Origin of the sequence: Streptomyces sp. NPDC091376 (assembly GCF_044757085.1) — a bacterium.
In the GTDB taxonomy this organism is placed as follows: Bacteria; Actinomycetota; Actinomycetes; order Streptomycetales; family Streptomycetaceae; genus Streptomyces; species Streptomyces pratisoli.
Genome location: NZ_JBIVUF010000006.1, coordinates 1 through 227,049 on the forward strand (window position 1 = coordinate 1; position 227,049 = coordinate 227,049).

Consider the following 227,049-nt stretch of genomic DNA (forward strand, 5'->3'; position numbering starts at 1 on the left):
GGCCGCCGAAGCGCATCGACTCATGGACAGCGGCCAACACACCGGAAAGATCCTGCTGGTCAACGGCTAGAGCCGGCAGGCCGTCCGCCCCTGCTGCCGCGTCTTTCGCGGTGGGCCCGCTGATCTCGGGGCTCGGGAATGGGGTGCTTGATCTGGCGACGTCGCAGGTAGCGGCGATTGCGCCGGGAGGAATACGCCTTATCGCCGCCCAGGTGGTCGAGCCGGGTGCGCGGATGCCCGCCACCGGGCGGTGGACACGGATGCGTTCCATGACCGGGATGAGCTGCGGGGCGTCGCCCCACTGGGCCCGGCGTGATCAGCAGCGCCAGCGGGCGGCGTCCGCCTTCACCGGCCAGGTGGATCTTGCAGGTCAGGCGTCCCTGGAGCGCTGGTCGGGGTTGGGACAGGAACGGGTGCGGCCACCGGTGATCATCGGTGTGTGAAGACACACAGTCAGACGGTGGCCGCAGGTCACAGCAGCCGACATCACCGACGACCGGCCCGGCCACCACCAGCTCCTCGTCCGCCGCAACCGGCGCACCGGTTAACTCGCCTTCCACTCCTGCTTCTCAGCTGCCCAGTGTGCCGCTGTCCACCCTGGTGCAGGTCGCCGGACGCAGATGGACAGTCGAGGAGACCTTCCAGTCCGGCAAGGGTCTGGCCGGACTGGACGAACACCAGGTCAGACGCTGGACGTCCTGGCACCGTTGGGTCACCCTCGCGATGCTCGCCCACGCCTTCCTCACCGTCGTACGCGCCGACGAACACGCTCGCCACCCCACGCCGGCGGGGCTTATGCCGCTCACCTGCAACGAGTTCCAGCACCCATTGACCGCGCTCGTCGTCTGGCTCGTCGACGACGCGGCCCACCGGCTCGACTGGTCCCACTGGCGACGCCGCCACCAGGCCCGATCGCAGGCCAGCCACTATCAGCGACAAGCCGCTCAGACGTGAAGATCGCGATCTACAGCTGGAGTAGCAGGCGACTGCTGTCACGGGGCCGGTCCTGAGCGTGGCCTCGGTGCGGGTGACAGGAATGTGAACCTGTGGCCTCATCCTTATCAGGTCGATCATGCGGGACCGCCGACGTTGGCCACGCCTGCCTGGCCTGGCCGATGCGCCGAGGTCCGGCCTTGCCCGCAGTTGTCAGTCGCCATCGTCCCCCTTGACAGCCTGGTGGAGGCAGAAGGTCAGGGGCGGTTCCGACCCCACGTCTGCAAGGCGTAGGGTCGCCCCTTCTCCTCACCCGTGATCAGCGGCACGTCGAGCAGTCGGAAGCCCGCCTTGGTGGCCACGGCGATGCTGGCGGCATTCTCGGCCTCCAGCTCCAGGACCACCTGTCCCGCGCCCAACTGCTCGAAGGCGTACGCGGCCATCACCCGCACCGCCCGCGCCGCCAGTCCCTGGCCGCGGTGCGCCGGGCCGATCACGTAGCCGAGCTCCGTGCCCTCGCAGGTACGCCGCAGCATCACCTCGCCGAGCGGTGCGCCGCCGTCGACGGTGATGGCGAGCAGGATGGTTGTGCCCTCCGCCCGTAGCTGCCGATCCCGGTCCAGCCGTGCGCGGGCTGCAGCTTCGTCGAACGGGGAGACGATCGGTGTCCAGTACGCGATGTCGGGGTGGTCAAACAGCTCCGGCATCGCGGCAAGGTCCGCCTCTGTCCAGTCGCGGAGGACGATCCCCTCACCCGAGAGCTCGATCTGCTCGGGAAACGACGACGCCGTGGTGCTGCTCATGGTGAGGGACCTCCCTGGCCTGTTCAGGACGAGGCAGGATAACCAGGAGGAGGCAAAAGATCACCAGAGTTTTCGGGCACGTAGGCGAAAACGAAAATCCGAAACGCATCAGGGCCAAGCTGGAATCCGGCTCGTCCTCACGCGTGAACGCTCACGTCGACTCTGGCGCCTGGCCGACGCCTGGGCCAGCCTGCGCCGGCGCCACACCCGGCAGCGCCATCGTCCCAGACACCACCGTCACAACGAACTCAGCAACCCCTCGCACCGGCCGTGGTGCCGCTGAGGCAAAGCGTGCCAGGCCACCCAGTCGACCCGCTCCGCCGCCCGCGTCCGGGAGATGCTCAACCATCTCGCGACCGCGCTGCCTCCGGATACCAGCGCCGAAAGCAGACTCCTCGCCCTGCAGTGCGCACTGCGCAGTGACATGCTCGGCACAGGTGCATCTCCCCCGTCGCACTGAACCGCGGCATGCCCTTGACCGGCCACGCCGCGTCCTGGGACGCGCCGGAGAATGCCCGCTGGCTGCGCAGCCCGGCGCGCCCCACAGAGCGGTTGAGCGCAAGGATCCCCGCACAACGGCTCGATGCGGCCGTCCTCACCCAGGAGCCGCCCCGGCGCGACCGTCACCGGGCCGCCGACCGGGCCCTGCGTGCCGCCTCCCGGCCACAACTGCGGCCCCTTGCCGGCCACGGACCCTCTGACCGCCCTGATACTCGCCGCGCACCACTCGCCCACCGCCGGGCGGAGCAGCTTGGATACGGATCGCCCGAGCCGTACCTGCGGTGTCGATCGGCGCACGCTGACGCCGACACTCGACCGCCTCGTCACCGTGAACACCATCGGGGCGTGGACGTTCGAGCCGGACACCGATGAGGTGTCCTGGAAGCCGCCCTGCATGAGACCGCTGCTCGTGGCGGTCCAGCGCCGGCACACACCTCGTGTCACGGGCCGCGGGTAGTGGCGGCCCGCGCCGTGCCCCGCCCGTGCCTACTGCAGACAGTGACCACCTCGAACTGAACGTGATGGACAGACGCCGCTCCCGGTGCCTGTGCCCGTGCCCGTGCCCGTGCCCGTGCCCGTGCCCGAAGGAAACCCGGGGCAGACCCCGGGGTCTCCCCTGGGCCGATGCTCACCGCCCCGGTCCAAGGTGGACGAGGCAGCGGCACCGCGGCGCTGGGCACAGCAAGGAGACGCTGCTCTGCCTGGCAGCCGTGGCCTGCTTCTCCACCGACCTGTTCGTCAACTCGTCGGCCGGAACTCCCCGACAGCCACTTCTTCGCAGTCCCACCAGATGCAGACAAATGAACGGAGTAATCGGATGCCGAACATCACCAAGACCAGCAAGATGCGATACCTGGGCGCGGCTGCGGGAGTGGCTGTTGCCCTCGCCGGCGGTGCGGCGCTGGCGACATCGGCCGACGCGCCCGCCACAAAGCCCCGCGTGCAGACTTTCGAGCTGGTCGGCAAACAGACCTCGTCCGGAGAGGTGGATCTGGGCGAGCCAGGAGTCAGCGTGGGTGACCAGAGGGTTGTCCACGAGGACCTCTACCGTGACGGCAAGAAGGTGGGCGATCACAGTGCGGCATGCACCTTCACCCAGGTCCGTCCAGCCGCCCTCCAGTGCCTGGGCACCTTCGCGCTCCCCGAGGGACAGTTCGCCGCACAGTCGCTGCTGCACCTGCCCGCCCCGCCCTCCGTCGACGTGAGCATCACCGGCGGATCGGGCGAGTACCGCACCGCTCAGGGATTCATCCGCACCGTCCCCGCGGGTGAGACCGAGCGACACTTCACCGTCCACCTGCAACGCTGACCACTCCCGGCAGACCGTGCCGGCAACATACGGACGCGACGGCACGGTCCCGACGGAAGCGCTGATGCATCACGCATGGTGTTCCAGCCGCATTACCGCACGTCCGATGCGGTTGTGGGTGAGGGGGCGGATTAGTCAAGACCTGTGGATGGGTTGACGGCCAGTTCAGCGTGAGCCTTGCAACTTGATGTTGGTCCTGGCGATGCTGCGGATCCGCTTGGTGCGACCATGCTCGGCGGGGATCTCGACAGCGTCGGTGTTCGCAGTGGCGGCGGCTTTGAGTTGAAGCCAGTCGGACGAGCCGAGCAAGGCGGTCTGACAGTGAAAGCGGTCAGGAGGCTGGGGGCATCGAGCGCAGCCGGTCAGCCACGTCGTACACGGTGCCCGTGAGCAGGCACTCCAGGGGCACCCGAAGATCGCTTTCCGAATCCCGGCAATCTTCTCCGCTGTTCATGCCTTCCTCGGTCATGACAACGCCGACGTGCGCCACACCGCCCTTGTCGCTGCCATCCCCTCATAGAGCACCCCGTCCTCACCCAGCACCAGGCCGATCTGGTCAGCCACGCCCGACGTCTACTGGCCACCAGCACTGACCGGCACCACCGAGATCCGAATCATCCACTGATCACCCCGCGTGGTCGCACCACAAGAAGTGGACCAGAACCGCAGTCTGGGAGGCGGTTGGCGGTCCGCATGCCCTCCGGTGTTCACGAGATATGACGGCACTCGACCTTCGCGGCGTCTGCTACTCAGTGGCAATCCGATCGCAGGCTGTGGCTGACTTCGGGGATGATCGAGGAAGGGTTTGAGCATCGTGGAGGGGCGACGGTATGGCGATCAGCGGGCGGCATCCGGAGAGGACCGCTCGGCTTGAGGCGCTCGTCAACGAGTGTTGGCCGCTGCTGACCGGTGACGGCGGGATGGCTGCTGTGCAGCAGCTATTGACCGAGCGCCGAGTCGAGGTGCTCGATGCGGTGGTGATCACGCACGAGTTGCTTGGGGCGGGCCCCAAAGCCCTTGGCGAGGCGAAGACGATCGTTCTGACGAGTCCAGGTAGGGGCCGTGAGCTGCGGGTGCACGATCAGTTCATGGATGCCGTCGAGCGGAACGGCGACCGCGCTGAAGCCTGACCACCGCTCTGTCGTCCTACGAGCGGGTCCGTTCAGCCGATCGCAGACGGCACGGGATCCAGGCCCAGCTTGCTCCGGCATGAGTCGACGGCCCGCGTGACCCAGGCGGTCACGGCATCGCGATCTGCCGCGATCGCGTGAAGCTCGCACGCCTTCTCCTGGGCTTCGACCATCCACGGGGCCAGCGCGTCCTCTCGAAGGACTCGTTCGAAGTGATCGCGAGCCGCGTCCGGGTCCCCAACCAGGGCGGCCGCGATCCCAGAGTCAAAGCTGTCCCGGAGGAATCCCCGCCGCACCGGCCTGGACGTCAGGTGCCGGGCGACGTCCGGCAGAGCCGGGAATCTCGCCCTCAGCGCGGTCACGTTCGCAGCCGCCTGCCGGCTGAGGTCGAGTGCCAGCGGCGCGAACTGTTCCTCGGTGCGAAACAGCTCGGTGCCGACCCGGACTGCGTCCACGTGGAAGGCCAGGTGGTCTACGTGTGCCACAGCCACATCGCACCGACGTAGAGACCACTGACGGCAATCCGCGGCGGGGTGAACTCCACAACCCCGAGCCACCACCCGTGATCATCAATCCACAGCCGCGACCGTCCGCGCTGGGCAAGGCCGAGCGGCTTCAAAGACTCCCGCGCCGCCGAGGCAATGATCCGGTGCACCGGATTGCGATCTCCCATGACCGGCATTATCGACTGATCCACCGACACACCGTCGGTCGTGGTGGCACATCACCATCGTAGATCAACACTGAGCGTCACCCCTCCACAAGAGTTGGACCAGAACCCAGACTGCTGAACAAACGCTGTCCTCCGAAGTGAACGAAGCCACCCTGGATGTCCCGCCTGAGGCGGACCTGCCTCGGATCCGCACGCTGTTGGAACACGGTGAAGCGAAGGAGTGGTGGCACTGGGAGGAAGGCTGTGTCACCGCTGCTCGGGAAGCCGCTGCTCCTGCCTGAGGCAGCTGAGTGCCGTCCCCAGCACGTAGCGGGCCACTGCACCCATGCCGCTCATAATGAGTTGGTGCTTGAGCGGCTGCGCACGGAAGCTGTGGGCACGCGTCCTGACGAGGGCGGATGTGGATCCGCGCCGGCGCCGCGGCCGAGTGCCGCCTGATCTCCCGGGGCAAGGGTGAACGAACGGAACGTCCGGCTCGATGAACTCGCGCAGTGGCTGCGCCCCATGTCTGAAGGCATCGAGTGGTTCGACGACCTCGTCGCGGAAGACCAGTCCGACGTGCGGCGTGCCGCCCGGGAGGCGTCCCCCGACCGCATGGGCGGAGGTTGAGGCCGGTGCCCACGGGGATGTTCCCGTGGGCACCGGGTCTTGAAGCTACCTGTGCGCGGACATCAGGGCGATGATGGCGTCGATGTCGTCGCCTTGCACTGGGTCGTCGGCGATCTTGTTCGGTCGTACGAACCCGCAGGCGACGCAACGGTGGACAAGCACGAGGCCTTTGCCGCGGCGATGCTCGACACGCTGTGGATGCATCGTCCCGCGACAGCCCGAGGCCCGGTCGCCGGGGTAGATGTCGACGTGCTTGGAGTACAAGCACGTCGGGCAATGGTTGCGGTAGCTCCCGTTGCGTAGCGGCGCGACACTCACCCCGCAGTTCTCGCAGGTGAATCCCTGGTTCTGGGCGGTTCTGCTGATGGCTCTGCCTCCGGATCGAAGAAGGGATCTTCAATCGGGAGTGCAGGGTTCCGTTCCGTTCTCACAGCTCGTTCCGCGGTGCGCGGGTGAGTAGTTCCCAGGCTTGGTGCGGGCGATGGACCGGTTCACCGCCTGTTCCCCCTCATCAGGGGTCGGCGATTACTTCCGCTTCCTGCTTCACCGGGGCATTTCTCAGCCGCCGGTTCCGGACCTCGACCGGGTTTGGTTGATTGTCCCGGTCACTGTCAGCCGAGCTTCCTCAGCTGCCAGCGGTAGGTGTCGTCCCGCTCTCACTGGCGTTGGCCTCGTCCCCTGATCTCAGAGCTCGGCGGTGACCGTCCTGCGTGGTCGGTGCATCACCCCTCCTCCGGCGTCGGCGGTACCGTCACCGATCACAGCATGCGAGGGACGGCGACGACAACCCGATTCCGGCCGGTCCAGACCGCGGGCGCCTTCGGCTGGACGAGGACGCCGTCGTCGAACGCGGCGCCGGAGCGGACCAGTGTGACCAGATGCGCGCCAGAGGCGGCGCCGTACCGCTGCCGCACCTGCTCCCGGTCAGCCAGGATCTCCGCTGCACGCCCGGCAGTACGGACAGCCTCGGCCAGCTCCGCGCCCGTGAGGACACGTCCCGCCTCGTGGGCCCGCTCGTGAGCCTCGCGCAGCCGCTCGGCTTCGGACGGGACCACGGGCGCACCGGATTCCAGCGCGGCCCCTGCGCGTCCCGGGGGAACTTCCACGGACTCCGTTCCCGGCGAGCGCAGTTCCAGCTGGCACAGGGCTCCTGTGCGCGCCGGCGTACCTTCGCGACGTGCTCGTGCCACGCGGTGCGGGCGCTGAGGACCTGGTCCAGCTTCTCGACTCCCTCTCGGCCAGCGTGCTCGCCAGGGCTTCGTACGCCTCGGCGGTGTCGGCCATCTCTCGGCGCTGGTCGTCTGTCTCGGCCTCCATCGCGGTGATGAGCTTCTGCAGCGTCGCTGGCGCGGGGAAGACGTTGCGCCCATGGCTTCCGTCAACGCCGACCCCGAGGTCATGCGGTGGATCCGTGACGGCAGCGTCCGTGACGAACAGCAGACTCTCGATGGGGTCCAGGCATGGGAGAACGAGTGGGAGTCTCAGGGCTTCGGCCTGTTCGCCGTGGAGATCCGGTCCACTGGCGAGATGGCCGGATTCACCGGCCTTTCGGTGCCCAACTTCTTGCCGGAGGTACTGCCGGCGGTTGAGATCGGCTGGCGGCTGGGACGTTCCCACTGGGGGCAGGGCATGGCCACCGAGGCCGCTGCGGCCGCTGTACGGTTCGCGTTCGAAGAGCGAGGGCTGGAGCGGATCGTCAGCATCACTCAAGTGGGCAACGACGCCTCCGAACGGATCATGACCAAACTGGGCATGCACCCGGGGTTCTCCGCAGGCCCGCGTCGACGGCAATAATCCGGCCCTCCCCCGCTTCACGCCGACGGCACCAGCACGCGCCGAGGAACGCCGACAACTCGCCCATGACGGCGTTCGGACGCCCACAGGCGGCGCCCGAACGCCGTTTCAGTTCCCAAACTCATCTTGTTCTTCGGGCAAAGGCCAGATGACACGGCTCAGGATCGCCGCGCGCAGGCGCACGACGTGGTGGTCATCGTCGGGCGGGCAGTGGCGGGAGATGCCAGCGGAGTTCGGCGCCTGGTCGACCGTCCAGTCGTCCTCGGCACAGGCAGCCGGCCAGAGGCAGCAGCACGGTGCCGTGCATCCGATGACTACGGGCGCACGATGATGTTGCCGACCTTGCGGCCGCTGTCGACCCGACGATGGGCTTCGGCGATGTCGCGCAGGTCATGGATCTGGTCGATCACGACGGTAATTGCGCCATCGGCAACCAGCCCCAGCAGGAACTTGAAGTCCTCGATGCGTTCGGGTGCGGGGCCCGCCACGACGTTGCCACGGGCACGGACGGTGTCGCCCAGGCCCGCGACGGCGAGCAGGAGCAGCCCTTTGGGGCTCAGCAGGCGCCGACCCGACGCGATCGAAAGGTTGCCGACGACGTCCAGCACCACGTCGAACCGGTCGACGATGTCGGCCAGGTGGTCGCGGGTGTAGTCGATGACCCGCCCGGCTCCCAGGCCAGTCACCAGGCCGGCGTTCGCCGTGCTGGTCACACCGGTGACGGTCGCGCCGAAGTGCTTCGCCAACTGGACGGCATTCGTTCCGATCGCGCCTGACGCACCGTTGACGCACACCGACATGCCGGGGCCCACCGACGCCTTGTCCCGCAGGAAGAACAGTGCCGTCGAGCCCCCGAACAGCACCCCTGCCGCATCCTCGTGGCTCACCGCGGACGGCTTCCGCGCGACCCTCTTCGCCTGCACCGCGACATACTCGGCATGCGCGCCCAGTTTCACTCCGGTCATGCCGCACACCTCGTCACCCGGCGCCATGTCACGGACGCGCGCGCCCACGGCCACGACCTCCCCGGAGAAGGAACTGCCCAGGACCGCCCGCCTTGGGCGGAAGATGCCGAACGCCAGCCGTGCGAACATCCCAAACCCCATCGGGAACCGGGCTGCGCGGATACGCGAGTCGGCCGAGGTGACCGCCACCGCCTTGACGCGCACCAGCACCTCGTCTCCACGTGGCACGGGCCGTGGAACCTCGCCGATGCGTACGACGTCGGGTGCGCCGTACCGGTAGACGACTGCTGCCTGCATGCACCTCTCCCTTACATATGTAAGTCTGCCCTTCACGGTAGCCTTACGGGCGTAAGTCAGCAAGCCCGATTCGAGAGGTGCCGTCATGCCCCGGCGTCCAGGCCTCAGCCACGACCGCATCATCGACGCCGCGGTACAGGTCGCCGACCGCGGTGGCCTCGCCCACGTGAGCATGCGCAGCGTGGGCAAGGAACTCGGCGTCGAGGCGATGTCGCTCTACCATCACCTCGCGGGCAAGGACGCGTTGCTGGACGCCCTCGCGAACTGGATCTTCACCGGGATCGAACTGCCCGACTCCCGGCAGCCGTGGCGACAGGCGATGACCGAACGTGCGGCGTCGGCCCGCGCCATCCTGTCGAGACACCCATGGGCCCTTGGCCTCATCGAGTCGCGCCGCACCCCGGGCCCGGCCCTGCTCCGACACCACGACACCGTGCTCGGCTGCCTGCGCCGCAACGGCTTCCCGATGACGCTGGCGTCACACGTCTTCTCCGCGATCGACTCCTACGTCTACGGCTTCGTCCTGACCGAGCTCAACCTGCCCTTCGACGCCGACACCGGAGTCGAAGAATTCGTCGGCGAGATCCAGGAGCAGCTCTCCCCCGACGCCTACCCGCATCTGGCCGAGCTGATCACCGAGCACGTCATGCATCGGGACTACTCCTACTCCGACGAGTTCGATTACGGTCTCGACCTCATCCTCGACAGTGTCGAATCTCGCCTGGCAGACCACAAGACATCCGGCTGAAGCCCCGTCCACGGACGAAGCGCGCCGTGAGCCTCGAGTCGATCTCAACGTCAGACCACCGGGCCCGGATCGCGTCTGTCAGCGCATCCCGATCGATGCGCCATCCGCCCGCATTACCCTCGACCACCGCCAAGAACGTCATAGCCAGGGTCTACCAGATGTCCGTGACACGGCGCCGATCGGCTGTCGCCCGAAGTTGGAATGGGCTCAGTGGGGCCGTCCGTGACGGGCACATCGCCACGTGAGACATCCTGTAAGCCTGGCGTCGGCAGCCTGACATTCGAATACGCTGGCGGAAGTGCCTGGCCGAAGCAGGCTGGTCGTCACCGGGGAGGCAGGCCACTTGTCACACATGCTCGATCAGCTGTCTTTGTCACCAGATCGAGGCGATACGCGCGACGACCACGCTGGGATTCTCGGCGAGCAGACCACGGCCTGTGGCCCTGCGCGCGACGCTTTGATCGCCGGAGCAACTCGCACGCACCTACCAGGTGGGTGACGCTGAAATAGACCTCGACTGAGCCAACGCCGCGGGATCGCTGGGAATGCACGCCACCGGCTGGCGGCGTCACAGCCGCACGGGCAACGGCACGCCGCGCCAGGGCGACTCCAAACGTGGTCGGCAGATCGGCAGTTCGGCAGTTCAGTTGAGGCTCGCGGGTGAGGATGGTCAGTCGTGATCACCATTGGTTCGTTGCGCGAGGAGGATCGCGCTGCCTGGGAAGCGCTGGCGCGCGGTTACAAGGAGTTCTACAGCACCGTTGTGCCGGACGCGGGCTACGAGCAGACTTGGCAGCGGCTACGGGACGGCACTGAGTTCCACTGCCTCGGCGCCTGGTCGCAACGAAAGCTGGTCGGCATCGCGCACTATCTGTTCCACCCGACGTTCTGGATGGAAGACAGCTGCTACCTCCAGGACCTCTTCGTCGACGAGGCGGCACGCGGCCAAGGCGTGGCGCGGATGCTGATCGAGCAGGTGGCCGCTGCATCGCGGGAGCAGGGGGCGTCCCGCTTCTACTGGACCACTCAGGAGCACAACACCGCCGCCCGCGCCTTGTACGACAAGGTGGCGAGCTTCAAGGGGTTCGTACGCTACGACTACCCCATGAGCTAGCGACCTGGGAGAAGTGCTGGCGTGGCGGGCGGCCGTCGGCAGTGGCGTGAGAAGGGCCGCGCAGGTTAGGTGAGTTGGTAAGAGTGACCTGGGCCTTCACGGCCCGCTCTGTCAGGTGTCTCTCGCCCACGTGGGCGAGTAGTTCGCCCGAACCTGCTGGCCTGTGGCAGGCGGCCCGACAGCCCGCCGCTGCGCGTGGCGCGGGGTGGCGAATGCAAGCGGGCGGCTGGAGCAAGACGCAAGCCGAAGCCGCACCTCCTGGCCCTCCGGGCCGCCGTCCCACTACGGGGAGCCCCGGGTTGCCCGGTCGCAGGGGTCCAGGACCTCCCAGATCACCTCCTCCGCATGCCAGGACAGCTCGGCGCGCTGCCGCCGACCGGCTCCCGGGACAACGGGGATGGGCTCGCGCCTGGCGGGACTGATTTAGTGCCTCCCCGGCCACGCTCAGCGCGAGCCTGCCCGTGCCCCTTCGGCCGGGGTTACCCGCGCCCCTTCGGCCAGGGTTACATCTCGAACTCGCGGCCGCTGATCTCGACGGCCGGGACGGCGCCCACCTCCGGTTCGCCTCGGCGCGCCCACTCGGCCTCTTCCAACTGCCGCACCTGCTCCCGGTCAGCCAGGATCTCTGCTGCACGCGCGGCAGTACGGACAGCCTCGGCCAGCTCCGCGTCCGTGAGGACACGTTCCGCCTCATGGGCCCGCTCTTGAGCCCCGCGCAGCCGCTCGGCTTCGGACGGGACCACGGGCGCACCGGATTCCAGCGCGGCCCCTGCGCGTCCCGGGGGGGGAACTTCCACGGACTCCGTTCCCGGCGAGCGCAGGGCCCCTTTACGCGCCGGCGTACCTTCTCGGCGTGCTCGTGCCACGCGGTGCGGGCGCTGAGGACCTGGTCCAGCTTCTCGACTCCCTCTCGGCCAGCGTGCTCGCCAGGGCCCAGGGCCCAGGACTTCGTACGCCTCGGCGGTGTCGGCCATCTCTCGGCGCTCGTCGTCCGTCTCGGCCTCCATCGCGGCGATGAACTTCTGCAGGGCGCTCGGCGTCGGCGAGAAGCTCGCTGGCCATGCGCAGCTGGCCGGCTATGTGCGGCTGTGCCCACTCGGTCTCGCGCTCGTACCGCTCGACGGCCTGCCGCAGCGTGGTGTCGGACGCCCCGACTGTTCCATGCGGTCGTCCGGCTCGCCCAGTGCTCGGCAGCTGGTATCGAAAGTGCCTGCTGAGAGTGACGGAGGGCCTATCTGTGATCGAGAATGAGTGGATGGTCAGGCTTGAGACTCCCCGTTTGATCCTGCGTCGCTGGCGCGGGGAAGACGTTGCGCCCATGGCTTCCGTCAACGCCGACCCCGAGGTCATGCGGTGGATCCGTGACGGCAGCGTCCGTGACGAACAGCAGACTCTCGATGGGGTCCAGGCATGGGAGAACGAGTGGGAGTCTCAGGGCTTCGGCCTGTTCGCCGTGGAGATCCGGTCCACTGGCGAGATGGCCGGATTCACCGGCCTTTCGGTGCCCAACTTCTTGCCGGAGGTACTGCCGGCGGTTGAGATCGGCTGGCGGCTGGGACGTTCCCACTGGGGGCAGGGCATGGCCACCGAGGCCGCTGCGGCCGCTGCGGCCGCTGTACGGTTCGCGTTCGAAGAGCGAGGGCTGGAGCGGATCGTCAGCATCACTCAAGTGGGCAACGACGCCTCCGAACGGATCATGACGAAACTGGGGATGCAGCCGGTCCGTGAGACCGTCAATCCCACCTGCGGTCGGCGAGTACGAGTGTTCGAGTTGTCGTTGGACCAGTACGTCACAACCACTCGTGGATGGCGACAATGAGGACGGTAGCCTCCGTAGCGGACCGCGAGTTCCGAGTGGCCACGCCTCGACGTCTCCGCGCGGACCCTCTCCTGTAACGGGCAAGGCGCCTGCCATGATCGTCACCATGGGGATACACATCACAACGGCCGGGGTGGCCGACTTCCATCAGGTCCTGACTGATCACCCCCGTTACTGGGGCGAACGCGACCTTCGGTCGCTACACCTTCTTGCACTGGTGCAGGAGTTCGGTTCCACCTGCTTGGTTGCCCGGGCCGAGGACGGGATCCGCGGATACCTCTTCGGGTTCGTCACCCCAGACGGCACGGGTACGTGCATCTGATCGCCACCCGGGACGACGCCCGTGGCACCGGTCTCGGGCGTCGTCTGTACGAGGCGTTCGCCGAAGCAGCGGAACGTCACGGTGCACAGCGGTTGAAGGCGATCACGTCAATCGAGAACACCGGCTCAATCTCCTTCCATCGCAGCCTCGGCTTCAATGCGAAGATCGTCGATGACTACAACGGCCCCGGCCAGGCCATGGCCGTCTTCCACCGGGATCTGCCGCTCAACCTCTCGTAGCTCCGACCATCCCAGTGCCGATAAAGCTTCCATGGCACGCACTTACTGATCATCAACCTTCGATGGCACCGGATTCCACTCGCCAACAACGGTGGCCAGTCCCATCGCCGCCGCTCGCCATTGTGACTGAGCACTGCATCTGCGGAGGACTGGACCTGTCCTGCTGTGCATTCCAGTCGGCGGGCGGAGTCGCGGTGCCGAAAGCGATCCGGCCGGCATGAGGACACTGCCTGCGCGTCAGTGCCTGCGCGGTCGTGCGCTGAGATGTCCGCGGCCCATGCGGGCACACACGACAAAGGCAGCAACGAGGCGAAGAGGGCGACGCAGTGTCAAGCAGACAAGTAATCCCGTGACGATCTCCAGTGCCCAACGGCTGCTGGACCTTGCGTCGACCCGCGAAACGAGCCGCACCCCACAGTTGCCGGCTGCCGGACACTGGCGCCCCGCCGCGGCGGGCGTCGACGCGGCAGCCAAAGTCCTCACCCGCCTCGCCGCGCCCTGCCCGCCCGCGGGGCCGACAGTGCACAGGCGCGGGCCGTGGACCGAGACCGGCGGCTCCAGCCGATCTGCCACACGCAGTTCACCAGTCCCGGCCGGAGGCCAACTCCTCCGCATCCGCGCCCACGAACCCGTATGCCGACGCGACGAAGCAGAACTCGTCACATGCTCTGAGCGCGACAATCAGCTCCGACAACAGGTGAGGGCACCCGCGTCATCCCATCAAGTTCAGCTGATGCAATGCCTACATCGCGGAGCCGCACTCCTCCAGGCTGGTCGACTTCACCACGGAGGACGTCAGCAGTCCCCTCCCTTCCCTCGCGCCGCCATCCCGGTAGTGACGCGCCACCCGGTCTCGAACTCCGGCTCTGAGAGCGCCTCCTGGCCGGCGCTCCCACCGCCTATGAAACACCGCGGTCACCGCGGGGGCTGGCTGCCCAGTCCCGAGGCGGGTCAGCAAAGCGGGCGGCCAGGATCCGGACTGGCTGGGGCCGGGAGTCCTCCGTGCTAGCCACGCCGACTGGAAGCGACCGTGAGCTGGAACACAGTTGAGGTTGACCTTGGGGCAGGGTGGAGGCTCGTCGCATCGGCACACGACGCCGACCCGGGCACAACCGATGTGAAGGAGCAACATGTCCACCAACCTCTCCGGCCAGGGGCACGATCGTCCGGAACTGCAGAAGACGATCGAGGAGTTGGCCGAGTCCGGTTTCGTAGGGATCCAGCTTCGGGTGAACGACAAGCAGAGCGAGTGGGTCGGCAGCGCCGGTGTGCGCGAGCTGGGCCAGAGCGCCAAGCCGCTGACGAACGGGCACTTCCGCATCGGCAGCAGCACCAAGAACTTCGTCGCCACCTCGGTGCTCATCCTGGTGGCCGAGGGCAGGATCGGCCTGGATGCCCCGGCCGATGACTACCTGCCCGAGTTCGGTCTCGACCGGCGGATCACCGTACGGATGCTGCTGCAGCACACCAGCGGGATCTTCAACCACACCGGCGAGCTCTACGAGGACGGGACGATCGTGCTGGGGGTCCCCTGGCAGGGCAAGGAGTGGGTGGACAACCGGTTCAAGACCTACCTGCCCGAAGAGCTGGTACGGCTGTCGTTGTCCAAGCCGACACGGTTCGCGCCGGGTACGGGCTGGAGCTATGCCAACACCAACTACGTGCTGGCCCGGCTGGTGGTCGAGAAGGTCACCGGCCGTTCGTTCGCCGAGGCGTTGCAGCGGCTGATCCTGGAGCCGCTGGGGATGACCGGCACAATGGCGCCGGGCGCCTCGCCGGAGATCCCCGAGCCGCATAACCACAGCTACTACCGCTACGAGGACGCCGGGCAGGAGCGGACGGTCGATGTCACCCGTCAGAACCCGTCCTGGGTCGGAGCCGGCGGCGACATGATCTCGACCACCAAGGATCTGCACACGTACTTCTCCGCGCTGATGAGCGGCAAGCTCCTGTCGGCCGAGCTGCTGGCCGAGATGCGCACGCCGGAAGCCACGATCGGGTACGGCCTGGGAGTGTTCGCGCAGGAAACGGAGGGCGGCACCGTCTTCCACCACAACGGTGCGACCATGGGATCGGCGGCGCTTATGTACAGCACCCCGGACGGCAGCAAGACCCTGACCGCCGGGCTGACTTGGGTGGACGACGCCGACCTGTCGATAGCACCGGCATTCCAGACCGCCCAGCAGCGTTTCGTCGAGGCCGTGTTCTGCGGCAAGCTGGGCTGATGAGGAACGGGGTCACGATCGGGCAGGCGGCAGCGTTCGTCGGCGTCACGGTGAAGACGGTGCGGCACTACCACAAGCTCGGCCTGGTCGCGGAGCCGGAACGTGACAGCTCAGGCTATCGGCGGTACGGATCCGGCGAGTTGCTGCAGCTGGTACAGGTACGCACGCTGGCTGCCGCGGGCGTGCCGCTGGCCGAGATCGGGGCCATGCTCAGCGCCGGCGCCGAGCAGTTCGGTACCGCGCTCACCAGCGTCGAGCGGCAGCTCACTGAACGCATCGATGAGCTGGCCGCCCGCCGCGACACCTTGCACCGGCTCGCCGACGGCGACCGGGCCCTGCTGCCCGACCGCGCCTGCGCGATTCTGGATCGCATGGCCGGCCTCGGCTTCAGCCCCGGCTACGTGGCCGCGCAACGCGAGGCCCTGGTGCTGGCCCGGGCGCTGGTGCCGGAGGGCTTCTACGGCTTCCTGGCTCAGCTCGAACACGGCCTCGACGACCCTGAGTACGTCGACTTGATCAAGCGCGGCCTGGAGGCGGAGACGTGGGAACCGGACGACCCGAGGATCGAAGAACTCGCGACGGCCATGGCCGAGCGCTACCTCGCCAACCCCGCGCTGCAGGGGGATCCCGCCAGCCTGCGGGCATGGGCCAAGGCTTCGGCCCAGTACAAGCTGATCAATAACCACCGCGAGGACCAGGCACCGATCTCAGCCCGGGTGACCGCTCTCACCGAGGCCAAACTCCGCGCCGCAGGCATACCTGTCCCCCACCGATGAGGTGTTGGAAGTCCTCCGTCGTGTCTCTCACGTGATCGGCCCGGCGGCGTCGGCTGGGGTGCGAGGGGTGGGGCACAGCGGTGGCGGGCCCCAGTCGAGGCGCCTGTTCATATCCTGGCGGAAGGTGCCGTACGGGCTGGCGTTGGACCACAACAGCGCGGTCAGGCCGCGTCGGTCCTCCTTGCTCAGCCTCGAAGCCCAGGCCCGTTCGGCCAAGGCCTGCTGGACCAGCAGGGTGTTGACGTGGACGAGCGCGAACTGGCGCAGGCGCAGGGCGAGCATCGAGGCCTCGGCATGCTCCTTGTCCGGGCCGGTCAGAGCGCCGTCCTTACCGTAGTGCAGCACCGTGTTCGCCGAGTTCCAGATCTCGACGATCTGGAGACCACCGTGGATCTCCCGGCGCAGGCGGGCTGGCCAGGTAGTCGCAGGCGAAGATGGTGCGCACGGCGCGGCCGAGTTCTTCGAGGGCCTGGTAGTGGGGTGCGCGGGGCCGCCGCGGGTGAAGCGCCGCAGTACCTGCTCCGCCTCGGCGGTGCCGAGCCGGAGTGCGGTGGCGTACGTGACCATCTGGTCGTACTGCTGCTCGATCAGCTCCCAGCGAATCGGCCGAGTCAGCGAGGACCGAGCCCGGGTCTGCCGCAGTGTCCTCGTCAGTCACTGCGGGCATGCTTCGATGGGTGTGGCCAGACATGGCAGTGGCCCTGCCATGGCAGGGCCACTGTTGGACGGGCTCTTGCCCCCGAGTCGCCGGTGTACGTGGCGTGCGCGTGCTGGATCGGCTCGGCGGGGCGCGTCAGTCCAAGCAGCCGGGGACGGACACCGAACTCCCTTGGCAGTTGGTGGGTTCGTTGCCTGTGACGCGGACCTTGCCGTAAGGAGTGACCGTGCCGCTGTTCTGGATGCCGCCGGCGGGCAGCACGGCGGTGTTGTCCTGCACATCGGTCTCCGTGAGGGTGAGGAAACTGCCGCCGAAGAGGATGATGCCGCCCCCCTGGCTGTCACTGCCTACGGCCCTGTTGCGGAGGATCTTTGTGTCACGGACCGCGACATGATTACCGCCGGAGGGGATGAACATGCCGCCCCCGTCGTCACCGGCAGTGTTGTTGGTGATCTTGCTGTCCTCGATCACGGCGTTGCCATTGAGATCGAGACCGCCGCCGTCGTCGGCTGTGGTGTTGTCGCTGATGGTGCTCATGCGCAGGGACAGAGTGCCTGGGTTGTGGAAGATGCCTCCGCCGTCATTCGCCGACACGTTGTGGCTGACGCTGCTGTCCTCGACGTCCAGTGTTCCGGATGAGAAGACGCCGCCGCCGCTTCCGCTGGTGGTGGAGTTGTGGCTGATCACACTCTTGGCGAGCTTCACCGAACCGCCGGTGTCGTTGCGGATGGCGCCCCCGACGGCGGCTCTGTTGCGGGCGAGTTCTGAGGCGCCGATGTCCAGCCCCCCGGTAATGTGGACGGCACCGCCGTCGCCGTCGGCGGTGTTACCGCTGAAGGTGCTGCTGCGGCTCGTGGTGATGCCTTCATTGCCGGCAGCGGCCCGAGAACTGCTGTTGAGGACGGACTGGAGGTCTCTCCAGCACGCCTACGGCTCCGGCGAGGACATACCAGTCTCCCTGTGCTCCCTCGTGGACGAAGATTCCGAGGTTCGGTCCGAGGCGTTGGCCGCGTTGGACATGAGCGTGCTGCATCAGGGCTCGCTGTACACCGTCACCGCGCCCGCGGCGCTGTTCGTCGCCGCGGTCCTCGATCACCCCGTGGGCCTCGCCGAGCACGAGGGGCACTTCCCGTGGGACGACGGGCCGCCGCGCAGCTTGCGGGCCGCCCTGCTCGTCTGGCTGGGGCAGGTTGCCGAGTCTGCCGCCTATGGGGAAGATCTGGTGCGCGACCGAACCGACTGGCAGTGGGCGCCCTGGCACGACGAGACGCGACGCGAGCACGACCCGGACCAACTCGCCGCACTGCACGCGTGCCGGGAGATACGCCCCACCCTGTACGACGCCATCGAGCCGTTCCTCTCCTCTCCCGATCCTCACGTCCGCGAGGCCGCGCTGGGCGCCGCAGTACCACTCCTCGTCGCCCCAAGGCTCGCCGACCGGGTGCCTCGGGCCGCCACGCTGCTGCGGGCACGGCTGAGCCTCGGGGCGGGGCGACGGGAGCGAGCGGGTGTGGCGCGGGCGCTCGGCGTGTGGGGGATGGACACCTCCGACCTGCTCGCCGACTCCGACCCAGCTGTGCGGGTCTGCGCCGCGCTCGGTCCCGACCATGTTGATCGGCCACGCGCTCTCGCCGTCCTCCTCGACGCTCTACGGAACCCCCGAACGACGGACGGCTGGTTCCCCGAGCCACTGCCCGGGCTCGACGGGTGGTTCCGGTTCACCGTGCTGCGCTCCGCACTCGCCCTGGCCGAAACCTTCGAGGAGGTGGCACCGGTGGCGGTCGCCATCGTGGCCGCCGGCGGCACGTCGCTCACCGACCACGAACGCGGGCCGATCCTGCTCAGAGCCTTTGCCGGCGGCTACGCCCCGACCCACCCGCTCACGCCCGCCCAACGCAACCTGTTGCGGGCCTTCGTGGACACCGACGAGGCGACGGGCGGCATCGCCGGAAACGTGTTGTGGTTCCGCGCGGCCGGGCTGCCCGAGAACCGGGAGGGCATCGCTGCTTTGCTGTGACCTTGCCCGCCATCGCACCTGCACCCATGACGCGCCCCGCCTGAGGCTGAGCATCGAAGTTGTCCACCCGAGCCATCCACGGTGCACGGTCACAGCCGTCTCCTTGGACCGGGCCTCCTACGTGGCCAGTGAGCATTTCAGTTCGCCAGTCGACGCTCAGCAGAGTTCCAACCTGAACCCAGGTACAGGTTTGCCGTCGGAGAAGGCTCCACCTGCGGGACGTGGTGACGGGAGCGAGCCGCGATGAGTGATCTGGCGTGGCCAGCGGGTGTTGGTCCACCGTGGCAGGTCCGTGGTGCGAGCGGTGCTCGACCGGTACCTGACGACCAGTAGCGGAACGTCGTCGCGCGGTGCTTCAACCGGCTCAAGCAAAGGCGCGGCACCGCGACCCGCTTCGACAAGACCGTCGAGTCCTACCGGGCAGCGGTCTCCCTCGCCTCGCTCCTGATGTGGGCGTGACATGTGAGGACGGCTACTAGAGAGGTTCGGGCGCTCAGCGCTCCACGCGCTGCATGCCCCGCACGGCAGGAATCGCCAACAACAGTGCGCAGGTGACGAGCGCCATCCCCGCGGACACCCCCAACAGCGGCACCGTGCCCACGACGACAGCGAGCGGCCCCGCCACCGCCTGCCCGATCGGCTTCATCACCAGCGAGCCGGCCGCGTCGTACGCGTGCACCCGGCCGAGCACATCCTGCGGAATGTGTGTCTGCACGCTGGTGTGGAACATGACGATCCAGAACGCCATACCCACGCCGCTCACCGCATAGCACCCGGCGATGAGCGGCGCGGGAAGACCGAGAGCGACCCCCAACGGCATGAGCGGCCAGACGATCATGGAGAGGGCGCCGGCCCGGAGCGGATACCGCGGGCGGAGCCTGATCGCGATGATTCCGCCCAGCACGCTGCCCGCCCCGAGGGCCGACATGACCAACCCGAACGTCGACGCTCCGTAGTCCGTGACGAGCGTGCTGTGGCCGAGGGTCATAGCGGGACCGGCCCCGGCCAACTGCCAGAACATGTAGACGACGATGACGCTCCACAGCCAGGTCCTGGCCCTGAACTCCCGCCACCCCTCGACGAGATCGGCCCGGAACGACGACGCGCCGTCCCGCCCGAATGGGCCCATCGGAATCGAGCGGAGGAAGAACAGGCAGACACCGCTGGCCGCGAAGGTCAGAGAATCGAGGGCGATCACCGCCGCAGGAGAGGCGACCGCCAGCAGCAAGCCGGCCAGCGACGGGCCGATCACGGCAGTGATGGACTCCGATATGCGGAGGGTTGCGTTCGCCTTCTGCACGTCCTGGGCTATGCGCGGGGTGATGCTGGCGACGCCGGGCTGGAAGATCGCGCTGCCCGCCCCGACCAGGGCCAGCAGCACCAGGATCTGCCACAGTTGCGGCGTACCCAGCAGGAACAGCAGCGCCAGCACCGCCTGGAACCACAGTCGGGCGGTGTCCGAGACGACCATCAGCCGTCGGGCGCCGTAGCGGTCGGACAGCACCCCGCCGAAGATGATCAATGCTGCGAACGGCGCGATGAGCGCGGCGAGCGCATACCCCACGCCGCTCGCTCCGTAACCTGCCCGGATCACGGCGGCCGTGATGGCGACGGGAAGCATCGAGTCGCCCAGCAGAGAGGTGGTACGGGCGGCGAAGAACAGCCGGAAGTCCGCTGTCCACAGCGGCGGATCTGACGGGCTCTCCCTGACGTGCAGGTCACGGGCCATGTCCGAGCCGGCCACTGCTCACCATCCCCCACGTATGCCGCTGACACCGCTCAGAGAAGACACTCTCGTGCGCCGGAGGCCTGCGGTCAACGGAGTATCTTCGAGACGCTCAGCACGCCTGCGAATGCGCAAGGTTTGAAGCCACCACCCAGCCCTCGCGCGCGCCGGAGAGGCGTTGACCTGCGCTTCTGGTTCGGCCGAGCCTTCGGCTCGTTGTTGATCGACTTTGTGATCTCCACGATCGCCGACAAGGTGACGGAGGGCATGGCCGAATGGCAGAACCGACCGCTGGATCGCGCCTATCCGGTCCTGTTCGTGGATGCCATCAACGTCAAGATCCCGGATCGCCAGGTCGCGAACAGGCCGATCTACGTTGTCATGGCCGTCACGGTCGAGGGCACCCGCGACATCCTCGGCATCTGGGCCGGGGACGGCGGCGAGGGCGCGAAGTACTGGCTGCACGTCTTCACCGAGCTGAAGAACCGCGGACTGGACGACGTGCTGATGCTGGTCTGCGACGGACAGAAGGGTCTGCCCGAGGCGGTGGAGACCGTCTGGCCTCGCACGATTGTTCGAGCGTCTGGGCATCTTTGCAGCGCAAGCCACGTGCTCCCGCACCGGAACCGGACGCGTCCACGGGAGGCGGGCTCGTAGGCGGAATCCGAGGGGCGTGCGCGATGGCACCGAATGCCACGGCTCGACGAACGGCTACCACAGCAGGTGGCGGCTGCTCGTGATGCCCGGCTGCGCGCCTGGCAGGCGCGCATGGAACCTGTGGTAGCGCTGGGTAGCGAGATGCGTACCATCCGCAACCGACGGGGGTGGGCGGTGAGGCGGAGGAGGCCGGGCGGGTTCGCCGGCACAGCGCAATCCCGGCGAGGACCTGGAGTGGCCGATTGATGGCACACAGGGGGCTGCCGTGTCAAGTTCCGAGTTCTAGTGGCGTGACGGGGTCTCTCCCACCCGGCGTACTGGAGGAGGCGTAGCCCGGGCTCACCGGGTGCCGGCCGTAGAGGGCCGACGCCGGCCGAAAACGTTCTCAGGGAGTTCGCATGACGGGAAAGTCCGGGGGAGTTCGCACAACAGGAGGGTCTGCCGGGGTCGTCACGGCCGATCCGGCGGAAGCCTCCGCCATCCAGGGCGGCGCGTGTGCAGGTCCGGTGGCCGATACCGCCGCGCTGCTGGCCGAGGTGCTGGCCGACGTCGTCGGGGTGGAGCAGGTCCAGGCCGACAGCCACTTCTTCCATGACCTGGGTGCCGACTCGATGGTGATGGCGCGATTCTGCGCCCGGGTGAGGAAACGGGCGGATCTGCCGTCGGTGTCCATGAAGGACATCTACCGGAACCCGACGATCGCGAGCCTGACGGCGGCGCTCACGGATGCCGCGCCGGCCGTGGTCGAGCCCTTGGTCCCGGTGCCGTCCGAGCCTGCCGCACCGGCCCGGGCCGGCACCCTGGAGTACGTCCTGTGCGGGACGCTGCAGCTCCTGTTCTTCCTCGGGTCCTGCTTCGCCGCCGCGTTCGTCGCCGTGCGAGGTCTTGAGTGGATCTCCGCCGGCTCCGGTGTCATCGAGACCTACCTGAGGTCGGTCCTGTTCGGCGGCGCGGCCTTCCTCGGCGCGTGCACGCTGCCGATCCTGGCGAAGTGGCTGCTCATCGGCCGGTGGAAGCACCAGCAGATCCGCATCTGGAGCCCGGCCTACGTCCGGTTCTGGGTCGTCAAGACGCTGGTGCGGTCCAGCCCGCTGGCGCTGTTCGCCGGTTCACCCCTGTACGTGCTGTATCTGAGGGCGCTGGGCGCGAAGATCGGGCGAGGTGTGGTGATCTTCTCCCAGCACGTGCCGGTGTGCACCGACCTGCTCACCATCGGCGACGGCACGGTCATCCGTAAGGACTCGTACTTCACCTGCTACCGCGCCCACTCCGGGTGGATCCAGACCGGCGCGGTTGCCCTGGGCCGGGATGTGTACGTCGGCGAGCAGACGGTGCTCGACATCGAGACCTCGATGGGTGATGGGGCCCAACTGGGCCACGTCTCCTCTTTGCACGCCGGGCAGGCCGTGCCCGCCGGCCAGGGCTGGCACGGTTCTCCGGCCCAGCCCACCGACGTGGACTACCGGATGGTCCCGCCTGCCGCCTGCGGCACCCTGCGAAGTGCCCTCTACTCCGCCGTGCAGGTGCTGACGATGCTGGCCCTGTACCTGCCGTTGGTGATCTGCGTTCTCGACATCCTCGTGGGGTCTCGGGTGGAAGCGCTTCTGGGCGCAGCCTCTGCGGACCTCACCAGTGGGGCGTTCTATCTCGAGGCGCTGGCCATTTCCTTCGTGGTGTTCTTCGGCTCCCTGCTCCTGGGCATTGTCTTCGTGTTCACTGTCCCTCGCGTGCTCAACCTGGCCATCAAGCCGGACACGGTCTATCCCTTGTACGGTGCGCACTACTTGTTCCACCGGGCGATCACGCGCATGGCGAACTCGAAATTCCTGATAGGCCTCTTCGGGGACAGCTCCTACATCGTCCCCTTCCTGCGCGGTCTCGGGTACGACCTTTCCTCCCCGGTTGTGCAGACCGGGTCGAACTTCGGCGACCATCTCAAGCAGGACACCCCGTACTTGGTCTCCGTCGGCCCCGGAACGGTGTGCGCCAGTGAGCTGTCGATCGTCAATGCCGACTATTCCGGCACGTCCTTCCGTGTATCGCGGGCATCGATCGGCGCTCACAGCTTCCTCGGGAACATGATCGTCTATCCCTCGCAGAGCAAGGTCGGCGACAACTGCCTGCTGGCGACGAAGGTCATGGTTCCGGTCGACGGGGAGGTCCGGGAGGGAGTCGGGCTGCTGGGCTCGCCCAGCTTCGAGATCCCGCGCACGGTCGATCGTGACAACAGGTTCAACGACCTGACGAGCGGGGACGAGCTGCGCCGCCGCCTCGCCGCCAAGAACAGGCACAATGCCCTCACCATAGGGTTCTTCCTGCTGGCGCGATGGTTCTACACCTTTGTGGCCGTCGTGATCGGTCTGTGCGCTGCGAGCCTGTACCCCTCCCTGGGTGTGTCGGCGCTCGCGCTGGCCATGGTCTTCCTCCTTCTGTTCAGCGTCGTTCACGGCGTACTCGTCGAACGTGCCTCCACGGGATTTCGGCCCTTGCCGCCGAAGTACTGCTCGATCTACGACATCGACTTCTGGCGGACGGAACGCTTCTTCAAACTGGAGTCCGGGGTGGGCACGGTTTTCAACGGCACCCCGTTCAAGAGCGCGGTCTGGCGGCTGCAGGGCGTCCGGCTCGGCAAGAGGCTCTTCGACGACGGTTGCCAGATGGCCGAGAAGAACCTCGTGACGATCGGAGACGACGTCACCCTCAACGCCGGCGGGTGGATTCAGTGCCACTCGCAGGAGGACTACGTCTTCAAGTGCGACCAGATCACCATCGGTGCCGGCTGCACCCTCGGAGTCGGTTCGTTCGTCCTGTACGGCACGACGATGGGCGACGGCGCAGTGCTCGCCCCCGACTCCTTCCTCATGAAGGGCGAGGAGATCCCGGCGCACGCCCGATGGGGCGGAAACCCGGCCAGGGAGCTGCGGACCGGCCACGGAATCGAGACCCGCGACGTCGCCCACTTCGGCGCCAAGTGGCATCAGTGATCAGGAAAAGGATGTGATGAACATGGAACAGAACAAGACCGGGCACGAGTTCTGGCGCGGTGTGCTCGCCGCCGGCGGACTCACGCCGATCCCGCGGTGGACCCTCGATCCGGTGCCGGGCATCGCCGAACACGACGCGACGATCTCCGACGGCGACGTGGCGGCGCTGCGGCGACTGGCCGGCGAGCTGACGGTGCCGTTGTCCTCGGTGCTCCTCGCCGCGCACACCAAGGTTCTCGCCACGCTGTCCGGCGAACGCGACGTCGTGACCGGTTACGTCACCGGGAGCGGCTCGCCGCTGCCCTGCCGGCTGACGACCGCGGCCGACTCGTGGCGGGCCCTGCTGCTGGACACACGTCGCTCCGAGGCGGAACTGCGCTCGCACCGGGACTTCCCCCTCGACGACCTCAGGCGCGAACTGGGCCTGACCGAGCCGTCCTTCGAGACCGTCTTCGACCCCACGGGCGGCGACGGTGAGCTCGCCGAGGACACCGTGCTGCGGGTGGGGGTCTTCCAACACGGCGGCCGGCTCGGCCTGCGGCTGCGGTACCGGACCGATGTCATCGACTCGGCCTGCGCCGCAAGGATCGCGGGCTACCACCTCACCGCGCTCGCGCTGATCACCGCCGATCCGGACGCCGAGCACGGGCGGTGCAGCCTGCTCTCGGCCGAGGAGCTCCGGTTCCAGCTCGAAGGGCTGTCCGGGCCACGCCGACAGCTGCCGGACCGCCGGGTCCACGAGCTGTTCGAAGAGCGGGTGCGCAAGCACCCGGACGCCGTCGCTGCCGTGTTCGGCGACCGGCAGTGGACCTACCGGGAGCTCAACACCCGCGCCAACCGGCTGGGCCGGGCCCTGCTGGCGCGAGGGCTGCGCCGCGAAGACGTCGTCGCGGTGGTGACGGAGCGGAACCTGGACTGGATGGCCTCCGTCCTCGCGATCTTCAAGGCCGGTGGCGTGTATCTGCCCATCGAGCCGCACTTCCCCACCGACCGCATCACGGCCGCACTCTCCCGGGCCGAGTGCGGGTTCGTCCTCACCGAACGTGGCAGCACCGCCACGCTCGACCAGGCCCTGGGCACACTGCCCGGAGTCCGGACGCTCTTCGTCGAGACGGCCTGGGAGGAGAACCACGCCGACGGTGATCTCGGCATCCGGGTCTCGCCGGACCAGCTCGCCTACATCCTGTTCACCTCCGGCTCCACCGGGGAACCCAAGGGGGCGATGTGCGAGCACGCGGGCATGCTCAACCACATCTACGCCAAGCTCGACGACCTGGAAGTCGCCGAGGGCGAGGTGATCCCCCAGACCGGACCCCAGTGCTTCGACATCTCGGTGTGGCAGCTGCTCGCCGCGCTCCTCGTCGGCGGCCGGACCCTGCTGGTCGACCAGGAGGCGATCCTGGACGTCGAGCGGTTCGTGGACACGATCGTCGACGGCCGGGCCGCCGTGCTCCAGGTCGTGCCGTCCTACCTCGACGTCTTCCTGTCCTTCCTGGAGCAGAACCCCCGTGAACTGCCGGACCTGCACACCGTGTCGCCCACCGGCGACTTCCTGAAGAAGGAGCTGGTGCAGCGCTGGTTCGCCACCCAGCCCAAGATCAAGATGGTCAACACCTACGGGCTGACCGAGACCTCGGACGACGTCGTCCACGAGGTCATGGACCGGGTACCGGACCGGGACCAGGTCCCGCTCGGCCGCCCCATCGGCAATGCGCGCGTCTACGTCGTCGACGAGCACCTGTCACCGGTGCCGCTGGGCGCCCCCGGTGTGATCGTCTTCGCCGGTGTCTGCGTCGGCCGCGGGTACGTCAACGACCCCGAGCGGACCAGTCAGGTCTTCATGGCCGATCCGCACCGCAAGGGTGAGCCTCCCCCGCCCGGGACATCCCCCCGGACGGAGTCCGGACAAGGCCCAGAAGGGAGGATCTGCCGCAGCGGCGACTACGGCCGCTGGCAGCCGGAGGGCAAGCTCGAGTTCCTCGGCCGCCGGGACAACCAGGTCAAGATACGGGGCTTCCGGATCGAGATCGGCGAGATAGAGAACGCGCTCCTGCGCATCGACGGCGTCCGCGACGGCGCCGCGGTGGTCGCCGAAGGGGACGGTGGGAGCAAGCGCCTGGTGGCCTTCTACTCCGGCCGGCGCCCGCTGCCGGCCAAAGTCCTGCGGGACCGGCTGGGCCAGTCGCTGCCCGAGTACATGGTCCCCTCGGCCTTCCACTGGGACAAGAGCCTGCCCCTGACCCCCAACGGAAAGATCGACAGGCGGACGCTGACGGCACGCGCCGGCGAACTCGGCACCGTGAAGGACGATCACCACGCGCCGAGCACGCCGACCGAGGAGCGTCTGGCGGCCGCCTGGGCGAAGGTGCTCGGCGTCCCGCCGGACCGGATCGGCCCGCGCGACCACTTCTTCGACAGGGGCGGCACGTCACTGTCGGCGGTGAAGCTGGCGGTCGCCCTTGACCGCGCGGTGTCCCTCAAGGACGTCACCCGCCACCCCGTCCTCGCCGATCTGGCCGCCCTGGTCGACGGCAGGCACACGAGCGAGGTGCGCCATGGGTAGCGTGACCAGGTCGCTCGACCGGTCGGGTTGTGAGTGGCTGCAGTACGACTACCGGTCCGCGCTGATGACACCGGACCGGCCGGGATCGTTCAGCATGTGGCGATACCGCAAGCTGCTGCCGGTAGCCGGTGGCCCGGTGCGGTATCCGCTGCCGATCGGTGGCACGCCGCTGCTGCCGGCCCCGGCGCTCAGAAAGACGCTGGGCGTACCGCGCCTGTGGATCAAGGACGAGACGCGCAACCCGACCGCGTCCAACAAGGACCGCGCCACCGCACTCGTGATCGAAGACGGGCTGCGACGCGGGATGGACACGATCACGACCGCCTCCACCGGAAACGCCGCTGTGGCCACGGCCTTCGGCGCCGCGGCAGCGGGGATGCGAGCCGTCATCTTCGTGTCCGCCGACTGCCGGCCGGAGAAGCTCGCGCTCATGGCCCAGGCCGGTGCATGGGTCTTCCAGGTACGCGACGGCTACGCGGCCGCAGTCGACCTCTCCCGCGCGGCCGCCCGCTCCTTCGGATGGCTCGACCGCAACACGGGCGCCAACCCGCTCACCATCGAAGCGAAGAAGACCGTCGCGTTCGAGGTCTGGGAACAGCTCGGCCGCCGACTCCCGGACCTCATGGTCCTCCCCGTCGGCGACGGCCCCACGCTGGTGGCGCTCGACAAGGGCTTCGCCGAACTCGTCAGCTGCGGCCTCACCACCCGCAAACCGCGCCTGATCGGCATACAGGCGGAGCGCTGCCAGCCCCTGGTGCGGGCCTGGCAGGACACACCCGCCAGGCCGGCGGAACTGGACCCCGCCGCCACCGTCGCCGACGGCATCGCGGTGCTGCGGCCCGCCATCGGTGAAGCCGCACTCGCCGTGACACGCCAAAGCGGCGGAGCAATGATGGCCGTCACCGACACGGCCCTGCTCAGCGCGGTGTCCACACTCGCCGACACAGCAGGCGTGAACGCCGAACCCGCCGGCGCCGCAGCCCTGGCAGGGCTGAACAGCGCCATCGAACACGGCCTTGCAGACCCATCGGAAAGCGTGGTCCTGCTGGTCACCGGCCGGGAGACGAAGGCGAGCGGAGAACCGGCCGAACGGGGGCGGGTGGCGGTCGTCGACAAGCTCGACGAAGTCGAGCAGACCCTGGCAGGCGGCCGTTGACGACGCCCCGGACCCATGCCGGCCCCGCGATACCGACTCCTCCGCCACTCCGCTACCGCCCCGCCACGCTGCCCGGCGTCCAGTTCACTCCCGACGCGCACGCAGAGGTCCAGGGCGGCAACATCCACACCTGCCGCCACCACGTCACCCGGCCGAGCGTGACCGCCTGCGCGGGAAGGTGCGGGAGCGTCAGGGGCACGAGGCGGAGCCGACAGCCGGGGTCATCCACGCGCAGCCGATCAGGCCGCCGCGTCCGTGCCCTCCGCCTCACGCGGCCACGACGGCGGCTAGCCGATCAACGGCAGGAAGCGGCACATCGTGACCGACTGCCTGGGCTGCTGCTCCTCGTGGCCGTGACCGCCGCGAACGTGGACGACCGCGAAGCGGCCACCGTCCTACTGACCCGGCCGCGAAAGCTGCTCCGGGACATCCGCCCGGTCCCGGCGGACGGCCGCCACACCGCCAAGGACCTGGCGAGAGCGTCCACACGGAGGAACGATCCCCCGGTCGCGGTCGCCCACGACGGCGGCGACGGCGACGGCGACGGCGACGGCGACGGCGACGGCGACGGCGACGGCGACGGCGACGGCGACGGCGACGATCGTGTCCCACTCCTGAGCGCCCTGGGCGGCTGCCGCGCCGAACCAGCTCGAGGCGCAGGGGCCGCCGGTGAAGTGGTAGGCGTTCACCGCGGTGACGACCCGGCAGACGGTCCTTCGCCGGGCCAGACAGCGCTCGCGGTCTCGGCGGCGGATTCCGCTGCGGTCTGGTTGCCGGTGAGTCCGATGAGCGAGGTCGGCCTGGCGGGCTTCTTGCCGATGGCGGGGTGTTCGGCGAAGAGGGCGACGGTCAGCGTGAGGTGGGGTCCGTAGGTGGTGGACCAGGCGGTGCGGTTGGCGGCTCCGCCGGTGTGGTGCGTCGGCAGGCCGGCGGAGGTGCTGTTGAGCTTGCGGGTGACGGTTTCGGCGGCCGTGGCGGTCATGGCGTGTTGGATGTCCGGTCGTCCGGTGTGGAGGGTGCGGCCGCCGCGGGTGATCTTCGCGGTGGTGTAGGGGGTGGCGTGGCGGCCGTGGCCGGCCACGGTGGCATAGGCGGCGGCCATCTGGATGGTGGTGGGGGCTGCGGTGTGCTGGAGCTGGTCCAGCGGTGGTGCCAGTCGGACACCGGTCAAAGGGCTCAGGGCGGTGCCCGCTTCGATGGCGCCGTTGAGGGCGTCGTTGAAGGGCTGCTGGGCGTAGTCGGCGCCGCCGTAGAGCAGGCGGATCGCGCCGTCGCCGGGAATCACCGCGACGATCGCGGTGTGCAGCCGGGCCTCGGGGTCGGCCTCTTGGGTGCGGGCGGCGGCGGACTGAGCCCGCACTGCCTCCGCGGCCGCGTCCTGGAGGGTGAGGTCGAAAGTGGTGTGCACCGTGTAGCCGCCGCGGGCGAGTTCGTCCTGGCTGATGCCGAGCTTTGCTGCGGCTTCGGCAGCGGCGGCGTCGATGAGGTACTGACGCTGGCCCTCCGTCTGCCCCGGTGGGAAGAAGCGGAACGCGGGAAACACAGCCTGGGCTCGCTGTCGCGCGGTGATGGCACCACCAGCCGTCATGCCCTCCAGCACCCAGGCCCAGCGGCGCTGCAGGACAGCGGTGACTTTCGGGTCGGATCCGGCCTTCTCGTAGTACGACGGCAGGTTGATGACGGCCGCCAGTGCGGCACCCTGGGAGAGGGTCAGGGCCTCGGCGTTGACGCCGAAGTAGTTGCGGGCGGCGGCCTCGATGCCGGCCGCGCCGCGGCCGAAGTACACGGTGTTCAGATACCCCTGGAGAATCTCCTCCTTGGAGCGGGTACGGTCCAGCTTGACGGCGATCACTGCCTCTTCGGCCTTGCGGGACAGCGACTGTTCCGGGGTCAGCAGGGCGTTCTTGACGTACTGCTGGGTGATGGTGGAGCCGCCCTGCCTGGTACCTCCGGTGATCGCGGCGAGCACGGCACGCCCGATCGAGGTCGGCGCGATCCCGGAGTCGGTGCGAAAGGACCGGTTCTCCGCGGCGATGACGGCCTCCTGCACATGCCGCGGCACACGGGACAGAGGCACGTCCTGCCGGTCCACCGGGCCGCGCCGCCCGAGGTGGTTACCGCGGACATCCACGAACACGGTGCTCTGCACCACCGCTTCGGGGTGCGCGGGAGGGATGTCCACCAGGGTGTACACCCCCATCGCCACGCCGCACAGGGCGAGAACCAGGAGCAGGGCCGAGGTGGCGAGTCTGCGCAGCCACCGCCTTGGGCGGTGAGGACGCGGGGCGTGGCGGGCACCGCGCCGTCGCCCTGGCCGCTGCGTTACGAGGCGGAGGAAGCGGGAGGGCAGGCTGTGGGACGGCGCTGCGGTCCGGCCGGCGGAGTTGTCTGGCAAGGCAGGGGAATTCCGGTGTTCGGGCGCCTTCGGCAATGAGCTTCGTGCGCCCACGCATCAACAACAGCGGCACGGCGGCCTCTTGATGCGTGGGCGCACGGTCATCAGCCCTGTCCGGGGCGCGGGTCGGGTGTGAGGAGATGCCGAGGTGCTGCGGCCGGCGGCAGGATCAGCAGAAGCCGTAGCCACCGCACTCAGCAGCGATGGGTGACGTCACCCCCGTCCTTCTGCAAGCAGTTGGCGAGGACGGTGCCGTCGGCGGCGTATCCGGTGTGCCATTTGTCCGGCCCGGGCTTGCCGCCGAAGGTTGAGGGGCCGTTGACATAGAAGGCGGCCCAGCCGGGGTTGCCGGCCAGCGTGACCACCTTCGCGTTCAGCGTCACACCGTTGACCTCCACGGTCACCTTGGCGAGCTTGTGCGGGCCGCGGTAGACGCCGATGTACAGGTTCCCGGTCGGCTTGGCGGATGTCATGGCATACATCAAGGGGAGGGTGGGATCCTTGAGGAGCTTCGCGGAGGCTAGCGAGAACGGCCGTCCTTTCCTCTCTGCTTCCTGCCAGACCAGAGAGCCGTCTGCGGTCACCCAGAAGCTGTTGCCCCGCCCGGCATCGATCCGCTCCTCTGCACGTACCACCCGCACCCCGGCGGGCTGTGGCGAGTCCGGCTCGGCCGGTGAGGCAGTGACCGTCGGCTCGGCCGGTGCCGGGGCGCCGAAACCGCTTGTCTCATGACCACGAGCGAGGACGGTGCCATCGGCGGCGTAGCCGGTGAACCACTTCTCCAGCGGGGGCTTGCCGAAGGTTGAAGGACCGTTGACATAGAAGGCGGCCCAGCCGGGGTTGCCGGACAGCGTGACCACCGTCGCGTTCAGCGTCACACCGTTGACCTCCACAGTGACCTTGGCGAGCTTGCCCTTGCCGCGGTAGACGCCGACATACAGGTTTCCGCCCGGCTCGGAGTGGGTGGGGCCGAACATCAAAGGAAGGGTGGGATCCTTCAGGTCCTTGGCGGAAGCTACCGGGTACGGCTTGTCCTCCTTCTGTCCCTTCGGGGTGAAACCCGGGGTGTGCAGGACCACAGAGCCGTCGGCAGTCACCCAGAAGCTGTTGCCCAGCCCGGTATCGATCCGCTCCTCTGCACGCACCACCCGCACCCCGCCGGAGTGCGAGGAGGCCGGCTCGGTCGGAGTGGTTGCCGTGGCGGTGAGCTGCGCGACGGTGACGAGGGTGCACGACACGACGGCAGCGGCCAACCCCGCGGTGCGGGCGGCGTTGCGGCGGCGGCGGATCGCCCCGCCGCGCCGGATAACCGCCACTGTAGGGACGGGCGCGGTGGGGGCGGACTCGGCCGACGTGCGCAGCGCCTGCCTGAGGTTGTCTTCGAAGGTCATCGAAGGGCACCTTCCTTAGCTGTGGGGAGTGTGGGTGGGTTCTCGGTGCCGCTGATGGGGGCGGCCAGTGCGGCGAGGGAGGGGTCCTGGCGGAGGTTGGCCAGGCCCCGCGTGACCTGGCTGCGGACCGTGGCCGCCCGGGTTCCCAGGGCCGCGGCGGCCTGAGTGTCGGTCAGGTCCTCGAAGTAGCGCAGCACCACGGCCGCGCGCTGCCGGGCAGGCAGCCGGGCCAAGGCGTCCACGAGCACGTCGCGCTCTTCCACCCGGCTGGTGTGGTCGGCCACCGCGGTATCCGGCAAGCGCGTGGTGAACCACTCGCGCACCCTGCGCCGACGGAACCGGTCCGCATTGCTGTGAATCATGATCCGCCATACGTAGGCGTCCACGTCGTCGCTGCGCCGCACCTGGTCCCACTTCACATAGGCGCGGGCCAGCGTGCCCTGGACGAGTTCCTCGGCGTCATGGTGATTGCCGGTGAGCAGATGCGCGGTGCGCAGCAACCGCGACCACCGGCCGACCATGAAACCGCGGAAGTCCTCGTCGATATCACTTCTCAAAAGAGGCGTCCTTGCAGAAAACGGGGCAGGCCGTTGCCCGCCAGTCAGCGGGCAATGGGAGGACCTGGGCCGGCAGCCCGGTCCCTCACTCCGGCACGGGCTGCGTGGTGTGGGCGAGAACGGTGCCGTCGGCGGCATGACCGGTGAGGGTGATGACCGCCGGACCCCTCGCTGCCTCGCCGGGACGGGTAGATGCGTCGACGTAGAAGGCGGCCCAACCGGGGTTGCCGGCCAGGGTGACCACCTTCGCGTTCAGCGTCGCGCCGCCGGCCTGCACGGTGGCCCTGGCGAGCTGGCCCGGGCCACGGTAGAAGCCGACGTACAGCGTCCCGGCCGCCTCGGCGAGGCTGACGGCATCAATCGTGGTGTCCGGCACATCGGTGCCGAGCACCGACTTCGGCTGCGCGAAACGGCCCTCGGTATCGCCGGGGACATCCGCGACCAGCCGGCCGTCCGCGGTCAGCCAGATCGTGGTGCCCCGCCCGGTGTCGATCCGCTCACCCGCTTCCACCAACCGCACGGCAGCCATGGACCAGACCGCGATCGCGGTCGGCTCCGCCACTGCATGGGAGCCGCCGCCGGCAGCGAACACCACACCGCCGCCCGACACCGCCACAACAGCGACCGCGGCAACAACGGTGCGGCCGGAGAGGCGCTCCTTGCGCCTGTGTGTCATCGCATCTCCTCACGTCCTCAGAGCCACCAGCAGCCCGCCCACGGCAGCCCAGGACGACTGACTGACCCATTCGCCCCTCAGACAGCGTTCGGCGACCAAAACGCTGCTCCATAACTGCAAGATCTTTTTGCCGATCGCCTCAGCACTTCGTGTCGTGGCAAATCCGCCGGCGGACAGCGCACGCCGGCCACTCCTAGCCATCTGCGGGCTGGGACGCCAGAGGAACGGCTCTCGCCAGGCTGGGGTGCGGGACGGCCACGGCTGTACTGCCGCCCGCGATGACGGGTACCAGGGCCACTCCCGCGCACGCCCAGGCAATCGCCAGGACGGACGATCAGGCGCTCGGTGACACAGCGTCGTTGCTGTCATGTCCCAGCGTTCGGAAGTCGAGCAGCATGGGCTCGTGACCGCAGTCGCGGAGGAAGGCGATGAGGCCCTGGGGCGATACGGCGGTCGTGGCGTCGTTGCGCAGCGGATGGAAGTGCAGGGGCGTACGGGTCAGCAGGCCGCGGTCGAGGACGACGCTGATGCTGCCCGGAGCGGCGTTCATCAGGGCGAAGGGAGTCACCGCCCCTGGCGTGACACCCAGTACGTCGGTGAGGGTCTCCGGCTTCCCGAAGGACAGCCTGGCGCCCCCTACCGCCTTCCCGAGGGCTTTCAGGTCAACCTGCGTGTTCTCCTCGACCACGGCCAGAAACAGCCGCCGTTTCCTGTCCTTGAGGAAGAGGTTCTTGGCGTGCCCTCCGGCATCGCCGACTCCGTGCAGAGCCCGGGCCTGCTCGACGGTGAAGACCGGTTCGTGATGCTCGGTGGCCCAGGGAATGCCGAGCGCGTCCAGCCGCGCGACGAGCGCAGCCTCGGCCTCTTCCGGGTCACGCATCACGCGCCCCCACCCACCCCGAACGAAAGCACACGCATGCCTCTTTCTACCTCCGTGAACTCACAGACAACGCCAACACCCCGACACTCCACCACACTCAACCGAGCTCACGAGACCAGCACCCCGCTGGAGTCCCCGAAGCCGCTGCGAGCACCGCACCGCCGTACTGCGTCCCGCAACGGCGGGCACCGCGGGACCCCTCCGACACACTCCACACCGGCGCAGGCCAGAACCGAGCCTGGACTGCGGCGCGATGGCCCCCGTGGCTTGAGGTTCCATGGGCCCGGCGGGTCTTCTCCCCTGCGGCCCGAGCCGCGGCCGCCGGTGAAGGTGGCTGCAGCGTAACGGCGCGGGCGTCCGCCGCCTGAGAACACCCAAGCATAATCCGTAATGCGGAATCCTTCATCCACATCGCGGCATCCAAGTTAGCCACGTCTCGACGATCGAGACAACGCGCAGCGACATAGATCACTTACCCAACTCACGGGTCCGGTGCATTGATTGACGACGCGGAAGCGCGGCGCTTACAGTCGAGCGGCTTTTCGCCATACGAACAGCTCCTTCCGCATTGCGGACACATCTCAGGGGAGGCCATGCAGGACCTCGGAGTCTTGAGCCAGATCGCAGCGTCCACGGACCGGTTCGCCGCCACCGTCGCCTCACTCACTGAGGCCCAGGTAGCGGAAGCAACACTTGTCCCGCCCTGGACCCGCGGCCACGTCATCACGCATGTGGCGCGCGCCGCGGACAGCCTCTGCCGACTGCTGACCTGGGCCCGCACCGGAGTGGAGACGCCGCAGTACGCGAGCATGGAAGCCCGGGCCGCCGAGATCGAGGCCGGGGCCCGACGGCCGGTCGACGACCTGACCACCGACGTTCTCGACTCCGCCGCCCGCTTCGCGGAAGCCGTGCGTGCCGTGCCCTCAACCGCCTGGCACACCGAGGTCCGGATGCGCACCGGCGAGCTCCGCACACCCGCGACCCTGGTTCCGACCCGGCTGCGCGAACTGGAGCTCCACCACGCCGACTTGGACTCCGGATACGGCTTCACCGACATACCGGCCGACGCCACACGATGGATCATCGACGACATCGTCGAGGCACTCGCCCGGCGCGGGGATACCCCGCCCCTGCGCCTGGAGACAACCGACACCGGCCTCGTCCACGCGCTGGGGACCGGCGGCACCACGGTCAGAGGACGGCAGGCCGACCTCCTCGGCTGGCTCAGCGGCCGGTCCTCGGCACCGGACTCACCGCTCACGGGGCCGACGCAGTTCCCCCGGCGCCCTTCTGGATCTGACGGAATCCCAGCCACCGCCCGGGCCTCCCGGTCCAACACCGGGATCCACAGATCGGACCCACTCCACGGCAAACCCCCCACCTCGGACCGCCTCAGGTCCCAACACCTCGCTTCACGGGGCGTTGGAGCACCGGCGGTCGGTCACGCCGGCGCATGGCCGCGGTGATCGCCAGATCCACCGCGCCAACCGCTGGTCGAGGCACGGATGTTGAGCTGCGGCGGGACGAGGATGTGCTGCGGGATGTGCGCGGCACCCTCCCTGATGCGTTGCACGAGCCGACCTACCGCGATCCGCCCGACGGTGTGGCGTGGTGGGGCGACGGCAGTGAGCGGGATGTCGGCGAGCGTGGCCAGGCTGTCGTCGTAGGCGACCACGGCCAGTTCGTCGGGCAGCGTCCAGCCTCGTGCCCGGGCACGCTGGACCAGCATGATCGCCTGTACGTCGGGGTGGGCGACCACCGCCGTGACGCCCGTGCGGGCGACGTCGTCCAGGAAGCGCTCGACCTGGGCGTCGGCCTCGGCGTCGTCCCGTGGATGGACGGTGATGTTGCGCGGTGTGTCACGGGGCAGGTCGTAGTGGTCGGTGGCGAGGTCGAAAGCCCGGGCGATCCAGTGACTGGTGGTCGACGGGCGGGCCAGGAGCGCGATCCGGCGATGTCCGCCGTCGACGAGGTGGCGCAGGGCCTGAAGCGCGCCGTGTTCGTGGTGGGAGCTGACGTAGTCGAAGGAATCGACGACTGCGCTCGCTTCCTGGCGACGTTCCACGATCACGACGGCGGTGTCGAGTGCGGCGAGCCAGCCGAGAGTGGGGCGGGCTTCTTCGAGCGAGCAACTGGGGGTGAGGAGCAGGCCGTCGAGCCGGTCGTCCAGCATCCGCCTGACGAGGGCACCGTCCTCACCGTCGTTGTAGTTCGAGAAGCCGATCCTCAACTGCGCGTGCAGGGACTCCGCAGCGACGCGTGCCCCGTGGACCAGCTGATGGAAGTAGGTGGATGGCGAGGGCACGACCATTCCCAGGGAGAGCGGGCGACCGCGCCCGGGTGCGGCCCCTGGTCCACCGGCCGCCGGCAGGGCCGCCAGGACGGCCCCACCGTGGACGCGGTTGACGATTCCCGCCTCGGCGAGTGCATTGATGTCGCGGCGCACGGACATCTGCGACACACGGAGCTCCGCGGCGATCTCCGTTACGCGTACGGCGCCTTCGCGGCGAACGGCGCGCAGGATCGCCTCTTGGCGTGCGGTGAACACAAGGCATCGGCCTCCCAGCGGTGCGTGATCGCACACCTTATGCCCAACGTGTACCGGCGAACGAGGCCCATGGAGCGCGGACAGGGGCAGCCAACTGCTTGCGGGCTGGTGAATCCCCATGCGCTGCGGGGTCAAAGCCGCCAGCGCGTGCGGTTCTGTGCGAGTGGTCGAGCACCCATTGACCGTCCGTGTCCGGGTCGTCGAACATCTCGGTCCGGAGCCGGAACGCTCAGTTCGAACAGAAGTCGCGCTGTCCTGGGGGCGGGATCGCGCCATGCGGGTCCCTCGCCGAGCGGGTCCGGACACAGGAGGGACCTCGATGAACACGGTGAGCGGCGGGGCGCTGGTGGACGAGTCCACCAGCGCCGCGAGGCAGACCCCCGCGGCAGAACCTGGCCTCGTACCGGCGAAGCCGGAACGGACCGGGGCTGCGGTGCGCCGCCCGGGAAGCGAGGGGTTGCTGTCCCGGATACGCAGGGACAGGGCACTGCTGCTGCTCATGGTGCCGGGGGTGCTGTACTTCCTCGTGTTCCAGTACGGAGCCCTGTTCGGGAACGTGATCGCGTTCAAGGACTACAAGCCGTACCTGGGCGTCGGCGCGAGTCCATGGGTGGGTACCGGCAACTTCCAGGCACTCTTCGGGGAGCCGGCCTTCTGGCATGCCGCGCTGAACACCGTCCTGCTGGCACTGCTGCAGATCGTCTTCTACTTCCCGGTTCCGCTCGCGCTGGCCCTGCTGCTGCACAGCGTCATCCGGGGCAGGACGCGGAGGTTCGTGCAGTCGGTGGTCTATCTGCCGCACTTCATCTCCTGGGTCATCGTCATCGCCCTCTTCCAGCAGGTGCTGGGCGCGGACGGCGTCGTCAACGGGCTGTTCGGCGGCTCCGGCGACCACCTGGTCGATGTCATCGGCAACCCGGACGCGTTCAAGCCGCTCATGGTCCTCGAACTCATCTGGAAGGAGTGCGGCTGGGGCACAATCATCTTCCTCGCCGCGCTGCACCAGATCGACGAGAACCAGTACGAGGCCGCCGCCATCGACGGAGCCGGCCCATGGCGCCGGTTCTGGCACGTGACGCTGCCGTCGCTGCGCGCGGTGATCTTCCTGCTGCTGATCCTGCGCCTCGGCGACATCCTCTCCGTCGGCTTCGAGCAGATCCTGCTCCAGCGCGACGCTTTCGGCCCGGACGTGGCCGAGGTCATCGACACCTACGTCTACTACCACGGCGTGCGCGACCAGAACTGGGGCGTGGCCGCCGCCGCCGGACTGTTCAAGGGCGCGATCGGTGCCGTCCTGGTCTTCACCGCGAACAAAGTCGCCCACCGCATGGGCGAGCAGGGGGTGTACCGCTGATGAGCGACGTCCGTACGGAGCGCCCGGCCTGGCTGGAGAAGCCCAAGCCCCTGACCCAGGGAGCCAAGGGGCTCGCTCTGGCGGCCACCGTCCTCGCCGTGGTGATCCCGCTGTGGGTGGTGATCGCGACCAGCTTCGCCCCGGACGCACAGGTCAGCGCCAACGGCGGCTATGCGCTGTGGCCGCGGGAATGGACCCTGCACGCCTACGACCTCGTCTTCTCCGGCGGCCAGATCACCCGGGCCCTGGTCGTCTCGGCCCTGGTCACCCTCGTCGGGACGCTGCTGAGCCTGGTGTGCACGATCACCCTGGCCTACGCCCTGGCGCGGCCCGGCGTGGTCGGCGGCAGGCCGGTCATGATCGGGATCCTGTTCACCTTCCTCTTCCCGGCCGGCATGATCCCCAGCTTCCTGGTGGTCAACTCCTTGGGCCTGCGCAACACCTACACCGCGCTCTTCCTGCCCGTACTGGTCTCAGCGTTCAACCTGGTCGTGATGCGCGGCTTCTTCCAGGGCATCCCGGCCGAGCTGTTCGAGTCGGCCAAACTGGACGGTGCGGGCGAACTTCGGATCCTGTGCACGATCGTGCTGCCGCTGTCCAAGGCCGTCATCGCCGTGGTCGGCCTGTTCTACGCGGTCGGCTACTGGAACGACTTCTTCCGCGCCCTGCTCTATCTGGACGACCAGTCGATGTGGCCGGTGCAGACCTGGATGCGCACCTACGTCGTACAGGCCCAGAACCAGCTCGTCCAGGTCGGCGGCGCCACCGGTGAGCAGGTCGACTTCGCCCCGCAGACGGTCAACATGGCCGTCGTCGTCCTGGCCACCGTGCCCATCCTCGTCGTCTATCCCTTTGTCCAGCGCTATTTCACCAAGGGCGTCCTGACCGGCGCGGTCAAGAGCTGAGCCCCTCCCTCGCCGGCCTTCTCTCTTCGGCCCTTCTCTCCCCGACACTCTCGATTGGCTCCGCCCACCCGGGCTTCCGCCTGCCTCGCTGCTTCGCGCTTCTCACCGAAGGAACCGATCCGCCATGAGCGTCTCGCGCAGAACCGTCCTGCAGACGATGGGCATTTCCACCGCACTGGCCACCACCGGCTTCTCACTCGCCGGGTGCTCCACCTCGACCGCTACGAGTGACACCGGCAACGCCGGCAAGGACCTGGCCCCCTGGCCGACCTACGTCCCCCACCCGAACGCCCCGAAGCCGGACCTGGCACCGACCGACAAGGGCGTCCAGCCCGGCTTCACCTCCTACCCCAAGGAGCTGGCCAAGGCCGTCGCGGAGAAGCCGGGTGACGGATCGAAGGTGACGGTGTGGACCATCACCTGGGGCGCCCCACCGAAGCCGAAGGCCAAGCACAAGCTGTGGCAGGCGATCGAAGCGGCTCTCGGCGTGGATCTCGACCTGCAGGTCATCCCCGCCCTTGAGGCTCCGCAGAAGTACGCGACACTGGTGGCCGGCGGGGAACTCCCTGACATCATCGCGGTCTCGGCCAACCTGCCCGACGTCGCCGAGATGGTCGCCGCCAGATGCCAGGACCTGACCGAGTTCCTCTCCGGCGACGCGGTCAAGCGGTATCCGAACCTGGCCGCCATCCCCGCCTACGCCTGGAAGGCTTCCGGCCGGATCGGCGGACGGCTCTACCGGATCCCGGTCGAACGGCCGCGCGTCGGCCACAGCCTCTACGTCAACAAGGAGCGCTTCGAGCGGGCCGGGATCTGGATGCCGGAGGTCGGAGCCCTCGGTGCTGACCAGCTCACGGAGGGCCTTCGGCAGATCGGCCGTACACACCGCAACAAGTACCCGGTGGGCGCGGGCGGTGCCGGCAGCTTCAACTTCAACTCGGTCGTTCCCGCCTTCGGCGCGGCCAACAAGTGGCGACTCCAGGACGGCCAGTTCCTCACGAACCTCGAAGATGACCAGATGAAGGCGGGCGTCGAGTACCTCGCCACGTGGCAGAAGTCCGGCGTCCACCGCCCCGACCCGCTGTCCCATGACGCCGCTTTGGGATCCGACTTCATGTCCGGTATCACTGCCGCGACCGGCAACTCCAACGCCTCCTTCAGCGGGTGGGCCACCGGGATCAAGGACGGCTTCACACTGGAGACGCTCCGCCCGTTCAAGCCCGCCAACGGGGCCGAACCCGGTCACTGGCTGACGCCCGGAGCCGACTACCAGACGGCACTGAAGAAGGCGCCCAAGGAGCGCATCGAACTCCTGCTCCGGGTCCTCGACTTCCTCGCCGCGCCGTTCGGCACCGAGGAGTACGAGCTCATCAATTACGGGGTCGAGGGAACCCACTTCGAGCGCGGCGACGACGGCAGCCCCGTACAGAACGAGCTCGCCCTCAACGGCGACAACAAGGACACCCTGGGCGTCGGGTTCCTGGCCTGCCCTCAGCAGGTGCTCTTCCTGCCCGCATCAGTACCGGGCGGTGCAGAAACGGTCAGAAGACGCCATGCCTTCCAGAGCGAGATCGTCCAGGTCGGCGTCGCCGACCCGTCAGTGGGCCTGCTCTCCAGCACCTGGAGCGCCAAGCTCAACGAGCTGGAACTCTTCGTGGGCGACTCCGTCAAGGCGATCATCATGGGACGCAAGTCGCTCTCCGACTGGGAGCCCATGGTCAAGCAATGGAAGGCCAAGGGCGGGGACAAGGCGGCCGAGGAGTACGCCAAGGAGTACGAGGCCGCCGCCACGGCTTCCTGACTGCCCTGATCCGGGACTGATCCGACGACCTCCGGTGGGGCTCCTCCCTTCCTCCCCCCTGATGAGAGGAGCCCCACCGGAACTCCGCCCAGCCCGAGGCACGCCGGCGACCCGGAGCCTCGGCACGCCGACGTGGGCCACATCCAGACAGACGAAGGGTACGACCTCCATGAACGCACCACGGCGCCCCAGAACCCTCATCGCCATGTACCCCGAGCTCCGCGACCTCCTCCTCGACCCGGCGGCGATCGCACGGCTGGCGGGTACGGCTTCGGTGGACATCGACCGTGTCGTGACCGACTTGGAGGACACCGAGGACCCGGCCCTGGGCGCCGCACTGCACGCCACGGAGGTCCTGCTCACCTGCTGGGGATGTCCGCCACTCACCGAGACGGCGCTGGCACGCATGCCCAACCTCAAGGCGGTGGTGCACGCCGCCGGCTCCGTCAAGCAGCTGATCAGCGAGACCGGCTGGGCACGCGGCCTGATCGTGTCGGCGGCCGCCGAGGCCAACGCCGAGCCCGTCGCCGAGTACACCCTGGCCGCGATCCTCATGGCGAACAAGCGCGTCCTGCCCATCGCCGACGCGTACCGCCGGCGGCGCGGGCCCCTGCCCCTCAACGCCCTGTTGGCCGACGCCGGGAACTACCGGCGCACGGTGGGCATCGTCGGAGCCTCCAAGGTCGGACGGCGCGTGATCGAGCTCCTGCGCCCGTTCGACCTGCACGTGCTGCTCTTCGACCCGTACGTGGACAGGACCGCAGCCTCGGCGCTCGGTGTGGAGCGCGTGGATCTCGAAGAACTGGCCCGGCGCAGCGACGTCGTGAGCATCCACGCGCCCGAGACTCCGGAGACACAGCACCAGTTCGACGCCCACCGCCTCGCCCTGCTGCGCGACGGCGCCACTCTGATCAACACCGCCCGAGGATCCCTCGTCGACACCGAAGCCCTCACCCGGGAATTGGTCGCCGGACGCATCCACGGGGTCATCGACGTCACGGACCCGGAAGTGCTGCCGGCCGACTCCCCGCTGTACGACCTGCCCAACGTCCTGCTCACTCCCCACATGGCCGGTTCCCTGGGCGGCGAGCTGTACCGCCTGGGCGAAGCGGCTCTTGACGAACTCGAGCGCTACGCCAGGGGCTTGCCCATGCTGCACCTGGTCGAGCCCGCGCTGCTCGCCCGCTCGGCCTGACCCTCCCCGGCAATCCCCACCCATCGAACGGGCGGGCCCGCTGTCGGCGGCGGGCCCGCCTCCCCCACCAAGGAGGACACCATGCAACGACGCACAGTCCGACGCAGGCTTCTGCTCCCCGCACTCGCCCTCGCCCTGAACCTCGTCATGGCCAATCCCGCCGAAGCCGCCGTCATCTGGAACGGAGATCCCGACAACAGTGCCGTGACAGCTGCCTTCGGTGCCGTCCTGTGCGACGAGGGAAACTACATCTACCCCTGACTGGAGCGACGGCCGAGGCAAGATCTGGGGTCTCGTCAACAAGGCGGGCAATGCCCGGTGCGAGGCGCACAACGTGCGGGTCGGCGGCTCCGAGTACCAGTTCACCGGCACCCAGTCCCACCCGTACTGGTTCGGCTGGGAGTCCATGACCACGGAGAACCCCTCTGTCGTCCTCCAGTGGAAGTCCGAGGGCACCGGCGAGCAGCACCAGCAGAACTACCCGGTGATCCTGCAGGTCGGCGGCGGCCTGCTGCACATCTGGTACATCTCGCCGGGCGAGGTCTGGAACAAGGTCGGCACAGCCCCCTTCTCAGCCAGGGCATGGCACAAGGTCGAACTGGGCATCTTCGCCCGCCCCGACACCACAGGATGGTTCCAGGTCTACGTGGACGGCCAACTGGTCGCCGACGCCCGCAACGCCCGCACATGGGACGACCGCGGCAACAAGCCCCGCTGGGGCGTCTATGACAGCAAGATCGCCACCGCAGATCAGACCCACTGGATCAACGGTCTGAAGCTCGGCACTTCGCGCGCCGATGTCGACTGAGCCCTCGACAGCCCGCACATCAGCGGCCGGTGTAGCCTCCGGCGATCCGAAGAGCCCCGCATCTCGAGTACTTCGAGGGCAATCGCTACGGCTACGACGTGCACGAGGTCAGATCGCGCCGCTGGACCACCCACATGCGAGTCATCGGCGCCACCGCGACCGACATCCCTCGTGACCACGCTCACCAACTTCCATGTGTACCGCAGAAAGGCCTGGCTCCTGCGAGGACCCCCGCGACCAGCAACTCGCCGGCCCAGTACCGCAGGGGCTGACCTCACCCGCCGCCCACACCGACACCCGGCAGCGCACGTCCCGCTCGTATCCGAGGAGCACGAATGACACGCACCGACAGGCCCGCCGGCCCCGCCTCCCGGCGGCAGTTGCTCGGCTGGGCGGCCACGGCCGCCGCCCTACCCTCGTCCGGTGTCCTCACCGGCTGCGCGTTCGGCGGTAGCGACGACAGCCCGAAGGCCGAGAGAGGAGCCAAGACCGCGAATAACCCCTTCGGCGTCGGCCAGAACACCAGCCTCGAAGTGGTGGTCTTCAAGGGCGGCTACGGGGACGCGTACGCCAAGGAAGGCCATGGGCCGCTCTTCGAGCAGGCGTTCCCTGGTGTCAACACCGAGATCACGTCCGCGCAGAGGATCGCCACGACCATCCAGCCGCGCTTCGTGGGCGGCAACCCGCCGGACGTGGTCGACAACGAAGGCGAGGCCATGGACGTGGGCGCCCTGGTCCAGGACGGCCAGCTCTCCGACCTCACCCCGCTGCTCGACGCGCCGACGGTCGACGACCCGGGCAGGAAGGTCCGGGACATCCTGCTCCCGGGCACGGTCGAGTCGGGCACCGTCGACGGCACGTTGTATCAACTGCCCTACCTCAACACTCTGTACGGCCTGTGGTACGACGCCGCGATGTTCGAGGCGAAGGGGTGGCAGCCGCCCATCACCTGGGACGATTTCGTCGATCTCAGCAAGGAGATCAAGTCCGCGGGTATCGATCCGTTCGGCCTCGCAGGCAAGAACGCGGTGTACTACATCACCAACGTCATCCTCACCTCGATGATCAAGCTGGGCGGCGACACCGTCCGCAAGGACATCGACAACCTCTCACCCGGCGCATGGCGTGCCCCGGCGGTCGAGGAAGCCACGCATCGCTGGCACGAGTACGCGGCCACGTACATCGACAGGAACTACATGGGCCAGGAGCACACCGTGGCCCAACTGCGCCAGGTCCTGGGCAAGCTGGCGTTCTACCCGTGCGGCTCGTGGCTCGAGAACGAGATGAAGAAGGACACGCCGAAGGACTTCCGCTTCGCGGTCACCGCAGTGCCGAGCCTGACCGCCAAGGACAAGCTCAAGGCGGACGCGTACCAGGTCAGCCCTAGCGAGCCGTTCGCGGTGCCGGCCAAGGCGAAGAACCCGGCGGCCGGCATGGAGTACATCCGGCAGATGCTCTCCAGGAAAGGGGTCCAGGGGTTCATCGAGCGGACCGGCGGATCGGTCTCCGTGGTCGACGCGACCGAGGGCATGGACCTTCCGCCGGGCGCCCGCAGCGCGGCCGACGCGCTGGGGTCGGCCTCGACGCTGATCGCTCCCTTCAACTATCCCAAGTGGTACAAGGAGCTGGACACGGAGATCAACACGGCCGTCGGTGAGCTGGTCGCGGGCCGGGCCAGGCCCAAGGAGTTCATGGACCGGCTCCAGGGGGCGGCCGACAGGGTCAAGAAGGACCCCTCGGTCAAGAAGTTCCGGGCCTGAGGGGCCGGGCGCATGCGGCAAGGAAGTCTCCGCTTCGCGTACGGGTTTCTCGCGGCCCCCGCCCTGCTGTACGCGGTCTTCGTGATCGGGCCCTACCTGCAGGCGTTCTACATCGCCCTCACCGACTGGCGGGGCGTGTCGTCACGGGCGGAGTTCGTCGGGCTCGACAACTTCGCCCGGATCCTGGACGACGAGGTGTTCTGGCAGGCGATCCGCAACCACGGAGTGATCCTGCTCGTCGTTCCCGCGCTCACGATCGGGATCGCGCTCGCCTTCGCGTTCCTGCTCAACGTCGCGGGCGGACGCGGGCGTTCGGGTGCGGTGCGGGGCCTGGCGGGGGCCGGTTTCTACCGGGTCGTGTTCTTCTTCCCGCAGGTGTTGTCCATCGTCGTGACAGCTGTGCTGTTCCAGTCCATGTACCGCCCCGACGAGGCCGGCGGCTTCAACTCTGTCCTCGGCCGACTCGGTATCTCACCGGTGGGCTTCCTCACCGATCCGTCGTTCGCGCTCTGGTCGCTGATGGCGGTGATGATCTGGTCAGGCGTCGGGTTCTACCTGGTGCTGTTCCAGGCCGGTATGGCGGCGATCCCCACCGAGTTGTACGAGGCGGCGGCACTCGAGGGCGCCGGACGGAAGCGCACGTTCGTCAGCATCACGCTGCCGCTGCTGCGCAACACCCTGCAGCTGGCATGGGTGTACATGGGGATCGGTGCCCTCGACGCGTTCGCACTCATCCAGGTACTCGCGATGGAGCACGGCGGCCCGGACCACGCCACGACCGTCGTCGGCCTGCAGGTCTGGGAGCGGGCCTTCGAGCACTACCAGTTCGGCCAGGCCTCGGCCCTGGGCGTGGTCCTGTTCTTCGTCGTCATGACCTTCGCCGCCGTGACGATGCGGGTCACGCGGCGTGAAGCGATCGAGTACTGACGTTCCCAGGGAGACCCGCACGATGACGACGACCACCCACACCCCCGCAGACAGGGCGACCGGCACACGGCCACCCGCACTCACCGCTGCCCCACCGCGCAACCGGGATCTGCGCGCGCTGGCTCTGGTGGCCCATCTCACCCTCGCGCTGTGGGCGTTGACCGTGATCGCCCCCCTGCTGTTCACGTTCCTCGGCTCGTTCAAGGACAACGCGGAGCTCTTCGACACCCCCTGGTCGCTGCCCGGAGCGCTGCGCTGGGAGAACTGGGCGAACGCCTGGTCGCGGGCGCACATCGGCCGCTACATGCTCAACAGCCTGATCGTGTGCACGGGCGGCGTGTTCCTCACGATGCTGCTCGGCTCCATGGCCGCGTACGTCCTGGCCCGCTACCGCTTTCCCGGCAACCGCTTCACGTACTACCTCTTCGTCTCGGGCCTGCTGTTCCCGCAGTTCCTGGCCCTCGTCCCGCTGTTCTTCGTGGTGAGAAACCTCGGCCTGCTCGGTACACACACCGGACTGATCCTGGTCTACGCCGCGTACGGGCTGCCGTTCACCGTGTTCTTCCTGTCCGGCTTCTTCAAGACGCTGCCCACCTCGGTGGCCGAGGCGGCGCGCATCGACGGTGCCTCGCACACCCGGACGTTCTTCCAGATCATGCTGCCCATGGCCAAGCCCGCCGTGATCAGCCTGACGATCTTCAACTTCCTCGGCCAGTGGAACCAGTACATCCTGCCGCTGATGCTGCTGCCGGGTGATGTCGAGGACAAGTGGGTGCTCACCCAGGGCATCGAGAACATCTCCACCGAGGCCGGCGCAGCGGCCGACTGGGGCAGCCTGTTCGCCGCGCTCACGCTCTCGATCATCCCGGTGCTGCTCGTGTACGTGTTCTTCCAACGACAGATTCAGTCGGGACTGACGAACGGGGCGCTCAAGTGACGTGATCCGTCGGGCACGACCGCCCGACCGATGCAGAAGCCCACACTGCCGGTAGACGGCCTCCGACCCCACCGAAGGGAGTCCCCTATGTCCCACCCCGAGGACCCTGCACGACCGAGCACGTGGCCGGCACATCACCGACGCGGAATCCACCGTCGTCGCGTGTCGCCTGCCGCTTGGATACCGGCCCTCGCCGGCGCCCTGCTGGCCACCGCACTCACCGGGCCGGACGCCGGAGCCACGGCAGCGAATCCGGCGCCGGTCACCGTTCCGGCCATCCGCTCGTGGCAGGGCGGCGAGGGAACGTGGCGGCTCACCACGCACAGCCGGATCGTCCTCGACGCAGAAGACCGCGGCTCCCTGCGCGGCACGGCGGAGCAACTGGCCGAAGAGCTCGACGATCAGGAGGGCATGCGCCCTGCGGTCACCACCGGACGACCTCGAGTCGGTGACGTAGCCCTCGACCTCACCACCAACGGACCCACCCCGTCCAAGGAAAGCTACACGCTCGGCATCGGCCCGGCGGCGCGCGTCTCCGCCGCGGGCCGAGCGGGGGTGCTCTACGGCACCCGTACGCTGCTGCAGGCCCTGCGCACAGCACCTGTGGCGCGCGTGGTTGCCCGTGGCACCGTCCGTGACTGGCCGACGCAGGCCTCGCGCGGTCAGATGCTGGACGTGGGCCGCTAGTACTTTCCCGTCTCCTACCTCAAGCAGCAGATCCGCCAGCTGTCCTGGTACAAGCTCAACACCTTCCATCTCCATCTGTCGGACTGGAACGGCTACCGCGTCGAAAGCGACCGTTTCCCGGAGATCGTCTCCGAGCAGCACTACACCAAGGCCGAGTTGAAGGACCTGGAAGCGTACGCGGCGCGCTACGGGGTGACGATCGTTCCGGAGATCGACCTGCCGGGTCATGCCTCGGCGATCGGGAAGGCCCGCCCCGATCTGGCGTTCGCCTGCGCCAGCATGGCGACGCCCGAGAACGTCCCCTGGGAAGGCGCCGACAGCGGCCGCTGGACTCTCGACTACACCAAGCCCGAGACCCGCGCCTTCGCCCGCTCCCTGGTGGCTGAGGTCGCGGACATCTTCACCAGCCCCTACCTGCACATCGGCACCGACGAGGTCCCCCTGACAGCCGCACAGGAGGCCTGCCCCGAACTCGTCGCCCACCAACAGGACAAGGGTTACCCCCACCCGGGTGACGTCCTGGTGGACTTCATCAACAATCTCGACCAGGTGGTCCACACAAAGGGCAAGACCACCCAGATCTGGCAGTGGTGGGACTACCGGCAGAAGACCAGCATCAAGCCGGACCAGCGCATTGTCGTCAACGAGTGGCTCTCCTCCCCCGAAAGCCGCGCCGCTGAGGGCTACCGGGTGATCGGAGCGCAGGACGGCCCGTTGTACGTCAGCCCGGGATTCGGTGCCACGCCCGGCAGCTACGGCTTCTTCGACATCCGCACGACGTACAAGGACTACCCCTTCACCGCCGAAGCGGGCATCGACGGTTACCGGGTCGCCCGCTGGTCGGACCGCACCCAGAACCTCCCCGTCGGCTGGGTCGACTACTTCGCCCGCCGCACCCTCGCCGTGGTCGCCGACCGGACCTGGGCCACCCTCGCGGGCTTCGACGTTCGGCCCTTCCTGGACCGCTACGACCAAGTCGGCGACGCCCTGCCGCTGCCCGCTCCCGACCCGTCCGACCTCACCTCGCAGATCGGCGCCAACTCAGGTCTCACCAGCCAGAACGACTGGGTGGTGAGCGCCACCAGTCACGAGACCGCAGGCGAGCCCGGGCAGTCCCTGCGCGCGGTCGACAACGACCCTTACACCCACTGGCACAGCGACTACACCGCGACACTGCCCCAACAACTCTCCATCGATCTCGGCGCCAAGCAACGCATCGCCGGCATCCGCTACATGCCCCGTCAGGACGGCGGAACCAACGGCCGAGTCAAGCAGTACGAAGTGCTGGTCTCCACCAACGGCACCACGTGGACGAAGGTCGCCGAAGGAAGCTTCCCGGCTGACCGCACCGAATTCATCGCGCCCTTCGAACCCACGACAGCCAGGCACCTCGCCCTGCGCATCCTGAGCGAACACGGGAAGGCGAACCGGTACGCCGCAGTGGCCGAACTCGACACGGTACGGGCCCGTTGATACGGCAGATGTGAGCGCCGAGCGCCGCCGAGGTCTTCGGCGTCTCACCGTCCAACGGGCACGAGCGTGTCAGCCGGGCTGGACGCAGCAGCAGAACCTGAGTCTTCTGCGATCCTCCACATGGCCCCCACAGCCGATGGCTGTGGGGGCCCGGCGCTCTGGCCGTCGCCGCCGGTTGTCACAGCCGGCCTTCCCCTCGCGGGAAGCTGTCCTTCCAGTCCCTGAGCGGGCGGGGCCCGATGATGCGCTTGTCGGTGTGTTTCCCGTCCGCGATCTCGATCCGGATGTACTGGTCCCCCGAGAAGACCCAGAAGCGGTTGGGGTCGTCGGGCGTCTGCATGACAGCATCGATACGGGAGAATCCCGACAGGCTGGACCAGCTGCTCAACGGGCGCGGCTCCGTCAGCTGCCTGTCGGTGTGTTTCCCGTCCGCGATCTCGATCCGGATGTACTGGTCCTCCGAGAAGACCCAGTAGTGGTTGCGGTTGTCGGGCGTCTGCATGACAGCATCGATACGGGAGAATCCCGACAGGCTGGACCAGCTGCTCAACGGGCGCGGCTCCGTCAGCTGCTTGACGGTGTGTTTCCCGTCCGCGATCTCGATCCGGATGTACTGGTCCTCCGAGAAGACCCAGAAGCGGTTGGGGTCGTCGGGCGTCTGCATGACAGCATCGACGCGGGAGAATCCCGACAGGCTGGACCAGCTGCTCAGCGGGCGCGGCTCGGTCAGCCGCTTGTCGGTCCGTGTCCCGGCCGAGACCTCGATCGGTACGTACTGGTTCTTCGAGAACACCCAGTACCGGCTCCGGTCACCGGGCGCCTGCAGCACCTCGTCAGGCTGTGCCGGTCGCACCGAGCCCGTCACGGCCGGGTCCGCGTGCTGCGCCGGCGGACGGCTCATCATGAACGCGGTGACACCACCGCCGCCCACAAGCAGCAGCGCGGCCAGTGACGTGGCGGCCCAGCGCAGTCGCCGACGCCGGGGCGGTGGGGGAAGAGTAGGCGCCCGCAGGGTGTGCTTGAGCGTTCCCGCCTCGCTGCCGACGCTTGTCGACCGTAGGAGGCTCGCCGCTTCGGCCGTGGAGAGCCTTTCGGCCGGATCCTTGTGCAGCAGACCCTCGATGACTGCTGCCAGCGGGCCCGCGCAGTCCGGGATGTGGGGCTCCTCGTAGGCGACAGCGTGCAGTACGGCGGCGGGCGTCGGCCGCGCGAAAGGCGAATGGCCGGAGACCAGCACGCACAGTGTGACTCCCAGTGAGAACAGGTCGCTCGGCGGGCCCGCCGGCCTGCCGTGCAGGCGCTCCGGAGCGATGAAGTCGAGGGATCCCATCAGCTCGCCAGTACCGGTCTGCGACTCCCCGTCGGCCAGCGCCGCGATGCCGAAGTCAGCGAGGACGACGCTGCCGTCGCCGCGCAACAGCACGTTGCCCGGCTTCACGTCCCGGTGCAGGGCGCCGACGGCGTGCACGGCTCCGAGTGCGTCGAGGAGCTGCAGACCGATGCCGGCCGCCCTGGACGGCGCCAGAGGGCCCACCGCCTCGAGCTGGCTGGAGAGCGACGGGCCGTCCACGAGTTCCATGACGATCCACAGCCGGTCCCCGGACCCGACCAAGTCATAGATGTCGATCACGTTGGGATGAGACACGCGGGCGACGGCACGGGCTTCACGCAACGCGCGCCGGGGGCCTTCGCCGTCACCCGCCAGGGGCAACTCCTTTACCGCGACAGTACGTTGCAGGAGCTGATCGGTGGCGCGCCAGACCGCACCCATGCCACCGCGTCCTATGAGGTCGGTCAGCAGGTACCGGTCGGCGACCAGCCACTGCCTGTCACTGTGAATCACCACGACACAGTAGGTCATCCCCCAGCAACGCGAGTCCGCAGGGCAGCGCCGTAGTTGCATTCCCGCGCCACCACGCATTTCCGGTCGGCCGTGACACGAAGAGACGGTCAGCGGGAGGTCAGGGTGGATTCGGACCCTGCCCGAGCAGCAGGCTGCCTACCGCTCCCCTGCCCCGGAGGCCAAACTCCCGGCACAGGCGGCCCCCTGGCCCGCCCAGTTCAACCGCTTACTCCTGTCGAACGTCGTCATCGTCACCGGTGCCCTCCCTGACCTCAGCCAAGATCGACGTGTCGGCACGAACTGACCCACCGTCTGATCAGCGCGGCCGGCTCAGACACAGGTACAAAGCAAGATCAATCCTCGTCCCTCTCGCGGCCGAGGACCGGACACGGTGATGCGCGCATGAGATGTCGGCGAACCGAGCCGGCTCAGGCCTGCGACGTCGACGCCGGCGTCACCGCGCAGGACATGGTGATCCCCGCGCCCCCCGCGCCATACCCGACTCTGGCGCCGTTCAGTTCCGCCGCAGCTCAGTCCCCGGCCTCGAGTTCGAGCTGGCTGTGCAGGACCTGTGAGTGGATGCGGTGCCCCGTCCGGTAGGTGAACCGGCACCCCTCGGCCTTGCCCACGACCGGCGAGGTGACGGGCTCGGCCCGCACGAGGTAGTAGATCGGACTCTCCACGCCCGGGGCGACGCGCACCGGCTCCTTCGAGTAGTCCCGCATCAGGTCGGGGTCCTCGACGAAGGACTCGTCATAGGCCCCCAGCGTGATCCCGTGCATCTCGGAGCGTCTGGCCGCCCGGGCCTCGCCCGTCCTCCAGTGGCCCGGCGCACCCACAAGCTCCACCTCGAGCACCTCGATCGGCCGATCGGAGGTGTTCCTGAGGGTGGGGCAGGTGAACCAGTAGCCCCCACCGACCTTGGCGTGGCTAAAACCGAGGACACCTCCCCAGTCATCCGCCAGCGCGTGTCCCCGTGCCGTCGCCCCAGACGCACTCGACCCCAGACCCATCACCAACACCGCGGCCCCCACCACGAACAGCCGTGCCCTCATCCCGCCCCCAGCCCTCCCTGCGTACGAGCCCGTGCTCGTGCCCGGAGTGGATCACAACCTGAACCCCCTCGTCGACCCCACTTGAGCACAACCAGAGGCAAGACAGACATCGACATCGCGCGGCAACAAGGCCGGCACCACCGACGAGAAGGAGCAGCGCCGACCCACAACCCGCCCACCGGCATCACAGCTGGATACGGCCTTCTCGCGACGGGTGGCATAGCTCAGGCCGAAGAGCAGTTTGCGAAGAGGAGGTCGTAGCCGGCGGGGAGCTGGAGCAGGGTCGTCGGCCCCCGGGCGTGAAGGGATGCGCGAGATCGGCCGCCGCTTTTATCAGAGGAGCTGCCGCCCACTCGGGGATTCCCGCAACATAGGCCTGTTCTTCTCGGCACCGGTTCTATCCGGCCAACCTCGCAGTGTCTTGGGCTCTGCGGACAACCGAGCGTCCGGACCGTTCCTCTCACCACCCGGGCAGGCGGTCGTCGTCGCCGAGCCGCGGCGCCCGCTGTCTGTTTCCTTCCCACACAGCATCCCGGAGGACGAGGGAACGATGACCAGAACGCGTACCACCCGGCTGCGGCGTCCGCTGCTCGCGGGCACCACGGCCATAGCCGTGACGGCCGTGACGGCCGGATTCGTGGCCACCACATCGGATTCGGCGAAGGCCGCGACGGATCCCAAGCTGAGCCTCATCGCAGCGAGCACCTCGGTCACGCTCACCTCCTGGAAGGAGGACCCGGGTGTCTATCTCGATCTTGGGACCTACCTCACCGCGGAGGGAACACCGCTGGAGTTGAGGGTGACCCGCAAGTCATACAAGGACCCCGTCACCATCACCCAGACCGTGTACGAGGGCGGTAAGGCGAAGGTCAAAGCGCTGCCGAAGGGCACTGTGAAGGACTTCTCCGGGCTGCCGGGCTTCGCGGAGATCACCGTCACCGACAAGGCGGGCAAGCAGGTCCTCAGCCGTGCAGAGAGCTTCTGCCCGAACAACGCCAGTGGCCGCGTACGGCCCGACGCACCCGCCACCTCGAAGTATCCGGAGAGCTGCCCGACCAACCCCTTCACCCTCGGTTCCGTGTGGGGCGTGGAGAAGGGCTGGGCCGCCAACACGTACGCGGGTTCCTACACCGAGCAAGTCAAGCTGGCCGCCGGTACCTACACCGCCAAGGTCTCGGTCGCCAAGAAGTACCGAGACCTGTTCGGCATCGCGAACAAGCCCGCCACGGTGAAGGTGACCGTTCAGGAGCGCAGCTTCGAGGACGGCCAGGGCGGCGCCGGGGCTCGGACAGCCAAGCCCGGTGAGCACGCGGGGCACGGTGCCGCCCACCAGGCTCCGCCGGCAGCCGGCGCCGCACACGCCGGCCACGGGCCGGGGCACGCCCCGACGCCCGCCCAGGCCGCCGCGCCGGTGACGAGCGGCGCGGGTCCTTCGTACAACGTCGGTCACGGGCCGTTGAAGGCCGCTCCCCCGGCTCTGCCGTGGGCACTGAAGAAGCAGCAGGCGGGGCGTTCGATGAAGGCCGGCGACACCGCGGGCCGGACGGACGGCTCGCGCAAGGCGCCCGCGCTGGGGCCGCAGTCCAAGCGACCCACCGGCAAGCCCTCCGTCCCGAACGTCCCCAAGCCCGACCTGCGGTCTCTGCCGGCGTACGGCATCACCATCAGCGACGGCGGAGAGAACGTCCCCGGCAAGGACTACCTGGCCTTCAGCGCCAACGTGTGGAACGCCGGCCCTGCGCAACTCGTGGTGGACGGGTTCCGCTCGCCCGGCAAGGCCAAGATGGACGCCTACCAGTACTTCTACGACGCCAAGGGCAAGCAGGTCGGCTACACCCCGACCGGCACCATGGAATGGGACCCGCGACCGGGCCATGTGCACTGGCACTTCACCGACTTCGCCAGCTACCGGCTACTGAAGGCGGACAAGAAGGAGACCGTGCGCAGCGGCAAGGAGGCCTTCTGCCTGGCCAACACCGACGCGGTCGACTACACGGTGAAGAACGCCAACTGGCACCCGAACAACACCGATCTGGCCACCGCCTGCGGCCAGGAGAGCTCGATCTCCGTCCGCGAGGTCCTGGACGTCGGCTCCGGTGACACCTACACCCAGGACCTGCCCGGCCAGTCCTTCGACATCACCGGCCTGCCCAACGGCACGTACTACATCCAAGTACTGGCGAACCCGGAGAACCGGCTGAAGGAGACCAACACCGCCAACAACAGCGCTCTGCGGAAGGTCGTCCTGGGCGGCACGCCGGGCCGGCGGACGGTGACGGTGCCGGCACACGACCTGGTGAACGCGAACTGACGGTACGTCCGCAGCTTCACGGCCGTCGTGGCGGCACCCACAGCGACCCCACGACGGCCGTGATCCGCTGGGCGCCGATCGGCATCAGCTCCGGTCATCGACGAGACTCCGGCCTGATCCTCCACCTGCGCATGTCCCACAGCGAAACCGAGGACGCCTCCGAGCATGCCGCTTCACCGGAGCCACGCCCCCGCCTCCTACGACGCCTCGACGGCCGAGGCTCCCGGGCGCGTACGTCCTGCAGTACCCCGGACCCCACCGGTACCCCCGCCGGCGCTTCGACCTGCCGGCCGGCGCCGCGTACCGCGTCGACGTCATCGACACCTGGAAGATGACCGTCCGCCCTCTGGAGGGCGCTCGCACGGGCCGCGTCGACGTGGAACTCCCCGCGGAGCCCTACGTCGCGATCCGGCTCCGCCGCGACGCCGGCTGAGGTCCGCCCGGCGGACTACGCGACGGGGTGGGCGTGCGTCGGCGCGGGCCGGGCCCGTCCCGCGCCGACGCGGAAATTCACTACCGTCCTGGCCGCAGGGGCCGCAGACTCGTCCCATGGCTGACATGGGGGCGTTCCGGGAGGCGGTCACCGCGTGGGCGGCCGGCGGCTCCGGCGACCCCGCGCGCGATTTGGCCGGGCGACTGTGCGTCCGGGCGGCCGTCCTCCTCGAAGGGCTCAGCGACGCCGCGGCGGTCGACGCGCTGGCCGCGAGCCGCGGCCGGAGCCTGGCGGCCGAAGGGATCTGCGTCCTGCCGATGGGCGGTGCGATGAACATCGGGCGCTTCGCCGCCCTCCTCGGCCCGTCCGGCCTGGACCTGCGTCTGACAGGACTGTGCGACGCGGCGGAGCGCCGCTACTACGCCCGCGGACTTGAACGGGCCGGTGCGACACAGCAAGGGTTCTTCGTCTGCGCGGCGGATCTGGAGGACGAGCTGATCCGCGCGCTGGGCGTGACCCAGGTCCAGGAGCTCGTCCGGGCGGAGGGCGACCTGCGCGCGCTGGAGACCTTCCTGCGCCAGCCCGCGCAGCAGGGCCGCACCTCACAGCAGCAGTTGCGGCGCTTTCTCGGCACGAAGAAGGGCCGGAAGATCCACTACGGCCGTGTCCTCGCCGAGGCCCTCGCCCCCGACCGTGTTCCCGCCCCACTCGACGGGCTGCTCGCCGGCCTCTGACCACCGGCCCCGCTCTCGCGGGCTCCGGCTGGCGGTCTGAGGATGTGCCGCCGGGACGCAACATGCTTGCGGCCTGGGCACACGAACTGAGATGTCGCGTTCGCCGATCAGTTGGATGAGGCTGCCCGGCCGCTGCGCGTACTCGCCGAGACCGATCCACTGTGCGGGACACCAGCCGGGTACAGGGGCAACAGGACAGGGCGGCAGCCACGACCGGCGTGCCGGGGCACCGGCTGCCGGGAATGGAGACGCGCCACAGCCCAGGAAGAGCGTGCGTCAGCGGACTGAGCGGCAGCTCCCGCACGGTCCACTCTCCGTCGGGCTACGCCGACGCCGCCCCGGCGCAGGCCGGGTGACCCCAGCCGTCGGCGTTCTTCGTGATCGTCTCCCCCTTGGCATAAGAACGCCCGCACGAACACCGTCCCGGGAACCTCGCCTTCACCGAGCCTCCGGACGACGCACCCGAAGAGCGCCGCGGCCGACCGGACTTGGGCGAGCGAGGCGCGGCGGTCGGGGCTTCGGAAGGCGGCGGGATCGAACCGGCCGCTGACCCGGCCGGCTGCTGTGTGCGGGCGGAGTGGCTGGCCGCGCTGTCGGCGGCAGCGTTCAGCCGGTCCCCGTCGACCTGATGGGCCGGCGTGTACACGAACGTGACGTCCCTGCCGGCGAGAAGTCCATCGATCGCCACCACCAGGTCCCGGTTGGCCACCGGTGTGCCCGCCGCCGTCTTCCAGCCCTTCCGGCGCCAGCCCGGCAGCCAGGTGGTGACCGCCTTCATCGCGTACTGCGAGTCCATGCGCACCTCCAGCGGCACCTGGGGGGCCGCGGCTTCCAACAGCCGCTGCAGGGCCGTCAGCTCGGCCACGTTGTTCGTCGCCCGGCCGAGAGGGCCCGCCTCCCACGCGGCCACCTCACCGTCCGCGCCGGCGATGACCCATGCCCAGGCCGCCGGGCCGGGATTCCCCTTCGACGCACCGTCACACGCAGCAATGATCCGTTCCACCATCTGGCCCATCCTGCCACCGATCTGCACGCACAGAGCCCCCGGGCGGACACCGTGGTAGCCGGCGGTGCCGCCCTCGCTGTAACCGACGCTCGGTGACGTGACGCATCGAGAACGACACGTCCGCGAGCCCTCTTCTTCCGGCAGAGGCCGTCCGTGTCCCCGGCGGCGGGCAGTTGCGTCCTCGCGAGCCGCTGCCCCTGACCGAAGCCGCGGGCGCCGGTGTGAGCACCGGCCGGACGGGTCCACGCGTGTGAGTTCTTCACGGTCGCCCGGTGACAGCTGTGACTGTCGACCCCCTCCGGCCCCGTGACAGCCTCTGTGGCGTCGAACCGGCCACAGGGGGATGAGATGAACAAGGGGTACGCGGTCTTCTGCGACGCCGACCGGCAGTTCTACGACGCCCCCCACCGCCTGGCGGAGGACGGCGACGGACCGGGCCGGGCGTACGAGGCGGCGCGGCGCGAGGCCCCGGCGGGCTGGCAGCGACACCGCAAGGGCGACTGGCTGGCCTACCGCCCGCTCGACGCCCGCCTCCCCTCACAGGGCTGGAAGATCCACATCTCGGCCGGTCTCGAGAACGCGGAGAAGGTGCTCGCACAGGTGTGGGACTACTGCGTCCCCCGGGACATCGCCTTCAAGTTCATACCGAGCCGGTACCTGCTGCACACCCGCAACGCCAAGTACGCGGACCGGAGCGCGAGCGGCAAGTTCATCACCGTGTACCCCGCCGACGACGCGCAGTGCGGGATGATCGCCAAGGAGCTCGACGCGCTGCTGGCCGGCGAGCCCGGGCCGTACATCCTCAGCGACCTCCGCTGGGGAGCCGGGCCCGTCTTCCTGCGCTACGGGAGCTTCACCGAGCGCCACTGCCGCGACGAGCAGGGCGAGTTGCGGCCCGCCGTCGAGGACGCCTCCGGCCGGCTCGTGCCCGATGTGCGCGGGCCCGCCTTCCACATACCGCGGTGGGTCACACCGCCCGACTTCCTCCGCCCGCACCTGGAGGCGCGTGCGGCGACCACGACGGACGGCATCCCGTACACCATCGAGCGCGCGCTGCACTTCTCCAACGGCGGCGGCGTGTACGTCGGACGGGACGACCGGACGGGCCGGCGCGTGGTGCTGAAGGAGGGGAGGCCGTACGCGGGTCTCGCCGCCGACGGGGCGGATGCCGTGACACGGCTGGAGCGGGAGAAGGAGGCGCTGGAACGGCTGTCGGGCCTCTCCTGCACCCCCGAGGTCCTCGACTGGTTCACGCTGGGGGACCACAGATTCCTGGTCCTGGAGTACATCGAGGGCCGTCCGCTCAACAGCTTCTTCGCGCGACGCCATCCGCTGATCGAGGAGGACCCCGGCGAACCGGCCCTCGCCGCCTACACCGAGTGGGCGCTGCGCGTGCACCGGCTGGTGGAGGACGCGGTGGCGCAGGTCCACGAGCGGGGTGTGGTCTTCAACGACCTGCACCTGTTCAACATCATGGTCGCCGAGGACGAGTCGTCCGTGGTGCTGCTGGACTTCGAGGCGGCGGCGCCGTCCACGGAGCGCCGGCGGCAGGTCATCGCCAACCCCGGCTTCGTGGCTCCCGCGGACCGCAGGGGCGTGGACATCGACCGCTACGCCCTGGCCTGTCTGCGCCTCGCGCTCTTCCTGCCCCTGACGAGCCTGTTCTCCGTGGACCGTGCGAAGGCCGCCCATCTGGCGGACATCGTGGCCGCGAACTTCCCGGTCGACCGGGCCTTCCTCGACGAGGCTGTCGAGGAGATCACCCGCGGCCACCCGTCCGGGGAGCCCTCGGTGGCCCGCTCGGACTACCTGCCCGTGGAACCGGGCGACTGGCCGCGCAGCCGTGACTCGATGGCCGAGGCCGTCCGCGCCTCGGCGCGATTCGACCGGGAGGACCGCTGTCTGCCCGGTGACATCGCCCAGTTCGCCACTCCGCTGGGCGGCTCCTGCTTCGCGTACGGTGCGGCCGGAGTGCTGTATGCGCTGGCCGAGACCGGCTGCGCGCGATGGCCGGAGGCCGAGGACTGGCTGCTGCGTGCGGTGCGCCGACCGGCTTCGGGCACCCCGCTCGGCTTCTACGACGGGCTGGCGGGCGTCGCCTGGACCCTGGACCGCCTCGGGCACCGGGCCGTGGCCATGAACCTGGTGGACGTCGTCCTCTCCGAGGACTGGACCGGCATGGGCCCGGACCTGCACAGCGGACTCGCCGGCCTCGGCCTCGCCCTCGACGCGCTGGCCGAGTCCACCGGCGACGGCTCCCTGCGGGACGCCGCCCTGCGCTGCGGGCGCCTCGTCGCCCGACGGCCGGACGCCGCCGGCGGAACCACCCGTCGCGCCGGGCTGCTGCACGGCGCGTCCGGTGCGGCACTGCTGCACCTGAGGCTGTACGAGCGCACCGGCGACGCATCGCTGCTCGATCTCGCGGCCGACGGGCTGCACCGCGATCTCGACCGGTGCGTGCGCGGCGCGGGCGGAGCGCTCCAGGTCGACGAGGGCCGGCGCACCATGCCCTATCTCGGTGCGGGCAGCGCCGGCATCGGCATGGTCCTCGACGACTGGCTCGTCCACGGCCACGACGAGCGCTTCACCCGGGCGCGGCAGGAGATCGTACGGGCCGCACAGGCGAAGTTCTACGCACAGCCCGGCCTGTTCCGCGGCGCGGCGGGCATGGTGCTCCACCTGAGCCGTACGACGGCGACCGGCCCCGGCACCGAACCGGCCGACCTGGCCCGGCAGATCGGCGTCCTGTCCTGGCACGCCCTGCCCTACGAGGGCCGACTCGCCTTCCCCGGCGAGCAGATGATGCGGCTCTCCATGGATCTTTCCACCGGTACGGCGGGGTGCCTGCTGGCCCTGGGCGCCGCACTTGACGACGCCCCGGTGCAGCTCCCGTTTCTCCCGCCCGTCCCGCCCCGCCGGTCCGCCGGCCCCCAGAGCTGACCTCCGGACCCCGGAGGTCATGGCAAGGCACCATCCGTCCCCTAGAAAGGAAACGATCATGTCGCTTCTCGACCTGCAGAGCATGGAGACCCCCAAGGACGAGCTCACGGACGAGATCGCCACCGGCGGCGGCAGCCGCGCGAGCCTGCTGCTCTGTGGCGACAGCAGCCTGAGCGTCACCACCTGTAACTGACGCGGCACCGTCGCACGGGGCTCCGTGCGACGGTCGCGGACAAGCGGTCCCGGGCGTCACCGCGCCCGGGACCGCTCGGCGTGACCACGAGGGGGAGCACCATGAGCCACAGCCCGCCCACCACCGCGCCGGGCGTACGGGTTCGCGACGCGCACGGGCCGTCCTCGACCGCCGCCGTCGCACGGTCGCTGCTGACCGGGGCGGCTCGCGCCTCGGCAGGGCGGACCGCGGTCCTCGTCGTGGCGGGACTGCTGTCGGCGGCCGCGGCCGTGGCCCTGCCCGCGCTGCTCGGCCGCACACTGGACCTCCTGCTCGCAGGCGCCGCGAACGCCGGGCCATGGCTCGCGCTCTGCGCGGCTCTGATCGTCGCCGACACCCTGTGCGACGCCGCCTGCGCCCATCTCACCGGCACGGTCACCGCACGGTCCGCCGCACGGATGCGACGCCGCGCACTCGGCCGTGTGCTGGCCGCCGGGCCGCGCGGCGCCCAGCGGTTCACCCGCGGCGATCTCGTGACCCGGCTGACGGCGAACGTGACGGAAGCGGCCGCCGCCCCCGCGACCGCCGCAGGAGCCGTACCGGCCGTCGTCCTGCCGATCGGCGGACTGGTCGCGCTCGCGTGCACCGACCTGTGGACCGCCGCCGTTCTTGTCGCCGGGGCGCCCCTTCTGATGCTGCTCGTCCGTGCGTTCACCCGCGACACCACCGCCGGCGTGGCCGACTACCAGCGAGTCCAGGGGGACATCGCCGCACGGCTGGTCGAGGCGCTCGACGGAGCCCGGACGGTCGCGGCCGCGGGCACGGTCGAGCGGGAACGCGCCCGGATCCTGGCACCGCTGCCCCAACTGGCCGACAGCGGACGGCAGATGTGGCAGGTCTACGGGCGGGCCGTCGCCCGGGGCGCGGTGCTCCTGCCGCTGCTGGAGACCGGCGTGCTCGCGGTCGGCGGACTCAGGGTGGCGACAGGGGACATGAGCATCGGTGAACTGCTGGCCGCGCTGCGCTATGCGGCCCTGGCCGCGGGAATCGGCGCCGTCGTCGGTCAGTTGGCCGGTCTGCTCCGCAGCCGTGCCGCGGCCGGACGCGTCGCCGAGGCCCTGGACGCACGCGTCGTCGCGTACGGTGGGCGCCGGCTCCCCGATGGCGGCCCGGGCCGGCTGGAGTTCCGCGGTGTCACGGTGGCGCACGGCGGCAGGACCGTACTGCGTGACGTCGACCTCGTCGTGCCCGGCGGGTCCACGCTGGCCCTCGTGGGCAGGTCGGGCTCGGGCAAGTCGGCCCTGGCCGCCCTGCCAGGCCGCCTGGCCGACCCCGACGCCGGCACCGTCCGCCTGGACGGCGTGCCCGTGCCCGAGATCGCGCGGGAGGTGCTGCGCCGCGAGGTGGGGTACGCCTTCGAGCGGCCCGCGTTGTTCGGCGCGACGGTGAGGGAATCCCTCGCCTTCGGCGCGTACGAACCGTCGTCGACGGAGGTGACCGGTGCCGCGCGCGCGGCGGGGGCAGACGCGTTCGTCAGGCGGCTACCCGCCGGTTACGCGACGCCGCTGTCCCGTGCGCCGCTGTCCGGAGGGGAGGCACAACGGCTGGGACTGGCGCGGACTTTCGCCCACGCCGGACGGCTGCTCGTCCTGGACGACGCCACGTCGAGCCTGGACAGCGTCACCGAACGGCAGGTCGCCCGGGCCATGCTGGACCAGGTGCGGCCCGGCACCCGCCTGGTCGTCGCCCATCGGGCGTCGTCGGCCGCGCGGGCGGACCTCGTCGCCTGGCTCGACGACGGTCGTGTCCGGGCGGTCGGTCCGCACGAGGCCCTGTGGGCGCTGCCCGAGTACCGAGCGGCGTTCGCCGCGGTGGAGGACGGGCCGGTGGGCGAGAGGTCGGTGGACGGCGGGACTGTTGGCGATCCGGTTGGCGTCAATCCGGTTGGCGGCGGGTCCGTCGGCGAGGGGCAGGCCGGCGGCGGATCGGTGGACGGCGGGCCTGTCGGCAGGTCGGTGGACGAAGAACCGGTCGGCGGCGGGCCGGTGGGCGAAGGCCGGGAGCACGGCCGCGCGTCGGGGAGCGGGGCACTGTGACGACAGCCGGCTCCCCCAGGACGACCGGCGGCGGCCGTTCCGGCCCGCCCGTGACGAGTGCCGCGCCGCCGGAGGGCCGCCCCGGGCCACGGCTATCCGTATCCAGCCGGCGGGACGGGGCGCTGCGGAGGGTCCTGCCTCAGGCGGTCCCGTTCCTCGCCCGGCGAGGACGAGTACTCGTACGTCTCGGCGGCTGGTCGCTGCTGGAGTCCGCGCAGACCTTCCTCGGCGGTTACGGCGTGGCAGCGGCGCTCGACCGCGGCTTCCTCGCCGGACGGCCCGGTGTGGGACTGGGCTGGCTGGCCCTGACCGCCGTCGCCGTCGTCGCGGGCGGAGTGGCCACCGACCGGGTGTTCCGCCGGCTCGCCGACCTCGTGGAGCCGCTCCGGGACGGCCTGGTACGCAGGGTCGTCACGTCGGCCCTCGGCGACGCGGTGGCGGCACGGGAAGCGCGACCCGGCCGCGCGGCCGTCTCGCGGCTGACGCATCAGACGGAGGCGGCCCGGGACGGCTTCGCGGGCCTCGTCATGGTCACCCGATCGTTCGCCGTCACGGTCGTCGGCGTCGTCCTCGGCCTCTCGGTACTCGCTCCCGTACTGCTGCTGGTCGTGCTGCCGCCGCTGATCGCCGGGCTGGTGCTCTTCGCCGCCGCGCTGCGTCCCATGGCGGTGCGGCAGCGGGAGTTCCTGCGGACCGACGAGGAACTCGCCGCGCGGCTCGGCGCCGACGTCGCAGGACTCAGGGACATCGTGGCGTGCGGTGCGGAGGAGCGGATCACGGCCGACGCCGGGCGGCTGATCGACGCACAGACCCGGGCGGCGGCGGCACTCGCCCGGTGGGCCGCGGTGCGCACACTCGCCGTCGGCCTCGCGGGACAGGCACCGGTCGTCCTGCTGCTGGTCACCGCGCCGTGGCTGCTGGGCCGCGGGGTCACCGCCGGTGAACTCATCGGTGCGCTCGCCTATCTGACGCAGGCGCTGCTGCCGTCCCTGAACACCCTCATGACCGGCCTGGGCGCGGCCGGCACCCGCCTGCTGGTGATCCTCGACCACCTCACCCGCCCCGACGGGACCGCGCCGCGGACCCCGGGCCCGCCTCCCGGGGATGCGGCGAAGAACGGATCCGGGCCGGGCCGAGGGCGGAGCGCAGGGTGCGCGGTGACGGCTCCGCGGCGTCCCGGCCCGCCGCAGACGCCGCGGCCGGACGCCGGCCCAGCCGCGCCCCGCCTGGAGCTGCGTGCGCTCTCCTACTCCTACGGGCCGTGCGCCACCCCGGTGATCGACAGCCTCGACCTGGTCGTGGAGCCCGGTGAGCACCTGGCCGTGGTCGGTCCGAGCGGCATCGGCAAGTCCACCCTGTTCGGGCTGGTGGCCGGGCTGCTCGTCCCCGACCGGGGGGAGTTGCTGATCGGCGGCGCGCCCGTGCTCCCGCCGGACCGGGACCCCATGTCGGCCCGGCGGGCCCTGATCCCGCAGGAGGCCTATGTGTTCAGCGGTAGCCTGCGGGACAACCTGCTGTACATGTGCCCGGACGGGGCGCCCGAAGCGGCAGTTGCGGCCGCCGTGCGCGCGGTCGGCCTCGATGCCGTGGTGCACCGGCTCGGAGGGCCGGACGCCCGGCTGGACCCGGCGGCCCTCTCCCAGGGGGAGCGCCAACTGGTCGCCCTGGCACGGGCCTACCTCGCCCCGGCCGGTCTGGTGCTGCTGGACGAGGCGACCTGTCATCTGGACCCCGGGGCCGAGGCCCGGGCCGAGCGGGCCTTCGCGGAACGGCCCGGGACCCTGCTGGTGATCGCCCACCGGCTCGCGTCGGCGCAACGGGCCGACCGCGTCCTCGTGCTGGACGGGGTGCGCGCGGCGGCCGGGACCCACGAGGAGTTGGTCGAACGGTCGGCGACCTATCGGGACCTCGTGGGCGACTGGCGGCCGGCGGCGAGCGTGACGTGAACGCCGCCCGAGGCGCCCTCGGCCCCGCGTCACCCCCGTCGCCTCAGGCGGCCGGAAGTGCCGCGGTCGGCCCGTGACGGCGCCCGCCCCGCCGGCCGTCCCGGGCAGGACCCCGGCCATCCCGCCACCGGACGTATCGGCTCCCGCTCGCCGCCCGCTCCGCACCGGCCCCCGGACATCCCGCCACCGGGCCCGCACTGGCCCCCGGATCCCGCCGCCCGGGGGCCGGCGCGTCCGGTCAGACCCACCCGGCGTGCTGCGATATCCGTATGGCGTCGACCCGGTTGCGGGCCCCGGTCTTGCGGGTGATCGCGGACATGTAGTTGCGGACGGTCCCCAGGGACAGGTGCAGGCCGTGGGCGATCTCCGCGATCGTCGAACCCTCCGCGGCCATGCGCAGCACACTGAGTTCACGAGGCGTCAGCGGCATCTCCGCGGCCTGGAGGAAGCCGAAGGCGAGCGATTCGTCGACGAATCGCTCGCCTTCGGCGACACGTCTGATGCCTTCCAGTAATCGCTGCGGTCCCGCGTCCTTGCTGACGTATCCGAGGGCGCCGGCGTCGAAGGCGCGGCGCAGCAGACCGGGCCGGGTGCCAGTGGCGAGCACGAGCATTGCCGAGGCAGGACCGGCCGCCCGTCGGGCCAGGCCGATCAGCGTCCCGATCATGGCCGCCCCCGGACAGTCGACGTCCACGACGCACACGTGCGGCCGCAGGGAACGGGTCTGCCCGACCGCCGCCCCCCACGACGTTCCGCTCACCTCCAGGTCCTGCTCGCGCCCCAGCAGCGTGGTCAGCGCGGATCGCAGCAGACGGGAGTCGTGCACCAGCAGCACCCGAATCACGCTCATCCCCCTCAACTACCGTGCCGGCTCCGTGATCGGCCGGACACCAACGGTCAGTACTCACTGCCGGTGCCCGCGTATCGGACGGATAGTCGCGCTCAGGGAGGCACGGGAGCGCACCACGAACACAGAATGCGCCCCTTGCGCGCCGGGGCACCGAGAGAGCGCAAAGGGGCGCACAGGAAGAGCCAGACGCTTGTGCGCCCTGAGGCTGGCGGACAAGGATCCGGGCCGGCAGCGGTTTGCCGAGGGAGGTCCGGCAGGGCGATCCCGCACGCACATCCGACACACCCGTCATCCGTAGAGGCCGGGGAGCCGCGACGCACGACATCACCAGGGCCCCAGCCGAACGGCACCAGGACGGTGGCCGCTCGGACGAGCGGAAGCAGTCCCGCCGACTGCCGGACGGCCGGCCGGTTCCGCCCGACAACGGACGGGCTCGGCCCGACGGCCGCTCCCCGGGAGCCGGTTGACGCGAGAACCGGCAGGCGTGCCCCGCCCCGCGATGACAGGGTGCACGGGACAAGGGACGGCCTGCGCGACGGACGAGGCCTATGTGGCCGCGCTGCTGGCCGATGCGGACCGCCCGCCGAGCTCGTCGCAGCGGCCACCGAAACCCTACCTTGCCCCACGCAGCTCATCTCCCACGACATAGCGACGATCACCGGCCCGAACACACCGACAGAAGCACTTCGGCCGTCGCCCGGGCTGCCGGACCTTGCCCCGCACCGGCGCCGGCAAACCGACCTGCTGCAGGCCTTCCGACGGCTTGGGGCCGTCGGGCATCTCGCTGCAGCGCTGGGCACGCCTGCGCGGGTACGAAGTCATGCCAGTGCCGTCTCCGGCCAGCCCCCCACGCCCCGGCGCTCCTCGGTGGCCTCGCCACACTATGAACACCATGAACGAAGACCCACCCACTCGGCGCCCAGATCGGCGGTTCCAACAGGGACCCGCCACAGTCATTGCCCGGCCCGCGCTCGCAGCGTGAGGAACTCCCATCAGAGTTGTTCCGCGACGTCCTCGGACGCCCAGATCCGGAACAGCGACAGTGCCTCGGTCAGATTGCCGGGCCCACAAGCGACGTGAAACGTCTGCTCAGACGTCCACGCAGTGACCCAGTCATGCTCGTCTCGAATATCCCCGCTGATGGGGATGCTCCCTGTCAGCCAACCCCGTCTCTTCAAGAGACCTTGACGAACCACCCCGGGTTGTCGGTCGTCTCGGCCCTCACGCCCCATTCGTGTTCCCGGTCGCCATCGCACTGTGAGGAATACCAGCTCTGCAACCACTCAAGGACGTGCTCGGTTCCGGCCATGAACGCGATGCTAGTACCGCAGCAGGATTTCGCTGTCTGACCTGTGTCTTTCGCCGGGTGGCGGGAGTGTAGCGGGACTTCGATCATGCAGGGGCGATCTCACGGAGACCGCCCCTCGATCGTGCGACAACGCCGCAGGAAGTGACAGCGGCGGGCGACTGCTTGGCGTCGGCGGCGCCAGTTCGACCAGCTCAGCGCGTGGTGTCGTCCGCGGTGTCCGCTCAGGTGCGGGGGCCGGGCACGACAAGCTGCCAGGAGTCGCCGAACCTCCGCCACTGTGAGCCCGATGGCCCCGGGTGTCTCACCTGTTCCGCCCCCTTTTCCCAGGGCTGGTGTGCCGTGGCGGCCAGGAAAGCATGAGCGAGCATGGCCAGAGTGATGTGCCGATACCAGCCCGTGTAGCGGCGGACCTTGTACTGGTCCAGGCCGCATTCGTTCTTCGCGGCCTGGAAGCACTCCTCGATCGCCCAGCGCGCCCCGGCGATCCGCACCAGCTCCTGGACGGTGACCTGAAGGGGCGCGTAGGCGAGGTAGTAGGCGATCTCGTCGGGCTTGCTGATGCTGCGCCGGGCCAGTGCCCACCGCATCCGGTGGGGGACCTCGCCCTGATAGTCGAACTCGGCGACGGCCGGCAGCCGCACCGCTGCCCAGTGGTAGACCCGGGGCCCCTTCGCGCCGTCGCCGCAGGAAATCTTCTCCCACGTTTCGTCCGGGGCTCGCGCGAACAGGCCCTCGATCCGTGAACAACCCACGCTGAACTGGGACTTGGAGACGGCCAGTACGTAGCCGACACCCGACTGCTCCAGCAGCCGGCGGAATCGGCTGTCCTGACCGTAGGCGGAATCCGCGGTGACCCAAGTAATGGGCAGCGGCGAGGCGAGGGCCCGCAGCACCATGTGCCGGGCCAGTTCACCTTTGGTGGCGAGCTCCCGTTCGTCGGGCACCCTTGCGGTGCGGCAGCGTTCCCGGCCCTCAGTCCAAGACTTCGGGAGGTAGAGCTCGCGGTCGACCAGAGCCCGGCCGCGGGCGGAGGCGTAGGCGGCGAAGACGCCGATCTGGCAGTTCTCGGTCCGGCCAGCAGTTCCGGAGTACTGGCGCTGGACCCCGGCTGAGGTGGAGCCCTTCTTGATGAACCCGGTGTCGTCGATGATCAGCACGCCGCCGACCTCGCCGAGCTTGCCGGCGACGTATTCCTGCAGGTCGTCGCGGATGTCATCGGGCTCCCACTTCGATCCGGCGAGGAGGTGCTGCAGGCCGTCGGGCGTGGGGTGGCCAGCCTGTTCGGCCAGCTGCCAGCTGTTCTTGCGGGCCACCGGGGCGAGCAGCCCGCGCACGTAGTCACGCATGCGGCGACGGAGCTCGACCCGGCCGAACCGATGCCCGATGGGCAGGAAGAGATCGTCCAGTTCGAGGTCCCACTGCGCGGCGACATACTCGGTGATCACCCTCGGAGGCTGCCCCGCCGCTGTCACTTCCTGCGGCGTTGTCGCACGATCGAGGGGCGGTCTCCGTGAGATCGCCCCTGCATGATCGAAGTCCCGCTACACTCCCGCCACCCGGCGAAAGACACAGGTCAGACAGCGAAATCCTGCTGGAGTACTAGGCGAACCACGCATGGACCAACGGACCCGGTGAGTCCCGGTCAGAGCACTGGGCCGTTTCGTTTGGATCATGGGATCGTTGGTCCGGGCGTGACGTTGACTGACGTGCAGCGGGCACGGATTGAGCCCTTGGTCCCTGACCGGACGCCGGAGAGGGGCGGCCGCTGGCGAGACCACCGACAGGTGATCAACGCGATCGCCTTCAAGTTCCAGACCGGAACGCAATGGACCCATGGGCCGGCTCCCATGTAGGCGAGGTCGGCGAGGATCGGGACACCCTGATCACGGTCCCCTTTGCCCGCTGCCGCCGGGTGGGGCCGACCGAGGTCGGTCCCACCCGGCAGGTGCCCTCAGGTGATGTCAGCGCAGGCCGAAGGCCCGCGTGATCGTCTGCGAGACGGTGTTGTCGGCGCTGTCGCGGGCGGTGGCCCGGAGGCTGACGAAGGACGCGCCCTTCGGAGCCTTCAGGTTCGTCCGCCAGCCCTTGCCGTCACGGTCCATGTCGGCCCTCTTCCAGGTCGCCCCGTCGTCGTACGAGACCTCGACGGAGAGCTTCCCGATGGCGGCCGTCGTACCCGGCAGGTGCGACGCGGTCACCTTCAACTCGGCGCGCCGGTCGGACCGGCCCGCCTTGTCGGTGTCCACGTCGTAGTCGAGCTGGATCAGCGGGAGGGACTCGGCCGACTCGGCACCGGTGGCCGCGGAGGTGAAGTTCCACTCCGTCAGCGTGTGCGTCGAGTACGGGTGCGTCCACTCCGCCCGGTCGTTGTCGAGGACCAGCCGGTAGGGCAGCCGCTCGGCGGCGAGCTGCGGCAGCCGCAGGAACTCGGCGTTGCCCCAGTTGAGCTGCCGGTCGCCCTGGTAGAGCGACATCCAGTTCTTGACCTTGAAGTTGCCGCGGGCTTCGCCGACGTGGCCGCCACCGGAGTCACCCCAGCCGGGTGCGGGGATGTACATCGTGTCGAGGTAGCGCACCGGCTGGAAGCCGATCGGGCCCATACGGGGACGCTGGATCGGCCCGAACCAGCTGACCTCGGCCCGCGTTGCGGCCCGGTACCGCAGGACGTCGAGCGAGTGCTGCCCGGTCTCCGTGGGGATGATCGCGTCCTCCACCCAGGCGACGTCGGAGTCGACCCAGTCGGTCCGCTCACCCTGGGAGGGAGCCATGAGCTGGTTTCCGGCGGTCCAGCCCTGCCACACGTCGTAGCGGAACTCGTTCGCCCTCACCGACGTGGGGTTGCGGAACGAGACGTCCACTCGGGCCAGGTCGCGCGGCTCCACCCGCCAGGTCGGCTCCGCCGGAACGGCGCCGGTCCAGTGGTGGACGACGTCGTAGAGGTAGTCGGTGGTGGGATGCGAGCCGACCTTCAGCTCGACAGTGCCCCGCTGGAGCGCGTCGATCAGGTCGTCGCCCCGGTCCGCGTCGAGCGACGCGACAGTCAGCGGCGCGGGGCTCTGCGGGGTCCACGGGTTCTCGTCCCAGGGCTGCAGCCGGCCGATGCCGTCGTTGACGACCAGGAGCATCTGCGCACCCGCGTCCGCGGCGGCCTTCGCCTGCTCGGCGATCGTGACCTCGTCGCTGCGCCGCACGACAACAGCCGTGCCGCGCGCCTGCTTCCGGGCGAGCATCTCGGCGGCGCCCTCGTCGGCGAAGACAGCCTTCAGGGTCCGGGTGCCGGCCGGCAGCGGCTCGGCCGCACGCTTGACCAGCAGGTCGTCCAACGCGCCCGTCTTCGTGTCCACGGTCAGCGCCGGCTGCTCGAGGCGGAAGCGTGCGCCGAACTCGAACTTGCCGTCGGTGACCTTCTCACCGGTCGGGAGAGCCCAGATGCTGTCGTAGGTCGCGTTCGGCATCATGGACGACTCGACCAGGCTGTCGGTGAACGACCGGTGGATGTCCATGCGCGGAGCGACCGCGGTGGTCTTCTTCGGCGCGCGGGCGACGACCTGACGAGCCTTGCGGCCGTCCAGGGTGACGGTGCGGTCCTCGTCGAGCTTGACGTCGTTGAAGGCGAGCATCGCCATGCCCAGAGAGCGCGGCCCGTTGGCGCCGCGCACGTCTGCGATCAGCCATCCGCTGTAGCTGCCGACGGGCAGTCGCATGGAGCCGGTGCCGGACTCGTCGAGATCCACCACCGTGAACATGCGGTCGGCGGTGACGAGGACCCTGCCGGCCAGCGGCTTGCCCGACCGGTCCTTCGCGACGACCTTCAGGTTCTGCCGCCGTCCTTCCTTGGCGGCGCCGATCAGGGTCTTGGCCCGGACCTTCCCCGTGCCGTCCGTACCGGTGATCATGCCGCTGACATGTTGGTCCGGGGCGACCCGGTCCAGGTCCGCGGTCAGTTCCACCGAGGCGGTGCCGTGTGCGGGAACAGTGACCTTGTCCGCGGAGAGGGTGAACAGCCCCGCCGGGACGTCGGCGTCGACCGCCAGGTCGAGGTTGACCGGGGCGTCTGCGGTGTTGGTGTACGTCACCTTCCGGACGTCGGTGTCCCCCGGCGTGTACGGCCAGGCGCGGAAGCCGGAGAAGGCGCTGACGGTGGCGAAGACCGAGGTGTTCACCGCCGCGAGGGCGTCGAGGCGTCCTGCACCCGCCTGGTACGGGGTGTACGACGGTGTGGCCTTGGTACTGCTGACCAGTGCCTCCTTCAACGTCGCACCGGTCCAGTCGGGGTGGACGGAGGCGAGCAGCGCGGCGGCGCCGGCGACATGCGGCGTCGCCATCGACGTACCGCTCATCGTGGTGTAGTAGCCCTGGCCCCGCCGGTGGTGGGAGCGGGCCGCGAGGATGTCGACGCCGGGGGCGGTGATCTCGGGCTTCAGGCCGAAGTCACCGACGCGCGGTCCCGTGCTGGAGAAGTCGGCGAGCTTGTCCGCGGAGTCGACGGCACCGACGGTCAGCGCGGAGTCCGCGGCGCCGGGGCTGCCGATGGACTGCGGGCCTCCGTTGCCCGCCGCGATGACGAACAGCGCACCGGTCTCCGCGCTGAGCCGGTCGACGGCCTGGCTCATGGGATCGGTGGCGTCGCCGCCGCCGCCGAGGCTCATGCTGACGACCTTGGCCTGCTGGTCCCGGGCGGCCCACTCCATGCCCGAGATGATCCAGGACTCCTGGCCCGAGCCGTTCTGGTCGAGCACCTTGCCGATATCGAGCCGGGCGCCGGGGGCGACACCGCGCTCCTTGCCTTCGGAGGCGCTGCCGGTGCCGGCGACCGTCGAGGCGACGTGCGTGCCGTGGCCGTGGTAGTCGGCGACATCCGGCTCGTACGGGACGAAGCTGGCGCTGTCGTCGATCTGCTCGGCCAGGTCAGGGTGTTCGGCGTCCACACCGGTGTCGAGGACGGCGACCTTCACGTCCTTGCCGGTGTTGCCGCCCGCCCAGACCTCGGGCGCGCCGACCTGCGCGGTCGAGTCGGAGAGGTCGGCCTTGACCTTGCCGTCCAGCCACACCTTGGCGATGCCGCCCGCGAAGGCGGGCTTCGCCGACCGGGCCGCTGCCGAGCCCGCGCCGCCGGTGAGCGCGGACCAGAACTGCGGAGCCTGCTCGCGGTTCTGCGCGAGGGCCGCGCCCTGGATGCTGCCCAGCCGACGGACGACCGTCGAGCCGGCCATCTTCGGCTGCGTCCGGGACTTGGCCGCGGCGTCGGTGTAGCTCACGATGAGCGGCAGCCGTTCGGCGTGCGCGTCGTCGTAACCGTCGGCGATCAGCTGCGTCACGTTGAACAGCCGCTTGTCCAGCGTCCCCGTGCTGATGTACGGCAGCACGGAGTCGGGGTAGACGTACGTCGCGCCGTCGATGACGGCCCGGTGGAAGCCGCTGCCGGCTCCGTTCGCGCTTTCGAAGGACCGGATGACGGTGCCGTCGGCGGCGGTCGCGATCGTGACCTTGTCACCCGTGATCAGGGTGACCGTGTGAGTGCTGCCGCCTGCGGGAGACCGGTGTGCGGTGCCCGCAGCGGACAGGGGCCCGGCCGGACTCGCCGCGGTAGCGGCGACGGCCGGCATGACGCCCATGGTCAGGGCGACGGCCGCGGCAAGCGCGATCCGCCCTGATCTGGGCATGGCAAAGCCAGGCAAGGAGACCCCCAAGGGAAGGGATGGAACCGAGATGGTCTGGATGATCGGGGGCGTCCTCGGGCCCGCACAATGGGCATGCGCTGGCGCTACGGTGACATGTCACCCCTGCGCCACCGGCGCACGAACGTCCATCTCGATGATCTGCTCGTGCCAGATCACCACCCCGTAGGTAGCGGCGAGCGGGCTCCAGGTCGGAGCGCGGGATGGCCGGCGGGTTACCGTGGCGGGCGGCGATGCACTGCTCGGGCATGCCGCCGGCCACCAGGCCCGGGTTGAACAGGCTGATGTCGGCAAACACGTCCTGCGTGTCGCGTGGCTAAAGCCTGCTCAGAAGGTCCTGCCGAGCCACCTTCGCGCTTCATCAGCTGCGACCTGCGGTAAGAGGCAGTGACACAGCTTCTGATCGCGGCGTGCGCAACAGGCCGTCACCAACGTGTGGGGTCACTTCCGCGGCACAGCCCGGGCGGGGAGGCCGTGCCACCCGGTGCGGTCGGTCCAGCGCAGCCGAGCCCCGTCGGGGAAGCGGCCCGAGGAGGGCCGCCACTCAAGGACGGCCACGAGAAGGCCCCCACCCGGCCCTGCCATTGTCCCGGGTGCGGCGGCCCGGTAGCCACGGCCTCCTCCGGCGCGCAGTCTGCTGCGGTGAGCCGTTCGATGACGGAGGTGATGTACGGCTCGTACGGCAGCGGAGCGAACGCGGTGCGACCGTCCGACCGTACCTCGCTTCCTCGGCATGCCGGGATCTCGTTCTGTTGAGCGAAGCACCACACGCAGCTGTGGGCCATACCCGCCGGTGCGGTGGGTGATGTTCAGCTGGCGCCCGATGGAACGGCGGCTGTGGCCGGCTTCCAGCAGCGCGTGGACCGTGGCATGCCTGGCTCGGACGCGGTTGGCGAATCGCTCGCTCGGCCATCGCGAGTCCGCCTTTCCTCGGACGGCGCCGGTGGATTGGCCTTCCCCTCGCGATCAGGGACCTGGACGCGAAGGCACTGGCGGTGGCGGGTGACAGCCCGCTCAGCAGCCTCCCCGAGGTTGTGCCACGAATGCCGGCGGTCGGCGACCTGCGTCGCCTGAGGTGCCCCGGCCGTGGCCCTCTCTGCGAAGAACGGCGCGCGCCCCCGGCAGACGACCTCGATCCCCGGTCGCTGCGCCGGCCATGCGGCCAGGCTGGACGCCTCCCGGTCAGGCAGCAGATCCACCGGCCTACGGGTCTCGACCTCGACGAGCACCGTGCCGTAGACCCGTCCTTTGCGTGTGGCGTACTCATCAACACCAACCACCCGCGGGGCCGGGACATCTGGTTCGGGCAATGCATCGAGCAGACGCAACACCGCGCTGCGGCTGATGGACACCCCAAAGGCCCGTGGCAACCGGGCGCCAGCCCGGCCGACGAGCGCGAGACCCACCGCGGCGAGAGTCGACCGCAACCGCTCCGTCCACCTGCTGTGCCGCCGGATCAGTCCCGGCATTGCTCAACGAACGTCCCCGAGCACACGAAGACTCCGGACAGAAGAACCGCCGAACTCGCAGTTGTAGGACCACCAGACGGTCCCACTCGGCACGTCCGCAGGAAACCGCAGGTAAGAGCTGTGCACCCGGGTCGAATCGCTCCCACAGTCCGGCATGCCGCCCCGGCCGCCGTACTGCACACGTCGATGCGTATCGCCTCATGGCTCACGTCCAGCCCCGGCACCGACACGTCCGCGATGGACGGTAACAGCAGGCTCTCCAGAGGAGGCGACGTCTCTTCCACGACGCCGCACTGTCGACCACACCAAGATCGCGCTGGTCATCTTCAGGCAACTTCCCGGAGCCTGATCAGAGCACCAGCCGTCACTCAGCGTGCGCGCTTCACGGAAAGCGAGCCAGAACCCGAGAACGGACAGCAGATGTTCACCACTTCGGGAGGCGCCACAGCACACCGGGAGTTCGAGAACTGAGTGAGTCGCTTGCTGTAGTCAGACGCGGCGGCTGGCAGTTGCCCGCGCTGCGTTGATACTCCACGACGGTGGCGGGTGTCGTTCCCTCAAGGGATGAGAAAACATGTTGGCTGGCTGCCGGCGAGCTGCGACGATGCCTCTGTTTCCCAGGTGGAGGACATTTGTTCGTTTTCGTGTGTGCGGGTTGTGGCGCCGAGTTGACCACCCCGCTGTCCCAGGTCTCGCTGCCAGTCCACGCCCGTCAGAAGTACGGGAACGGGGCCCAGCTTCCGGTGCTCATGGAGTCCGGGACGTTTGCCGTGGCCCCGGATCCCTGGGGAGGGCCGTGGCGGATGTGGGATGGGAGCGATCCGGGTGAGGCGGAGGCACGCGGCATCTACGCGCCGGTCTACGCCTTGTCCGACAGCACGCCCGGGGCGAGTGTCATCGCGCCCGGTGATATCCGTGGAACCCGGCTGATTCCTGAGAAACGCGGCGGTGCCTGCTGCGGCCTCGACGGAGCCGACGGGCCCAACATGGCCTGCGAGACATGCCACCTCCCCGTGGCGACCAGGGTCGACGACTGCTCGCTCTGGTAGGCAGTGCGGCTCAGCCCGGACGCCGTGCACCGCGTCCCCGTTGACGGCATCCACGCTGCGCCCCTCTCCTGGTCGGAGCTGGCAGAGAAGGGGGAGAAGACGCCCCCGTTCGAGCCGATTGCCACGTGGGGAGGACGGATGGGGTCGAACCACTACTGGTCGTGGAGCCCGCAGTGGGAGGCGGCAGCCGGCCAGGCGCTCGCCCACCTACTGGTTGCCTCCCAAGGCCAGCCGGTGAAGGTCCCGGGCGGCCTCACCACGGACATGTTCCAACGCGCGCTCGACGCCCTGCTGCCCGCAGGCCCTCCAAAGCGGCGCGCCGTCGTGGCTGGACCGGGACAGCCCTCCCCGGACGCGGGCGTCGACATCCTCCTCGTACCGGTCCACCCCAGGACAGGGCAGACCTGGACTTCCACCAGCCCCAGTGCGTCGGCATACCTGGTGCCCCTGCCGCTGGGGGTGTGGCTGTGGCTGGTCTCTCCCCAGCCCTACTTGCCGGTTCCCGCCTCGGGCCGCATACCCCAAGACGTACTCCGCGACGACCCTCTCCCGCTACTCCCCAACTACCTGTTCCGGGCCGACCGGGAAACGCTCCTGCACACCTTGGTCCGGCTGCCAGCCGTGCGCAGCCCGTGGCTGCGCACGATCGTCGAGAACCTCACACAGAGCAACTCGGCCGACCTCTTCCGGTACTCCAGTGTGGTTTCGTGATCCATCCGGTGGGTTCGTCGGCGGACCGCCGTTGGTAGCGGCTGTGGCGGGCTGTTGCATGGTGGCGCTTGAGCCGGGACGGTCGTCGCCTAGAGTCCTCCCGCACGTTATAGGGAGGGAATCTTCATGAGAGTCGGACGAATCCGCCGTGTATTGGTGGCGATCGTGCTGCTGGGGCTGTCCACGACAGCCTGCGGGGACCAGACGGAATCCGGGCAGCGGGAACGCCGCCACCCTTATGCCGCGATCAAGGACCTGCCGGAGTCCCTGGGGCCGGACGGGACCACGATCGTGGTGGGGGATCCGAGCCGGATGCCCGTTCACCTGTACGAGGACATGCGGTGTCCCGTCTGTCAGGAATTCGAGGTGACCGGTGCGGGTCCCGCTCTGCTGGACATGACACTCGGGAAGGAGGTGCGGGCCGAATACACCCTGGCCTCCTTCCTTGACGACCAACTGGGCGGCACCGGCTCGAAGAAGGCTGCTAACGCCCTGCGTGCCGCGCTGGAACAGGACAAGTTCGCCGAGTACCACGCCGTGCTCTTCGGGAACCAGCCGGAGGAGCAGACCGACGGCTATACCGACGCGTTCCTGCTCGCGATGGCATCACGCGTCGACGGCCTCCGCGGCCCCGCGTTCGACTCCGCGGTCAAGGAGATGAGATACGCGGACTTTGTTGCCGCTTCCCAGAAGGCTTATGAGGAAGCCGGCGCCCCTGGCACGCCGGCGGCGTACTCCCAGGGCAAGCGTGTACCGCACGGCGTACTGCTCACCGAAGATTTGCTGCGGCTTTTCGTCGGTGGTGACCCCAAGTAGTCCACACTGGTTTCGTGATCTTGCGGTGGCGCGGGCTGGGAACGGGCACAGCCACCGGTGATCATCGGGGGTTGTGTGGACTCTCGAAGATCGGGCGGTGGCCGCGGGCCATGACGTAGACCCTGCCCGATGCGGGCGATGTTGGACCAGGGCATGGCCCGGATCGCGGGCCGGTTCCCGCGGGTGGAACCCCGGGCCACCGCCCGCGCGTACTGCTCGGGCTGCTCTCCGGCGTCGAACGCAAGAACTGCTGGCGGCTAGCCGAACACTGGAGCGTGATCGTTCTCAGTATCAATGGCTGTACCGGCGTCTCGGGACCCATCTCTCATATCTCCAAGAACGTCCCACTGCCCTTCCTTGGGCTCACCTGATCCGGACCCCATTCTGTTAGCCGCAGGGACGCTCATTTGACGCTCTGTGCTCCTGGCGACCGCCAGATGGAGACGGAGAGCCGCATCTGACCTGCAGTTTCTCCAGTCTCGACCTGGTTGACGTGTTTGCGATGACCCACCACGTGGAGTGCGTCGCGATCCTTGAACCGGTGCGGGAGGCGCCTGACTTACGGTGTCGTAGCGGCGGACCGAGCATGGCGCCCTCACCGGGCTCAGGCCTCTCGGCATGTTGCACAATCTCCGACGTCGCTGCTTGCCGCGATTGCGCAGAGACGGGTCCCGAACCGTGCTTCAGGATGTGCCATCAGACAAGACGTGAGCCGGATGCAACATCCAGTTCACCGTGACGACATCGGGAGTGCGCTGTGCTCTGGAGAAGACTGCTCGTCCCCCTGACCTCGCTCCTGTTCCTGCTGACGGCTTCCGCCGGTGCGGAAGCGGCAGCGGCGTCCACCGATTCCGCCGCCGCTGCCGAGTCGGCCGCGGCCGACTACGATGCTCCCGGCCCCTACGCCACCGCGGTGGAGGTCGGAGTGGTGACCACCCTGTACTACCCGCGTGACATCGCCAGCAGCGACCGCCGCCACCCCGTGATCGTGTGGGGAAACGGCACCTTCGCCTTCCCGGTCGTCTACCGCGACCTGCTGCTTCACTGGGCCGGCCAGGGCTTCATCGTCGCCGCCGCCAACACCCCACAGTCCAACCTCGGCATCTCGATGCGGGCCGGCATCGACCTGCTCACCCGTCGCAACGCCGACACCGGCAGCGCCTTCCACGACCGTGTCGACTTGGAGCACATCGGCGCGTCGGGTCACTCGCAGGGCGGCGCCGCCGCCATCGTCGTCGGCACGGACCCGCGCATCGACACTGTCCTGCCCATCCAGCCCGGGCCGCTCGCCGACATCGACGACGTGCACGTACCCGCGCTCCTCCTGGCCGGGCAGAAGGACAGCATCGTCTTCCCCTTCCTGGTCAAGGCCTTCTACAACGACGCCGACCACATACCGGCCATCTACGGGGAACTGCGCGGCGCCGATCACCTCACGGTCGTGGGCGACCCCGGACCGTTCGCCGCGCCCACCACCGCCTGGTTCAAGGCACACCTGATGGGGGACCAGACGGCGCGCGCCGAGTTCTTCGGGGCCGACTGCCGGATCTGCACCGACAGCGGCACCTGGTCCGACGTCCGTCGCAACGGCCTCGCAAAGCGGTGACCCGTTCTGAGAGATCCCTTCCGCCGTGACTGGCGGCTGCCCCGATCCACACCGCGCCGCCCGCCCGTGGACGCTCCCGCGATCAAGGGCGGCCGGCCCGCCGTCCACACCTGGAAGGACCGCCATGGACCTCATCGCGACCACCGGGCAAGGCAAGGTCCGAGGCCGTTTCCACAACGGGATCGCCGCCTTCCTCGGCATCCCCTACGCCGCCCCGCCCTTCGGCGCCCACCGCTTCCGCCCTCCCGCCCCGGCCGATCCCTGGGAAGGGGTGCGAGACGCTCTTCAGTACGGGCCGACCGCCCCCAAGCGCCCCTACCGCCCGCCCCTCGACCGGCTGATACCCGACCCGAGCATCCACGGTGACGACTGTCTCAACCTCAACGTCTGGTCCCCGTCCATCGGCGAGAGCCGACTGCCTGTCATGGTCTGGATCCACGGAGGTTCCCTGTGCAACGGCTCGGCGAGCCTGCCGCTCTACGACGGAGCCGCCTTCGCACGCGACGGGGTGGTCCTCGTCTCCATCAACTACCGTCTCGGCGTGGAAGGGTTCGGGGTCTTCCCCGACGCCCCCGTCAACCGGGGCCTCCTCGACCAGATCGCAGCCCTGATCTGGGTCCGCGACAACATCGCCGCCTTCGGCGGAGATCCGGCGAACGTCACCGTGTGCGGGGAATCCGCCGGCGCGATCAGCGTCGCCGCACTCATGACCAGTCCTCGTGCGGCCGGGCTGTTCCGCCGGGCGATCCTGCAGAGCGGCCCGCCGCACACGGTATCGCCCCGCGAGGGTGCGAAGGTCGTACGGTCGATGGCGAGGAGACTGCGGATCCCAGCCACTTCCCAGGCATTCGCGGCGGTGGACCGCGACCTGCTGCTGGACGCGCAGGCCGCCGTCGTCGACCGGTCCGACCCGATAGGCGGCGGACCCGGCTTCCACATCGTGGTCGACGGCGAAGTGGTGCCCGCCGCCGTGCCCCTTCCCGAGGCCGACCTGCTGCTGGGCTACAACCGGGAGGAATACCGACTGTGGTTCGTACCCGGCGGAACCGTGGACCGGATCAGCCGGCTCACCCTGCGGCTGGCGCTGCTGAAGCTCCGTGTCCCGCAACGTCTAGCGCGCCTGTACCGGGCCACCCGGCCGCACGCCAAACCCGCTGAGATCCTGGGAGAGATGGCCAACGACCTGCTGCTGCGGGGGCCGCTCAACCGCCTCGCCGACTCCCGCCCCGCCCGCACCTTCGTCTACGAATTCTGCTGGCGCTCGCCCGTGATGGAACTCGGCGCGTGCCATGCGCTGGAACTCGGATTCGTCTTCGACAACTTGCGCGCCGCCGAGGACCTGACCGGGCCCGGCGCGCCCCAGCCACTGGCCGACGCCATGCACCGGGCCTGGGTCGCCTTCGCCACCACCGGACAGCCGGGCTGGTCCAGCTGGAACGCCGACCGGCCCGTCATGGTCTTCGACCACCCCGGTGCCGGCCCGGTCCTCGCACCCCGGCACGAGGAACTCGGCGCCTGGCTCTGACAGATGGCAGGCCGAGCGCTCGCCGACACCGGCCGTGGTTCATCCGCTTTCCGCTGCTCCTGTGGATCCCTGCCATCCGGTGACCCCACGGTGATCCGCGGACCCGGCCAGGTCCCTGGCGACGAGCGCCGCCTGGATCAGCCGCGCCTGCGCGGGAACCGCGAGGTCGAGTCCGGTCAGCGCGCTCACTCGCTGCAACCGGTAGTCCACGGTGTTGCGGTGGACGCACAGCTCCAACGCCGTCTGGCTGCGGTTCAGCCCCCGCTCCACGAACACGCGCAGCGTTTCAAGCAGGTAAGGATGCTCCTCCAAGGGGTCGAGTTTGGCCGCCAGCCGCACAAGGCCGTCCCCGGGGCGTGCGAGCTGGTGCTCCAGCAGCACGTCGTCGAGGCGGTAGCACCCGGGCGGGCGTCCCAGGCGCCGGACGAGATCCAGCACGCGGCTGGCCTCCTGCGCCGCCGAGGAGATGGCCGCCGGTAGGGAGGAACAGGCGGTGGCGGCGCGCACGGGCTGCCCCACGTCCTTCTCCAGCCGGGCCACCAGGCCCGGCACGTCGGGCCTGCCCGGCAACAAGGCGATGCGAGCGACGTGGTCCATCAGCACGGGGATCCCGGTGAAGGCGTCGAGCGAGGACTGCACCAACCTGCTCGGCGGGTCGGACTCGAACGCGAAGGCAACCACCTCGTGCTCACCCACCACGGCCACCCGCGCCACGCTCGCCAGCTCCTCGTACGGCCGTCCCGCCAGCAGGGCGCCGAGCAGAGCCCGCCGCACCCGCTTGTCCTCGCTGTGGATGTCTTCCTGGGCGTTCTGGTGGGCGAGGACGACAGCGGGCAGGGCGGCGTGCAGGCAGGCGAGCAGCTTGGCGCCCGCTCCGGCCAGCTCACCGGGCTCCGCGACCTCGGTCAGCGTCTGCCACCACACCTCGGCGCCGATCAGGTACGCGGCGGTCACCGCCTCGAGGGGCACTCGCTCCTCGGCCCTACGCGCCGACCACTCGATGAGCCGGGTCAGGTCGCCCGGACCTATCGGAGCGCCGGCACCGCCGTCGCGCAGTGCCTTGAGTAACAGCGCGTGCACCGCCGCGATGGACCGGGTCACCTCGCCCTGGAGGGTGCGGCGGGGCAGCGCCGCGTAGAACGGCGCCTCCGCCGCGCAGCGCGTGACCACGGCGGCGGTGAAGTCACCGACCCGGGCGGCCATCCGGGCGTGCAGGTCCGACATCGGCGCATCGTCACACCGCCCCGACCATGCGGTCAATCGGAACGCCGGGTTCGGCGGCGCGGGACGGACGCATCAAGCCGGTCACAGACCGCTGACGTCCCTGGCCTTCTTGAGCACGGAGTCGATCGTGTCCACCACGGCGTTGCGCTGCCTCGCGCGCGCCGCCCGGTCTGCCGGCACCAGCCGCGCGGCGGTCTGCACGGCGTAGGCGTCCGGGTCGCCGAAGGCAGTCCGCGGGTGCTCTCCCGTGTCCGCGCAGTGGGCAGTGACATCCTCGACCGCCTGGAGAACGACTGCCCGGTCCACGCCCGGCTGCAAGGCCAGCCGCACCTGGAAACGCGCCATCCACTTCTCGCGGTCCTTCTCCCTCGCCGCGTCCGTCCTCTGGTCCTTCTTCGCCACGTGCTCTCCCCGGGTGATCGACAGCCGTCCGTCATGGAGTTGGACGCCGGATCATCGACGTGGGTTGCGAAAGCAAGCGTCCGGTGAGGCTCACGCGACTGCCGAGGTACCGCACTACGAGACAACGACACACTCCTGCTCACTGAACAGGAACAGTTCCCGCCCACGACGAGGACGCCTCGGACGCCTCGGACACCGCGGCCTGCGCGGCCTGCGCGGCACCGCCGTGTCGGCCTGGCGTGCGGTGAGTTGCGCGTCGCGGATCGGGTCGGGCTGGAGGCTGCCGATGAGCAAGCGTGGCTGGTGAGTACGTTGCGCCGACAGCGTCGCCCGTTCCTTTCCTCGCGTTCGGTCAGAACCTGGAAGAGGAGTTCGGCGCCGCGGCGGTCGAGTGCCATGCAGCCGAGCTCGTCGATGCACAAGAGATCAACGCGGCCGTAGCGGGCGATGGTCTGGCGAAGCGTGACGACGACCCGCTGCCGAGCGGGCAGAGCTTCCACTCCGAAACCATCCGCCGCAGCGCAGCCATCACCATCATCATCGATGTCATCCACGTCATAGAAAGCTCAGGACCGGCACGTGGCGCCTGCCCCGGCCAGCACATCCCGAATGGTCGATCCGGATGCCCACCTCGCCGAAGCCATCCATCTGGTCACCGAGACCAGTGTAGTCCGTATTGACCATGCAGCCGAAGGCCGACCGGTCGTAGCGGTCCTTCCAGATGGAAAGCGTGGTGTGCAGGGTTCCCGGGACGCCTGTCAGCCTGCCGCCATCGCAGCTGCCAGGGGCCGTGCAGAGCAGCTCAGCAAACTGATCGGCCATTCTTCGTCCCGTGCACGGTCGCGACAGGAAGGCATGGTAGGTGTTGCCCACGCCGCGCCGCCCGCAGGTCCAGACCACCAGGGCTCCTGTCAGACCGCCCATCACCCGTAGATGATCTACGGGACAGCCCTGAGAAGGAAAGAATGATGCGCCCCATGAAATACACCGTCTCCATCGAGATCGCTCTGCCGCGGGAGAAGGTGGTCCAGCTGCTCGCCGACCCGGCACACCTGCCGAAATGGCTGCGCGGCCTGGTGCTGCACGAGCCGCTGAGTGGGAAGCACGGGCAGCTCGGCACCACGTCGCGGGTCGTGATGCAGATGGGCAAGCAGAGGATCGAGTGCACCGAGACCATCACACGCCGGGATCCGGCAGACCTGCGCGAGATCCCGAAAACGAGCATCGTTCACTTCGACCGCGAGATCGTCGGCGAGGGCATGTGGAGCGCCGTGCGCGACCGGCTGACCGAAGCCGGCCCGGAAACGACGCTCTGGGAAAGCGAGAACGAATACCGGTTCAGCGGCTTCCTGATGAAGCTGGTGGGACTTCTGATGCCCGGCGCCTTCCGCAAGCAGTCGCAACAGCACATGCAGGACTTCAAGGCGTTCGCCGAACAGGGAAAAGACGTCAGGGAAGCGACAGACTGAACTGCCGCAACTGCTCAGGCGCCTGACGGCATGGCATGTCCGCAGGCGTTGGGGTGCCTTGTGAGCTGCCAGTATGTCGTTCGAAGGGGCGGTGTAAGAGGGAGGGGCGCTGTGGAAAAGCTGGTAGAGGAGTCCGTTGCGGAGACACTGCGCTGCGCGGGAGGCGAGGCGGTTCGCCTGTACGTGGCAGCCTGCGCCGAGCGGATGGCGCCGCTGTTCGTGGGGTTGCGAGCCGGCGCGGTAGGCCGCGAAGCCGACCTTGATCTTTACGTGGGTGCCGTACGCGACCTCTGGTTCACCGACCGCCCGCTCTCCGATGCCGCCGAGCGCGTTCGTGTGCTGGAGCAGTTCCCCGAGCTTCGGCCGAGCGAAGAGGGGATATCCGATGTCGCAGGCACGTACGCCTTCTTTGCCGCTCTTGTCCTGCGGCATGCCTTGCTGGCCAACGTCTCCGGGAGCGCGGACGACGCGGTGTCCTGTGGTCATGCGTCTCTCACCGCGATGGGGATGCTGGATCAGAACGCAGGAGGCACTGCTTTTCGCATGGACGAGGAGAGGCTTCAGCTTCAATCGGCGTCCGGCGAGGTCTCGGGACTGTGGGAGGCGAGCGTAACGGCGGGCCGGGAACGTTCCGCGCAGTGCTGAGCCGCGTCGCACCCACCTCGGACTGAAAGCTCGCCGCCCCCAATCCGGGGCGGGATGTGCGGTGAGCGCGTTGTTGGCCATACTGGCCAACTACAACGCGAAGTCACACCCGTTCATCCGTTCCTGCGACTCTCACCGCTCAGCGCGGTCGGAGCGTTGCAGGTGGCCGGCGCATGGCTCGGCGTGCACACAGGCCCCGCTTCACAGGCGGCCTGAGCTGGGCGGCGGTGTGGTGGCTGTGCGGCCGGACTCAGCCGTAGAGCCGTTTCTCCTCGTCCGCGATGTGCGCGTCGATGACGGTGCAGCCGTTGCCGGCCAGGGCGGTGCGCACGGCGTCGGCCAACTGGTCGGTGTCGGCGGCCCGGACGCCCGCGCAGGAGTAGCCCTGGGCCAAGTGGACGATGTCGATCCCGGGCAACTCGTAGGAAGGCGGTCGCTGCGCCCCCAGGGTCAGGGACAGGTCCCGCATCGCGGCGTATGCGCCGTTGTTGAAGACCACGACGACCAGCCGCAGTCCGAGCCGGGCGGCGGTCCACAGGGCCTGGACCGAGTACTGAAAGGATCCGTCGCCGATCAGGCACACGACCGTGCGCGCCGGGTCGGCCAGCGCCACGCCCACCGAGGCGGGCAGGCCCCAGCCGAGGCCTCCGCTGGCGGCGCTGAAGTAGCCGCCCGGACGGCGAACCGGGAGGTGCTGCCACCGGATCTCCCGGAACGTCGGCAGCTCCTCGATGATCAGGGTGTCCGCCGGGAGGACCGTCCCGAGCACGCCCAGCGCCGACTCGCCGCTCATCGGCGCCGCCCCGCCGCGGGAGGCGGGTGCGGGCCGGGGGCTCGGCGCGGGACGGTTGCGTGCCGCCTCGGGCAGGGCCGCGAGCAAGCCGGCGAGGCCCTCCCGCAGGCACGTGCGCACGCCTGTCGTGCACTCGGCGCGGGCCAGGAGTGCGGGGTCCTCGCTGAGCACGACGACCTCGGTGCCGGCGGGGACCGGTGTCCCGGGGCTGTACACGTGGTAGAGGAACGCCGGCGCGCCGAGCACTACCACCAGGTCGGCGTCGGCGAGGTCGGTGCGGATCAGCGCGCGGGACGGCCGCAGCTGGCCCCGGAAGGAGGGGTGGTCCTCGGGGAAGCCGCTGCGGTTGATGTGCGGGCCGGACCATACGGCGGCGCCGGTCCGTTCGGCCAGCTCGACGGCGAGCCCCGTCGCGCCGTCCCGTTCCGTCTCGGGGCCGACGACCAGGACGGGGCGGGCGGCGACCGCCAGCTTGGCGGCGACCGCGGACAGCGCGTCAGCTTCGGCCGCGAACCGGTCGGACAGCGCGATCGGCGGCACCGGCTCGGCATGCCGCTCCCAGTCGTCCATCGGCACGGACACGAAGGCCGGCCCGGCGGGCCGCTGGGCCGCCAGCCGCCACGCGCGGGCGAGCGCGGCGGGGACGTCCTCGGCCCGGGCGGGCTCGATCGCCCATTTCGCGTACGGGGCGGGGAAGTCGGTCGGGCGCTCGGCGAACAGGTACGGGTCGGTCGGCAGCATCGCCCGCACCTGCTGGCCGGCCAGGACCACCACCGGACTGTGGTTGCGGCAGGCGGAGTAGATCCCGCACATGCCGTTGCCCGTGCCGGCGGCCGAGTGCAGCGTCACCAGCGCCGGACGGCCCGTGGCCTGGGCGTAGCCGTCGGCCATCGCCACCGCCGAAGCCTCCTGAAGCGCCATCACCCACCGCAGGTCCTCCGGCCAGTCGGCGAAGAACGGCAGCTCGGTGGACCCGGGATTGCCGAACACCACGGACGTGCCGTTCGCGGCCAGGAATTCCCGGAAGCGGTCACGCACGGTTCCGCTGGACGTATCGGACATGACAGATCTCCCTTTCGGTCTCCTGAGACGACCGTGAACACAAACAGCGCAAGCCTGAACCCGCTGAACGGACCAGCCCGCCCATTACGCCGGAAGCAGCATGTCGCACACGGTCAGACCAGGCGGCTCTGAAACTCGTTGCCCGAACCACGGCCCTCGATCTCGCCCCCTGCGGCTCTCCGACAACCTGCCGAGAACATCCCGCGGCGCCCTCGTTGCGCGCCCCGCCCAGGCTCGTAGGGCGCGGATCTCCAGCTCTGGACCGGGCAGGCTTCCTCTTGGCGGCTGCAGCGGTCCACGACGCGTGCGCGCCCCCGGCCAGAGCGACGGTCCCGGGGCGCGGTGGGCGGAGGCTGAGAACTGATCGCGGACCCCCACCCAACGATCTCCTGCAGACCCAGAAGGATCGAGTCCGTACCTACGCGGCGCTCGCCGCACCGTCCTCTGGGGGACGAGTGCGCACGCTCACTGTGCCCAGCCGGGTTCGAGGCGGTCGAGGAGAAGGGGGAAAGCCGTCTCGGCTCGGCCCCAGTCGCCGTCCGCCAGAGGTGCGTAGAGCAGGCCGAAGAAGGCATCCACGAGCAGGGTGGCCTCGTTGCGTGCCCGGGACTCGGGCATACCCAGACCGGCGAAGAGGCCGGTGACCAGGTCCGTCCACTCGTTGATCACGTCACGCATCAAGGGCCCGTACCGGTCGGGGTGGAGCACGCTGGCGCTCATCAACTCGAAGTAGAGCGGCAGGCCGGCACGGCGGTCCGGGGTGCTGAACTGCTTCCAGATTTCTTCGACGAAGCGTCGCAGGCTCGGGGCGTCCTGTGGCGTGCCGACTGTTTCCAGCACTTCCGCGAACCTCAGCAGCGGACGTCGCTCGTCAAAGGCGACGGCTTGCGAGACCAGGCGTTCTTTGCTGCCGAAGTAGTACAGGAGCATGCGGTCGCTGGTTCCCAGCTCGCGCGCCAGCCGGCGCAGGGACAGGTCGGCCAGGCCGTTGCGGAGCACATACTCGCGGACCTGGTTCAGCAGGTCCCGGCGTTTGGCCGGGTCGGCCGCACGTGGCATGGACACCTCCCGGAGCGTGGACGAGTGAGCACCACCTCACACGTCGATTCGGGAGCTTATGGCACATTCTTTACCGTAACGCGCATTACATGTATTCTATACATGTAGCACCTGCTACGTGAATGCGGTCCAGGCAGTCCGCCCGGTCCACCAGATGCCCACTTCGCTGCGAGCGACCGGCACAGAAAGGGACTGATGATCATGGTTGGCCCAGCCATCGGCTTCACCAAGCTGCCTCACGCTGGACGCCTTCCCTGGTCCCGCCCCCGTCCGCATCGCACACCGAAAGAGCCGGCCGCCACGCCACACGGTGAGCGGCACAACGAGTGGGCTTCGAAAGACGCCTCGACATCGTGGCTCGCACGGCACCTGGGTCTGTGGGCACGCAGCCTGGAGCCTCTGCGCCCTCTCGACGCCCCCGCTGCCCGGGCGACCGCCCGGGAGATGTCCTGGCCCCTGGCACGGGAACTGACCTCGGCGGGCCGGGCCCGCCGACTGGTCACCGGACTCCTCCAGGAGTGGGACCTGACCGATCTCACCGACACCGCGGAACTCCTGGTCAGCGAACTCGTCACCAACGCCCTACGGCACGCGCACGGACCTGTGCGGCTCAACCTCAGAGTGAGCGAGGACCGCCTTCGCTGCGAAGTGGAGGACACCAACGACGCGGCTCCCGTACGCCGCATCGCATGCATGGAGGCGGAAGGCGGCCGCGGCGCCGAACTCCTCGACCTGCTGAGCCAGGCATGGGGCAGCTTCCACACCGGCACAGGTAAGACCACCTGGTTCGAACTGACCACTCCCACCAAGCCGTAACGGCAGGACCATGACAGGCAAGGCCCCGGATGCGCCCTCGCCTCGGTCCACTCCTGATGGCGCTGCCCTGCGACGCCGGCGAGGTGATGACCACACTGGTCGGCCTGCCGGAGCTGCCGGAGCTGCCGGTAAGGGCGGAGCGCCTGGATCACGACGCCGTCAAGGGTTCCTGTGCTCTGCGAGTTCGTCGTCTGAAGGCCCGCAGCCTGCCCGGGCAATGAGCAGAGCTACGTCGTCACGGTCATCCGCATCACGCAGTTCCTGCAGGAGCAGGTCGCAGGTGGCGTCCAACGAGCGGTCGGGGTCGTCGAGGATGTCGAGGAGGGCGTCCAGACGTACGTCGATCGGCTGGTCGCGGGTCTCGACGAGGCCGTCGGTGTAGAGGATGAGCTGGTCCCCCGACACAAAGTCGAGGGAGGTGGAGTCGAAGGAAATGCCGCAGCCTCCCAGGGGCGCGCCGGTGGGCAGGCCGAGGAGCTCGCGGGAGCCGTCCGGGCGCAGGAGGACGGGCGGGAGGTGTCCGGCCAGAGCGATCTTGCACTGCGTCAGGCGGGGATCGAAGACGGCATAGACACAGGTCGCGATGGTGTCGAGACCGTCCGTGATGTGGTCGAGGTGGTGCAGGACCTGGGCAGGGTCCAGATCGAGATCGGCCAGGGTTCTCGTGGCGGTACGCAGCTGTCCCATGGCGGCTGCGGCTGTGACGCCGCTGCCCATGACGTCGCCGACGACCAGGGCGGTCTTGTCGCCGGCCAGCGGGATGACGTCGAACCAGTCCCCGCCGATCTCGATGGAGGCCTGAGCGGGGCGGTAGCGGAAAGCGACGTCCAGGCCAGGTCGTCGCGGAGGTGGGTGGGGCAGCAGGCTGCGCTGGAGAGTGAGGGCGGTGTGGCGCTGTTCCTCCACGGCGCGGTGCCGGTCGGTGACGTCGACGCTGGAGGTCGCCACCCCGAGCACCTTCCCGTTGGATGCTTCGAGCCGGTAGAACGAGATCGACCAGGCGTGATCATGGTCCGGGTCGGCCGCCGTACGGCCGACGATGTACTGGTCGAGCAGCGGGACGCCGGTGGCAAGGACCTCGCGCATGGCTGCTTCGAAGGACTCGTCGAGGAACGGCAGCACCTCAGGGACGCTGCGGCCGATGTGCTCGGCGGCCGGCACGCCGTTCATCCGTTCCTCCGCGGGGTTGACGGAGATGTACCGCAGTTCGGTGTCCAGCATGGCCAGCCCGATCGGCGACTGGGCCACCAGCTGGCCTGACAGGGAGAGATTCCGCTCAACCTGCCGCAGCGTCGCCTGGTCAGCGGCCAGCCCGAGCGCCCAGTAGTCACGCTGGTCGTCCTGCAGCCGCATGTTGCGGAACTCCACCAGGCGCGTGCTGCCGTCCTTGTGGCAAACGGGAAAGACCCCGGCCCAGCTCTCACCGCTCTCCATGACCTGGGCGAACAGTTCCAGCACTGTGCTCAGGTGCTCCTTGTCGATCAGCAACTCGGCCGCGTACTGGCCCAGAGCTTCCTCGGCGCTGTAGCCGAACAGGTCCTCGGCCTGGGGGCTCCAGAGATCGATCCTGCCCTCGGCGTCAAGCAGGACGGCGGCAACATTCAGCACATCCAGCAGGCCCCCCGGCCTCGACGCAACCACACCCGCCCTACCGGGTTCATCCCGGCAGGGTTCGGTCGCACCCATGCCCCAGGCTCCCTCCGGCTGTGATCGGGTATCGCCCGCCCGAACCGGGACCCGTGCCGGCCTCCGGCTCCGGCCTGTTCCATCGTCCCCCGCCGCCACGCGGAGGACACTTCGTACGTCCTCGCAGCCTGACGTCAGGGCGTGTGGCGCCGGGCGTCGGAACCAGGCGCTGGAAGGCCTCTCTTTCGACCTGGCCGGTGGTCCGCGCTGCGACGAGGACGTCCAGGCGGTCGACGCACCGACAGACATCCCGTCCGTGAGGCAGCTCCGAGCCGTTGAGCTTGCCGACCATCTGGCCGCGGATCTCGTGCCTGACCGGTTCAGCCGAGGGGCATTGGGGTCCTGCCGCTCCTCCGGGCGGATCCGCTCATACGGCCAGACCGCTCGAGGGTGCTCCGGAGCGCGCTCCCGTCGCCGGCACACGTCACGTCCGCGAGGGCGCGGCCGAAGGAGACGCACCGCACGCAGGGTCAGGCTCTGCCGCGTACTACGGCGACTGGGCTGTGCCCATGGTGCAGCAGCGCCTGGCTCACCGAACCCAGGAGCATCCCGCGGATACCGCCCCGTCCTCTGGCGCCGACGACCATCAGCTGCGCGGTCTTGCTCGACTCGATCAGCACCTCGCGCGTTTCGCCGCTCACCACGTCGTGTCTGACCGTGACGTCCGGATATCTCTCCGCGCGGCCGGCGAGGGCCTGGGCCAGCAGGCGTTCAGCGCTCTCCGTGCCCGCGCCTACCGGTGCGTAGTCAGGCATCCACGCGTGAATGCCGACGAGTTCGGCGCCACGCAGTGCCGCCTCGGCGAAGGCGAAATCGACGGCCTTCTCACCGACGGACGAGCCGTCGACCGCCAGCACGATCGGCCTGGCAGGATCCGGTTCCTCTCCACGTACCACCAGTACCGGACACTGGCTGTGGGCTGCCAGGGAAACGGCCTTCGATCCCACCAGCATCCCGATGAAGCCCCCCATTCCCCGATGCCCGACGACGATCAGATCGGCGGCTCGCGACTCGGCCTCCAGGACTGCCACCGTCTCGCCGTTCCTCACCGCCTCGGAGACCTCCACCTGAGGCGCCACGCTCTTGGCGCGCTGTGCCGCCTCCTTCACCATCCGCTGCAACGGCGCGGGATCCAGTGGCGCGTAGAGGGGTCTGACCGGCCAGTCGAACGCGTGCACGACCCGGAGTTCCGCACGACGCCGCTGGGCTTCCCGGGCGGCCTCCTCCGCTGCGGCAAGACTTGCCGATGAGCCGTCCACTCCCACCACGACCAGGTTGCCCATCGCGCCTCCAGCGCTCGCTTCGACTCCTAGCTTCACCCCGACGGGGCGGAGCTGCCATCCAGGTCCGGCAGACCGGTGACCGGCTCAGGTCCGGTGCTGCACGGCCCGAGCACAGTCCGGACCACGGGTACGGAGGCGATTGCGCCGACACGGCACCGATGGCCTGCCTCGCGGCTCTGCCGCATTGCCGTTTTCGCGGCCCACTCCAGCCCGAGTCCGGCGAGTTCGTCTGCGGAGAGCTTCGCTCGGCGGGTCTTGCCGTGCCCCAGGGCTTCCATTGCTCCGCTCAAAGGGGCAAGAGGCCGCCCGGGGGCCTCTGAGGGCTCCGGTTCCGCGGGCAGCGGTGTGACGTCGATCTGCTCCAGGAGTTCGCGCTGACCGGGGTCAAAAGCGGTGGCTGGGCGTTGCTGGTGAAGGCTCGTCACCGTTCCGGCCGCCATGCCCCGTGGTCACCGTCCGGTGAGCAGTTCCATGGCCGCCCGGACAATCTCCTCGGGAGCCGGTACGGCATCCAGGAAGGCTCCCCTCTCGTCCGGTTCGAGGGGCTCGAGCGTCGCGAGCTGGGAGTCGAGCAGGGTTTCGGGCATGAAGTGACCACTGCGCCCGCCGAGCCGGTCCGCGAGCACCTCGCGGTCGGCCGTTAGTTGGAGGAAGAGCACGGTGGGGCAGGCCGACCTCAGGGTGTCCCGGTACTGTCGCCGCAGGGCGGAGCAGGCCGCCACTCCTCCGCTGCCGGTGGCCTCGCGGTCGCCCAGCCAGCGTCCGACGGACTCGAGCCATGTCTGGCGGTCCTGATCGTCCAGCGGTACTCCTGATGCCATTTTCCGGATGTTGTCGGGCGAGTGGAAGTCGTCCGCCTCGGCGAAGGGCACGCCCAGACGCTCGGACAGTTGCCGGGCGACCGTCGACTTCCCTGCCCCGGACACGCCGATGACGACGACACACGGAGGGCGGCTCTCGGCACGAGGGGTCATCGGCTCTCCTCCAGGAGCGGCGTGGGCGGACCGGGGTGTGGCACGGCTGTCGTGCCTTCGTCCTCAGGCGTCGGCCGGCTTGACCGCGTTCTCGTGCAGCAGGTCGTCCCGCCGCCCGGGGGAGGTGTGGTGCGCGGGCGGCCCGTCCGAGCCGGCCGGATACTCCTCCAGGGGTACCAGGCCCCTCTCCCAGGCGGACAGGACCGGCTCGACCACGCGCCAGGCTTCCTCGGCCTCGTCGCTGCGGATGGACAGTGCGGGGTCGCCGTTGAGGACGTCCAGCAGCAGACGGCCGTAGGCCGGCAGATCGGGGGCATCCATCTCGGCGGTCAGGGAGATCGGGGTGAGGGTCTCGGCACGCGAACCAATCGCTGTCAGGTCCATGCTCAGGCTCTCGGGCTCCAGTCCGAAACGCAGCACGTTGGGCCGGACGTCCTTGTCCTGCCCGAAGGGCAGGTGGGGAACCGAACGGAAGCGGACGGCGACCTCCTTGCGGTCCGTGCCGAGGGCCTTGCCGCTCCGCAGGCGGAACCGGGTGCCTGCCCAGCGCCAGCTGTTCAGTTCCAGCACGATCTCGGCGTAGGTCTCGGTCCGTCGCCGCGCGTCGACACCGTCTTCGTCGACATAGGCGGGCACCTCCTGTCCGCCGACCCGGCCGGACGAGTAGCGGGCGCGGCGCGTGCGGTGTGTGACGTCGTAGTCGGACAGCGGCTGCACCGATCGCAGCACGTCGACCTTCCGGTCGCGCAGGTCCCGCTCGCCGAGGGTGAGCGGCGGCTCCATGGCGACCAGGCACAGCAGTTGCAGCAGGTGGTTCTGCACCATGTCCTTCAGCGCGCCCACGTGGTCGTAGTAGCCGGCCCTCCCTTCAAGGGCGAGGGTCTCGTCCCAGACGATCTCGATCTCGGCGATGTGCGTGCTGTTCCAGATCGGTTCGAGCACCCGGTTGGCGAGCCTGCTGCCGAGGACGTTCTGAACGGTCGTCATGGCCAGGAAGTGGTCGACCCGGAAGACGGCGCGCTCGGGTACAAGATCGGCGAGCAGCCGGTTCAGTTCCTTCGCGCCGGCCAGGTCCTCGCCGAAGGGCTTCTCCAGGACGATGCGGCTGCCCCGGGGCAGCCGCGCCTCGTGCAGCGCGGTCACCGTCGCCGGGAAGAGCGCCGGGGGAAGGGCGAGGTAGACGGCTACGGGGTCCTCACCGGCGACGGCCGCGCTCACGTCCACGGGGTCCATGACATCGGCCCTGCGGTAGTTGGCGGACGCCGTGACGGCTCGGCGGGCGTCGGCCGGGAAGCCGCCGCCGTGGCGTTCGAGCTGAGTTCCGGCCCACTCCCGGTACCGCTCGCCGTCCCAGTCCTCCCGGCTGGCACCGGTCAGGCTGAACCGGTCGTCGATGTGTCCCGCCGCGTGCAGGGCGGCCAGCGCCGGCAGGAGGTAGCGGCCCGTGAGATCGCCCGTCCCGCCGAAGACGACGAGTCGTCGGATGGTCATCGTGAACCGCCCCTTGCCCGTTCCAGGTTGACTCCGCTGGCGATGATCCCGATGTGGCTGAACGCCTGGGGGAAGTTGCCCATGAATGCTCCCGTGGTCGGGTCGATCTGCTCCGACAGCAGCCCCAGGGGGCTCGCTCGCGAGCACAGCGTCGCGTACAGTTCCTCGGCCTCGTCGAGCCGGCCCTGACCGATCAGGTTGTCCACCATCCAGAAGCTGCACAGGACGAACGCTCCCTCGTCGCCCACGAGGCCGTCGGGGTGTTCGTCGTGCAGATAGCGGTACAGCAGACCGTTGCCGGCCGAGAGGCGTTCGGCGACGGCCCGGGTGGTCGCCACCATCCGTGGATGGTCGGCCGGTACGACGTGGCGCAGCGGGAGGTTCAGCAGGCTCGCGTCGACGACGCCGCCGCCGTCGAGGTACACGCTGAGCGTCTGCGCGTCCTCGTCCCAGGACTGCTCCAGGATGAGGTCGCGCAACCGGTCCGCCGCGTCACGCCAGCGGCCGATGTCGCCGGGCAGTCCGAAGCGCTGCGCGATCTGCGCCGCCCGGTCCAGGGCCACCTGGCACAGACCGGCGGAATAGGTGAACGGGCGGCCCTCACTGCGGATCTCCCAGAGGCCCTGGTCCGGCTGGCGCCAGACCTGGCCGGCCGCGTCGGCGAGCCCGGCGAGACTGGCCCACATGGCGGGCTGGATCTCGCCGCCCCTACGCAGCCACTGGTCGGCGCAGTCCAGGATCTCGCCGTACACGTCGTGCTGGCGCTGGTCGGCTGCGCCGTTGCCCCAGCGGACGGGCGAGGAGCCACGGTAGCCCTCCAGCTCCGCGTCCTCGACCTCGTCCGGCACGAGGTCACCGTCGAGGGTGTACATGATGCGTGGACGGCGGCTGCGCTCGAAGGCGTCGAGGACCCAGCCGAGGAAGGCATCGGCCTCGCCGTGGAAGCCGATGCGGCGCAGCGCGAAGACCGCGAAGGCGGCGTCCCGGATCCAGGTGTAGCGGTAATCCCAGTTCCGGATTCCTCCGATGGGCGCGGGCAGGGATGACGTGGGGGCGGCGGCGAGCGAGCCGTTGGCCCAGTCATCGCACATCTTCAAGGTGACCGCGGCACGCCGGACGAGCGGCTCCTGCGGACCGGCGTAGTCGCAGGACCGCATCCATCGCCGCCAGGCGTCTGCCGTCTGGCGCAGCATGGCGTCGGGATCGAAGCGGTGGTGACGGTGGAAGCGTCCCCAGGACAGTACGAGGTCGAGACGGTCTCCCCTCCGCAGTTCGTGTACGGTCCGCAGGCCGCTCAGCGGACGGTTGGAGCGCAGGTGAAGGCGCAGACCGGTCCTGAGGGCGGGCCCCACCTCCAGTCCGCTGTACAGCTGGCGTGTCTGCGCGCCGCCGCGCGGCTCCACCTCCACCTTGAGGCGTACCTCTCCGTCCAGGACCAGTACGGAACGGACGAGTTCCCCACGGCTGGACGGCGCGTCGTCGGACAGATCGGCTCCGGAGCGCAGGACCAGCGCGTCCGTGACGCTCACCAGGCCCGTGTCGCTGCGCAACTCCGTTTGCAGCACGCCGGTGTCGGGCTCGTACCGCTGCCGCGCTTCGCGCAGGCCCTCCGGTGTCACGGTGAAGTGGCCGCCCCTGGTGCGGTCCAGCAGGGCGCAGAACACGGGTTCGGAGTCGAATCGGGGCAGGCACATCCACGGGATGGTGCCGTCGAGGCCGACGAGCGCCGCGGTCGTGCCGTCCCCGATCAGCCCGAGATCCTCGAGCGGCAGGTAACCGTCCGGCCGACGAACCGGCCGGAACGGCGGGTCGGAATCGTGCATACCGTTCGCTCCTGACCGAGTCCTGGACTTCCCGTGTGTAGGTGGCGGGCCGGGGCCGCGCTACCTCGCCTGCCTAAAAGCTCACGAGCACCTTGACGACGTTCTCCAGCTTCTTGTCCGACACTTCGAAGGCGCGCTCCATCTCATCGAAGGAGTACGTGTGTGTCGTCATGGGAGTGGGATCGAGACGGTGCCTCTCCAGAACGCGCAGCAGCCGCTCCATCCGGAGCCGTCCTCCGGGGCAGAGACCGGAGCAGATCGTCTTGTCGGCCATGCCCACGCCCCAGGCGACGCGGGGAATGCTGACGTAGTCACCGGACCCGAAGTAGCCGACGTTGGAGACCGTCCCACCCGGCTTCGTGATCTCGACACCGGTCTTGAACGTGACGTCCGCGCCCAGCGCCTCGATCGCCGTGTCCACACCCTGCCCATCGGTCAGTTCGAGAACGCGCTCCGTCACATCCTCACGGGTGAAGTCGACAATCTCGTCCGCTCCGTAGAAGCGCGCGAGTTCCTGCCTGCTCGGCACGGACTCGACGCCGATGACGAGTCCCGCGCCCAGGAGTCTGGCCCCTGCCGTCGCCATCAGTCCCACAGGACCCTGGGCGAGAACGGCCACAGTTCCGCCCATAGGGATGTTGCCGTGCTCGGCGCCCATGAATCCCGTGGAAAGCATGTCAGCGCAGTACACGGCCGCTTCGTCAGAGATTCCGTCGGGGATTTTCGCGAGGTTGGCGTCGGCATCACCGACGTGGAAGAACTCGGCGAATACGCCGTCCTTCAGGTTCGCGAACTTGAATCCACCAAGCGGTCCACCCGACTGGGACGGATAGCCGTTCTGGGAGGCCAGATCACCCCAGTCCGGAGTAATGGCACCGACGAGCACACGGTCGCCCGGCCGGAAGTCCTTGACGTCGCTGCCTACGGACTCCACGACGCCGACCGCCTCGTGCCCCAGTGTGAGGTCTTCCCGCGGCCCGATGCCTCCCTGCACGGTGTGGGAGTCGGAGGTGCAGATCAGGGCCTTTGTCGTCCGCACCAAGGCGTCGCGGGAGCCGACGTCGGGAATCGGCTTCTCCATGAACGCCACTTTGCCGATGTCCTTCATGACAAATGCCCGCACGGTTTCTTCCTTCTGTCGGCTCTTCCCGATCGGGGGAAGTCGCGGAGCCACCGGTGGACCGGAACGTGCCACCGCTGTCCGCTCACGGCGCGGCAACCGTTCCAGCCTCCTCGAGGCCCACCCCGGCTGCAAGCGGAGAATCGGAAACCGGCGCACCCGGGGAAACGACGAACCGACTCGTCCGCCTGACCGTTCCAATAGGGTGGTGACCCATGAACGGCACAGGTGCCCTGAAGGCTTTCATCGGTTCCTTTACCTCAAAAGGGGGACCGGGGATCGTCCACGCCACGGTGGATCCGCACACCGGAGCCCTGACCGCCGCAGGCATCATCGAGACCGTGCCAGACCCGTCTTATCTGGCTGTCGGGCACAGGGATAGGGGCCCGGTTCTTTACTGCGTGTCCGAAACGGCCCAAGGCGCGGTCGCCGGCTTCGACGTCTCGGGGCCAGTACCCCGGCTGCTCGGCGAGCCCGTCCCGACGGGCGCGGCCGAGCCCACGCACCTCACCGTCCATGAAGACCACCTGATGACGGCGGACTACGGATCAGGCAGCGTCACCCTGCTGCCGCTGGCCGCCGACGGCACCCCACTTGCCCCGAGCAGCGTGCTGCCCCACGAGGGATCCGGGCCGCACCCGGAACGCCAGTTGGCCCCGCACGCCCACCAAGTGCTCCAGGATCCTTCAGGGGACTGGGTGCTGAGCGTCGATCTCGGCACCGACTCGGTACGGGTCTGCTGCCTGGACCCGCACACAGGGCAGCTCACCCTCCACCACGTCATGGACCTTCCACCGGGCACAGGCCCGCGCCACCTCGCCTTCCACCCGCGCGGAGACCACGCATACGTGCTCGGTGAGCTCCGCCCCACTGTCACGGTGTGCCGCTGGAACCCGGCGACCGGAGTGCTGCAGCCGATCGAGGAACGTCCCCTCTTCCCGGACGGCGTCGGCGTTCCTGTGCAGCCCTCCGCCCCCGTCGTCTCCCAGGACAGCCGGCATCTGTGGGCGGCCGTACGCGGCACCGACACCATCGCGGTCCTCTCCCTGGACGAAACCGGTGAGGTGATGCGAGTCGTCACGTCGGTACCGTGCGGAGGCCGCTGGCCGCGCGACCTCGCCCTGCACCCGGCGGGCGCCCACTTGTACGCCGCCAACGAGCGCTCGGGCGACGTCACCTGGTTCGACCTCGACGAGAGTGGGGTGCCACGCCGATCCGGGTCACTCGCCGTGCCGGCAGCGTCCGCCGTCGTCTTCGCGTGACGCGGCTCCGGGGTCCCCGGCGACCAGCACCACCGCGGCTTCCACGTCGACCGCGGCTTCCCTCACATTGTCGGCCGCCTGCTGCTCCAAGAAGTTGCCCAGCTGATGCGCCCAAGGTCTCCCCCCTGAGGTCCCGGCACCTCGGCGACGCCTCCGATCCCCTGCCCCAGCACGGCCGGCGTCGCTGGTCCGCGCCCTGATCCGCCACTGATTCGGAGCGCCGCGCGCCGGCTCAGCTCGATCTGCTTGTCGGCATCGTGCGTCGAACGTGTCGTGTCGAGATGGACGGACACGGCAGGGCCCTCGCCCTCGTACAGAGGCTGAAGAAGCGCAAGATCCAAAATGCTCGGGACGGGCGGCGCTGCCGCCTTCCCACGTGTGTACAACGAACAGGTCGGCACGAAGCTGGAGGTCAAGCTTGTGGCGGCGTCCGTCTCCCCGCGGGCGGCCGTCACCGTCGAGTCGAGGAGTATCCATGGCCGACCAGCGCGAGGACACGGGCCGCACCGCATCGTGGTCAGGGTGGACGGTTCGGACTCATCGAAACAAGCCCTTCGCTGGGCCGTGCGCCAGTCGGAGGCCACTGGTGGTGTGGTGGAGGCAGTGACCGCTTGGGACTTTCCGCAGTTCGACGGCTCGCTCGGCTGGCTGCCCCCGACGAGCGGCGACGAAGCTGCCCTGGAGGCCCGGGCACGCGGCGATCTCACGGAAACCATCTCAGAAGCCGTCGCATCACAGCCGTCGGTGGAGGTACGCGCCGAGGTGCGTTACGGCACCCCGGCCAGTGTGCTCCCAGACGCGGCACACGGCGCGTCCTTGCTTGTGGTCGGCAGCCGAGGTCTCGGGGGCTTCGCGGGGATGCTGTTGGGATCGGTGGCCCAGCACTGTACTCAGAACGCCCCATGCCCGGTCGTCGTCGTCCGTGGCGACGCTCAGTGAGCACCGGACCGTAGAACGCCCCGTCCCGGGGACGACCCGGCTGTGCGTGTGCGCAAACGACGTAGCTGCTGCGACGGCAGCAGGCGGCGGCTCGGCTCCCGCGATCACCGCTGGTCACGGGAGCCGGTGACCGCTACTTCAGCTGTCCTTGCGCAGAACGGGCGTGAACGTGTCGTCGTAGGGGGTGTCCTCGTGCTTCGGTGTCAGCTGCAGCGACAGCATGGTGCGCTCCCCGGTGAAGCGGACGTCGACGGAGGCCTCGTGCTCGCCCAGGTGGAAGTCCGCCGTGGCCGGTCGCTGGGCGGCATCGCCCCAGCGGGCGATCCAGCGCTCGGCGTCGTCCTTCGTGCCGCCGCCGTCCCCGGCGAGCTCGGCCAGGCCGTCGGCGTCACGGGCCTTGAGGCGGGCCAGGACATGCTCAGCGGTGGCGAGGCTGCCTGGGGTGGGACGGCCGGTGACGGTCAGTTCGAGCTCGGCTGTGCCGTCCTTGAAGCGCCCGGGCGTCTTGTCCGTGGAGAAGACATCACAGCCGCCGAGCAGCAGCACAAGTGCTCCGGAGAGCCAGACCGACGTGCGTGCGCGACTCAACTGCGCTTCCCCGGACGGATGATGCTGATGGCACTGAGGTGTTTGTCACCCTTGAACCACTGGTTGAGAGTGGTGTGGGACGTGCGGCCGTGTTGCGCGATGCTGATGTTGCCTCCCTTGGCAGCGGTGACGACACCGGTGTGATTCCACTTCTTGGAGAACCTGTAGTAGCCGAAGATCACGTCGCCCGGCCGGGCATCTCTTCCAGCTCCGCGATATCACGATCTCCCACCACTACCACGATGAGAGTGGTCGGCTCTTCCTCGTACCTCCAACTGGCCGGGTCCTGTACGAGTTCGGACACCTGGCCAGTGGAGACCTCCTCGCCAGAATGTCGGCAGGCCACTCCGAGCCACGGTAGACCTTCTGACCATCCGGCCCCGAGCGTTGTCGCCGTCTTCGAAGACTGCGGCTCCGCCGGGAACTCGAAACCTGAATCCTCCATCCATGGCGGCCGGAGCGTTCTCCCGCCTCATTCCGACACGGTCAAGACCGATCAGGGCCACCTGCTCGGGCGGAAGCATCTCGACCAGCTGCACCGGAATTTCTTGCAGCCGCAGGCACCTTCGCACCCGTGCCTTCACGCAGTGCGGCGCATCCTCCACCTCCGAGCACAAGGGCTGCCGATGCGGAGGAGAGCAGTCTGTTCGTCTGCGCATCGCCATCACGGCTCCACAGCCAACAGCAGGAGAAACCACAGCCCGTGGACTGTGAGTACCGCGATGGCGAACTCCGACGAGAGTTGGACTCTACGGTGAATATCGAGTCCGTCCGGAGCTGGATCGGACGGTGTCAGGTAGGGCTGAACAGCTCGACGAACTCTCTTCGCTGACTGATAGCCGGTCAGCCTCCCTCCGAGGTACGTGGGAACAGCAGCGCTCTTGAGAATCCGGCCGTCCTTCAGCTCCACTCTCAAGCCGTCTGAGGTTGTCAGCCGCTGGATGATCTCGTATGGGACGGAAACGTCCTCCCATTTGTTCCGCAGCAGCATCCTGTCCTCTTCCAGGACCACACCGGCCCGAACCAGCAGCTGACTCGGGTATCCGATGCCCAGGTTCATTGCTAGTCCCAGGAGCGATCGCTGCCACAGCGGCAGCAGCTCTCCGGCGGGCTGGCTGGCAGCAAGGAACAACCCCATGACGAACGAAGCAACCATCGCCGACGCCCCAACGGCGAATTCATCGCCACGCAGCCGACGCAGACCCTCCGACCCCGACCTCACATCTCCCCCCTTGATCCAGTGGAGCGAAAGGCAGCATCACAGATCACACCAGTCCGGCTTGATTGTGGAGATGCCACAGCCCTCGACTCCAAGTGTCGAGCCCACCTTCGGTCGGGCGTGTATGCCGTGTCCCGCTTTCGCATGCCTCCTTGGAGCCGGTACTTCTGCAAACCCCACTTCACTCCGATGTGGGAGACCGTCACGTTCGCCATCTTGCCGAACAGCAGGCCGAGGATGGCACCCTGGGCACTAGCCACGGAGTTGGATCCGGCGTCCGTCGGCCTCAGCGTGGGCCGGTCATACAGATGCTTGGCGTGAAGGTGCGGCTGTTGAGGGTGATGAGGCGGTTGTCCTTGCCGAAGGCGGCGCCGGTTTCGGCGCCGGGGATGGCGATGCCGGCGAGGCTTCCGGTCATGCCGGCCTGGAGAGCCGCGGACGTCACGTGTGTGTGCGAGGTCGCCGATCCTAGATGTGCCGTGTGCGTACGCGACATCCGTGATGGTGCCGGTCTTGTCGTAGCCGGTGGAGCGCCTGATGCCGCCGGGCAGGGTGTCGGGTCTTCTTCCTGCCCGCCGGGAGGACGCCCGGTGTCCGTGATGTTCTTGGGCGGGTCGCCTCATCACGGCCCGGATCGACCCTGGCCCTGGCGGAGGCAGAGATCGCCCTCTCCCCGCTGTTCAGGACCTACTCCGATCTCTCCCTGGCCTCCAGCAACGTGGACCCGCTCGTCTCCATCGCCGTCCAGGGCGTCACCCTGCTGCCCGTTCACCTCGGGATCCGCCGGGGACCGTTCGGCGATGACGCGGAGGCGCGAGCCCTGAGGTAACGCGCTGGCATGGCAGCTCAGGTCCGGGAGCTGCCGTTCCGGGAATCAAAGGATGGGGTGGAGCACTCGTCGGCTCCACCCCACCGTCATGCTTCACCGCTGTGGCGCCCGGACCGTGGTCGGGCGAGCCGTGCGGCTACCGTCCCCGCAGAACCCCCAGGGCACGCCGGACCCGCTGCAGCCACGGCACGCGCGGCGCCGGCTCGGCTTGCCGCGCCGGCTCGGGCTGGGCTACCGCGGCGGGCAGTTCCGCCCCGATGGCGGGAGATGTCTCCGGCGCCTTCACGTCGCCCTCTACGCGGAGCGGGGTGAACCGTACGGGCAGTCGGGCCAGCCGCCGGCTGATCCAGTTGCCGACCACCTCGAGGTCGGTCTCGTGCCCAGCCAGTTCCATGTCAGGCAGGCGCCGGAGGAGTACGTCGATACTGCTGTCGGCGATGGCGCGGCCGATGTCCTGGCCGGGGCACTCGTGGGGGCTGCCGGAGGCGAAGGCCACATGGGAGCGGTTGCCGTGTACCGGCGCGCTGAGGTCGGGCCGGATCTCGGGATCCATGTTGCCTGCGGCCAGGCAGAGCATCACCATGTCCCCCTTCTTGATGTGCTGTTCGCCGAGGCGGGTGTCGCCGGTCGCCCAGCGGTTCGGCAGCACTGCGAGCGGCGGGTGGTCCCAGAGCACCTGCTCCAGAGCGTCCGGCAGGGTCATCGCGCCACCCGAGAGGCTGCCGCGGAAGCGCCGGTCGGTGAGCACCATCCGCAGGGTGCTCGCGAGCAGATTGACGGTGTTCTCCAGGGCGGCGACGAGGGCATGCCGTACGTGCTGCCACACCTCTTCGTCGGTCAGATGCGATTCGTGAGCGATCAGCCAGCTCGTGAAGTCCTCGCCGGGCTGTGCCTTCTTCTCCTCCACCAGCCGGCGAAGGATGTCGACCACGAACTCGTTGCTCTCCTGAGCGTTCGCGCTGCCGCTTACCATGTCGGCGACCGCGCGGCCGAGCGTGAGGGCGTCGTCCTCCCGGATGCCGAACAGGGCACAGATCACCAGTGCCGGCAGCTTCTCGGCGAAGTCCGTCACCAGGTCGGCCTGGCCGCTCGCGCCGAAGCCGTCGATGAGGTGGTTCGCGTAGCGCCTGACGTGACCGCGCATACCTCGACGGTTGAAGCGCTCCAGGCTCTCGGTAACGGCGCTGCGCAGGCGCCCGTGTGCCTCGCCATCGGCGAAGCACACCAGGGGCTGGGGGTAGACCATGGGCAGCAGCGGGGAGTCGGCCGAGAGCCGGCCCTCGCTCATCACCGACCAGTGAGTGGAGTCGGACGAGAAGAGTTTCGGCGCGCGCAGGACTTCCTGAATCTCCCGGTGCCCGAGCACGAGCCAGACGGGTATGTCGCCGTGCACGGCGACGGGCGCCACGGCGCCGAACTCCTTGCGGAGCTGCTCGTACAGGGCGTAGGGCTCTGCCTCGGCTTCGGCCCCGTACAGCTTCCGCAAGCCGCTTTCCCCCTGGGCGTGGGCGGGACACCCCGGAGGCGGGGTCGTTGCAGTGCCTATCGAGTCGTGGTGCGGGGTGGTCACGAAGCCTCCGAAGCAGCGGCGTGGTGGGCAGCTCTCCGATCGCGCGGAGAGTGACTCGGGGTGAGCGACCCGCAGCATACTGACGCCCATTCCGATCCGTACGACGGGCCTCATCAACTCGGGTAGCGTCGACACTATTTGGGTACGGATGATCTTCGTTTGAGGTAGGGGCGGCGACCGCCGACCCGGCGCCGCCGTCGCCCCACCGGGTGCGGCTTGTTGCAGGCAAGACCGCGTAGAGAGGAAGTTCCATGGCAGTTGGGCTGCAGTCGGCCGGCATCCAATCGGTCCCCCGCGCTCCTGGAGCCGTGCCGCTTCTCGGGCACGTCCTGAAGCTGTGGCGGGACCCGTTCGGCTTCCTGGTGTCGCTGCGCCGGCACGGAGACCTGGTCCGCGTGAACCTCGGCACGATGCCCATGTACGTGGCGACGTCGCCGGATGTCATCCACGAAGTGCTGGTCGCACGATCCCGGGACTTCGAGAAGGGGCGGTTCTTCGACCGGCTCCGCCCCCTCGCGGGCAATGGCCTGGCGAACTCGGACGGCGAGATCCACCGCAAGCACAGCCGCCTGATGCGGCCCATGTTCTCCAAGGACCGGATCGCCGGATACTCCGCGGTCATGACCCGCAATGCCCAGACGATCGCCGACTCATGGACACCGGGTCAGCAGATCGACCTGGAACAGGACATGGCCACGTACACCGTCGAGACGCTGGCCGCCAACATGTTCTCCTCCGACATCGGCCTGCCGGCGGTGGAAGCCGTCCGGCGGAACCTGCCGGTCCTGCTGAAGAACCTGCTCATACGCACGGCTTCGCCGACGTTCCTGGACCGGTTGCCGATACCCGCCAACCGGGACTTCGACGCCGCGGCCGCCGAGCTGCGCGAGGTCATCGACCAGGTGGTGGCCACCGCCCGCCAACGCGGTGACACCGGCCGGGACGACCTGCTGTCGCTCCTGCTGGCCGCCCAGGACGAAGAGAGCGGCGAAGGCCTCTCCGACCTTGAAGTCCGCGACCAGCTCAGCACCGTCCTGTTCGCCGGCTCGGAGACCACCGCGGCCGCCCTCACATGGGTCTTCCACGAGCTCGCCACCCGGCCGGACATCGAAGAACAGATCGTCGCGGAGATCAGCAAGGTTGTCGGCGACCGTCCGGTCACCATCACCGACGTGCCGCAGCTGCAGACCATCCGGCGGGTGCTGGACGAGGCGATGCGACTCCACGGCGTCACCCTCCTGATGCGCCGCACCACCACTTCGGTCGAACTCGCCGGCGTCACCCTGCCGGCCGGCACGGAGGTCGCGTTCAGCCTCTACGCCCTCCACCGGGACCCGGAGCGGTTCGAGAACCCCGACACCTTCGACCCCGACCGCTGGCTCCCCGAGCGCCAGCAGGCCGCCGGCATCGGCCGTAAGGAGTTCATCCCCTTCGGATCCGGCAACCACAAGTGCATCGCAGACGCCTTCGTGTGGGCAGAAGCAACCATCGCGATCGCCACTCTCCTCGCCAAGTGGCAGCTGGCGCCCGTGCCAGGTCACACACCCAAGCAGGTGGTCTCGGCAGTCCCGCGCCCCGACCGCGTCCCCATGGCCGTCACCCCTCGCCGCACCTGACCGGCTCCCGCGGGTGCTGCGCCGGTCCCGGCCGAGCGGCCGCACAGGTACGAGACCAGGGCCGCGTGTGGCCCGAACACATGCCAGGCGACAACTGTGACATCGACTGATGCGTGTTGCGCCTGTCGGCAGCGAGCGACGTTCGCTGCCGACAGGCGGTCCGCGACTCGGCTCGCCGTTGCGGTTCACCGGAGTTGACGACCCGCAGTTCCGGACGGATCCGCCGTGGGACACTGCGACCCGAGCCTGAGTTCGCGAGGGAGCGGACCGCGGCCGCTTCGAAGCGGCTGACGAAGGCGGTGGCGCGCAAGGTGATCAGCGCCCTGGTCGGGCCTGGCGCTCTGCCCCTCTCCGGGCGGCCGATGTGGTCCTGCGCAGTCCCCTGTTCAGCCTTTCCTGAGTGCGGCGAGGTCCTGGTTCTGATCGCTGGGCTCGTCTCGCATGACGGCGTCGAGGGGGCTCGTGGACTCGTAGGCGCGCTCATGGAGCGTCTCGATGTCCGTGGTGGAGGTGCCGGCGTGGCGCTCGCGGATCCGCTCTTCCAGCTCCTGGCGCTCGACGCGGTTCAGGGCTCGCTGAGGTACCACCCGGTCGAGGGGGTTGCGAGCCGTCACACCCTTTCGTCTTCGTCACGTGCTTCCAGGCAGGGACGGGCCCGTCCGCCCTGCCTGGCCTGATCGCCCGTGATCGTGACGTTGCGATCGGAGTGAGGGCGCTTCCTATCCCAGCACGGACTCCCGTGCCCGCGGAACCCGGGACTCGTCCAGGACTGCAGAGGCAGGTATCAGGCTCCACCACCAGGAGATCGAGGGGATGTCCAACGGGTCCGAGCTGTCGTCGACCGGCTTGTCGGTAAACACCGAAGGCAGGCAGGCCGGGTCGTCGGGGGTGGTGTATCGCAGGGAGGTGATGCTCCAGTCCTGGGTCGCCCGGATGAAGTGGGAGAGGTTGCTCAGGTACGTCCGTAGCTGCGGGCTGCCCTCGGCCTCCAGCCTTGCGCGCAGGCGCAGGAAGAGGGACATCACTCGGTCCCGCTGGGCGATGGCTATGGGCAGCGCCTCGTCGGGGCTGATGCCGTGCGCGTGCGTCAGCACCCGGATGACGTTGAGGTAGTACCCCGAGCTGCGGCTTTCCTTGTGGTACGAGCAGATGTCGTTGTCCCACGTGGTGATGAAGGACGTCATCTCGCCGGCTGCCCGTACCGCCTTGCTGTCGCGCTCGTGGGGCTGCAGTTCGAAGCCGTTGCCCATCTCCAGGAAGGGCTGCACCACGGTGGTGGCGCCGTCGTAGATGCGCATGTGGGCGTAGTCGCTCAAGCCGGGAACCTCGTTCTTGGCGCGGAACTTCGCCTCCCAGACCACACCGAAGAAGTATTCGCTCAAGGTGGCGACCCACCGCCCGGTCTGCAGGGCGGTGCCGTAGCGGGACACCCTCCGTGTCAGGTCCCGCAGGCCCTCGGCGAGAGGGTCGCCGATGAGCATGGGTACCTCGGGATTCTGCGCGATACGCAGCAGCCGCAGCAGAGCTTCGGTCAGCTCCCCGGGCTTGTCCCCGAGGTCGCCTTCCTCGCAGTAGCCGTCGTCGACCCCGAAGAGCCACAGGCAGAAGTCGGACAGGAGGGAGACGACCTCTTCATCTCCCTCGGGGAGGATCATCGAGGCGAACTTCCCGAGGTCCTGGCGGGTGAGACGACTGCGCCATTCCTCGGAGCCGATGTCGAACTCGTCGGCCCACGCCGCGGTCCGTGCGTCAATGGCTGCGTGGCGTGGGTGCACGGCGGGTGGTATCGGAGCGTACAGCGGCGGAACTGCCAGTGCAGACCTCACTCTGGACATCCCTTCGATTGTCGGCGCACACAGAACTCGGCGCGGGGTCGTATGGACGATGACCGAAACCCCACGCCGAGTGATCAACTAGCGCATCGTACTGACCGGAATAGCGCGCTCCAAGACCGCCTTGATGGCGGGAAGTTGGCACCCCGAGGCGCTGAACACGGTTTCCGGCAAAGGCCTGTCAGCGGCCTCAGCCCCTTCCGAACTGAGGGCGGAGGGCAACCAGCGCAGGTCAGCCGTGAGCCAGTAGGGTCCTTCAGGCCGTCAGCAACACGCCCCGGCCGGTGGCGGCAAGTTCATTCACGGCCTCCTTCGGGAGCAGAGAAGAGTTCGGCCACGAACTTCCGCAGCGTCACTCACCGACGGGCGCTTGCCCGGTAGGTCCGCATCGTCCCGATATTGCAGATCAGGCGTCGCAGCGAGGGCAGTGGGCACGTGACTCCGAGTGTCCGTTGCTCACGACCCCGGGAGCGAAGCGGGCCGTCGGTGGGGGCCGAGGGTGGCGAACCGCCGGCCGTACGCGGGGAAACGATCTTGACCGCTGTCAGGCCCCGGGTATCCGCACGGAAACCGCGGTAGGCGTCGCACGATGGCTCTCGAAACGGGATCCTGTGCCGCTTCAGGTCCTTGGTCCTCAGCAGGGGCGCTTGGCCATGACCACCAGACCCGGCCCGCTGTACTCCTCAGGGGGAAGCCGGAGTTCGGCGACCGTGTGCAGGCCGGCCCGCTCGATCAGGTCCACGAGTTGTTCCGGTCGCCATTTGTGTGTCGTCCACCGAACAGGTACGCCCCCGTAGGCCTCGGTACGCACCGCGTCTTCATCACCGACGTGTGTCGCGGTGATGAAGTGCCCGCCCGGCTTCAACGCGTGCGCGAACAGGGCGAGAACCTGGGGAAGGACGTCACGAGGGAGGTTGAACAGTGACCACCACCCGAGCACACCGCCGAGGGACGCTTCACCAAGGTCGAGGTCCGTGGCGGAGGCGACACTGAAGCGGCAGTGCGGATGAAGACGGCGCGCGTTCTCGATCATGCGGGGAGAGAGATCCACCCCGGACACGTCGAGTCCGCGTTCGGCGAGGTAGGCGGTCACCGTTCCGGGGCCGCAGCCGACGTCGAGGACAGGCCCAAGCTCTCTGACCGTGTCGGCGAAGGCGTCGATCGATGCTCTGAGCCATGGATGGCGACGGATGTCGACGACCCCCGTCGTCACCACCATGTCGGCGTAGTTGTCGGCCACGCGGTCATAGGACTCACGAACCACCTCGAGATCGGCCGGGCGGTCAATAGGGTGTGGGCGCATCAGCCAACAATAGGACCGTGCTGCGGACTTGAGACTTGCAGGACGGTGGACGCCGAGCCGTGCGTCACGGCCCGGCTGTCCTCGTGAGGGCGCTGACGCGCTTCTCGTACTCACGGCGGGCTTTTCGCTGCGCCGGGACCGCCGGGACCGCCGGGACCGCTGGGACCGCTGGGGCCCGCCGAGACACCCACCCTGCGCGCGCCGCTGGTCCGCCGACCGAGTTGATCTCGACTCCTGCAGCTCGGGTGCCTTACGGCGGGCGATGGTCGCCGAAGCACACGGCCACCACACACACGAGCCTACGTGGGCAATGCACCGCTCTGTGCTGCCTTGCGGTGCCGGGCGGACAGGCGGGAGCCGGACTCGCGGCGGGCGGCGCGGCGCAGGAGGGGCACCGCGAGGAGGAATCCGAGGATCGCCCAGGCTGTCAGGACGAGGGCGACCATGGGCAGTTCCCAGGAGCCGGCCACCTCGGCGGCCCGTGCAGAGTCGGGCAGCAGCGCCGAACGCAGGCCCTGCGCCATCCATTTGAGTGGGAAGACCGCGGCCACCTGCTGGACCGGCACGGGCAGAGAGGTGATCGGGAACACGGTCCCGGAGATGATCAGAAGCCCCATCGTCGGGAGCATGATCAGCGCCAGCGCCTCGCGGGGGTTGGGCAGTACCGCCCCTATGGCCGCGCCCAGCGGTACGACGGCGAGCAGCCCGAGCGTCGTGACCCACAGCAGCGTCAGCCAGTCGGCCGGCCCGTGCGGCAGTGGCCCGTCCACCAACAGTGCCGCGGCAGCCAGGAGCAGGGCCACGGTGCCGACCGCCACGACGACCACCAGCAGGCACTTGGCGACGAGGTAGGCCGGTATCCCGCCGGGCGTGGCGCGCAGCCGCAGCAGGGCGCCCTCCTCCCTCTCGGTCACGAGCGTCTGCGGGAGGTTGATCAGTCCGATCTGGAACAGCAGGTAGGCGGCGAAGCCCGCCAGCACCAGGTGAGCCATCGGGGTCTGGGTGCCGGGCACGTCGTCGCTGATGTAAGCGGCGACGAGCAGCGCGACGACCACGTTGGTCAGGTGGCCGAACATCTCCTTGCCGTTGCGCACGAGATGCCGCAACTCGATGCCCCCGCGCTGGAGCCCGGCGCGCCAAGTGTTCGTCATGGGTGTGCTTCTCATGCGGCTTGTGTCTCCCCGTCCGCGTTCCTGTGTGTTCCGTCGGCTTCCCGATGCACCATGTGCAGGTATGTGTCCTCCAGCGTCGGGCGGCGGACCTCCAGGCCGGCGATCGGGCCGTCCGCCTGCCGGTGGAGCTCCCAGACCAGTCGTGAGGGGTCCTCGGTGCGTTCGCGGCGGGATGTCCCGTCGTCGGCCGTCCAGCGGACCTCGGCGTGGGCGGCGGCCCGCCGGGCCAGTTCCGCGGGTGTGCCGCAGGCCCGGATCCGGCCGCCGACCAGCATGGCGATCCGGTCGGCGAGCCGCTCGGCCTCCGCGAGGTCGTGGGTGGTGAGCAGGACGGTGACGCCCTCGTCGCGGGCCAGCCGTTCGACCAGGACGTGGAACTCGTGCCGCGCCTCCGGGTCGAAACCGGTGGTCGGCTCGTCCAGGAAGAGGAGTTCGGGGCGGCCGACGATGCCGAGTGCGACGTCCAGCCGCCGGCGCTGGCCGCCGGACAGCCGCTGCACCTGCCGGTCGGCATGGTCGGTGAGGCCGACCAAGGCCAGCAGCTCGGCCGGGTCACGCGGTTCGGGGTAGTACGTGGCGAAGTGTGTCAGCAGCTCGGCCACCCGCCAGCGGCTGTGGTCGCGCCAGGACTGCAGGACCAGCCCGATCCGGCCGCGCCACGCGTCGTCGCTGCGCTCCGGGTCCGTACCGAGGACACTCACCTCCCCGGCGGAACGCCGCCGGAAGCCCTCCAGGATCTCGACGGTCGTGGTCTTGCCGGCGCCGTTGGGTCCGAGCAGCGCGAAGACTTCGCCGCGGTGGATGTCCAGGTCGACACCGTGGAGGACGTCGATGTCGCCGTACGTCATCGTCACGTCGCGCGCGTGGACGACGGGCTGGGCGGATGTGTGCTTCTGCGTCATCGTCCTGTCCCCGAGTGGTGTGGCTGTCGTTGTGGTGTTTCGGTCGCCGCCGTAGAACCTGCGCCCTCGACGATCGCCCGGAGCGCCGCCACGTGCCCGTCGAAGGCGGTGCGGCCGCGGTCCGTCAGCCTCACCCTGGTGCGCCGCTTGCGGCCGCCGCCCTCTTTGTGGAGCTCCAGATAGCCGGCCTCCTCAAGGGTGTGCAGCTGCTTGGAGAGCGCGGAGTCGCTGAGCGAAAGACTGTCGCGGACGAACGCGAAGTCCGCCCATTCGGTGGCGGCGAGCAGCGCGACCACCGACAGCCGGGTGGCGGGGTGGATCAGCTCGTCGAAGCCGGCAGGGGTGCTCATCGCTCCACCCCCGCTGCTCCCGTCTCCAGCGCCTGTGTGCCCCGGCCCCGTACCGACCCGGCCGCCCAGCGGTTCGTCGGCCCGACGAACAGCAGGAACACCGCCGCCGAGACCGTGGCCTGGATCAAACTGCCGGACATCGGTTCCAGAGAATCGACCAGACGGCCGGACAGCAGGGTCGTCCCGCCGGTCACCACCGCCCCCGCGACGAAGGTGACGACCATCCGCCGGGTGCACCGGGTGTGGTGCAGGCGCACCCGGCTCCGGCGGTTGTGGAGCACGGCCAGCACGCTCAGCAGCGCGATGTACGCGGCGAGGAACAGCCCCACGCCCCACCCGGGCAGGTCCAGTCCCAGACCTGCCAGGAAGAGCCACATGAGCGCGGCCGTGGCCCAGGTGGTGCCCGAGCTGCCCGCAGCGGACCGCTCGACCTCGTCGTACACCCGCTCCTGCGGCACTCTGATGCGCTGCAGGTCTCTCCATGCCTGTTCGGCATCCACCGGCGTGCTCACGGCTGGTGCTCCCCTCCCCGCTTTGCTTTCCCAGGAGGAAAGTTACCTTTGGCTTTCCGGATAGGCAAGTCAGCCGTTCGCCGGAGCGCGCACCGACGGGAACGGGAAGAGGACCAGCAATCGGGGCCCATCAACTACCGTGCTTGGTGTACGTGGGACAGCGCATTCGGTCGGGTCCGGAGCAGCCGCAGCACCGGACTCGCGGACCGGGTCACGGCGCTCGACGGCCGGATGCGGGTGTCGAGCCCGGTGGGTGGTCCCACCCTGCTGCATGTGGAGGTTCCGTGTCGCTTCGCCTGATCGTGGCCGAGGACGCCGTCCTGTTGCGCGAGGGCCTGGTCGGGCTGCTCGAGCGGGTCGGCCATGAGGTGGTGGCGGCGGTAGGGGACGCCGACGCGCTGGTCGAGGCCGTACGAGCCGAGCGGCCGGACCTGATCGTCACCGACGTACGGATGCCGCCGTCGCTCAGGGACGACGGGCTGCGGTCCGCGGTGAAGCTGCGCGAGGAGTTCCCCCGGCTGCCCGTACTCGTGCTGAGCCAGTACGTGGAGCGCTCCTACGCACTGCGCCTGCTGGACTCGGGCGGCGGGGCCGGGGTGGGCTACCTGCTGAAGGAACGGGTGGGTGCGGTGGCGGACTTCACGGCCGCGATCGAGCGGGTCGCTACCGGCGGGACGGTGGTGGACCCGGAAGTGATCCACCAACTGGTCCGGCTGCGCCAGGATCCGCTGGAGCGGCTGAGCGCCCGGGAGCGCGAGGTGCTCGCGCTCATCGCGGAGGGCCGCTCCAACGGCAGCCTCGCGGCGCACCTGTTCATCAGCGAGGCGGCCGTCAACAAGCACATCGGCAACATCTTCAACAAGCTGGACCTGCCGGTGGACACCGACGGCCACCGGCGGGTGCTGGCGGTCCTCGCCTTCCTGCGGGCATGACGTGAAACCCCGCCCTTCCGGTGTCCGGGAGGGCGGGCAGGCCAGGCAGCCCCGCGCACTGTGGTCGCATGGGTTCACCGGCTCGTTCTGGCCCGCGCATCGCGGAGAAGCCGGATGCGGAGAACTCGGATGCGGCCGCATCGTGCGTCTGCGAGCATGCGTCGCTGTGGAGATCAACAACTTTGCCGTCCGCCGTGCGGCCGACTCCGACGCCGCCGCGGTGGCCGAGGTGTGGCTGCGTTCGTTCAAGGCGGCACTTCCGGGCGTGCGCCGGGCGCATACGGACGATCAGGTCCGGTCTTGGCTCCGGGAGGTGGTCGTGCCCGGCCAGGAGACGTGGGTGGTGACGGTCGACGACGCGGTGGCCGGGATGATGGTGCTGGACGGCGAAGACCTGGACCAGCTCTATCTCGATCCGGCCTGGCAGGGCCAAGGCATCGGCGACCGCCTCGTGCGCCTGGCGAAGCAGCGCCGTCCGGCCGGCTTGACGCTGTGGACGTTCCAGGTCAACGAGTCGGCACGTCGCTTCTACGAGCGGCACGGCTTCGTCGCTGCCGAGTGCACCGACGGTCACCGCAACGAAGAACGTGAGCCGGACGTCCGGTACGTATGGCGCCCCGGGAAGGAAGGCCGGGAGTTGGAAGGTCGCGCGGCTCACTTCTTCTTCACGCCCTCGTTCCAGATCAGCTTGGCGATGTTCGGCTTCACGGCCGTGGTGATGACGCCCATGGCCGTACGGACGTACCGCCGCTGCGTCAATTCGCTCAGCATGCTCGCGGCGAGATCGGCACGGGCGGTGAAGACGCCGTCGGCGCTGGTCTCGGCGGTGTGGTAGTCCGTGACGACGGGGTGCTCGAAGAGGCCCGAGGGCCGCACGAGGGTCCAGTCGAGGCCCGTCCGACGGATCACGGCCTCCATGCGGCGCATGTCCTCGTGGAGGGTGCGACCGAGACGACGGTTCACCAGCGGGTCGAGCACATGATTGAAGAAGTGCGCGCCGGTCGGGCGCCAGTTCGGGTCGGCGATGCTGGAGCTGACGGCGAGCAGCCGCTTGATGCCGTGGCGGGCCATGGCCTCGGTGATGACGGTGGCGCTCGCCGAGTACGTGGTGATGGTCTCCTTGCTGAAGCGCGCGCCCAGCGCGGAGAGGACGGCGTCCGTCCCGCCGATCGCGGCGTCGACAGCCGCCGGGTCGGTGGCGTCGGCCTCGGCCACGGCAAGGCCGGGCCGCGCGGCCAGGGAGCCGGGTCTGCGGGTCACGGCGACGACCTCGTGGCCGGCGGCCAGAGCTTGGTCGGTGAGGCGGCGGCCGGTCGGTCCGTTGGCGCCGAAGACTGAGATACGCATGGTGTCGGGTCATCCCTTCATGTGGTTCCCGGAACGCCCTTGACTGTGCTGCTCACCGAACGCAGGCTCAACGCTGATGAATAACGCCGCCCCTGCCCCCGCCCGCAGCCGAGGCCGCCCCCGCGGCAACCCGCCGACCCGCGAGTCGATCGTCTCGGCCGCCCGTTCACTGTTCCTGGAGCACGGCTACCGGAACACCACCCTGCGCGCGGTGGCCGGGGCCGCCGGGGTCGACCCGGCGCTGATCGCGTACCACTTCGGCTCGAAGAAGGGCCTGTTCGGGGACGTGATGCAGTTCCAGTGCGCCAATGCGCTGGCAGTGGACGACGTCCTCGGCGGCGACCCGGCCACCCTCCCCGAGCGCCTGATCGACGCGGTGACCGACCTGTGGGAGGACGCCGGCTTCCAGCAGCTCACCACCCAGGGCGACGAGGCCGCCGAGGTGATCCGCGAATACCTGGAACGCGAGCTGCTGGCCCCGCTTGTTGAATTTCTCGGCGGCCGGGACGCGACCGCCCGCGCCACGGCCGTGGTGACGATCCTCGGCGGCCTCATCTACACCCGCTACCTCAACCCGCTCCCCACTCCGGCCGCTCTCACCCCGTCCGCGATCCGGCACATCCTCACCCCGGCGCTGCGCGCGGCACTGGCCCCGAGGCCGCGCACGGCGGCGCCCTCGACCCGTTCGACCTCGCCGAACAGCTTCTGATGACTCGCATGACCCGCACCACGCCGGCGCGCCCTGTCGACATCGAGGCGGTCTTCCCCGCACTCGCCGCCCACCGGCGGACCGCTACCCGGCTGCACCCGCGACCTGGTGCGCCCAAGACGGAGGAGAGTTCGCTCGCCGGGCCGCTGCTGTGGCCGGCCGACGAACCGTGGCCGCTCTGCACCGCGGTCCACCCCAAGGGCACGGGCCACCGCCTGTCCCACGTGCACCTGCGGCGACGCATGCAGGACGGGGCCCGAGGACGGGACTACACCGACGAGGAGCAGCTGCTCCTGGAGGGCATGACGTCGGGACTTCACGTCCCGGATCTGGGTGACGCCGACCCGTTGCCGCTTCTTGCCGTGGCCCAGCTCTACACACGGGATGTGCCGGACCTCGTCGGGCCCGACGGATGCGACCTGCTCCAGGTGTTCTGGTGCCCCTTCGAGGTACACGGCCCGGATCGCACGATCGACGTGGTCCTCAAGTGGCGGCGGGCAGGGGATGTCGGCACCGCACTGACGCCGCAGCCCGAACCGCCGGTCGTGGGCCGCGAGGAGTGCGTCCCGTCCACGTGTGTCCTCCACCCGGAGCAGGTCGTGGAGCACGAGTACCTCGGCCTGCTGGGTGAGGACCTCCAGGAGGAGATCGCCGAGTGGGAGGAGAACCTCCTGGACGAGGAGGACGGCGAGGACCCCAACGCCCCCTCGGCGCAGGCGAGTTACGCCACCTACGAGGAGTACGAAGCGGCGATGGCCGCCGCCCGCGCCGAGGAACCGGACGAGATCGACTACATGAGCGATCCGTCCGTCGCCCCTGGCTGGAAGGTCGGCGGCTACGCCTCCTGGCACCTGACCGGCCCCGCCCCCGTCGACTGCGCCCGGTGCGGGACCCCGATGCCGCCGCTGCTCACCGTCGACACATGGGAGTGCGACGGCAGCTCACGAAGCTGGCTGCCCGTCGAGGACCGCGCCGGCGAGGACCCGGGAGTCATCGATCCCGTCGGTGTCTATCTCGGCCGCGGCCAGATGCGCGTCCACACCTGCCCGGCCGATCCGACGCACCCGCACCGTCTCGGCTTCCAGTGAGCCCCGTCGAGTCCGCGTCTCCGAGGCGGAGCCCGCTTTGAACGCGGTCGGCCGTCGAGCAATCCGGACTGCCCCCGAGCCGAGATGGCGTCGGGGGCCGGTCCCGGAGTGCTGGAGGCTACTTCCAGATCTCGTTGGCCCATTCGGGGTGGTCGATGAATGGGTTGCGGTTCTTCTGGATGCTGAAGATCTTGTCGTTGCGGGTCTTCTCGAAGGTGTCCGGTGGGTCCTGGTCGTTCCACTGCTTGAGGACGGACAGGCGTCCCATGGCCGGCGCGGAGCCGTTGTCGACCTGGTCGTTGGGTTCGAGGTCGGGGAAGCCGTCGGCGCCTTCGTAGCGGACGGCCATGTAGAGGATCATGCGGGCGACGTCGCCCTTGACCTCGTCGCGGGGCTCGAACGAGTCGCCGTCCGCGCGGCTGCCGGGGGCTTCGTCGACCTCTTCGCCACCGTTGTCGAAGTCGAGGTTGCCGCGTATGGAGTTGACCGTCACGTCCTCCGGCCGGAGGTGGTGGATGTCGGTCCCGGGGCCGGTCGCGGTGCCGAAGTCGCCGTGAGACTTGGCCCAGACGTGTTCGCGGTTCCAGTCGTCCGCGTCGCCGCCGTGGGCGTCTTTCGACTGCGACCGGCCGGAGTAGACGAGAAGGACGTTGGACGCGTTGTCCGGGTCCTCGTCGGTGGTCTTGAGCGCGTCCCAGACCTCGTCGTAGGACAGCTTCGTCTGCTCGCTGATGATCGAGTTGAGTGCGGTCTTCAGCTCTTCGCCGGTCTTGCCGACGGCTCCCTCGTAGTACGTGTCGTCCAGCGGCGCGGCCACCGGCGGGAGTTCGGGTGGGGTGGAGGGGTTGCCGGTGGCGAAGGCCGCTGCGGGCAGGGCGACAGCGCCTGCGGCGACGACGGCCAGGACGGGCCGGCGCCAGGGGCGGCGCTGACGGTGAGTGGACATGGTGTGGGGGGTGTCCTCTCGCTCGGAGCAGGCACGAGCACCCGGGGCACGGCTATCAGCCGGACCTTGGGGTGTGCCTGACAGACGGGTGATGACAGGGAGTTCAAGCCAAGGAGCTTGTCATGACCTGGACACCCGCGAGTGGATCTCCCGGGCACATGATGTGCCGACACCGTGAAGGGATCCGGGCCCGGACGTGCTCGAACTGGCGGAGCGGAAGCCCCGGCCGGCCGGCGAACCGGCCGACCACAGCCTTGAGTTCCCATGGCGGCGGACACATCATGATGTGCGGCCGAGTTCCGGCGGATCGCCCGGCCGTGCCATCCGCGGACCGGTCCCGGTCGTTCTCGGCCTCGAGAAGCTCACTGTTGTCGGCACGGAGCGTGCCCTGCTCTTCTGTCACGCACCATCAGGCACTGCTGCCACAGCCGGAGTCGCCTTTCTGTCATTCCTTGGCACAGCAGCGGAATCCGGTGAAGACACCCTGGCGGCCTGCACCCAGGACGGGCACCATTCCCTACCGCACCATCCCCCACAGGACGCGCCATGACAACGAAGGCATGAGTGATGACCATGACTCGGCACCCTCGCCGCAGAGGTAGGTCCACTGCGGTTCTGTCCCTGCTCCTCATCGTGTTGGCCGGTGTCCTCGGCACGGCACCCGGCTCGTCGGCGGAGCCCGGCTGGTGGACCCCGGCCGCGCGGCCCGCACCCGACTCCGAGATCAACGTCACGGGCGAGCCCTTCAAAGGGACCGGCCCCGAGGGACAGGTACGGGGCTTCGTCGACGCGCACAACCATCTGATGTCCAACGAGGCCTTCGGCGGCCGGCTCATCTGCGGCAAGCCGTTCTCCGAGAAGGGCGTCGCCGACGCGCTCAAGGACTGTCCCGAGCACTACCCCGACGGCTCGCTCGCGATCTTCGACTTCATCACCAAGGGCGGCGACGGCAAGCACGACCCCAACGGCTGGCCGACGTTCAAGGACTGGCCGGCCCATGACTCACTGACCCACCAGCAGAACTACTACGCATGGGTCGAGCGCGCCTGGCGCGGTGGCCAGCGGGTGCTCGTCAACGACCTCGTCACCAACGGCGTGATCTGCTCGGTCTACTTCTTCAAGGACCGCGGCTGCGACGAGATGACCTCCATCCGCCTGCAGGCACAGAAGACGTACGACATGCAGGCCCACATCGACACGATGTACGGCGGCCCGGGCAAGGGCTGGTTCAGGATCGTCACCGATGCGGCGCAGGCCCGCCAGGTCATCCAGCAGGGCAAGCTGGCGGTGGTGCTCGGCGTCGAGACCTCCGAGCCGTTCGGCTGCAAGCAGATCCTGGACATCGCCCAGTGCGGACAGGACGACATCGACCGCGGCCTGGACGAGCTGCACGCGCTGGGCGTGCGCAGCATGTTCCTGTGCCACAAGTTCGACAACGCCCTGTGCGGCGTCCGGTTCGACTCGGGCACCCTCGGCACGGCGATCAACGTCGGCCAGTTCCTGTCGACCGGCACCTTCTGGAAGACCGAGAAGTGCGCGGGCCCGCAGCACGACAACCCCATCGGCAACGCGTCGGCGCCCGAGGCGGAGAAGAAGCTCCCGCAGGGCGTGGGTGTCCCGTCGTACGCCGCGGATGCCCAGTGCAACACGCGCGGTCTGAGCGCGCTGGGCGAGTACGCCGTACGCGGCATGATGAAACGCGGCATGATGCTGGAGATCGACCACATGGGGGTCAAGGCCGCGGGCCGCGCTCTGGACATCCTGGAGTCCGAGGCGTACCCCGGGGTGATCTCCTCGCACAGCTGGATGGACATGGACTGGACGGAGCGCGTCTACCGTCTCGGCGGCTTCATCGCCCAGTACATGCACGGCTCCGAGGGGTTCATCGACGAAGCGAAGCGTACGCAGGCGCTGCGCGAGAAGTACGACGTCGGCTACGGCTACGGCACCGACATGAACGGCGTCGGCGGTTGGCCCGGCCCTCGCGGCGCCGACACCCCGAACCCGGTGCGCTACCCCTTCCGTAGCGCCGACGGCAGCGCGGTCCTCGACAGGCAGACCACCGGTGAGCGCACCTGGGACATCAACACCGACGGCGCCGCCCACTACGGTCTCGTCCCGGACTGGCTGGAGGACATACGCGTCGTCGGCGGCAAGGAGGTCGTGGACGACCTCATGCGCGGCGCCGAGTCCTACCTCCGCACCTGGAAGGCCTCCCAGGACCACCGGCCCGGGGTGAACCTCGCCGCAGGCGCCTCCGCCTCGGCCAGTTCCTCGGAGTGGAACCCGTTCACCAGCTACGCACCCGGCAGGGCCGTGGACGGCGACACGGCCACCCGCTGGGCCAGCGACTGGAGCGACGACCAGTCCCTCACCGTCGATCTCGGGTCCGCGAGAGTGGTCGAGCGCGTCACCCTCGACTGGGAACGCGCCTACGCGAAGGCGTACCGCATCGAGGTCTCCGCCGATGGCACGAACTGGCAGTCCGTGTGGTCCACGACCGCCGGTGACGGGGGCCTGGACACGGCGCAGTTCAGCGCGACGACAGCCCGCTACGTACGCGTCCACGGACTGGAGCGCGGCACCAAGTGGGGCTATTCCCTCCGCGAGGTCGGCGTCCGCGGCAGCTGAGGCGCCAGGGGTGGGGGCGTCCGGATCGGCGCTGCTGATCCGGACGCCCCCACCCCGAACTCACGTGAGGCGCTGCCTCGCCCGCTGTCACCGGCCGGGGAATCGTTCCGTGATCTCCTGCAACACCCAGCCGTTGCCGTCCGGGTCGCTGAAGGAGGCGAAGGACAGGTAACTGCGGCGTTCGGGGTCCGGACCGGTCACTCGGCCGGCGGTCCCGGCACGATCGAACACTCCGCTCACGTCATGAAACACCTCACTCACCTCGGCACCGCGGTCGCGGAGTTCAGCTCGGGCCGCTTCGATGTCCGTCACGACGAGGTACAGGCCCTGGGCAGAGCCCGGCGGAGCCGAGGTGACACCGGTGCCGAAGATGACCGAGCACAAGGAACCTGGCGGGGTGAACTGCACCACGCGGAAGCCCTCATCGACGACGAAGTCGCCGTCCGGCCGCCACCCCAGCCCCGCGTAGAAGCTCTTGGCCCGGTCGACGTCCGCGACCGGGATCACGATGACCTCTAGTTTCATTTCCATGATCGCTCACTCCTGTTCCGTTCTGTCAGCGACCGCTGTTCCTGCCACTGGCCGCTGGGGTTGGGATCCGGGACCTCTTACGGTGCACTCGACGAAGCAAAATGTCTAATTAGTTCTTGCTTGTCCGTTCTGAAGAATGCCTGAACCATTTGGGTGGTGGCGCGATGGGCCGTGCCCCTCCCCCGTCGGTCCGTACTGGTTCCGGGCCCTGCTCCAGGCTTGGAAGCGGTAGGTGAGGCCCCCGGCCGGGGTCGCCGGCCGGGGTCGCCGGCCGGGCGCCGTGCACCTGCCGTGCCGTCAGGCACGTGTCTCGGCGGAGGCGTACGGCTGGGCGGGTGCGCGCGCCGACGTCGACGTACCGGCGGCCGCCTGCTCCGCTCCATGGCACACTCCGCACGTCAGCCGTCTGGCTTGGGGTGCCGGGGTGGAGGAGCCGGGCGCGGTGGGGAGCGGATCGCTGGTGACATGCAGATGTGTGCTGCAGATCCCGGCCCCGCATCGGGCGCAGGCGGCTACGGCGACGGCCCGCACCGGTTGAAGCGCGTTGGAAGCGCAGTCGAAGCAGTTCATGGTGATCAGCCTTTCTGGAGCTCGATGCCGCGCGGGGTGGCAGGGGTGGCGGCGGTGACGGCGTCGTGGCTACTGACAAGTGCGTGCAGTACGTGCGCCGTCGGCGAGTGCGCGGGATCGGTGCCCGGCGCCGAGGTGGCTCGCTCGTCGCCGTGCATCCGGGAAAGCGTCAGCTCGGTGAGCGAGGGCCGCCGCTGGGCACACCGCTCAGGGCGAGGCCCGCGCCTGCGCACGGTCCGCCGGAGACCGATGGGACGGTCTCGTCACTGGGTGTCGTTGTTCTCGGCCTGGTCGAAGAACTTCATGGCCATGAAGCCGTGTGCATAGCCGCCGCCCGCGCGCAGCGCCGCGGTGGTCATGACGGTCTCCGCGAGTTCCTGCTGGGTGGCGCCTGCGGAGTGTGCGGCCTTGGTGTGGGCCTCGATGCAGTACGCGCACTGGGTGGTCAGTGCCACGGCGACGGCCATGAGTTCGGTGTACTTGGGCGGGATGGCGTTGTCCCGGCCGCGCAGGACCTGGTTGTCCCAGGCCATGAACGCTTTGAAGGCTTCGGGGGCGCCGGCGCGGATGTGCTTGGCGTACTGGTGGTCGGTGTGCTCGTGGTAGGACACGATGCGCTCCTGTGCGGTCGATGGGGGCGGGGTGGCGGGCGGTCAGTACTGGTTGCGTCCGGCCCTGACGCCGCCGTCGACGTCCCAGGTGGCGCCGGTGACCCAGTCGGCCTGGTCGGACAGGAGGAAGGCGACGGTGGGGGCGATGTCGTCGGGGGTTCCGACGCGGCCGAGGGGGTGGAAGGTGTTGAACGCGTCGAGGGCGGAGTCGATCTCGTCCTTGGGGATGAAGGCCTCGTAGATGGGGGTGCGGACGACGGCGGGGGCCACGGTGTTGACGCGGATGCCGTGGGGGGCGAGTTCCATGGCGAGGTGCTGGGTGAGGGAGTGCAGGCCGGCCTTGGCCACGGAGTACGCCGATGACGGGGTGGCGGCCATGGCCTGGTGGGCGAGCATGCCGCCGATGTTGACGATGGCGCCCTTGTTGCCGCGGGCGATCATGTTGCCGGCGACGGTCTGGGTGACGAAGTAGAAGGCGCGGGTGATGGCCTGGTAGCGGTCGTAGTCGTCCTGGGTGTGTTCCAGGAAGGACTTCGGCTCGAAGATGCCGGCGGCGTTGACGAGCAGGGTGGCGTCGGCGTGCTGCTCGGTCAGGGTGTCGCGGAGGCGGTCCACGGCGGCCTGGTCGAACAGGTCGGCGGCCAGACCGACGGCGTTCCCGAACTCGGCCAGCTCGGCCACCGCCTTGGCGGCGCTGGTCTCGGAGCGGCCGGTGACGACGGCGCTGCCGCCGCCCTGAAGGACACGGCGTGCGACGGCCAGGCCCATACCGCTGGTGCCGCCGATGACGACGACCTTCTGGCCGGTGAAGTCGAGGGTGTTGTCGGGCATGACGTGTGCTCCTTGGTGCGTGTTCGATGGGGGATGGAGGATCAGGGCCGAGGGGAGACGTTCCGGATCTCGTACGGGTTCGCGTACGGATCTCGTACGGCTCTCTACGGCGCTCGTGATCTCGAACGGGTTGCGTCAGAAACAGCCCGTCGTTCCGGTGGGTCCGCGATCAGGCACGGACGTAGTACTACCTGCGCAGTTGAGGCATGTCAGCGTCCGCAGATCCACGCGGGAGGCGTGGTCGCCTCGCCGGCTTACGGCATGTGCACGGCGAGGAGGGCTGGGGAGCCAGTGCGTGCGCTCACCTCACCGAGAATGCGTGACATGAAGCGAAAGGTCCAGTTAGTAATTGTTTGCCCATTATGAAGGGCGACTGATCTACCCTGGACCGGCGCGGTCACTGACCCGGGGACGCCTACGACCGTAGGGCGCTCCGCTTGTCCGCGGTAGAGGATCATCAGGAATGCGGGCATAACGTCTGGCTATGGCTTGGAGGAGAGAATCGTGAACATCGAGGCGTTGCGCTACGCCCAGGCCGTTTCCAGGACGAAGTCCTTCAGCGACGCCGCACGCGCTTACGGGGTGACCCAGCCGGCTCTGTCGAACGGCGTCGCCCGGCTGGAGGCCGAGCTCGGCGTCAAGCTCTTCGACCGCTCACCACGCGGGGTCAGGCCCACCGCACACGGCGCACGGACCCTGCCCCTGATCGACCACGTCCTCAGCGCCCTCGACCAGCTCGTCGCCGAGACCGGGCGACTGACCCAACCGGTCACGGAAACGATCCGCATGGGCGTGTCACCGCTGATCGGGGCCGACCTCGTCGCCCGCGCCTTCGAGGCCGCCCGCACCCTGGAGCGTCCGCGCGACCTGGTCCTGCGGGAGGCGGACCTCGAGCCCCTGAGCAGCGACCTCGAGGCAGGCCGGCTGGACATCGTCCTCGTCCCCGCCGTGCCCGGCATGCCCGCCTTCCGGCACCGCGTCGTCGCCCGCGAACCCGTGGTCGTGATCGATCCGGACGCCGCCGGGGACGACAGCCCCGCCGAGCTCCGTGCCGTGGCCGACGCCGCCTACATCCTCGGCCCCCGCACCTGCGGACTGACCACGTTCACGACCGAGCTCTTCCACAGCCACGACCTGGCGCTGCACACCTACCCGGGCGAAGCCGCCAGCTTCCGGGCGGTGGACGAGTGGGCGGCGATCGGCCTGGGCGCCGCGCTCCTGCCGCGCTCCAAGGTCGCGCTCGAGCACTCCAGTTGCCGCCCCCTCCTGACGGCCGGGGCACCCGTCGAGATCGCCTACGAGGCCGTCTGGAACTCCGGCACTCCCTTGGGAGCCGACCTGGAGGAATTCGTCACGGCTCTCGCCGGGGGCGGGCAGGTCCCACCGGCCGCGAGCGATATGGCCCCACGCAATGCGGAGCATAACCAGAGGTCATAGCCGCGCCGCGCCTGCCGGACCCTCGCGGCGCCCCGCAACCACACGGCCCCACGACCTGGGCAGACCGACGGGCGCCGGCGGTGACACGGCGCCGTGAGAGCCGCGCGATCGGACCGGCGAACGCCGAAACGGTTACGCTTGACGTTCCACGCGCTACGCATAAGGACGTCTTCATGCTTGACGTGCGACGACTGAGGATCCTGCAGTACCTCTCCACCTACGGTACGGTCGCGGCCGCAGCCCAGGCGCTGCATCTGACCGCTCCTGCCATCTCGCAGCAACTCGCGGCGCTGGAGCGGGAAGTGGGGATGCCCGTCGTGGAGAAGCAGGGGCGCACCCTGCGCCTGACCGCGGTCGGTGAGCTGCTGGTGTCCCACGCCGAGATCGTGCTGAGCGATCTGGCTGCCGCCGAGTCCGATCTCGAGGCCATCCGCGGTGGCGGCCATGGCACCGTGCGCGTCGCCGCCTTCGCCTCCGCGGCCCGCACGCTGATCGCTCCGCTCTGGAAGCGCATCCTCGGCACGGGGGAGGAAGCCGACGTCTCGCTGACGCTGGAGCTCGTCGAACAGGAGCCCGACGCCGCCCTGGAGACGTTGCGCCGCCGGGACGTCGATCTGGCCGTCGTCCATGGGTACACGGTGCTGCCACGGGACTTTCCCAGCGGATGCGAGCAGACCAAGCTTCTCGAGGAACCCGTCCTGCTCGCGCTCCACCCCGATCACGCCGCCCGCATGGGAATCGTGCCGGGTGAGCCCGTGGATCTCGCGCGCCTTTCCGGCAGCCCCTGGCTCACGCCGGGCCCGGAGACGTCCTGTTACGAGATGATCCAGCGGGCCTGCGGCGCAGCCGGATTCGTTCCGGCCGTCCGGGCCCGCAGCGGCGACTTCTCCGTGCTGGCTGCGCTGGTCGCCGCGGGCGCGGGAGCGGCCCTCCTGCCTCGCATGACCCTCCCGGACGCCACGCGGGGGCCGATCAGCCTGCATCGCCTGCAGCGCCCCGTCACCCGCACCGTCTACACCGTCAGCCGCAGCGGCACGTCCCGCCGCCCCGACATCCGCCACCTCGCGGAGCTCCTGCAGCGTGCGGCGGCCGAAACCACCACGATCCTCGAGGAGGAGCACGACTGAGGGCGCCGCCCATCGGAGAGACGCCGTGGCCGGGCCCCTGCCGCTCGCGCTCCGCCAGGCCTCGCCGGTGCCCCGGGTCACCCCTCACGCCCTCCCTGATTCAATTCAGGAGGGCTTTACGATCCACCAAAAACAACTAACTGGACCTTCTGCTTGGTGAGGCGCACCGTAGGAGATGTGAACGCACACATCACCTCCCGCAGCTTCCTCGCTCTCATGGGCGTCGTCGTGCTCTGGGCCTCCGCATTCCCGGCCATCCGGGTCGGCGTCGAAGGCCTGGGTGTGGCGGCACTGTCCTTCCTGCGGCTGGCCATCGCCGCCGTGGCTCTGATGGTGGTCGCGCCGTTCCTCGGGGTCCGCCGCCCCCGGTCCCGGGACCTGCCGTTGATCGCGCTCGCGGGCGTGACCGGCATGACCGCCTACCAAGTACTGCTGAACTGGGGCGAGGTCCACGTGTCCGCGGGCACCGCGAGCATGCTGATCTCCGTCGCTCCTGTCTTCAGCGTGCTGCTGGGCAGGACGTTCCTCTCCGAACCGGTGACGCGCCGTGTCCTCATCGGCAGCGGTGTCGCCATCGTCGGTTCCGGGATCGTCGCGCTCGCAGGAGGCTCCACGGGCTTCTCCGCCGGTGCGCTCGTGGTACTCGCCGCCGCCGTCGTGCAAGGCGTGTACCACGTCGTCTCCAAGCCCCTCCTGCGCCGCTACAGCGGCATGGAGGTCGCGACGTACGCGATGGCTGCGGGCACCGTCTTCGCTCTGCCGTTGCTCCCGGCGACACTGCGCGCCGTCGCCACCGTCCCGACGGGTGCCCTGGTCTCGGTGGCCTACCTCGGCCTTCTGCCCTCGGCCCTGGGGTTCGTCATCTGGGGCTACGCCGTGGCCCGGCTGCCGCTGGCCGTCTCCACCGCGGCCCTGTACCTGGTTCCGCCGGTCACCCTCGTCGTCTCCTTCGTCTGGCTGTCCGAAGTCCCCCACCTCCTCGAGGTGGCAGGCGGCGCCGTCATCATCGTCGGCGTGCTGCTGATCAACCGCCGCTCCCCCGCGACCACCCCTGAAGAGCCCGCCCCGGCCACCGCACAGCGTCACGTGGATCTCGCCACGCGACCCGCAAGCGCCCGGACGGCCGCGTCTCATGACCGCGCAACGGCCTGCGACGCGCCGCCGTCGCCGTCCGTCGAAGGACACACATCATGACCGGCCGTCGTCGTGACACCGACAACAGCACCGCATCAGACCAATGTGACAAGGAGTCAGCCATGTGTGAACACCAGCCCCGGTGCCCGGGAGCGAAGTCGCCCCAGCGTGATGCCGCCCGGATCCTCGTACCCCACCCCGAGCAGGGTTGGTACCTGCTGTGCAACAAGGTCGTGCGCTTCGAGGACGGCGGCGAACTGCTGCCCGACGGCACCGCACTCCCGTCATACGTCCGCGCGGGGCATGGAACGCCGGCCAACGCCCAACGGGAGAAGGCGTCATGAACGCACCAACGACCAGCGCGCCGACAAGTCGGGCAGCGACCGCCGACGGCCGAGCGCCGCATGGGCGGAAAGCACAGCTCCGGCGGTCAGGCGGTTCGGCCGCTCGACGCCGAGGCGGCGGCCCGCGCGCTGGTCACGGCCCGTCCGCGCTCCGATTCCGGGAATCGGACGAGCATCGCACGCAACTCCCCGGCATCGACGTTCGCGCCGAAAGGCTCGGTGCCCGGTTCGAGTCGTACTCCGTCGGCGAGCGGACCTGCCGTGACCGGGTCGAAGCCGAAAGCGGTGACGAGGTCCGCGACGGTGGCCAGGTCGTCCGGGTCGTCTCCGGCGATCGCGATCGCCTTGCGTCCCGGCGCTCCCACGGGCCGGGCGCCATCCTCGAGATCGTGGTAGCCCATGTGATTGAACGCCTTGACCACCCGGGCTCCGGGCAGATACGCCTGCACGATCTCGCTCGAGGAGGTGAGCGGGTCGGTGAGGTCGTCGCGGATGCCGTCGACCTCCCACCAGTAGTTCATGGCGTCGATCACGAGCCTGCCCCGCAGCGCCTCGGCCGGAACGGTCCGGTACTTGCCGAGCGGCAGCGCCAGGATGACGACATCCGCCTCCGCCGCGGCCCTTGCAGCGGTGACCGGGACGGCGCCGGGCGTGAGCACTTCGACGGTGAGCGCGATCCTGGCAGGGTCGCCCGATCCGGCGACGAGTACGCGACAGCCGGCTGCCAGAGCCAGGCGTGCCAGCACCGTACCGACCTTCCCCGCACCCAGGATGCCGACCGTGCGCTCCGCGGCGGTGGTGGAAGTCGTGTTCATGCCTGCTCCATTCATGGCGTCAGCCCGCGAGGATGTCGCGGACCATCGGAAGCACCTTGGTGCCGTACAGCTCGACCGTGCGCAGGCGGGCGCTGACCGGCTGTGCCCCCGTGGTGTAGATGAGGTCGAAACGGCCGACGCCGAGCGTCTTGACGGCACGGGCCATCTTGCGGGCGACCGTCTCGGGAGAGCCGATGTAGAGCGAGCCGTGCTCGATCTCGGCCTCGTACTCCTCCTTGCGGATCGGCGGCCAGCCCCGCAGCGCGCCGATGCGGTCACGGATGACCTTGTAGTGCGGCCAGTGCAGCTCCCGGGCCTCCTCGTCCGTGTCGGCGATGAAACCGGGCGAATGCATTCCGACCGGGTGAGCGGTCGTGCCGAACTTGTCGGTGGCTCGCTCGTACAGGTCGATGTAGGGCGCGAAGCGCTCCGGACTGCCGCCGATGATGGCGATCATGAGCGGGAAGCCGTAGCGCGCGGTGCGGATGACCGACTGGGGAGAACCACCGACACCGACCCAGGTGCTCAGGTGCCCGGATTCGGTCCTGGGGAAGACGTCGGCGTCCTTGAGCGGAGCCCGCGTGGTGCCACTCCAGGTGACCGGCTTCTCCTCCAGCACCTTGGCGAAGAGCTCGATCTTCTCCTCGAACAGCACGTCGTAGTCGCTCAGGTCGTAGCCGAAGAGCGGGAACGACTCGGTGAAGGAGCCGCGCCCGAGGATGACCTCGGCCCGGCCGTTCGAGAGCGCGTCCACGGTCGAGAACCGCTGGAACACGCGGACCGGGTCGTCCGAACTCAGCACGGTCACGCCGGAGGAGAGGCGGATACGGCTGGTACGAGTGGCGATGCCGGCGAGCACGGTCTCCGGAGAGGAGATCGCGAACTCCGGGCGGTGGTGTTCACCGAGTGCGAGGACGTCGACGCCGGTCTCCTCCGCGAGAACGGCCTCATCGAGAACCAGCCGGATGGCCCGCGCATCGGACACCGGGTGGCCCGAGTCGTCCGTCGGCACATCGCCGAACGTGTCCAGACCGAACACGAGATCAGACATGGCTGGGCTCCTTCGTGAGCAGCTGCCTCACCCGGGGGGCAACTTCGCGGCCCAGCAACTCGATCGTGCGGGCCCGGGCTTCGCGGGGAAGGTTCATGACGTCGTACTTGAGGTCGAAGCGGCTGAGGTGCAGATCGCGGGCCATCGTGGCGATCTTGCGCGCCACCGTCTCGGGAGAGCCGACGAACAGCGCGCCCTTGCCGACTTCGGCGAGGTAGCGCTCGCGGGTCGGCTTGTAGAACCCGCGCTCCTCCGCGATGGCGGTGACGACCGGCTGCCAGTACCGCCACCAGGTCTCGATCGCCTCCTCGTCGGTCTCGGCGACGAGCCCGAGCGAATGCTGGGCGACGGGTTGCCTGGCGTGCCCGAACTGTTCGAGCGTCCGGTGGTAGAGCTCGACGTGGCCGGCGAAGCGCTGGGGGCGTCCACCGATGACCGCCAGCATGAGCGGCAGGCCGTAGCGGGCCGCGCGGACCACGGAGTTCGGGCTGCCGCCCACGCCGATCCAGGTGGGGATGCCACCGGGCGGCATCCGGGGACGCAGTCGCTGCTCGACGAGCGGCGGCCGGAACCGGCCCGACCAGGTCACCGTCTCCTCGCGTTGGAGGCGCATGAACAGGTCGAGCTTCTCCTCGAACAGCTCCTCGTAGTCGGCGAGGTCGTAGCCGAACAGCGGGAACGACTCCGTGGCCGATGCCCGCCCCAGTACGAGCTGGGCGCGGCCGTTCGAGGCGGCATCCAGCGTGGAGAACTCGTGGTAGAGCCGCACGGGGTCGTTGGTGCTGAGCACGGTCACCGAAGTGCCGAGCCGGATGCGTTCCGTCGCGGTGGCGATCGCGGCGAGCAGGACGGGGGTGGCGCTGTCGTTGTGACCTGCTCGGTAGTGCTCCCCGACGCTGAACGCGTCGAGCCCCACCGCTTCGGCGAGCCGGGCTTCCTCGATCAACAGGCGAACGGTCTCTGCATCGCTCAGCGGCCGGTCGCCGTCGGTGGCGACCTCCCCGAACGAGTCCAGCCCCAATTGGAACGCTGTGGCCGTCATGACTCCTCCTACCGGCTCCCCGGACACCCGACGTCGACGGAGCAACTAATTGCTTGACGCATCAAATACTTGCCGAATGTAGTTTAAGTGTCAACCAAGAGCCGCGGGCGGCCATCGCGAGGGAGCCACGCAAGGCGCCCCTCGCCTCCGAGGGCACGCAGGCCTGGCGGGTCACAGCAACGGATTACAGAACGTTACATATTGGACACTTGGCTGCGACGAGAAGGGCGCGGGTCTGCGCCGGCCCCGACGGCCGAGGAGCTACCGGGGTGGGCCGCCCCGCCTCCACCGGCGGCCTGGAGGATGGCGGCGGGCAACATCCGCCCGTGGGAACGGGCCTGCGCGACCCAGAGGCCCGTGCGGGCGTGCCCGCGCCGGTCACGTACCGACGCTGTGCAGAGCCGCTGCGAGTTTCTTGAGATCCAAGCCCGCAAGGTGATCGAGGAAGTGACGGCGGACGGCGGACAAATGGTCCGGCCAGGCCTCTTCCAGGCGGACGAGGCCCGTATCGGTGAGGATTGCGTTCCAGCCACGGGCGTCTTGATCCGACCTGGCCCGCTGGATGAGCCCCTGGCTCTCCAGCCGGCTCACCAGACGCGTCATACCGCTGAGCGACATCTCACAGGCGTCTGCGAGATCGCCCATGCGCAACTGACGGTCCGGAGCCTCGGACAGGTGCACCAGAGCCATGTACTCGGCGAGGGAAAGCCTCTGCTCCCGGACCATGTCGGCGTCGATGGCGCGCGGCAGGGCGTGGATGAGGTGCGGAAGGGACCGTACGACGGCCTCTTCGTCCGGGGTGAGGGGTTGCAGCCCTCGCTCGGGGACACCCGGCTGCCGTGCGGTGCGTGACATGGACCGCATATTACTTGCTCAGCGAAGGAACGGGCCAGGCGCGATGTTCCTGACAGCGAGCGCCACCGGGGCCTCGCGAATCAGGCGCCGTTCGCCCTGTCGACGAGGACGCGGAGGTGCTGTGGTCTCACACACGCGTACTCGCTCTTCCACCGAGGCAGGGTGGCTGTCACGCGCCGCCGGATACCTCTCTGCCTGCCCCTTGCTCGGCAGCGGATGCCGCCCCTATGACGGTCCATGTCGCCATGCCCCACAGGGAGAGCGCGGAAGCGAGGCCCACCACGAGGCGAACGGTCTCGTCCGGGCCGTTCGCCAGCCAGATGGTCATGCCCGCCGACCCGGAAGCGATCAACAGGGCCGCAGGTATGCGCAGTCGAGGCTGCTCGAACACCGCCGCCAACGGCAGGAAGTGGAGCCCGACGACCACCGCGATGAGTGGGGGAACGAGCACCGGCACGCCGACCTGACGGCAGACGACGACGATGGCGATGATCAGCAGCCACTGAAGCCCGTTGATCTGGTTGAACCGCCGACGCCGGCCAACGGGGAACGGGTCCCCTGCCGACGCAGGAAGGAAACGGCGCGCGGCGAGCATCAGCCCCACCGTGACGGCACAGCCAACTACGAGCAGAACCAGCCGCGTCGATCCGTCGAACGCGCTCGAGCCCAGCAGCCACCAGCCGAGCCCGAACAACGCGAGGAAGCCCACCCCTGACTTGAACATGATCGGGATCCTAGGCGGAAGAGCAGCCCGCCGGTCCGGGGTTTCTCCACTTGGCGCGAGCCTCGTGGACGCATCGACTGGTGCCATGCCCACCGCACCGTCACCGGCGTCGGCTACGGCTACGGCTACGGCTACGGCTACGGCTACGGCTACGGCTACGGCATCGTCCGACCGGCAGGCTTCCGGGGGCCCGCTGGTAAAATGGCGGCACGCTTCGACACCGCCGGGCCCGTACCCATGGGTATGGGCCCTGGTGCGTTCCGGGCGCCAGACCCAGGAAGGTTCTCCCATGAACGCGCAGCCGTCGGCCCCCGGATTCTCCCGTGAGGGTAGGCCTCGGCCTGCGACAGCACCGGCCCCTCACGGGGACCTCTCGACACCCTCGACGGTGGTCCCGGGCCTGCCGCCAACCGAATCGTTCGAGGCACTCGGACTGCCGCCGGAGCTGATGATGGCGATGACCGGCCTCGGGGTGAAGGAGCCCTTCCCCATCCAGGCGGCGACCCTGCCCAACGCGCTGGCAGGCCGTGACGTCCTCGGCCGTGCGCGGACCGGTTCCGGAAAGACACTCGCTTTTGGGCTTGCACTGCTCGTCCGTACAGCAGGTCTGCGAGCGGAGTCGAAGCGGCCGCTCGCACTGGTCCTGGTGCCGACCCGGGAACTCGCGCAGCAGGTGAGCGACTCGCTGGCGCCGTACGCCCAGGCGCTGAACGTGCGACTGGCGACGGTGGTCGGCGGGTTGTCGATCAACCGGCAGTCGGCACTGCTGCGGACCGGCGCCGAGGTGGTCATCGCGACTCCGGGGCGGCTGACCGACCTGGTGTCGCGTCGCGACTGCCATCTGAACCAGGTGCGGATCACCGTGCTGGACGAGGCGGATCAGATGTGCGACCTGGGCTTCCTGCCACAGGTTTCCGACATCCTGGACCAGGTCCGCTCGGACGGGCAGCGCCTGCTCTTCTCGGCCACGCTGGACCGCAACGTCGACCAACTGGTGCGGGGCCACCTGCACGACCCGGTGCTCGCCTCGGTCGACAGGGTGGCGGGCTCGGTCACCACGATGGAGCACCATGTGCTCAACATCCACGGCGCCGACAAGTACGCGACCGCGACCGAGATCGCCGCGCGCGACGGCCGGGTACTGATGTTCCTTGACACCAAGGCCGGCGTCGACCAGTTCACCCGTCACCTGCGGGCCAGCGGCGTACGGGCCGCCGCCTTGCACAGCGGGAAGTCGCAGCCGCAGCGCACGCACACGCTCGCCCAGTTCAAGGACGGTGAGATCACCGTGCTGGTGGCCACCAACGTCGCGGCTCGGGGGATCCACATCGACGCGCTCGACCTCGTCGTCAACGTCGACCCGCCGGCCGATGCCAAGGACTACCTGCACCGTGGCGGGCGCACGGCACGCGCCGGCGAGTCCGGGAACGTGGTCACTCTGGTCACCCCCAACCAGCGGCGGGATGTGAACCGGATCATGTCCGACGCCGGGATCCGGCCCACCGTCACCCAGGTCCGCTCCGGCGACGCGAAGCTGACCGCCATCACCGGGGCGAAGCGCCCGCCGGCCGGGGGGAAGCCCAGCGGGAACGCCCCCTTCCGCGGCCTCGGCACCCGTCCGGGCCGCCCCGCGAAGGAGTCCCGGAAAGCGACCGAGGCCCGCAGGACCGCGGAGGCCCGCGCAGCGGCCCGGGTACGCAAGGGCCGCTGACGCGGGAGGGCCCGGAGGGCGGCGATCCGTCGGTCGATGTCAGTGGGGTGCCGTGGTCGATGTCGGCCACGTGCTGCGATCGACGTGCACGCCCGCCGTGGGAAGAGCTTTATTGGACACTTAGCGAATGATCCGTAGGGTGGAGTTCCATGGCTACTGAGAACTCCAAGATCACCGAAGCCGCCAACAGCAACCCCGAGAGCGAGCGCGAAGAGACCCCCGACCGGATACCGCCTCGGGAGCCCCTCGACAAGGCCACGGGAGAGGAAGAAGAGCACACCAGCGCGTCCGACGACGCGGACGACGACTTCCCGGACACCCCCGCCGACAGCGCTCCCGCAGGCGGATTCGCGGCAGGAGCCGCCGCCGTCGTCAGCGCCGGGCTGGGCATCTGCTCCCTCACCGGCACCTCGCTCACCGACATGCTGCGCTCCCGCAAGGAGCTGATCGGACAGATCGAAGCCAGCACCGGCGGTGGCGGCGACCAGATCAACGCCTTCTACAGCGCCCCCTGGCACACTGCGGCCCTCGTGAACGGCTTCTTCGCCCTGGCCGCGCTCGTCATCGGCGGTGTGCTGCTGGCCCTCCACGCTCAGCGCGCCGACACCCGGCCCTGGGTGAAGTCCGTAGCCCTGGGCGGCGTCATCGTCGGCGCGATCGGGCTGTTCATAGCGGGCGGGATGTACCTCGATCTCTTCGCCAGCACGCCCGAGCTGCCCTCGTCCCGACCCACCGGCTGAGGACGGGCGCTCGCGACTGACGAGCGTTTCGCTCCCCCACCCTGGCAGTAGGCCGTCGTCCCGTCGGCGTCTCTCCGAGTTCCCCGGCCTGCTTGCGGCCGGCTCGGGGCAGGGCGCCGGGGTCGCCGGCCGGTCTGGCGTTACCTGCCTCGTACGTTCTGCGGCGCGCCACCGTCGGCGGGGTGTCATGCCGTGCCGACGGGGTGTCATGCCGTGGTGGAAGCGCCTCCGTGCGGTTTCCCGGGCAGCGGATCAGCAGGGTCGGCAGGGCTTGTCACTCCCCTGTGCGGTGCTGCGGTCGATCGGTTCCCGACGGTCGTGGCGCGTTCATGGGGCTGCGGTTCGCCGGGGGTCAACTGCCCGGCTAGCGTGTCCAGTTGGGGCAGTACGGCGGCGAGCGCGGCGAGCTGGTCCTCGGGAAGTGCGGCGAGCCGGGTGGCCAGTGCCTGCGTGCTTTCGCGGCGGACGCTGTCCAGGACGGCTGTGCCGGCCGGGGTGAGTTCGAGGAGACAAGCGCGCTGGTCGTGCGGGTCGGGACGGCGGCTCACGAGGTCGGCGGCCACGAGGATGTCGACCAGTCGGGAGGCGCTCGGCATGGTGATGCTCATGCCGCGGGCCAGGTCACCGATCCGTAGAGGACCGTGAGCGGAGAGAACTCCCAGGGCGGTCAGCCGACTTGGGGTCAGGTCGTGCCGTTCTGCCGGTGCGCGTAGCCCATGGGCCAGACGCAGGACGGCCGTCCGCAGCCGGGTCGCGACCTCGTCATGGTCCGAGGGCGGCGCTGACGGTCCGGCCGCCGCCGCACCGCGACCCTGTGCTCCTCCCTCGTGGGCGCCCGCTGGAGCGTGCCGATGCGCGTTCATGACCGCGTGTCGTCCACTGTGAGGTGCAAGGTGGCGCCCGGTCGGCCGTGCGGGTCCGGCGGGTCTTCCGCTCTGATTGCCGTGACGTGGTCGTCGGGCAGGCCGGGCAGCAGGAACCGGCCGTCGTGGCCGGTGGTGGCGTGCGCCAGCACCATGCCGTACGAATCGACGGCTCGTAGCACCGCTCCGGGCAACGGGCTGTCCGGGCCCGGCCCGCACACCACGCCGGTGATCTGCCCGTTCGCCCAGGAGGTTGCGTTCGCAGCGGCGGGTGGCCACGCGGGGCGGCTGTCGCCGCTGGTCGTCATCACGTACGCGGCAGGCCGGTAGCCCTGTGCCGTGACGATCAGCGTGAACGCATGGGAGGTTGCGTCCCCGGCGGCGCGGGGTCTGTCGTCGCGCGGCCTGGCCGCTACTTCCGGTGCCACGCAGCCACGCATCGATCCCGGTGTCGGTTCCGTCGATGCCGTCGATGCCGTCGATGCCGTCGATGCCGTCGATGCCGTCGATGCCGTCGATGCCGGGATCGGCGGTGTGGGGGCGGTATCCGTGCCGCCGACGGGGATGGGCTGGTCGGTGTGCACATATTTGCCGCCGCGCAGCCAGGAGGCCACGGCGGCCACGAGACAGGCGACGATGGCGAACGCGAACGCGGTGGTGAGGCCTTTCGCGAACGGTCCGGAGATCAAGGCGGGGAAGAAGCCACGGCCGGTCAGATAGGCGGCGTGGCCGGCGGGCAGGTGCGACAGTACGTGGGGGCCGAGCAGCGTCTCGACCGGGTTGTACCCCAACAGCGAGGCGAACAGCACCGATACGGGCGGCAGCACCGCCAGCCGGTCGGCGTCGGCGGCGGGCACGCCCTGCGCTGCCAGGCCGCTGGACAGGGTGTGCGGCAGTGCGCCGGCCAGGCCGAGGATCATCAGGCTGAAGAACACCCCGATGGACAGCACCATCGCCGAGTTCTGGAACGTGGTGCTCATACCGCCGCCGACCCCGCGCTGGTCCGCGGGCAGGCTGTTCATGATCCCGGCCCGGTTCGGTGAGGCGAACAGTCCCATCCCGATCCCGTTGAGCAGCAGGATCGCGGCGAAGGCCCCGTAGTGGAAGTCGACCGGCAGGAGTGCGAGCAGTACGAAGCTGCCTGCCGCGACGACCATGCCGCCAGTGGCGAACGGCCGTGCCCCGAAGCGGTCGGAGAGCCGGCCCGAGACCGGCCCGGCGATCAGGAACCCGACGGTCAGCGGCAGCATGTAGATGCCCGCCCACAGTGGGGTCTGGGTGAAGCTGTATCCGTGCCGGGGCAGCCAGATGCCCTGCAGCCAGATGATCAGGATGAACATCAATCCGCCCCGGCCCATCCCGGACAGCAGGCTCGCGAGGTTCCCGGCGGTGAACGCACGGATGCGGAACAGGCTTATCCGGAACATCGGCTCGGGGACCCTGGTCTCCACGATCCCGAAGACGACCAGGACGACCGCGCCACCGATCAGGGCGGCCAGTACCCACGGGTCGGTCCAGCCCATGGTGTGCCCGTCGTACGGCTGAATACCGTAGGTGATGCCCGCCAGCACGGCGATCAGCCCGACGGCGAAAGTCAGGTTGCCCCACCAGTCCAGCCGGGCGGGCCGCCGGACGCCGGTGTCGTGGAGCTTCCGGTACGCCCAGAAGGTGCCGAACACCCCGAACGGCACCGACACCAAGAACACCATGTGCCATTCGACGGGCGCGAGCAGCCCTCCCAGCACCAGTCCCATGAACGAGCCGGCGATGCCCGCGACCTGGTTCAGACCCAACGCCAGGCCGCGCTCCTCAGCCGGGAACGCATCGGTGATGATCGCGTTGGAGTTGCCCATCAGCATCGCGCCGCCCACACCCTGGCCCACCCGCATCAGGATCAGCCACAGCGCCGCCACCGTGCCGCGCATCCACGTCACCGACAACAGCACCGAGAACACGCTGAAGACAAGGAATCCCGCGTTGTACATGCGGACCCGGCCGAACATGTCGCCCATCCGGCCGAAGGTGACCACGAGCACCGCCGTGACCACCAGATACCCCATGATCAACCACAGCAGCAGACTCGTGTTGCCCGGCTGCAGAGGATCGATCCGGATGCCGCGGAAGATGTCGGGCAGCGCGATGAGCATGATCGACGCGTTGATCGTGGCCATCAGAACACCCAGCGTGGTGTTGGACAGCACGATCCATTTGTCATGCGGGCGGGACGTGTCAGCGGCGGCTCGGGCCCGCTTCCGCGCCGCGCGGGACACCGCAGACTTCGCAGTCATGGGGCACCTCCGCGAGGAGGGCTGAACCACTCGGCTGAACGAGTGGCCGACTTAGTTGCTTATCCCAAACTAACTCTCCGGCGCCGCCTCCCCAACCTCGCGGGTCCCGACTTCGCGGCTCCCGACTTCTTGGCGGCCTCGAACGGTGCACGCCCGGCCATGGCCGGGCTGGGGGCAGATCTCAGCCGTGGGCCGCGTGGGTGTGGCTGTGCGCGGCCTCCGGCGGACAGGGCGCGATCGCGACGGCAGAACGGGCGTCACGGCGCCAGTCCATCGCGGCAATGGCGAGCGACGCCGCGATGGCGATCAATGCGACCGCGATGGCTGCCGCCACCGCTGCCCGGAAGTCGTGGCCGGTGGAGTTCAGGACCAGGTAATAGACGCCAGGCAATGCCGCCGTGCCCACGGCCCCTCCCAGCCGTTGTCCGGTCTGCAGAACGCCACCTGCCGCTCCGGCCATGTGCACGGGGACGCATCGCAGCGTCACCGTCACGTTGGGTGAGATGACGAAGCCACTGCCGATCCCTCCCACCAGGAGGGCCGGCGCAGCCGCCCATGCCGCGATGTGAGTGGGGGCGAAGCGCAGCAGCAACGCTGCCGCGCCGAGTCCGGCGATCACCGCGATCAGCCCGCACACCGTCAGCACCCGCCCCAGGCGCTCCACGAGACGTCCCGCCACGACAGCCGCTCCCGCCGACCCGACCGCGAACGGGGTGACCGCCAGGCCCGACTGCAGGGGCGTGAAGCCCAGGCCGACCTGGAAGAACAACGCGAACACCAGCCATACGCCGCTGAAGCCGATGAAGTACAACGTGGCCACCGCCGCGCCGGTGGCGTACCCACGGGTCCGGGTGAAGAGGGACGGGTCGAGCAAGGGCTCCGCCCCTCGGCCCACGACACGGCGCTCCCAGCCCGCGAACCCGGCCAGTACGACCGCCCCGACCGGGAACAGCCACCACAGGCGAGCGATGCCGCCGGAGGCCGCCTGCACCAGCGGGAACATGACCGACAGCATTCCTGCGCCCAGCAGCAGCACGCCGGGCACGTCGAGGTGTCCCCTGCGGCCGGGGCGCACGCGCGGCAGCAGACGGCGGCCGAGGAGCACGGCGGCCACCCCGATGGGCAGGTTGACGTAGAAGATCCAGCGCCATCCCTGCGGCCCGGTGGCCAGGGCCAGGATCAGACCACCGGTGATGGGGCCGACCGCGCTCGAGATGCCGACGGTGGCGCCGAAGAACCCGAACGCGCGGCCGCGCTCCGCCCCGGTGAACAGCTGCTGGATCAGCGCGGAGTTCTGGGGTGCCAGGCAGCCCGCCGCCAGCCCCTGGGCGAGGCGGGCCACCGCGAGGAGCATGACGGTCGGAGCCGCCCCTGCCGCGGCGCTGCACACCACGAAGCCGCTGAGCGCGAGGAGGAAGACACGGCGCCGCCCGATCGCGTCGCCGAGCCGCCCGGCCAGCACGAGTGCCAGCGCGAATGTCAGGGCGTATCCGGAGACCACCCACTGCACCTCGGCCGGCGAGGCGTGCAGGTCACGCTGCATCGACGGCAGGGCGACAGCCACGATGGTCACGTCCAGCAGGATCATGAAGCCTGCCACGAGAGTGACCCACAGAGCCTGCCACCTACGAGGGTCCGCCTCTCCCGAGCGTGCGTCCGTGGCCGGCGTGCGTCCGCCCGGCCGCGAGGACGAAGTCACGAGTGGCTCCTTTCGGCGATACGTACTCAGTGTGAGCGAGCGCCATCTGCCTCACATCGCATCACCATGGGCATCTAGCGCCTCATGGCCCTCGCCGGTCCCTGGAAGGCTCGGTCAAAGGTCCGGGCGACCGCGTTCGGGACGGGCTGCCCCGGCGTGGTCATTCCCTTCACAGGTCGAGCGCCGCCGGCGCCACCGTCTGTCGCCTTCAGCCGTAGAGCGCCGCCAGGGCCATCGTCGTTGCCGCGATCCGCTCCCGCAGCTCAGGCGGGCTCACCACCTCCACCTGCGCGCCCAGGCGCAGCAGCTCGCCCTCCGCGTGCGTGAGGCTCTCGATCGGTATGAGGGCGCGGCGCCACCCACCGGGGTTCTCCTCCTCCCCCGCCTCGACGGCGTCGATCACCGCCGGCACCCCGATCTCCCGCAGCCGCTCGGCGCCTGCCGGGGAGATCCGGATCTCCGCGTGCCCCTGCCAGAGCGATTCCTGCAACCGCGCCGTGTGCGCCCGCCAGTACGACGCCAGGTCGAAGTCCGCGGGCGGCACGAACTCCTCGCCGAGCGGCCGCAACTCCAGGATCTGGCTGATGCGGTACGTGCGGGGGGCGTCGGTGCCGACTTGCGCCACCACGTACCAGCGGCCTGCCTTGAGCACGATCCCGTACGGTTCGAGCCGCCGTTCCACGATCTCCGGGGCGTACCAGCGCCGGTAGCGGACGTGGACCGCCTGGCGCTGCCAGACCGCCGCCGCGACGGCGGGCAGATGCGGGGCGTCGTCCGCCTCTCGGTACCACGCGGGCGTGTCGAGGTGGAACCGCTCGCGGATGCGTCTCGCGTGCCGTCGGATCTCGGCGGGCAGGGCGGCCTCCAGCTTGAGTTCGGCCGCGGTCAACACCGAGCCGAGCCCCAAATCGGCCGCGGGTCCGGGCAGCCCGGCCAGGAACAGCGCCTCGGCCTCGCCGGCCGTGAGCCCGGTCAAACGGGTGCGGTAGCCGTCGACGAGCGCGAAACCGCCGTCGTGGCCCGGCTCCCCGTAGACCGGGACGCCGGCCGCGGCCAGCGATTCCACGTCCCGGTAGACCGTACGCACGGACACCTCGAGCTCCGCCGCAAGTCCGGCGGCGGTCATCCGTCCGCGGTTCTGCAGCAGGAGAAGAAGGGAGACGAGTCGGGCGGCGCGCATGCCGAGGGAATCTACCCAGGTCCACTGACAACTGGTGTCAGTGGACCTGTCCTAGCCTCCGGCACATGGACAACAGCACCGGCTTCGGCTTCTTCACCGGCACGTACGACGTCATCAACCGTTGGCGCAAGGACTTCCTCGACCCGGCCGACGGCGATGGCCGCTGGGAGGAGTTCCCGGGCCTCACCCGCGCCTCCGCCCACTTCGACGGGCGGGCCAGCTTCGACGAGATCGAGTTCCCGACGAAGGGCTTCGCCGGACTGACGCTGCGGTTGTACGACCCCGTCGCCGACGCATGGTCCCTGTACTGGGCGAGCAACCGCACCGGCACGCTCTTCCCACCCGTGACCGGCCGTTTCGAGCCGGACGGGACAGGCGTCTTCCACGGCGACGACGAGCACCTCGGCCGCAAGGTGAAGGTCCGCTTCGTCTGGTCGGAGATGACGGAGACCAGCGCCCACTGGGAGCAGGCCTTCTCCGTGGACGAGGGGCGCACCTGGCTCACCAACTGGCACATGCACCTCACTCGTCGGGTGACCTGACCCGGCGTCATGCATCTGGCGGGTGGCTGGTGGCGCGTGGCGGGTCAATCGAGCACGTCACGCGTCCGCGAACCGGATGCGTGAACGGGTTTGGTGGACCGGGGAACTGACGGACGATGGGGTCATGAGCACCTTCCGGGTCCAGGGCCAGCCATGGCTCACGGTCGGCGCGCAGGATGTTCCTGGCATGGAGGTCCCCGTGAATGAGGGTGTCCGGCTGGGCGCGGCCCAGCTCATGGGCAGTCGCCACGGCGGCGTCCACCACTTGATGCGGCAGCGTGTAGGGCAGTACCTCAGCGTCCTCACGCAGGTCGACCACCCAGGCGTCTGCCCGCTCCCGCAGCCGGGGCAGGCCGGGTGGCGCGGGGATGGCCAGCCGGCGACTGATCCGCCCCGCGACAGTGACCACCTGATCACCGTCTTCGACCTCCGCCAGGGTCGCCGCCCGGACCCGCTCCAGCAGCATCGCGAAGCGCTCGTCGTCCCGCTCGTACAGCAGGACAGCTCCGCGCCCACCCCACGCGGCGAACGCGTCCGGCTCATGGACGTTGCCGGGGTGAGGAAACGACACCTTCAGCACAGCGGTCCCCCTGCCCGCCGTCGCACGGGGACGATGACCCCGACACCGCCATGAATGACGTCGCCGTCCGGCACGCACCCCCAACGCCCGAGCAGCTCGTCCACGATCCCAGGCAGCTCGGCGAGCCACCCCGCTCCGGGCTCGCCCTCACGCTCGACAGTGCTCCGCGCGAACGCCTCTGGTACCTTACGCACCGGCGCGACGCCTCCGCCTTGCCCGAGCAGGAGCTACGGGCAGCCCGCAGACGGTGGGACCGGCTGCGGCATGGCGCGCTGCGCCGCTCGCCTACTCCATGAACTCCGGTCGCTCGTACGGCGTCCACCAGTTGGTCAGTCCCCACACCCCGAGCGTGACCGCCGCGACCGCCGCCACCGCCGCGAGCCAGGGGCGCCGCAACCACCGTACGGTGAGTGCCCAGACGCCGAGCGGGACCAGCGCACCGCCGAGGGCGACGAGCGGGAGATCGATGTAGAGGACGCTCAGGTCCCGGTGCTCACCCTCGAAGCCGCCCTGAATGCTGGACCGCGCCAAGGGCGCCCACGTGAGCGCCGCGGTCACGGCGCCCGCGAGCGCCAGGCAGCAGCCCGCGCATCCGATGGTGTCCTGGCCCGGCCCGCCCTTGATCTCATCGCTCATGCCCAAGGGGGACGCCTCGCCTCAACCCCCGGTTCCACGGCCGCACCGACCCCGCTCGCACAGCCACAGCGCGGCGCTCGCGGACTGGGCACGGAAGGGGCGTGACGTAGTGCTCGGCCGGTCGTTGAACCACATGGTCAAGCGAAGTACACAGACCCCGGGCCGCCATCGCCCGGGGTCTCGTGCTGTCTCCGGCCTCAGGTGCCGCTCGCTGTGGAGACCGCGCCGCCTCGCTTGCGGACTACGGCCCCCCTTACGTTCCATGCTCCGACGAGCAGGCAGACCAGACCGGTGGCTCCCGGGTAGAGCCAGACGCCGGCCTCGTTGTCAACGGCCACGGTCGCCGACGGCCCGTCGACCGTGACGGGCACCGGTCCGGCCGGCTTCGCGTCGAAGGTGGTCTCGACGTCCAGCCGCTCGATCCGGAAGGAGCGGTCGTCGGCCTCGAAGGATCCCGCGCACAGCACACCGTCGTCGCCGTGCTTCGACTCCGAGACCTCGCACCGCTCGGCGCGGAACTGCCCGGGCACTCCCGTGATCCGGGTCTCCAGTCGCAACAGACCGGCACCGAGCAGAAAGACTCCGGCGCCCAGAGCCACCACCGTGGTCAGCACCCGTCTCACACCCATTGCAGCCATTCTCATCCCCCCATGTTCCCCACATTGCGATCAACGAACGGCGCAGCATAGCGCCCCCTGCCGACGCGCCTGCGGGCGCCCCGACCTCGAAGGACAGGCACCGACGGCAGAGTGGCCCTACTCCTCCCCCGCACCGGTCGGTGGACGACAAGTCGCCTGCGCGCCCTGAGAGTTGTTTCTGAACCTCGAATCTCGAACCTCGAACCTCGAACCTCGCGACAGCGCGTCTCCGGGTCCTGAGCCAACGCGCAGGTTTCGCACTGACCGCGCCATGCGAACGGGAGCCCTCGCCGTCGAACACTGCGATTAGTGTGTGGCCTTTGCCTCACACGCAGACGTGACCGGGAGGTCCTGACATGAGCAGCAAGTTCACCGAGCTTGCGATCGACTGCGCCGATCCCATCCGTCTCGCCCGGTTCTGGTGCTCGGTCCTTGACTACGAGGTGCAGGACGAGGACGACGGAATTGTCTCCATCGGCCCCCCTGTGGGGTCTGAAGACAAGGACCGCCTCGGCCCGGTGCCACCGACGTTGACCTTCGCGCGCGTGCCCGAGGGCAAGACCGTCAAGAACAGGCTCCACCTCGACGTCAACCCGACCGACAGGGAGCAGGACGAAGAGGTCCGTCGCCTGCTCGACCTGGGGGCTCGCCGCGCCGACGTCGGCCAGGGAGACGAGAGCTGGGTCGTCCTTGCCGACCCGGAGGGGAACGAGTTCTGCGTCCTCGCGGCTCGCCGCCCCTGATCGGAGGCCGCACACCGGCCACCACGGCGCCCGCGTCGCGAACCTCCCCGAGACCGGCGCGGCGACCTCGGGCTCGTACCTCCGCGGCTCCCCCGTCCCGGCCAAGCGAACCGGCCGGAGCGGGCGGACCGGGCGCGGACCGGGCGGACCGGCACACACGTCGGCCCGGAACCCTGGCCGCCGTACGCCTCGTTGACGACTCTCGCGCGGTGGCCGTAGCACTCGAGGATGACCCGCCACCCGTACGGAGACGGATATCACCGCTCATACGGAACCTCCGCGTCCCGTCGGCATCTTGATCACCAAGTCGACCGGAGGAGAGTTTTGATGGCTAGTCAGGTGAGCGAGGCGAAGCGGGCGAAGGCTTCCGCGCCGGAGTACCAGGGGGCTCTCGGCTCGCTGTCGGTGAATGCCTCCCTGCCGGAGGTGCTCGCCCGGGGTGTCGAGGAGCTGCGGGCGGCCGAACAGGCCGGTGACCGCCGGGAGATGGCGCGCTGCGGGCTGGCCGTGGCGGAGGCGTACCGGAGGCTGGGGCGGATCGAGGAGGCCGACCGGGCGTGGAAGGCGAGTTACCGGGCGGCGCGGTCCGACGGTCACGAGGGCGCGATGGCGTGGGCCCTGTGGAGCGGGGGGACGCTGGCCCGGCAGCGGGGGGCGTTCGCTCTGGCCTACCGCTTGCTGGGGCTGGCGGCCGAGATGGGTGAGCGGGGAGGTGACGTCGTCGTCCGGGGCTACTCGCTGGCGGGGCTCGCCGAGACGGGGCGGATACAGGGCGACTACGAGGCCGTGGGGAGGCTGCACGAGCAGCTGCTGGCCGAGGCCCGCCGGCGTGGTGAGGCGCGGCACACGGTGTGGGCGCTGGAGGGCATCGCGCAGATGCACCGCAACACCGGTGCCTATGACGAGGCGCTGGCACTGTTCGAGGAGGCGGCCGAGACCGCGCTGCGCGCCGATGACCGGCGCGGGTGGGCCTGGGCGCTGCGGGGCATCGCGGATGTGGTGTCCGTACGCGACGGGCAGGTGGAGCGTGCTCTGTCGCTGCTGTCGCAGGCCGAGGAGGCCTGCCGGGAGATGCGGTTGTCGAGCGCGCTCGCCTACAACCACAAGATGCGGGGCAACGTGCTGTACCGGGCGGGTCGGTACGCGGAGGCCCGGGAGCTGTATGCGCGGGCCCTGGAGGAGTTCCGCGACATGGAGGAGCCGCGAGGGACGGCGCTGTCGCGGCTCGGGCTGGTCAAGGCTCGTGCCCGGCTGGGCCGGGAGGCGGCTCGCAGCGCGGCCGAGCTGGCGGAGCTGCGCTCGATCCTGGACGGCATCGGGCTGCGGCACGCCCGGGAGATGGTGGACAAGGCCGCGTCCGAGCTGGGTGTGGGGCCGCTGCCGGACGGGGGCGGGGACGTGCCGGGAGGCGGGGGGCCGGTGCTGCCGGCGAGCGGGGCGGAGGCGCTGCGGGCGGCCCGTGTGGAGGGGCTGCGGTGAATTCCTCTCTGTCGTGGGTGTGCTCCCCCGTCCGGTCGGCGGACGCCGGTACGGCGGGTGTGCCGTACGGTCACGGCGTCGCGGTGGGCGGTGTGCTGAAGCGCTCTCGTGAACTCGTGCGCCCGGCCCTGGTCGAGGCGGTGGGGCGGCTGCATCCCTGGACCGGTGAGATGGCCGCGTACGCGCTGGGCTGGAGCGACGCGAGCGGGACACCGGGCCCGGGCGGCTCCGAGGGCAAGGGTGTGCGGCAGGCGCTCGCCGTGCTGGGGGCGGAGGCGGTGGGCGCGGACGGCGGCGTGGCCGTCGCTGGAGCGGTGGCGGTGGAACTGGTGCACACCTTCTCCCTGATGCACGACGACATCATGGACGGTGACGGTCTGCGGCGGCAGCGCCCGGCGGTGTGGAAGGCGTACGGGACGGGTCCGGCCGTCCTTGCCGGGGACGCGATCCACGCCCTCGCCGTGCAGTGTCTGGCCGAGGCACCAGGGCCGTTCACGGGCGACGCGGTCCTGCGGTTGTGCGTGACGCTGAACGCGCTCGTGTCGGGGCAGGCGGAGGATCTGCGGTTCGAGCGGCATCCGTGGAGCGGGCTTGGCTCGGTGGGGCCGGATCAGTACCGGTCGATGGCGGAACACAAGACCGGGGCCCTGCTGGGCTGCGCGGTCGCGCTCGGTGCGACGCTGGGCGGTGCGCCTTCCGCAACGGTTGCGGTGTTGGAACGGGCGGGGCGGCAACTGGGCGTGGCCTTCCAGGTGGTGGACGACCTGCTGGGCATCTGGGGTGATCCGGCGGTGACCGGCAAGCCCGTTCACGGCGACCTGCGGCTGCGCAAGAAGACCTACCCGGTGCTCGCGGCGCTCGCCGGGACCGGGGCCGCTGCACGGGAACTGGCGATACTGCTGGACTCGCCCGAGCCGTTCGACAGCGCGACGGCCACGCATGCCGCCGCGCTGGTGGAGGAGGCGGGTGGGCGGGCCGCGACCCGTGAGGAGGCGCGTCGGCATCTGGACGCCGCACGCCACGGTCTGCGGGAGGTGTCGCTCGCGCCGGGTGCGGCCTCTGATCTGGACGCGTTGTTCGCCTACCTGCTCGACCGAAGTTGGTGAACCAGTCCTGCCGGCCGAGCGTCGGGGTGCGTACTGCGGGCGGATGACCGGGGGCGGCCGGGTCATCTTCACGCGCCCGGTGCTCCGGGCCGCACGCAGCCGGACGGCCGGCGGCCGCGCGGCGATCCGATCGGTCTCGAACCGGTCTGCCTACGCGTGGTGCCGGACCTGATACGCGGGCGTCCTGCGAGGCGTCGGGGAACGGCCGACGGGGCGGCCACCGTCGCCGGCGGGGTGGTTCGTACTGGGCACCGGGCTCGGGTACGGCGATCCGGTCGCCAGGGCGGCTGCCGCCGTCCCAGGCCTGTCGGAGGAAGCCCTTTCCGCGGCAAGCAGGCGGACCGGCTGCCCACGGGCGCCGGCGGCCATGCGTCCTCGTCTTGGCCGCCGGATAATTGTCGTGGGCCGAACGCGGAGGCGGGCATGGGACAGCTTGACGGAAAGACAGCGGTGGTCACGGGCGCCACCAGCGGGATCGGGCGGGCCTCCGCAGTACGTCTCGCGGCCGAGGGGGCCCATGTGTTCGTCACAGGCCGCCGGGAGGCGGAGCTGGACGACGTGGTGGCGGAGATCGGCGAGGCGCACACGACAGGGGTGCGCGGCGATGTCGCCGTGCTCGCCGACCTTGACCGGTTGTTCGACGCGGTGAGAGAGCGGAAGCGCCGCGTCGACGTTCTGTTCGCCAATGCCGGAGGGGGCGGGTTCGCGCGCCTGGAGGACGTCACCGAGGAGCACTTCGACGGCACGTTCGGGGCGAACGTGAAGGGCCTGCTCTTCACGGTGCAGAAGGCACTGCCTCTGCTCAACGACGGTGCTTCGGTCATTCTGACGGGTTCGACGGCAGGCAGCGGCGGTGGCGAGGCATTCGGCGTCTACAGCGCCTCCAAGGCCGCTGTGCGCTCCCTTACGCGGACCTGGGCCAATGAGCTCAAGAGTCGCGGGATCCGCGTGAACACCGTGAGTCCGGGGCCGATCGACACCCCTGGCCTGACCGGTCTTGCCCCGGACGAGGAGCAGGCGCGGGGCCTCAAGGATTCGCTCGTCGCCGGTGTGCCGCTCGGCCGGATGGGGCGACCGGAGGAGGTCGCGGACGCGGTCCTCTTCCTCGCGTCCGACCAGAGTTCCTTCATCACCGGGGTCGAACTCTTCGTCGACGGCGGCCAGATGCAGGTGTGACCGGACCGGCCGCGCGGCGTACCAGGCCCTCATGCCTGGTCCAAGGTTCCAGGTCCCGGAACCCCGGACCACACCGAGAGGTGCCGAGTCCGAGGGCATCGCGCGCGGACCGGACTCCGCCGGGCGGCGGAGGGCGGTTTCCAGCCCGCGCGTCCATGTGGCCGTGGCCGTACGCCTGTCAGCCCTTGAACGCCTGCTGCGCCAGCAGGGTGTCCTCGAAGAGATGCATCCTCACGATCTTGTCTCCGTCGACCCGGAGATGCATGGCCACCGGCATGGTGAACGTGCGGCCCGTGCTCCTCACCCGGCGGAAGAACGAGCCGAGCACGACCGCGTCCGGGCCGTCGAACACCACCTGCTCGACATCGTCGACGTTGTCCTCGACGACGATGTGTGCCCACAGGTCCCGCAGGTACTGGACCACCTCGGTGCCCTTGGTGCGGCGGCCCGTCCACGGCAGTTCGTCCGAGCCGGGCACGTACCAGTCGATGTCGTCGGCGAAGACCGTGGCGACCCGCTCCGGGTCTCCGCTGGCCAGATGCTCGAAGAACCGGCCGATGACTTCCTGAGTGCTCACAACATTGCCTTTCGTGCAGCGCGGGCGCGGGCTAGAAGGACCGCGCCATGGCCATTCTGGACCACATGGTCCACAATAGGCATTCAGGACCGCACGGTCAAAAAACTCTCCCCACACCCTTGACGCACCGACGCGCCCGACCTATGTTTTTTATCGACCACTACAAAACACTCACCCCCGCCCCGCCGCGACGACGGACCGGGCGAGGCACTACACAGGGCTTCAATGTAACAAGGATAGTTACAACCACGCCCGGGGTGGCTCACTACCGCGATTCGGAGTAACAGATCATGGGACAGCTTGACGGCAAGACCGCCATCGTCACGGGCGGCACCAGCGGAATCGGACTGGCCGCGGCCCGGCGTTTCGCCGCCGAGGGCGCGCATGTGTTCATCACCGGCCGCCGCAAAGACGTGCTCGACACCGCCGTGACCTCCATCGGACCCCAGGCGACGGGAGTTCACGGCGACGTCTCGGACCTCGCCGACCTCGACCGGCTCTACGAGGCCGTCTCCCAGCAGAGCCGCCGCATCGACGTACTCTTCGCCAACGCCGGCGGCGGCGGTTTCTCGACCCTGGAGCAGGTCACCGAATCACACTTCGACGACACCTTCGGCAACAACGTCAAGGGCATGCTCTTCACGGTCCAGAAGGCACTGCCCCTCATGAACGACGGTGCTTCCGTCATCCTCACCGGCTCCACCGCCGGCTCGGTCGGCAACGAAGCGTTCGGGGTGTACGGCGCCTCCAAGGCCGCGGTGCGATCCTTCGCCCGCACATGGGCCAACGAACTCAGAGGCCGTGCCATCCGGGTCAACACCATCAGCCCCGGCCCCATCGAGACGCCCGGACTCGAAGGCCTCGCCCCCGATCAGGAGCAGGCCGCCCAGCTGAAGGGCTTCCTCGCGGGCCAGGTGCCGCTCGCCCGCATGGGCCGCCCTGAGGAGATCGCGTCCGCGGCGCTGTTCCTCGCCTCGGACCAGAGCACGTTCATCACGGGGATCGAGCTCTTCGTCGACGGCGGCATCAACCAGATCTGACGCGGATCCGACACCGATCCGACCGTCGGCGCGAGCTCTCCGCGCCTGGGGACAGCACGGACGGGGCAGGGCCGGCAGCGCTCAGGCCGTCGGCCCTGCCTCGCCCGGCCCCCGAACGGTCCCCCGAACGCGCTGGACCGGCCGAACGCGCCGGACCGGCGAACCGCGTCCGCGCCCACCGCGACGCCGGAGCCGCCGACGTCTCGCCGCACGTCCCGGGTCCGACACCCGTGCCACTCGACGCCGGCACCCCCCTCAGACGACCGCAGAAAGGAACGAGATGGAATCCACCGTTGCCGCCACCGAGTCACCCGCCACCGAGTCACCCGCCACCGAGTCACCCGCCACCGAGTCACCCGCACGACGCTCCGGGAGGGCGCCGAAGGGAGCGCCGCCGCCCGGTCGGCCGAGGGGAGGATGGCCCGCGGTGGCCTCGGTCGCGCTCGTGTCGTTCGTACTCGTTCTTTCCGAGTTCCTGCCGATCGGACTGCTCCCGCACATCGGCGGCAGCCTCGATGCGTCCATCGGCACGACCGGGCTGCTGATCGTCGTACCCGGCCTGGTCGCCGCCGTCACGGCGCCGCTCATGACGATCGCGTCCGGACGCCTGGACCGCCGCTGGGTCCTGATCTCCCTGGCCGGACTCACAGGGGCGTCCAACGCGCTGGTCGCGGCAGCACCGGACCTCACCGTCATGGTGACGGCACGCGTCCTGCTCGGAATCGGGGTCGGCGGATTCTGGGCCCTCGGCGCAGGCGTCGCCGCGCGACTCGTACCCGCCCGATCCGTCCACCGCGCCTCGTCCCTGATCACCGCGGGCATCTCCGCGGGTACGGTCATCAGCCTCCCGCTCGGTGCGCTCATCGGCCAACTCGCCGGATGGCGGGCCGCATTCCTCGTCGCGACCGTCGCGGCTCTGCTCGCCCTGACCGCACTGGTGGTACTGCTCCCGTCGCTGCCCCCGAACGGCAGCGTGCGCCTGTCGGCCGTGACCGGCGCGTTCCGGCAGGGTCTCGTCCGGCGCGTCCTGCTCGCCACCGCGCTGGTCTTCTTCGGCCACTTCGCCGCCTACGCGTACATCACGCCGTACCTGGAGGACCGCGCACACTTCGGTTCCTCCGGCGTCACCGCACTGCTGCTGACGTACGGGATCGCGGGACTCGCCGGCAATTTCGCCGCGGGCGCCGTGATCGGCCGCCGCCTGCGCGGCGTGTACATCGCCGCCTCCGTGCTGCTGGCCGCCGCGGTGGCGCTGCTGATCCCGCTGGCCGGAATCGCGCCCGCCGTCGTCGCCCTCGTCGCTCTGTGGGGCGCGGCCTTCGGAGCGGTGCCCCTGGCCCTGCAGACGTGGACGCTTCGGGTCGCCGGGCAGTCCCCGGAAGGCGGCCTCGCCCTGCTGGTCACCGTCTCCCAGGTCGCCCTGGCGGCTGGATCCTTCATCGGCGGGAACGTCGTCGACGGCGCCGGAGCGGGCGTCGGGTTCGCCTTGGCCGCCGTCCTGGTCCTGCTCAGCGCGCTGACTCCGCGGCGCCTCCCGGGCTGAAGCACGCGACGAAGCACGCAACAAAGGGCGGCCGCGCCACGCAGAGCCGAGCCGAGCCGACCGGCATGACACATCGACGCGAAACACGCGGCTGCGCCGAGCGTTTCCTGGGGACGACGGCGAGAAGCGCCCATCAGTTGCCGGACGAGCCCGTCGGCCAAGTCCGCATCGCCACATCGACGACCCTGTCCAGTTGCTCCCGGCTCGCACCACCGGCGGCCTGAACTGCGATGCCCTGATAAACGGTGGCGAAATAGCGGGAGAGATCCGCGGATCCCACGCCATCCGGAAGCTCTCCGTCGATCCCGGCCTGCTCCAGGCGCAGACGCAGTGCGGCCTCGCCGGCCGTGCGACGCCGGGTGAGTTCGTCACGAGCCGCCTCCGCGCCGGAAGAGGAGGCGAGGCCGCCCTGGACGGTGAGGCAGCCGGGAGGGCAGTCGGGCCGGGTCGTGGCCTCGGCGGCGCCGCGGAGCAGGCGCTCGACCACCATGCGGGCGGTGGGCTGGGCAAGGGCTTCCCGGATGTAACCGGCGGGCCCCTCGGCGTAGCGGTCGAGGACCTTGGCGAACAGTTCCTGCTTGTTCCCGAACGCGCTGTACAGGCTCGGCGGGTTGATGCCCATGGCCTTGGCGAGATCCGCGACTCCGGTGCCCTCGTACCCGTGACGCCAGAACAGCTCCAGAGCGCGCTCCAACGCCTCGTCGACGTCAAAGGCGCGTGGCCGTCCTCCTGCCATGTCGGCCTCCACACCACCAGGTATTGTAATGGTCGCTATATTATCTGCCGGGCATCCGGTCGCCAAGCCCTACCGAGCCCGGGACCACCTCGCGGGGCCGACGCACCGAGAGTCGAGGCGCCGACGCGGGCGGGCGGCCGGGCGATGGGGCGGTGTGGTGCGGTGCGGCCGGCACTCAGGGGCGCGGAAGACCTGCCAGCGCAGTACGGCCGATCTGCAGCAGCGCCGAGGCGTCCATCCGGGTCTTCGCCAGGAACTCCATGCCCTGAAGAGTGGCCAGGAGCAGACGGCCGAGCTCTCGCGCGTCGGCATCGGGGGCGATGTCCCCGTCGCGCTGCGCCTCCTCGACGCAGTCGACCAAGAGGTCCTCCACCGCCTGATAGGTGGCGCGGGACCGCGAGATCACTTCGGGGTCCTGGCCGTGGAGTTCGGACGTACTGTTGACCAGGAGGCAACCCCGCCGACCGGCGTCGTCGCCGTACCCCCGGGCGACCCCTTCCAGCAGGCGAGTGAGCCGCTCCAGCGCCGGTCCGTCCCCGTCGAGGACCTCCCGGACCGCCCGGAGCTGCTCGACCCGGTACGCGTCCAGCGCACGGAGGAACAGCTGCCGCTTGTCACCGAACGCCCCGTACAGACTGCCCTTGCCGAGTCCGGTGGCGGTCATCAGGTCGTCGAGCGACGCGGCGGTGTAGCCCCGGTCCCAGAAGACCTCGCGGGCGGCCTGCAGGACATGCTGCTCATCAAAACTCCGAGGGCGCGCCATGGCGCCACGATACCCGATTTCTGGACCGTGTGGTCCACATCACACGCACATGCCGCCCGCTCGCGCGCTTCAACGCCGGCCACGATGCCGCAGACCCGGGAACCTCGTTACGCGTAACCGAATCGGTTACAATTAGAGGAATCGCTCCGGCGCGTCAGGACCTGGGCTTGAAGCCGCGCGGAGGCATGTGGCGCCAAGGAGGCGACCTGCGGATGAGCGCGAACAGCAAGCTGACCGTCGCGACCCACGTGCTCGTATGGATGGAGCTCAGTCGGCGGCTGGGTCGTGATCTCGTGACGTCCGAGCAGATCGCCGAGAGTGTGAACACCAATCCGGTCGTCATCCGGCGCTGCCTCGGCGAGCTGCGCAAAGCCGGCTTCGTCGATGCGAAGCGAGGCTCCGGGGCGGGCTGGTTCCTGCTCGTCGAACCGGATGCGGTGACACTGGAGGACGTGTTCCGTGCGGTCGACCCCGGCCCCGTGCTCGGTCTGCACCACACCCAGCCGAACCAGGAATGCCCGGTAGGGTCCGGCATCCGGCCCACACTGCAGCGCGTGTACGACGACCTCGAGGACACGATGCGGCGCCGGCTCGCCAGGACCACCCTCGCCGACGTACTCAAGGACATCCTGGCCCAGCAGGACGGTCGGGATCCGAGCGCTCTCGTGAACGCCGCCACCCACACCGATTGATACGGAGACCGCCCATGCTCACGGGCGTGACCGATGCCGGTCACGAAGCTCCTGCGGGGCGTCCCCGTGAGACAGCAGCGGGAGCAGGCTTGCGCGGCGGGTGTCAGGGTACGTGCTGCGGGCGGATGACCGCGTCGGCCCCGGTCACCTTCACCCGGCGCCCCGGCGCTCCGGCCCGCCACGCGTCCGATCGGCTGTTCCCGCGGCGATCCGGAGACGGTGAGCGGTCCAACGCGGGTCCGTTTCGCGGCTCGTAGAGTCATCGGCCTGGTCCCGGCTACGGTCGCTGGGGCGGTCGCGGCGGCGCCGAGCTGAGCGAGGGTTCCGCGCACGTCACCGCAACCGCCCGGCCGTGGCGGACCAGCACGGTGAAGGTGGCCGCGAGGAAGACGGCCTGCGTTGCCGTCCGGGGGCTGAGCTCGTTCCCCCAGGGCACGTCGCCGGCGGCGTACACATTGGCGGGGAACATCACAACCAGCATCGCGCTGAGCATGGCGGCCGAGCCCCGGGCGGTCCGCGACCAATCCGAGTGCGCAGTGCGGCGGCGGGCAACTCGGGTACGGCGGCCCTCACGGCCTGGGCGGCAGCCGGAAGAAAGATTTCCTGAACCACGCTGCGGAATCCCGGAGTTGAACGCCCGTTGAGCGCCGGGAGAGATGGCTTGAACTGGTCAGAACCACAGCTCAACTGGCCGTCGAACGGGTGGCGAGGCGCCCCGGGCCCTGGACAGGGTTGCGAGGCGCCCCGGCCGTGGACGGGCACGTCGGCCGGCCGGCATCACCACCTTCGACGCCGGGCTCCCGTGCGCGTGTTGTCGCGCGATCCATGCCGTACCCCGGTCACCTCCGACGCGTTCCAGGCCCGGCGGAGGAGGCCCTCCCGCTTGCGACCTCTCCGCCGCCTGGCTGCTGCTGCCGGACGGCGCCGCCGACCGCTTCCACGACGCCTGTCAGCCGCCCCGGACCGCGCGACCTGCGCCGCGCTCGTGGCTGGGCGGTGATCCGCGCCCTCACCGGCATCCTCGTCGGAGATGCCGGCGTCCACGGACGCCCCGGAGGCAACCCCCCAGGGGGCCGTCGGCACACACCGCACTCAGCCGCCTTGTCGCAACGCCCCGCCGCTGATCAGCCGAAGCCGCGTACGGGCGCACCACAGCTGAGCGACACGGAGCGTAATCATTCGTTCGCGCCGGCGCCAAGCCCCACACGGCAGCTGCCGCGCGCGGCAGCGACGCAATGCCGCCCGTGCCGGACTGTGGGGCTGTGTGGGTGGGTGTTCGAGGAGAGACTGGAAGGGCCACTCCCTGATCGTCTACAGCGGCTGGAAGGAAATCGCCGCGTCGGTCGCGCCGCCGCTCGAGGAGCACCAACTCTGACAACCGTGATCGCCCCATGCGGTGATTCACGCCGGGAGGAAGGGAACATGACCGCCTCGTACGAAACCATCAGCACCAGGCTGGACGGCAACGTCCTGTCCGCCACCTTCAACGCCCCGCCGATCAACCTCATCGGCCCCGAGGTCGTACGCGACCTGGTCGGCCTGATCGAGGAACTCTCCCGACCGGGGACCGCACGAGTGGTGGTGTTCGACAGCGCCGATCCCGACTTCTTCTTTCCGCACGTCGACCTGACCAAAGTGCCGGAATACACCGCGGAGGCCGCGAAGGCCGGAGGTCCGGGCGATGCCTCCCTGGGGATGCTGTTCCGCAGGTTCAGCGAGGTTCCGGCCGTCACCATCGCCAAGCTGCGCGGCCGCGCACGAGGGGCAGGCAGTGAGTTCCTCCTCGCCTGCGACATGCGCTTCGCCTCCCGTGAGAACGCTGTCCTGAGCCAGCCCGAAGTCGGCATCGGCACCCCGCCCGGTGCGGGAGCGATCCAGCACCTCACCCGCCTGCTGGGCCGAGGGCGCGCGCTCGAAGCCCTACTGACGTCGGCCGACTTCGACGCCGATCTAGCCGAACGCTACGGATGGATCAACCGCGCGGTGCCCGACGCCGAGTTGGACGAGTTCGTAGCGGGGATTGCCGCGCGCATGGGTGGCTTCCCCCGCGATGCGTTGATCGCGGCCAAGGCGTGCGTCAACGCCGTAAGCCTGCCAACTCCGGCCGCCGTACGCGCGGATGCCGCTCTGTTCCAGCAACTCGTGCGGAGCGAGGCAGCGCAGCAACGCACGGCAGAGCTGTTCGAGCGGGGCTTCCAGACTCGTGGCCGCACCGAACTCGACCTCGGTGACGCGCTGGGCGATCTGAAGGCCGTCGACTGACACAGAGCCGGCAGTGCGGCGGGGACGCCAAGGTCGGCATCCCCGCCATGCCGTGCCGTGCCGTGCTGTCAGAGGATCAGTACGAGCGCGTAGACCAGGAAGAACGCCGCGACCAGCAGGACAACCACCGAGATGGCCGCCAGCGGGCCTTTGGCCCAGCCTCGTACAGGGGGCTGGTACGGGCCGGCCCCGGAGGACGTGCTCGACTCGGCCGGCGGGGTCTCGCCGGGAGGCACCGACCTACTGCGGTCCAGGCCCGGCGTCCCTCGAGGGTCGGGGTCGGGATTGCTCTGGGGATGATTCTCAGTCATACCGTACAAATGCCCGATTTGCCTCGATCCAACGCCTACGCCGGCGTCGATCCCGGAGGGCTGCATCCCGCCTGCCCGTGCGCCACCCCTCACGGAATGTGTCGCTTCGCGCACAGTCCGTACGGCTCTGCCCGTCCATGGGCGGTCGCAGCGGAAGAACTCCGGTCACGGAGGCGACCCACCCCACGCGTCGGGGCCGCCGCCCTGCCACTCGATCAGTGCCGGATCGTCGACCGCGGTATCGGCTTCCGGCAGACCCGCGCGGCGTACAAACTCCAGCACGTCGAACAGGTGATACGCGGTGCCGACCTCTTCACCGTGAATCGTCACCCGTCGGCCGCCGCTGGGCGCCAGGGGATGAACGATCACGGGCGGATTCTCTGCCACAACCTCAGCTTCCGTCCGGAGCTGTCCCGATGCATCCGGACAGGCTCCACCCGAGGTGCCGGGAATCAAGCCTCCAGGCCGGCGACGCCGCTCAAGGAAGCGGCTTCGGTCCCGGCGGGCGGCTCCTCTCGCCTCCATCGCGAGGGAGCCGCCGGCCGGTCGACGCAGGGGCCTCTACTTCATCGGGTCCAGACCCGGCCCCGTCCCGCCTTCCTTCTTGATCTGCTCTTCCATCCGGCGGGCCTTCTCCTGCAGCTGCTGGCGCTCCTGCGGGTCGGTGGCTCGCTCCGCCGCGTCCTTCAACTCCTGCGCCTTGGCACGCATCTGTCGCGCACGGTCGCCACCTTCACCTGCAACGCTCATGATCACTCCTCGGATCGTTCGGAGAGCGGGCTTCATCAGCGAAGCAGCACGCCATCAGCCCGGCATCTCGAACGGTCACCCCGTGCTATCCCGGCAGATGAGCGCCTCACCCGTTCGGCCGGCAGAGTGCCGACCGAGCGCTGAACTTCCTTCAGCGCCCGGCGAGCGCGTAGGGCTTGTGCCGGCGCGGAGGAGCCGAGGCGTGGACGACTGGGTCAACGACTCCTGAACCCTCGTCCGAGACACAAGTCCGGTGCCCAGGGCGAATGACGACGGGTAGCGTCGCCCGCCATGACCTCCCTGGCTCAGGAGTCGCGCCCTCACCGCTCCCCACACGCCTCAGCATCCGCGATGCCTGTCGGCTGGACGCCGGCCGCCTGGTGGAAGCGCAGGCCCGGTTGCCCGGGCGCGGCATCATCCGGGCAGGCCGGCGCCGTTCAGAGGTCACTCGCGTACGCCCGCCAGCTCCACCGCCCCGCGGCGCAGGGACAGGCCGGCTGGAGCGACCGCCGAGATCACGGCGAGCACCGCGCAGGCGCCCATGGCCGCCGCGAGCGTCGCCCACGGGATCTCGATGGACGTCCACACCGAGAGCAGGCCCAGCGCGCTCCACATACCCACCAGGTTGAGCCCGGCGACCAGTGCTCCCAGCAGTCCGCCGACCATGACCACCATCAGCGCTTCGGTGCCCACCAGCCGCAGCACCTGCCACCCGGTGGCGCCGGCGAGCCGTAGCAGGGCCAGCTCGCGCACCCGGTCGGAGGTCGCCATGACCATGGTGTTGGCCAGGGAGATACCGGTGTAGAGGAGGGCGATCCCGAGGACCAGGAAGAAGCCCGTCCGGGTCGTCCGGTTGGCCTCGGGGTACGTGGCCCGCACCCAGGCGTCCCTGGTGAGGACCTCCCCGCCCGACTCCCGAACCGCCTGACGCAGACCGGCGGTCACGGTGGCCCTGTCGGCACCGTCCTCGAGGCGTACGTCGACCCGGTCGACGGGCGCTGCGGCGGCGTTGCGCGGGGTGAGGTAGACGCCGTTGTTGCCGGTGCCGATGGTCATGACCGCGGCGATCTTCAGGGACTTCCTCGTGCCGTCTCCGAGCCAGACGTCCACCCGCTCGCCCACGGAGTGCTTCTCCCACTCCTCGTTGACGATGATCGAGTCGTCGTCCAGGTCGCTCACCTTCCCTGCGGAGAGCGGGAGTTGCGCCGTCGCCGCGAGTGGTTCCGGCTCGACGGCCCTGGCATCGGACCTGATGAGCGCCACGCCGTCCTCCAGGACGTACACGGCGCTCGACGAGCTCGCGGAGACCTCGGCACCGGACACGGCCCGAAGCCGCTTCAGCGTCGCCTCGTCGAAGCCGGCGTCGCCCGCGGGACCGACCACGAGGTCGGCTGTCGTCCGCTCACGCACCTCGGTGGCCCTCGCCTCGCCGAGGGTGGCGGTGGCGCCCAGCAGCGAGCCCGCCAGCGCGACGGTGACCAGCACGGGCGCAGCGACGGCGGCGGTACGGCGCACCCCGGACGCGGCGTTCTCCCGTACCAGCATCCCGCCGGGACCGGGCAGTTGGGCCGGCAGCCAGGTGATCAGCCGGGCCAGCGGCACAACCAGCACCGGCGCGAGCAGCGCGACCGCGGTGATCAGCAGCATGGGCCGGCTCACATAGGTCTTGCGTTGCAGCAGGTCGCCCGGGTTCGTCATCAGGGCCAGGGCCGCCGTCACCACGGCGGTGAGCAGCAGGGCCGCGCCGAACAGCCATCGGCCCCATGTCATCGCCCGGGTGTCCGCGGACGCCTCGCGCAACGCCTCGGTGGGACCGGTGCGACCCGCCCGCCACGACGCGGCGAGCACGCCGCACAGGGCGACGAACAGGCCCGTCCAGAAAGCCAAGTGGTAGGGCCAGATGTCGTCGCCGATGGTGAACCAGCGGGGCGCGAGGCCCTCGTAGACCGCCCACTCGGCGAGCTTCGGAGCCCCGTAGGAACCGAGCACGCAGCCGGCGGCCGAGGCGAGCGCACCGACCACGAGCGCCTCGGAGACGACCATGCGGCGGATCTGGCCCGGGGTTGCCCCGGCGGTGCGCAGCAGTCCGAACTCGCGGCGCCGCTGGGCGACCGCGAACGCGAAGGTGGAGGCCACCACGAACACCGACACGAATCCGGTGACGCCGCCGGCCGTGCCGAACATGGCGTTCATCGCGGTGAGCGCCTCACTGTCGCGGTCGGGGTCGGCGTCGGCGTACCGGCGCGTCTCCCCGGTGAGGACCAGGACGCCCTCGCTGCCGCGCACCGCCTCGCGCACGGCCGTCACGTCGGCGTCGACCACGAGCTGGAGGGTGCGCGGCGACAGTTCGACGGCGCGGGCGTCGGTGTAGAACACGGCGTTCTCGAAGCCGAGTCCGGCCACGGTACCGACGACGCGCACGGTGCCGCCGTCGGTCCGCACCCGGCTGCCCGGACGGGCCCAGTCACCGCTGACGACGACCTCGTCCGCGACCTCGGGCGCGCGTCCCGCGTCGAGCGCGTACGGTGCGAAGGCCGCGGTGGACCAGGGGTGGCCCACCAGATCGGCGGGCCCGCCCTCGGCACGCACGGCGAACGACCGGTCCTCGATGACGGTTCCGAGGTCGCGCAGCTTCGCGAGCACCTCGCCGGGCACGGCACGCGGCTGCGCGAGCTTCTGGGCGCGGTCGCCGATCGAGGTGGGCACTTCGAGGGTGTCCTGGCCCTTGACGACCACCGGCGCGGCGGCGAACCGCTCCGGTCTCCGGTCGGGTGCGTCCAGCGAGGAGGCCAGGGCCAGCCCCATGACGGCGATCAGCGCCACGCCCAGGGAGAGGGCGACGAAGCTGCCGACGAAGGTGATCCAGCGGGTGCGCAGGGTGTGCAGCGTGGTGCTCAGCACGGCGCCGCCTCGAGCTTGGTCATGCGCGTCGCGATGTCCTCGGCAAAGGCGCCGATCAGCTCGCCGTTGACACGGCCGTCGACGAGGAAGACGACGCGGTCGGCGTAGGAGGCGGCGACGGGGTCGTGGGTGACCATGATGATCGTCTGACCGTCCCGGTCGACCATGCCTCGCAGCAGGGTCAGCACCTCTCGGCCGGTCTGCGAGTCGAGCGCGCCGGTCGGCTCGTCGCCGAACAGCACTTCGGGCCGGGTGATCAGGGCGCGGGCGAGAGCGACCCGTTGCTGCTGACCGCCGGACATCTCCGTGGGCCGGTGCCGCGCCCGGTCGTCGAGTCCCACCTGCCGGAGCGCCTCGCGCACCTGTGCCTTCTTCGGTCGGCGGCCGGCGAGCCGTAGCGGCAGGGCCACGTTCTGCTCGGCGGTCAGCGAGGGCAGCAGGTTGAACGCCTGGAACACGAAGCCGATGCGCTCGCGGCGCAGCAGGGTCAGCTTGGTCTCGCTCAGCGTGGTCAGCTCCGTGTCGCCCACGGTGATCGAGCCCGACGTGGGCCGGTCCAGGCCGGCGGCGCACTGCAGCAGGGTCGACTTGCCGGAACCGGACGGGCCCATCACGGCGGTGAACGTCCCTCTCGGGAAGGCGAGCGATACCTGTTCGAGGGCGGTGACGGATGTGCCGCCCGAGTCGTACCGCCGTGTCACGGAGCGCATTCGGATCGCGTCTTTGGTCATGTGTCCCCCCACCAGCACCTGCTCCTCGGCTCGTTGGCTCGTTGGCTCGTTGGTGCATCCACGAAACCGCAGAACCCCCGGGGGCCGCAGTACGGCCAGAACGAGACCTGAGGTAGGGCCAGGCCTACCCCCGATACGGACTCAGGACCGATGGCACCGACCGATGAGGCCACTTACGGTCATGCACATGCACCCTCGAAATGTGTGGCAGGCCATGTCCGGGCCGGGCTTCCTGCTGTCGGCCTGGCCATGGCGCTCCGCCGCGTATCTGCTCACCGGCGTGGTGACCGGCGTCGCCGCCCTGGTGGGGATCGTGACGATGGCAGCGGTCGGCGGCGCGCTTGCCATCGTGTTGGTGGGGCTTCCTCTGCTCGTCCTGGTCGCCCTCAGCGGGATCCCGGTGGCCTGGGTGGAGCGGCGCAGGCTGCGCCTGATCGACCGCGGCCCGGTGTCCGGCCGGCACCAGGTGCCGACCGCGCCGGGACTGTGGGCCTGGCTGACCACCAGGCTGCGTGAGCAGGCGACCTGGCGGGAGCTCGGGTACACCGTGCTGTTCGCCCTTCTGCTGTGGCCGGTCGACATCCTGGCGATCACGGTCGCCCTGCTGTTCCCGCTGTCCATGGCCGCCACGCCCCTGCTGATGATCACGGTCGGCGACGGTGATGAGGCGAAGGTGCTCAAGCAGTGGACGGTCACCACCTGGCCGGCCGCCTTCGGCATCGCTGTACTTGGCCTGCTCCTGATGGGCGTGGGCGCCTACGTGCTCGGCGCCGCGGCGGGCGCCCGCGCCGAGCTGGCCCGGCTGCTGATCGCCTCCCGCGAGGGGGAGCTCGACGCGAAGGTGGTCGAACTGGCACGCTCCCGGGCCCGGTTGGTGGATGCCTTCGAGGCCGAACGGCGCCGTATCGAGCGCGATCTGCACGACGGCGCCCAACAGCGCCTTGTGGCCCTGACGATGATCCTCGGCCTGACCCGACTCGATGCCCCGCCCGGCCCGCTCTCCGACCAGGTCACCAGGGCACACGAGGAGGCGAGCAAGACGCTCGCGGAACTGCGCGAGCTCATCCACGGCATCTACCCCAAGGTCCTCACCGACTACGGCCTTCAGGCAGCGATCGCCGATGCCGCCGACCGCTGCGTGGTCCCCGTAGACGTCGGTCTCCAACTGTCGGGCCGGCCGACCCAGGCGGTCGAGTCCGCAGCGTACTTCGTGGTCTGCGAGGCGCTCGCCAACGTCGCCAAACACAGCGGGGCCGACCGCGCGCAGGTCAGCGGCGGTCATCGCGACGGACGTCTGTTCCTCGAGGTACGCGATGACGGCTGCGGTGGCGCGGACCCCTCGGCGGGCAGCGGCCTCACCGGTCTCGCGGACCGAGTGTCGGTCCTGGATGGCAGACTTGTCCTGACCAGTCCGCCGGGTGGACCGACTCTGTTGCGTGTGGAGTTTCCTTGCGAGTTGACCATGGCGGCCGATCGCTGCGCGTAGTACTGGCCGAGGACAGCGTGCTGCTGCGGGAGGGACTCATCGGCCTGCTCAGCCGCTGCGGCCACGTGGTGGTGGCGGCCGTCGGGGACGCGCAGGCACTGATCGCCGCTGTCGAGGAGCATGCCCCCGACGTCGTGGTGACGGATGTACGCATGCCGCCCGGTTTCCAGGACGAGGGCCTGCACGCGGCAGTGCGGCTGCGCGAGAAGCGGCCCACCCTCCCGGTCCTGGTCCTCAGCCAGTACGTGCAACGGACGTACGCCGCCGAACTGCTGGACTCCGGCGACGGATCGGGCGTCGGCTATCTCCTCAAGGACCGAGTCGGCCAGGTCGAGGAGTTCGTGGATGCCCTGCACAAGGTGGCGGACGGCGGGACCGTGGTCGACCCCGAGGTGGTGCGCCAGTTGCTGCGCCGTCGCCGCGATCCGCTGGAGCAGCTCACCCCGCGCGAACGCGAGGTGCTGGCACTCGTCGCCGAGGGCAGGTCCAACGGCGCGATCGCCAAAGAGCTGGTGGTTTCGGAAGCCGCGATCGGCAAGCACATCGGCAACATCCTCACCAAGCTGGATCTGCCTCCCACGGACGAGAACCACCGCAGGGTCCTGGCCGTCCTCACGTACCTGCGGGCCTGACTGCGACCGGGTGCACCGGGTGCACCGCACGGCGTGTCGTTAGACTCTCGCGGTGGACACCATGAAGTGCACGCAGTGCGGCACCACCGATCTGGAACCAGGGTTCGTCGAAGACGCCGGCGAGCACTCCCGGGGCTATGCCCGATGGATCGCCGGCCCCCTTGAGCGCGGCATACTCGGCGGCGCAAAGCGGATGGGGCGGCCCCGCTGGCAGATCGACGCATACCGCTGCCCGAAGTGCGGCCATTTGGAGCTTTTCGCCAGGCAGCAGGCCTGAGCACCCGGCGAACACCACACACTCAAGGGGCGCCGTACCCGTACCCGCACCCGTACCCGTACCCGTACCCCTGAGCGGGCCGGGGGCGACGCCGCCCCGTCAACGGCCGGAGCGCGACTCAGCGTTCCAGGATCAGGGCCATGCCCTGGCCGACGCCGATGCACAGTGCGGCCAGGCCCGTGCCCGAGCCCGCTTCCGCGAGTTGGTGGGCGACCGCTCCGGTGATGCGGGCGCCGGAGGCGCCGAGGGGGTGGCCGAGGGCGACGGCGCCGCCTCTCGGGTTGAGGAGGCCGGGGTCGAGTTCGGGAAGGGCCGCGAGGCAGCCCAGTGCCTGGGCGGCGTAGGCCTCGTTGAGTTCGACGGTGCGCAGGTCGCCGAAGTCGCGCCCGGCCTTCGCGAGGGCCTTGCGGATGGCCTCGACCGGGCCGAGGCCGAAGTACTGCGGCTCGATGCCGGTGACGGCGTTGGCCCGGATCCGGGCCAGCGGCTCACGGCCGATCTCGGCCAGCCCGGCCTCGTCGGCCAGCAGCAGTGCCGCCGCACCGTCGTTGAGGGGTGAGGCGTTGCCGGCCGTGACCGTACCGCCCGCGCGGAAGACGGGCTTGAGACGGGCCAGCGCCGCCAGGGAGGTGTCGTCCCGGATGCCCTCGTCGCGAGGAAGGTCCACACCCTCGACGGGAACCACCTCGGCGTCGTACGCACCGTTCTTCCAGGCCCGGGCCGCCTTCTCGTGACTCGCGAGCGCGAAGACGTCCTGGGCCTCGCGGGTGATGCCGTACTTGTCGGCGATCAGCTCGGCGGTCTCGCCGAGCGGGATGGTCCATTCCTCGGGCATGCGCGGGTTGACCATCCGCCAGCCGAGGGTGGTGGAGTACAGCTGCTGGTTGCCGACGGGGAAGGCCCGCTCCGGTTTCGGCAGGACCCAGGGGGCGCGGCTCATGGACTCCACCCCGCCGGCCACGGCGATCGACGCGTCGCCGAGCGCCACGGCGCGGGCCGCCTGCACGACGGCCTCCAGCCCCGAGCCGCACAGCCGGTTGACGGCGGATCCGGGCACCGTGACGGGCAGTCCGGCCAGCAGGACGGCCATGCGGGCGACGTCGCGGTTCTCCTCCCCCGCTCCGTTGGCGTTCCCGAACAGCACGTCGCCGATGAGAGCCGGGTCCAGGGCGGGGCTGCGGTCGAGCAGATGGCGCAGTACGCCGGCGGCGAGATCGTCGGGGCGCACGGCGGACAGGGCACCGCCGTAGCGGCCGATCGGGGTGCGGACGGCGTCGACGACGTAGACGTCCCGCGGGCGCTCGTTCATCGGGACTCCTTCTGGTTGCGAGGAACAGCTGGGGGAAGGTGATCCCGCCGGTCCGGGGCTGTCCGGGACCCGGCCGGCGGGTGCAGGGGCCGACCCGAGGTCAGCGGACGGGGGCCGGAACGTGGACCGGCGCGGCGGTGCGGGCGATGATCTCGTCCGTGGTCACGCCGGGAGCGGTCTCGACGAGGACGAGACCGTGCTCGGTAACGTCCAGGACGCCGAGGTCGGTGATGACACGGTCGACGCACGCCCGGCCGGTCAGTGGCAGGGTGCATTCGGCGACGAGCTTCGGGCTGCCGTCCTTGGCGCAGTGGTCCATGACGACGATCACCCGCCGGGCTCCGTGGATGAGGTCCATCGCACCGCCCATGCCCTTCACCATCTTGCCGGGGATCATCCAGTTGGCGAGATCCCCGGCGGCGGAGACCTGCATGGCCCCCAGAATCGCGGCGTCGATGTGACCGCCCCGGATCATCCCGAAGGACAGTGACGAATCGAAGAAGCTCGCGCCCGGCAGTACCGTGACCGTCTCCTTGCCCGCGTTGATCAGGTCGGGGTCGACGTCGTGCTCGTCGGGATACGGGCCGACGCCGAGGATGCCGTTCTCCGACTGGAGCACCACGTGGATGCCTTCGGCCATGTGCTGGGGCACCAGTGTCGGCAGGCCGATGCCGAGGTTGACGTAGTCGCCGTCCTGGATCTCGGCCGCCGCGCGGGCGGCCATCTCGTCCCTGGTCCAAGGCATCAGTGCCGCACCGTCTCTCGTGTCGGAGGCGCGGAGACCGTACGCCGTTCGATCTGCTTGTCCGCGGCCTGCTCCGGCGTCAGTTCCACCACACGCTGGACGAAGACGCCTGGGAGGTGGATCTCGTCCGGGTCCAGTTCGCCGGGCTCGACCAGCTGCTCCACCTCGGCGATCGTGACGCGGCCGGCCATCGCCGCGAGCGGGTTGAAGTTGCGGGCCGACCGATGGAAGACGAGGTTGCCGTGACGATCGCCCTTGGCGGCCCTGACGAGGGCGAAGTCGGTGGTGATGCCGTGTTCGAGCACGTACTGCCGGCCGTCGAACTCGCGGACTTCCTTGGGCGGTGAGGCGACGGCCACGCCGTCTCCCCCGGGGGAGTAGCGCCAGGGCAGTCCGCCGTCGGCGACCTGGGTGCCGACCCCGGCGGGCGTGAAGAAGGCGGGGATTCCACAGCCGCCGGCCCGCAGGCGTTCGGCGAGCGTGCCCTGAGGTGTCAGCTCGACCAGCAGTTCGCCGGAGAGGTACTGGCGGGCGAACTCCTTGTTGTCGCCCACGTAGGAGCCGGTGACGCGGGCGATGCGCCCCGCGGCGAGGAGGATCCCGAGGCCGCCGCCGTCGACACCGCAGTTGTTGGACACCACGCCGAGCTCGCTGGCGCCGGTCGCGTACAGCGCCTGGATCAGCACATTGGGGACGCCGCTGAGGCCGAAGCCGCCCACGGCGAGCGACACTCCGTCCTCGACGTCCGCCAGCGCCGCCTCGGCGCCGGCCACCACCTTGTCCATGTGCACCGCACTCCGTTCGGTTCGGCAACAGCGCGAGTGGCGCCTGCCTTTGTTCGAGTGGTCGATCGGTCGTGTGCGCGTCCCGCGCGCTGCCGGAACTGCCCGGCACTGCTCCGCACTGCTCAGCGGCTGCCGGCGCGCCGGCGCTGTCAGCGGTGCAGCACGGTCTTCAGCGCGCCGAGCAGCTCTTCGTACGCGGAGGGTTCGGTCTCCGGCGCCGAGGCGGACCTCCAGGCGATGTGCCCGTCGGGCCGGACGAGCAGGCAACCGTCCTCGGCCAGTTCCGATGTCCGGCGCCACTCGCCGTAGGCGTCGCGGCTGTTCCCGGCGCCGATGCGGACGGACTTCAGGGGAATGCCCAGAGCGTTTCCGCAGTCGGCCGCGGCGGCCTCCCACACCCCACCGGACAGCCCGGTCACGACCGTGAAGGAGCCCTTGCCGACGACGTCCAGCGTGGAGATCCGGTGGCCTCCGCCGTCGACGAGCCAGGCGTGCGGCAGTTTGGCGCCGGGGCGGGTCGTGGGCCGGTGGATGAGCTCCGGGTCACCTGTCGACACCTCGGCCGGACCTGCGTCCTCGACGACCGCGGCGGAGACGTAGCGCTGGTTCATCTCGACACCGTGGGCGTTGAACTCGTAGTTCTTCAGCTGGATGGCCTCTTCCAGCGCCTGGCGCCGCTTGGCACCGTCGGCCGTCTCGCCCCGGCACGCGGCGAGGCCCCGGGCGATGTCGTCCTCCTCGCTGTACCCGTCCAGGCCGAGGGCCTGGAAGACCGGGCCGAACTGGTCGCGGCTCAGGTTGGCGCGATCGACGATCTGCTTGCCGACCGGTGCCCGCTCCGCGGTGTAGGAGTCGAGGAGCCCCGGCCCGGCCTCCCCGCGGATGACCATGGCGAGCTTCCAGGCCAGGTTGTACGAGTCCTGGATCGACGTGTTGGAGCCGAGACCGTTGGACGGCGGGTGCCGGTGCACCGCGTCCCCGGCGCAGAAGACCCGCCCGGACGAGTACGTCGTGGCGTAGCTGTGGTTGACCGTCCACAGCGAACTCGACGTGATCTCGACGGGAATGTCCCGGTCGCCTATGAGGTCGTGCACGATGTCCCGGGCGGCCGCCTCGTCCATGTCCGGTGCGGGCCGGTCGATGTCGTATCCCCACACGAGCAGCCACTCGTTCCAGGGCCGCACCATGCGCACCAGACCCATTCCGATGCCGCCCATGTGGGCGCCGGGACGCATCACCCAGTACAGGACGCTCGGGCGGTGGGCCACGTAACGCGAGAGGTCGGCCTTGAAGGTGATGTTCATGCTGCCGGCCTTGCCGCTCTGCCCGGCGATCGGCAGCCCGATCTGCTCTGCGACCCTGCTGCGACCGCCGTCGGCACCGATCAGGTAGCGGGCCCGCACCGTGAACTCGTCGCCGCGCACCCGGTCCCGCAGGCGGGCGGTGACCCCGTCGGCGTCCTGTTCGAGGTCGAGGAACTCGGTGTCGAAGCGGATCTTGGCTCCCCGCGCGGCGGCGTTCTTCACCAGGATCGGTTCCAGGTAGGTCTGCGGGAGGTCGATCATCTGCGCGGGGCTGGCGGTGCCGTACTCGGTCGCGGAGTGCGGACCGGTGCCCCAGCTGCGGATCCTGCCGATCTCCTCGCCGGCCAGGGCGGTGCACAGCACGGTGTCGCCCATGAGCTCGGCGGGGCTGCCGGCTTCGGCGGCCTCGGCGTCCACACCGAGGTCGCGCAGCACCTCCATCGTGCGCTGGTTGGTGATGTGCGCACGGGGGGTGTTGGCCAGCCAGCCGTACTTGGTGACGAGCAGCGTGCGAACGCCGTACGAAGCCAGGAGGAGGGCCGCGGAGCCACCGGCGGGGCCGCTGCCGACCACGAGGACGTCGGTGTCGTAGGTCTGGGTCGATTCCATCGGACTGCTCCTGATCAGCGTGCCGAGCCGGTGGCGAGGCGGGCGATACGGAAGGTGAAGTGCAGGCTGCGCCACTCCCCGTCGACGACGCGGCCGTCCGGGGTCGGTCCGACGCGGGGTTCGAAGTCGGCGATCAGGCCCTCCTTGACACCGAAGACGGTGTCGGAGTCCATGTAGGGCCCGCCCTCCACGAACAACTGGGTGACCAGGCGCTGGTGGCCGGGTGCGGAGATCATGAAGTGCACGTGCGGGGCACGGTAGGGATGACGGCCGACGGCTCGGAGCATCTGTCCGACGGGTCCGTCGTCCGGGATCGGGTACTCGGCCGGCAGGATCGTCCAGAAGCGCAGCCTCCCCTCGTCGTCCGTGCGCAGGCGTCCCCGGAGCACCGGGCCCTCGAGCTCCGGCAGTTGGACGTCGTAGAACCCGTCCTCGTTGGCCTGCCAGACATCCACGACGGCACCGGGCAGGGGCAGCCCGTCGGTGTCCGTGATGCGGATGTCGGCCCACAGCGGAGTGCCGGCCACGCCCTGCGAGAGGTCGCCGCCCTGGGCGGTCTCCGGCGGGCCCTCGGTGTAGAACGGCCCGAGGACCGCCGACGGGGTGGTCTGCGGGGTGCGCGAGTTGGTGAGCAGATCGACGACGCTGGAGACACCGAGTGTGTCGGACAGCAGCACGAACTCCTGGCGGGTGCTGGTGGAGAGCTGCCCGGTCCGGGTCAGGAAGTCGATCGCGTACTGCCACTCGGACTCGGTGACGTCGTTGCTCGTCACGTAGTGGTGCAGGTGCCGGACGAGGTCACCGAGCAGTTGTCCCACCCGCGGATCGGGGGCGTCGGCGAAACTCGCCAGCACCTGCGCGGTCAGCAGCTCGACGTCGGAAGCGGCTCCCTGTGGGTCCGACGCCGGGAGTGGGGCCGAGGCCGAGGCCGGGGCCGTGGCCGGGGCCGGGGCCGGGGCCGTGGCCGGGGCCGGGGCCGGGGCCGTGGCCGGGGCCGGGGCCGGGGCCGTGGCCGGGGCCGGGGCCGGGGCCGGGGCCGGAAGAACCGCCGGGCGACGGCCCTCCCACGCGTCGTGCAGCAGGCCCTCGATGCCTTCGGGGGTCAGCTCACGGGGATTGGGGTACGGCGTGGCGGTGGCCAGTTGTGCGGCCCGAGGCAGGTCCCCTTCCGCCATGCCCAGTTCGCGCAGGGAGGTGGGGCCGCCCAGGGAGGCGATCAGGTCGTAGATCCCGCTCGGCGCGTCCGTCACGCCGAGTGCGTCGGCGATGCGGTCCATGACGTCCCGAGCGGCAGGGGCGTTGTAGGCCATGGCGTGCGGCAGGATCACCGTGTGCGTCTGGGCGTGCGGCAGATCGAACGTGCCGCCCAGTGTGTGGCACAGCTTGTGGTGGAGCCCCATGCCGACGGCGGCGAGGCAGGTGCCGGACAGCCATGCGGCGTGCAGGAGGTCGGCGCGTGCCGCGGCGTCGTGCGGGTCGGCGACGAGAAGTGGCAGGGCGCGGGCGACCTTGCGGACCGCGTCGAGCGCCATGCCGTCGATCACCGGGTTCGCCTGCGGCGCGTACAGGGCCTCCACCGCGTGGGCCAGGGCGTTGACCGCACTGGTGACGGACATGCCCACCGGCAGGTCCCGGGTGAACTCGACGTCGTAGACGACGGTTTCGGGCAGGATCTCCGGAGAGGACTGGGTGGTCTTGCGCCCGTCGCGTGTCTCGCCGAGTACCGGGGTGACCTCGGAGCCGGCGTACGTGGTCGGGAGGATCAGCTGCGGCAGACCGGTCCGAAGCGCCAGTGCCTTGGCCAGCCCGGTGGTGGAACCGCCGCCCACCGCCACAAGGCAGTCGGCGGAGTGCTCCCGCAGCACGCCGAGGGCGCGTTCGGTCACGTCCACCGGGGTGTGCATCGCCGCACCGTCGAACTCCGCGACGGTGGCGTCCCCGAGGACTTCCCGTACCCGGGCGGCGGCCTTGGCCACCGGTGGGCTGGACAGGAGGAGAACTCGGGATCCACCGAGCCGCTCGACTTCGTCGCGGACCTGACCGACCGTTCCCGTGCCGAAGATGATCCGCGAGGGATGAGAGGTGTAGACGAAATTCCCCATCGAGTCCCGCCTTCGCTAGTGCCGTGTCCCTGGATGTCTGTCACCGAGTGTGGGGACCTCGGGGTTCCCGTTCCTGCACGTTCCGCGCGTCTTTCTGCAGGATCGGCGCGAAGGGCGCCGGTGGCGAAGGCGCACGCGGTGCCGAGGAGGGCACGTGGGTGGGGCGGCGGGGCGTGAGGTGACGCGCGTCAGGCTGCCCGGCGGAGCATGGCCAGGACCCGGGCGGCGGGGCCGAGTACGGCGGAGGTCGGGCGGCGCGGCAGGACGCGAGAAGGGTCAGGCGGCGCGGCGGAAGGCGGCGGGGGTCGTGCCCAGCTTGGCGCGCATCACACGGGTCAGATGCTCCTGGTGGGAGAAGCCACAGCGCAGGGCCACCTCGGCGATGGGCTGCCGGGTGGTGCGAAGCAGCCTGCGTGCGTGGTCCAGCCGCAACTGCAGCAGGAACTGGTGCGGAGACCTGCCGGTGCTGGTTCTGAACTGCCTGCTGAACTGGCTCGCGCTGAGGCCTGCGGCCGAGGCCAGCGCGGACACGGGCAGAGGCTCGGAGATCCGCTCCTCCATCAGCTCTTTCGCGGACATCAGCTGCTGGGCGTTGAGTCCCGAGAGCGCACCGCCGTGCTCGGCGTCCCAAGGGTCGGCCGTGCGGCCGGCCGTGTGGGCCCGGGCGAGCCGGGCGGCGAGCGTGGTGACGAGGTGATCGGCGTAGGTGCGGGCGGACGGCTCCCAGCGCCGTACGACGCCGTCCAGCTCCAGGACGAGCTGTTCGACCAGCGGATCCGAGCTGCCCAGCTCCTCGGCGAGTTCGACCGTCCCGTCATGGCCGTGGGCGTCCTGCAGCGCCGTGTCGCTCAGGTACAGGTGGACGGTGTTGAGCCGTTCCTGCAGTTCCACGTCCAGTGCGCGGCCCGCGGGGTGGAGGAAGATGCCCCCGGCCGGGATCTGCCGGCTCTGCGTCGACGGGCCGGACCGGCGCCTGACGGTCACCGGGCCGTCCAGATGCAGGATCAGCAGGTGTGTGGCCGCCGCGTCGAATCTCGCGCGATACGGCTGCTCACTCTGCGTGGAGACGTAGGCGTGCTCCCAGCCCAGGCCACTGCTGGTCCGGTCCGGACTCACCCATGGCTGGCACAGGATGCCGCCGGTGTCGATAAGCCCCAGCTCAGGCATCCCTGCCTCCGAGGTCGAAGTGACCGCGCAGCCTCTGCACGGTCCACCGTCCGGTGCATTTTATTGAACGCTTAATCAATGCGGAATCCTCGCGCCGCATTCCCTGCCGACAGCCGCCCGCCGCCGCATCACTGCGGGCGCGCAGTCCGCTACGGGCTGTGAGCCCACACTGCGCGCCCGCTTCCGATTGCGGGACAGCCCTCAGAAGACCTGGAGAAAGCATCCGACCGCGACTGCACCGGCGGCCGCGATCGACGTCAACCGGACAAGCATCTTCCGTGATCTCACAGCGGCCTCCCTCGAGGAAGAGTCACATCGGCCGACCGCCCGGTCACAGGCCACCCATACGTATGAGCCACCAATCCGGGTTGTACGCACCGCTCACCGAGTCGTGCGGCGCGGCCTGGTGCTCTTCCACGGTGTCCTCGAGGCGGATACGCTCCGGGAGCTTGGAGAACCGCAGGCTGCGCGACGCTTGCGCCGGGTCGGTGTTCTTGCGTTCCTGCCCCATTCGACTCCTCCTCCATACGGCGTTCCCACCGTGCTTGACAGCAACGCCCACCATTGCGGCGGGGTCGTGGATATGAAGTTCACGCTCACTTCGCTGAGCCGACCGCGCGGAGCCCGGATCGATGTGCGCGCTGACTGAACGCGCCAGGGTCCTCGTATTGTTCCGAGTGCCGCACGAGTCGTTCCCCGCACTGCACGAGCGTCGCCGGTACCGAGATCGGTACCGTGACGGACTCTCCGTGATGGACTCGCCCGCGGAGCAGAGCCGCGGGTCACCGGTTCAAGCGGTGACCAGATGATTGCAGCCCGATTCGTCACCCGTCAAGGTGGTGATGATCGTGATGCTCGTCACCTGCGCGGGGCGGCGGGCGGTCGGTCCGTCCGTCCGTCCACGGTGCGCCGGAGATCAGCGAGGACCGTTGGTGTTGAGGAAGAGCACCGGACCCGGATCCAGACGCCGGTCGTGGGCCATCGCGAGCAGCGCCGCCAGTGCTTTGCCGGTGTACACCGGTTCGAGCTCCAGCGACGCCGTGGCCGCGGCGAGGGACAGCGCCCGAGCAGCCTCCGGGGTGGCATGGCCGTAGCCGGGGCCCAGCCAGTCCCTGACCACCGTCATGTCCGCCGCGGTGAGGCCGGTCCGTGCGACGTCCGCGCCGCGCCTTCGGAGCAGGCGTTCCGTCCGGTCGGCCAGCGCGACGATGCCCGGTGCGTCGAGGCGCAGCGTGTCGTTGACGACCACACCGACCACCCTGCTGCGCAGCCCCGCCAGCCGCAGGCCGAGCGCCAGCCCGGCCGCCGTGCCCCCGGAACCGACCGCCGTGACCACATGGGAGGGCTCTGGCAGTTCACCCGAGGCGACCTGGGCCGCCAGCTCGAAGGCGACCTCGACGTATCCGAGGGTGCCGACAGGTGTGGAACCGCCCGCGGGCAGGAAGTAGGGGAGCCGGCCGCCCGAGGAGTGCCGCAGGAAGAGCCAGGGGGCGGCGGCGACGGTCCGCCGCTTGGTCCGGGTGAAGTGCAGCGTGGCACCGGAGCGGCGCAGCCGCGCCAATTGCGCACGGACATGGTCGTCGACCGGCTGGTCGATCAGCGCGAGGGCGGTCGCCAGCCCCTGTTCCCGGGCGTAGAGGGCGGCGGCCAGGCCCCAGTTCGTACCGAGTCCGCCCACGCTGAGGAGCGTATGCGCGCCGCGGCGGCGGGCGTCGGGCAGGATCCACTCCAGTTTCCGGATCTTGTTGCCGCCCCAGCCGCCCTCTCCGTATCCGCTCTCGTCCTTGCACCAGACCGGGAGCGCCGCGGTCAGCGCGGTCAGCCGGCGGACCGGTGTCGGTTCCCTGCCCAGCCGGAGGTGGGGCAGGGAATCGGCCAGCGGCGGGAAGTGCCTGTGCAGCAGCGGACGGCTCATTCGCGGGCATGCCTTTCCACGAGGCGTTCTCGACCTTGTCGAGGCCTGTCCTCCCGCACGTCGCCGGGAGACCGGTCCATCGTGACCTCCTCCACACGCCGTCCCCGCTGCTGCCGTCCGATACACGCGCAACGAGAACGGCTCGTACACCGGTTCGGTTCCGAGCCCGTGGCCGTCGCGGGTCAGGGTCCGAACGCACCTGGAAAGCGCAAGTCCCCCACGCCACGGTCGAGCTGGTCGACGGGCACTGGCCGACCGTGGTCACCCCGGCGGATTCACACGGTTCTCGGAAGAGGCGTGCCGGACGCTCGGCGATCTCCGCCTGGTCGCGCGAGGGGTGTGCGGAGCACCGGCGAGCGGGACGTGGACCGCTCGCCGGTGCTCCTGGTGACGGTCGGCGCTACGGCTTCTCCTGGGCGTGGAGAGTGCTGACCTCCTCGGCGGTGAGCGCCTTGTCGTAGGCGTGGACCTGGTCGATCGAGCCGTGCCAGAAGTCGACGTTGCCGCCGCTCCACCGGGCGCGGCCGACGGAGAGCGGTCCGGTGCTGACGTCGGCGGGGCCGGGGGCTGCCGTCGCGACGAGCTTGCCGTCGACATAGAGCTCGATCTTGTTGCTCGCGGCGTCGCGCACGCCGACGAGCTGGTACCAGCGGCCGAGTTCAGGCGTGGTCGCCAGGCGGGCGCGGTTGCCGCCGGGGGTGCTGAAGGCGAACGCGCCCTGCCCGTACTGGAGGTAGAAGGGGTTCTCCTGGCGCCGGCCGTCCTGGCTGACGGCGGTCGCGTAGTTGCCGGGGAGGGAGTCGAGCGTGACCCAGGCGGAGATCGAGTAGCTCTTGGTGGTGTCGAGGACGGGGCCGTCGGTCTCGGCGAACCGGCCCTGGCCGTCGAACTCCAGCGCGCTGCCGCGGACGCCGGGGGTCCAGGCGGTGCCTTCGGTGAGCCGCAGGGTCCTGCTGTTGGGGCCGGCGTCGGCGGAGGTGGTGCCCCTGCCCTCGTCGAGGGCCCAGGAAGCGCCGCCCTTCAGCTCGTCCCGTTCACCGGCGGCTGCGCCCGCGGCGATGACCTTGCGGTTGATCTCGCGCACCCTGACCGGGTCGATCTTGATCTCCCGGCGGTCGTAGGTGTACAGGCCGTTGAGCTCGTTCTCCAGGTCGGTGATCTGTGTGTACACCGAGCCGGAGAGCTCGGCTCCGGCTGCCTCGAGGTAGAACTTCTCGGTGTTCTCGACGTACTTGCGCGTCAGTGCCTCCTTGTCGGCGACACCGCTGTAGATCACCGTGGGCGCGCCCGGCCACATGTGGCCCGGGGTGCGGAGCGTGAATCCTCCGTGCTCGCCGTCCATCGCGGCACGGTTCTCGTCGGGGAATGCGGGGTCGGTGTTGTTGTAGTCGTGGTGGTCGATGATGTCGCCCTTGCCCGAGTCACCCTTGGAGTTGCAGCAGTTGACTCCGCTGTGGGCGTTGACGATCCGGGAGGGGTCGGCGGCTCTGACGGACTCGGCGATGCGGCCGGTCTCCTCGCGGTTCCACTCGCCCCAGCCCTCGTTGAAGACGATCCAGCCGACGACCGAGGGCGCGTTGTGATGCTGCCGCATCATCTCCCGGCCCTGGTCGACGAACGCCTTCCGGCCCGTCTCGTCGGTGATGTTGCCGGAGACGAAGTCCTGCCACACCAGCAGGCCGAGCCTGTCGGCGTGGTGGAACCAGCGGGCCGGCTCCGTCTTGATGTGTTTGCGGACTGCGTTGAAGCCGAGCTTCTTGTGGGCTTCGAGGTCGAAGGCAAGGGCCTTGTCGCTGGGCGGGGTGTAGAGGCCGTCGGGCCAAAAGCCCTGGTCGAGCGTGGCGAGGGAGAAGACCGGCTTTCCGTTGAGCACCAGCTTCTTGAAGCCCCCGACTTTCTCGATGCCGATCTTCCGCATGCCGAAGTAGCTGCCGATGGTGTCCGTCGACCGGCCGTCGGTCAGTTCGACGTCGAGGTCGTAGAGGTACGGGTCGTCGGGGCTCCAGAGGTGCTGCTCGGCCACGGGCAGGCGCAGCGTGCTGTTGGCGGGCCCGCTGACCTTGCCGACGATCTTGCCGCGGGTGTCGCGGGCGACTGCTTCGACACGGGCGGCCGGGGAGGCGTCGTCGGACTCGACGGTCACGGCCAGGCTGCTGGTGTCGATGTCGGGTGTGGTGACGACGTTGTCGATCGAGGCGTCGGGTACGGGCTCCATCCAGACCGTCTGCCAGATGCCGGACGACTGGGTGTAGAAGATGCCGCCCGGGTTGGTGGACTGCTTGCCCATCGGCTGGTTCGCGCCGCCGGTGTCGGTGACCGCGACCACGACCTCCTGCGGTCCGGTGCCCGTGAGCGCCGCGGTGACGTCGGTGCTGAAGGCGTTGTAGCCGCCGGTGTGCTCGGCGACCTGCTTGCCGTTGACCCAGACGCGGGCCCGGTAGTCGACGGCGCCGAAGTTGAGCTTCAGCCGGTTGCCCTTGCCTGCCTTCCAGTCCTTGGGCACGTTCACGAGCTTGCGGTAGAACATGTGGTCCTCGTGCCGCTCGATCCCGGAGAGCTGTGACTCGACCGGGAACGGCACGATGATCTTCTCGTCGAGGTCTTTGCCGAAGACGGGCTGCTCGCCCGCGCGGGCACCGCTGAACTGCCAGGGGCCGTTGAGGTTCTTCCACTTGCCGCGCACCTGTTGCGGGCGGGGGTACTCGGGCAGTGGGTTCTTCTCGTCGAGGGATTCGCCCCATGGGGTGAGGAGGCGGTGGGTGGAGCCGTTCTGCGCGTACCGGATGATCTCCGGCACGGTCTCTTCGCCGTTCTTGAGGCCGCCTTCGCCGTCGTAGACAACCTTGACCTGCTGGTTCTTCTGGATCGGCTCGGCGAGGGTGACGAGGAGGGACTTCGGGTCACCGGGGGCGACCGCGACCGACCTGATCGGCATGGCCGTCGTGTCGGCCTCGATCTTCAGGTGGTCCTTGACCGCCCGGATGTCAGTGACCCTGTTCTCGAAGGTCGCCCGCAGCCTCCGGCCGTCCTCGGGGACGGACAGCTCCACCGGATAGACCTCGAAGTCGGCCGGCGGGGTGAACGCCGAGTCCGGTACGAGCTGCTTCGGCAGCGCCGGAGTCGACCAGCGCAGGAACATGTTCGCCCCGCCGACGTCCTGGAACATCTCAAGCCGGAAGTCCTGCTTCTGACCGGCGGTCAGCTCGACCGGTGCGCTGGTCTGTTCCTTGTCCCAGTCGCCCACCCAGTGGTCGATGACCGGCTTGCCGTCGATGAAGAGCCGGAAGCCGTTGTCGCCGATGCCGTGGAAGGTGTACGCGCCGCTGGCCGGCGGCTCGATCGCACCCGTCCAGCGAGCGGTCGTGTGCTCGGACCTTCCGGTCAGCGTTTCGAAGGTGGCCGCCAGACCGGGGAAGTTGATCTGCGGATCGAGGGAGGTGCCGCCGAGTTCCGCGAAGTCCCTGGCGCCCGGCGCCGACATGCTGAAGTACTCGCCCTTCAGGCCGTGTACGTCGATGGCGGCGTTCTCGGCGGAGCGGTTCACGACGGAGCGGTTCTCGGCCTCGGCGGAGCGGTTTACGACGGAGCGGTTCTCGGCAGAGGCCTGCTCTGCGGGGAAGGTGACCGCGCCGGTCGGCTCCGCGGCCGATGCGGTGGGGGCCAGGCTGCTCGCCGGCAGCACCAGAGCGGCAGCGATCAGCAGCGCCCTCGCTACGGCTCGTGGGCGGGTGTGTTGTCTCGTCATCGAATCTTTCCTCGTACAGAGGGGATCAGGAACCGGACCTGGGAGCGGCGGAACGACTGAAAGGCTCCGGCGAGTTGCCGTGCTCGGCTGGGGGCCATGACACATGGCGGGTCGCCGCACAGTCCCGTGAACGTGCTCCGACCGGCGGCGGACCGGATCGGCCTCAGCACGGCACGGCACCGCACGGCACCGGCGCCGGAGCGGCGCGGAGCGGCCGACCGAGACGGCCGCCGAGCATTTCAACGTTGGAAATCTGTGTCGCAGCGGAATGACAGCACGCCCTCCAGCGGCTGTCCAGACCCCTCGCACACACTCACCTGATGTGACGTCATCACCGCCATGACGGCGGGAAGTTCAGGGATCACAGGCATCTCGGAAACGTTGCACCACACTCTTGCCGGGCTTGCTCCACCAGCGTTATAACGTTGTAAAGCCGGAGCCGCCGACCGCATCTCGGAGGCTTCCGGGCCCACGTCTTCCCTGGTCAGGACCGTACTGACCACGTCTGCCGGACGTCCGCCCCCAGGCAGCCGGCTCGGCCTGTCCACCCCGCCCGACCGCACGCCACTCGGCGGTGCTGTCCCCCCGCCAAGGAGTGTCTTCCCATGACCCTTCCGCAGCGATCCCGCACGCTCGCTGTCGCCTCTCTGGTCGTCGCCACCGCCACGCTGGCCCTCTCCGGATGTGCCAAGTCGGAGAACGCGAACGACGCCGGCGGCGACAACGGCCAGGCCGCCCAGGCGGTCCGGACACCGGCGGCGTCGTCCGGTCCCGGCTGCAAGCTGGAGACCTACGGCGCTCCGAAGCTCGACCTGAAGGACGCGATCGTCGGCTTCTCCCAGTCGGAGAAGGAGGCCAACCCGTTCCGGATCGCCGAGACGCAGTCCATCAAGGACGAAGCCGCCAAGGTCGGTGTGAAGAAGCTTCTGACCACCAACGCCCAGTCCCAGCTGCCCAAGCAGATCAGCGACATCCAGGACATGCTCGCTCAGGGCGCCCAGTTCCTCATCGTCGCGCCGCTCAACTCCGACGGTCTGGAGCCTGCCTTCCAGGCGGCCGCGGCGAAGAAGGTTCCCGTCCTCACGATCGACCGCAAGGTCAACGCCACGGCCTGCAAGGACTATCTCGCCTTCCTCGGCTCCGACTTCGTCGAGCAGGGCAAGCGGTCGGCCGATGCGATGATCAAGGCGACCGGCGGCAAGGGCAAGGTCGCGATCCTCCTCGGCGCGTCCGGCAACAACGTCACCACCGACCGCACCAAGGGCTTCGTCGACCAGATCAAGGCCGAGGCGCCGGGCTTGGAGATCGTCGCCCAGCAGACCGGTGAGTTCGCCCGCGACAAGGGTCAGCAGGTCATGGAGCAGCTGATCCAGTCCAAGCCCGACATCAGCGCCGTCTACGCGGAGAACGACGAGATGGCGCTCGGCGCCGTCACCGCCCTGAAGGCCGCCGGGAAGAGTCCGGGCAAGGATGTCAAGATCGTCTCCATCGACGGTACCCGCAATGCCGTTCAGGCGCTGGCCAACGGCGAACTCAACGCCGTCATCGAGTCCAACCCCCGCTTCGGCCCGCTCGCCTTCGCCACCGTGCAGAAGTTCTACGCCGGCGAGGAGATCCCGGAGAACGTGATCATCGCCGATCGCGCGTACGACGACGCCAACGCCAAGGCCTCCGTCGGCGGAGCGTACTGACGGACCCGCTCCTCAGGCTCCTGCCCCTGATCCGGCCCTGATCCCTCCCTCATCCGGCCCTGTCCGCACGCAAGGCCACGGCCCCGCCCCGGGCCGCCACGGTGCTCGCTGCCCGTGGCGGCCCCGGATCCCACCATCGATCTCCGGAAGGCCACGTCTCATGGCACCCCCCGAAGGCGCAGCGTCCGCGGCGGCCGGCACACGGCCGGCAGCCGCGCCGACGGTGCTCGAGGCTCGCGGCGTCGGCAAACGCTTCCCCGGCGTCGTCGCCCTCGACGACGTCTCGTTCAGCTTGCGCGCGGGTGAGACCCACGCGCTCGTCGGCGAGAACGGCGCGGGCAAGTCGACCCTTGTCAAGGTGCTCACCGGTGTCCATCGCCCGGACGGCGGCGAGTTGCTGCTGTCGGGCCGGCCGGTGGACTTCGCCCGCCCCTTCGAGGCCCAGCAGGCCAGCATCTCCACGATCTACCAGGAGGTGAACCTGGTTCCGCTGATGAGCGTGGCACGCAACATCTTCCTCGGCCGCGAGCCCCGCACCCGGCTCGGACTGATCGACTTCGCGCGCATCCACAACGAGGCGGCCACCCTCCTCGGTGGGTTCGGCGTCACCGTCGACCCCCGCCGGCCCCTGCACACCCTGGGCATCGGCACCCAGCAGATGGTCGCCCTCGCCCGTGCGGTGTCCGTCAAGGCGCAGGTCGTCGTCATGGACGAACCCACCTCGTCCCTGGAACCGCGCGAGGTCGAGACCCTGTTCCGGGTCATCGGCGATCTGCGGCGCCAGAGAATCGCCGTCGTCTACGTCAGCCATCGCATGGACGAGCTGTACCGCATCTGCGACCGGGTCACCGTGCTCCGCGACGGCAGGCACATCCACACCGGCGACCTGGCCGGCCTGGACCGCGTGCAGCTGGTCTCCATGATGCTCGGCCGCACGATCTCCGAGGTCCGCCGGCACGGTGTGACGAGCTTCGGCGAGGAGGGGCACGACATCGCGCGCAGGCCCGTACTCACCGCGACCGGGCTGACCCGCAAGCACCAGCTGGACAAGGTGTCGCTGGAACTCCACCCCGGCGAAGTGCTCGGCCTCGGCGGGCTTCTGGGATCCGGCCGCAGCGAGACCGCCAAGGCCCTCGCCGGTGCTCTGCCGCTCGACGCCGGGGAGATCGGCGTCGACGGCGCCTCCCTCGGCCGGCTTTCCTCCGCGAACGCCATCCGGGCCGGCATCAGCCTGCTCCCCGAGGACCGCAAGGCCGAGGGCATCGTGCCCGGCCTCTCGGTCCGCGAGAACATCGTGCTGGCCGCGCTGCCCCGGCTCTCGCGCGCCGGCATCGTCTCGCGCGGACGACAGGACCGGGTCGTCGACATCTTCATGAAGCGCCTGCGCATCAAGGCGTCGAGCCCCGAGCAGAAGGTCGGCGAACTCTCCGGCGGCAACCAGCAGAAGGTTCTGCTCGCCCGTTGGCTGTGTCTCGAGCCGAAGGTGCTGCTGCTCGACGAGCCCACCCGCGGCATCGACGTCGGCGCCAAGGCCGAGGTGCAGGCGCTCATCGACGAGCTCGCCCAGGAAGGGCTCGCCGTGCTGCTGATCTCGTCCGACATCGAGGAACTCGTCGAAGGGTCCGACCGGATCGTGGTGCTGCGCGGCGGAGCCACGGCAGGCGAACTGACCGGCGACCAGGTCACGGAGGACGCCCTGCTCGCCGCGCTCGCCGACCACTCCCCCGCCGCGACGCCTCCCGCGGCGGGCACCGAGACCGCCGGCGCCGCGGGAGGCACCAGCCCCGGCGACACGGAGAGCCCTGGCATCGAAACCGAAACCGGCACAGGCACAGGCACAGGCACAGGCACCGGAACAGCCACCGGTGCGCACGTCCCGGCGCAGCCCACTGCCGGCGAGGAGGACCCCCGATGACCACGCGCGCCCAACCGGCCTCCACAGAAAGGACCGTGAAGCAGTGACCACCCAGGCGACCGCGGCACCGACCCGCAGCCCGTCACGGCCGAGCGGTTCCGCATGGTTCCAGGAGTACGGCGTCTACGCCGCGGTGGCCGCGCTCCTGATCTTCAACGCGGTCTTCACCGAACACTTCCTCACCGTCGACAACCTCCGCACCCAGCTCATCCAGGTGGCCCCCGTCGTCATCGTGGCGCTCGGCATGGCGCTGGTGATCGGCACCGAGGGCGTGGACCTCTCGGTGGGTTCCGCCATGGCGCTGGCGGCGGCGCTGCTACCGCTGTACCTCGGCTACGGGCTCGTACCCGCCCTGCTCATCGCGCTTCTCGCCGGAGCTGTGGTCGGCGTCGTCAACGGCACCCTGGTGTCCGTGGTGGGGCTCCAGCCCATCGTCGCCACCCTCGCCCTGTTCGTCGGTGGCCGCGGCATCGCCCTCGTCATGGCGGACGGCCGGCTGAAGCAGATCGCCAATCCCGATCTGCTGTCGCTGGGCACCGGCAGCTTCCTCGGCATCCCGCTGGTCGTCCTCATCGCCGCCGTGCTGGCGTTCGCCGTGGCCTTCCTCGTTCACCGGACGACCTTCGGCCGGCAGATCGTCGCGATCGGCGGCAACCGCTCCGCCGCGACGCTCGCCGGGCTGCCCGTCAAACGCGTCCTGACCGGTGTCTACGTCCTGTGCGGCGTGCTCGCCGCGCTGGCGGGCATCCTCGCCACCGCCCGGCTCACCGCCAGCGACCCGTCCTCGCTGGGCAACCTGATGGAGCTGTCCGCGATCACCGCCGTCGTCGTCGGCGGGACCCCGCTCACCGGAGGCTCCATCCGCGTGCTCGGCACCGTCGCCGGTGCGCTGCTCATGCAGTTGCTGCGCGCCACCCTCGTCAAGCACGACCTGCCCGACTCCACCGCCCAGATAGCCCAGGCGGCCATCATCATCGTCGCCGTCTACGTCGCACGGGAGCGCCGATCCCGATGAAACCCACCTCACCACCCGCCGCCTCCCGGAGCGGGACCCGTGCGCCCGCACGCCTCGGCCGGGGAGCCGGTACGGAACCATCGAGGACCGGGCGCTCCGGGCTCCCCAGCCTCCCCGGGCTCCCCGGGCTCCCCGGCAAGGAACGTCTCGCCTCGCTTGTCCAGCGTCAGGGTGTTCTCGCGGTCCTGCTGCTCGTGGTCCTGATCGCCTCCTTCGTCTACCCCACGTTCGCCACCCTCGACAACGCCCGCGGCGTGACCGTGCAGGCGTCGTTCCTCGCGGTCGTGGCTCTGGGCATGACCCTGGTGATCATCACCGGCGGCATCGACCTGTCGGTCGGCTCGGTCTTCGCCCTCGGCGGCGTGCTCGCCGCCTGGGCGTCGCAGTGGGGCGTTGTGCCGGCCCTGCTGGTACCGCTCGCCGCGTGCGGGGCGATCGGCGCGCTCAACGGTGCGCTCATCGCCCGGGCGGGCATGGCGCCCTTCATCGTCACGCTCGCCTCCCTGCTGGGCGCCCGCGGACTGCTTCTGGCCATCACCGACGAAGGCGCCACCACTTATCTCGTGCCCAAGGGCTCGGCGTTCGCCGAACTCGGCCAGGGCACCGTCTGGGGATTCGGGTATCCCATCCTGATCGCCCTCGCGCTCTTCGGCGCCGGGGGCCTGGTGCTGCAGCGCACCTCGTTCGGCCAGACCCTGTTCGCCGTGGGCGGCAGCAGCGACGCCGCGACCCTGATGGGGCTGCCCGTAGCGCGCACCAGATTCATCGTCTATCTGCTCAGCGGGCTCCTGGCCGGGCTCGCCGGTGCCGTGAACGCGGCACGGCTGTCCTCCGGTGTGACGATCGTCGGCACCGGGATGGAACTCGACGCCATCGCGGCCGTGGTCATCGGCGGAACGCTGCTCGTCGGCGGCGCCGGATCCGTCAGCGGCACCCTGTGGGGGGTGCTTCTGCTCGCCGTGATCCAGAACCTCATCAACCAGATCGGTTCGCTCAACTCCTCGTACCAGTCCGTGGTCAGCGGCGGGTTCCTTATCCTCGTCGTGGTCGCGCAGCGTTACCTGGCACGTAGCCGAAGGACAGTCTGAAACCGGCCGGGATCCCGCGGACGCGAGACCGCCGGATCCCGGCATCGGAGCCAGGACGTACCGGAGCCGGGAAAGCGCCGGAGCCAGGAAACGTCGGTCACGCGTCGCGTCCCCAGCCGAACAAAGCCGAGTAAGCCGAGTAAGCCGAGTAAGAGGAGTGCCGTGGGCGTCAGCCTCAAGGACGTCGCGCAGCGGGCAGGCGTGTCGATCAAGACCGTGTCGAACGTGGTCAACAACTACCCCCACGTCACACCCCAGATGCGGGCCAGGGTGCAGCAGGCCATCGACGAGCTCGGCTACCGGCCCAACCTGACGGCGCGTCATCTGCGGAAGGGACGTACGGGCATCATCGCCTTCGCCGTCCCCGAACTCGGCAACCCCTACTTCGCGGAGCTGGCCGGAGCCGTCATCGATGCCGCGGCGGTGCACGACTACACCGTGCTCGTCGACCACACCGCCGGTCTGCGCGAGCGGGAGGTGCTGGTCAGCCAGGAGTTCCGGGCACACGTCATCGACGGACTCATCCTGAGCCCCATCCATCTGGAGAACGAGGATCTGCTCGCCCGGCAGGAGTCCTCGCCGCTGGTGCTGCTCGGTGAGCGCGAGTACGAGGCCCCGTACGACCAGATCGCCATCGACAACGTGGCGGCGGCGCGCACAGCAGTACGCCACCTTCTCGACCTCGGCCGACGCCGGATCGCCTTCCTCGGCTCGCGTACGAGCCGTGAGCGCCGACCCGCACATCTGCGGCTGCGCGGCTGGCGGGAGGAGCACACCGCGGCCGGTCTGCGGCCGGACGAGAACCTGGTCGTGGCCACGGAAGGCTACGGCCGTGCCGACGGCGCCGCGGCCATGGCCGAACTGCTGGAGCGCGGCGAACGTCCCGACGCCGTGTTCGCGTACAACGACCTGATCGCCCTGGGCGCCATGCGGACCCTCACCGAGCGTGGCCTCGAAGTCCCCGCGGACGTCGCCGTGGTCGGCTTCGACGACATCGAGGAGAGCCGCTACGGCGCCGTCACCCTCACGACCGTCTCTCCCGACAAGCCGGCCATCGCCCGCCTGGCCGTCGACCGGCTCGTGGAACGTCTCGCCGGGGGGATCCTGTCGGAGCCGCAGCGCATCAGGCCCGGGTACCGCCTCATCGTCAGGGAGTCGACCCGCACCCGCCGTACCGGCGTCTAGGCCGTGTCTGACGGGCGTGGACGGCTCGGCCACGACGGGTCGGCCGATCCCCGCCACCGACCGTTGCCCTGTGAAGGCCCGCTCGCCAAGAGGACTGATGATGCGCCGACCCACCGTGCACCACACCGTTCGGCACCGCCCCCAGTGGCCAGGACGTCGGCCTGTGGCGACTGGAATCCCGTTCCGGCGTGCGTGCCGAAATCCTCACCTACGGCGGCATCCTGCACGCCCTGGACGTACCCGACACCACGGGTGACACCGCCTCCGTGGTCCTTTCGCTGGCCTCCGTCGACCAGTACGCCGGGAAGAGCCCCTACTTCGGTGCCCTCATCGGCCGCTACGCCAACCGCATCGCCCACGGCCGCTTCACCCTCGACGGAACCACGTACCACGTCCCCGTCAACGACCGTCGCCACGCGCTGCACGGCGGACCCGAGGGCTTCGACACGAAGGTATGGGACGCCACCGCGCTGACGGGGGGCGACCGCGCGGCGGTACGGCTGACACTGCACAGCCCGGACGGCGACATGGGGTTCCCCGGCGCGCTCGACACGACCGTCACGTACGCGCTCGACGCCTCGGGCACGCTGTCGGTCGAGTACACGACGGTGACGGACCGGCCCACCGTGGTCAACACCACCAATCACGCCTACTTCAACCTCGTCGGCGGTGGCGACATCCTCGGCCACACCCTCCAGGTCGACGCCGTCGCCTATCTGCCCGTCGGCATGGACGGCATTCCCGACGGCCCGATCGCCGACGTGTCCGGCACCGCCTTCGACCTGACCTCCCCTCAGCTCATCGGGGACCGGCTCCTGGCGGCCGACGACCAGGTCCGGCAGGCCGAGGGCTACGACCACTGCTGGGTTCTGGCCCCGCACGACGACGGCGAGTTGCGGCGCGCCGCCCGGCTGGTCGCGCCGGCCGCGAAGCGGGTCATGGAGGTGTGGACGACGGAACCCGGTGTGCAGGTCTACACCGCCAACCAGCTTGACGGCACGCTGACGGACGGCGCCGCCCGCTCGCACGGCCGCCACAGCGCGGTGTGCCTGGAGACGCAGCACTTCCCCGACTCGCCCAACCGCCCCGACTTTCCCAGCACGGTGCTGCGCCCGGGGACGACCGGCTACAGCCGCACCGAGTTCCGCTTTCCCCACCTTTCCGACGCCGCAGCGCCAGCCGGTCCCGGTCACGGCCCGTGCTGACCGCGCAGGTTCGCCGGGCCGGACAGGCCGTCCACGGTCCTCATGACGAGTGGCCGGCCGCCGATCACAAGGCCTGCCCGCTACGGACGTTGGCGCGTTCCCATCGTCGGCACGACACCACGGGGTGTCCGGTGGGTCGGGCTGGATCAGCGAGCGGCGTCGCAGGGCGTCGCGACCCCAGCAGGACTCGCCGGACACCCCCTAGGGTGGGACGGTGACTTCTCTGCCGGAAGACCGGCCGCCGGTGTTCAGCGAAGACGACCGCGACGCGGCCGTGCAGCGCGTGCAGGAGGCGTACGCCGAAGGGCACATCTCGCACGAGGAGATGGACGAACGCCTCCACCAGGTGCTCACCGCCAGGACGCACAGCGAGCTTGTGCCCGTTCTGGCCTCGCTCCCCGAGGGAAAAGCGGGGACCACGTCCACGATCGCCGCCGCCGGCGGACGTATCAAGCGGCGCGGCGCATGGCGGGTGCCTCGGATCCTCAAGGTCGCGTCCGCGTTCGGAAGGGTGCACCTGGACCTGTCCCGGGCGGTCATCGAGCATCCGGTCGTCGACATCGAGTTGCAACTCGGCACCGGCAGAGCCAAGATCACGGTGCCCCGCGACGCGATCGTCGACCTCGACGATCTGCACACCGGATGGAAGGACACCCGCTACAAGCCGCCGCCGCCCTCCCGCCCCGGCGGGCCGAGGATCCGGATCTCCGGGACCATGGGGTTCGGACGGTTGAAGATCCGCCACGCACGGCGTTGAGACCCACTCGACAGACCCACTCGACGGGCGTACTCCTTCCGTTCGGCGGCCCGGACATCGAGCCCTGGTCCAAGCCGTCGAGCCCTGGTCCAATCCGTCGCGCTCTGGCCCGGAGGCCGGTCCGCGATGGGCCGGATCCCGCTCGGCCGGCCGCCGAGAACACTCGGTCACAGGTTGCGACGGGGCGCTTCAGCCGGTGAGCGAGTGCTCGAGCCCGCGGATCTGACGGCGTCCGTGAGGTCCGCCCTACACGCCGAGCACCAGCACCTGCACCTGCACCCCGTTGACGTGCCGTCGACGAGGGCCCGTCAGTGGTGATGGCCCTGCCGGCCGAGGGTCTCCACGGCGGTCGCGCCGGGGCGGGTCCACTGCGGCACAGGGCGACTGGTCGGGCCCCAGGTGGCGTTCCCGTCCGCGTCCGAGCGCCATGACCAGCACGGGCCGCGGCCTTCGGGCCGGCCTTCGGGGTTGTCCTCCCACGCCTCGCCGCGGCCGTAGGGCGTCATGTCGAGCAGGCCGAGGGACGCGTTGACCCGCTCGTTGCCGCGGCCCGTCGTCGAGTAGGTGAGGAACACGCGGTCGGCGTCGCGCAGGAAGCACGTGAGGTGACCCATGGCACCGCCGACCGGCGCCTCCACGTCGCGCACCGAGTACCAGGGCTGGGTGTAGCCCATGAACTCGACGTACGAGGCCACCTCGTCCCAGCGGCCTGTGGTGAGGACGGCGAACGATACGCCGCGGGCGTTGAGGTAGACCGCGTCCTTCAGGTGCCAGGCCGTGGTGGTGCAGCCCTCGCACTGGCCCTGGTGCGGCGCGCCGTCGTACCACATGTGCTGGTAGACCACGAGCTCGTCGCGGCCCTGGAACAGGTCCAGGAACGGGACCCGGCCGTCCGCTCCGACGACCTCGGCCTTGCCGTCGAGCTCCACCATCGGCAGCCGGCGGCGGGCCGCGGCGATGGCGTCGCCCTCGCGGGTATGGGCCTTCTCACGGACCAGCAGCTCGTCACGGGCGGCCTGCCAGGTGGCCAGGTCGACCACGGTCGGGCGGCCGGGCAGCGCGCTGGTCGGGTCGTCCGGCGTGGTGGTCATGGTGTCCTCCGTGGAGTCTCGTGCGTGGAGTCTCGTGCCGGGCAGCTTCGTACGAGGTGCTGCCACAGTCACCAGATCAGACTCGCGATCCGGCCGGAACTCATCGCGACAGGAGGCACCCGCGGCCGGGCACGCAGGGACGCCGCCGGGCCGACAAGGTCGCAGACACGCTCTCAGGCTTCACCTGGCGGACGTAGCGGCACCGAGGGCCCGCCGACCACAGGTCACCGGGCCGGGAGGCCAGGAAGGCGCTCGGCGAGGCAGGCTGTATTCATGCGGTCGCTCCTCCGCCCACAACCTCGACCAGGAGTGGACGGTCACAACCGGGTCCTGCTCACACTCGCGCAGTGTGTGCCCTTCGTGATCGCGCTGGCCGTGCTGACCATCGAACTCACCCCGGCCCACTTCATCTACACCGGCCCCCTCCTCACGGCGACCCCGGCGCTGGCCGCGGTGACGATGGGCCCCAGGGGCACCACCACGGCAGTAGCTCTCGCGTTGGCGATCAGTGTCACCACCGCCACCTACAACCAGGCATGGGGCACCCTGCAGGTCTACTCCAACTTTCTGGCCCTCACCCTCGTCTCCGTGGCCGGTTTCATCACGAGCAGCGCCATGCGCAGGCAGCGACAGAGCGAGCTCGATCAGGTGCGCCGGATCGCCGTGGCCGCGCAGGAGGTCATCCTGCGGCCCGTCCCCCCGCGCATGGGCCCGGTGCAGGCCGCGAGCCTGTGCCTCGCGGCCGGGACCGGGGCACAGGTCGGCGGCGATCTGTACGAGGCGGTACAGACTCCGTACGGCGTCCGGATGATCGTCGGCGACGTCCGCGGCAAGGGGCTGAACGCCATCCGCGCGGTCGCCGTGGCGCTGGGTGCCTTCCGGGATGCCGCGCACTACGAGGACGAGCTGGTGAACGTCATGGACCACTGCGCGGCCGCGCTGCGGCGGGAGGCCGCCAAACCGTGGGCATACGACCAGGAAGCCCTGATGGAGGGATTCACCACCGCGCTGATCGCCCAGGTGCCCGACGAACACGTCGTGCACCTGATCAACCGTGGCCATCCGCCCCCGCTGTTGCTGCACCACGGCAGGGTTCAGGCCCTGATGCCGGCCGGCCCAATGCCGCCCCTCGGCCTGGAGGATCTCATCACCGGCCCTCCCCAGAAGCCGGAGAGCCATCCGTTCCTGCCGGGCGACCGTCTGCTGCTGTACACCGACGGTGTGATCGAGGCCCGCGACCGGAACAACGACTTCTTTCTCCTGCCCGAGGCCATGCAGGGCATGGGCGCCGACACCACCCCGCGGGAGTTCCTCGACGAACTGCACCGGCAACTGCTCCGCCACACCGGCGGCCACCTGGCGGACGATGTCGCCATGATCGTCGTCGACCGGCTCGACGAAGAGACAGGCATGCAGGTCAGCACGACTGGCCGCCACCTGATGTGACAGCCGTGTCCCGCCCTCGTATGGCTTGAGCCCGTATGGCCTGAGCGCGTGTGGCTTGAGCGCGGGCCCTGAGCGCGCGGGTCCTGAGCGGCACACGGTGGCGAGAACTCTGGACCACCAGCCCGAGGACGCCCGCGTCCGCGACGCCGCCACCGGTGCCCCCGGACATCCCGCTCGGTGTACTACGCACCGCCCCCCGGCTCCGCGACGGGAGGGACAGCTGATCCACGGGGCGGATCACACCAGCCTGAAGCGTCCCAAAACCCTTGGAAGACGCAGATCAGGCGTCGTCACCCCTCATCCACCCACATCCTGGCTTGCATATCTAAATCCAGACGCTAACCTGGAGGCCATGGGCGGCGCAGAACCTGCGAGCCGCCCGGGCGACACCGGACCGCGGGACACCATTCCGGCCGCACCGCACGGTGCGGAAGCGGCCATCGAGCGGCGGGAGCGGCCGCGCCCATGGACCGCTGAAACCCGCCCCATCGAAACCCACGCGCCACACCACCCTTTCAACAACCTCGAACACTCCCAAGGAGATGCACCATGTCCGAAATGCTTCCGCCGCACTCCCGAAGGGCCTTCCTTTCCACCTCGGCCGCCGCGACGGCCGCGGCGGTCGCGGGATCCACCGGCCTGTTCCCCGCCCGGCCGGCCGCAGCGGCCGAAAGGGGGGCCGGCAGCGGCCCGGCAGCGGGCGGGAGCATCCGTCCCTTCCGCGTCCATTTCCCGGAAAGGGATCTCGTCGATCTCCGCCGGCGCATCGTGTCCACGCGCTGGCCCGAGCACGAGACCGTCGTGGACCACTCGCAGGGCGTGCCGCTCACCACGACCCAGGAACTCGCGCGCTACTGGGCGTCGGAGTACGACTGGCGCAAGGTCGAGGCGAAGCTGAACGCCCTGCCGAACTTCATCACCGAGATAGACGGGCTGGACATCCACTTCATCCACGTCCGTTCCAAGCACAAGAACGCGATGCCGCTCATCGTGACCCACGGATGGCCGGGCTCGGTCGTCGAGCAGCTGAAGATCATCGAACCGCTCACGAATCCCACGGCATGCGGGGCGAAGGCGTCGGACGCGTTCCACGTGGTGATCCCGTCGCTGCCCGGCTACGGGTTCTCGGGCAAGCCGACCACGTCCGGCTGGGGCCCAGACCGTATCGCTCGCGCCTGGACAGAGCTGATGCAGCGCCTGGGATACACGAAGTACGTGGCGCAGGGCGGCGATTGGGGTGCCCTCATCGTGGACCTCATGGCGGTGCGGAAGCCTTCGGGACTGCTCGGCATCCACACCAACCTGCCCGGCGTGGTCCCGCCGGAGATCGCCAAAGCCCTCGCGACCGGCAGCCCGGTACCCCCCGGGCTCTCGGACGAGGAGAAGCAGGCGTACGAGCAGTTGCAGTTCACCTACAAGCACCTCGGCTACGCTCGCATCATGGGGTCCCGCCCGCAGACGCTGACCGGACTGACGGATTCGCCCGTCGGACTCGCGACCTTCATGCTCGACCACGACGGGCGCAGTCTGGAACTGATATCCCGGGTGTTCGCCGGACACCAGGAAGGCCTGACACGGGACGACATCCTGGACAACATCACGCTCTACTGGCTGACGAACACGGCGCTCTCCTCCGCTCGTCTCTACTGGGAGAACAAGTACTCCCTCGTCCCGAACGGCGTCTCCATCCCGGTAGCCGTGAGCGCCTTCCCCGACGAGAACTTCCAAGCCCCGAAGAGCTGGGCACAGAAGGCCTATCCCCAGCTGATCCACTACAACAGGCTCCCCAGGGGCGGGCACTTCGCGGCCTGGGAGCAGCCGCGCCTGTTCACGGATGAGCTTCGGGCGGGCTTCCGGTCCCTTCGCTAGACACCCGTGCGGGCGAGGGCGGGTACATGCCCTCGCCCGCCCCTCCCCCCGTCTCGCCTTCTCTCCTGTCCTCTCCTTCCCCCTCACCCTCCCCGTCCCCATCACCCTTCCGCAGCGGAGCGATCGCCGCTCCCGGCACGAAAGGCCTCATCATGTTCGGCAAACTCGGCGCACCCGAGATCCTGCTCATCCTCGTCGTCGTCATCCTCCTCTTCGGTGCCAAGCGCCTGCCCGACATGGCGCGCTCGCTCGGACAGTCCATGCGCATCCTCAAGACCGAGACCAAGGCCATGCGCACCCGCGAGGACGAAACCACCGCCGCCGGCCCGCCCCCCGCAGATGTCGACTCCGCGAGCCGGATCGCTTCCCAGCGCCCCCTCGCTGCCGCACCCGGGCAGCAGGAGGACACCGCTGCGCCGGGGGCCCGTACGCAGGAAGCCGTCGGTACGCACTGACGCCGGACGGTGCCGGCGAGAGAAACGGAGGTCTGCTCGTGCTCGCAGCCACCCTTCAAGCCCCTGAGGGGCACATGCCCATGATGGGCCACCTCCGCGAGCTGCGGATCCGCCTGGTGAAGGCGATCGCCGCAGTAATGGTGACGACGCTTGTCGCGGGGCTGTTCTACAAGCAACTGATCGACTTCGTCATCGCGCCGCTGCCGGGCTGTACCCCGGGAGAGGGGAACGGCGTGACGTCCGCCGGGCGTTGCGGCGTCATCGCCACCAACGGTCTCCTCTCGCCCGTCACCCTCGCCTTGAAGGTGTCGTTGACCGCCGGTCTCATCGGCGCGAGTCCCGTCTGGCTCTACCAACTGTGGAGGTTTCTCGCCCCAGGGCTGCACCGCGGCGAGAGGAAGCACACCCTCGCCTTCCTCGCCACGGGCATCCCGCTGTTCCTGATCGGGGCGGCGTTCGCCTATGCCGTCCTGCCCACGACGGCGCGGGTGTTGATCTCCTTCACCCCCGACCAGGCCACCAACATCCTGCCCGTCGACGACTTTCTCGACCTTGCCACCCGTATGGTCGTGGTCTTCGGGCTGTCCTTCGAGCTCCCTCTGCTCCTCATCATGCTCAATGTGGCAGGCGTCCTCAGCGCCGCCCGCATGGCGGGCTGGTGGCGGCACATGCTTATCGGCATCGCGGTCTTCGCCGCCATCGCCACTCCCAGCAGCGATCCGCTGAGCATGCTCGCGCTCGCGGGGCCCATCACCGCGCTCTACCTGGCCGCCTGCGCCGTCTCCTGGCTCAACGACCGCCGCCGTGGCCGCACACGCGCGGCACGTCTCAGCCCCGACGAGCCCTCACCTCTTCCCGCCTCCGACGAGTCGCGCCACGGTCGCTGAGCCGATGTCCCGCGTGCACCGCGCCGGACTGCACCGCCCTGCACCGCACTGCACTGCGTCGCCCCGCCCCGCCAAAGGAGGGCACACATGTTCTTCGACATAGGCCCGCTCGAAATGGTCACCATCTTCGTGATCGCGATCGTCGTCCTCGGGCCGGAGAAACTCCCCAAGGCGATCTCCGAGATCTCCGCCTTCACACGCAAGGTCCGTTCCTTCTCGGACACCGCTCAAGCCGACATCCGCAGAGAACTCGGCCCAGAGTTCACCGACTTCCAACAGCACTCTCTCCAACTCCGCGGCCTCCACCCGCAAGCACTGGCGCAACAAGCACTGACCGGCGCCGAGGACGAGACGAGACCGCATGCAACGACATCCACGAAGAGTGCCCCGGTCCCGCCACCTGCCTGATCACGCGTCAGCTCCGCAGCGAGGACCGGACGGCGACGTCGCCCTCGTTGGGATTGTCGACGTTCGGCCCCCTGGCGGGCGGGGTGTCCAGCGGACAGCGGGAGGAGCCGACGAAGCCCGTCCAGCCTGAAAGCGGGGAGACGGCGGATTCGGCTCTCTGCGGCGAAGTCCACTGTCGTAACCGTGACCGAGACGACGGAGGAAGCGGCGCCGTCGCTCGCGCCGGTGCCGGGCTCGACGGCGCCGCTCTGGCAGGACGGGCTGCCGGTGACGCTTCTGGCGCCGGCCTATCGTCTCGATGGCCACCGGTGGCTCGCGGACGAGCGCCGGACACGTCGGTGAAACGGCTCGTCCCTAGGCGACCGCGAGCACGATCTTGCCCTGGATGTGTCCTCGGGCGGCGCGTTCGTGCGCGGCTCGGACATCCGCGAGCGCAAACGTGCTGTCGATCGCGACGCGGACCCTGCCCGCGTCGAGCAGGCGTCCCAGTTCGGCAAGCTGCGCGCCGTTCGAGCGGACCTGGGTGCCAGTGACCGTGACACCCAGCTTCGCGTTCTCTTCTTCGTCGAATTCGCCGAAGAACACGGGAAACAGGGAGCCGCCGCGCTTGAGCGTGCGCAGGAAGCGCTTGCTGTGGGGGCCACCGACAGCGTCGAGAACGAGGTCGACGTCGCGCACCAGTTCCTCGGGACGGCTCTTGGTGTAGTCGATGAACTCGTCGGCGCCGAGCTCGCTCAGGAACAATTCATGCGCGCCCGACGCCACCGCGATGACACGCGCACCCTTCCATTTCGCCAGCTGTAGCGCGAAGTGCCCCACGCCGCCCGCGGCGCCGTTGATGAGCACCGTCACGTTGGAGTCGAGTGGCACCGGGCGATGCTGCGCCGCCTGGAAGGGCGACGGGTGATCGTGTCCGAGCTCGATCAGGAACTGCCACGCGGTGAGCGCGGCCATAGGCGCCCCGGCGGCGTGCACGTGATCGATGCCGGCGGGTTTCAGCGCGAGGTCCGACGCAGGCGCGGCCACGTACTCGGCATAAGTGCTGCCATCGAAGCCGGGGAAGCGAAGGAGACCGAAGACTTCGTCACCGACGGAGAGGCTGTCCACATCCGCGGCGACAGCCTCGACAACACCCGACAGGTCCGTACCCGGAATCACCGGCAAGCTGAACTTCGGCCTGCCCCTCGGAGGCAGGTTGGACATCCCGTCGCGCAAGTACCAGTCGGGCGGGTTGACGCCGACCGCGTGCACGCGAACGAGCACCTCACCCGGCCCCGGCTCGGGAATCGGCACCTCGTCGTAACGCAGCACTTCAGGGCCGCCGTGCTCATGGAGCCGGACCGCCCTCATCATGTGTGTCGGCATCGTTCTCTCCTGCCCGCACCGCGGGATAGTCTTATTCGGATCAGCGATCCACATAAACGGACCACTGATCCGAATATATGGACCACTGATCCGGATAGTCAAGAGGTACAGATGCGGGCCGACGCGAGGAAGAACCGCGACCACCTGCTCGCAGTAGCGGGCACCGCCATCACCGAGCAAGGCGTCGACGTATCACTGCGCGACATCGCGCGCAGGGCCGATGTCGGACTCGCGACGCTGCTGCGTCACTTCCCGACGCGCGAGGCGCTGCTCGATGCCCTGCTCCGCACGAGCTTCGACGAGCTGACCGCCAGGGCAGGCGCCCTCGAAACGCCCAGCTCGCCCGACGATGCTCTCGTTTCGTGGCTACGCGACTGCGTCGCGTGGACCACTGAGTATCGGGGCGTGGTCGTACTGATGGCAGCCGCCATCGAGGACACCGAGTCCGCACTCCACGCCTCGTGCGTCAGTCTGCGCGCGGCCGGTGCACGGCTCCTCACCCGCGCCCAGGACGCGGGCGTGGCGCGGACCGACATTGATGGCACCGATCTGTTCGCGCTTGTATCGGCACTCGCTTGGCTCGGCGATCAACACTCGCTCGCGCCACGCGCCGATCACCTCTTCGACGTTGTCACAAGCGCGATCCTGACCAACGAGGCGAGCAGCGATGCCGAGAGGGAACGCCGCCCTCGCGCCCGTAGCTGAAATCCACGCGCACTCGCACGCGGACCGCCAACTCGGCCACGCGCTCGGCAAGTACGGATCGACGCACCTGCCAGGTTCGTCAAAGCGGTCAACGTCACCGGCATCCAACCAGCGGCTCCCCGGGAGCGGACCGCGACCGCCGGAAAGCGGCTGACGAAGGCGGAAGCTCGCCAACAGCGACTGGTCACCACCCAGGCACCGAGTGGCTGGTCACCGACCGGACCGAGGGGCGCGATCGACATGGCGGCGAAGGAGCCCTCGGTCCGATCCGCGTTCGCGGGCAGTCCACTGCCGGCCACCGGGACGGGAGGCGGCTCCTCCCCCTCAGTCGACCGGGTCACCCGGCGGAGGCCAGGACCGTGCCGCGTGCGGCCGGAGTATGTTCAGCCTCGGTGGGTCTCCAGCAGTCGCAGCCAGACTTCGCCGAGGGTGGGGAAGGCAGGAACAGCGTGCCAGAGCCGGTCGAGGGGCACCTCGCCGGCGACCGCGATGGTGGCCGAGTGCACGAGTTCCCCGACTCCGGGGCCGGCGAAAGTGACGCCCACCACGGTGTTGCGGTCGGTGTCGATGAGCATGCGGGCGTGGCCGCGGTAGTCCTCGACGTACTGGTGGGCCCCCGCGATGTGGGCGAGGTCGTAGTCGACGACCTCGATGTGGCGCCCGCTCTGCTCGATCTCGCGGGTGGTGAGGCCGACGGAGGCGATTTCGGGGGTGGTGAAGACGACCTGGGGGACGGCCGCGTGGTCGGCGGTGGCGACATGCGCGCCCCAGGCGGCGTCGTCGATGGGCTCGCCGTTGGCTCGGGCGCCGATGACGGTGCCGGCGATCCGGGCCTGGTACTTGCCCTGATGCGTCATCAGGGCACGGCGGTTGACGTCGCCGACGGCGTAGAGCCAGCCGCCGTCGACGCCGGTGACCTGGAAGGTGTCGTCGACGGTCAGCCAGCCGCCGGGGGTGAGGCCGACGGTCTCCAGCCCGACGTCGCGGGTCTGCGGGGCGCGGCCGGTGGCCAGCAGGATCTCGTCCGCGGCCAGTTGTGTGCCGTCGGAGAGTGTGATCCGCACCTCGCCGTCCTGGCCGCTCTCGCGGGCCAGGGAGGTGACGGTGGTGTTGAAGCGGATGTCGACGCCCGCTTCGCGCAGGCCGTCGGTGATCAGTTCGCCGGCGAACGGCTCCATCCGCTCGAGGAGTCCGTTCTCGAGGACGAGCATGGTGACCTGGGAGCCGAGGGCTTGCCAGGCGGTGGCCATCTCGACGGCGACGACACCGCCGCCGACGACGGCGAGGCGGCCGGGCACCTTGTCGGCGCTGGTGGCCTCTCGGCTGGTCCACGGGCGGACAGTGTCGAGTCCGGGGATGGGAGGCAGCGCCGCGCGGGAGCCGGTGGAGACGGCGACGGCGTGCCGGGCGGTCAGGGTAATGGTGTCGCCCTCGGGGGTCTGCACGGCGACCTGCTTGGGTCCGGTGAGGCGGCCGTGGCCGCGTATGAGGTCGACGGAGACCGAGTCCAGCCAGTCGACCTGGTCCTCGTCCTTCCAGTACGAGGACATCTTGTCGCGGTGTGCGAGGACCGCGTCGACGTCGAGTGGGCCGGCGACGGCCGGGTCGAGTCCGGGTATGCGGCTCGCGTCGGCCCGTGCGACCACCGGCCGCAGCAGCGCCTTGCTGGGGTCGCAGGCCCAGAACGAGCATTCGCCGCCGATGAGGTCGCGCTCGATGATCACGGTGCTGAGTCCGGCGGCGCGGGCGCGTTCGGCCACGTTCTCGCCGACCGGGCCCCCGCCGATGACGATCACGTCGTAGGTGCGGGTCGTGTCGTTCTTCACTGCTGCGTTCGTCACTGCTGTGTTCCTCACTGATTCGTTCATTGCTTCCGTGACTCGGTCGGACACTCCGGCGGCCGTGGCCCATTGCCGGCCGCGATTGCCGTTTCAGGCGCCGTTTCCCGCCGCCGGACGGCCGGGCTGCCACACCGCACGGGGTCGAGGGGGCGGTCACGGGATGGGACGGCATCGGCGGACAGAGCCGCTTCTCGGCCGGTGGCAGCCGGACCGCCGGGTGGCGGCGAGCACCCCTGCCCTCGCCCGGCGGTCCGGTGCCGGCCTTCGGCCCGGATCGCGAGAACCGCTGGACCGGACCGGCTGCCTCCGGGCCGGGCACGACCCGTCGCAGCCCTTCGGCGGTGGCTTGAGGGGTTGTCAGCGGCCGGGGAGACGCTGCGAGACCTCCTGGAGCACCCAGCCGTTGCCGTCCGGGTCGCTGAAGGTGGCGAAGGAGCCGTAGGAGGCGCGCTCGGGGTGCAGGCCGACCAGCCGCTCCTGGCCGGGGCCTCGGTGGGTGACGTGCCCGCCCTCGTGCCCGTGGAAGAGTCCGCCTGCGTCGTGGAAGATCTCGCTGACCTCGATGCCGCGGCCGGTGAGTTCCGCGCGCGCTTCCTCGATGTCGGAGACGATGAGGTACAGGCCCTGGAACGAGCCGGGAGCGATAGGGGTTATCCCCTCACCGAAGATGATCGAGCACTCGGAGCCGGGCGGCGTGAAGTGCACGACCCGGAAGTCCTCGTTGGCCGTGTAGTCCACGTCCAGGCGGAATCCGACCTTCTCGTAGAAGGCCTTGGCCTGATCGATGTCGGAAACGGGCAGCACGATCATTTCGAGCTTCAGATTCATGAGGGTGTCCTTGTTCCTTGACGTCTGTGGATTACGCCCAATGCGTCACCGGACCGTCGAATGGGGTTTCGTTGGTCGGAGAGGTCTGCGTGTCCTGTGGGCTTGTCGCTGACCTGTAATCCAGAGAACCAGCCGGAAAGGCACCTAGGGCCGGTCAAGCAGGCCTGCCTCGACCATGGCCTACTGGTCCAGGGACTGGCAGGCCCCCTTTCCCTGTCGCTGAGTCACCGCCGATGCAGGCTTCGGGATAACGCACCTTGAACCTCGTCGAGGCGACCGGCGAAAGGTCGTCGACGCGGCCACGGGCCGACCTCTGGACGACAGCGCGGCATTCGGCTCCACCGCTGGCCCCGCCGTCGGCGAGGTCATGCACGCCCGCCACTTGGGCCCTAACCGGAGATGATCTGCGTGCCCAACGGGCGTGGCCGGGGTGGGCAGCACGCGGCAGCGGCTGCCGGACCGCCCGTGACGCTGCACGCACCCTCGCGCCTGCTTCCCCGAAACGTCCTCGACGGCCCACTTTTCGTAACAACGCATACGGTGATCCCGAATCCGCTCCTAATCACCATGGCCATATTCGGGAAGAGTCTGTTTACTCGACGTCACTCGCTGCGGGAAAGCAATCGGGACGACTCCAGTTCGCTTTTACAGGGTGACTGTTTCCGGAAGTCCCCTTTTTCGCAGACAGCGACTGGCTCATGTGACCGCATTATTGCTCTGTACGTTTGCTGGGAGCGCGCGCCGAGGGCTATCCTCAATATATGGCCAAGACGTCGTCCGGTTCAGGTGATAACAAAGAGCTGAGCGATTTTCTGCGATCGCGGCGCGCGCGGGTGGCTCCTGAGCAGGCCGGGGTCACGCCGGGGGCGAGTCGCCGTGTTCCGGGACTCCGCCGTGAGGAGGTTGCGCTCTTGGCCGGATTGAGCGCGGACTACTACATCCGCCTGGAACGTGGCCGGGCGGCCAATGCCTCTGAAGAAGTACTGGAGGCCGTAGCCCGGGCTCTGCGGCTGGATGATGTCGAGCGTGCGCATCTGTTCAACCTGGCCAGGCCGCAGTCCGTGGCCAGAGCGAGCAAGCCTGCAGTCCCGCGGCGAGTGCGTCCGGGTGCGTACGCTCTGCTTGAGGCTCTGCGGGATACCCCTGCCATGATTTTGGATGGCCGTATGGACGTCCTTGCCCTCAACCGGATGGCTCGCGCGATATATGTCGATTTTGAGATCATGCCGGTCCGTGAGCGCAATATGGCGCGATTCATATTTCTCGACCCTGCGGCGCGTGAACTATTCATTGACTGGGACATGGCCGCCCGCATGGTCGTCACAGGTTTGCACCTGTATGCGGGTCGGCATCCGAACGATCCACGACTGACCGAGCTACTTGATCAGCTTTCGGCCGTGGACGAAGACTTTCACCGATGGTGGGCGGCACACGACGTGGAGGAGTTCGCCCACGGCACCAGACACTATCGGCACCCCCTGCTCGGCGAAGTCACCCTGAACTATGAGAGCCTCATATTCCCCGGCGACCCGGACCAGTGGTTGTTCGTGAGTACAGCCGAGCCCGGCTCACCATCATCCACAGCATTGCGCACCCTCGCCGGCCGGATCGGCGCCCTGGACACCTCGGTACATGCAGGCTCCGCGAGCAGCCCCGAGCGACTGTCTGACCGTCAGCCCCAAGTGCAGCCGGAAAAGGGTTGACGTCAGACGGTCAATCACTGCCCCTTGGACGACAGTTGCCTTCGGGACCGCTCATGCCCTACGCCTCCGTCGGTGGCGATTCACCCCAACGGGTCGGCGGCAGTGAACTGACAGACCACGCTGTCATCGAGCGCCAGGGCCGCCCGGAGCCGGCGAAGCTCTTCAGCCTGGAAGGACGGACGGCGATTCGGCTGGGCTCAGGCTGCGGTCGGGGCCGGTCAAGGCCCCGGCAGCCGTGTCCCGTGTCAGGGCCTGACAGCAGTCTCAGGTTCTGGCGGCCGTGTCCGCTCGGTCCATGACGACGTCGGTGCCGGGCACTTCGTTACCGTCTTCGTCGACGAACCCGACATGGACGGGCTGACCGGTGGATCGCATCCGACGTACCGCTGAGGGGCCCGACGGGCGCGGGCGGTGATGGTCGCCCCACTGCTGGAGCGCGGCCAGCACCACCCACAGCTCACGCCCCGCCGGTGTCAGGTGGTAGCTCTGTCGCGGCCTGCTGCCCGGCTCCTGATAAGTCTTCGTGCTCAGTACGCCGGTCTCGACAAGCAGCTTGAGCCTGGCGCTGAGCAGGTTCGACGCGATGCCCAGGGACGACTGGATGTCGGCGAACTTGTGCCTGCCGGCGAAGACCTCGCGGAGTACCAGAAGGGACCAGCGCTCGCCGAGAATCTGCAGGCTGCGCTCGATGGAGCAGGCCGGCTCGTCGTTCGTGGGGCCTGACCACTGCCGTCCGGTTGGCACTGTCCACCTCCTACGTGGTGCCGGTCCCGCGTTCGCCCGGCTGTCGCATCGTGCAGCAGACAGTCTACACCCTGGGTTTCCTCTTGCAATTCAGGCCGCGAACCAGACCTCTACGCAGCCCCGAGTGACCGCATGTCACGCATTGCCACCTCATATCCACTCACCCCCTGCCTTGCATTTCTAAATCCAGACGTTAATCTGGAGGCATGGGTGGCGCACTCCACGTGAACCGCCCGGAGACACGGGGCGGATGACGCCCCCCTCCAGCCACGCCGGACCGTGCGCCGGCAGCCGTCAAGGCCGTCACAGCCGGGCCCCCTGGCTTCAGCCGGCCTCGTCGGCCGACCGACAACCACCGACCACCAACCACCGAGCGGCCCGCCTGGACATGGCGGGCCGCTCGCCAAGAAGAAAGAAGGCACGATGGAGATCAAAGGATCAGTCGCCCTGGTCACGGGCGCCAATCGCGGCATCGGCCACGCATTCGCCCGCTCACTGATCGACCACGGCGCGGCCAAGGTCTACGCCGCCACCCGCGACCCGGCCAACGTGACGGATCCCGATCTGGTCCCGCTGCGTCTGGACGTCACCGACCCGGAGAGCGTCGCCGCGGCCGCCGCCGTCGCCGACGACGTCTCCATCGTGATCAACAACGCCGGGATCGGCGGCGCGGGCACCAAGCTCCTGGAAGGCTCGTTCGACGGTGCGCGCCAGGCCATGGAGGTCAACTACTTCGGCACCTGGGCCGTCTCACGGGCCTTCGCCCCGGCCCTGGCCCGCAACGGCGGCGGAGCGCTGGTCAACATGCTCTCGCTGGCCTCCTGGGCCAGCCAGGCGCAGTTCGCCGGATACGCGGCCTCCAAGGCCGCGCAGTGGTCACTGACGGACGCGCTGCGACGGGCCCTGTACGCACAGGGAACCCTCGTCGTCGGGGTGCACGCCGGCTTCGTGGAGACGGATCTCAGCGCCTGGACCGACGCGCCGAAGGTCAGCCCCGCCACCGTGGCCGAGCTGACCATGCAAGCCCTGGCCGGCGACCGGTTCGAAGTCCTCGTCGACGAGGAGACCCGGCGCGTCAAGGCCGCACTGTCACAGCCGGTGAGCGCGCCACCCGTCGCCTGACGCCCCGCTCCCGTCGAAACCCGACCGGAGGAGCCCCGCTTCCTGCTACCGGCAATGACGCAGCGAGCCCTCATCACCGGACTGTGGGCCGCCCCACCGGTTCGGCCTCCGGGTCCGCCCTCCGGGTCCGCCCTCCGGGTCCGGCCTCTCGAGTCGGCGTCCCCCGGGCCGGCAGCACCGCGACGGCCGGTGAACGGCGCTCACGCGCACGGCCCACTTCCCGGCGCATCCCAACCCACCGCAGGACCTCGCATCCCACCCCCGCAGGACACAGAGAGGACGATCCATGGGAACCTCCGCGCCAATGGCCATCGCCGCGGCCCAGACCGCCTTCCAGAGCTTCGGCGCGGCGATCGCCCTGCTGGACGCGCGGGGAACAGTGGTCGGATGGACGCAGGCCGCCCAGCAGCTCGTCGGCCACTCGGCCGCGGACGTGGTGGGCCGTTCCGGTACCGACTTGCTGGCGGGCAGCGACGACCGGGCGAAGGCGTCGGCGCTCGCCGGCTCGGACAGTGCCCCGTCCCGCTGGACCGGGCTGACAGGGGTCCGCCACCGCGACGGTCGCAGGATCGACGTACGCCTGTGCGTGCAGCCGCTGACCGGCCAGGACAGTCGGGCGCAGTGGCTCGTGGCGGCCACCGACAAGGAGACGCCTCCGTCGTGGGTCGCGGACGGATCCGGCATGGAGTCACTGACGGGCGCGCTGCATCTTCCGAGCCGTCTGCCGGTCGGTGTGGTGATACGGGACACCGAGCTGCGTTGCACCTGGGTCAACGACACCCAGGGCCTCAAGGACGGCATCCCTCTGCAGCGGCGGCTGGGGCGCACGTTGACGCAGGCAGCGCCCGGCGAGGAGGCCGAATCGATCGAGTCGGTGATGCGCCAGGTGCTGGAGAGCGGTATGCCGGCGATCAACAGGGAATACCGTGCCTTCCTGCCGATGCACGCGCACCGTGAGCCCGCGCTGGCGGCCTCCGTCTTCCGCATCGACGACGGTGAGGGTCATGCGCTCGGCGTGTGTGCCGTGAGCGTGGATGTCAGCGACAGCAGGCGGGCGCGGGAGCGACTGGCGATCCTCGGCGAGGCCGGGAAGCGGATCGGCACCACCCTCGACGCCATGCAGACCGGGCAGGAACTGGCCGACCTCACCGTGCCTCTCCTCGCCGACTACGCCACCGTCGACCTCGCCGAGTCCGTCCTGCTCGGTGAGGAGCCCCAGGCACGGACGGGTCCTGAGGGCCGCCGTGTCCCGGCCTTCCGGCGCGCGGGCCTCGCCTCGGTCAACGAGGGAGCCCCGGAGTCCCTGTGCGCGCGGGGAGAGCCGGTGCTGGTCCCGCCGGCATCACCCTTCACCGGCGTCCTGCTCTCCGGACAGTCCCACTTCGAGCCCGTGCTGGACACCTCCCCCGGAACGTGGCTGGACCACCACGACGCGGTACGGGCGGCGATCCACGATCACACGATGCACTCCTTGATGATCGTTCCGATCCATGCGCGGGGCGCCGTGCTGGGCGTGGCCGTGTTCGTGCGGACCGCGGATCGTGTGCCGTTCGAGGAGGACGATCTGCTGCTGGCCGAGGAACTGGTCGGCTGGGCCGCGCTGTCCCTGGACAACGCCCGCCAGTACGCGCGCGAACGCTCCGCGGCCCTGGCCCTGCAACGCCATCTGCTCCCGCACCACGTGACCGGCGGGACCGCGGCCGACGTCGCCTGGCGCTACCTGCCCGCCGACAGCCACCACGGTGTCGGCGGGGACTGGTTCGACGTGATTCCCCTGTCCGGCGCACGCGTCGCCCTGGTCGTCGGCGATGTGGTCGGCCACGGCATCAACGCCGCCGCCACCATGGGCCAACTCCGCACCGCCGTACGCACCCTGGCCGCTATGGACATGCCGCCCGACGAGCTGCTCGCCCGCCTCGACGAGCAGGTCCTCCGCCTCGCCGCGGCCGACACCGACCCCCACGCCCCGGACACCGCGACCATGGCTGCCACCTGCCTGTACGCCGTGTACGACCCCGTCACCCGGCAGTGCACCGTCGCCCGGGCCGGCCACCCGCCGCCGGCGGTCATCGACCCGCACGGTCATGTCACGTTCCCCGACCTGCCGACCGGAGCCCCACTGGGCGTGGGCCTCGTCCCCTTCGAGTCCGTCACCCTGGAACTGCCCGAGCACAGCGTCCTCGCCCTCTACACCGACGGCCTCATCGAGGCCCGCGGACAGGACGTCGACACGGGCATGGACCGCCTTGCGACCACCCTGGCCGAGCCCGACCAGCCGTTGGAGAGCCTCTGCTCATCCGCCGTCGACACGCTGTCGTGCGAGGCACCCAGCGACGACGTCACCCTGCTCCTCGCCCGCACACACGCACTCGGCCCCGAGCAGACCGCCTCCTGGCAACTCCCCGCCGATCCGGCCCTCGTCGGCCACGCCCGGACCCTGACCACCCGCCAACTGCGCCGATGGGGACTGGACCACCTGGCCGACTCCACCGAACTCGTCGTCAGCGAACTGGTCACCAACGCCATCCGCCACAGCAGCGGCACCATCGGCCTGCGGATCATCCGCCACGAGGCACTGACCTGCGAGGTCACGGACACCAGCAACAGCCATCCCCGTCTGCGCCACCCCCACACCACCGACGAGAACGGCCGCGGCCTCCACCTCGTCTCCCAACTGACCCGCAGATGGGGAACCCGCCACACACCGGACGGCAAACTCGTCTGGGCCGAACAGCACCTCACCCCCAAGCTCTGAACACCTGCCCGCGAACACCCACGCCGGTCACCGGGGCCCATCCGCGATCGACCGGCCCGGGACCGCGCAACCAGCGATCAGGGACGTGGGGCAGGTCACCCACAGCTGACTTGCAATACTAAATTCAGGATCTAGCATGAATGGCATGACCGAGACTGCGGCACCTTTGCGCATCATCGAGGAGTCACCCGCGTACTGGCGGGTCCTCTTCGACAACCCACCCCTCAACGTCGTCGACCACACCGTGTTCGAGGGCCTGCAGAACCTGCTGGCACGGATGGACACCAGCCCGGAACTCCGCGTCGTCGTATTCGAAAGCGCCGACGCCGACTTCTATCTCGCCCACTTCGACATGACCGGCAAGTCGGCCCACATCGCCGCGACCGCCGGCCGTTCCGGCCTGTCCGTCCCCACGGACACCTTCGTCCGCCTCACGACGTCCCCCGTGGTGAGCATCGCGAAGATCCGCGGTCGCGTCCGCGGCGTGGGCAGCGAGTTCGTCCTCGCCTGCGACATGCGCTTCGCCTCCCGCGAGAACGCCGTCCTCGGCCAGCCCGAGGTGGGGGCAGGGGTCATCCCCGGGGGCGGTGGGACGGAGCGCCTTCCGCTGCTGACCGGACGAGGACGCGCGCTGGAGATCATCCTCGGCGCCGACGACTTCGACGGCGACACCGCCGAACGCTACGGCTACGTCAACCGGTCCCTTCCGGACGGCGAGCTGGACGGGTTCGTCGACACCCTCGCGCGGCGCATCGCCTCGTTCGACCGACGCCCGATCGAGACGGCGAAGAACCTCGTCAACCGGGTCTCGCTGCCGTCCGTGGACAGTCTCCTCGACGGCCGCGACGCCTTCGGGGCCGCCCTCGCCTGGCCCGAAACCCAACAGCGGGTCGCAGCCCTGTTCAAGCGCGGGATGCAACAGGAAGGGGACCTGGAGAACCGACTCGGCGCACATCTCGCCGATCTCCTCGACGACTGAGCGGCCCAGGACGAAGACGTCGGACGTGCCGGTGGGAAGGGAGGGGCGGGTCACCCTGCAGGCGTCCTTGCCGAACGACAAGTTCGATCCAAGGCATGCACGGTGGCCCGCCCCGCGCGAGCCGCGACCGCGCGCTCAGTCGGCAGCAGCGCCGAACCACTTGGGCAGTCGGCCGTTCAGGTCCTGCTGGTCCTCACCGACCCATGCCACGTGGCCGTCCGGGCGCAGCAGCACGGCGGGCACGTCCAGTTCCTCGCTGACGTCGACGACGTGATCGACCCGGTCCGACCAGCCCTCGACCGAGAGCCGGCCGGTCTGGTCGAGCAGCAGTCCGCGGCCGCTGTGCGTCAGCTCGTAGAGGCGACCCCGCTTCAGCCCCACGTCCCGCATCCGCCGGCCGAGCAGATCGTGTCCTTCGCCGAAGTCGTAGCGGACTCCGATCGCGGTGATCTTCTCGACCAGGTACCGGTTCACGTCCTCGAAGTCCATCAGCTCCGACAGCAGCCCACGCACCGCCCGGGGCCCCGGTTCGGTGGACATCAGCTCCATCTGCGCGCGGGTGTTGGTCAGCACGTCCGCCGCCACCGGGTGCCGTTCGGTGTGGTAGCTGTCCAGCAGTCCCTCCGGCGCCCGGCCGTCGACCTCGGCGGCCAGTTTCCAGCCGAGGTTGAACGCGTCCTGGATGCCGAGGTTGAGGCCCTGCCCGCCGACCGGTGGGTGGATGTGCGCCGCGTCGCCGGCCAGCAGCACCCGGCCGACCCGGTAGCGCTCGGCCAGCCGTGTCGCGTCGCCGAACCGGGACAGCCAGCGCGGTGAGTGCACGCCGAAGTCGGTACCGGCGAAAGCCCGGAGCTGCTGCTTGAGCTCCTCGAGAGTCGGCGGGGCCGCGCGGTCCTCGGTCACTCCCCGGGCGGGCACGACGACGCGGTACCGCCCGTCGCCGAGCGGCCCCACGCCGAACCGCAAGTGGGTTCTGCGGACTTCGGCCACCACGGTGGCCACCGTCTCCTGCGGCGCGGCCACCTCCATCTCGCCCAGCAGCGTCTCGACGCGGGTGGGCTCGCCGGGGAAGCCGACGCCGAGCAGTTTGCGCACCGTGCTGCGGCCGCCGTCACATCCGACGAGGTAGCGCGAGCGCACCTGTGTGCCGTCGGCGAGTTCGACGGTGACGCCGGCGTCGTCCTGGCTCAGCCCGACCAGTTCGCCGCCGCGCCGGATCCCGGCGCCGAGCTCGGTGGCACGCTCGGCCAGCAGACGGTCGATGAGGGGCTGCGGGATGCCGAGAACATAACCGTGCGCGGTGTCCAGTCGCTCGGGCGACGGCTTGCCGATCCCGGCGAAGAAGCCACCCGCCGGGTGCTTCGTGCCGAGCGCGAGGAACCGTTCCAGCAGTCCGCGCTGGTCCATCACCTCGATGCTGCGCACGTGCAGGCCGAGCGCGCGGACGTACGGGGTCGGCTCCGTCTCCTTCTCCAGCACGAGCACGTGGACGCCGTGCAGTCGCAACTCGGCGGCCAGCATCAAGCCGGTCGGTCCGCCGCCGGCAACGATCACGTCGATCATGAGAACCCCCGATTCGGCAAAGGTGCGTTCAGCCGGCTGCTCCCGCGCGACCCGTACGCCACCAGAAGCGTACGTACTTCGCGAAGCTCTGATTCCGGCAGGTTCTGGCTTCGGTCGGAGATTCTGCATCACGACCCGGGCCTTGCCGCAAGGCCCCCGGTGGGCTATACCTTGAGAGTGGCAAGGAGTGGGTGACCTCCTTGCCTTTGTCTTTTGTGGCCTTGTCTCCTGTGCGTCCACTGCGGACGGACAGGCCCTCCGTGGGCGGCGAGACGTACGAGCACATCGAGGGCCTGCCGCGGCGGTTACGGACGCGGCAGGCCTCGATGTCGTTCGTGCGCGTCACTGGTCACCGGCGCACGTCGTCTCCGCCCTCGTCGATCGCGCGGATGACCACGGGGTAGTCGGGAACACCCTCGGGCTGGGGGCACCGCACGATGCGCGCCGCGATCTCCGTGACCCGTTCGAGGCTCTCGCAGTCCAGCACCCAGTATCCGCACAGGAGTTCCTTCGTCTCGCCGTACGGACCGTCCGAGATCACCGGCCGGCCGTCCTCGCCCGCGCTCACGAACCGGGTCTGCGCGGGCTCGACCAGGCCTTGCCCGTCCACGAGCTCCCCGGACTCGGCAAGGTCGTTGTTGACGGCCTCCATGAAGGAGAACATGGCCTGCATGTCCTTCTCGCTCCATGCGGGACTGTGCTCGGATCCCTTGCCGCGCATGGCCTCGTAGTCGGCCTGGCTCGCCTGGACCATCACCAGATACTTCATCGTTTCGCTCCCTCGGTGCGGGGCCGCCCCATGCGGGCAACTCTCACAGGGGACGTCGGAGCGGATGACGGTTTCTCGACACGGCACGGAGGATTCTTTTCCCGCCGGGTGCGCACTGCTGCTCCGGCGCGTTGCCGTCAGGCCTCCTCAGCCCGCCCGCAGCACCTCGGGGTTGGCGCAGTGGACCAACGGCTCGCCGCGCAGATAGCGGCCGACGTCGGCGGCGACGATCCGCGCGGCCTTGTGTGCCACTTCCTGACTGCCTCCCGCGATGTGCGGGGTGAGGACGGCACCGGGGGCGGTCAGCAGCCTGGAGGTGGCGGGCAGCGGCTCTTCGGGGAAGACGTCGAAGCCGGCGCCCGACAGCTGCCCGGAGTCCAGCGCGTCGCAGACCGCGTCGTAGTCGAGGAGCGCGCCGCGAGCGCAGTTGACCAGGACCGAGCCGCGGGGCATCCTCGCGAGCTGCCGGCTTCCGATCATGCCCGTGGTCTCCTCGGTGACCCGGGCGTGCAGGGAGACGATGCGGGAGCGGGTGAGCAGTTCGTCGAGGGAGACCTGTTCGGCGAGGCCGGCCAGCGCCTCGGGGCGGACGTAGGGGTCGTGGACGAGGACGTGGGCGCCCATCGCCGCCAGGATCCTGGCGACCCGGCTGCCGATGGCGCCGAAGCCGATCAGTCCGACGGTGGCGCCGTCGATCTCGATGCCGCAGTTGTCGTAGTCGTAGTAGTCACCGCGCCAGACGCCCCGGCGCAGGTCGGTGTGGGCGTCTCCGACACCGCGGGCGGCGGCGAGCAGCAGGGTGAGCGTGTGTTCCGCGGTGGCGGTGGCGTTGCGTCCGGGGGCGTAGCAGACCGCGACGCCGTGCCGGGTGGCGGCTTCGACGTTGGCGTTGACCGGGCCGCCGCGGCTGGTGCAGAAAAGCTTCAGATCGGGGCAGTGGGCGAGGATCCGCTCGGTGAGCGGGCCGTGTTCGGTGACACAGATCTCGGCTCCCCGGAGTGCCTCGATCATCTCGTCCTCACTGCCGGAGGCCTCGATGACTTCGGCGACCGGCCCGAGCGGGGTGTGCGGCCAGTCGAACCGGATCTCTCGTACGTCCAGCGGGGTGTCCCCCGCCGCCGTTCGCACGGCCCGGGTGAAGAGGTCCGGGCGGATGAAGTGGTTGCCGGCGACGAGGACGGTGGTGCTCATGAAGGGCAGCTCCTGAGGGGCGAGGACGGATGCGGGACGGGTGAGAGACGACGCCGGGCGAGTGCGAGGCGGATGCGGGACGGATACGCAACGACGCCGGACGGATGCGGGGCGGGTGCGGTCAGTGGAGGGCGGTTGTCAGGGCCGGGGTCGGGGCGTTGAAGCTGAGCAGCGCGGTCTGCCCGTTCTCGAGACGGATCTCGGTGCGTGCGCCGTTGTCCAGCCGGGGGAAGACGCGGCGGTAGTCGGCGAGCGGGATGCCCAGCAGGTGGCACAGCAGCACGCGGACGAGCGTGGAGTGTGCGACGAGCAGGATCCGGCCGCGCGGCTGTGCGCGGGCGAGGTCGGCGAGGCAGTCGGCGGCGCGCTCGGCGGCGTGGCGCGGATGCTCGCCGCCGGGCAGATGGTGCGCCACCGGGTCGGCGAGGAAGGCGGCCAGTTGCTCCGGGAAGCGCCGGTGCATCTCGTCCCTGGTCAGGCCCTCGCCCTGGCCGAAGTCGAGTTCGTAGAGGCGCTCGTCGACGCCCGCGGTGAGGCCGCACGCCGCGGCGGCGGGGCCGGCGGTGAGCCGGGCACGGGAGAGCGGGGAGCTCCAGATGCCGGTCAGTGCGGCGGTGGCGGCCCAGCCGGCGAGGGCGGCGGCCTGCTCGCGGCCGAGGTCGGTCAGCGGCACGTCGGTGCGCCCGGCGTAGCGGTTCTCCGCGTGCCAGACGGTCTCGCCGTGGCGTACGAGGATGAAGTCGGTCACGGTGCTGCCCTCCTGCGGGCGTGGTCGGCCACGGTCCGGTCGAGCCAGCCACGGCGGGTGAGTTCGTCGATGAAGCGGAGGTGTGCCGGGAGGTGACGCGCGGTACGCGCCGGCCTCGGGTTGATCTCCCGGGCGGTACGGACCATGGCGGCGGCCGCCTGCTGCAGACCGGCGCCGGAGGAGGTGGCGGCGAGGACGGCCATGCCGACGGCGCCCTCGGCATGCTGCGGCAGCCGTACGGGGCGGCCGAGGACATCGGCGCGCAGCTGACACCAGTACGCGTTGCGGGCGCCGCCGCCGGTGAGGGTGAGTGGTCCGTCGACGGGTGCGCCGAGGTGGTCGAGGTAGTCGAAGCAGAGCCGTTCCAGGCAGGCGACGCCGAGGAGCACGGCATGGAACTCGGCGGCCCGGGTGGGGGCGTGGCCGAGGAGGAAGGGTTCGGCTCCGGGGGCGCGGAAGGGAAAGCGTTCGCCGCCGCCGGCGACGAGGGGATAGGCGACCGCGTCCGGGTCCAGGGCGGCGGCCTGTGCGGTGAGCGCGTCCAGGTCGGCTCCGGGGAAGCGCTGGGAGAGAACGCCCGCGCCGCTGCTGGAGGCGCCGCCCGGCAGCCAGGTCCCGCCGGGTCCGCGGTGGCAGTAGACGACGCCCGCCGGGTCGCGGACCAGGTGCGGGCTGCTGCCCTTGAGGACGAGGGTGGTGCCGAGCACCGAGTTCCAGGCGCCGGGTGCGAGCGCTCCCGCGCCGATCTGAGCGGCGCAGCCGTCGGTCATCCCCGCGACGATGGTGGTCCCTTCGGGGATGCCGGTGGCGTCGGCGGCCGCGGCGCAGACGGTGCCGAGCGTGCTGCCGGGGCGCACGACGTCGGGCAGGAGGCCCTCGGGGACGCCGAGTTCTTCCATCACCTGGTGCGGCCAGCGCTCCTCGACGAGGTGGTAGCCGGTCTTGAGGGCGTGGCTGGCATCGCTCGCGAGCTGCCTGCCGGCCAACCGCCAGGTGATCACGTCGACTTGGTGCAGGAGCCGGGAGCCGGTGCGGAGCGCGGGGTCGTCCTCCAGGAGCGAGACGAGCTTGGGCAGCGCCCACGACGGCTGCATGGTGCGGTAGCCCAGTTCCTGCCAGACCTTCTGACCGGCGGCGTTGACCGCGGCGGCCTGTGCGGCGGCGCGCCCGTCGTCGTACATCAGGCCGGGAGTGCGCGGGGTACCCCGGTCGTCGGCGAGCAGGATCGTGCCGGAGGTGCCGTCGATCGCCAGGCCGCGGACGCGTCGCGCGTCGATTCCGTCGAGGGCCTGTCGGCAGGCGGCGGCGAGCGCGCGCCACCACTCCTCGGGATCCTGCTCGTGGCGGTTGCCGTCGCGCCGGCCGGTCAGTGGACGGGCGGCGGTGGCCAGGACCTGCCCCGTGCCGTCGACGGCGACACAGCGCGCGCTCTGGGTGCCGAGGTCGAGCCCGAGCCAGATGCCGTCGAGGGCGGGGGCGGCGTCCGTGCGGCGCGGGTCAGACACGGGGTTCTCCATGGGTGGTGGCGGCCGGTTCGGTGGCTTCGGTCGGCCGTCCGGGAGCTTCGGCGGGGCGGTCGGCGCTCCCCTGCCAGACGGCGCCGCCGCGCCAGCCCGCCTCCCGGGCGAGCGCCCGCCGGCCGAGGAAGTCCTCGTACTGCGCGGCGTAGAACTCCGCCCGCTCCGGTTCGGGCTCCCAACCGCGCTGCATCCGGACGTACTTGGCGGCGGCGCTGTGCATGCTGGTCTCGGCGCCGGTGCGGACCAGGCCGGTGAGGAAAGCCCCCTTGGCGCCGAGTTCGGTGTCACCCGAGCGGGCGGTGGGCACCCCGGTGGCATCGGCGATCAGCGCGCACCAGGCGTCGCTGTTGGCGCCGCCGCCGCACAGGCGCAGCTCGCTGACGTCCGTGCGGGCGGCGGCCAGCGAGTCCCGCAGGACCAGCGAGAGCCCGTCGAAGACGGCACGCGCCAGGTCGGCGGGCGTGTGCTCCAGGGACAGTCCCCAGAAGGAGCCTCGGGCGCCGGGATCGAGGAAGGGGGCGCGCTCGCCGGCCGGGGAGAGGTACGGCAGGAACATCAGTCCATGGGCGCCGGGCTCCGACTCGAAGGCCAGCTGCGCCAGCTCCGGCGGTCCGGGCAGATGCAGCAGGCGGGCCGCCCAGCCGAGCACCTCGGCGCCGTTGAGCGTGGGGAAGGCCCGCAGCACCCTTTCACGGCCCCGGTAGGCGATGTGGATGCCGGACGGCTCGCCGCTGGTGTCGATCCCGGTGCGGACGATCTCGGTGCACAGCGTGGTGCCCAGGATGCTGCACGCCTGGCCGGGGTTGACGACGCCGACGCCTCGGGCGGTGGCGGCGATGTCGTACGGGGACATCACCACCGGCAGGCCCGCCGGAAGGCCCAGTTCACCCGCGGCCCCGGTGGTGATCTCGGCGATTCGCTGGGACTCGCCGAGGACGGTGGGCAGCAGGCGTTCGTAGGCGCCGAGGCCGAACAGTTCGATGATGCCGGGGTCGTAGTCGCCGGTGGTGTGGTCGAGGAACGGGGCGGAGGCGTCGGACTCGTCGCTGGCCCGGACGCCGGTGAGGCGCAGGAAGAGCCAGCCGGCGGCGGTCAGCGAGGTGGCGGAGCGGGCCAGCCGGTCCGGGTCGTGAGCGGCGAGCCAGCTGAAGATGGCGTTGGGCATCCCGGCGCAGGTCAGGGAGCCGTTGCGGCGGAAGGCCGCCTCCAGGACGCCGTCGCGCTGCCAGTCGGTGAGCAGGTCCCCGGCGCGGCCGTCGGACCACAGGATGGCGGGCCCGGTGGGGCGGCCGTGGTCGTCGACGAGCCAGGCGCCGTCGCCCTGCGCGGTGAAGGACACCAGCCGTACCGGGTCGGTCAGTCCGTCGAGGACCGTACGGACGGTGTGGACGACGGCGTTCCAGACGTCGTCCATGTCCTGTTCCGCCCAGCCGGGGTGCGGGCGCAGGACCTCGGTGCCCCGGCGGGCGACGGCGATCTCGGTGCCGCGGTCGTCGAAGACGACGGACTTGATCACCGTGGTGCCGACGTCGATGGTCAGTACGGACATCAGTGTGGTCCTCTCACGCCGGCCGGGGCGGTGGTGGGCGCGGTGCCGTCCGGGGCGTCGCCGTGCCGGGCGCCGGCGCCGTCGCCTTCCGCCGTACCGGGCGCGGCCGGCAGCTTCAGGAAGTGGGCGAGCAGACAACTCAGCACATACATCCCCGCGAAGATCCAGACCACGCCTTCGACGCCGAGCGGTCCGACGAAGACGGCGACGACGGCGGGGCCGACGAAGGTGCTGGCGCCCGCGCCCAGGTTGAGGGCGGCCAGGGCCTGGCCCTGGTGCTTCGGCTCCAGGGTGGGCACCAGCGCCGATAGCGGTACATAACCTGCCAGCGTAGCGCCGTAGAACGCGGCGACCAGGAGGGCGAGCGGGAAGTTCGCGCCCACCGCGTCCGGGACGTAGAAGAGCAGCAGTGTGCTGAGCGCGCAGCCGGCGCCGCCGAACCAGGCGATGGTGCGGCGCCAGCCGAACCGGTCGCCGACCACGCCGAACAGCAGGTTGGCGAAGATGTTGGTCGCGAACATCGCGCTGAGCAGGTGCAGCCACTGGGTGAGGCTGAAGCCGACCGTTCTGGTGAAGTGGATCGGCAGGATGACGAAGAAGCCGAACTGCGAGGCCGTGTTGATCACCCGTACGACCGAGCCGACCCCGACCCGGGGGTTGCGCCACAGGATCGTGATGCTGCCGAGCAGGGTGGCCACCGGCCCCTCCCCCTCGCCGTGGGCGCGCCGAACCCCCCGGTCGTCACCGACCAGCAGCAGGGCGATCAGCCCGCCCGCGGCCACGAGCATCAGCGCGGCCCACAGGGTGGCGTAGGCGCCGATGTGCGGGATGAGCCCGCCGGCGACCAGCGAGCCGAGCGTGGGCAGGCCACCGGTGAAGGCGAACCAGAACCAGCCCATGGCCGTACCGAGCCGGGCGCGGGGTGCCACGCCGGCGATCCAGACGAGGAACCCGTAGGCGAACAGCGGATAGCCCAGGCCGCGCAGCCCGTACGCGAGCATCATCAGCGGATAGCTGGTCAGCGGGATGGCGGCGGTGAGGAAGAGCAGTTGGAAGGCGCCCCAGACACCCAGCCCGGCCCACATGACGCGGCGCGGCCCCCACAGGTCGGACAGCGCTCCGGAGAGCCAGGCGGCGACGGCGGCGGCGACTCCGTAGACGGTGAACAGCAGGGCGACCCGGGATTCGGAGAGGCCCCGGTCGAGGAGGTAGGGCGAGAGATAGCCGGTCTCGACCCCGTCTCCGATCATGAAGAGGAGGAGTCCGAGGTATCCCCAGGCGAGGGTCGGCGGGATGCCCAGGCGTGTGATCAGTGAACGCGGAGGAGGATTCTTCATCGAATCTCCCTTTCTGCGGCGGCGGGGCAGAAGGGTGGACGCAGCGATGGAACCGCCGGGTGGAAACGGGCGTCAATGGCCGCCGGAATCTTCGCATCGAGGCCGCGACCTGCCATGTTGCGTCGTACCGGAGCCCGCGTGCGGACCTCCTTGCCGCCGCGCGAGCCATGTGAAATCCGTGGGAACATAACGCGGCGAGTTCACGCGACGGAGCCCGTACGGTGTGATCCACAGACACATGGACTGCGGACTGCACGGGCGCGCCACCCGGCGGCCGGGACCGCCCGGACAGCGGGTCGGAGGGAGCGGGTAGCGATGGACCGGGTCGAGGCGCAGGAGGAACGGCGGCGCCGCATGCGGGACGCCGTCATCGCCCGCGGGTTCGTGCGCACCGCGGACCTCGCCGACGAGTTCGGCATCAGTCTGATGACCGCCCACCGCGATCTCGACGCCCTTCAGACGCAGGGGTGGCTGCGCAAGGTGCGCGGTGGTGCGACGGGGCTGCCGTCGGCGCAGTTCCACGGCAGCGTCGCGGAGCGGATGGCCACCATGGCGCAGACCAAGCAGCAGCTCGCGCGCGCCGCCGCCACGCTGTTGGTTCCCGGGCAGACGGTGCTGCTCGACGACAGCACGACCTGTCTGCTGCTGGCACACCAGCTCGCCGAGCACGCGCCGCTCACGGTGATCACCAACTCGCTGCCGGCCCTCACCACCCTCGCCAAGGAGCCCGCCATCGCGCTGATCACGCCGGGCGGTGCGTACTTCCCGGCGTATGACGCCTTCATGGGCCCGCACACCGCGGACGCGGTACGGGCCTTTCGCGCCGATGTGCTGTTCATGTCCACCACGGCAGTCACCAACGGCCGCTGCTACCACACCTCGCCGGAGACCGTGCAGGTCAAGCGAGCCATGATCGAGAGCGCCGACCGCCGGGTACTGGTCGCCGACCACACCAAGTTCACCAAGGGCGGTCTCTACGCACTCGCTCCGCTGACCGACTTCGATCTGCTGATCGTCGACGACGGACTGGCGGTTGAGCAGGTGCGGGCCGTACGGGCGGGCGGCACCGAGGTGATGGTGGTGCCGGGGCAGAACCGGCGACCTGACCCGGTGAGTTGACGCGGCGACCTGATCCGGCGAGTTGATCCGACGAGTTGACGCGGACGGGATGTCCGACGCGTGCTCGGTCCTCGGCGATGGGCTGTTCGCACCGGCAGTCATCGACTCACGGACGTCCGTCGGACGCCGCCAGTTGGCCATCTCTCGTCAATCCGGCCGGAGCAAGGTCTGGAGGGCGTCGATGGCTGATGCCAGTATCCATGGGTCCGCTTCAGACCGATGGAGTCGGCGAGGGTTTGGATCCTGTTCCCGTTCCCACCCCAACCGGAGGGTCAACGTGCGCACTGTCATACCCGGGAGAGGCAGGCGTTCCTACGCCGTTGTCGCCGCCGCTGCCGCCCTGCTCGTCGGCACGGTACAGATCGACGCGCCGCGGGCGACGGCCGCGGCAGCCGCAAGCACCGACAAGGTTCTGGTCATCGGGCTCGACGGCACCAACCTCGACCGGGTGAAGGCGGCCGACGCGCCCAACCTCAAGCGGCTGATGGCCGAGGGCATGACCGCCGAGAGCACGCTCTACTCCCGGCCGATGGCCGACACCTCGTCGGGCCCGGGCTGGTCGACGATCGCCACGGGAGTCTGGCCCGACAAGCACGGCGTGAAGAACAACTCCTTCTCCGGGAAGCAGTTCGGTACGTACCCGGACTTCCTCACCCGGATGGAGAACGCGAACCCCTCCCTGAACACCTACGCGGCCGCCGACTGGGAGCCCATCACCTCCACCGACCAGAACGGTCCGATCTTCGGGTCCGTCGTCGACAAGCGGCTCAGCCTCAAGGGCGATGCCAACGGTTACGACGTCGAGGACCCGAAGATCGCCGCGGCGGCCGCGAACGAGCTGAGGAACGGCAACCCGGACGCCAGTTACGTCTACTTCGGCGAGATCGACATCGCCGGGCACAACCACGGTGCCGCCAGCCAGCAGTATCTCGCCACCATCAAGCGCGTCGACGCGCTCGTCGGGCAGGTACTGACCGCGGTCACCTCGCGAGCCACCTACGCGCAGGAGAACTGGAAGATCCTCGTCACCACCGACCACGGCCACACCGACGCGGGCGGTCATGGCGGCTCCTCGATCAAGGAGCGCGGCACCTTCGTCATCGCCAAGGGTCCGGGCATTGCGGCCGGTTCCGTCCGCCACGACGTGCGTCTCGTCGACGTCGCCGCGACCGCTCTGAAGCATGTCGGAGTCACCACCGGCGGCATCGACGGCTCCCCGCTCGACTCGCCGGACAACGACGCGTTCGACGGGCTCCGCTCGTCGCTGCAGACCCGGGTGGACGAGAGCGGCATCCCGTCGTCCGTCAGGGGCTTCACGCACACACCCCCGAGCGGCTGGTCGGTCGACAACTCCAGGATGGGCACCGGCGGCGTCACCGAGTGGCGCGGCTGGGCGTTCGCCACCGACGAGTTCTGGTCCCAGTCGCAGCGCGACCAATGGCGTGAGCTGAATGTCCGCAACCGTGACGTGTTCGCCGTCGCGGACTCCGACGAATGGTCCGACAAGTCCTTCACGGGCAGCTACGACTCGACACTCGTCACACCGAAGTGGCCGGTCACCGGAGGGACTTCGCGATCGCTGCGGTTCCACACCCACTACCACCACGAGTCGGGCCAGACCGCGCAGGTCCTCGTGTCGTACAACGGCGGGGCCTCCACCGTCGTGAAGAGCTTCACCGCCGACACCGTCGCCCAGTGGCAGAACATCACGCTGCAGGTACCCGCGGGCGCGACCGATGTCCAGGTGCGCTTCCGCTACGCCGGCAACAACAACTGGTACTGGACCCTCGACAACGTCTGGCTCGCCTGACGCCACACGCGGGCCGTGCATGCCGTGCATGCCGTGGAAGCCGTACTCGTCCCGTCACGGCACGAGGATGCCGCCCCGCACGCCACGCGTGCCGCCCGTCGGTCCGGCAACCCAGGACCGACGGGCGGGGCCGACTCCCCGGTCCGGCTACTGGCCGACCCTTCCGTCGACGCACTCGCGCAACAGGTCGGCGTGCCCGCAGTGACGGGCGTACTCCTCGATCCTGTGCACCATCAGCTCCCGGACGGCGATCCCTTCCTTCCCCACCCGCTCGCCCAGGTCCGTGTACTCGGCCAACGCGGCGTCCGTCGCGGCCTGTTCACGCTCCAGAGCGGCGTACGCGGCGTCGACCTCGGCCTGGTCGGCGACCGCTCCGTCGAAGTCCGCGTCACGCTGTCCGTACACCTTGGGCAGCGGATCATCGTCGCTGATCCAGTTGCGCCAGTCCCGTTCCACCTCGACGAGGTGCCGGAGGAGCCCGAGCAGGGACATGGTCGACGGCGGAACCGACCGGCGGGCCAGTTGCTCCGCGTCCAGGCCCTCGCACTTCATCCGCAGAGTGATGCGGTAGTTCGTCAGGAAGTCCTGCAGCGTCGCAAGCTCACCGTCCGGACTGGCTGCCTCGTTGTTACGGGGGTCCTCGTCCGGGTCGGTCCACATGTCGGGGTAGACGGTCGCCCGGGTCCAGCGCGCGGGTTGGTCACTCATGCGCGCCATGGTCGGCCGCGTGAGCCCAAGACCGCCAATGGTTTTCGGTCCCACGCCCGAACAGGCGGTCGACGCGCGGCACGACATCGCTAGGCGAAGCCACCGTTGCTCATCAGCAGCTGGCCGTTGATCCACCCGCCCTGTGGTGAGCAGAGGAAGTCCACGAGGTGTGCGGTGTCCTGCGGGGTGCCGACGCGGCTGAGCGGCGTCCTGCTGCGTGCGTGTTCGCGCACGTCGTCGGTCATCCATCCGGTGTCCACCGGCCCCGGGTTGATGACGTTGGCGGTGATGCCCAGATGAGCGAGTTCGTGCGCCGCGGCCAGGGTGATGCGGTCCAGAGCGCCCTTGCTCGCGCCGTACGGGAGATTGCCGACGGTGTGGTCACTGGTGAGGCTGATGATCCGGCCGCTGCCCGGCGCGGCCGCGAACCGCCGGGCGTACTCGCGGATCAGCAGCCAGGTGGCGCGGGCGTTGACCGCGAAGTGCAGGTCAAAGCTTTCGACGGTCGTGTCGAGCAGGCCGGATTCGACCGATTCGCAGTGGCACATCACCAGGGCGGTGACGCTGCCCAGGCCGTGTTCGACCTCGTCGAAGACGCGGGCCGGAGTGTCCGGGTCGGCAAGGTCCGCCTCGACAGCCGTGGAGGCGGCACCGTGCTCGGCGAGGGCATCGGTCACCGACGCGGTTGCGCCGGGCTCAGCGCCCCAGGCCATGCGCTCGTCGTAGGGACTCCAGTACGTGAAGGCGATGTCCCAGCCCGACGCCGCGAGCCGGCGGGCGATGCCCGCGCCGATGCCGACGGTGCGCCCGACTCCGGTGACCAGAGCGAGCGGGCGGGCGCAGCGAGGCGGCCGACCGTGATCGGACTGTCCTTGCCCGACGTTGTTCGTCACGGTACGAGATCGTCCGCGATCGGACACTGCGTCGGCAACCACTTATCGTGCTGCGGCAGCACCGGCGTAAGGACGGTGGAGGCGACGCGCACCCACAAGGGCGCGCTGCGCCCCGTGGGGCCGGGCGCGGGGACAGATCAGTCGGCGCGCGACAGCAGACGGGTCAGGGCCGTGTCCACCAGAGCGCGGGCGTAGTCGGCGTCGAGCAGGCCGGGACGGAAGAGAATGCGGTACATCATCGGCGCCACCACGTGGTCGATGACCACATCGACGGCAGGGACCTGCTCGTCACGTTCGCCGGCGCGGGCGAGCACGACCTCGACCTGCTCGAAGGCGTAGGCGGAGCACTGGCCGGCGTTGCTGCCGTCCGGGTCACCGGCGAGCGCGTCGCGGATGTAGGCGCGGCCGGCAGTCGAGGACATCTCCTCGAGGAACTGCACGGCCCAGGCCTCCAGATCGGCACGCAGGTCACCGAGGTCGGCCGGGGTCGTCTCCGGGCGGAGCCGCTCGACCGCGACATCGGAGAGGAGTTCCTGCATGTCGCCCCACCGGCGATAGATCGTGGAGGGGGTGACCCCGGCCCGCTTGGCGACGAGCGGAACCGTCAGCGCGGCACGGCCGACTTCGGTCTCCAGGTCGCGTACGGCCTGGTGGACCGACTGCTGGACGCGGGCGCTACGCCCTCCTGGGCGAGGTCTGGGCTGTGAACTCATAGCCACTACCTTAACGCTAAACATTCGCTTCAAGCTGGTGAGGATGCCCCGTCCGTGATGCGGCGGTGCCCTCTCGTCCGGGGCCGTCCGGCCACGTCCCATGTCAGACGGGCAGGTGATCGGCGAGGAGAGCCGGGCCGCGGACCTGCTCGTAGGCATCGGCGACGTGCAGCACGGTGGCCTCGCCCAGCGGGCGGCCCATCAGCTGCAGGCCGATCGGCAGACCTGCCGAGTCGAAGCCGGCAGGCAGGGACAGGGCGGGCAGCCCGGTGATGTTGGCGGGAGCGGCAAGACGCACATAGGCGTCGGAAACGGTTTCGACGGTTCCGTCCGCCCACTCGAAGGTCTCCTGGCCGGCCTTGGCCGCGGTGGCCGGGACCGTGGGGGCGGCGATGACGTCGACCTCGTCCAGGAGGCGGCTCCACTCGTCGCGCATGAGGGTGCGGGTGCGCTGGGCACGCAGATAGTCGGTGGCCGGGACCAGGGCGCCCGCTTCGAGCAGGACCCGCACGTCAGGGCCGTACAGCTCGGGCGTGGTGTGCAGGTGCTGCTCGTGGTAGGCGGTCGCCTCCGGGACCATCAGCCCCCATTGGGTGGCCTGGATGTACTCGCTCATCGGGATCTCCACGTCCACCAGACGCGCGCCGAGGTCCACCAGAGTCTCCAGGGCCCCACGAACCGCGGCTTCCACCTGCGGGTCCACATGGTCGAAGTAGTAGTTGACGGGTACGCCGACACGCACACCCTCCAGGCCCGCGCCCGGACGGAAGACCTGCGGCTCGTCGGGGTGGTCGAGGCTGGCGGGGTCGCCCGGGTGGTGGCCGATGAGGGCGTCCAGCACGAGACCGGCGTCCTTGACGGTCCGCGTGATGGGACCGACGTGGTCCAGCGACCAGGACAGCGAGGCGACCCCGTGACGGGGCACCAGGCCGTAGGTGGGCTTGAGCCCGACGACGCCGGTCAGCGCGGCGGGGACCCGGATGGAGCCGCCGGTGTCGGTGCCCAGGGCGTACGTCGCCGCACCCGCCGCCACCGCGGCTGCCGAGCCGCCGCTGGAACCGCCGGGCACGTGGTCCAGACGCCAGGGGTTGCGGGTCTGGGGGGTGGTGAGGCCGTAGGCGAACTCATGGGTGTGGGCCTTGCCGACGAGGACGGCGCCGGCCTCCTTCAGTCGCGCGGCCACTGCGCTGTCCGCGGTGGGCACGCGGTCGGCACGGACGGCGGAGCTGGAGGTGGTGGCCATGCCCGCGGTGTCGATGAGGTCCTTCAGCGCCATGGGCACGCCGTGCAGCGGGCCGCGACGACGGCCTGCCGCGATCTCCCGTGCGGCTTCGGCGGCCTGGGACCGCGCCGCCTCGGCGGCCACGGTGACATATGCGTTGACGTGCGCGTCGACCGCGTCGAGGCGCGCCAGGACGGACTCGGTCAGTTCCACCGGCGACAGGCTCCCCTCGGCGATGGCGGCGGACGCCTGGGTCAGGGACAACTCGTAGGCGTTCATCGCGATCACCGGCCCTGGGCGCGGTAAGCGGGGGCCGGCGGTGTCTCCGCGAGGTCCAACTCCCGCAGGCGGCTGATGACGGTGAGGATGTGGTGCGCCGTCCCGGCCACCGCGGCGTGCCGGTCACTTCCCAGGCTCAGGCCGGCGCGCAGCGCCGACTCGGCGGCCCCTTCGGGAGACAGCGGAGGAACAGACATGGGCGAGGTCCTTTCGGTTTCCGGGGTGGTGGCGCGTCCGGGTCACCACGACGCCGAGGGACACCATCCAAGAGCTAAATATTCGCGTTAGTGCCACCGTAGGCGAACGGCGAAGCTAACGCAAACATTGAGCCTTAAGGCGCGGAAGAGGGCTCCCGAGTGGCATTAACGCACAACCTTTGCGTTAACGCCTCGATGGGTCTACCTTTAACGCAAGATCTGAGCGTTAACGAGGGATGGTCGCCCGGCGCTGCCGACCAAGAACGACTCATCCCGAACGATCCGCTCCCCCACCACAGCTCAACCCCAGAAAGAGATCCCATGACGACGCAGAAGCCCGCACCCGCCCTGACCACTGGCTCCGTCCCCGTGGCGCAGACCGAGACGCCCGCCTGGACCGTGGGCGAGATCGTCGTCCGCCGCATCGACGAGGTGGAGCTGCCGCCGCAGACCGGTCCCTGGCTCCTGCCGGGAGCAACGCCCGACGTCGTCGCCGGCTCCCCTTGGCTGCAGCCCGACTTCGCCAGTGCCGACCGGGTCCTGCGTCTGGCGAGCCACACCTTCGCACTGGAGGCGGGCGGACTGCGGATCCTCGTCGACACGGGCATCGGCAACGGCAAGGACCGCGCCAATCCCGCCTGGAACCGGCTCCGCACCGACTACCTGGAACGCCTGGAGCAGGCCGGCTTCTCCCCCGAGACGATCGACCTGGTCGTCCTCACCCACCTGCACACCGACCACGTCGGCTGGAACACCCGCTCCCACGAGGGCACATGGGTCCCCACCTTCCCCAACGCCCGCTACATCGTGAGCCGCGCCGAATGGGACTACTGGTCGTCGGTGGACATGGAGGAGGCGCGCAAGCAGATGTTCCGTGACTCCGTCCACCCCGTCGACGACCACGGCCTGCTCGATCTCGTCGACGTTCCCGCCGGCGGTCTGGACATCGCTCCCGGCATCACCCTGGTCCCCACGCCCGGTCACACCCCCGGCCAGGTCGCCGTCCGGCTGAGCAGTCAGGACAGTACGGCCCTGATCACCGGCGACTGCATCCACCACCCCGTCCAGCTCGCCGAACCCGACATCCACAGCCACGTCGACATCGACCCCGCGCAGGCCGAGGCGACCCGTCGCGACCTCCTCGCCGCCCTCGCCGACACCGACACCCTGCTGCTCGGCAGCCACTTCCCCCCGCCCACGGCGGGCTTCGTCCGCAGCCACCGCACCACCTACCGCCTCCAGCCCGTCCCTGCCCGCGTCGCATAGGCGCCGTCGCGCTCATCGCCCTGGACGCCGAAGGCTCCCGGCAAGCTGGAACGCCGAGTCGCTACGAAGCCGCTTCGCCGGAATCCGGACGGGCGCCATGGAGTACGAGATCGGCCGTCTTCTCCAGGAAGTCGTCGCCGAGCGGGCGGCCGAGCATGAGCCAGCGGAAGTACAGCGGGCCGGCGAGTGCTTCCAGGAGGAAGTCCGGATCGGCGTCGGCCGGCAGGTCTCCTCGCTCCACGGCGCGGACGAAGATCGTACGGGAGAGACGGAAGCGCTCCGGCCAGATCCTGTCGAGCACCTCGCGGACGTCGTTCTTCTCGGAGGTGCGCGGTCCGACCTCCTGGACGAGCGCGGTGATCCACGGCGTGTACAGCACCTCGCGGATCTCCCCGAGGTGCAACAGCAGGTCCTCGCGCAGGTCGCCGGTGTCCGGCGGCGGTGCGCTCTCGCTCTGCCGCTCGATGAACGCCGTGGCCACGAGGCCGGCCTTGTCGCCCCATCGCCGGTAGATCGTCGTCTTGTTCACGCCCGCGCGCTCGGCCACCGAGTCAATCCGCAGCGCCGCATAGCCGACCTCGCCCAGTTCGGCGATGGTCGCGTCGATGACGGCCTGGCCGACGCGGGCCGTCCGGCCGCCGGGGCGGACTGTCGCGGTATCGGCGTGCAGATGCCTGACCTGCCGCTTCCCGGAATTCGTCGTCACTCTCCGACGATACGCGACGGAAACGCTTGATGCGACACATTGGTGCGTTTACTGAAACAGGCGAGCGTCGCGCCGGAGTCGGCTGGCCGGCGACGGACGGACACAGCGGCGAGGGCCCCGCCCAGCGGGAGCGGGACCCGGTGTCACCTCACCAGTCGCCGTAGTCGTCGTAGTCGCCATAGCCACCGTGATCGTCGTGATCGCCGTGATCGCCATGGCCACCGCGGTCATGGCCGAAGTGCGCAAAGTCGCCGTAATGGGCGCTGCCGTGCGCTCCGTTGTCGATGCCGGAGTATCCGGCGTCGACGTGATGCGCATCAGCCGCGGCGGCCGTGCCGGCGCCGACACCGGTGAGCGCGAGGACGAGCGCGGCGAACAGTGCGGCAGCCAGGACCCCCAGCCTGGACACGATTCCGCTCATGATTCTTCCCTTCCAGGGATGAGTGGGTGTTGCCGACCCGGGACTTCCGGACCCGGCGCGCGTCCGACCCTCCGGGTCGGCGCGCGGGTGGCACCCGCGGCCCTGTCCGGCACCGGCACCGCGCCCGCGTCCACGCCTGCGCACGACGGAAACCGACGCCGCCTCATGCAGGTCGCGAGCGAGGTACAGACGGGAATCAGCACCGGACTTCCGCAACTCGGCCGTCGCAGTACGGCGGTTGCGGCTCCGCGACACCACCCCTCCGCCCGGACCGCGGCGTTCAGGTCGCGCATCCGACCGGCCTTCGAGATACCGAGGGACCTAATTGGTTGAAGCCTCTACGAGCCATCTCGCTTGCAACGCTAGATCCGGATCATCCGACAGTCAATCATTTAGGGTAAAAAGCACTAAAAGGGACGGGATGCAGTCGACAGTCACGCAAGGTCAACCCTCGCGCGCACTCCACCTCCTGGCGCATCAGCAGTCGACTCGTCCACGCGGCGGTGCGTCGTCGTCCCGGCCGAGCGGCGATTCCGCGCCCAGTCGGAGTCGACCGGTTTTCGCGACAAGGAGATCGATGATGGCAGGGCAGCAGCGAGCACATACGTTCTGCGACAGGTTCGGCATGCAACTGCCGGTCGTCCAGGCACCGATGGCGGGTTCCTCCCCTCCGGAACTCGCCGCCGCGGTGGCGGAGGCCGGGGGTATGGGTGCCGCCGGCGTACTGCTGGACACGCCGGATCGCATCGCGGCATGGGCAGATCGCTTCAGGGCTCGTTCCTCCGGACCCTTTCAACTGAACGTCTGGATTCCGGAGCGGACCGGCACGAACCCGGGACGGCGACGGCAACTCACAGAGGAGGCCCGGACGTTCCTCGGCCGGTTCGGCACTCCGGGCGCGCCCGCCGCATCCGAGCCGCCCGTGTTCCAGGAGCAATGCGAGGCCATGCTCGCCGCCCGCCCCACGGTGGTTTCCTCCATCATGGGACTCTTCGAACCGGCGTACGTGCATCGGCTCCACGACAAGGACATCGCCTGGTTCGCCTGCGCCACCACCCTCGACGAGGCGCTCGCCGCCCAAGAGGCCGGTGCGGACGCGATCGTGGCCCAGGGAATGGAGGCAGGGGGCCACAGAGGAAGCTTCGACCAGGAGAAGGCCGAGCACACGAACGTCGGACTGTTCGCCCTGCTTCCCTGGTTCGCCGATCATCTGCGCGTGCCGATCGTGGCAGCCGGAGGCATCGCCGACGGGCGGGGAGTGGCCGCCGCGCTGGCTCTGGGGGCCAGTGCGGTCCAGGTGGGCACCGCCCTGCTGCGCTGCCCCGAGGCAGGCACCAGCCCGGAGTGGAGAGCCTCACTGAACGGCCTGGCACCCGACGCCACGATGACCACCCGCGCCTACACCGGTCGCCTGGCCAGAGCCGCGCCCACCGCCTACCTCAAGGCATGGAGCGAGCCCGGCGCGGCGGTTCCCGCACCGTTCCCGGACCAGCTGCGGCTCGTCAGCCAGTGGCGGCGGGGCAACGCGAGCGGCATGGACCCTGCCGGCCACTGGGCCGGCCAGAGCGCCGCGCTGGCCACCGAGAAGCCTGCCGGCCAGGTGGTCACCGAGATGTGGCGGGAGGCCCGCGAGCTGCTCGCCTGACCGTGGCCGCCCGCCAGGGGACGCGGCAGCGGCTCCCGCACAACCGAGCCGACGCGATCAGGCCGACATCTCCATGCCGACCGGACCAAGCCGACGATCAGTGCTGGGCCCATCCCGTTCCGCCACAAACGCACCGATGTGTTGCACTTAGGCGGCGTGCACTGGTAGCGTTCTAAACGCAACAACCTGTTGCGTCAATGAGTCTCCGGAGGATGAGGCCAGCATGATCTACCACCAGATCCGTATCGCCATGAAGCCGGACGCCCCCAAGGATCAGGTCGACCACGCGCTCGAACTGCTGCGCCGGCTCGGCCGGGAGCTCGATGTCGTCGAGCAGTGGGTCGTCGGCCGCGACTTCGGCGGCGAGTTCGAGTACGGCGCCATGTACGTCCTCAAGGACGTCGACGCCTACCGCACCTACATGTACGCCCCGCTGCACCGCAAGATCGACGAGGTCGGCCTCCCGCTGGTGAAGAACATGGTCTCCCTCGACCTCACCGACGACGAGGACCCCGAGATCGGCGACAAGATCGCAAAGGTCCACACCGACCGCTTCGCCGACCACCCCGAGATCGCCGACCTCGTCGACGGCCTCGGCTCCTACGAAGGCAGCGGCAGCCCGGACGACGGGGCGGCATCCGCATAGCCGACGGGTCGGCCTCTGCACGGCCGGCGACGCGCGTGTGAGGCATGGGTTGGCGCGCGCGTGCGAACCAAGGGTTGGCGCGCGCGGACGACGGCCCTGCTTCTCGCGGCCCCCGTCGCTCCGCCGTCGCCGACCCGCCGTGTGTCACGCGAGACCGCTCCCGGCACTTCCGGGCCCCCGCGAGACGCTGGAGTTCCGCCCCGGTGACCGGCCTCGTGATCGCCGCCGTCGCCCTGGTGTCCCTGTGGATCGTCGCGGAACTGCGCTCGGCGAACCGGCTCGTGGACATGCGCATGATGCGGATGCCGGCCGTCTGGCGCAGGGCGCGAACGATGCGCGGACGACACCGAGGCCGGAACCGGGCGTCACGGTCCGTGCCTCACCCAAGGGCCGGGCCCGTGACGTACGTTCCGTCCCTGTCGTACGGCCAGGCGTTGGACAGGCAGCCGTTCAGCCCCTTGATCTGCTGCATCATCACCGGCGCAAGCCGCCCCGGGCCGGAACAGCGCAGGTGCGTGCGGATGCCGATCTCGTGCCCGATCTCATGGTTGATGATCAGGTGCCGGTACTGGGCCGGCGTCCCGTCGAACGTCGGCGAGCCCAGCATCCAGCGGCGCAGATTCACCACGACGCCTTCCAGGGTCTCGCAGTTCAGCTCACCGCCGGTGTCGAGGCCCTGGGCCCCGCAGAGCCGGTCGGCAGTGGCAGGGGTGGCGATCTTGATGACGAAGTCGGCGTCGGCGGAGACCAGTTGGAAGGTACCGCGGCCGTGCGCGGCCCAGCTGCGCTTGTGGGCGAGAATCATCTGGATCTCCGCGGCCGCTTCTTCGGCGGACATGCCGATGCTGTCCTCGACCTGGACGCGGTAGCGGCGCAGCGGTCCCGAACCGACCGCGTCGCCCGAGGCCCGCGCCGTGGTGAAGGTGCCTGAACCGGAGGCCGGGACCTCGGGCGGTTTCGTCGGCTCGGCCGACGCCGACGGACGGTGCGGGCCGGGACTCGGCCGACCGGTGGTGGGCGCGGCGGCCTTCGGGGTCGCCGGCGGCCGGACGGTGCCGGTCGCGGACGCGGGCTCCGCGCCGCCGTCGCAGCGCGCAAGAGCGGCACCGCCGAGAAACGACCCTGCGAGCAACGCGCCGAGTGCCGTTCTGGTGAGCATGGTGCGGCGCCGGGCCCGGCGGCGAATCCTTCCGCGCCCTTCAGGGATGGTGGCACGCCTACCCACAGCAGGCTCTCCCGCCGTCCATCGGCGTCGGCGAGCCGCGGAAGACCCGCGCGGCACCTTCCTCCGGCGGGGCACCTCTTCCGCCCGCGCCGGGTTCGGCGTCGCCTGCGGGGCTCATGCGAGAGGGGGATCGGGTCGGGGAAGGCGTTGCATCGTGCGCGGTCATGGTCGCCGATGCTGCGTCCGCGATGTGATCGGACCTGGCCCGGACGATAACGAAACGGTATCTCGGCCCGGCGGCGGTCCGAGGCCCCGGGGGATACACCCCCACCACCCCCCTTAAAGCTGAGCATTCGCTTTAGGGTGCCCGCACGGGATATGCTACTTAAAGCAAAGAAACTGCTTTAGCTTGACGAAAGGAAGTCATGGACCGCGCTCCGGGAGCACTCCGGCCCCGCCGCACGCGACTGGCCAGGCGCTCATCGTTCGTCCTCGATGCCTCGATCCTGGTCGCCCTGCTGGCCGCATCAAGCGCCCCTACTCCCCTCTACGCCCTCTATCAGGACCGGTGGGGCTTCTCCTCCCTGACGCTCACCATCGTCTTCAGCGCGTACTCCCTCGCCATGCTGCTCGCCCTGCTGGTGACCGGTTCCCTCTCGGACCACCTCGGCCGCCGCCCGGTCCTGCTGGGCGCGCTCACCGTCGAGGCCACGGCCATGGCGCTGATCGCCACAGCCGGTGGCGTCGGCCAGCTGCTCCTCGCCCGTGTGCTGCAGGGCCTCGCGACCGGCATCGCGACCAGTGCCGTGGGCGCGGCGCTGCTCGACCTGGAGCATCCGGGGCGGGCCGGCAGGGCCGCCCTCACCAACAGCGTCGCCCCCATGGCCGGCATGGCCCTCGGCGTCCTCGGCTCGACGTTCCTGGTCCAGTTCGTCCCAGCGCCCGGCCCGACGGCCCATCTGACGCTGCTGGGCGTATTCGTACTTCAGGCTCTCGCCCTGACCCTCACTTCCGAGACCGCCGGGCGCCGGCCCGGAGCGCTGCGCTCACTGCGCCCCGCGGTCAGGGTGCCGGCATCCGCGCGCCGGGCGATGCTCGTCGCGGCACCCAGTGTGGTGGCGGTCTGGTCCCTCGGCGGATTCTCCTCGTCCCTGGGTCCGGGGCTGGCCCGGCTGATGGACCCGGAGGCCCCGCAGGCCGTCGGAGGCCTCCTCTTCTTCACGTTGACGGCGAGCGCGGTCGTGTCCGTATGGGCCGTGGGCCGCCTGACCGCCACCACGCCCCTGTCGCTCGGGGCCGCAGCGGTGCTCCCCGGTGTCGGTCTGATCCTGCTCAGCCTCCAGATGAACAGCCTGGTCGCGCTGTTCGTGGGTACGGCCCTGTCCGGTGCCGGCTTCGGCGCGGTGTCCCAGGGAGCGCTGCGCACCGTTCTGGCCGGCGTCGCCACCGCGGACCGCGCGAGCACACTGGCCGCCTACTACGTGCTGAGCTATCTCGCCATGAGCCTGCCTGCCGTACTGGCCGGCCTGCTGACCGTGCGCCACGGACTGTTCACCACCACGCTGGTCTTCGGCGCCGCGGTGGCCGCCGTGGGCCTGACCGCTCTGGTGGTGAGCCTGAGGGCTGGGCGCACATGGACCCGGCAGACCTCGGCGGTCGTGGCCTCCCACCCGGGGGCGCGCACGAGCACCACCTCCGTACGGCCCGTACCACTCCCCTCCCTCACGCCGTCCCTCACGCCCTCCCTTACGACCTCAGCCGGTCGTCCACTGCCGGGCGTTGTCCGGTCGGAAGCCACGGACGAGGCTGCTCGGTGTGCCCGGTCACGGCAGGATCTCGACGTACCCGTCGGTTCCGTGCACACGGATCCGCTGCCCGTCCCGGATCAGCCGGGTGGCCTGCTCCACGCCCACGACCGCCGGCAGGCCGTACTCCCGGGCGATCACTGCCCCATGGGTCATCAGGCCGCCCACCTCCGTCACCAGCCCCGCGATTCCGACGAACAGCGGCGACCAGCTGGGGTCCGTGAAGGGCGTGATCAGGATGTCGCCCGCTTCGAGATCGGCATCCGCCATGTCAAGGATGACGCGGGCTCTTCCCTCGACGGTCCCGGCGGACACCGGTAGGCCGGTCAGGGCGCCGGCCGGCACGTCGTCGCGCCGGTACGTCCCGGTGACGGCCTCGCCGTCCGAGGTGAGCACCCGGGGCGGTGTGAGCGCGTGGTACGACCGGAACGCGTCCTTGCGCTGCTGGATGAGCCGGTGATCCACCTGCTGGGAGCGCACGACGTCGTGGAGTTCCTGGAACGTGAGGTAGAAGGCGTCCTCCTTCTCGGCAAGCACGTCGGCCTGCACGAGGCGCTCGGCCTCCTCCAGCAGGGCCCGCTTGTAGACGAAGTAGCGGCTGACGATGCCGTACTTCGGGTACTCCCGGTACCCGATGAAGGTTCTGACCCGGTCGATCATCCGCTTGGCCTCGTCGGCCTTGCGGTCGCCGTCCGGCAGGGCCCGCAGACGTGACAGCACGTCCTGTTCCTTCTGCTGTGCCTTCTGCCGCCCTTGCTCGAAGCGCCGCCCGGCGGCGCCGGGCTCGAAGTTCCTGACGTTGTCGAGGATGACGGGCACGAGCGTGGTGGGGCGCTCGCGCCAGCGTGGCCTCGTGATGTCGATCTCGCCGACGCAGCGCATGCCGTACCGGTCGAGGTAGGTCTCCATGGCGTCGCGCGCTTCGGCCCCGCCCGCGAGCTTCGCCAGCTCGTCCAGGAAGCCGTCGTCCTCGACGCCCCGCAGGAACGCCACCACCTCCGGGTGCGGGCGGATCACGTCCGCGACGTCGAGCAGCGCCAGTCCCATCTCCGACGTGACGTTGTCGGGGGCGGACAGCGTCAGTGTGTCAGCCGCGTTCTTCTCGCCCAGCCACTCCTGCAGCTTGTCGTTGAGCCACCACGTGGCCTCCATCCCCGCCATGATCGCCTGAAGGCTCAGCGGATCGCCGAGTACCCGCTTGTGCTCCTCGAAGGCCTCCAGCAGGAAGTCGAAGAGCGCCGGTCCGGTCTTCGTCCGGATGTCGCGCTCGAGGGCGGCGACGGACACCTGACTGCGCTCGATCAGCGCGGTGACGACGGCCGGATCGGTCTCGACGGGTCCCGGCGGGCCGCCGGCCGGCGGCCCGCCGGGACCCGCGTCCGGGAGCGACGGGACGAAACCGTCGCGGTCGAGGACGGTCTCCAGAGCGTCCCTGATCAGCGGATCGCCTTTGCCCAAGGCGTCCAGGAGGCCGGCGCGGCTCGCGGGCGAGGCCAGGCGCCGGGTGACGTCGACGAACAGCCGTCCGCCGGCCTCCTGCATCGGCACCATGGCCGTCAGCTGCCACATGGAGAACCCGAGCGGCTTCATGGGGTCGGTCATCATCTGCCCATGACCGACGGAGACGTAGACGTGATTCTCCTGGTCGCCGGACTCGGGGATGGGGAACAGTGTCGTGATCGGCCGACTCTGCACGATCTGGAAGCCGTCATCGGCCAGGCACCATTCGATGTCCTGCGGGCGGCCGAAGTGCGCTTCGATCCGTCGCCCGAGCTGCACGAGCCGCACGACCTGCGCATCCGTCAGCGCGGGCTGCTCCTGCCGCTGCGAGTCGATCGCCACTTCCCGCGTGCCGCCGGCCGGCAGGGCGTGAACGGCACGCTGTTTGGCGGAGATCGTCCTGGCGACGACTTCGCCGTCTCGCACCGCGAAGACGTCGGGGTTCACCAGTCCGGAGACGAGGGCCTCGCCGAGTCCGAAGCCGGCGTCCACCGTGGCGACCTTACGGTTGCCCGTGACGGGGTCGGCCGTGAACAGGATGCCGGCCGCATGCGAGAAGACCATCCGCTGCACGACCACGGCCATGTGGACCGTACGGTGGTCGATGCCGTTGCGCCGGCGGTAGATCACGGCCCGCTCGGTGAACAGCGAGGCCCAGCACCGGCTGATGTGCTGGAGGATCGCCGTCGGCCCCACGACGTTCAGGTACGTGTCCTGCTGGCCGGCGAAGGAGGCCGTCGGCAGGTCCTCGGCCGTCGCGCTGGACCGGATGGCGCAGGCGGCTTGCTCGCCGAGCCGGCCGAGCGCGCCGGTGATCGCCACCGCGAGATCGCCCGGCATGGCGATCCCTTCGATGGTCCGACGAATCTGCGCGCTGAGCGTGCGGATCGCCTCCCGGTCGTCCGGGTTCAAGCGCGCCAACTGATCGAGCAGACCGCCGATCGACGGCGCCTCCTCCATGACCCGCCGGAAGGCGTCCGTCGTCACACAGAAGCCACCCGGTACGCGGATGCCGTCGATCCGCGTCAGCACGCCCAGATGCGCGCCCTTGCCGCCGACGAGCGCGACCTTCGTCCCGTCGACCTCTTGAAGATCCAACACGTACTGCTCAGTCACTGCGATACCTCCGAGGCAGCCGCGCTCCGTTGCCCTGCGGTGGCCGATCGACTCACCGGCCCCTCCGACTCCGCCGAACCTCTTGTCGAGCACGTCCTCATCCCTGGTTGCTTCCCTCTGCCGGTCCCACGACTGGTTCGACGTCACCGCGTCCTCCATACGTGGACAACAACGCACGCACGCCGGTGTCCCTGTTTCCGCAGGTTGTCGGCACCGAGCGACGATTCTGCGCCGTGACCCGGGTCTTGCGGCAAGCCCCCCGACGCGCTATAAGTTGAGAGTGGCGAGGAGAAGGTTCTCCTCGCCTCTGCCTTTTCAGGCGGATGTCCTATCGGTCTACGGACGCGGCCGCGGAATCAGAGAACGCCTGCGCCCCGGCGCCCATCTGCGCTCCACCGAGGTGGACGGGCTGCTGCCGAATCCCCACCGACGAAGTGCGGGGCCCGCGACTCGCGGGCCCCGCACCATGGTCAAGCCGGCGATGAGCGTTGTTCGAGAGCAAGTCGGTCCGGTTACGGACGCCGCTCGCCAAGGACACAGAACTCGTTGCCTTCGGGGTCGGCCAGGACAACCCACGGTTGGTCGCCCTGGCCGATGTCGACGCGCTGTGCGCCGTGGGCCACAAGACGAGCGACCTCGGCGTCCTGATCATCAGGCCTGAAGTCGAGATGCAGTCGGCTCTTCGCCGTCTTCTTCTCGTCGACCCGGACGAAGTCCAACCCCGGCAGGCGATCCGGCGACGGGCGGATCTCGAACTCGTCGTCAGAGGAGTGGACCACCACCCAGCCAAGAGCCTCGGCCCACCACCGGCCCAACGTCACGGGATCTACCGAGTGAACGATTACCTGTTCCCATTCCAAGGTCATCCGCCGAGGTTAGACCTGCGCTTCGCGGCTCGGCAAGGCGGAACTCACCGTGTTACGGGCGTGGTTCGGAGGGCCGATGACATGGGCCGGAACGCCCGCCCTCACATCACCACGGCCTCGTGGGGGACGGCCGGCCAGCGGCCTCAATCCGTCCTGCAGCCGATACCGACGCAGACACCTCCGTCACCACCGCGGCCGCCGTCTCCGCCGGCGCCGCTGCCGGCCGTGTCTCCACCGTTGCCGCCGGCGCCGCCGTTCGCGCTGCCCCTGCAGATCCCGGCGCAGATGCCGCCCTTGCCGCCGTTCGTGCCGTCACGGCCCGGCCCGCCGGTCGTGCCGTTGCCGCCGTTGGCACTGCCGTTGCACAGGCCGGCGCAAATGCCGCCACGGGTACCGCCGTTGGAGCCGCTGGTGCCGTTGGCGCTCCCGTTGCAGTTCCCCGCGCATATCCGGTCGCCGACGCGCAGGCTTCCCTCGCCGACGGTGACTCGGCCCGGTTTCGCCTCGTCGTCGTCTTCGGTCGGCAGATTCCGGGCCGTCGACACCGCCGCGGTGGGCTGCGAGGTGGGCGCCGCCATCGCCGTGGGCGCCAGCACGGCACCGCCGATCACGGCAGCCGAGGCGATGAGGCCGATTCCGCGTGTCCAAGAGTTCCCACGCATGCGATTCTCCGTCTCTACGCGGTGAAGGGGTCCGGTCCGAACAACGCGGACCAGGCGTCGTCATTCAGGAACTGTCGCTTCCAGGTGTCGACCTCGTCCTCGGGAATCCGGTACTTCTCCGCGACCTCGGCTCGCGTCGTTTCTCCCGACAGCACGGCGAGCACGATCCACGCCTTGTCGGTCTCCGACAGTTCGCCCTGCGGCTTGTCCGGCAGGTCTCCGATACGGAAGCAACCGGAGGCGCCGGTGCGGCCGGGCTGACCGGGCTCGCCGGGCTCACCCGGTTGGCCGGGCTCGCCGCCGCGGCCTCCCTCACCGCCTTCCCCGCCCCTGCCGCCTTCTCCACCACTGCCGCACTTCGCAAGACGATCGAGCAGCTCATCGGGGCCGGCCGAGAGGCTCATGCCTGCCGCGGCGCCCTGAGAGGGCTGCGCGACGCATGCCGTGCCGGTGGCAAGGGCCACCGAGGCCACCGCCAGGACGAGCGAACGCTGCCACCAACTACTGGACATCAGGATTCTCCACTTTCATCACATGAGGTCAGGGGTCTGTACGGGGGTCCGGGGGTGAAGGCCGTGACGACCTCCACCCCCGGCCGTCGGCATCCGACGGTCAGAAGATGCCGAAACCTCCGGCACCACCGGTGCCACCCGCGCCACCGGGGCCGAAGAAGCTGAAGCCTCCGGCACCGCCTTCGCCGCCGGGGCCTCCGTCGCCGAACAGGCTGTTCCCGCCGCCGCCACCGGAGCCACCGCCACCGCCCTCGCCGGTGACACTGCTGCCACCGCCGCCACCGGAGCCACCACCGCCGGCATTGCCGGTGACACTGCTGCCACCTCTGCCACCACCGCCGCCGTCGCCACCGTCACCTGTGACACTGGTGCCGCCGCCTCCGCCTCCACCACCGCCACCGCCGGGCCCGGTGACGCTGCTGCCTCCCCGGCCCCCGGTGCCACCGTCGCCACCGTCACCGGTGACGCTGCCACCGCCGGAGCCACCGGCACCGCCGGAACCACCGGGGCCGGTGAGACTGCCGCCGCCCGCACCACCTGCGCCGCCGGCGCCGCCGTCGGCGACAAGACCCACGACGGGGGTACTGGGAACCGCGGCGGATGCAGGAAGAACGACACCCCCGGAGAACACCGCAGCCGAAGCGGCGATCACCACGAGACGAAAGCGCCGCCGGCTCGGCCGGAGCGCGTTGTGAGAATGAATGATGCGAGTCATGGACTTTCCCTTCGACGTGCACAGAGGCTGCTGAGGCCCCCGGAATCCCGGGGCGAGAACCGACGGACCCGTTTCGGGGAATCCGTCTCGATGCGCCGCCCCGTCACCATCACGCGAGGCCCGCAGCACCAGTACGCCCCCGTTCCCACAGCGCCGTCACGTACCGGAAAAGCGGGACTTGACAGCAGTGGGCACACGCTCTACAAGGCGTGCGGAAGCTCGGCCGATCCGGCTCACGTGCGAAGGCGTTGCGGGTCGCTGCGCTGGAACTACTGCCCGCGGTCGAACAGCATCCTGATCACCGGTCGCGCCGCCGCCTCGGGGTCGTCACCGAGGTCCGGCGGCAGGGCTCCGGCCAGCCACAGCGTGGCGAAGCCGTGCACGATCGACCAGGCGGCCACGGGCGCGTACGAAGATTCGCCGCGCTTCGCCGACAGGCGGCCGAGCCCGCCCTCCAGGGCCTCCCGGACCCGGTCGCGCGAGGCAAGAACGTCGGGCGCGTCGGCGTGGTAGAGGCTCGGCTGGAACATCACCTCGAAGTGGGCCCGGTGCCTCACGGCGAAGTCCACGTAGGCCACGCCCACGTCCAGCAGTTCGTCCCCGGCGTCCTGGAGGGCCTCTGCCAGGAGCTCGAAGCCCTCGCAGGCCACGGCGGTGAGCAGTCCGGCCTTGTCGCCGAAGTGGTGCTGCGGTGCGGCGTGGGAGACGCCCGTGCGGCGAGCCAGCTCGCGCAGGCTCATCGCGCCCGGGCCGTTCTCGGCGATCGCGTCGACCGCGGCGTCCATGAACGCCTTGCGCAGGTCGCCGTGGTGGTAGGGCTGACGCCTCATCACCGACCCCCCGTCCCGCCTTCGCCGAGTCACCGCACCTCACATATCTTTCCATTGTAAAGCCGTGCGCCGGGACACTCCTGGCGGCACACACGAGCGCGCCCGCGGCCGCCATTGCGACCGCGGGCGCGCCTGCGGTGAACCGGGTTCCGCTCTCCGTGACTCCGCGTGGCCGAGCACCGTCCGGCCGCGGGGACCGGTCAACAGGCGCGGGCCGGCCTCGGGCCCGCGA

General features: G+C 69.7%; 196 protein-coding genes and 17 pseudogenes (1 of these 213 only partly in view). 96 read left to right on the forward strand and 117 right to left on the reverse strand.

Annotation, left to right across the window (positions count from 1 at the left end; all coding sequences use genetic code 11):
- Positions 1-71: 71 nt before the first annotated feature.
- Positions 72-380: pseudogene (locus ACIQMR_RS14300) on the reverse strand (transposase); the annotation flags it as partial.
- Between the two features lie 96 nt (positions 381-476).
- On the opposite strand from ACIQMR_RS14300, the pseudogene ACIQMR_RS14305 reads away from it, so the two are divergent.
- Positions 477-954, forward strand: a pseudogene (locus ACIQMR_RS14305) (IS701 family transposase); the annotation flags it as partial.
- Positions 955-1,190: 236 nt separating this feature from the next.
- Here the strand turns inward: ACIQMR_RS14305 and ACIQMR_RS14310 are convergent.
- Positions 1,191-1,736, reverse strand: coding sequence for a GNAT family N-acetyltransferase (locus ACIQMR_RS14310; protein ID WP_401385799.1), 546 nt, complete (start codon positions 1,734-1,736; stop codon positions 1,191-1,193).
- A gap of 1,318 nt (positions 1,737-3,054) precedes the next feature.
- Here ACIQMR_RS14310 and ACIQMR_RS14315 point away from each other — a divergent pair.
- Positions 3,055-3,546 (forward strand): hypothetical protein, encoded by a 492-nt coding sequence (locus ACIQMR_RS14315; protein ID WP_401385802.1) that lies wholly within the window; start codon positions 3,055-3,057, stop codon positions 3,544-3,546.
- A gap of 830 nt (positions 3,547-4,376) precedes the next feature.
- Positions 4,377-4,676, forward strand: a complete 300-nt coding sequence (locus ACIQMR_RS14320; protein WP_401385805.1) for a hypothetical protein — start codon at positions 4,377-4,379, stop codon at positions 4,674-4,676.
- Positions 4,677-4,708: 32 nt separating this feature from the next.
- Here ACIQMR_RS14320 and ACIQMR_RS14325 read toward each other — a convergent pair whose 3' ends face one another.
- Positions 4,709-5,161 carry a hypothetical protein gene (locus tag ACIQMR_RS14325; RefSeq protein WP_401385808.1) on the reverse strand — a complete coding sequence of 151 codons (453 nt, stop codon included), beginning with the start codon at positions 5,159-5,161 and terminating at the stop codon, positions 4,709-4,711.
- Complete coding sequence (locus tag ACIQMR_RS14330) at positions 5,149-5,349, reverse strand: hypothetical protein (protein ID WP_401385811.1); 201 nt, start codon at positions 5,347-5,349, stop codon at positions 5,149-5,151. The genes ACIQMR_RS14325 and ACIQMR_RS14330 overlap by 13 nt, the downstream gene beginning before the upstream one ends.
- A 453-nt stretch (positions 5,350-5,802) precedes the next feature.
- Between ACIQMR_RS14330 and ACIQMR_RS14335 the strand changes: the two genes are divergently transcribed.
- A complete protein-coding gene (locus ACIQMR_RS14335; protein ID WP_401385814.1) occupies positions 5,803-5,958 on the forward strand; it encodes a hypothetical protein in 156 nt (51 codons plus the stop codon).
- Between the two features lie 45 nt (positions 5,959-6,003).
- On the opposite strand, the gene ACIQMR_RS14340 is transcribed toward ACIQMR_RS14335, so the two are convergent.
- The gene (locus ACIQMR_RS14340) at positions 6,004-6,324 is read right to left on the reverse strand and encodes an RNHCP domain-containing protein (protein WP_401386855.1); all 321 of its coding nucleotides are present in this window, start codon (positions 6,322-6,324) and stop codon (positions 6,004-6,006) included.
- A gap of 392 nt (positions 6,325-6,716) precedes the next feature.
- Entirely contained in the window at positions 6,717-7,013 is a 297-nt protein-coding gene (locus ACIQMR_RS14345; protein ID WP_401385817.1) for a hypothetical protein, read from the reverse strand.
- 277 nt (positions 7,014-7,290) lie between these two features.
- On the opposite strand from ACIQMR_RS14345, the gene ACIQMR_RS14350 reads away from it, so the two are divergent.
- The gene (locus tag ACIQMR_RS14350; RefSeq protein ID WP_401386858.1) at positions 7,291-7,752 is read left to right on the forward strand and encodes a GNAT family N-acetyltransferase; all 462 of its coding nucleotides are present in this window, start codon (positions 7,291-7,293) and stop codon (positions 7,750-7,752) included.
- Positions 7,753-8,066: 314 nt separating this feature from the next.
- Here ACIQMR_RS14350 and ACIQMR_RS14355 read toward each other — a convergent pair whose 3' ends face one another.
- Positions 8,067-8,927, reverse strand: coding sequence for an NAD(P)-dependent alcohol dehydrogenase (locus tag ACIQMR_RS14355; protein WP_401385820.1), 861 nt, complete (start codon positions 8,925-8,927; stop codon positions 8,067-8,069).
- A 172-nt stretch (positions 8,928-9,099) separates the two neighbouring features.
- Here ACIQMR_RS14355 and ACIQMR_RS14360 point away from each other — a divergent pair, with 172 nt between their 5' ends.
- On the forward strand, positions 9,100-9,762 hold the full coding sequence (locus tag ACIQMR_RS14360; RefSeq protein WP_401385823.1) for a TetR/AcrR family transcriptional regulator: 663 nt from the start codon (positions 9,100-9,102) through the stop codon (positions 9,760-9,762).
- Positions 9,763-10,438: 676 nt separating this feature from the next.
- The gene (locus tag ACIQMR_RS14365) at positions 10,439-10,876 is read left to right on the forward strand and encodes a GNAT family N-acetyltransferase (protein WP_401385826.1); all 438 of its coding nucleotides are present in this window, start codon (positions 10,439-10,441) and stop codon (positions 10,874-10,876) included.
- A 503-nt stretch (positions 10,877-11,379) separates the two neighbouring features.
- Here the strand turns inward: ACIQMR_RS14365 and ACIQMR_RS14370 are convergent.
- A complete protein-coding gene (locus ACIQMR_RS14370; protein WP_401385829.1) occupies positions 11,380-11,619 on the reverse strand; it encodes a hypothetical protein in 240 nt (79 codons plus the stop codon).
- A 512-nt stretch (positions 11,620-12,131) separates the two neighbouring features.
- Between ACIQMR_RS14370 and ACIQMR_RS14375 the strand changes: the two genes are divergently transcribed.
- The 4 genes and pseudogenes from ACIQMR_RS14375 (at position 12,132) to ACIQMR_RS14390 (ending at position 16,257) form a co-directional block, all read left to right on the forward strand.
- Complete coding sequence (locus ACIQMR_RS14375; RefSeq protein WP_401386861.1) at positions 12,132-12,695, forward strand: GNAT family N-acetyltransferase; 564 nt, start codon at positions 12,132-12,134, stop codon at positions 12,693-12,695.
- A 94-nt stretch (positions 12,696-12,789) separates the two neighbouring features.
- Positions 12,790-13,256, forward strand: a pseudogene (locus ACIQMR_RS14380) (GNAT family N-acetyltransferase).
- A 1,130-nt stretch (positions 13,257-14,386) separates the two neighbouring features.
- Positions 14,387-15,481, forward strand: coding sequence for a serine hydrolase domain-containing protein (locus ACIQMR_RS14385; RefSeq protein WP_401385832.1), 1,095 nt, complete (start codon positions 14,387-14,389; stop codon positions 15,479-15,481).
- Complete coding sequence (locus tag ACIQMR_RS14390) at positions 15,481-16,257, forward strand: MerR family transcriptional regulator (RefSeq protein ID WP_401385835.1); 777 nt, start codon at positions 15,481-15,483, stop codon at positions 16,255-16,257. The genes ACIQMR_RS14385 and ACIQMR_RS14390 overlap by 1 nt, the downstream gene beginning before the upstream one ends.
- Before the next feature lie 27 nt (positions 16,258-16,284).
- On the opposite strand, the gene ACIQMR_RS14395 is transcribed toward ACIQMR_RS14390, so the two are convergent.
- The 3 genes and pseudogenes from ACIQMR_RS14395 to ACIQMR_RS14405 form a co-directional block, all read right to left on the reverse strand.
- Complete coding sequence (locus tag ACIQMR_RS14395; RefSeq protein WP_401386864.1) at positions 16,285-16,911, reverse strand: Tn3 family transposase; 627 nt, start codon at positions 16,909-16,911, stop codon at positions 16,285-16,287.
- Positions 16,912-17,050: 139 nt separating this feature from the next.
- A complete protein-coding gene (locus ACIQMR_RS14400) occupies positions 17,051-17,620 on the reverse strand; it encodes a hypothetical protein (RefSeq protein WP_401385838.1) in 570 nt (189 codons plus the stop codon).
- Positions 17,621-17,707: 87 nt separating this feature from the next.
- Positions 17,708-17,776: pseudogene (locus tag ACIQMR_RS14405) on the reverse strand (hypothetical protein); the annotation flags it as partial.
- 157 nt (positions 17,777-17,933) lie between these two features.
- On the opposite strand from ACIQMR_RS14405, the gene ACIQMR_RS14410 reads away from it, so the two are divergent.
- Together ACIQMR_RS14410 and ACIQMR_RS14415 are read left to right on the forward strand one after the other, a co-directional pair.
- Positions 17,934-18,932, forward strand: a complete 999-nt coding sequence (locus ACIQMR_RS14410) for a hypothetical protein (protein ID WP_401385841.1) — start codon at positions 17,934-17,936, stop codon at positions 18,930-18,932.
- Between the two features lie 333 nt (positions 18,933-19,265).
- A pseudogene (locus ACIQMR_RS14415) lies at positions 19,266-19,391 on the forward strand (IS5/IS1182 family transposase); the annotation flags it as partial.
- Between the two features lie 34 nt (positions 19,392-19,425).
- Here ACIQMR_RS14415 and ACIQMR_RS14420 read toward each other — a convergent pair.
- Positions 19,426-20,676, reverse strand: a complete 1,251-nt coding sequence (locus ACIQMR_RS14420) for an MFS transporter (RefSeq protein WP_401385844.1) — start codon at positions 20,674-20,676, stop codon at positions 19,426-19,428.
- 213 nt (positions 20,677-20,889) lie between these two features.
- On the opposite strand from ACIQMR_RS14420, the pseudogene ACIQMR_RS14425 reads away from it, so the two are divergent.
- From ACIQMR_RS14425 to ACIQMR_RS14440, 4 genes and pseudogenes are all read left to right on the forward strand, one after another.
- Positions 20,890-21,237 (forward strand): annotated as a pseudogene (locus tag ACIQMR_RS14425) (transposase); the annotation flags it as partial.
- A 476-nt stretch (positions 21,238-21,713) separates the two neighbouring features.
- Entirely contained in the window at positions 21,714-24,299 is a 2,586-nt protein-coding gene (locus ACIQMR_RS14430; protein ID WP_401385847.1) for a Pls/PosA family non-ribosomal peptide synthetase, read from the forward strand.
- Positions 24,300-24,321: 22 nt separating this feature from the next.
- The gene (locus ACIQMR_RS14435) at positions 24,322-26,862 is read left to right on the forward strand and encodes an amino acid adenylation domain-containing protein (protein WP_401385850.1); all 2,541 of its coding nucleotides are present in this window, start codon (positions 24,322-24,324) and stop codon (positions 26,860-26,862) included.
- The gene (locus tag ACIQMR_RS14440) at positions 26,855-28,018 is read left to right on the forward strand and encodes a pyridoxal-phosphate dependent enzyme (RefSeq protein ID WP_401385853.1); all 1,164 of its coding nucleotides are present in this window, start codon (positions 26,855-26,857) and stop codon (positions 28,016-28,018) included. The genes ACIQMR_RS14435 and ACIQMR_RS14440 overlap by 8 nt, the downstream gene beginning before the upstream one ends.
- A 464-nt stretch (positions 28,019-28,482) precedes the next feature.
- Here ACIQMR_RS14440 and ACIQMR_RS14445 read toward each other — a convergent pair.
- The 6 genes and pseudogenes from ACIQMR_RS14445 to ACIQMR_RS14470 form a co-directional block, all read right to left on the reverse strand.
- A pseudogene (locus ACIQMR_RS14445) lies at positions 28,483-28,773 on the reverse strand (hypothetical protein); the annotation flags it as partial.
- Positions 28,704-30,218 carry a transglycosylase domain-containing protein gene (locus ACIQMR_RS14450; RefSeq protein WP_401386867.1) on the reverse strand — a complete coding sequence of 505 codons (1,515 nt, stop codon included), beginning with the start codon at positions 30,216-30,218 and terminating at the stop codon, positions 28,704-28,706. The pseudogene ACIQMR_RS14445 and the gene ACIQMR_RS14450, both read right to left, overlap by 70 nt.
- 389 nt (positions 30,219-30,607) lie before the next feature.
- Positions 30,608-31,804 carry a hypothetical protein gene (locus ACIQMR_RS14455; RefSeq protein WP_401385855.1) on the reverse strand — a complete coding sequence of 399 codons (1,197 nt, stop codon included), beginning with the start codon at positions 31,802-31,804 and terminating at the stop codon, positions 30,608-30,610.
- Complete coding sequence (locus tag ACIQMR_RS14460) at positions 31,801-32,361, reverse strand: SigE family RNA polymerase sigma factor (RefSeq protein ID WP_401385858.1); 561 nt, start codon at positions 32,359-32,361, stop codon at positions 31,801-31,803. Before ACIQMR_RS14460 ends, ACIQMR_RS14455 begins: the two co-directional genes overlap by 4 nt.
- An 85-nt stretch (positions 32,362-32,446) precedes the next feature.
- On the reverse strand, positions 32,447-33,037 hold the full coding sequence (locus ACIQMR_RS14465; RefSeq protein WP_401385859.1) for a hypothetical protein: 591 nt from the start codon (positions 33,035-33,037) through the stop codon (positions 32,447-32,449).
- Between the two features lie 334 nt (positions 33,038-33,371).
- Entirely contained in the window at positions 33,372-33,917 is a 546-nt protein-coding gene (locus ACIQMR_RS14470; protein ID WP_401385862.1) for a prolyl-tRNA synthetase associated domain-containing protein, read from the reverse strand.
- Positions 33,918-34,528: 611 nt separating this feature from the next.
- On the opposite strand from ACIQMR_RS14470, the gene ACIQMR_RS14475 reads away from it, so the two are divergent.
- On the forward strand, positions 34,529-35,383 hold the full coding sequence (locus ACIQMR_RS14475; protein ID WP_401385865.1) for a maleylpyruvate isomerase family mycothiol-dependent enzyme: 855 nt from the start codon (positions 34,529-34,531) through the stop codon (positions 35,381-35,383).
- On the opposite strand, the gene ACIQMR_RS14480 is transcribed toward ACIQMR_RS14475, so the two are convergent.
- Entirely contained in the window at positions 35,359-36,465 is a 1,107-nt protein-coding gene (locus ACIQMR_RS14480) for a substrate-binding domain-containing protein (protein ID WP_401385868.1), read from the reverse strand. The genes ACIQMR_RS14475 and ACIQMR_RS14480 overlap by 25 nt on opposite strands.
- Positions 36,466-36,784: 319 nt before the next feature.
- Between ACIQMR_RS14480 and ACIQMR_RS14485 the strand changes: the two genes are divergently transcribed.
- The 12 genes and pseudogenes from ACIQMR_RS14485 to ACIQMR_RS14540 all read left to right on the forward strand — a co-directional run bounded on the left by ACIQMR_RS14485 (position 36,785) and on the right by ACIQMR_RS14540 (position 48,312).
- The gene (locus ACIQMR_RS14485; RefSeq protein ID WP_401385871.1) at positions 36,785-37,819 is read left to right on the forward strand and encodes an ABC transporter permease; all 1,035 of its coding nucleotides are present in this window, start codon (positions 36,785-36,787) and stop codon (positions 37,817-37,819) included.
- Positions 37,819-38,724: a carbohydrate ABC transporter permease gene (locus ACIQMR_RS14490; RefSeq protein ID WP_401385874.1), complete on the forward strand. Its 906-nt coding sequence runs from the start codon at positions 37,819-37,821 to the stop codon at positions 38,722-38,724. The genes ACIQMR_RS14485 and ACIQMR_RS14490 overlap by 1 nt, the downstream gene beginning before the upstream one ends.
- A 124-nt stretch (positions 38,725-38,848) precedes the next feature.
- On the forward strand, positions 38,849-40,525 hold the full coding sequence (locus ACIQMR_RS14495) for an extracellular solute-binding protein (RefSeq protein ID WP_401385877.1): 1,677 nt from the start codon (positions 38,849-38,851) through the stop codon (positions 40,523-40,525).
- Between the two features lie 169 nt (positions 40,526-40,694).
- Positions 40,695-41,720 (forward strand): hydroxyacid dehydrogenase, encoded by a 1,026-nt coding sequence (locus ACIQMR_RS14500; protein WP_401385879.1) that lies wholly within the window; start codon positions 40,695-40,697, stop codon positions 41,718-41,720.
- An 81-nt stretch (positions 41,721-41,801) separates the two neighbouring features.
- The gene (locus tag ACIQMR_RS14505; RefSeq protein ID WP_401385882.1) at positions 41,802-41,981 is read left to right on the forward strand and encodes a hypothetical protein; all 180 of its coding nucleotides are present in this window, start codon (positions 41,802-41,804) and stop codon (positions 41,979-41,981) included.
- A 73-nt stretch (positions 41,982-42,054) separates the two neighbouring features.
- Complete coding sequence (locus tag ACIQMR_RS14510) at positions 42,055-42,528, forward strand: heparin lyase I family protein (protein ID WP_401385885.1); 474 nt, start codon at positions 42,055-42,057, stop codon at positions 42,526-42,528.
- A 335-nt stretch (positions 42,529-42,863) separates the two neighbouring features.
- Positions 42,864-44,288: an N-acetylglucosamine/diacetylchitobiose ABC transporter substrate-binding protein gene (ngcE, locus tag ACIQMR_RS14515; protein ID WP_401385888.1), complete on the forward strand. Its 1,425-nt coding sequence runs from the start codon at positions 42,864-42,866 to the stop codon at positions 44,286-44,288.
- 12 nt (positions 44,289-44,300) lie between these two features.
- Positions 44,301-45,215, forward strand: a complete 915-nt coding sequence (locus ACIQMR_RS14520; protein WP_401385891.1) for a carbohydrate ABC transporter permease — start codon at positions 44,301-44,303, stop codon at positions 45,213-45,215.
- A 22-nt stretch (positions 45,216-45,237) separates the two neighbouring features.
- Positions 45,238-46,152, forward strand: coding sequence for a carbohydrate ABC transporter permease (locus tag ACIQMR_RS14525; RefSeq protein ID WP_401385894.1), 915 nt, complete (start codon positions 45,238-45,240; stop codon positions 46,150-46,152).
- Between the two features lie 162 nt (positions 46,153-46,314).
- On the forward strand, positions 46,315-46,839 hold the full coding sequence (locus ACIQMR_RS14530) for a glycoside hydrolase family 20 zincin-like fold domain-containing protein (RefSeq protein ID WP_401385897.1): 525 nt from the start codon (positions 46,315-46,317) through the stop codon (positions 46,837-46,839).
- Positions 46,840-46,851: 12 nt separating this feature from the next.
- Positions 46,852-47,583 (forward strand): annotated as a pseudogene (locus ACIQMR_RS14535) (family 20 glycosylhydrolase); the annotation flags it as partial.
- Positions 47,584-47,910: 327 nt separating this feature from the next.
- Positions 47,911-48,312, forward strand: a complete 402-nt coding sequence (locus ACIQMR_RS14540; protein ID WP_401386870.1) for a discoidin domain-containing protein — start codon at positions 47,911-47,913, stop codon at positions 48,310-48,312.
- 178 nt (positions 48,313-48,490) lie between these two features.
- Here the strand turns inward: ACIQMR_RS14540 and ACIQMR_RS14545 are convergent, their stop codons facing one another.
- Positions 48,491-50,155 carry a protein kinase gene (locus ACIQMR_RS14545; RefSeq protein WP_401385899.1) on the reverse strand — a complete coding sequence of 555 codons (1,665 nt, stop codon included), beginning with the start codon at positions 50,153-50,155 and terminating at the stop codon, positions 48,491-48,493.
- Between the two features lie 530 nt (positions 50,156-50,685).
- Entirely contained in the window at positions 50,686-51,210 is a 525-nt protein-coding gene (locus ACIQMR_RS14550) for a hypothetical protein (protein WP_401385902.1), read from the reverse strand.
- A 550-nt stretch (positions 51,211-51,760) separates the two neighbouring features.
- Here ACIQMR_RS14550 and ACIQMR_RS14555 point away from each other — a divergent pair.
- The 3 genes from ACIQMR_RS14555 (at position 51,761) to ACIQMR_RS14565 (ending at position 54,688) form a co-directional block, all read left to right on the forward strand.
- Positions 51,761-53,521 carry a lysyl oxidase family protein gene (locus ACIQMR_RS14555; RefSeq protein ID WP_401385905.1) on the forward strand — a complete coding sequence of 587 codons (1,761 nt, stop codon included), beginning with the start codon at positions 51,761-51,763 and terminating at the stop codon, positions 53,519-53,521.
- Between the two features lie 238 nt (positions 53,522-53,759).
- Positions 53,760-53,954 carry a DUF5605 domain-containing protein gene (locus ACIQMR_RS14560; RefSeq protein WP_401386873.1) on the forward strand — a complete coding sequence of 65 codons (195 nt, stop codon included), beginning with the start codon at positions 53,760-53,762 and terminating at the stop codon, positions 53,952-53,954.
- A 116-nt stretch (positions 53,955-54,070) separates the two neighbouring features.
- Complete coding sequence (locus tag ACIQMR_RS14565; protein WP_401385908.1) at positions 54,071-54,688, forward strand: TOPRIM nucleotidyl transferase/hydrolase domain-containing protein; 618 nt, start codon at positions 54,071-54,073, stop codon at positions 54,686-54,688.
- A 322-nt stretch (positions 54,689-55,010) separates the two neighbouring features.
- Here the strand turns inward: ACIQMR_RS14565 and ACIQMR_RS14570 are convergent, their stop codons facing one another.
- Positions 55,011-55,694: a ribonuclease H gene (locus tag ACIQMR_RS14570; protein ID WP_401385910.1), complete on the reverse strand. Its 684-nt coding sequence runs from the start codon at positions 55,692-55,694 to the stop codon at positions 55,011-55,013.
- Positions 55,695-56,042: 348 nt separating this feature from the next.
- Between ACIQMR_RS14570 and lanKC the strand changes: the two genes are divergently transcribed.
- From lanKC to ACIQMR_RS14590, 4 genes are all read left to right on the forward strand, one after another.
- Complete coding sequence (gene lanKC / locus ACIQMR_RS14575) at positions 56,043-58,634, forward strand: class III lanthionine synthetase LanKC (RefSeq protein ID WP_401385913.1); 2,592 nt, start codon at positions 56,043-56,045, stop codon at positions 58,632-58,634.
- A gap of 58 nt (positions 58,635-58,692) precedes the next feature.
- Entirely contained in the window at positions 58,693-58,827 is a 135-nt protein-coding gene (locus ACIQMR_RS14580; RefSeq protein ID WP_093652864.1) for a SapB/AmfS family lanthipeptide, read from the forward strand.
- A 101-nt stretch (positions 58,828-58,928) separates the two neighbouring features.
- On the forward strand, positions 58,929-60,902 hold the full coding sequence (locus ACIQMR_RS14585) for an ATP-binding cassette domain-containing protein (RefSeq protein WP_401385917.1): 1,974 nt from the start codon (positions 58,929-58,931) through the stop codon (positions 60,900-60,902).
- Positions 60,899-62,848: an ATP-binding cassette domain-containing protein gene (locus ACIQMR_RS14590; protein WP_401385920.1), complete on the forward strand. Its 1,950-nt coding sequence runs from the start codon at positions 60,899-60,901 to the stop codon at positions 62,846-62,848. Before ACIQMR_RS14585 ends, ACIQMR_RS14590 begins: the two co-directional genes overlap by 4 nt.
- A 238-nt stretch (positions 62,849-63,086) precedes the next feature.
- Here the strand turns inward: ACIQMR_RS14590 and ACIQMR_RS14595 are convergent, their stop codons facing one another.
- The 4 genes from ACIQMR_RS14595 to ACIQMR_RS14610 all read right to left on the reverse strand — a co-directional run bounded on the left by ACIQMR_RS14595 (position 63,087) and on the right by ACIQMR_RS14610 (position 66,452).
- Complete coding sequence (locus ACIQMR_RS14595) at positions 63,087-63,698, reverse strand: LuxR C-terminal-related transcriptional regulator (protein WP_401385923.1); 612 nt, start codon at positions 63,696-63,698, stop codon at positions 63,087-63,089.
- Between the two features lie 992 nt (positions 63,699-64,690).
- On the reverse strand, positions 64,691-64,930 hold the full coding sequence (locus ACIQMR_RS14600; RefSeq protein ID WP_401385926.1) for an Imm53 family immunity protein: 240 nt from the start codon (positions 64,928-64,930) through the stop codon (positions 64,691-64,693).
- Positions 64,873-65,007, reverse strand: coding sequence for an Imm53 family immunity protein (locus ACIQMR_RS14605; protein WP_401385929.1), 135 nt, complete (start codon positions 65,005-65,007; stop codon positions 64,873-64,875). The genes ACIQMR_RS14600 and ACIQMR_RS14605 overlap by 58 nt, the downstream gene beginning before the upstream one ends.
- A 221-nt stretch (positions 65,008-65,228) precedes the next feature.
- Complete coding sequence (locus ACIQMR_RS14610; RefSeq protein ID WP_401385932.1) at positions 65,229-66,452, reverse strand: IS701 family transposase; 1,224 nt, start codon at positions 66,450-66,452, stop codon at positions 65,229-65,231.
- A gap of 81 nt (positions 66,453-66,533) precedes the next feature.
- Between ACIQMR_RS14610 and ACIQMR_RS14615 the strand changes: the two genes are divergently transcribed.
- Positions 66,534-66,860 carry a transposase gene (locus ACIQMR_RS14615; RefSeq protein WP_401385935.1) on the forward strand — a complete coding sequence of 109 codons (327 nt, stop codon included), beginning with the start codon at positions 66,534-66,536 and terminating at the stop codon, positions 66,858-66,860.
- Here ACIQMR_RS14615 and ACIQMR_RS14620 read toward each other — a convergent pair.
- The 4 genes and pseudogenes from ACIQMR_RS14620 to ACIQMR_RS14635 all read right to left on the reverse strand — a co-directional run.
- A pseudogene (locus tag ACIQMR_RS14620) lies at positions 66,836-66,931 on the reverse strand (IS5/IS1182 family transposase); the annotation flags it as partial. The gene ACIQMR_RS14615 and the pseudogene ACIQMR_RS14620 overlap by 25 nt on opposite strands.
- A 37-nt stretch (positions 66,932-66,968) precedes the next feature.
- Positions 66,969-70,670 (reverse strand): S8 family serine peptidase, encoded by a 3,702-nt coding sequence (locus tag ACIQMR_RS14625; RefSeq protein ID WP_401385938.1) that lies wholly within the window; start codon positions 70,668-70,670, stop codon positions 66,969-66,971.
- Between the two features lie 147 nt (positions 70,671-70,817).
- Positions 70,818-71,028 (reverse strand): annotated as a pseudogene (locus ACIQMR_RS14630) (hypothetical protein); the annotation flags it as partial.
- Positions 71,029-71,494: 466 nt separating this feature from the next.
- The gene (locus ACIQMR_RS14635) at positions 71,495-72,154 is read right to left on the reverse strand and encodes a transposase (protein ID WP_401385941.1); all 660 of its coding nucleotides are present in this window, start codon (positions 72,152-72,154) and stop codon (positions 71,495-71,497) included.
- Positions 72,155-72,786: 632 nt separating this feature from the next.
- Here ACIQMR_RS14635 and ACIQMR_RS14640 point away from each other — a divergent pair.
- From ACIQMR_RS14640 to ACIQMR_RS14655, 4 genes and pseudogenes are all read left to right on the forward strand, one after another.
- Positions 72,787-73,914 (forward strand): annotated as a pseudogene (locus ACIQMR_RS14640) (hypothetical protein).
- A gap of 126 nt (positions 73,915-74,040) precedes the next feature.
- Entirely contained in the window at positions 74,041-74,730 is a 690-nt protein-coding gene (locus ACIQMR_RS14645) for a DsbA family protein (protein ID WP_401385944.1), read from the forward strand.
- A 757-nt stretch (positions 74,731-75,487) separates the two neighbouring features.
- Positions 75,488-76,336 carry an alpha/beta hydrolase family protein gene (locus ACIQMR_RS14650; RefSeq protein WP_401385947.1) on the forward strand — a complete coding sequence of 283 codons (849 nt, stop codon included), beginning with the start codon at positions 75,488-75,490 and terminating at the stop codon, positions 76,334-76,336.
- Positions 76,337-76,460: 124 nt separating this feature from the next.
- Positions 76,461-77,861 (forward strand): carboxylesterase/lipase family protein, encoded by a 1,401-nt coding sequence (locus ACIQMR_RS14655; protein ID WP_401385949.1) that lies wholly within the window; start codon positions 76,461-76,463, stop codon positions 77,859-77,861.
- A 39-nt stretch (positions 77,862-77,900) separates the two neighbouring features.
- On the opposite strand, the gene ACIQMR_RS14660 is transcribed toward ACIQMR_RS14655, so the two are convergent.
- The 3 genes and pseudogenes from ACIQMR_RS14660 to ACIQMR_RS14670 form a co-directional block, all read right to left on the reverse strand.
- Positions 77,901-79,085 (reverse strand): PucR family transcriptional regulator, encoded by a 1,185-nt coding sequence (locus ACIQMR_RS14660; RefSeq protein WP_401385952.1) that lies wholly within the window; start codon positions 79,083-79,085, stop codon positions 77,901-77,903.
- Between the two features lie 81 nt (positions 79,086-79,166).
- Positions 79,167-79,487 (reverse strand): hypothetical protein, encoded by a 321-nt coding sequence (locus ACIQMR_RS14665; protein WP_401385955.1) that lies wholly within the window; start codon positions 79,485-79,487, stop codon positions 79,167-79,169.
- Between the two features lie 332 nt (positions 79,488-79,819).
- Positions 79,820-79,948, reverse strand: a pseudogene (locus ACIQMR_RS14670) (ATP-binding protein); the annotation flags it as partial.
- Between the two features lie 516 nt (positions 79,949-80,464).
- Here ACIQMR_RS14670 and ACIQMR_RS14675 point away from each other — a divergent pair.
- Both ACIQMR_RS14675 and ACIQMR_RS14680 read left to right on the forward strand, forming a co-directional pair.
- Positions 80,465-80,956: an SRPBCC family protein gene (locus ACIQMR_RS14675; protein WP_401385957.1), complete on the forward strand. Its 492-nt coding sequence runs from the start codon at positions 80,465-80,467 to the stop codon at positions 80,954-80,956.
- 111 nt (positions 80,957-81,067) lie between these two features.
- Complete coding sequence (locus ACIQMR_RS14680) at positions 81,068-81,601, forward strand: hypothetical protein (RefSeq protein WP_401385960.1); 534 nt, start codon at positions 81,068-81,070, stop codon at positions 81,599-81,601.
- A 250-nt stretch (positions 81,602-81,851) separates the two neighbouring features.
- On the opposite strand, the gene mdlC is transcribed toward ACIQMR_RS14680, so the two are convergent.
- Both mdlC and ACIQMR_RS14690 read right to left on the reverse strand, forming a co-directional pair.
- Positions 81,852-83,456, reverse strand: a complete 1,605-nt coding sequence (gene mdlC, locus ACIQMR_RS14685) for a benzoylformate decarboxylase (protein WP_401385963.1) — start codon at positions 83,454-83,456, stop codon at positions 81,852-81,854.
- A 465-nt stretch (positions 83,457-83,921) separates the two neighbouring features.
- Complete coding sequence (locus ACIQMR_RS14690) at positions 83,922-84,515, reverse strand: TetR/AcrR family transcriptional regulator (RefSeq protein ID WP_401386875.1); 594 nt, start codon at positions 84,513-84,515, stop codon at positions 83,922-83,924.
- Between the two features lie 201 nt (positions 84,516-84,716).
- Here ACIQMR_RS14690 and ACIQMR_RS14695 point away from each other — a divergent pair, with 201 nt between their 5' ends.
- Positions 84,717-85,331 carry an ATP-binding protein gene (locus tag ACIQMR_RS14695; RefSeq protein ID WP_401385966.1) on the forward strand — a complete coding sequence of 205 codons (615 nt, stop codon included), beginning with the start codon at positions 84,717-84,719 and terminating at the stop codon, positions 85,329-85,331.
- Positions 85,332-85,490: 159 nt separating this feature from the next.
- Here ACIQMR_RS14695 and ACIQMR_RS14700 read toward each other — a convergent pair whose 3' ends face one another.
- The 6 genes from ACIQMR_RS14700 to ACIQMR_RS14725 form a co-directional block, all read right to left on the reverse strand.
- Positions 85,491-87,017 (reverse strand): SpoIIE family protein phosphatase, encoded by a 1,527-nt coding sequence (locus ACIQMR_RS14700; RefSeq protein ID WP_401385969.1) that lies wholly within the window; start codon positions 87,015-87,017, stop codon positions 85,491-85,493.
- Positions 87,018-87,487: 470 nt separating this feature from the next.
- Positions 87,488-88,300, reverse strand: coding sequence for a universal stress protein (locus tag ACIQMR_RS14705; RefSeq protein WP_401385972.1), 813 nt, complete (start codon positions 88,298-88,300; stop codon positions 87,488-87,490).
- A gap of 449 nt (positions 88,301-88,749) precedes the next feature.
- A complete protein-coding gene (locus ACIQMR_RS14710) occupies positions 88,750-89,274 on the reverse strand; it encodes a gluconokinase (RefSeq protein WP_401385975.1) in 525 nt (174 codons plus the stop codon).
- A 63-nt stretch (positions 89,275-89,337) separates the two neighbouring features.
- Complete coding sequence (locus tag ACIQMR_RS14715) at positions 89,338-90,765, reverse strand: glucose-6-phosphate dehydrogenase (RefSeq protein ID WP_401385977.1); 1,428 nt, start codon at positions 90,763-90,765, stop codon at positions 89,338-89,340.
- On the reverse strand, positions 90,762-92,588 hold the full coding sequence (locus tag ACIQMR_RS14720; RefSeq protein WP_401385980.1) for a glycoside hydrolase family 15 protein: 1,827 nt from the start codon (positions 92,586-92,588) through the stop codon (positions 90,762-90,764). Before ACIQMR_RS14720 ends, ACIQMR_RS14715 begins: the two co-directional genes overlap by 4 nt.
- A gap of 73 nt (positions 92,589-92,661) precedes the next feature.
- Complete coding sequence (locus tag ACIQMR_RS14725; RefSeq protein ID WP_401385983.1) at positions 92,662-93,711, reverse strand: NAD(P)-dependent alcohol dehydrogenase; 1,050 nt, start codon at positions 93,709-93,711, stop codon at positions 92,662-92,664.
- 212 nt (positions 93,712-93,923) lie between these two features.
- Here ACIQMR_RS14725 and ACIQMR_RS14730 point away from each other — a divergent pair, with 212 nt between their 5' ends.
- Together ACIQMR_RS14730 and ACIQMR_RS14735 are read left to right on the forward strand one after the other, a co-directional pair.
- Positions 93,924-94,970 carry a lactonase family protein gene (locus ACIQMR_RS14730; RefSeq protein ID WP_401385986.1) on the forward strand — a complete coding sequence of 349 codons (1,047 nt, stop codon included), beginning with the start codon at positions 93,924-93,926 and terminating at the stop codon, positions 94,968-94,970.
- Between the two features lie 378 nt (positions 94,971-95,348).
- On the forward strand, positions 95,349-95,909 hold the full coding sequence (locus ACIQMR_RS14735; RefSeq protein ID WP_401385989.1) for a universal stress protein: 561 nt from the start codon (positions 95,349-95,351) through the stop codon (positions 95,907-95,909).
- A 138-nt stretch (positions 95,910-96,047) separates the two neighbouring features.
- Here the strand turns inward: ACIQMR_RS14735 and ACIQMR_RS14740 are convergent, their stop codons facing one another.
- The 6 genes from ACIQMR_RS14740 to ACIQMR_RS14765 form a co-directional block, all read right to left on the reverse strand.
- Complete coding sequence (locus tag ACIQMR_RS14740) at positions 96,048-96,497, reverse strand: hypothetical protein (RefSeq protein WP_401385992.1); 450 nt, start codon at positions 96,495-96,497, stop codon at positions 96,048-96,050.
- Positions 96,494-96,679, reverse strand: a complete 186-nt coding sequence (locus ACIQMR_RS14745) for a hypothetical protein (protein WP_401385995.1) — start codon at positions 96,677-96,679, stop codon at positions 96,494-96,496. The genes ACIQMR_RS14740 and ACIQMR_RS14745 overlap by 4 nt, the downstream gene beginning before the upstream one ends.
- Positions 96,676-96,801 (reverse strand): hypothetical protein, encoded by a 126-nt coding sequence (locus tag ACIQMR_RS14750; protein WP_401385998.1) that lies wholly within the window; start codon positions 96,799-96,801, stop codon positions 96,676-96,678. The genes ACIQMR_RS14745 and ACIQMR_RS14750 overlap by 4 nt, the downstream gene beginning before the upstream one ends.
- Positions 96,802-97,161: 360 nt before the next feature.
- Positions 97,162-97,653, reverse strand: coding sequence for a hypothetical protein (locus ACIQMR_RS14755; protein WP_401386001.1), 492 nt, complete (start codon positions 97,651-97,653; stop codon positions 97,162-97,164).
- Between the two features lie 349 nt (positions 97,654-98,002).
- Positions 98,003-98,134, reverse strand: coding sequence for a hypothetical protein (locus ACIQMR_RS14760; protein WP_401386003.1), 132 nt, complete (start codon positions 98,132-98,134; stop codon positions 98,003-98,005).
- Between the two features lie 547 nt (positions 98,135-98,681).
- The gene (locus tag ACIQMR_RS14765; protein WP_401386006.1) at positions 98,682-100,031 is read right to left on the reverse strand and encodes a cytochrome P450; all 1,350 of its coding nucleotides are present in this window, start codon (positions 100,029-100,031) and stop codon (positions 98,682-98,684) included.
- Positions 100,032-100,366: 335 nt separating this feature from the next.
- Here ACIQMR_RS14765 and ACIQMR_RS14770 point away from each other — a divergent pair, with 335 nt between their 5' ends.
- Positions 100,367-101,731, forward strand: coding sequence for a cytochrome P450 (locus ACIQMR_RS14770; protein ID WP_401386009.1), 1,365 nt, complete (start codon positions 100,367-100,369; stop codon positions 101,729-101,731).
- A 386-nt stretch (positions 101,732-102,117) separates the two neighbouring features.
- On the opposite strand, the gene ACIQMR_RS14775 is transcribed toward ACIQMR_RS14770, so the two are convergent.
- The 7 genes from ACIQMR_RS14775 to ACIQMR_RS14805 form a co-directional block, all read right to left on the reverse strand.
- Positions 102,118-102,345, reverse strand: a complete 228-nt coding sequence (locus ACIQMR_RS14775) for a hypothetical protein (RefSeq protein WP_401386012.1) — start codon at positions 102,343-102,345, stop codon at positions 102,118-102,120.
- Between the two features lie 105 nt (positions 102,346-102,450).
- Entirely contained in the window at positions 102,451-103,566 is a 1,116-nt protein-coding gene (locus ACIQMR_RS14780) for a selina-4(15),7(11)-diene synthase (protein WP_401386015.1), read from the reverse strand.
- 631 nt (positions 103,567-104,197) lie between these two features.
- Complete coding sequence (locus ACIQMR_RS14785; protein ID WP_401386018.1) at positions 104,198-104,866, reverse strand: class I SAM-dependent DNA methyltransferase; 669 nt, start codon at positions 104,864-104,866, stop codon at positions 104,198-104,200.
- 299 nt (positions 104,867-105,165) lie between these two features.
- A complete protein-coding gene (locus ACIQMR_RS14790) occupies positions 105,166-106,017 on the reverse strand; it encodes an ABC transporter permease (RefSeq protein ID WP_401386021.1) in 852 nt (283 codons plus the stop codon).
- 11 nt (positions 106,018-106,028) lie between these two features.
- Positions 106,029-106,940, reverse strand: coding sequence for an ABC transporter ATP-binding protein (locus ACIQMR_RS14795; protein WP_401386024.1), 912 nt, complete (start codon positions 106,938-106,940; stop codon positions 106,029-106,031).
- Positions 106,937-107,290, reverse strand: coding sequence for a transcriptional regulator (locus ACIQMR_RS14800; protein WP_401386027.1), 354 nt, complete (start codon positions 107,288-107,290; stop codon positions 106,937-106,939). The genes ACIQMR_RS14795 and ACIQMR_RS14800 overlap by 4 nt, the downstream gene beginning before the upstream one ends.
- The gene (locus tag ACIQMR_RS14805) at positions 107,287-107,802 is read right to left on the reverse strand and encodes a hypothetical protein (RefSeq protein ID WP_401386030.1); all 516 of its coding nucleotides are present in this window, start codon (positions 107,800-107,802) and stop codon (positions 107,287-107,289) included. The genes ACIQMR_RS14800 and ACIQMR_RS14805 overlap by 4 nt, the downstream gene beginning before the upstream one ends.
- 284 nt (positions 107,803-108,086) lie before the next feature.
- Between ACIQMR_RS14805 and ACIQMR_RS14810 the strand changes: the two genes are divergently transcribed.
- Both ACIQMR_RS14810 and ACIQMR_RS14815 read left to right on the forward strand, forming a co-directional pair.
- The gene (locus ACIQMR_RS14810; protein WP_401386033.1) at positions 108,087-108,734 is read left to right on the forward strand and encodes a response regulator; all 648 of its coding nucleotides are present in this window, start codon (positions 108,087-108,089) and stop codon (positions 108,732-108,734) included.
- Between the two features lie 166 nt (positions 108,735-108,900).
- Positions 108,901-109,359, forward strand: a pseudogene (locus ACIQMR_RS14815) (GNAT family N-acetyltransferase); the annotation flags it as partial.
- Between the two features lie 29 nt (positions 109,360-109,388).
- Here ACIQMR_RS14815 and ACIQMR_RS14820 read toward each other — a convergent pair.
- Positions 109,389-110,081 carry an NAD(P)-dependent oxidoreductase gene (locus tag ACIQMR_RS14820; protein WP_401386036.1) on the reverse strand — a complete coding sequence of 231 codons (693 nt, stop codon included), beginning with the start codon at positions 110,079-110,081 and terminating at the stop codon, positions 109,389-109,391.
- Between the two features lie 76 nt (positions 110,082-110,157).
- Between ACIQMR_RS14820 and ACIQMR_RS14825 the strand changes: the two genes are divergently transcribed.
- The gene (locus tag ACIQMR_RS14825; protein ID WP_401386039.1) at positions 110,158-110,790 is read left to right on the forward strand and encodes a TetR/AcrR family transcriptional regulator; all 633 of its coding nucleotides are present in this window, start codon (positions 110,158-110,160) and stop codon (positions 110,788-110,790) included.
- Between the two features lie 8 nt (positions 110,791-110,798).
- Positions 110,799-111,878, forward strand: a complete 1,080-nt coding sequence (locus ACIQMR_RS14830) for a hypothetical protein (RefSeq protein ID WP_401386042.1) — start codon at positions 110,799-110,801, stop codon at positions 111,876-111,878.
- Between the two features lie 118 nt (positions 111,879-111,996).
- Here ACIQMR_RS14830 and ACIQMR_RS14835 read toward each other — a convergent pair whose 3' ends face one another.
- Positions 111,997-112,824, reverse strand: coding sequence for an endonuclease I family protein (locus ACIQMR_RS14835; RefSeq protein WP_401386045.1), 828 nt, complete (start codon positions 112,822-112,824; stop codon positions 111,997-111,999).
- Between the two features lie 573 nt (positions 112,825-113,397).
- Between ACIQMR_RS14835 and ACIQMR_RS14840 the strand changes: the two genes are divergently transcribed.
- Positions 113,398-115,455, forward strand: a complete 2,058-nt coding sequence (locus tag ACIQMR_RS14840; RefSeq protein ID WP_401386048.1) for a discoidin domain-containing protein — start codon at positions 113,398-113,400, stop codon at positions 115,453-115,455.
- 87 nt (positions 115,456-115,542) lie between these two features.
- Here the strand turns inward: ACIQMR_RS14840 and ACIQMR_RS14845 are convergent, their stop codons facing one another.
- The 4 genes from ACIQMR_RS14845 to ACIQMR_RS14860 form a co-directional block, all read right to left on the reverse strand.
- Positions 115,543-115,986, reverse strand: coding sequence for a VOC family protein (locus ACIQMR_RS14845; RefSeq protein ID WP_401386051.1), 444 nt, complete (start codon positions 115,984-115,986; stop codon positions 115,543-115,545).
- A 575-nt stretch (positions 115,987-116,561) separates the two neighbouring features.
- Positions 116,562-116,714, reverse strand: a complete 153-nt coding sequence (locus tag ACIQMR_RS14850; RefSeq protein ID WP_401386053.1) for a hypothetical protein — start codon at positions 116,712-116,714, stop codon at positions 116,562-116,564.
- A 105-nt stretch (positions 116,715-116,819) separates the two neighbouring features.
- The gene (locus tag ACIQMR_RS14855; protein ID WP_401386056.1) at positions 116,820-117,167 is read right to left on the reverse strand and encodes a carboxymuconolactone decarboxylase family protein; all 348 of its coding nucleotides are present in this window, start codon (positions 117,165-117,167) and stop codon (positions 116,820-116,822) included.
- Between the two features lie 42 nt (positions 117,168-117,209).
- Positions 117,210-117,998 carry an SDR family NAD(P)-dependent oxidoreductase gene (locus tag ACIQMR_RS14860; RefSeq protein WP_401386058.1) on the reverse strand — a complete coding sequence of 263 codons (789 nt, stop codon included), beginning with the start codon at positions 117,996-117,998 and terminating at the stop codon, positions 117,210-117,212.
- Between the two features lie 504 nt (positions 117,999-118,502).
- Between ACIQMR_RS14860 and ACIQMR_RS14865 the strand changes: the two genes are divergently transcribed.
- The 4 genes from ACIQMR_RS14865 to ACIQMR_RS14880 all read left to right on the forward strand — a co-directional run bounded on the left by ACIQMR_RS14865 (position 118,503) and on the right by ACIQMR_RS14880 (position 122,040).
- A complete protein-coding gene (locus tag ACIQMR_RS14865; protein ID WP_401386061.1) occupies positions 118,503-119,435 on the forward strand; it encodes a LysR family transcriptional regulator in 933 nt (310 codons plus the stop codon).
- Positions 119,436-119,608: 173 nt separating this feature from the next.
- The gene (locus ACIQMR_RS14870) at positions 119,609-120,562 is read left to right on the forward strand and encodes a LysR family transcriptional regulator (RefSeq protein WP_401386064.1); all 954 of its coding nucleotides are present in this window, start codon (positions 119,609-119,611) and stop codon (positions 120,560-120,562) included.
- A gap of 177 nt (positions 120,563-120,739) precedes the next feature.
- Positions 120,740-121,756: a DMT family transporter gene (locus ACIQMR_RS14875; RefSeq protein WP_401386067.1), complete on the forward strand. Its 1,017-nt coding sequence runs from the start codon at positions 120,740-120,742 to the stop codon at positions 121,754-121,756.
- 62 nt (positions 121,757-121,818) lie between these two features.
- Entirely contained in the window at positions 121,819-122,040 is a 222-nt protein-coding gene (locus ACIQMR_RS14880; RefSeq protein WP_401386070.1) for a DUF5999 family protein, read from the forward strand.
- Positions 122,041-122,126: 86 nt separating this feature from the next.
- On the opposite strand, the gene ACIQMR_RS14885 is transcribed toward ACIQMR_RS14880, so the two are convergent.
- The 5 genes from ACIQMR_RS14885 to ACIQMR_RS14905 form a co-directional block, all read right to left on the reverse strand.
- Positions 122,127-122,855, reverse strand: a complete 729-nt coding sequence (locus tag ACIQMR_RS14885; RefSeq protein ID WP_401386073.1) for an NADPH-dependent F420 reductase — start codon at positions 122,853-122,855, stop codon at positions 122,127-122,129.
- Between the two features lie 19 nt (positions 122,856-122,874).
- Positions 122,875-123,906: an LLM class flavin-dependent oxidoreductase gene (locus ACIQMR_RS14890; protein WP_401386076.1), complete on the reverse strand. Its 1,032-nt coding sequence runs from the start codon at positions 123,904-123,906 to the stop codon at positions 122,875-122,877.
- Positions 123,899-124,948, reverse strand: coding sequence for an LLM class flavin-dependent oxidoreductase (locus tag ACIQMR_RS14895; RefSeq protein WP_401386079.1), 1,050 nt, complete (start codon positions 124,946-124,948; stop codon positions 123,899-123,901). The genes ACIQMR_RS14890 and ACIQMR_RS14895 overlap by 8 nt, the downstream gene beginning before the upstream one ends.
- Before the next feature lie 378 nt (positions 124,949-125,326).
- Positions 125,327-125,803 (reverse strand): MarR family winged helix-turn-helix transcriptional regulator, encoded by a 477-nt coding sequence (locus ACIQMR_RS14900; protein WP_401386082.1) that lies wholly within the window; start codon positions 125,801-125,803, stop codon positions 125,327-125,329.
- A 169-nt stretch (positions 125,804-125,972) separates the two neighbouring features.
- Positions 125,973-126,527 (reverse strand): hypothetical protein, encoded by a 555-nt coding sequence (locus ACIQMR_RS14905; protein ID WP_401386085.1) that lies wholly within the window; start codon positions 126,525-126,527, stop codon positions 125,973-125,975.
- Positions 126,528-126,816: 289 nt separating this feature from the next.
- On the opposite strand from ACIQMR_RS14905, the gene ACIQMR_RS14910 reads away from it, so the two are divergent.
- Together ACIQMR_RS14910 and ACIQMR_RS14915 are read left to right on the forward strand one after the other, a co-directional pair.
- Positions 126,817-128,238 carry a DEAD/DEAH box helicase gene (locus ACIQMR_RS14910; RefSeq protein ID WP_401386088.1) on the forward strand — a complete coding sequence of 474 codons (1,422 nt, stop codon included), beginning with the start codon at positions 126,817-126,819 and terminating at the stop codon, positions 128,236-128,238.
- Between the two features lie 149 nt (positions 128,239-128,387).
- A complete protein-coding gene (locus ACIQMR_RS14915; protein ID WP_401386091.1) occupies positions 128,388-128,978 on the forward strand; it encodes a hypothetical protein in 591 nt (196 codons plus the stop codon).
- Between the two features lie 206 nt (positions 128,979-129,184).
- Here ACIQMR_RS14915 and ACIQMR_RS14920 read toward each other — a convergent pair whose 3' ends face one another.
- The 4 genes from ACIQMR_RS14920 to ACIQMR_RS14935 all read right to left on the reverse strand — a co-directional run bounded on the left by ACIQMR_RS14920 (position 129,185) and on the right by ACIQMR_RS14935 (position 135,008).
- Entirely contained in the window at positions 129,185-129,841 is a 657-nt protein-coding gene (locus tag ACIQMR_RS14920) for a MarR family winged helix-turn-helix transcriptional regulator (protein WP_401386094.1), read from the reverse strand.
- Positions 129,838-132,129, reverse strand: a complete 2,292-nt coding sequence (locus ACIQMR_RS14925) for an MFS transporter (RefSeq protein WP_401386096.1) — start codon at positions 132,127-132,129, stop codon at positions 129,838-129,840. The genes ACIQMR_RS14920 and ACIQMR_RS14925 overlap by 4 nt, the downstream gene beginning before the upstream one ends.
- 181 nt (positions 132,130-132,310) lie before the next feature.
- Positions 132,311-133,828 carry an MFS transporter gene (locus tag ACIQMR_RS14930; protein WP_401386099.1) on the reverse strand — a complete coding sequence of 506 codons (1,518 nt, stop codon included), beginning with the start codon at positions 133,826-133,828 and terminating at the stop codon, positions 132,311-132,313.
- A gap of 208 nt (positions 133,829-134,036) precedes the next feature.
- A complete protein-coding gene (locus ACIQMR_RS14935; RefSeq protein ID WP_401386102.1) occupies positions 134,037-135,008 on the reverse strand; it encodes a helix-turn-helix transcriptional regulator in 972 nt (323 codons plus the stop codon).
- Between the two features lie 65 nt (positions 135,009-135,073).
- On the opposite strand from ACIQMR_RS14935, the gene ACIQMR_RS14940 reads away from it, so the two are divergent.
- Positions 135,074-135,550: a hypothetical protein gene (locus ACIQMR_RS14940; protein WP_401386104.1), complete on the forward strand. Its 477-nt coding sequence runs from the start codon at positions 135,074-135,076 to the stop codon at positions 135,548-135,550.
- A gap of 118 nt (positions 135,551-135,668) precedes the next feature.
- Here the strand turns inward: ACIQMR_RS14940 and ACIQMR_RS14945 are convergent.
- The 3 genes and pseudogenes from ACIQMR_RS14945 to ACIQMR_RS14955 form a co-directional block, all read right to left on the reverse strand.
- Positions 135,669-136,324 (reverse strand): annotated as a pseudogene (locus ACIQMR_RS14945) (aminoglycoside phosphotransferase family protein); the annotation flags it as partial.
- 91 nt (positions 136,325-136,415) lie between these two features.
- Complete coding sequence (locus ACIQMR_RS14950) at positions 136,416-136,766, reverse strand: hypothetical protein (RefSeq protein ID WP_401386107.1); 351 nt, start codon at positions 136,764-136,766, stop codon at positions 136,416-136,418.
- 197 nt (positions 136,767-136,963) lie between these two features.
- Entirely contained in the window at positions 136,964-137,395 is a 432-nt protein-coding gene (locus ACIQMR_RS14955; protein WP_401386110.1) for a hypothetical protein, read from the reverse strand.
- 365 nt (positions 137,396-137,760) lie between these two features.
- Here ACIQMR_RS14955 and ACIQMR_RS14960 point away from each other — a divergent pair, with 365 nt between their 5' ends.
- The 4 genes from ACIQMR_RS14960 (at position 137,761) to ACIQMR_RS14975 (ending at position 141,908) form a co-directional block, all read left to right on the forward strand.
- The gene (locus tag ACIQMR_RS14960) at positions 137,761-138,147 is read left to right on the forward strand and encodes a VOC family protein (protein ID WP_401386113.1); all 387 of its coding nucleotides are present in this window, start codon (positions 137,761-137,763) and stop codon (positions 138,145-138,147) included.
- Positions 138,148-138,474: 327 nt separating this feature from the next.
- Entirely contained in the window at positions 138,475-139,626 is a 1,152-nt protein-coding gene (locus tag ACIQMR_RS14965; protein ID WP_401386116.1) for a tetratricopeptide repeat protein, read from the forward strand.
- 59 nt (positions 139,627-139,685) lie between these two features.
- Positions 139,686-140,732, forward strand: a complete 1,047-nt coding sequence (locus ACIQMR_RS14970) for a polyprenyl synthetase family protein (protein ID WP_401386878.1) — start codon at positions 139,686-139,688, stop codon at positions 140,730-140,732.
- 423 nt (positions 140,733-141,155) lie between these two features.
- On the forward strand, positions 141,156-141,908 hold the full coding sequence (locus ACIQMR_RS14975; protein ID WP_401386119.1) for an SDR family NAD(P)-dependent oxidoreductase: 753 nt from the start codon (positions 141,156-141,158) through the stop codon (positions 141,906-141,908).
- Between the two features lie 178 nt (positions 141,909-142,086).
- Here ACIQMR_RS14975 and ACIQMR_RS14980 read toward each other — a convergent pair whose 3' ends face one another.
- Positions 142,087-142,485, reverse strand: a complete 399-nt coding sequence (locus ACIQMR_RS14980) for a nuclear transport factor 2 family protein (RefSeq protein WP_401386122.1) — start codon at positions 142,483-142,485, stop codon at positions 142,087-142,089.
- A gap of 290 nt (positions 142,486-142,775) precedes the next feature.
- On the opposite strand from ACIQMR_RS14980, the gene ACIQMR_RS14985 reads away from it, so the two are divergent.
- Positions 142,776-143,525, forward strand: a complete 750-nt coding sequence (locus ACIQMR_RS14985; protein ID WP_401386125.1) for an SDR family NAD(P)-dependent oxidoreductase — start codon at positions 142,776-142,778, stop codon at positions 143,523-143,525.
- A gap of 427 nt (positions 143,526-143,952) precedes the next feature.
- Positions 143,953-145,068, forward strand: coding sequence for an MFS transporter (locus ACIQMR_RS14990; protein WP_401386128.1), 1,116 nt, complete (start codon positions 143,953-143,955; stop codon positions 145,066-145,068).
- A 133-nt stretch (positions 145,069-145,201) separates the two neighbouring features.
- On the opposite strand, the gene ACIQMR_RS14995 is transcribed toward ACIQMR_RS14990, so the two are convergent.
- Together ACIQMR_RS14995 and ACIQMR_RS15000 are read right to left on the reverse strand one after the other, a co-directional pair.
- Positions 145,202-145,804, reverse strand: a complete 603-nt coding sequence (locus ACIQMR_RS14995; RefSeq protein WP_401386131.1) for a TetR/AcrR family transcriptional regulator — start codon at positions 145,802-145,804, stop codon at positions 145,202-145,204.
- 175 nt (positions 145,805-145,979) lie between these two features.
- Positions 145,980-146,567 carry a TetR/AcrR family transcriptional regulator gene (locus ACIQMR_RS15000; RefSeq protein ID WP_401386134.1) on the reverse strand — a complete coding sequence of 196 codons (588 nt, stop codon included), beginning with the start codon at positions 146,565-146,567 and terminating at the stop codon, positions 145,980-145,982.
- A 212-nt stretch (positions 146,568-146,779) separates the two neighbouring features.
- Here ACIQMR_RS15000 and ACIQMR_RS15005 point away from each other — a divergent pair, with 212 nt between their 5' ends.
- A complete protein-coding gene (locus ACIQMR_RS15005) occupies positions 146,780-147,259 on the forward strand; it encodes an Rrf2 family transcriptional regulator (protein WP_401386137.1) in 480 nt (159 codons plus the stop codon).
- A 277-nt stretch (positions 147,260-147,536) separates the two neighbouring features.
- On the opposite strand, the gene ACIQMR_RS15010 is transcribed toward ACIQMR_RS15005, so the two are convergent.
- A complete protein-coding gene (locus ACIQMR_RS15010) occupies positions 147,537-147,740 on the reverse strand; it encodes a hypothetical protein (RefSeq protein WP_401386140.1) in 204 nt (67 codons plus the stop codon).
- A 391-nt stretch (positions 147,741-148,131) separates the two neighbouring features.
- Between ACIQMR_RS15010 and ACIQMR_RS15015 the strand changes: the two are divergent.
- Both ACIQMR_RS15015 and ACIQMR_RS15020 read left to right on the forward strand, forming a co-directional pair.
- Positions 148,132-148,383: pseudogene (locus tag ACIQMR_RS15015) on the forward strand (aminoglycoside phosphotransferase); the annotation flags it as partial.
- Between the two features lie 148 nt (positions 148,384-148,531).
- Positions 148,532-149,521 carry an enoyl-CoA hydratase/isomerase family protein gene (locus ACIQMR_RS15020; RefSeq protein ID WP_401386143.1) on the forward strand — a complete coding sequence of 330 codons (990 nt, stop codon included), beginning with the start codon at positions 148,532-148,534 and terminating at the stop codon, positions 149,519-149,521.
- Between the two features lie 68 nt (positions 149,522-149,589).
- Here ACIQMR_RS15020 and ACIQMR_RS15025 read toward each other — a convergent pair whose 3' ends face one another.
- From ACIQMR_RS15025 to ACIQMR_RS15045, 5 genes are all read right to left on the reverse strand, one after another.
- A complete protein-coding gene (locus tag ACIQMR_RS15025) occupies positions 149,590-149,832 on the reverse strand; it encodes a DUF6480 family protein (protein WP_401386145.1) in 243 nt (80 codons plus the stop codon).
- Between the two features lie 165 nt (positions 149,833-149,997).
- Positions 149,998-150,201, reverse strand: a complete 204-nt coding sequence (locus tag ACIQMR_RS15030; RefSeq protein WP_401386148.1) for a hypothetical protein — start codon at positions 150,199-150,201, stop codon at positions 149,998-150,000.
- Positions 150,202-150,393: 192 nt separating this feature from the next.
- Positions 150,394-150,582 (reverse strand): DUF6381 family protein, encoded by a 189-nt coding sequence (locus ACIQMR_RS15035; protein WP_401386151.1) that lies wholly within the window; start codon positions 150,580-150,582, stop codon positions 150,394-150,396.
- A 444-nt stretch (positions 150,583-151,026) separates the two neighbouring features.
- A complete protein-coding gene (locus ACIQMR_RS15040) occupies positions 151,027-153,483 on the reverse strand; it encodes an FtsX-like permease family protein (protein ID WP_401386154.1) in 2,457 nt (818 codons plus the stop codon).
- Positions 153,477-154,214, reverse strand: a complete 738-nt coding sequence (locus tag ACIQMR_RS15045; protein ID WP_401386157.1) for an ABC transporter ATP-binding protein — start codon at positions 154,212-154,214, stop codon at positions 153,477-153,479. The genes ACIQMR_RS15040 and ACIQMR_RS15045 overlap by 7 nt, the downstream gene beginning before the upstream one ends.
- 214 nt (positions 154,215-154,428) lie before the next feature.
- On the opposite strand from ACIQMR_RS15045, the gene ACIQMR_RS15050 reads away from it, so the two are divergent.
- The 3 genes from ACIQMR_RS15050 to ACIQMR_RS15060 all read left to right on the forward strand — a co-directional run bounded on the left by ACIQMR_RS15050 (position 154,429) and on the right by ACIQMR_RS15060 (position 156,609).
- Entirely contained in the window at positions 154,429-155,700 is a 1,272-nt protein-coding gene (locus tag ACIQMR_RS15050; RefSeq protein WP_401386881.1) for a sensor histidine kinase, read from the forward strand.
- Positions 155,664-156,332 carry a response regulator gene (locus tag ACIQMR_RS15055; RefSeq protein WP_401386160.1) on the forward strand — a complete coding sequence of 223 codons (669 nt, stop codon included), beginning with the start codon at positions 155,664-155,666 and terminating at the stop codon, positions 156,330-156,332. The genes ACIQMR_RS15050 and ACIQMR_RS15055 overlap by 37 nt, the downstream gene beginning before the upstream one ends.
- Before the next feature lie 61 nt (positions 156,333-156,393).
- Positions 156,394-156,609: a hypothetical protein gene (locus tag ACIQMR_RS15060; protein ID WP_401386884.1), complete on the forward strand. Its 216-nt coding sequence runs from the start codon at positions 156,394-156,396 to the stop codon at positions 156,607-156,609.
- 118 nt (positions 156,610-156,727) lie between these two features.
- Here ACIQMR_RS15060 and ACIQMR_RS15065 read toward each other — a convergent pair whose 3' ends face one another.
- The 9 genes from ACIQMR_RS15065 to ACIQMR_RS15105 all read right to left on the reverse strand — a co-directional run bounded on the left by ACIQMR_RS15065 (position 156,728) and on the right by ACIQMR_RS15105 (position 170,290).
- Positions 156,728-157,918, reverse strand: coding sequence for a thiolase family protein (locus tag ACIQMR_RS15065; protein WP_401386162.1), 1,191 nt, complete (start codon positions 157,916-157,918; stop codon positions 156,728-156,730).
- 100 nt (positions 157,919-158,018) lie between these two features.
- Complete coding sequence (locus ACIQMR_RS15070) at positions 158,019-158,663, reverse strand: CoA transferase subunit B (protein WP_401386165.1); 645 nt, start codon at positions 158,661-158,663, stop codon at positions 158,019-158,021.
- Positions 158,663-159,448, reverse strand: a complete 786-nt coding sequence (locus tag ACIQMR_RS15075) for a CoA transferase subunit A (protein ID WP_401386168.1) — start codon at positions 159,446-159,448, stop codon at positions 158,663-158,665. Before ACIQMR_RS15075 ends, ACIQMR_RS15070 begins: the two co-directional genes overlap by 1 nt.
- Positions 159,449-159,597: 149 nt before the next feature.
- Positions 159,598-161,361 carry an FAD-dependent oxidoreductase gene (locus tag ACIQMR_RS15080; RefSeq protein WP_401386171.1) on the reverse strand — a complete coding sequence of 588 codons (1,764 nt, stop codon included), beginning with the start codon at positions 161,359-161,361 and terminating at the stop codon, positions 159,598-159,600.
- Between the two features lie 14 nt (positions 161,362-161,375).
- Positions 161,376-163,463: a maleylacetate reductase and hydroxyquinol 1,2-dioxygenase domain-containing protein gene (locus ACIQMR_RS15085; protein ID WP_401386174.1), complete on the reverse strand. Its 2,088-nt coding sequence runs from the start codon at positions 163,461-163,463 to the stop codon at positions 161,376-161,378.
- 276 nt (positions 163,464-163,739) lie between these two features.
- A complete protein-coding gene (locus ACIQMR_RS15090; protein WP_401386177.1) occupies positions 163,740-164,630 on the reverse strand; it encodes a helix-turn-helix domain-containing protein in 891 nt (296 codons plus the stop codon).
- Between the two features lie 331 nt (positions 164,631-164,961).
- The gene (locus tag ACIQMR_RS15095; RefSeq protein WP_401386180.1) at positions 164,962-165,141 is read right to left on the reverse strand and encodes a hypothetical protein; all 180 of its coding nucleotides are present in this window, start codon (positions 165,139-165,141) and stop codon (positions 164,962-164,964) included.
- A 405-nt stretch (positions 165,142-165,546) separates the two neighbouring features.
- Positions 165,547-166,545, reverse strand: a complete 999-nt coding sequence (locus ACIQMR_RS15100) for a 1-aminocyclopropane-1-carboxylate deaminase/D-cysteine desulfhydrase (protein WP_401386183.1) — start codon at positions 166,543-166,545, stop codon at positions 165,547-165,549.
- 400 nt (positions 166,546-166,945) lie between these two features.
- The gene (locus ACIQMR_RS15105) at positions 166,946-170,290 is read right to left on the reverse strand and encodes a LamG-like jellyroll fold domain-containing protein (RefSeq protein WP_401386186.1); all 3,345 of its coding nucleotides are present in this window, start codon (positions 170,288-170,290) and stop codon (positions 166,946-166,948) included.
- 605 nt (positions 170,291-170,895) lie between these two features.
- Between ACIQMR_RS15105 and ACIQMR_RS15110 the strand changes: the two genes are divergently transcribed.
- The 7 genes and pseudogenes from ACIQMR_RS15110 (at position 170,896) to ACIQMR_RS15140 (ending at position 179,146) form a co-directional block, all read left to right on the forward strand.
- Positions 170,896-171,981, forward strand: a complete 1,086-nt coding sequence (locus ACIQMR_RS15110) for an ABC transporter substrate-binding protein (RefSeq protein WP_401386189.1) — start codon at positions 170,896-170,898, stop codon at positions 171,979-171,981.
- A gap of 160 nt (positions 171,982-172,141) precedes the next feature.
- Positions 172,142-173,896, forward strand: coding sequence for a sugar ABC transporter ATP-binding protein (locus ACIQMR_RS15115; RefSeq protein ID WP_401386192.1), 1,755 nt, complete (start codon positions 172,142-172,144; stop codon positions 173,894-173,896).
- A 43-nt stretch (positions 173,897-173,939) separates the two neighbouring features.
- Positions 173,940-174,911, forward strand: coding sequence for an ABC transporter permease (locus ACIQMR_RS15120; protein WP_401386195.1), 972 nt, complete (start codon positions 173,940-173,942; stop codon positions 174,909-174,911).
- A complete protein-coding gene (locus ACIQMR_RS15125) occupies positions 174,908-175,999 on the forward strand; it encodes an ABC transporter permease (RefSeq protein WP_401386198.1) in 1,092 nt (363 codons plus the stop codon). The genes ACIQMR_RS15120 and ACIQMR_RS15125 overlap by 4 nt, the downstream gene beginning before the upstream one ends.
- 162 nt (positions 176,000-176,161) lie before the next feature.
- Positions 176,162-177,184 (forward strand): LacI family DNA-binding transcriptional regulator, encoded by a 1,023-nt coding sequence (locus tag ACIQMR_RS15130; RefSeq protein WP_401386200.1) that lies wholly within the window; start codon positions 176,162-176,164, stop codon positions 177,182-177,184.
- Positions 177,185-177,284: 100 nt separating this feature from the next.
- Positions 177,285-178,389 (forward strand): annotated as a pseudogene (locus tag ACIQMR_RS15135) (aldose epimerase family protein).
- A gap of 214 nt (positions 178,390-178,603) precedes the next feature.
- Positions 178,604-179,146, forward strand: a complete 543-nt coding sequence (locus tag ACIQMR_RS15140) for a DUF1707 domain-containing protein (RefSeq protein WP_401386203.1) — start codon at positions 178,604-178,606, stop codon at positions 179,144-179,146.
- Between the two features lie 308 nt (positions 179,147-179,454).
- On the opposite strand, the gene ACIQMR_RS15145 is transcribed toward ACIQMR_RS15140, so the two are convergent.
- Positions 179,455-180,237 (reverse strand): DUF899 family protein, encoded by a 783-nt coding sequence (locus tag ACIQMR_RS15145; protein ID WP_401386206.1) that lies wholly within the window; start codon positions 180,235-180,237, stop codon positions 179,455-179,457.
- Positions 180,238-180,546: 309 nt separating this feature from the next.
- On the opposite strand from ACIQMR_RS15145, the gene ACIQMR_RS15150 reads away from it, so the two are divergent.
- From ACIQMR_RS15150 to ACIQMR_RS15175, 6 genes are all read left to right on the forward strand, one after another.
- Complete coding sequence (locus tag ACIQMR_RS15150) at positions 180,547-181,683, forward strand: PP2C family protein-serine/threonine phosphatase (RefSeq protein WP_401386209.1); 1,137 nt, start codon at positions 180,547-180,549, stop codon at positions 181,681-181,683.
- Between the two features lie 549 nt (positions 181,684-182,232).
- Positions 182,233-183,552 carry an epoxide hydrolase family protein gene (locus ACIQMR_RS15155; protein ID WP_401386211.1) on the forward strand — a complete coding sequence of 440 codons (1,320 nt, stop codon included), beginning with the start codon at positions 182,233-182,235 and terminating at the stop codon, positions 183,550-183,552.
- A 152-nt stretch (positions 183,553-183,704) separates the two neighbouring features.
- Entirely contained in the window at positions 183,705-184,007 is a 303-nt protein-coding gene (tatA, locus tag ACIQMR_RS15160) for a Sec-independent protein translocase subunit TatA (protein WP_401386214.1), read from the forward strand.
- Positions 184,008-184,081: 74 nt separating this feature from the next.
- The gene (gene tatC, locus ACIQMR_RS15165) at positions 184,082-184,894 is read left to right on the forward strand and encodes a twin-arginine translocase subunit TatC (protein ID WP_401386887.1); all 813 of its coding nucleotides are present in this window, start codon (positions 184,082-184,084) and stop codon (positions 184,892-184,894) included.
- An 87-nt stretch (positions 184,895-184,981) separates the two neighbouring features.
- Positions 184,982-185,302, forward strand: a complete 321-nt coding sequence (gene tatB / locus ACIQMR_RS15170) for a Sec-independent protein translocase protein TatB (protein ID WP_401386217.1) — start codon at positions 184,982-184,984, stop codon at positions 185,300-185,302.
- A gap of 183 nt (positions 185,303-185,485) precedes the next feature.
- Positions 185,486-185,644, forward strand: a complete 159-nt coding sequence (locus tag ACIQMR_RS15175) for a hypothetical protein (protein WP_401386220.1) — start codon at positions 185,486-185,488, stop codon at positions 185,642-185,644.
- A 12-nt stretch (positions 185,645-185,656) separates the two neighbouring features.
- Here ACIQMR_RS15175 and ACIQMR_RS15180 read toward each other — a convergent pair whose 3' ends face one another.
- Positions 185,657-186,667, reverse strand: coding sequence for an NADP-dependent oxidoreductase (locus tag ACIQMR_RS15180; protein WP_401386222.1), 1,011 nt, complete (start codon positions 186,665-186,667; stop codon positions 185,657-185,659).
- Positions 186,668-186,778: 111 nt separating this feature from the next.
- Here ACIQMR_RS15180 and ACIQMR_RS15185 point away from each other — a divergent pair, with 111 nt between their 5' ends.
- Entirely contained in the window at positions 186,779-187,372 is a 594-nt protein-coding gene (locus ACIQMR_RS15185) for a TetR/AcrR family transcriptional regulator (RefSeq protein ID WP_401386225.1), read from the forward strand.
- A gap of 383 nt (positions 187,373-187,755) precedes the next feature.
- Here the strand turns inward: ACIQMR_RS15185 and ACIQMR_RS15190 are convergent, their stop codons facing one another.
- On the reverse strand, positions 187,756-189,240 hold the full coding sequence (locus ACIQMR_RS15190; protein WP_401386228.1) for a dihydrolipoyl dehydrogenase family protein: 1,485 nt from the start codon (positions 189,238-189,240) through the stop codon (positions 187,756-187,758).
- Positions 189,241-189,570: 330 nt separating this feature from the next.
- On the reverse strand, positions 189,571-190,041 hold the full coding sequence (locus tag ACIQMR_RS15195) for a VOC family protein (protein WP_401386230.1): 471 nt from the start codon (positions 190,039-190,041) through the stop codon (positions 189,571-189,573).
- A gap of 761 nt (positions 190,042-190,802) precedes the next feature.
- Here ACIQMR_RS15195 and ACIQMR_RS15200 point away from each other — a divergent pair.
- A complete protein-coding gene (locus tag ACIQMR_RS15200) occupies positions 190,803-191,744 on the forward strand; it encodes a helix-turn-helix transcriptional regulator (RefSeq protein WP_401386233.1) in 942 nt (313 codons plus the stop codon).
- Positions 191,745-192,008: 264 nt separating this feature from the next.
- Here ACIQMR_RS15200 and ACIQMR_RS15205 read toward each other — a convergent pair whose 3' ends face one another.
- Positions 192,009-192,488, reverse strand: coding sequence for a winged helix-turn-helix transcriptional regulator (locus tag ACIQMR_RS15205; protein ID WP_401386236.1), 480 nt, complete (start codon positions 192,486-192,488; stop codon positions 192,009-192,011).
- A gap of 423 nt (positions 192,489-192,911) precedes the next feature.
- On the opposite strand from ACIQMR_RS15205, the gene ACIQMR_RS15210 reads away from it, so the two are divergent.
- The 3 genes from ACIQMR_RS15210 to ACIQMR_RS15220 all read left to right on the forward strand — a co-directional run bounded on the left by ACIQMR_RS15210 (position 192,912) and on the right by ACIQMR_RS15220 (position 197,344).
- Positions 192,912-193,610, forward strand: a complete 699-nt coding sequence (locus tag ACIQMR_RS15210; protein ID WP_401386239.1) for an SDR family oxidoreductase — start codon at positions 192,912-192,914, stop codon at positions 193,608-193,610.
- 286 nt (positions 193,611-193,896) lie between these two features.
- Positions 193,897-196,365: a SpoIIE family protein phosphatase gene (locus tag ACIQMR_RS15215; protein WP_401386242.1), complete on the forward strand. Its 2,469-nt coding sequence runs from the start codon at positions 193,897-193,899 to the stop codon at positions 196,363-196,365.
- A gap of 145 nt (positions 196,366-196,510) precedes the next feature.
- Positions 196,511-197,344, forward strand: a complete 834-nt coding sequence (locus tag ACIQMR_RS15220) for an enoyl-CoA hydratase/isomerase family protein (protein WP_401386245.1) — start codon at positions 196,511-196,513, stop codon at positions 197,342-197,344.
- A 135-nt stretch (positions 197,345-197,479) separates the two neighbouring features.
- On the opposite strand, the gene rox is transcribed toward ACIQMR_RS15220, so the two are convergent.
- The 7 genes from rox to ACIQMR_RS15255 form a co-directional block, all read right to left on the reverse strand.
- Positions 197,480-198,907: a rifampin monooxygenase gene (gene rox, locus ACIQMR_RS15225; protein ID WP_401386248.1), complete on the reverse strand. Its 1,428-nt coding sequence runs from the start codon at positions 198,905-198,907 to the stop codon at positions 197,480-197,482.
- Positions 198,908-199,256: 349 nt separating this feature from the next.
- On the reverse strand, positions 199,257-199,676 hold the full coding sequence (locus ACIQMR_RS15230; protein WP_401386250.1) for a YciI family protein: 420 nt from the start codon (positions 199,674-199,676) through the stop codon (positions 199,257-199,259).
- Positions 199,677-199,823: 147 nt separating this feature from the next.
- Positions 199,824-200,867 (reverse strand): 2-hydroxyacid dehydrogenase, encoded by a 1,044-nt coding sequence (locus tag ACIQMR_RS15235; RefSeq protein WP_401386253.1) that lies wholly within the window; start codon positions 200,865-200,867, stop codon positions 199,824-199,826.
- 121 nt (positions 200,868-200,988) lie between these two features.
- Entirely contained in the window at positions 200,989-201,615 is a 627-nt protein-coding gene (locus ACIQMR_RS15240; protein ID WP_401386256.1) for a histidine phosphatase family protein, read from the reverse strand.
- Positions 201,612-203,132, reverse strand: coding sequence for an FGGY-family carbohydrate kinase (locus ACIQMR_RS15245; protein ID WP_401386259.1), 1,521 nt, complete (start codon positions 203,130-203,132; stop codon positions 201,612-201,614). The genes ACIQMR_RS15240 and ACIQMR_RS15245 overlap by 4 nt, the downstream gene beginning before the upstream one ends.
- A complete protein-coding gene (locus ACIQMR_RS15250; RefSeq protein ID WP_401386262.1) occupies positions 203,113-204,684 on the reverse strand; it encodes an FGGY family carbohydrate kinase in 1,572 nt (523 codons plus the stop codon). The genes ACIQMR_RS15245 and ACIQMR_RS15250 overlap by 20 nt, the downstream gene beginning before the upstream one ends.
- Positions 204,684-206,021 (reverse strand): MFS transporter, encoded by a 1,338-nt coding sequence (locus tag ACIQMR_RS15255; RefSeq protein WP_401386265.1) that lies wholly within the window; start codon positions 206,019-206,021, stop codon positions 204,684-204,686. Before ACIQMR_RS15255 ends, ACIQMR_RS15250 begins: the two co-directional genes overlap by 1 nt.
- A 315-nt stretch (positions 206,022-206,336) precedes the next feature.
- Between ACIQMR_RS15255 and ACIQMR_RS15260 the strand changes: the two genes are divergently transcribed.
- Complete coding sequence (locus tag ACIQMR_RS15260; RefSeq protein ID WP_401386268.1) at positions 206,337-207,140, forward strand: DeoR/GlpR family DNA-binding transcription regulator; 804 nt, start codon at positions 206,337-206,339, stop codon at positions 207,138-207,140.
- Between the two features lie 277 nt (positions 207,141-207,417).
- Complete coding sequence (locus ACIQMR_RS15265) at positions 207,418-208,950, forward strand: alkaline phosphatase family protein (protein ID WP_401386271.1); 1,533 nt, start codon at positions 207,418-207,420, stop codon at positions 208,948-208,950.
- Positions 208,951-209,097: 147 nt separating this feature from the next.
- Here ACIQMR_RS15265 and ACIQMR_RS15270 read toward each other — a convergent pair whose 3' ends face one another.
- The 5 genes from ACIQMR_RS15270 to ACIQMR_RS15290 form a co-directional block, all read right to left on the reverse strand.
- A complete protein-coding gene (locus ACIQMR_RS15270; RefSeq protein ID WP_401386273.1) occupies positions 209,098-209,667 on the reverse strand; it encodes a DinB family protein in 570 nt (189 codons plus the stop codon).
- 80 nt (positions 209,668-209,747) lie between these two features.
- Complete coding sequence (locus tag ACIQMR_RS15275) at positions 209,748-210,551, reverse strand: SDR family oxidoreductase (protein WP_401386276.1); 804 nt, start codon at positions 210,549-210,551, stop codon at positions 209,748-209,750.
- 137 nt (positions 210,552-210,688) lie between these two features.
- Positions 210,689-211,264, reverse strand: a complete 576-nt coding sequence (locus ACIQMR_RS15280) for a TetR/AcrR family transcriptional regulator (RefSeq protein ID WP_401386279.1) — start codon at positions 211,262-211,264, stop codon at positions 210,689-210,691.
- 103 nt (positions 211,265-211,367) lie between these two features.
- Entirely contained in the window at positions 211,368-212,765 is a 1,398-nt protein-coding gene (locus ACIQMR_RS15285) for an amidase (protein ID WP_401386281.1), read from the reverse strand.
- Positions 212,766-212,770: 5 nt separating this feature from the next.
- The gene (locus ACIQMR_RS15290) at positions 212,771-212,962 is read right to left on the reverse strand and encodes a hypothetical protein (protein ID WP_401386284.1); all 192 of its coding nucleotides are present in this window, start codon (positions 212,960-212,962) and stop codon (positions 212,771-212,773) included.
- Positions 212,963-213,283: 321 nt separating this feature from the next.
- Between ACIQMR_RS15290 and ACIQMR_RS15295 the strand changes: the two genes are divergently transcribed.
- Positions 213,284-214,228, forward strand: coding sequence for an MBL fold metallo-hydrolase (locus ACIQMR_RS15295; protein WP_401386287.1), 945 nt, complete (start codon positions 213,284-213,286; stop codon positions 214,226-214,228).
- Positions 214,229-214,289: 61 nt separating this feature from the next.
- Here the strand turns inward: ACIQMR_RS15295 and ACIQMR_RS15300 are convergent, their stop codons facing one another.
- The gene (locus tag ACIQMR_RS15300) at positions 214,290-214,934 is read right to left on the reverse strand and encodes a TetR/AcrR family transcriptional regulator (protein WP_401386290.1); all 645 of its coding nucleotides are present in this window, start codon (positions 214,932-214,934) and stop codon (positions 214,290-214,292) included.
- A gap of 148 nt (positions 214,935-215,082) precedes the next feature.
- Positions 215,083-215,355 (reverse strand): hypothetical protein, encoded by a 273-nt coding sequence (locus ACIQMR_RS15305; RefSeq protein ID WP_401386293.1) that lies wholly within the window; start codon positions 215,353-215,355, stop codon positions 215,083-215,085.
- A gap of 580 nt (positions 215,356-215,935) precedes the next feature.
- On the opposite strand from ACIQMR_RS15305, the gene ACIQMR_RS15310 reads away from it, so the two are divergent.
- Both ACIQMR_RS15310 and ACIQMR_RS15315 read left to right on the forward strand, forming a co-directional pair.
- The gene (locus ACIQMR_RS15310) at positions 215,936-217,000 is read left to right on the forward strand and encodes an NAD(P)H-dependent flavin oxidoreductase (RefSeq protein ID WP_401386296.1); all 1,065 of its coding nucleotides are present in this window, start codon (positions 215,936-215,938) and stop codon (positions 216,998-217,000) included.
- A 223-nt stretch (positions 217,001-217,223) separates the two neighbouring features.
- Positions 217,224-217,646, forward strand: a complete 423-nt coding sequence (locus ACIQMR_RS15315; protein WP_401386299.1) for a Dabb family protein — start codon at positions 217,224-217,226, stop codon at positions 217,644-217,646.
- A gap of 379 nt (positions 217,647-218,025) precedes the next feature.
- Here ACIQMR_RS15315 and ACIQMR_RS15320 read toward each other — a convergent pair whose 3' ends face one another.
- Positions 218,026-218,805, reverse strand: a complete 780-nt coding sequence (locus tag ACIQMR_RS15320) for a DUF3152 domain-containing protein (protein WP_401386302.1) — start codon at positions 218,803-218,805, stop codon at positions 218,026-218,028.
- A 431-nt stretch (positions 218,806-219,236) separates the two neighbouring features.
- Here ACIQMR_RS15320 and ACIQMR_RS15325 point away from each other — a divergent pair.
- Positions 219,237-220,304 (forward strand): annotated as a pseudogene (locus tag ACIQMR_RS15325) (MFS transporter); the annotation flags it as partial.
- 330 nt (positions 220,305-220,634) lie between these two features.
- Here ACIQMR_RS15325 and rph read toward each other — a convergent pair.
- The 7 genes from rph to ACIQMR_RS15360 all read right to left on the reverse strand — a co-directional run.
- Complete coding sequence (rph, locus tag ACIQMR_RS15330; RefSeq protein WP_401386305.1) at positions 220,635-223,232, reverse strand: rifamycin-inactivating phosphotransferase; 2,598 nt, start codon at positions 223,230-223,232, stop codon at positions 220,635-220,637.
- 512 nt (positions 223,233-223,744) lie between these two features.
- Positions 223,745-224,098: a VOC family protein gene (locus ACIQMR_RS15335; RefSeq protein WP_401386308.1), complete on the reverse strand. Its 354-nt coding sequence runs from the start codon at positions 224,096-224,098 to the stop codon at positions 223,745-223,747.
- Between the two features lie 143 nt (positions 224,099-224,241).
- A complete protein-coding gene (locus ACIQMR_RS15340) occupies positions 224,242-224,760 on the reverse strand; it encodes a hypothetical protein (protein ID WP_401386311.1) in 519 nt (172 codons plus the stop codon).
- Positions 224,761-224,774: 14 nt separating this feature from the next.
- Positions 224,775-225,272, reverse strand: coding sequence for a DUF1153 domain-containing protein (locus ACIQMR_RS15345; RefSeq protein WP_401386313.1), 498 nt, complete (start codon positions 225,270-225,272; stop codon positions 224,775-224,777).
- 100 nt (positions 225,273-225,372) lie between these two features.
- On the reverse strand, positions 225,373-225,846 hold the full coding sequence (locus tag ACIQMR_RS15350; RefSeq protein WP_401386316.1) for a hypothetical protein: 474 nt from the start codon (positions 225,844-225,846) through the stop codon (positions 225,373-225,375).
- Between the two features lie 410 nt (positions 225,847-226,256).
- Complete coding sequence (locus ACIQMR_RS15355) at positions 226,257-226,817, reverse strand: TetR/AcrR family transcriptional regulator (protein ID WP_401386318.1); 561 nt, start codon at positions 226,815-226,817, stop codon at positions 226,257-226,259.
- Positions 226,818-227,017: 200 nt separating this feature from the next.
- Positions 227,018-227,049 carry the end of a hypothetical protein gene (locus tag ACIQMR_RS15360; RefSeq protein WP_401386321.1) on the reverse strand. The gene runs 313 nt beyond the window's last position, so 32 of the gene's 345 nt are visible here — the last part of the coding sequence; the start codon falls outside the window, past its right edge — the gene reads right to left on this strand; its stop codon occupies positions 227,018-227,020.

What these genes read in the sequence shown, in the direction of transcription:
- ACIQMR_RS14310 (WP_401385799.1), bottom strand. Translation starts at nt 1,736, where the DNA reads ATGAGCAGCACCACGGCGTCGTCGTTTCCCGAGCAGATCGAGCTCTCG.
- ACIQMR_RS14315 (WP_401385802.1), top strand. Translation starts at nt 3,055, where the DNA reads ATGCCGAACATCACCAAGACCAGCAAGATGCGATACCTGGGCGCGGCT.
- ACIQMR_RS14320 (WP_401385805.1), top strand. Translation starts at nt 4,377, where the DNA reads ATGGCGATCAGCGGGCGGCATCCGGAGAGGACCGCTCGGCTTGAGGCG.
- ACIQMR_RS14330 (WP_401385811.1), bottom strand. Translation starts at nt 5,349, where the DNA reads ATGGGAGATCGCAATCCGGTGCACCGGATCATTGCCTCGGCGGCGCGG.
- ACIQMR_RS14360 (WP_401385823.1), top strand. Translation starts at nt 9,100, where the DNA reads ATGCCCCGGCGTCCAGGCCTCAGCCACGACCGCATCATCGACGCCGCG.
- ACIQMR_RS14375 (WP_401386861.1), top strand. Translation starts at nt 12,132, where the DNA reads ATGGTCAGGCTTGAGACTCCCCGTTTGATCCTGCGTCGCTGGCGCGGG.
- ACIQMR_RS14385 (WP_401385832.1), top strand. Translation starts at nt 14,387, where the DNA reads ATGTCCACCAACCTCTCCGGCCAGGGGCACGATCGTCCGGAACTGCAG.
- ACIQMR_RS14390 (WP_401385835.1), top strand. Translation starts at nt 15,481, where the DNA reads ATGAGGAACGGGGTCACGATCGGGCAGGCGGCAGCGTTCGTCGGCGTC.
- ACIQMR_RS14410 (WP_401385841.1), top strand. Translation starts at nt 17,934, where the DNA reads ATGAGCGTGCTGCATCAGGGCTCGCTGTACACCGTCACCGCGCCCGCG.
- ACIQMR_RS14430 (WP_401385847.1), top strand. Translation starts at nt 21,714, where the DNA reads ATGACGGGAAAGTCCGGGGGAGTTCGCACAACAGGAGGGTCTGCCGGG.
- ACIQMR_RS14435 (WP_401385850.1), top strand. Translation starts at nt 24,322, where the DNA reads ATGGAACAGAACAAGACCGGGCACGAGTTCTGGCGCGGTGTGCTCGCC.
- ACIQMR_RS14440 (WP_401385853.1), top strand. Translation starts at nt 26,855, where the DNA reads ATGGGTAGCGTGACCAGGTCGCTCGACCGGTCGGGTTGTGAGTGGCTG.
- ACIQMR_RS14450 (WP_401386867.1), bottom strand. Translation starts at nt 30,218, where the DNA reads ATGGGGGTGTACACCCTGGTGGACATCCCTCCCGCGCACCCCGAAGCG.
- ACIQMR_RS14455 (WP_401385855.1), bottom strand. Translation starts at nt 31,804, where the DNA reads ATGACCTTCGAAGACAACCTCAGGCAGGCGCTGCGCACGTCGGCCGAG.
- ACIQMR_RS14465 (WP_401385859.1), bottom strand. Translation starts at nt 33,037, where the DNA reads ATGACACACAGGCGCAAGGAGCGCCTCTCCGGCCGCACCGTTGTTGCC.
- ACIQMR_RS14470 (WP_401385862.1), bottom strand. Translation starts at nt 33,917, where the DNA reads ATGCGTGACCCGGAAGAGGCCGAGGCTGCGCTCGTCGCGCGGCTGGAC.
- ACIQMR_RS14485 (WP_401385871.1), top strand. Translation starts at nt 36,785, where the DNA reads ATGAACACGGTGAGCGGCGGGGCGCTGGTGGACGAGTCCACCAGCGCC.
- ACIQMR_RS14490 (WP_401385874.1), top strand. Translation starts at nt 37,819, where the DNA reads ATGAGCGACGTCCGTACGGAGCGCCCGGCCTGGCTGGAGAAGCCCAAG.
- ACIQMR_RS14495 (WP_401385877.1), top strand. Translation starts at nt 38,849, where the DNA reads ATGAGCGTCTCGCGCAGAACCGTCCTGCAGACGATGGGCATTTCCACC.
- ACIQMR_RS14500 (WP_401385879.1), top strand. Translation starts at nt 40,695, where the DNA reads ATGAACGCACCACGGCGCCCCAGAACCCTCATCGCCATGTACCCCGAG.
- ACIQMR_RS14505 (WP_401385882.1), top strand. Translation starts at nt 41,802, where the DNA reads ATGCAACGACGCACAGTCCGACGCAGGCTTCTGCTCCCCGCACTCGCC.
- ngcE (WP_401385888.1), top strand. Translation starts at nt 42,864, where the DNA reads ATGACACGCACCGACAGGCCCGCCGGCCCCGCCTCCCGGCGGCAGTTG.
- ACIQMR_RS14520 (WP_401385891.1), top strand. Translation starts at nt 44,301, where the DNA reads ATGCGGCAAGGAAGTCTCCGCTTCGCGTACGGGTTTCTCGCGGCCCCC.
- ACIQMR_RS14525 (WP_401385894.1), top strand. Translation starts at nt 45,238, where the DNA reads ATGACGACGACCACCCACACCCCCGCAGACAGGGCGACCGGCACACGG.
- ACIQMR_RS14550 (WP_401385902.1), bottom strand. Translation starts at nt 51,210, where the DNA reads ATGAGGGCACGGCTGTTCGTGGTGGGGGCCGCGGTGTTGGTGATGGGT.
- ACIQMR_RS14555 (WP_401385905.1), top strand. Translation starts at nt 51,761, where the DNA reads ATGACCAGAACGCGTACCACCCGGCTGCGGCGTCCGCTGCTCGCGGGC.
- ACIQMR_RS14565 (WP_401385908.1), top strand. Translation starts at nt 54,071, where the DNA reads ATGGCTGACATGGGGGCGTTCCGGGAGGCGGTCACCGCGTGGGCGGCC.
- ACIQMR_RS14570 (WP_401385910.1), bottom strand. Translation starts at nt 55,694, where the DNA reads ATGGTGGAACGGATCATTGCTGCGTGTGACGGTGCGTCGAAGGGGAAT.
- lanKC (WP_401385913.1), top strand. Translation starts at nt 56,043, where the DNA reads ATGAACAAGGGGTACGCGGTCTTCTGCGACGCCGACCGGCAGTTCTAC.
- ACIQMR_RS14580 (WP_093652864.1), top strand. Translation starts at nt 58,693, where the DNA reads ATGTCGCTTCTCGACCTGCAGAGCATGGAGACCCCCAAGGACGAGCTC.
- ACIQMR_RS14585 (WP_401385917.1), top strand. Translation starts at nt 58,929, where the DNA reads ATGAGCCACAGCCCGCCCACCACCGCGCCGGGCGTACGGGTTCGCGAC.
- ACIQMR_RS14595 (WP_401385923.1), bottom strand. Translation starts at nt 63,698, where the DNA reads ATGAGCGTGATTCGGGTGCTGCTGGTGCACGACTCCCGTCTGCTGCGA.
- ACIQMR_RS14600 (WP_401385926.1), bottom strand. Translation starts at nt 64,930, where the DNA reads ATGGGGCGTGAGGGCCGAGACGACCGACAACCCGGGGTGGTTCGTCAA.
- ACIQMR_RS14605 (WP_401385929.1), bottom strand. Translation starts at nt 65,007, where the DNA reads ATGGCCGGAACCGAGCACGTCCTTGAGTGGTTGCAGAGCTGGTATTCC.
- ACIQMR_RS14615 (WP_401385935.1), top strand. Translation starts at nt 66,534, where the DNA reads ATGATCGAAGTCCCGCTACACTCCCGCCACCCGGCGAAAGACACAGGT.
- ACIQMR_RS14625 (WP_401385938.1), bottom strand. Translation starts at nt 70,670, where the DNA reads ATGCCCAGATCAGGGCGGATCGCGCTTGCCGCGGCCGTCGCCCTGACC.
- ACIQMR_RS14635 (WP_401385941.1), bottom strand. Translation starts at nt 72,154, where the DNA reads ATGCCGGGACTGATCCGGCGGCACAGCAGGTGGACGGAGCGGTTGCGG.
- ACIQMR_RS14645 (WP_401385944.1), top strand. Translation starts at nt 74,041, where the DNA reads ATGAGAGTCGGACGAATCCGCCGTGTATTGGTGGCGATCGTGCTGCTG.
- ACIQMR_RS14655 (WP_401385949.1), top strand. Translation starts at nt 76,461, where the DNA reads ATGGACCTCATCGCGACCACCGGGCAAGGCAAGGTCCGAGGCCGTTTC.
- ACIQMR_RS14660 (WP_401385952.1), bottom strand. Translation starts at nt 79,085, where the DNA reads ATGTCGGACCTGCACGCCCGGATGGCCGCCCGGGTCGGTGACTTCACC.
- ACIQMR_RS14675 (WP_401385957.1), top strand. Translation starts at nt 80,465, where the DNA reads ATGAAATACACCGTCTCCATCGAGATCGCTCTGCCGCGGGAGAAGGTG.
- mdlC (WP_401385963.1), bottom strand. Translation starts at nt 83,456, where the DNA reads ATGTCCGATACGTCCAGCGGAACCGTGCGTGACCGCTTCCGGGAATTC.
- ACIQMR_RS14690 (WP_401386875.1), bottom strand. Translation starts at nt 84,515, where the DNA reads ATGCCACGTGCGGCCGACCCGGCCAAACGCCGGGACCTGCTGAACCAG.
- ACIQMR_RS14695 (WP_401385966.1), top strand. Translation starts at nt 84,717, where the DNA reads ATGGTTGGCCCAGCCATCGGCTTCACCAAGCTGCCTCACGCTGGACGC.
- ACIQMR_RS14700 (WP_401385969.1), bottom strand. Translation starts at nt 87,017, where the DNA reads ATGGGTGCGACCGAACCCTGCCGGGATGAACCCGGTAGGGCGGGTGTG.
- ACIQMR_RS14705 (WP_401385972.1), bottom strand. Translation starts at nt 88,300, where the DNA reads ATGGGCAACCTGGTCGTGGTGGGAGTGGACGGCTCATCGGCAAGTCTT.
- ACIQMR_RS14710 (WP_401385975.1), bottom strand. Translation starts at nt 89,274, where the DNA reads ATGACCCCTCGTGCCGAGAGCCGCCCTCCGTGTGTCGTCGTCATCGGC.
- ACIQMR_RS14715 (WP_401385977.1), bottom strand. Translation starts at nt 90,765, where the DNA reads ATGACCATCCGACGACTCGTCGTCTTCGGCGGGACGGGCGATCTCACG.
- ACIQMR_RS14720 (WP_401385980.1), bottom strand. Translation starts at nt 92,588, where the DNA reads ATGCACGATTCCGACCCGCCGTTCCGGCCGGTTCGTCGGCCGGACGGT.
- ACIQMR_RS14730 (WP_401385986.1), top strand. Translation starts at nt 93,924, where the DNA reads ATGAACGGCACAGGTGCCCTGAAGGCTTTCATCGGTTCCTTTACCTCA.
- ACIQMR_RS14755 (WP_401386001.1), bottom strand. Translation starts at nt 97,653, where the DNA reads ATGGTTGCTTCGTTCGTCATGGGGTTGTTCCTTGCTGCCAGCCAGCCC.
- ACIQMR_RS14760 (WP_401386003.1), bottom strand. Translation starts at nt 98,134, where the DNA reads ATGACCGGAAGCCTCGCCGGCATCGCCATCCCCGGCGCCGAAACCGGC.
- ACIQMR_RS14770 (WP_401386009.1), top strand. Translation starts at nt 100,367, where the DNA reads ATGGCAGTTGGGCTGCAGTCGGCCGGCATCCAATCGGTCCCCCGCGCT.
- ACIQMR_RS14780 (WP_401386015.1), bottom strand. Translation starts at nt 103,566, where the DNA reads ATGTCCAGAGTGAGGTCTGCACTGGCAGTTCCGCCGCTGTACGCTCCG.
- ACIQMR_RS14785 (WP_401386018.1), bottom strand. Translation starts at nt 104,866, where the DNA reads ATGCGCCCACACCCTATTGACCGCCCGGCCGATCTCGAGGTGGTTCGT.
- ACIQMR_RS14790 (WP_401386021.1), bottom strand. Translation starts at nt 106,017, where the DNA reads ATGACGAACACTTGGCGCGCCGGGCTCCAGCGCGGGGGCATCGAGTTG.
- ACIQMR_RS14795 (WP_401386024.1), bottom strand. Translation starts at nt 106,940, where the DNA reads ATGACGCAGAAGCACACATCCGCCCAGCCCGTCGTCCACGCGCGCGAC.
- ACIQMR_RS14800 (WP_401386027.1), bottom strand. Translation starts at nt 107,290, where the DNA reads ATGAGCACCCCTGCCGGCTTCGACGAGCTGATCCACCCCGCCACCCGG.
- ACIQMR_RS14820 (WP_401386036.1), bottom strand. Translation starts at nt 110,081, where the DNA reads ATGCGTATCTCAGTCTTCGGCGCCAACGGACCGACCGGCCGCCGCCTC.
- ACIQMR_RS14825 (WP_401386039.1), top strand. Translation starts at nt 110,158, where the DNA reads ATGAATAACGCCGCCCCTGCCCCCGCCCGCAGCCGAGGCCGCCCCCGC.
- ACIQMR_RS14830 (WP_401386042.1), top strand. Translation starts at nt 110,799, where the DNA reads ATGACCCGCACCACGCCGGCGCGCCCTGTCGACATCGAGGCGGTCTTC.
- ACIQMR_RS14835 (WP_401386045.1), bottom strand. Translation starts at nt 112,824, where the DNA reads ATGTCCACTCACCGTCAGCGCCGCCCCTGGCGCCGGCCCGTCCTGGCC.
- ACIQMR_RS14840 (WP_401386048.1), top strand. Translation starts at nt 113,398, where the DNA reads ATGACTCGGCACCCTCGCCGCAGAGGTAGGTCCACTGCGGTTCTGTCC.
- ACIQMR_RS14845 (WP_401386051.1), bottom strand. Translation starts at nt 115,986, where the DNA reads ATGGAAATGAAACTAGAGGTCATCGTGATCCCGGTCGCGGACGTCGAC.
- ACIQMR_RS14850 (WP_401386053.1), bottom strand. Translation starts at nt 116,714, where the DNA reads ATGCACGGCGACGAGCGAGCCACCTCGGCGCCGGGCACCGATCCCGCG.
- ACIQMR_RS14860 (WP_401386058.1), bottom strand. Translation starts at nt 117,998, where the DNA reads ATGCCCGACAACACCCTCGACTTCACCGGCCAGAAGGTCGTCGTCATC.
- ACIQMR_RS14870 (WP_401386064.1), top strand. Translation starts at nt 119,609, where the DNA reads ATGCTTGACGTGCGACGACTGAGGATCCTGCAGTACCTCTCCACCTAC.
- ACIQMR_RS14880 (WP_401386070.1), top strand. Translation starts at nt 121,819, where the DNA reads ATGTGTGAACACCAGCCCCGGTGCCCGGGAGCGAAGTCGCCCCAGCGT.
- ACIQMR_RS14885 (WP_401386073.1), bottom strand. Translation starts at nt 122,855, where the DNA reads ATGAACACGACTTCCACCACCGCCGCGGAGCGCACGGTCGGCATCCTG.
- ACIQMR_RS14890 (WP_401386076.1), bottom strand. Translation starts at nt 123,906, where the DNA reads ATGTCTGATCTCGTGTTCGGTCTGGACACGTTCGGCGATGTGCCGACG.
- ACIQMR_RS14895 (WP_401386079.1), bottom strand. Translation starts at nt 124,948, where the DNA reads ATGACGGCCACAGCGTTCCAATTGGGGCTGGACTCGTTCGGGGAGGTC.
- ACIQMR_RS14900 (WP_401386082.1), bottom strand. Translation starts at nt 125,803, where the DNA reads ATGTCACGCACCGCACGGCAGCCGGGTGTCCCCGAGCGAGGGCTGCAA.
- ACIQMR_RS14905 (WP_401386085.1), bottom strand. Translation starts at nt 126,527, where the DNA reads ATGTTCAAGTCAGGGGTGGGCTTCCTCGCGTTGTTCGGGCTCGGCTGG.
- ACIQMR_RS14910 (WP_401386088.1), top strand. Translation starts at nt 126,817, where the DNA reads ATGAACGCGCAGCCGTCGGCCCCCGGATTCTCCCGTGAGGGTAGGCCT.
- ACIQMR_RS14915 (WP_401386091.1), top strand. Translation starts at nt 128,388, where the DNA reads ATGGCTACTGAGAACTCCAAGATCACCGAAGCCGCCAACAGCAACCCC.
- ACIQMR_RS14920 (WP_401386094.1), bottom strand. Translation starts at nt 129,841, where the DNA reads ATGAACGCGCATCGGCACGCTCCAGCGGGCGCCCACGAGGGAGGAGCA.
- ACIQMR_RS14925 (WP_401386096.1), bottom strand. Translation starts at nt 132,129, where the DNA reads ATGACTGCGAAGTCTGCGGTGTCCCGCGCGGCGCGGAAGCGGGCCCGA.
- ACIQMR_RS14935 (WP_401386102.1), bottom strand. Translation starts at nt 135,008, where the DNA reads ATGCGCGCCGCCCGACTCGTCTCCCTTCTTCTCCTGCTGCAGAACCGC.
- ACIQMR_RS14940 (WP_401386104.1), top strand. Translation starts at nt 135,074, where the DNA reads ATGGACAACAGCACCGGCTTCGGCTTCTTCACCGGCACGTACGACGTC.
- ACIQMR_RS14950 (WP_401386107.1), bottom strand. Translation starts at nt 136,766, where the DNA reads ATGAGCGATGAGATCAAGGGCGGGCCGGGCCAGGACACCATCGGATGC.
- ACIQMR_RS14955 (WP_401386110.1), bottom strand. Translation starts at nt 137,395, where the DNA reads ATGGGTGTGAGACGGGTGCTGACCACGGTGGTGGCTCTGGGCGCCGGA.
- ACIQMR_RS14960 (WP_401386113.1), top strand. Translation starts at nt 137,761, where the DNA reads ATGAGCAGCAAGTTCACCGAGCTTGCGATCGACTGCGCCGATCCCATC.
- ACIQMR_RS14965 (WP_401386116.1), top strand. Translation starts at nt 138,475, where the DNA reads ATGGCTAGTCAGGTGAGCGAGGCGAAGCGGGCGAAGGCTTCCGCGCCG.
- ACIQMR_RS14975 (WP_401386119.1), top strand. Translation starts at nt 141,156, where the DNA reads ATGGGACAGCTTGACGGAAAGACAGCGGTGGTCACGGGCGCCACCAGC.
- ACIQMR_RS14985 (WP_401386125.1), top strand. Translation starts at nt 142,776, where the DNA reads ATGGGACAGCTTGACGGCAAGACCGCCATCGTCACGGGCGGCACCAGC.
- ACIQMR_RS14995 (WP_401386131.1), bottom strand. Translation starts at nt 145,804, where the DNA reads ATGGCAGGAGGACGGCCACGCGCCTTTGACGTCGACGAGGCGTTGGAG.
- ACIQMR_RS15000 (WP_401386134.1), bottom strand. Translation starts at nt 146,567, where the DNA reads ATGGCGCGCCCTCGGAGTTTTGATGAGCAGCATGTCCTGCAGGCCGCC.
- ACIQMR_RS15005 (WP_401386137.1), top strand. Translation starts at nt 146,780, where the DNA reads ATGAGCGCGAACAGCAAGCTGACCGTCGCGACCCACGTGCTCGTATGG.
- ACIQMR_RS15010 (WP_401386140.1), bottom strand. Translation starts at nt 147,740, where the DNA reads ATGCTGGTTGTGATGTTCCCCGCCAATGTGTACGCCGCCGGCGACGTG.
- ACIQMR_RS15025 (WP_401386145.1), bottom strand. Translation starts at nt 149,832, where the DNA reads ATGACTGAGAATCATCCCCAGAGCAATCCCGACCCCGACCCTCGAGGG.
- ACIQMR_RS15035 (WP_401386151.1), bottom strand. Translation starts at nt 150,582, where the DNA reads ATGAGCGTTGCAGGTGAAGGTGGCGACCGTGCGCGACAGATGCGTGCC.
- ACIQMR_RS15045 (WP_401386157.1), bottom strand. Translation starts at nt 154,214, where the DNA reads ATGACCAAAGACGCGATCCGAATGCGCTCCGTGACACGGCGGTACGAC.
- ACIQMR_RS15050 (WP_401386881.1), top strand. Translation starts at nt 154,429, where the DNA reads ATGTCCGGGCCGGGCTTCCTGCTGTCGGCCTGGCCATGGCGCTCCGCC.
- ACIQMR_RS15060 (WP_401386884.1), top strand. Translation starts at nt 156,394, where the DNA reads ATGAAGTGCACGCAGTGCGGCACCACCGATCTGGAACCAGGGTTCGTC.
- ACIQMR_RS15065 (WP_401386162.1), bottom strand. Translation starts at nt 157,918, where the DNA reads ATGAACGAGCGCCCGCGGGACGTCTACGTCGTCGACGCCGTCCGCACC.
- ACIQMR_RS15070 (WP_401386165.1), bottom strand. Translation starts at nt 158,663, where the DNA reads ATGCCTTGGACCAGGGACGAGATGGCCGCCCGCGCGGCGGCCGAGATC.
- ACIQMR_RS15075 (WP_401386168.1), bottom strand. Translation starts at nt 159,448, where the DNA reads ATGGACAAGGTGGTGGCCGGCGCCGAGGCGGCGCTGGCGGACGTCGAG.
- ACIQMR_RS15080 (WP_401386171.1), bottom strand. Translation starts at nt 161,361, where the DNA reads ATGGAATCGACCCAGACCTACGACACCGACGTCCTCGTGGTCGGCAGC.
- ACIQMR_RS15085 (WP_401386174.1), bottom strand. Translation starts at nt 163,463, where the DNA reads ATGGGGAATTTCGTCTACACCTCTCATCCCTCGCGGATCATCTTCGGC.
- ACIQMR_RS15090 (WP_401386177.1), bottom strand. Translation starts at nt 164,630, where the DNA reads ATGCCTGAGCTGGGGCTTATCGACACCGGCGGCATCCTGTGCCAGCCA.
- ACIQMR_RS15095 (WP_401386180.1), bottom strand. Translation starts at nt 165,141, where the DNA reads ATGGGGCAGGAACGCAAGAACACCGACCCGGCGCAAGCGTCGCGCAGC.
- ACIQMR_RS15100 (WP_401386183.1), bottom strand. Translation starts at nt 166,545, where the DNA reads ATGAGCCGTCCGCTGCTGCACAGGCACTTCCCGCCGCTGGCCGATTCC.
- ACIQMR_RS15105 (WP_401386186.1), bottom strand. Translation starts at nt 170,290, where the DNA reads ATGACGAGACAACACACCCGCCCACGAGCCGTAGCGAGGGCGCTGCTG.
- ACIQMR_RS15110 (WP_401386189.1), top strand. Translation starts at nt 170,896, where the DNA reads ATGACCCTTCCGCAGCGATCCCGCACGCTCGCTGTCGCCTCTCTGGTC.
- ACIQMR_RS15115 (WP_401386192.1), top strand. Translation starts at nt 172,142, where the DNA reads ATGGCACCCCCCGAAGGCGCAGCGTCCGCGGCGGCCGGCACACGGCCG.
- ACIQMR_RS15125 (WP_401386198.1), top strand. Translation starts at nt 174,908, where the DNA reads ATGAAACCCACCTCACCACCCGCCGCCTCCCGGAGCGGGACCCGTGCG.
- ACIQMR_RS15145 (WP_401386206.1), bottom strand. Translation starts at nt 180,237, where the DNA reads ATGACCACCACGCCGGACGACCCGACCAGCGCGCTGCCCGGCCGCCCG.
- ACIQMR_RS15155 (WP_401386211.1), top strand. Translation starts at nt 182,233, where the DNA reads ATGTCCGAAATGCTTCCGCCGCACTCCCGAAGGGCCTTCCTTTCCACC.
- tatA (WP_401386214.1), top strand. Translation starts at nt 183,705, where the DNA reads ATGTTCGGCAAACTCGGCGCACCCGAGATCCTGCTCATCCTCGTCGTC.
- tatC (WP_401386887.1), top strand. Translation starts at nt 184,082, where the DNA reads ATGCCCATGATGGGCCACCTCCGCGAGCTGCGGATCCGCCTGGTGAAG.
- tatB (WP_401386217.1), top strand. Translation starts at nt 184,982, where the DNA reads ATGTTCTTCGACATAGGCCCGCTCGAAATGGTCACCATCTTCGTGATC.
- ACIQMR_RS15180 (WP_401386222.1), bottom strand. Translation starts at nt 186,667, where the DNA reads ATGCCGACACACATGATGAGGGCGGTCCGGCTCCATGAGCACGGCGGC.
- ACIQMR_RS15185 (WP_401386225.1), top strand. Translation starts at nt 186,779, where the DNA reads ATGCGGGCCGACGCGAGGAAGAACCGCGACCACCTGCTCGCAGTAGCG.
- ACIQMR_RS15190 (WP_401386228.1), bottom strand. Translation starts at nt 189,240, where the DNA reads ATGAACGAATCAGTGAGGAACACAGCAGTGACGAACGCAGCAGTGAAG.
- ACIQMR_RS15195 (WP_401386230.1), bottom strand. Translation starts at nt 190,041, where the DNA reads ATGAATCTGAAGCTCGAAATGATCGTGCTGCCCGTTTCCGACATCGAT.
- ACIQMR_RS15200 (WP_401386233.1), top strand. Translation starts at nt 190,803, where the DNA reads ATGGCCAAGACGTCGTCCGGTTCAGGTGATAACAAAGAGCTGAGCGAT.
- ACIQMR_RS15210 (WP_401386239.1), top strand. Translation starts at nt 192,912, where the DNA reads ATGGAGATCAAAGGATCAGTCGCCCTGGTCACGGGCGCCAATCGCGGC.
- ACIQMR_RS15215 (WP_401386242.1), top strand. Translation starts at nt 193,897, where the DNA reads ATGGGAACCTCCGCGCCAATGGCCATCGCCGCGGCCCAGACCGCCTTC.
- ACIQMR_RS15220 (WP_401386245.1), top strand. Translation starts at nt 196,511, where the DNA reads ATGACCGAGACTGCGGCACCTTTGCGCATCATCGAGGAGTCACCCGCG.
- rox (WP_401386248.1), bottom strand. Translation starts at nt 198,907, where the DNA reads ATGATCGACGTGATCGTTGCCGGCGGCGGACCGACCGGCTTGATGCTG.
- ACIQMR_RS15230 (WP_401386250.1), bottom strand. Translation starts at nt 199,676, where the DNA reads ATGAAGTATCTGGTGATGGTCCAGGCGAGCCAGGCCGACTACGAGGCC.
- ACIQMR_RS15235 (WP_401386253.1), bottom strand. Translation starts at nt 200,867, where the DNA reads ATGAGCACCACCGTCCTCGTCGCCGGCAACCACTTCATCCGCCCGGAC.
- ACIQMR_RS15245 (WP_401386259.1), bottom strand. Translation starts at nt 203,132, where the DNA reads ATGGAGAACCCCGTGTCTGACCCGCGCCGCACGGACGCCGCCCCCGCC.
- ACIQMR_RS15250 (WP_401386262.1), bottom strand. Translation starts at nt 204,684, where the DNA reads ATGTCCGTACTGACCATCGACGTCGGCACCACGGTGATCAAGTCCGTC.
- ACIQMR_RS15255 (WP_401386265.1), bottom strand. Translation starts at nt 206,021, where the DNA reads ATGAAGAATCCTCCTCCGCGTTCACTGATCACACGCCTGGGCATCCCG.
- ACIQMR_RS15260 (WP_401386268.1), top strand. Translation starts at nt 206,337, where the DNA reads ATGGACCGGGTCGAGGCGCAGGAGGAACGGCGGCGCCGCATGCGGGAC.
- ACIQMR_RS15270 (WP_401386273.1), bottom strand. Translation starts at nt 209,667, where the DNA reads ATGGCGCGCATGAGTGACCAACCCGCGCGCTGGACCCGGGCGACCGTC.
- ACIQMR_RS15280 (WP_401386279.1), bottom strand. Translation starts at nt 211,264, where the DNA reads ATGAGTTCACAGCCCAGACCTCGCCCAGGAGGGCGTAGCGCCCGCGTC.
- ACIQMR_RS15285 (WP_401386281.1), bottom strand. Translation starts at nt 212,765, where the DNA reads ATGAACGCCTACGAGTTGTCCCTGACCCAGGCGTCCGCCGCCATCGCC.
- ACIQMR_RS15290 (WP_401386284.1), bottom strand. Translation starts at nt 212,962, where the DNA reads ATGTCTGTTCCTCCGCTGTCTCCCGAAGGGGCCGCCGAGTCGGCGCTG.
- ACIQMR_RS15295 (WP_401386287.1), top strand. Translation starts at nt 213,284, where the DNA reads ATGACGACGCAGAAGCCCGCACCCGCCCTGACCACTGGCTCCGTCCCC.
- ACIQMR_RS15305 (WP_401386293.1), bottom strand. Translation starts at nt 215,355, where the DNA reads ATGAGCGGAATCGTGTCCAGGCTGGGGGTCCTGGCTGCCGCACTGTTC.
- ACIQMR_RS15310 (WP_401386296.1), top strand. Translation starts at nt 215,936, where the DNA reads ATGGCAGGGCAGCAGCGAGCACATACGTTCTGCGACAGGTTCGGCATG.
- ACIQMR_RS15315 (WP_401386299.1), top strand. Translation starts at nt 217,224, where the DNA reads ATGATCTACCACCAGATCCGTATCGCCATGAAGCCGGACGCCCCCAAG.
- ACIQMR_RS15320 (WP_401386302.1), bottom strand. Translation starts at nt 218,805, where the DNA reads ATGCTCACCAGAACGGCACTCGGCGCGTTGCTCGCAGGGTCGTTTCTC.
- ACIQMR_RS15335 (WP_401386308.1), bottom strand. Translation starts at nt 224,098, where the DNA reads ATGACCTTGGAATGGGAACAGGTAATCGTTCACTCGGTAGATCCCGTG.
- ACIQMR_RS15340 (WP_401386311.1), bottom strand. Translation starts at nt 224,760, where the DNA reads ATGCGTGGGAACTCTTGGACACGCGGAATCGGCCTCATCGCCTCGGCT.
- ACIQMR_RS15345 (WP_401386313.1), bottom strand. Translation starts at nt 225,272, where the DNA reads ATGTCCAGTAGTTGGTGGCAGCGTTCGCTCGTCCTGGCGGTGGCCTCG.
- ACIQMR_RS15355 (WP_401386318.1), bottom strand. Translation starts at nt 226,817, where the DNA reads ATGAGGCGTCAGCCCTACCACCACGGCGACCTGCGCAAGGCGTTCATG.